We start from the raw sequence: 228971 nt of genomic DNA, 5'->3' as shown, positions 1-228971 counted from the left end.
GTCACTGAGCGCGCCCCGCCGCGGCTTCGGCACGACCCGCGCCACCGTGTGCGCCATCGCGATGTTCTCCCGCGCGGTGAGGTACGGCAGCAGGTTGCGCGAGGACTGCTGCCGCACGAATCCGACGCTGCGCCGGCGATAGGCCAGCCGCTCGGCGCGCCGCATCGTGGTGAGATCGTGCCCCGCGACCTGGGCCACTCCCGCCGTGGGGGCATCGAGGCCGGCGAGGATGCCGAGCAGGGTGGACTTGCCCGAGCCCGATGCACCGACCAGGGCGACCATCTCGCCGGTGTCCACGGTGAGGTTCAGCCCTTGCAGCGCCTGCACCTCGATTCCCTGAGCGGTGAAGATGCGCACGACGCCCTCGCACAGGATTCCTCCGGTGCCGACGTCGCTCGCGAGCTGGGTCGTGTTCACGCCCTCATCCTTCCTCTTCCATCCGCTGGTCCGACGACCGGGCCGCACGCGCGGCGGCCAGGGCGGCGGCCGCGAGACCGATGAGCACCACCACGAGGGTGTATCCCCCGATCACCACAATCTGCCAGGGACCGCCCGCGTGGATCGTCGGACGGACCGACCCACCGACGAAACCGGTCAGATCCAGGGCGGCGATGACCACCGCCGACATGACGAACCCGGCGGCCGCGCCGAACGGGATCGTGACGATCAGGGTGGGCAGCACGTCCCAGGCGACCAGGGCGAATCCGCGGCTGCGTGAGCCGAGAGCGCGCAGCACCCGCAGGACGCGCGCCCGGGCCGGGGCACCCAGCACCAGCATCATGACGATGCACACCCCGAGCAGCGCGGCCACCAGGGTGAGTGAGATCGTCAGCGCGGTGCGCACCGCCTGCAGCGCCGGATCCGCGCTGCGCTCGGCGATCACGCCCGCGGGAGTCGTGAACTGCGGCGCGGCAAGCGCACCGGTCAAGCCCGCTTCCACATCGCTCAACGACGCGGACGGATCCAGCCGGACGAACAGCACATCGGGCGCATCCTGACGGACGCCGAGATCGCGCATCGCGGCATGATCGACCAGGATCCACACGTCGTACCCGCCGTAGGGGTTGTCGTCGGGAGCCACCGCCTCGATGCTCAGGACGTGCCCGTTCGCCGTCAGCTCCCCGTCACCCAGGCGCGCCCGCGCGGACTGCGACACCACGATCGGGATGTGATCGGCAGCAGGAGTCCCGGGCAGCGCAGTCCCGGATGCGCCCGCCCTCACCTCGGCGAGCTCGTCGCTGTCGACCACGAACATGCGCACCGCCACCTTCTGCCCGCCCGTGCTGATGCTGAGCTTCGACGACGAGTACACCGGCGCAAGCGCTGCGATCCCCGGCACGGTGCGCGCGGCGGCGAGCCGCTCGGGTCCGATGTAGGGAGTCTGGACCCGCAGCTCGGCGCCGGTCTGCGCGCGAGCCGTGTCGTCGATGCCGCCGTCGACGGTCGTCGCGAAGCTCACGGCGAAGACCGCCACGGCGAGACCGACGATGGAGGCGAGCGCGGAGGCGGACCGCACGGCCGGGACGCGAGCCGAGCGGGCGGGACCGAGCAGCGGCATGAGCCGCGGCGAACGCACGCCGGCGCGTTCCGCCGCGGTCAGCAACAGCGGAACCAGCCGCAATGCGATGATGCCGGCGATCACGGTGAGCGCCAGCGGAACGACGGTGAGCAGGGGGTCCCAGGTGGCCACCTGCCCTCCCCGGCCTGCAACGAGGACGACCAGGGCCGAGCAGCACAGCACGACGAACGCCTCGACGATGAGCCGGCGCGCCCGTCCCGCCGTGGGCGCACCGCCGGCGGCGGCCCGCAGCTCCGCACGCGCGGACACCGCTGCCGCGAGGGGAAGGACGGCGGCTGGCACGAGGGCGAAAACCACCGGGGCGATCAACGAAGCCGGGTGCTGCCAGAGGCCCAGCAGAACGGTGCACGTCACACCGATCCCCGCTCCCAGCACCCCGAGGACGAGCCCTTCCACGCCCAGAACCACGGACACGCCCAGCGCCGAGGCGCCGCGTGCGCTCACCAGGCGGACGATGCCGGCCCGACGCTGCGCGAGCATGCGACCGGCGAGGGCGAGCGCGACAAGAGCGACCGCGAGCGGGCCGACCGCGATGACGGCGAACACGGCCAGCAGAGCGCCACCGCGCGCGGCGGCGGCGCTGAGGACCGGCGGGGCGGCCGAGGCCAGGACGTAGCCACGATCCGTGAGGTCGGAGAAGGTCATCGGCACGCGGAAACGCGAGGTGGATGCTCCGCGCAGCTCTGCGGCGACCGCCTCCGCAGAATCCGCCGTGATCCGCTCGCCCTGCACGGGGATCCAGCTGATGGTGGTTGCCGTCGCGGCGAAATCGGGATCGAACTCGTCGAGGGAATCGGCTGCCGCATAGGCGGCGGCGACGGTGACGATGCCGCCTTCGCTGGTGGGTGCGCGCCCGCTGACGACGGAGGACGGCGAGTACGCCCAGTCCGGGTCGTCGGGGTCCTGCACCTCATAGGTTCCGCTCAGCACCAGCACCCGGCCCGCGAAATCCCGGCGTTCGCCGATGGGCCATTCCAACTTCTCCGACGCGTCGACGGAGATCGCCACCGGGATGTCGCCGCCGGCGACCGGGGCGGCCGGCGCGCGACCGTCGACGATGTCGATGCGTTGCGCCCACTGCGGGTCGAGCGTCAGCATCACGTCGTTGGCGATCTGGTGCTCGGGAGGATCCCCCACGGGAGTGCTCCAGCCGCTCGTCACCTGGACGATCATGCGTGCGGCTCCGAGGACGTCCTGCGTCTCGGGCATGCGCGCGGCGACCTGGTCTCGCAGGTCTGCCGCAGCTGCGCTCCAGGTGGCGCGATCGCCGGATCCCAGCCGAGGAAGCCCCGCACCGCTGCCGGAGAGATCCCGGCTGGATGGCGGCAGCTGCGCCAGCGCGACGCGGACCGTGTCGGTGCGAGCGGACTCGAGGAACGCGGGCGCCCCGGCACCGATCACGGACAGCACCGCGACGACGAGGACGACGAAGGTGGACATCACCGGAGCGGTGACGGCGGTGCGCGCCAGCAGCACACCGGTGGCGGGACGATGGCTCACAGTGCACCTTCCAACAGCGGCACGATGGCGGCGGCGACCGCTGCACCTGCGAGCGCACCGCTGAACACCGCGAACCCGGCCACGACGACGGTCTCGGCTCGCGCCGCTGTGCGGGCCGACCGCACTGTCATGCCCAGCGAACGAAGCGCCGGCTCATCGGCGCGCCGCTCCCGCACGACGGCACCCATGACGGCGGCGAAGCCCGCCACGGCGATGGCTGCCGCCAGGCCGATTCCGGCGAGCAGCGCGAGCATGACCGGGGCGCGCACAGGCGCATCGGAATCGGTCAGGGCAGTGCGGATCTGGACGGGCTCGGCACTCAGCGCCCGCAACCGGGCTGCCGCGGCGTCCGCGTCATCCGTCCGCACCCACACGCTGGTGGGCTGCGGCACCACCCCGGTACGCGAGACGCCGAGCTTCTGAAGCACCGCGAGATCCATCAGCACTCCGCGGTCACCCGCACCCGCGACCGCAGGAACGACGGCGATCACGGAGACGGGCAGCGTCTTGGACAGCGCCGTCAGACGGAGGTCCATCTGATCGCCCACGCGCGCGCCGAGCCGTTCGGCGAGAACGCCGCCGAAGACCACCGGGATGCGTCGCTGTGACGCATCTTCCAGGCCCACCACTGCGGCGGGCTCCACCAGCGCCTCCGCCTCCGAGCGAGGAACGGCGAGCGCCGTTGCAGCTTCCGATCCCACCGTGGCGGGCCCACTGAGAGCCACCGAGGCGCCGTCTCCGAACGCCTCGGCGACGAGCTGTGCGGAGCTCGCGTCGCTGCCGGGCTGGACGGGGAACGTCGCTCGTACGTCTGCGCCGAGACTGCGATGCTGCGCCGCGGTCTGTGCTTCGCCCATCGCGGGGATGAGGACGAGGCCGATCGTCGCGATGCCCGCGGCGAGCGACAGACACAGCAGCGCGGCGGTCAGGGTGCGGCTGCTGCGCGAGATGCGGCGCAGCACCAGCGCGGCGACGAACCCGCGACGGGTGCGCGCGGCGCGGGCCCCCAGCGATGCGAGAGGTCCCGCACTGGCCACGATGAGGAGGGTCGCGGTGATGAGCAGCAGCACGGGGGCGAGAAGCGCGAACAGGTCTGCGCTGCCGTCGGGGGCCACGACGCCGCCCCGCGCCTGAAGCTGAAGATAGGACACCGCCGCCATCACCCCGACGATCAGCAGCGGCGTCCCGAGGGCGATGGCGGTGGCGCGATCGGAGTCGGTGCGCTCACGGGCGAAGGGCCGGCGGGTCGCGGCGAATCCGGCGGCCGCGACCGCGACCGCGACGAGCAGAGCCGCGACCAGCAGCGCGGGCGTCATCGCGTCCGCGGGTGCGACCTGCCACCCCGCCGCGGCCAGGGCGACGAATCCGGCCCCGGCTCCCGCTGCGAGGCTGGTGGCGATCAGGATCTCCGCCATCGCGTCACGCGCCACCGCGAAGGCCGACGCGCCGCGAGCGCGCAGCAGATCCGTCTCGCCGCGGCGGGTTTGCGCGAGAGAGAGGACGAGGAAGCCGAGAACCACAGCGGCGATCACCAGTACCACAGCGAGTGGCAGCAGAGCGATCGCGCGTGTTCCCACCGCCGCTCGATCGATGCGCTCCAGCGTGCCCGCCAGCTCACCGCTCACTGAAAGCCCGACGGAACTGTCCGGATCGACGTTCTTCGGCACCCGTTCCAGGAGCGCGGTTCCGGAACGGTAGGAGCTGATCCCGGCGGCGGACAGCGATGTCGGTGCGATGACCCACTCCACGCGCGCCGACGTGGACGCGGTGTGCAGCGCGTCCTGCGTCACGAGCAGCGGGCCGGCGGCGTTGCCCGTGCGGCCCGAGGACACGGCCGGATCCCCCGCCCACGCGGGGTCCGTGTCATCCAGCGGCAGCCACGTTCCGATGACCTGCAGTTCCCCCGTCGCGGTGCGGATCGTGTCACCGAGCGCGACCCCCGTCGCGCGCGCGGACGTCTCCAGGAGAGCGGCCTGGCCCGCCTCCGCTGGCCAGGCCCCCGCAGTGAGCCGGGCGCGGTCCTGTGCCCCCGCATCGGCGAGCAGTTCCCAGCCACGACCCCGATCATCCGTCACGACCGCGCTCTCGCGCCGATCGATGCGCACGGGAGCGGCGCCGTAGGCGTCGTTCACCGCCATGCGCACGCGCTGATCGACGTCGCCCAGATCCGCGACGCCGTTCGCGGCGATTCGCATGGTGCGACCCTCGGGAGCCGCGTCCTCCAGCATCCGCTCGGATCCTGCCGAGACGGCAGCCGTGGTGATCGTCTGCAGAACCCCGACCCCGGCGGTGGCGATGAGCACGAGCAGGGCGATGGCGATCAATCGGCCCATGCCGACGCGGGCTCGGCGCCAGGCGAATGCCATTGTCACCCCCTACCGACCCGTCGGCGGGTCGTCTTCATGCCACCGCGTCGGCGCGGGGACTTCGGACAGACTAACCGGATTCCGATCTCGCAGCCGTGTACCGCGTGCAGCGGCTCAGCGCCGCCGCAGGCCTGCGTCCGCGTTCACGATCACATCGCCGAACAGGCGATGCAGCGCGCGCCGGTCTGCGGGCGAGAACCAGCTGAGTTCCACCGCCGCGGTGCTCCCGGACCGGGTGCGAAAGCTCCAGCCCGCAAGGGCCGGCATCCGCGGTCGCGACGGAATGTTCTCCACCACGTGCGTGAAGTCGGTGAGCGGTGACCGCCACGTCGGCCGAAAACGTCGGGTCAGCACCACCTCCCGGTCATCCAGCGCGATCGTGGTTCCCGACGCGATCAGCGACATCACGCCGAAGACGGCGAGCATCGCCACCACGACCACGATAGAGGCGAGGGGATTGCTGCGTGAGACTCCCCACACGATCACCAGTCCCCCGGCCCAGAGCAGGGCATAGGAGCTGAGCGGTCCCCAGAATCCGCCGCGGATCACGACGGGGGCGGGAGGCGGAGTGAACACGTCTCGATGGTATCGGTCGGTTCAGGAATGGACGCCGTCGAGATACCACCAGCGACCGCTCTGCCGCACGAAGCGGCTGCGCTCATGGATGCGGCCCCGTGTGCCCGAGGACTCGCGGTAGCGCGCCACGAACTCCACCACGCCGCGCTTGGCGTCGTCCGCAACCGGCGGCGCATCGAGGATCTCGAGTCCGAGCCACTGCGTGGCGTCGTCCAGGGAGAGCTCCGCCGGCGCGGTGCCGGGGTGCCACGTGCTCATCAGGTACCGGGCATCGCCGCGCGCGAAGGCCGTGTATCGCGATCTCATCAGCTGCTCCGGCGAGGCGGGCACAGCGTCGCCGTCCAGGAAACGCGAACAGCACGAGCTCGCCTCAGCACCGGACCCACAGAGACACATCGCCATCACCCCATTCTCCCCGGTCGCTGACAGCGAACGCCGCACGTGTGCGCCCCCGGTGATGGATAGCCTCGGATCATGGACGAGATCCGGCAGATCGTCGGTGGTGCGCTGCACCGGCTCCGCACCGTCGAACCCGCGGATGATGACGACTACGCCGATCTGGAGCCGCTGGACCAGGTGATCGGAGAGGCCAGGGTCGTCGCGCTGGGTGAGAGCATGCATCGCGTTCACGAATTCCTCGCCGTGAGGCACCGGCTGCTCCGATACCTCGTCGAACGTCACGGCTTCACCGCGCTCGCGATCGAATCGGGCTTCGCGGAGGGGCTGGGCGTCCAGCGCTGGATTTCGGGAGACCAGGGAGATGCCGCAGAGGTCGCCCGCGTCGGCATGACCTACCATTTCGGTTCCTGCTCGGAGTCGGTCAGCCTGCTCGAGGATCTGCGAGCCGACGGCCGGGTCCGCTTCTTCGGGCTGGACGTCAGCGCATCCGGGGCAGGCGGACCACGGCCCCTGGACGAGGCTGCGCGGCTTCTCGACACCGTCGATCCCGGGTACGCAGAGGTGGTGCGCCGCGAGATCCTGCCGCTTTTCGGCTATCTGCCTCCCAACGACGGCGGCATAGCCTGGGCAGCCCCAGCATTGCACGCCTACCTCGATCTCCCCGCAGCCGATCGCGACGCCCTCACCGCCGCAATTGCACGGCTGACCACCCGGATCGATGCGCTCTGGCCGCAGTATGCCGCGGATGCCGGCGGCGACATCGCATGGACGCTGCGCCGGCTGGCTGACAGCGCGCGGTTCGGGGTGGGCTTCCTCACCGCGATGATCGAGCGTCGTGCGGGAGGAATCACGCCATCCAGCGCACGAGACGCCCTCATGGCGCGTACGGTGCACGCGCTTCTCGAACGAGGCGAGCGGGTGCTGGTGGTCGCAGCGAACGGTCACATTCAGCGTTCGCCGATGCTCGCCCCGCCGCTGGTGACTGAGCCCTTCCCGACGATGGGCACACACCTCGCTGCTTCCCTCGGCGATGACTACGTATCGATCGCGACCACCTTCGGGAGCGGGGAGGTGTGGTTGCATCGCCCGGCGCCGGACAGCCGCCCCGGGCACTCGGTGCCGTTTACACAGTGGCTGGATGCGGCAGCACCCGGCAGCCTCGACGCATTGCTCGCTTCTCCCGCCATCGCATTCGGCCTCCTCAGCTGGCGAGATCGATGTGGCGACGACCCCATCGTGCGGCTCATCGACGCCACCCGCTCAACGATGAACGGCGATGGGGAGATCCTCTCCACTCCCCGGACGGCCTTCGATGCCGCCATCCACGTCGATACCATCACGCCGTGGCGCACGACCCTCACTGATCCGGGATGAGGGACGGGGCTCGACAGGACGACGGTCGCACGCGAGCATGAGGGCATGCTCTTCGATCTCCCTGCTCCCATGCTCGCCAAGGCCGTGAGCGCCATCCCCGATCCGGCCCGTCACCCCGGCGGTCTCCTGTTCGAGCCGAAGTGGGACGGGTTCCGTGTGCTCGCCGCCTGGGACGGCGCCGAGGTCGAGCTGGGCTCTCGGGGAGCGAAGCCTCTCACCCGGTATTTCCCCGAGCTCGTCGCGGCGCTGCCCCGGCTGCTGCCCCGGCCCGCCGTCATCGACGGTGAGATCGTCGTGGCCACCGGGTCCGCCGGATCCCGCCGGCTGGACTGGGAGGCCCTGTCGCAGCGCATTCATCCCGCCGCTTCGCGTGTGGCCCTGCTGTCCGAGCAGACACCGGCGATGATCGTGGCGTTCGATCTGCTCCGTGACGGTGATGAGGATCTCACAGCCCTCCCCTTCCGCGAGCGCAGGGAGCGACTGCTCGCGCTGCTGGCCGATGCCCCGGATCCACTCCACGTGACCCGCGCGAGCACCGACCCTGCCGTTGCGGCGGACTGGCTCAGCAGGTTCGAGGGCGCGGGACTGGACGGTGTGGTGGCCAAGCCTCTCGCCGACGGCTATCAGCCGGGTAAGCGCGCGATGCTCAAGATCAAGCATGCGCGCACCGCGGATGTCGTCGCCCTCGGATACCGGGTCCATTCGTCGGGCTCGGGAGTGGGATCGATCCTTGTGGGCCTGTATGACGGGGACGGACTGCTGCGTCAGGTCGGCGGCGTCTCCGCGTTCACGAACGCACGACGACAGGAGCTCGTGGAGGAGCTCGAGCCGCTCGTAGAGCGCGACGCGGAGGGCCAGCTGGTGCGCGCCGAAGGGGAACGGAGCCGGTTCAGCGGCAGCAAGGATGTCAGCTTCGTGCCGCTGCGTCCCGAGCGCGTGCTCGAAGTCCGCTACGACCAGTTGGAGGGGCTGCGCTTCCGGCACACCGTCCAGTTCGAGCGCTGGCGTCCGGACCGCGACCCCCGCTCATGCACCTACGAGCAACTGGAGCAGGTACCCCGTTTCGATCTGGATGAGGTGCTGGAGGACTAGTCCTCACATCTCGACCATGCCCCACGGCGAGTCATAGGCGTCGGGGTCAGCCAGCAGCTCGAGGAAGGGTGCGGCTGGGAAGGCCTCGGGGCCCAGCACACCGGTGCCGCTCCACACTCCCGTGGCCAGCAGCTCCAGTGCCACGACGGGATTGACCGCCGTCTGCCAGACGACAGCCTGCGACCCGTCCCTCGCCATCGAGTCGGCGTTGTCGACCACGTGGTAGAGGTAGGTGGAGCGGGGGTGTCCGTCACGCCCGATGCCGGTCACGTGGATTCCGGCACAGGTCTTGCCGCGCATCCGGTCCCCCAGGGTGGCGGGATCGGGCAGGCTCGCTGCCACCACGTCGCGCGGCGAGACCTCACCGCCGGGCACCGTCACCCGCTCCGTGCGGTCCAGACCCAGCTTGTGCAGTGTGCGGAGCACCTCGATGAACTCCGAGCCCAGGCCGTACTTGAAGGTGACCTTGCGCGCTCGGGTCCACCGCGGCATGAGCAGGACCTCCTCATGCTCCACGTTGACGCATTCGACCGGTCCGATGCCCTCGGGAAAGTCGAACACCTCCGGATCGCTGAACGGCTCGGTGGTGTACCAGCGGCCGTCCTCGTAGACCACGGGCGGGTTCAGGCACTCCTCGATCGTGGTCCAGATGGAGAACGATGGCGCGAAGTCGTACCCGTCCACGGTGAGGTTGGCCCCGTCCCGCACCCCGATCTCGTCGATGCTCTGGAACAGCTCGTCCTCCGCGTAGCGTGCGAACACGTCAGCCAGACCGGGCTCGACGCCGATCCCCACGAGTGCGAGGCGACCTGCCGCTTCCCACTCCGCGGCGAGGGCGAACTGCTCGTCGCCGAGCTTCACCCCGGGCAGGCGGAACGGCTGCTCCGGATGGGGGTGGGACAAGCTCATCGCCATGTCGAGATACGTGGCACCCGCGGCGAACGCACCGCGGAAGATGGGCATCACGAATCTCGGATCCACGGCGTTCAGCACGTGCGTGACACCGTGCTCGCGGATGAGATCAGCCACCGAGCCCTCGTCCGACGCATCGACGCGCGCAGCGCTGAATCGTTCGTCGCCCAGCTCGGCCACGAGTTGTGCGGGCCGTGCGGGGTCGTAGTCGGCGATCACGATCGCCTCGTAGAAGTCCCGTCGCTTCGCGATGCGTGCGGCGGCGGAGCCGACACCGCCGGCCCCCAGGATCAGAATGCGCATGTGTCGTCCCCTCTCGCACGCGAACGTGCGTTGTTCGTCCTACCAGGCCCCACCCGAGGTGAGACCGCCGTCGACCGAGCGTTCCAGTCCGTATTCGTCCTCCGGCACCAGCACCTCGGTGTCCTCGTTCAGCGCCTCGCCGCGGAAGAACGGCCGAGCCTCGCCGAAGCGCGACCACACCACCATCAGCACCACGCCCAGCAGGAGGGAGCCGACGCCGATCACGAACGCGCCGCCCACTCCGAGCAGCGTCGTGTAGCCGTAGTCCACGTCCCACATGTCGATGAGCGACTGCACGAAGGCGTACGTGAGCATCAGCGCCCCCAGCAGCGGGAAGATCCCCTTGAACCACAGATCGCGCGCAGAGCGAGTCAGCTCCCGGCGGAAGAACCAGACACAGGCGAAGCCCGTGATCGCGTAGTAGAACGCGATCGCCAGGCCCAGCGAGAGGATCGAATCCTGCAGGATGTTGTCGCTGATCAGGGTCATGCCCACGTAGTACACCGTGGCGGCGATGCCCATCATCAGGGTGGAGAACGACGGCGTCTTGAACTTCGGGTGGACGTTCTCGAATGCGTGCGGCAGCGCCTTGTACACCGCCATGGCCAGGGTTCCGCGCGCGGTCGGCAGGATGGTGGTCTGCGTCGAAGACACCGCCGACACCAGCACCGCGATCACCAGCACGAAACCGAGCGGGCCGAGCAGCGGATCGCGCAGTACGAGGAAGATGTCGTCCTGGTTGTCGGGATTGCCCAGGCCGACGCCGCTGTCTCCGAGGCCCGCATAAGCCATGGCGGCGACGGTCACGGCGACGTAGGTGCCGACCAGCACGATGCAGGTGAGCACGGCGGCACGACCCGGGATCCGCTTCGGATCCTTCGTCTCCTCGTTCAGCGCGAGGCAGGTGTCCCAGCCCCAGTAGATGAACAGGCACAGCAGCACGGCCTCGATGAAGCCCGAGTATGACTCGAACGCGAAGGGATTGAACCAGGAGAGCTCCGGCGTCGCCCCGGTCTCCGCCTGCCCGGTGGAGATCTTCCAGATCGCCGCGACCACGAACAGCGCCAGGGCGACGTACTGGATGATCAGGAGGATGTTCTGGATGCGCTCGCCGAGTTCGACGCCGCGATAGCTCACGTAGGTCATGGCAGCGATGAACACGACGCCGGTCGCCGTGACCACCCAGGGGTTGTCCGCGAGCGAGCCGTCCCCGATCAGCAGCCAGAGATAGGTGCCCGCCACCTGCGACAGGTTGGCCAGCACGATGATCCCCGCGATCGCCACGCCCCAGCCGCCCATCCAGCCGAGAATCGGTCCGAACGCCTTGGTGGCCCAGGTGAAGGTGGTACCGCAGTCGGGCACACGGTTGTTCAGCTCGCGGTAGGCGAAGGCGATGAACAGCATCGGCACGAACGCGATGATGAAGGCGATCGGCGCCTGCGCGCCGACGGCAGCCACCACGAAGCCCAGGGTGGCGACGAGGGAGTACACCGGGGCGGTCGATGCGAGACCGATGACGGTGGAGCCCCACAGCCCGAGTTTCGCGATCGCGAGGCCCTTGCCGGTCGGCGGGCCGGGAACCACGCCATTGTGCGAGCGCCTGGGACCGGCGGAGCCACCGGTCGCATCGGGTTGCGACGTCATGGCGCGACGCTAGCGGTATCGGCGCGGCCCCGTCAACGTTTCCCACAGCCCGCGCGAGCCGCACGGCAGCGGGAAGCTCAGTCCTGTGTGCGGGCGCGGGACTCAGTCCTGTTTGCGGGCGCGGGAGGGCTGCACACGCGGCGGCTCTCCCGGCATCTTCGGGAACTCAGGCGGGAACGGCATCTCGCCGAGACCGGCCTCCACGTCGCGCTGCCACCACTGCAGCAGGGTGTCGATCCGGCCGGGGTTCTCATCGAACCGCGCCCACGGATCACCACCCTCCGCCAGCCGGGCCGGAACGGTGCGCACCGTGAACGCGGCGGGATCGACATCGTCGAGTTCGTCCCAGGTGACCGGCGTCGACACCGTGGCCGTCGGCAGGGCGCGCGGGCTGTAAGCGCCGGCCATCGTCCGGTCGCGATTGGCCTGGTTGAAGTCGATGAAGATGCGCTCGCCGCGCTCCTCCTTCCACCACGCGGTCGTCACGCGGTCCGGCATCCGGCGCTCGAGTTCGCGGCCGGCCGCGATCACCGCGTGGCGGACGTCGAGGAACTCGTGCGTCGGCTCGATCGGGCAGAACAGGTGGATGCCGCGATTTCCGCTGGTCTTGATCCAGGATTCCAGCCCCGCCTCCGCCAGTACCGATCGCATGCCGTGCGCGGCATGTACCGCATCGGCGAAGGTCGTCCCCGGCTGCGGATCGAGATCGATGCGCAGTTCGACGGGGTTGTCGGTGTTCCCCGCGAGCGAGGCCCACGGGTGGAAAACCACGGTGTTCATCTGAACCGCCCACACGATCGCGGCGGGTTCGGTGAGCACCAGCTGCGGGTGCACCCGTCCCGAGTTGTAGCGGACGGAGACAGCTCTCACGAAGTCGGGAGTGCCCTTCGGCGGGTTCTTCGAGAAGAAGCTCTCTCCATCGATCGCGCCGGGAAACCGCTCCAGCGACACCGGACGGTCCCCGTTCGCGGCGAGGAACGGGCCCGAGACCGCGATGACGTACTCCGCCAGCTCGTGTTTCGTGATCCCGGCCGCGGGGAACACCTCGCGGTTCGGGCTCGACAGCGACACCTCCCGGTCGCCCTCGGGTCCGGGAACGGTCAGCGTGATGCGCTCTGAGGCCATACCGGCACCCTACGCGGCGCCCTCCCCGCGCGAAACACCTCGCGCCGACGACCCGAGGGGCCGAGGTAGACCCCGGGATGCCCCCGGATGGGCGCAAGACGTCGCGACGCCACACACCCTGCGGTCTCAGATTCTGCGAATCCTCGGCCGCACGATCCCAGTTTGTGAGAGCACTGACACCGCCGGTCTCACGAACTGCTCATTCCGGGCGACGCATCAACCTGTTCTGAGACCAGTGCGCCCCGTGCGTCAGGAGGCGGGGGTCAGCAGCGGTGCGAGGTGCTCACGGGTGAGACGCAGATTGGGTCCGGCGGGGTCGAGGATCACGCCCGACACACCGGAGTTGTCTGCGAGCGCCTTGATGAGTGCGTCGGACGCGAAGGGGGCCGCCTGTTCTCCGCGACCGAGCGCGACCACCTCGAGAGGGTGAGTGAACAGCTGCAGCAGCCGCCTGCCGTCGGAGGTGTGCGCCTCGGCGACACCGAAGCGCGGTGTGCCGTCCTCGTTGTCCCCGGCACGGCCGACCGCGACCCAGACCCGGCCCTCCCGCAGCGCCTCGACGACCGCGGCAGGGGTGTCCTCGGTGCGCTCGCCCGCGATCAGGGACTTCACCGAGAAGGTGGGGTCGCATTCGCCCATCACGCGCTCGATGAGATCACGCGGGATCACGGCGCGAGCGGTGCCCGAGAAGTTGTCGATGACGAGGCCCGCGAAATCGTTGGCGAGCACGTGGCGCAGCACGAGCGCAGCGGGCTGACCGATGGCGCTGGTCCCCGTGTCGCCGTCGGCCTCGACGGCCTGCTGCAGCGCACGGCCGGAGCTGAAGGCGAGCATGTAGTTCTCATCGCCGTTGCGGATCACACCGAGCTGCAGGTCCTCGCCTGCTTCCACCTGCTGACGAGCGTCACCCTTCACGCGGAGGAACAGGTGCCCTTGCAGGGCCTGGCGGAAGACGCCCAGCAGCTCGGCACCGGTCGGCGTCTCGCCGAGACGGGCGAGAGCGTCCCGCAGCACGGCGTTGTCACGGAGACCGGGCACGGTCTCCAGATCCGTGGGCGGCTCGTCTGCCGCGAACGGCAGTGCCACCGTGCCGTCAGCGTTGTGGCCGGGTGCGACCACCGGCACGGCGCCCGGCTGGGCGGCCTGTGCGGTGGGCTTCGGCTGCGGAGCGCCCGCGCCGAGGCCCCCGAAAGAGGAGACACTGATGTTGACGTGCGGAACCGGCTCTTCCGGAGCCGGCACAGCCTCCGCCGCTGCCTCCGCTTGCGCAGGCACCGCCGATTCCTCAGGCGCGACGGAGGCGTCGGGCGTGGACGGGGTGTTCTTTCGGCGCGAGAAGAGAGCCATGCGCCCAGCCTAACGGCCCCGCACGCGGCGGGCGTCCGCCGGCGTCATCGAGCCACGGCGGGGGAGGCGAGACCCCCGGCACCATGAGGCACCAGGGGTCTCGGCTACGGCCGGACTCGGCTCGATGATCGATGACGAGGCACCCCTGCCCGTGCGATCACGAAGGTCCGACACCGCGGCACCGCTCCCGCACTCCGCCCGCTGACGCGGACGATACCGAGGGCCGGATCGGGAGCGACCGAGGAAGAGGGCCGGTTGCACGGGTACGACAGCAGAGCGCACGAATCCCCCGATGCGTGCACTGCTGTGTTGCTGACCATCCCCCGACGCCTTCCCCCGTTCGAGGATAGCGCTAACAGTGGGATTTATCCCTGATCATGACGAAGATTGAGTGTGCACGATGCACACTCAATCTTCGTCATGCTGCGTCAGAGCTTCTCGATCGGGGCGATCTTGATCAGCAGCTTCTTCGCTCCGGCCACATCGAAGCGGACGTGGGCGATGCGCTTGGCACCCTCTCCCGTGACCGCGTCCACACGCCCCTCGCCGAAATCGTCGTGGCGGATGCGATCGCCTGCCGCCAGCTCCAGGTCGCCGTTGTCTCGGACCCGAGCGGTCACACGGTTGGTGAACCTGTCCAGGCTCGTGGACTTCGGTCCGAAGCCCGCACTCTCGCTGCGACCGAGCGGCTTCGGACCGAACCCGTTCGGCCCGCGTCGTGCGTTCAGAGCGCGCGACTGCGTGCCGCCTCGCGAATTGACGTCGCCCGGCGACTGGCGCCAGTGCAAGAGCTCCGTGGGAATCTCCTGGAGGAAGCGACTGGGCATCGCCACGGTGACCTCGCCGAACTGCGCGCGCGTCATCGCCAGGCTGATGAACAGCCGCTTGCGCGCCCGCGTGATGCCGACGTAGAACAGCCGGCGCTCCTCCTGCGGTCCGCCCGGCTCGCCCGCGGAGATGCGGTGCGGGATGAGATCTTCCTCCACGCCGGTGAGGAAGACCGCGTCGTACTCCAGCCCCTTCGCGGTGTGCAGCGTCATCAGGGAGACCATCCCGGACTCGTCGTCGAGGTCATCCGCATCCGAGACCAGCGCCACGTCGGCCAGGAAGTCGCTGATCGCGCCGTCCGGGTTGTTGCGCGCGAACTCGCGTGCAACGGCGACGAACTCGTCCAGGTTCTCCAGTCGCGCCTCGTCCTGCGGGTCCTTGCTGAGGCGCAGCATGTCGAAGTAGCCGGACTTCTCCAGCAGCAGGGTGAGACCCTCGGCCACGGATGTGGGCGGCGGCACCTCACCGTCGGCGGGCATGAGGATCTCCGAGGCCTCGAGCAGCACGGCGTCGAGGTGCGCGATGGCGGACTGGATCTTCGGTCCGACGCCGAGCTGGGCGGCGTTCGCGAGCGCGTCACGGAAGGTGATTCCGTGCTCTGCGGCGAAACGGGCGATGGTCGTCTCCGTGACGTCGCCGATTCCGCGGCGGGGCCGGTTCAGGATGCGGCGCAGCGCCATCTCGTCCGCCGGGTTCGCGACAGCGATGAGGTAGGCCAGGGCGTCCTTGATCTCAGCCCGCTCGTAGAACTTGGTGCCGCCCATGATTTTGTAGGGCACTGCAGAGCGGATGAAGATCTCCTCCAGCGCTCGCGACTGCGAGTTCGTCCGGTAGAACACCGCCATCTCGCCGTACGGCATGCCGTCGCGGCGGAGCCGTTCGATCTCGTCGGCGACGAACTGCGCTTCGTCGTGCTGTGAGTACCCGGTGAAGCCGAGGATCTGCTCCCCCGCGCCGACATCGGTCCAGAGCTTCTTGTCGCGCCGGTCGAAGTTGTTGCTGATCACCGCGTTGGCCGCGGAGAGGATGGTCTGGGTGGAGCGGTAGTTCTGCTCCAGGAGCATCACCTTCGCTCCCGGGTAGTCGCGCTCGAACTCCGTGATGTTGCGGATGTCCGCGCCACGGAACGCGTAGATCGACTGGTCCGAGTCGCCCACGACCGTGAGCGAGGACGGCGCCGTGTCCGCGGACTCACCGGGCGCCTCGAAGATCATCATCCCGCCGGAGGAGAACGGCTCGGGGGCGCCCACGGGTTTCGTCAGCTCGCGGATCAGCGAGTACTGCGCGTGGTTGGTGTCCTGGTACTCGTCGACCAGGATGTGCCGGAAGCGGCGACGGTACTGATCGGCGATGTGCGGGAAGGCGCGGAACAGGTACACCGTCTGTCCGATGAGGTCATCGAAGTCGAACGCGTTGGCCTTCTGCAGCGAGCGCTGATAGTCGGTGAACACCTCGACGAAGACCCGCTCCGCGGGGTCGTTCATGTTCGCATCGCGGGCGTAGGACTCCGCATCCTGCAGCTCGTTCTTGAGCTTGGAGATGCGCGACTGAACGGACGCGGGCGTGTGACCGAACGCGTCCGCCTCATGCTCCTTCACCAGGCGCTTGATCAGCGCACGGGAGTCACCCGAGTCGTAGATGGTGAACGACGAGGTGAAGCCGAACTGCGACGCCTCGCGACGCAGGATGCGCACGCACGCCGAGTGGAAGGTGGAGATCCACATGCCGCGGGCAGCATCCCCGAGGAGCGCCGTCACCCGCTCGCGCATCTCGGCAGCGGCCTTGTTCGTGAAGGTGATGGCGAGGATCTGGCTGGGATAGGCGTCTCGGGTGCGCAGGAGGTGCGCCACCCGGTGCGTGAGCACGCGGGTCTTTCCGGAACCGGCGCCGGCGATGATCAGCAGCGCGGGACCGCGGTACTCCACGGCAGCGCGCTGCGGCGGGTTCAGCCCATCGAGGAGCGGATCTGCGTGGCCGGAATCCCGGCCGAGGACAACGGGCTGCTGTTCGGTCATGACCTGACAAGTCTAGGCGGGGGCTCGGACATCGGTGCGGCGGTCACCGGCTCCGCATCCGACGTCCGATGCCGTCGCTAACCTGGTGCGATGCCTCTGACCGCGATGCGCGCCCCCGCCTTCCGCTGGTTCTTCCTGGCACGGGCCCTGCAGATGATCACGGCGGCGATGTCGTCGGTGGCTTTCGCGTTCGCCGTGCTGTCCGTCGACAACGCCCGCTCGCACTGTCCATCGTGATGACCTCCCTCACCGCCAGCACCGTGGTGTTCCTCCTGCTGGGCGGCGTCGTGGCCGATCGGCTGCCGCGCGCGCTGGTCATCCAGACCTGCTACGTGGTCAATGCCCTCACCGTCGGCGTCACCGCCGCGATGCTCTTCACGGGCACCGCCAGTGTCGTGTCCCTCGCTGCGACCGCGGTCATCGCCGGGGCCACCAGTGCGTTCATCATGCCCTCCATGCAGGGCATCATCCCGCAGCTCGTGCCGCATGACGCCCTGCAACAGGCGAACGCCATGCTGTCGTTCGTGCGCTCTCTGGTGACCATCGGCGGGCCCGTGATCGCGGGTCTGGTGGTGGCCCTGTCCAGCCCCGCGTGGGCGTTCGTGATCGAGGGCATCGGCCTCGTGGCCGCTATCCCGCTGCTCGCGATGGTGCGGCTGCCTTCGCCCGCGCGCTCGAGCACGAATCTCTTCACGGACCTGCGTGTCGGGTGGGGCGAATTCCGCAGCCGCACGTGGCTCTGGGTGATCGTCGTGGCGTTCGGGCTGCTGAACGCACTCGAGATCGGTGCATGGTCGGTGGGTGGTCCGTTCATCGCCAAGAACGACCCGCTCCTCGGCGTCCAGGGGTGGGGGTGGGTCCTGGGAGCCCTCGGCGCCGGAACACTCGTGACCACGCTGGTGCTGATGTGGCTGCCGCTGTCGCGACCGTTGCGCTTCGGCATGATCGGCATGGTGGCCGTGGCTCTTCCGATGCTGCTGCTCGGCATCCATCCGGCCGTCATCCCCCTGATGGTCGCCGCCTTCGTCGCCGGAGCCGGATTGGAAGTCTTCAGCACGGGGTGGAGCGTGGCGATGATGGAGAACGTTCCCGGCGAGGTGCTCTCCCGGGTGTCGAGCTACGACATGCTGGGCAGCTACCTCGCGATGCCACTGGGCACGATGCTCTTCGGCTGGTTGCTCACCGCCGGAGACCCCGCCACGGTGATCACCGCCTCAGGCATCATCTACGCGGTGATCGCCGTGCTGACGCTGTGCGTTCCCAGCGTATGGCGGATGGGTCGAACCATCCGCGATGCAGAGCGGGGGCCGACGGCCTGATCAGACGACGATTTCGTCTCGCACCGGCGCACGCCGGAGCACGAGGCCCGTGGCCAGCAGCGCGATGCCCACGATGGCGGGCACCCAGACGAGCAATGCCGGTGCGTGCAGTTCGACGATGCTGTCCTCCCACGGGGCGCCGAATCGTTCCGGTGCGAACGCGAGCGTGAGCACGGCGAACGACAGCACCGCGGCTCCGGCTGCCGCCAGCACCACACCGGTGGCGCGACGCGTGCCGTGCTGCTGGGCCGCAGCTCCCCCGACGGCCACGAGCATCCAGCCGACGAGACCGAAGCCGACCGTGAACACCGCGACGCGCAGCGGGAACGACGCCCACGCCGCCACCCAGGCCGCCCCGGGCCCGGCGACCGACATGACGACGAGGTCCACTGCGCACTGGAAGACCACCACGCCACCGATCGCGGCGATCACCGCCCACGGCGAACGGGGCAGGACCAGCACCGCAGCGACCGCGGCGAAGAGGATCCACGAGAGCGTCAGGATCAGAGCGGGTGAAGCCGGCAGGAACGCGGCCTCGACGGCACGGGTGGCGATCAGCAGACCGCCCGGCACGATGAGCATGAGGGCGCGGTCGAAGGGCAGCAGGCCCAGCAGCGACTCGCGCGCACGCCACGGCCGCGTGGCAGCCAGCCACGTGGAGCGCGCCGCTGCGGCGCCGGGGCGTCGCACGAGAGCGGTGCGCGTGGCGAGGATGCCGATGAGGAGCCACGCCGCCGTGGGAATCAGCAGAACGCGTGCCGCCCACGCCATCGACGCGTCGCGTTCGGAACGTTCGGGAGCGAGCGTCGCGCCGCTGTGCACAGTAACGATGCCATCGATCAGAGCGGCCGCCACCGCGCATCCCAGCGCCAGAACGGCGACGATCACGAGCGCTCTGATGCCCCGTGTCCTCGCCGTCGTCATGTCGAGATGCTACTCCGGATCCTTCTCAGCACTGGCTGTGAGCCGCGATGCGTGCCCGCTCAGAGCAGCCGCCGTGCGCTTGCCCATGCGGTCAGCTCGTGACGCGAGGACAGCTGCAGTTTGCGCAGCACCGCCGAGACATGCGTCTCCACGGTCTTGATCGAGATGAACAGCTCAGCCGCCACCTCTTTGTAGGCGTAGCCGCGCGCGATGAGGCGCATGACCTCCTGTTCGCGGCCCGACAGACGGTCCAGCTCGTCGTCTGCCCGGGCCGTCTCTCCGCTCATGGCGCCGAAGGCGTCGAGCACGAACCCCGCGAGCCGCGGCGAGAACACCGCATCTCCTGAGGCGACGGCGCGCGCACCGGCGCTCACATCGCCTCCGCTGGATCCCTTGGTGATGTAGCCGCGCGCGCCGGCGCGGATCACGCGCACGACGTCCTCCGCCGCATCCGAGACGCTGAGGGCGAGATAGCGGGTCTCGGGCGACAGCGGGAGCGCCTGCTGGAGCACCGCCTCCCCGCCGGTGATGTCGCCGGTGGCACCGGGCAGATGCACATCCAGCAGCACAACATCCGGACGGGTCGCGGCGATCACGGCAACCGCGGCGGCGACGTCGCCGGCCTCGCCCACGACCTCGACGCCGGGATCGAGGTCTGCTCGCAGCCCCGAGCGGAAGATCGAATGGTCATCGACGATCACGACACGCAGCACGTCGGTCATGGAGTCCTCCCCTCGGACATGCCGTTCGTGGCATACGAGCTGTCGCGCCGCAGCGCCAAGCGGATCTGCGTGCCGCTGCCCCCGGCTCCGGGCAGCACCTGAGCCGATCCGCCCGCACGCCGCATGCGGCCGATGATGGACTGGCGCACGCCGAGACGATCCGCCGGCACCCCATCGAGGGAGAACCCCGGTCCGCGATCACGGACGTAGACCTCCACCGCGTCGCCGCGCCCCTCGATATAGACCGATACGTCGCCGCCGGCGTGGCGTGCGGCGTTGAGCATGGCCTCACGCGCGGCCGCGGCCAGGTCCCCGCTGGCGCGTTCGGTGCTGGTGCCGGCGGCGACCACATCGATGCGGACGGGATAGTCGAGTTCCAGCGCCGCGGCGTAGTCGCGTAGATCGGTGGGCAGATCGCTGTCCGCTGGCTCATCGCCGTCGTACAGCCAGCTGCGCAACTCCCGCTCCTGTGCGCGAGCCAGGCGCGCAGCCTCGCTGGAGGCACCCGCGCGATTCTGGATGAGGGCGAGGGTCTGCAGCACGGAGTCGTGCAGGTGCGCGGCCATCTCGCTGCGCTGCTCCTCACGGATGCGCGTGATCCGCTCGTGCGAGGCGGCCCGCAGACGTGTGACGAGGATGGGTGCGTAGACGGCGCCGAGCGCGATCACGGCGAGCATCGCGCACACCAGTGCGGAGACACTGCGCTGCCCGATGGTCACCCAGCCGTCGGTGACGAGCACGGCCACGAGGATGAGGGCCGCCGTTCCGCGCACGAGCGTGACGTGACGGGCCCCGCGATCAGGGTCATTCGCGTCGAGGAAGCCTGCCCAGAGTGCCCCTCCGACGGTGACGGCCATAGCCAGGATCGAGCACCAGAACCACTCGCTCTGGTAGGGCCCCGTGGTGCCGACCATCCAGGCCGCAAGCGCCGCGAGCACCCCACCGGTCCCCACGAGCGCCCACGCCGCAGGCATGCTGCGGGTGACCCGGTTGTCCGCGGCGATCTCTCCGGTGTCGGTCCGCACGGCATCGGCGAGGGGGACGAGAGCCCACAGCCATGCGTAGAGCATGAGGCCGGCGCCGCTGATGAAGGTCAGCAGGACGAACAGCACGCGCACGGTGCCGACCTGCCAGCCGAGGTGCGCGGTCAGCCCCTCGGCGACGCCGGCGAGCTGCTGGCGACGGCTGCGACGCAGGGGCGGGCGTCCGAGGGCGCGACCCGCGGGTGCGGTCGGGGGCGGCGACGATGGTGACGGAGATGCCGGCACGGCTCGTCCCGGTGCCGGCACGGGACGCGGCTGTGGAGTCACGGAGCCGACCGGGCGGGGAGCGGACGATGTCACGGACGCCGCAGCATGTTGGACGGCGCCCGCCGGCCCGGCCCCGACCGCGGGCGCAGGCATCGCCACAGGCGCGGCGTGCCACGGCAGCGGCGGTGACGGCGGGTGCACCGGGCTCCCCGGGCGCACCGGCCCCGGAGGAACAGCGCTCATGTGCCCATCCCATCACAATGCACCGCGCCCCGGAGTGCTCGACCCCGGGGAATCAGGGGTGCGTCAGGGGCATCCCCCATGGCGCGCACGACGCAGGCGGCGGCACAGTGGAGAGCATGACCGACAATCCTGTTTCGTCGCCGACCCCACCTCCCCCGGACCCGGGTGCTCCTGGCACGGGTGGAGACGGCTCCGCGCCCCACGGCACGGGCAACGGCTTCTTCGGCTGGCTTCGCACCCTGGGGCTCGCCCGCGGCGATGCGTGGGTTGGCGGCGTCTGCGGCGGGATCGCGGCACGACTGGGGATCGATCCGCTCATCGTCCGCGGCATCTTCGTCGTGGCGGCCGCCCTCGGCCTGCCGATGCTGCTGGTGTACGCGATCCTCTGGGTCGTCCTTCCCGACCGGTCCGGTGTCATCCATCTGGAGAGCCTTTTCCATGGCAGGCTGGAGCCGCCGACCATCGCCGCCCTCGTGATCGTCCTGCTGAGCTTCGTGCCGGTGATCCCCTGGGTCAGCAACCTGCTGCTGTGGTCGGGCGGATCATGGGGCGGCATCTACGACATCGGCGGCGCGCTCAGCGTGCTGTGGCGCGGGCTGCTGGTGCTGGCACTGATCGGTCTCGTGATCGTGGCGATCGTGGCCGTCGCCCGCCGGCCCCGCCACCGCCGGCGTGGCGGCGCAGAGGCGGGCTTCGATCCGTACGGCCCGGGGGTGCCTTCACCCGACCCGCGGGGCTTCCGCCCCCCGCCCCACCCCGGCGCGGCACCGTATTCGACGACCGCCCCGACGGGCGGAGCCTGGCCCGTGCCGCGACTCGATGCCCCCGCGCACGCGCCGGCCGCCTTCGCAGCCGGGCGCAACGAGACGGTCGCAGGTCCCGGCGAGGCCACGACCACTGCCGCGAGCACGACGCCCGGCGCTGAGGAGATCCCCTCGTATGAGGGTCTCACCGCCAGCATGGCCGACGGCGACTCCACGGGTCACATCGTCGCTCGCGACGTTGCCGCCACCGGTGGCGGCAACGTGGATGTTCCCGGCGGGGTCAGGGCGGACGAGCCCGGCACCGCGCCCGCATGGCACGAGAGCGCCGCGGCGTCCTCCAGGCCGCTAGCCGCTTCGGCCGGCGCCGAGGCGGGTTCCCCCGTCGATGCATCCCAGCCTCACCCCGGCGCTGCGCCGACCACGACTGCTCCGTATGACACGTGGCGTCAGCAGCAGGATCAGTGGCGCGCGGAGCACGACGCGTGGCGTCAGCAGCAGCGCGACGCCGAGCGTGTCGCGCGCGAGCAGGCCCGCGCCGAGGCCGCGGAGGCGACAGCTCGAGCCAACCGCGAATACGAGGAGGCCCGGGCACGGCGCCGCGCCTCTCGCCCTCGCACGGCCCTCTGGTACGTAGCACTGACGCTGGGTGTGATGGCCGCCGGTGGTGCCGCCGTCGCGCTCGTGGCCGCTCCGCGCGGCACGATGATGGCGGCGACCCTCGCTTTCCTCGCGGCCACAGCCGTCGGGGCGGTCGCGATGATCGTGGCGGGCATCGCTCGCCGCCGTAGCGGCTTCATCACCTTCCTCACCGTCAGTAGCCTGGTGATCGCTGCCGGCACGCTGGTGCCCGCGCTGTCGGTGGGACGGCCCTGGAGCGGATCCGAGGTGGCGCGGGTGGACGGTCAGGTGCTCCTGCCGATCGGCAGCGCCTCGATCAGCGGTCCCGATCCCTCGGACCGCACCTACCTGCAGTCCTTCGGATTCACCAACCTGTACCTGAACCCCTGGATGGCGGCGGATCCCGGCTACGCCATGGTGGAGCCGGAACCCGTCCCGACCGCAACCGCCGCGCCAGCGCCCTCGTCCTCACCTGAGCCGTCGACGAGCGCTGCCGCACCGTCGCTCATGCTGCCCATGCAGGCCGGTTCGATCACGCTCGAGAAGGGTGGCGAAGGAAGCACGCAGGTCGATCTGGAGGCGGGCATGATCGTCAGGTTCACGATCACCGCGGCATCGCTCAGCCTCGGCACCTACCGGGTGGAGGAGACCGACGACAGCTATGCGGACGTCCGCAACATCGACCTCCCCACCCCCCGGACCAACGACGACGGAACGTACACGTGGACGTTCACGCTGGACACGATGGCCGAGTCGCCCCTGATCACCGGCGACCCGGACTCCCACGCCCGCAGTTCCGTGATCACCGATGTGAACATCACCCAGCAGGACGACGTCTGGATCAACGCCGGACTCGCACCGGAGAGGAAGCGATGAACAGCCACGACGCGCCTGACGCGAACGCCCCGGCCACCGATGACGAGACCGTGCCGTCCTCGGGGACCACGCACTCGCAGGAGCCCCCGGCCTCGGACGCGGCGGACGCCGCCGAAGAGCGGCGCCCCGATGGCGACGAGTACGACTCCGCCGCCCCGGCGCCGCACCCACTCCCGGAAGGCAGCCCGGTTCCGGACGAGGACCATGTGCTGACGGCACGGGCTCTCTCGATCGCGCCCGCGCCGGTGGAGGACGTGCCTGCGCAGATGGCACCGCCAGCGCCGTCCGTCGCGCGAGACGCGACGGCGGCCCCCGGCCCCGTCACACCAGCCGCCGGTGATCCCCCGGCGCGCTCCCTTCCCGCAGTCCCCGAAGCCCCCCGTACCCGCTGGGGCGGGATTATCTGGGGTCTGGTCTTCCTGGCACTCGCGGGTATCGGCTTCTGGTCGACCACCGCCCTCTCCGCCGATTTCCTGGCGGACGTCTGGTTGCGCATCACCCCTCTCGCCGTCGGCGCGGGGATGGTGCTCATCGTCGGACTGATCGCGGTGCTGTGTGCACTCGTCGCGCTCGCCCGGCACCTCCAGCGGCGCTCTGCCGCGCAGCGGTCGCTCCTCTGATGCGGCCCCGGGCGGATGCGGTTCAGGGCCCGCATCCGCCCCCCTCCACCGTGGGATCTCGTCACGTGCCGTCACGGTCGGTGATCCTTCGTCACTCACGCTCATGCGCGGCGATCGCGGGTTAGCGTGGTGACATCGCGGCGGTCCGGGTGGTTCCGGGCACCGGTTCATACCCGGTTGTGCAGCGGGTTCGACTCCCGCCGTCGCGTCAAGTGCTCCCGCGGGCCGCGGTCACCGCAGTACGGGCGGCGACGCGCCGCAGGACATGTCAACCCGCCGGTCGAACATGCAGGGTGCAGGTATGGTGGCGCCCATGTGGTTTTCCCCGGTGGGAGGTCGATCGTGACCTCGGGTGTCATGCCCTCGTTCGGCATCACCCTCGCCGCTGCGCGAGGATCGCGCACCGTCTACACGCTGACGGGGCGGCGCGGGATGGATTCGCTCGCCGCGGATGGCGATCTCACCAGCGCCGATCACGACGGCTTCCGCGGCCGTCTCGTGTCGGTGCCCCTCGGTGAATCGGCGTTCGAGGATCTGCGCTGCTCCGCGTTCCGCTTCGAGCGGCCCGTCGGTGCCGCCGCGGCGATGGCGGACGTGGCGCGGCTCATGTTCGTCGTTCACGGCGGCGTCACCGTCCAGGAGGGAGCCGACGAAGTCGCCGTGCCGGCTGGTCACTGGCTGCTCGCTCCTGCCCGGCGGTCGTTCGTGATGAGCAGCGACGGGTCGTCGCGGTTGCTCAGCGTGCTCATTCCGACGCGCAAGCTCCGGATGCCCCGTGAGCGACTGGATGCTCTCGGCTTGCGCCCGCTGGCGGACGTGGCGGTGGGGTCGGCGTTCGAGAGTCTGCTGCGTTCCCTGTCCCAGTCGGCTCCGGACGACAACACGGTGGAGGCGGATCTCACCGCTCATGCCCTGCTCGACCTCTCCCGCGCGCTTCTCGCCGCTCAGCCCGCAGGAGAGCCGGCCGACCCGGATGACGCGGTCCGCGCCCGCGTGCACGACTTCATCGAGCACAACTACGCCGACCCGAACCTTCACGTCTCCGTGATCGCCGCCGCGCTCGGGGTGAGCGTGCGTCGACTGCACCGGCTGTTCGAATCCGAGCCGCTCTCCATCTCACAGTGCATCCGCCGCTGGCGGGTGACCGCCGCCGGACGCGAGCTGCTTCTCACGCAGGAGCCGTTCGAGTCGATCGCCCGCCGCGTGGGTTTCGGATCGTCCGACACCGGCTATCGGAGCTTCCGCGACGAATACGGCATGACTCCGGCGGAGTACCGGCGCCGCGGGCGGGTCTGACCGGCTTCAGGCGCCGAGCACGGGTTCGATCCGCTGCGCGGTCTGCGTGAGCGCTTCTTCGCGCACATTCATGTACACGGCGATGCGCCGATCCAGCTCGCCGGAGCCCGAAGCGTCGCGCTCGCGCGCGTCCTGGATGTCCTCGGCGAGCTTCACGAGTCGTGCGTGCGCGTCCGCGGGGATCCGTGTCTGAAGCATCGCGAGGTCTTTGCGGTAGGTGTCGCTCACCGGACCCATGATGCTCCTCCTCCGCCGCCGCCTCGGATCGCGATCGGTTCCGTGATCGAACGACTTCACCACCCATGATGCCGCAGTTCGAGTCCGTGGCAGGCGCAGTATGCGCCCCGGCGATGTCGGGCGAAGTTAGCTCAGAAGAATCTGAATCACCTGTGTAGAGCACTCAGAGTGCGAGCAGCGCGATCCCCGCCACGACCACGATCGAGGCTCCCACCCGCAGCCCGGGCCGTCCCTCTCGCAGGACGAAGGCGCCGAAGAGGCTCACGAGCACGACGCTGACTTCGCGCGTGGGAGCGACGAGCGACACAGGTGCGATGGTCGTCGCGGCGAGCACGAGGATGTAGCTCAGCGGCGACAGCACACCGAAGGCCAGGAGGCGTCGCCACTGCAGCCGTGCGAGCGGAACGACCTGGCGCCAGCGCGGGCCGAGAATCGCGCCGAACAGCACCACCTCGATCAGGGTGCACCCCACCATGAACGCCACGGGTGAGATGTGCCACATCCGCAGAGACTGGCTGTCCCACAGCGTGTACGCGGCGATGGCGAGACCGGTGAGGAGACCGAAGACGATCGCGGGATCCACACCGCGTCGCGTCCACGATCCCGCGCCGCGGTCGACCAGCCCGATCCAGACCACGCCGACGATCACCGCGATCACGCCCACGAGCGCGATCGGTGAGGGTCGCTCGCCCAGTGCGAGTACCGCCACGATCACGGTGACCAGCGGTCCGGACCCGCGCGCCGTGGCGTACACGGTGGAGAGGTTTCCGGCCGCGTATCCCCGCCGCAGCACCAGCATGTAGACCACGTGCAGCACCGCCGACACGGCGACTCCCAGGAGGAAGCCCGACCAGTCATCCGTTCCGATCCCGCCCGTGAACGGTACGACGGGCAGCCATACGATGCCGCTGGCCAGCGCGCCGAGCCAGAGGAACGGCAAGCCGGCCCGGCTGGCACCGTGAGCGATCACGTTCCAGGCGGCGTGCGCACACGCGGCGGCGAGAACGAGGACGAGAGCAAGAAGCGACATGAGAACCTTCCGCTCGCCGATTCATGGATCGACGAACACCGGTCCTCCGGGCTTTTGTCCTGTCAGATGACGTGCGACGGCGTCGCGCGTGGCGCCGCTCGGACCTGTCGAACGTGGTTCCGGAACCCTAGGCGCTATCGCCACCAGCCTAAGTCATAACGATCGTGTCTCCAGACTCTCACCGGTGCTTCGGCGGACCCGGTCGGCATCGCTACGATCAGCGCATGACGGCCTCAGCTCACACCTCTCAGCGGACCCCCGCCATTCACCGGCGCGTGCCGCTGTTCATCAGCGTCGGCGTTCTCGTGAGCGCCCTCGCGCTCGCAGGCTGCGCCCCCGAGCCGAACGGGGCAAACGCCCCGGCGCCGACCAGCGCGACGAGTACGAGCGCGCCGTCACCGTCCGCCTCCGCCGTCACCACCCCGACACCGACGCCGGAGCACTCCGCGGCCACACCCGTCAGTCTCGACCTCCGCCTGGACCAGCTCGTCGTCACGGACTCGGAGGGTGGCGAACAGGTACTCGACATCCGGACGGACGCCGTCGGCGTACGCGACGCCTTGTTCAGCATGTTCGGCGAAGTGGCACCGGAGCGCCCCGATGACCGCTACCCCATCGACCTGTACCGCTGGCCGGGTCTGACGCTCTCCTGGATCGAGGGCACTCCGGCGTCCGCCTCGGTGACGTTCCGTGCGGCCTCCGAGCAGGATGTCGCCCTCACGTCTGCCGGGCTGAGCGTGGGAGCGACGGTAGCGCAGGTGGAGGCGGCGGGGGCCGAGGTGACCGCATACGGCACGTACGACGATGTCACCGCGTACCGTCTGAACGTCGAGAAGGTTCCCGGTACGTCGTCTCTCGCGAACCCGGGCGAAGAAGGCGAACGCTACCTCAGCTTCTCCGTCGTCGACGGCGTCGTGACCATGCTCGGCGTGGGCGACGACTACAGCGACCTGTGATCACCGCAAGCTCGGAGATCACAGCAATGACGGAGACCACAGGGCCATCTGCGACCACAACCGCGTTTGGGGAATACGACCGCATCTGAGACCACAGGGGCGTCTGAGACCACAGGGGTGTCTGAGACCGCAGTGATCTCGGTGACCGCAGTGATCTCGGCGACCACAGGGATCTCGGCGACCGCAGGGATCTCGGAGACTGGAGTGACCTCAGAGCGCCGCGAGTACGTCAGCGCTGCGCGTTGACGTACTCTCCGAGGTGCTTGCCGGTGAGCGTGGTGCCATCGGCGATGAGCTGCGCGGGCGTACCCTCGAACACCACCTTGCCGCCGTCGATGCCCGCCCCCGGACCCAGGTCGATGATCCAGTCGGCATGAGCCATGACCGCCTGGTGGTGCTCCACCACGATCACGGACTTGCCGGAGTCCACCAGCCGATCCAGCAGCGCCAGCAGGTTCTCGACGTCCGCCAGATGAAGGCCCGTGGTGGGCTCGTCGAGGATGTAGACGTCGCCTCCCTCACCCATCTGGGCCGCGAGCTTGAGCCGCTGACGCTCTCCGCCCGAAAGTGTGGTGAGCGGCTGACCCAGGCTGATGTAGCCCAGACCCACATCGGCCAGGCGTCCGAGGATCTTGTGGGCGGCCGGGATCTTGGACTCGCCCTCGGCGAAGAACGTGAGCGCATCAGCCACCGGCAGCGCCAGCACTTCGCTGATGTCCTTGCCCCCGAAGTGATACTGCAGCACCTCGTGGTCGAAACGCTTGCCCTCACACACCTCGCAGGTGGTCTCCATCGTGGCCATGACGCCGAGATCCGTGTAGATCACGCCGGCACCGTTGCAGTTGGGGCAGGCGCCTTCGGAGTTGGCCGAGAACAGCGCGGGCTTCACGCCGTTCGCCTTGGCGAAGGCTTTGCGCACGTGCTCCAGCAGCCCGGTGTAGGTCGCGGGGTTGCTGCGTCGTGAGCCGCGAATGGGTGCCTGATCGATCGACACCACCGACGCGTCCTTCGGCAGCGAGCCGTGAACGAGAGAGCTCTTGCCCGAGCCGGCGACGCCGGTGAACACGACGAGCACGCCCAGCGGGATGTCGACGTCCACGTCCTGCAGGTTGTGCAGGTTTGCCCCGCGCACCTCGATGGCGCCACGTGGCTCACGCACCGTGGGCTTGACGTTGACCCGCAGGTCGAGGTGCCGACCGGTGAGGGTCTCGCTCGCGCGCAGCCCCTCCACCGTTCCCTCGAAGGTGATCTCACCTCCGGCAGAGCCGGCGCCCGGTCCGAGATCCACCACATGGTCCGCGATCGCGATGGTCTCCGGCTTGTGCTCCACCACCAGCACGGTGTTGCCCTTGTCGCGCAGAGCCAGCAGCAGGCGGTTCATGCGCTCGATGTCGTGGGGATGCAGACCGGTCGTGGGCTCGTCGAACACATACGTCACATCGGTGAGGGAGGAGCCGAGATGACGGATCATCTTGGTGCGCTGCGCCTCGCCACCGGAGAGGGTTCCCGCCGGCCGGTCGAGGGAGAGGTATCCGAGACCGATGTCGACGAAACTGTCCAGGGTCTCCTGCAGCCCGGTGAGCAGAGGAGCAACCGAGGGCTCGTCGAGGGAGCGCACCCACTGCGCCAGATCGCTGATCTGCATCGCGCAAGCATCGGCGATGGAGATCCCGGCGATCTTCGACGATCGTGCCGGGGCGCTGAGGCGCGTGCCATCGCACTCCGGACACACGATGAAGGTGACGGCGCGGTCGACGAAGGCGCGGATGTGCGGCTGCATCGCATCGCGGTCCTTGGACAACATCGACTTCTGGATGCGCGGGATGAGGCCCTCGTAGGTGAGGTTGATCTTGTCGATCTTCACCTTGACGGGCGACTTGTAGAGGAAATCGTCCAGCTGACGCTTCGTGAAGTCGCGGATCTTGGTGCTGCCGTCGAAGAACCCGGACTCGGCGTACATCCGTGTCGCCCACCCGTCAGGGGTGTAGCCCGGTACCTTGATGGCACCCTCGAGCAGAGACAGGTTCTCGTCGTACACCTCGGCCAGGTCGATGTCGTTCACCGTGCCCATGCCCTCGCACCGCGGGCACTGCCCGCCCAGGATGGAGAACTCGGCGCGCTCCTTGACCGTGCGTCCGCCCTTCTCCACGGTGACGGCTCCGGCGCCGGAGGCCGAGGCCACGTTGAAGGAGAACGCCTGAGGCGAGCCGATGTGGGGCACGCCGATGCGGGAGAACAGGATGCGCAGCATCGCGTTGACGTCGGTCGCGGTGCCCACGGTGGAGCGGGCGTTGGCGCCCATCCGCTCCTGATCGACGATGATCGCGGTGGTGAGCCCTTCGAGCACGTCGACGTCGGGACGGGCGAGGGAGGGCATGAAGTTCTGCACGAACGAGGAGTAGGTCTCGTTGATCATCCGCTGGGACTCCGCAGCGATCGTCGCGAACACGAGCGAGCTCTTTCCCGAACCGGAGACGCCGGTGAAGACCGTGAGCCGGCGCTTGGGAAGTTCGACGGAGACGTCGCGCAGGTTGTTCTCCCGTGCTCCGACCACACGGATGAGGTCATGGGTGTCGGCGATGTGGGCGTCGGTCATGATGCTCCCCGGTGTGCGGATCGACGAATGCGGCGGATAACAGCATCGCTCATGCCACCGACATCGCGCATCCGGAAATCACAAGCGGGCAGGAACGAAGAAGCCCGTGATCAGTCGCGAACGGCCGGTGCGCGGAAGAAGTCGACGCCGAGGTCGGGGTGATCGACGAACACGCCGTCCACCCCGGCCTCACGAAGAATCTGCCATTCGCCTTCGTAGTCGCCGAACTCCGCCTTCGCACCGGTGCGGAACTGCTTCAGCAGGAACGCGTTCTCGGGCCGGGCCGTCCACGTGAACACCTGGAGTCCACGCTGATGGGCATCCTCGACCACCGGCGCCGGCCCGCGCGAGCGGCCCATCCGATCGGGCCGGAGGATGATCTTCTTGTCCAGGCTGATCCCGTCGACCTGGCTCGCGAGCACGTCGAGGCCGCGGGGGCCGAGCTGATCCGCGTACGAAGGAACGCCGGCCTGACGGGACGCGCGCAGGTCGTAGGCGGTTCCCGCAGCCTCCAGCAGGTACACATAGGTCGCTCGGAGCCCCTCCTGCTGCAGGCGGGTGATCACGGTCTGCTCGAAGGACTCGATCACGAGAGGGTGCGCGCCACCACCCCAGCCGCACGCTTCCAGCTCGGCCAGCAGCAGCGGCACGTGGTCCAGCCCGATCCCGGCGAAGTACGTGGCGTGCTTGATCTCGACCACCGCACCGATCTCGCGGCCCTGCTCGAGGGAGGCGCGATGGACGAGGTCCAGCACGTCGCGCAGGCGCAGCATCGGCTGCCGGTCGTCGTAGGTGGCGCTGGTAGCGCGCAGTGCCGGGATGCGCTCACGCACCCGCAGCGTCGACAGCTCCTCCCAGGTGAAGTCCTCGGTGAACCATCCGGTCTGCTCGGCACCGTCCACCCGCTTGGTGGTACGCCGATCGGCGAACTCGGGGCGCTCGGACACGTCGGTGGTTCCCGAGATCTCGTTCTCGTGCCGGACCACCAGCACCCCGTCGCGCGACACCACCACATCCGGCTCGACGGCGTCCGCACCCATCGCGAGGGCGAGGTCGTACGCGGATGGAGAATGCTCCGGACGGTATCCGGGCGCTCCACGATGGCCGATGACGAGGGGGCGACGACGGGGCACCGGCCCATCGTAGTCCGCTGGGCTCATCTCTCGCGGGGCACCACCCCATCATCGTCCGCTGGGGTCATCTCTCGCCGGGCACCGTGATCCCCGGGTCCTCGGAACGTGGCCGAGCCGGTCAGATGCTGTTCGCCGTCTGAGAATCCCGGGATTCTCCCGGATCCCGCCCGTACAATGAAGAACACCGTGTCCTTGACACACAGCATTGGAGCGTGAGCCGCAATGGCCCTTCGAAACCCGATCTTCAGCAACTCGGCGTTCCAGGAGCGTAACGCTCCCGCCGTTCCGGTTGCTCCTGCGGGAGCGCAGACGACCGGGCTCGTGCCGCCGCCCGCGCAGGGCGGCTACACCCTGAACGGACAGCCGTATACCCAGAGCCCGCAATCGGCCGGACAGAACGCGCAGTGGGCTGCTTCGCAGCAGGCCGCGCAGAACGCCGCGGTGCAGGCCAACCTGGAGGGCATGTACGCCGCCCCCACGGCCAGCGCCATCGACCACGGCCGCATGACGTACGAAGACACCATCTGGAAGACGGCGGCGCTCTTCGGCGTGCTGCTGATCACCGCGGTCGTCGGCTGGATCTGGGCGGCGAGCGGCCTGACCGTCAGCTACCGTCAGCCCACCAACATGATCCCGTGGGCGCTCGGTGCGCTCGGCGGCTTCGTGCTGGCGATGGTCGTCACCTTCACGTCGCGCAAGAAGGTGCGTCCGGCTCTGATCTTCGCCTATGCGGCGTTCGAGGGCTTGTTCATCGGCGCCATCTCGGCCACCTTCGAGGCGTTCTGGCCGGGCGTGGTCATGCAGGCGACCCTCGCCACCATCGCCGTGGTCGGCGTCACTCTCGCGCTGTTCGCCAGCGGCAAGATCCGCGCCAGCAAGCGCGCCACGAAGATCTTCCTGATCGCGATGGTCGGATATCTGGTGTTCTCCCTGCTGAACCTCATCCTGATGTGGACCGGCGTGCTGAACCAGGGCTTCGGCATGTACAGCGCGAAGCTCAACATCGCCGGCTTCGGCGTCCCGCTGGGTCTCATCATCGGTGTGCTGGTCGTCATCATGGCCGCGTACTCGCTGGTGCTGGACTTCGATGGCATCCAGCAGGGCGTGCGCAACGGCGCTCCCCGGAACCTCGCCTGGTACGCCGCGTTCGGTGTCATGGTGACGGTCGTCTGGCTCTACGTGGAGATCCTGCGCATCATCGCGATCGCGCGCGGCAACGACTGATCCCCTCATCGACGAACGGGGCCGGAAGAATCCGGCCCCGTTCGTCGTTTCCGCTGACAGGGTGGAAACTGGAAGGGTGAATCAGCAGGTCAAGTTCCAGCGCGCGCTCATGCTCGCCGATCGCAAGCAGTTCGAGAAGGCGGAGGCCCTGCTGCGCGAGGTGGTCGATGCCGACCCCACCACCGTGGTCGGGTGCCAGGCAGCCGTGGCCCTGGGCGAGCTTGTGAGCTTCGCCGACCCCGACGCGGCACAGGAGATTCTGGACGCCGCCGTGGAGAACATGTCAGCGCACGCCGACGACCCGATCCTCGACTGGGAGCGTCAGCGCGTGGAGGAGCTCTTCGCGGAGATCGCGGAGGCTTGAGCCTCAGCGCCGTCGCGGACGCTCCGCGACGCGCGCCAGCATCTGCAGCATCTCCCGCGTCGCCGCCGAGCGGGAGCGCGACCGCGCAGCCCCGTGCGCCTCGGTCACCAACCGCGCATGCAGGTCGTCGTCCGTCAGGATCCGGAGCACTGCATCGCCGAACGCGTCTTCGTCTCCGGAGGCGATGAGGAGACCACCGCCGTCCGACAGGGCCTCGGCGGGGCCGTAACGGACGTCGTAGCTCACCACCGGCGTCCCGTGTGCCAGCGCCTCCAGCACGGCGAGTCCCTGGCCCTCGAACGCGGTGGTCAGCAGCAGCACAGCCGGATCATCCAGCACCGTATCGGGATCGGCGATCTGGCCGTGCAGGATGACGCGCTCCGTGAGGCCGAGCTCGTCGATCAGCGCCTCGATCGCGCCGCGAGACGCTCCCTCGCCGTAGATGTCCAGCACCGCATCGGGCAGCTGGTCCACCACCCTTCGCCAGACGCGCACCGCGTGATCGAGCCGTTTGCCTGGCGCGAGGCGGTTGATCATCACCGCACGGTGGCGGTCACGCTCGGCCGCTGGACGCGGGTGCGCGACAGCCGTCGCGCCGAACGGCAGGACCTCGTCGATCCGCCCGGCGCCGAACCGTGCGATCACGTCGTCGCGCTGCGCTGCCGTCAGCCAGACCACCGCGTCGAACGCACCGGCCGCATGCAGCCATCGCTGCCAGAGCGGCAGAATCGGCGCGTCCGGGGTGTAGGGCTCCCCGATGTGGGCGGTGTGCGTGGTGTGGACGAGCTTCGCGGGTGAGTCCCAGGCGGTGAGCAGCTCCCCCAGCTGCCGCGCCTCGACGATCACCACGCTCTGGAGGCCATCACCGGGTGCCGTCGCCAGAACGTGGTCCAGCCACGCCCGGTACAGTCCCCCGAAGCCGTCCAGCACGCCGGCCTCCGAGCCGTCCGCGGCGAGCACCACCACGGGCGCTGTGCTGAGGTGCCAGTCGGGGTTCCCGGCGATCACGGGAAGCTCAAGGACCGGGTGGGCCGCGGGGACCGGACGGTACTCCAGCGCGGGGTCTCGTGTCCCCGGATGCGCGGCAGCACGCACCCACGACGGATCCGCGCTGGCCTCGTCGAAGAGGTTGCGCAGCCGCTCGGGACGATCCAGCTCGCCTCGGCGCACGAACTCCGCGCGATGGGCGTCATGGTCGGCGGCGCTGCCCGGATCCACGGTCAGCAGTTCGGCCGGGACTCCGGCGTCCACGAGGTCACGCGCGCGACCGAGGACGGCGCGGCAGAACCCGCCGTCCAGATCCGGGATGAGCCGGGAAGCAAGCACGAAGCACCTGACCGCGGGCGCGGTCAGGTGCTTCGACGAGTTCACTCCCACTCGATGGTCCCCGGCGGCTTGGACGTGACATCCAGCACGACGCGGTTGACATCGCGCACCTCGTTGGTGATGCGGTTGGAGATCTTCGACAGCACGTCGTACGGCAGACGAGACCAGTCGGCGGTCATCGCGTCCTCGCTGGACACCGGGCGCAGCACGATCGGGTGGCCGTACGTGCGTCCGTCACCCTGCACTCCCACGGAGCGGACATCGGCGAGCAGCACGACCGGGCACTGCCAGATCTCGTTGTCGAGACCGGCGGCGGTGAGCTCCTCACGCGCGATCGCATCGGCGTCGCGGAGCAGATCCAGCCGGTCCTGCGTGACCTCACCGATGATGCGGATGCCCAGGCCGGGGCCCGGGAACGGCTGGCGCGAGACGATCGCCTCGGGCAGTCCCAGCTCGCGGCCGATGGCGCGGACCTCGTCCTTGAAGAGGGTGCGCAGCGGCTCGACGAGCTCGAACTGCATGTCCTCCGGCAGGCCGCCCACGTTGTGGTGGCTCTTGATGTTGGCGGTGCCTGCGCCGCCGCCGGATTCCACCACGTCGGGGTAGAGCGTGCCCTGCACGAGGAACTTGATCGGCTCGCCGGCTTCCTTGGCCTCATCGACCAGCTGGCGCTGCACGGCCTCGAACGAGCGGATGAACTCACGACCGATGATCTTGCGCTTAGTCTCCGGGTCGGTGACTCCGGCCAGCGCGTCCAGGAACTGCTTGCGGGCATCGACCGTCACCAGGCGCACGCCGGTGGAGGCCACGTAGTCGTTCTCCACCTGCTCGCGCTCGCCCTTGCGGAGGAGCCCGTGATCCACGAACACGGCTACCAGCTGGTCGCCGACGGCCTTGTTCACCAGCGCGGTGGAGACAGCGGAGTCGACGCCGCCGGAGAGCGCCGAGATGACGCGGGCGGAACCCACCTGGGCGCGGATGCGCTCGACCTGCTCAGCAATCACGTTGTCGCTGTTCCAGTCGGCCGGGAGCCCCGCCGCGCGGTGCAGGAAGTTCTCGATGATCGCCTGACCGTGCGTGGAGTGCTTCACCTCGGGGTGCCACTGCACGCCGTAGAACTTCTTCTCGTCGTTGCTGAACGCGGCAACGGGCGCGCCCGCGGTCGACGCATTGACGGTGAAGCCCTCGGGTGCCTTCGCGACGGAGTCGCCGTGGCTCATCCAGACGTTCTGCTCGGTGGGCACGCCCTCAAGGATCACGCTGTCGCTGCTGGTGGTGGCATCGGTCGCACCGTACTCGCGCAGGCCGGTGGCGGCCACCTCACCGCCGAGCACCTGGGCCATGTACTGGAAGCCGTAGCAGATGCCGAGCGTCGGGACCTCGAGGTCGAACACCGCGGGATCCAGCTTCGGGGCGCCTTCCTCGTACACCGACGACGGGCCGCCGGACAGGATGAGTCCGAGCGGGTTCTTCGCAGCGATGTCTGCTGCGGTCGCGGTGTGCGGCACGATCTCGCTATAGACGCCGGCTTCGCGCACACGACGTGCGATCAGCTGCGCGTACTGGGCGCCGAAATCGACGACCAGTACCGGCCGCTGCGCGGTTTCGGGGGTCTCGGTCACTTGCTGCCTTCCGTGGCTGGAGTGGGGGTAACGGATGCGGATGCCGCCTCGTCCGCCTCGCGCTTGGCGAGGTAGGCCTTGACGTCGCGGGCCACGCGCGTCTCCATGAAGAAGGAGAGCAGCGGGACGACGCCGCCGAGGGCGAGCATGATGAAGCGCGGGAACTGCCAGCGCATCAGGGACCAGATGCGGAAGCAGGCGAAGAGGTACACGACGTAGAACCAGCCGTGGACCACAAGGATCGCGAGTGAGACGTTGAAGCCCTGACCGGTGGATTCCAGGCCGTTCGCGGTCTCGACCACGGGCTTGAGCGCGATCAGGCCGTCCGGGTCGCCGAGGAACAGCTCCAGGTGGATCGGCGTGTACTTCAGCACCATCTCGATACACAGCAGCAACAGGAAGACTCCTGTGATGATCGATGCGATCTGATAGAACTTCAGCGCTCCGCGGATCGCCGGGAAGGTGGCGAGTTTGGGTGCGGGCATGCGTCTAGTCTAGCCGCTCGTTCCTGAGGACTCTTCCTCGCTCCGTTGCGCGCAAATGGCTCCAAATCCGCCGGATTTGGAGCCATTTGCGCGCTATGAACGGGGATACCCGATGATCACGGCGGCCTGACGGGCGGCGCCGAGGGCGACGTACTCCGCCGGAGCGGGCACCTCGACCGGCAGACCGAGCACCGTGGCGGCCAGCGACTGCACGGCGGCCGAGCGGGCACCGCCGCCGATCAGCAGCACCCGCCGAAGCGGGACACCGAGGTCGCGAAGCGCATCGAGACCGGCGGCGAGTCCGCCGAGCATGCCCTCCACCGCTGCGCGCGCGAGGTTCTCGCGCGTCGTCGATGCCAGGGTCATCCCGGTGAGCGATGCCGTCGCATCCGGCAGGTTGGGGGTGCGCTCCCCCTCGAAGTAGGGCACCAGGGTCATCCCGCCCGCTCCCGGCTGGGCGCGAAGAGCGAGCGCGCTCAGCTCGTCCACGTCCACGCCGAGCAGGGCGGCGATCGCGGTGAGGACACGCGCCGCGTTGAGCGTTGCCACCAGAGGCAGGAAGGCGCCGTCCGCCGAAGCGAACCCGGCGACGGTTCCGGACGGATCGACGGTGCGATCAGCGCTCACCGCGAACACGGTTCCACTGGTGCCGATCGAGACGACCGCGTCGCCGACGCCGGCACCGACGCCGAGCGCGGCCGCCGCGTTGTCACCTGCTCCCGGGCCGACGAGGACCCCGACCGCGAATCCCGCGTCCGTCACGGCGTCGACCGCGACCGACTCGTCCGCAGCGAGCACACGCGGCAGAACGGCGTCGTGACCGAGCGCGGCGACCAGCACCTCACGGTCGTATCCGCCGCTCGCCGGATCCCAGTAGCCGGTCCCCGATGCGTCCGAGCGATCGGTGATCAGTTCGTCCAGCACCGGGCCTCGCGGCGAGGAATCGCGCGGACCATAGCCGCGCAGACGCCAGGTCAGCCAGTCGTGCGGGAGCGCGACGGCCGCGACGCGGGCCGCGGCCTCGGGCTCGGCGTCGCGGAGCCAGCGCAGTTTCGTCGCGGTGAAGGAGGCCACCGGGACAAGACCCGTGCGCTGCGCGAGCGCTTCAGCGCCGAACTCCGCGATGAGCTCCTCCGCCGCTGCGGCGGAGCGCGTGTCGTTCCACAGCAGCGCGGGACGGATCACCTCGCCGTCGGTGTCCAGCACCACCATCCCGTGCTGCTGCCCACCGACCGAGACCGCGGCCACATCGGACACTCCCCCGGCATCGGCGATCGCCTCCACCAGAGCGCGCCACCAGTGCGCCGGATCCACCTCGGTGCCATCGGGGTGGGCCGCCCGCCCCTGGCGGACGACCTCCCCCGACGAGGCATCGATGATGACGACCTTGCAGGACTGCGTGGACGAGTCGACGCCCGCGACGAGGGTCCGCTCAGCCACGCGCACCCATCAGGTGCTCGGCCGCCAGCTGCTGCAGGCGCACGAAGCCGAATCCCCGGCCGCCGAAGTACGCGTTCGCGTCGAAGTCCTCGTACGCGGAACGGTCCGCGAGCAGATCGTCGTACGTCTCGCCCTCGCCCAGCGTGTTCTGACGCAGTTCGTCCACCCGTGCGGCCGCCAGCGCCTCCTGCACCTCCGGGTCAGCACGAAACGCGCTCGCGCGCTCCTTCAGCAGCAGGTACATCCGCATGTTCGCGGCGGCGGAGTCCCACACGCCGGTCTCGTCCTCGGTGCGGCTCGGCTTGTAATCGAAGTGACGCGGACCCGTGTAGGCGGGGCCGCCGTCGGCGCCACCGTGCTCGAGCAGATCCACCAGGGCGAACGCGTTGTGCAGATCGCCGTGACCGAAGACGAGGTCCTGGTCATACTTGATCCCCCGCTGGCCGTTGAGGTCGATGTGGAAGAGCTTGTCGTGGTAGAGCGCCTGCGCGATGCCCGCCGCGAAGTTGAGCCCGGCCATCTGCTCGTGACCGACCTCGGGGTTCAGACCCACCAGCTCCGGACGCTCCAGCGACTCGATGAACGCCAGCGCGTGACCGACTGTGGGAAGGAGGATGTCGCCGCGCGGCTCGTTCGGCTTCGGCTCGATCGCGAAGCGGATGTCATAGCCCTTGTCGGTCACGTAGTCGCCCAGCAGGTTCACGGCCTCCCGGTATCGCTCCAGCGCCGAGCGCACGTCCTTGGCGGAGTCGTACTCGGCGCCTTCGCGGCCGCCCCACATCACGAACGTCTTCGCACCGAGCTCGGCGGCGAGATCGAGGTTGCGCAGCACCTTGCGCAACGCGAACCGGCGAACTGCGCGGTCGTTGGACGTGAAGCCGCCGTCCTTGAAGACCGGGGCGGAGAAGAGGTTGGTGGTGACCATGGGCACCACCAGGCCCGTGTCGGCGAGCGCGCCCTTCAGGCGGTCGATCTGCGTCTGGCGCTCGGCGTCGGTGGACCCGAACGCGAAGAGGTCGTCGTCGTGGAACGTCAGGCCGTAGGCGCCGAGCTCCGACAGCTTCTCGACGGCGTGCACCACATCCAGTGCCGGGCGCGTGGGTCCGCCGAAGGGGTCGGCACCGTTGTAGCCGATGGTCCAGAGACCAAAAGAGAAGCGGTCTTCGCGGGTGGGGGTGGTCGTCATCGTCTCGCCCTTCGGGGAAATCGGTATATGTTGTGATGCACAACATATTGCGGGAGGATCGAGAGCGCAACCCCTGTCACACTGAAGTGTCCGCAAAGGAGGCACATGGATCAGGCGTCCACCACGCCGGGCAGCGACAATCTGCCCCGGCTGCTCACCATCCTCCATCGCGAGGGCGCACGATCCCGGGCGCAGCTGACAGCGGACACGGGCCTCAACCGCTCCACGATCGCCTCACTGGTGGCTTCGCTCACCGAATCCGGTCTCGCCGTGGAGCACGATCCGGCCCAGACCCGCCGCGTCGGCCGCCCCTCCCCCGTGGTCTCCCCTTCCTCCGAGGTCGTTGCGATCGCCGTGAACCCGGAGGTGGACGCGGTGCGTCTCGCGGCCGTGGGACTGGACCGTGCCGTCCGCGCCCGTGCCACCGTGGAGCTGGACGCACCGCCCTCGCCCCGGCAGGTGGCGGATGTCATCGCCGCGACCATTGCCGCGTGGCGCGAGGGTGCGCTGTCGCACGCGCGGCTCGTGGGCATCGGTCTCGCGGTGCCCGGTCTCGTCAGCGGCACGGCGCTGGTCGCGAATGCGCCTCACCTCGGCTGGGTCGACGAGCCGCTCGCCGACATCGTCGCAGAGACCACCGGACTGCCGGCCCGCGCGGGAAACGACGCCTCGCTCGGCGCACTCGCCGAGCACCGATTCGGCTCCGGCGCCGGTCGTGACGATGTGGTCTACCTCAACGGCGGCCCGTCCGGCATCGGTGGCGGAATCATCACCGGTGGACGCCTGCTCCGCGGCGTCTCAGGCTTCTCCGGCGAGTTCGGGCACATCGTCGCCCCCTTCACCGACCCCGCCGACCGGCGAACGGTGTCGGGGGCGTTCGAAGACGAGCTCCGTGCGCCGGGCGCGGAAACAAACACACTGGTCCGCCGCGAGATCGGTGTGCCGGACCCCCGTGCAGCGGCGCAGGAGCGGGCACGCCGTCGCCGCATCCTCGCCGCCACGATCGCCACCGCTGTCTCGATCCTCGATACCGGTGCGGTGGTGCTCGGTGGCACCCTCGCGCCGCTGCTCGGGGAGGGAAAGGACGCCAGGGAGCTGCGGGACGCGATCGCCGCACAGTGCATCCGCCCGAACGATCCGGACTTCGCAGTCCTGCCCGCGGCGCTGGCCGACGACCGGCTGTTCATCGGCGCCGCCGAGCTCGCCTTCGCCGATCTCCTCGCCGACGAAGCCCTCCTCGCCTGACTCCCGTCGAGCGCCGCCGCGTCCCTTCCTCATCGCGGGATCACGCACGGCCCCAGCCGCAGGGACGCGGGATCACGCACGGCCCCAACCGCACGGACGCGGGATCACGCACGGCCCCAGCCGCACGGACGCGGGATCACGCACGACCCCAGCCCCATGGACGCAGGATCCAACGCGGACGCGGGACCGGGATCAGTCGCGCACGCGCGGGCGGGAGGCGGACCGGGACGAGACGGGGCCGCGCGTGCGGCCCCAGAACCGACGGCGCATCACGGGGATCGGCTGCGTGACCACGGCATCGACCGTGCGCGAGCCGTCGATCGGTCCCACCACGGCGATCGGCGTGGTGTCGGTGGCGGGCTCGCCGCGGCGCACGGGCATGACAGCGAGTGCGCGTCGCGCATGCAGGTAGGCGGGGACGAGCACCACGACGGCGCCGATCCAGGCCAGCGGGTTGGACCACGCCACACCGACATAGCCCCACACCGCGCCGAGGGCGACGGCCGCCAGCACGCGCATCCCGAGTTCGATCATCCCCGTGATGGTGGGGATGATCGCGCTACCGAGCCCCTGCAGAGCGCCGCGGAGCACGAACAGCACGCCGAGGATCCAGTACGCGAGTCCGTTGATGACCAGATTGATGAACGCGAGATCGGCGACGTCGGCGGCTCCGTCGCCGACGAAGAGGCGGACCATCTGGCCGCCGAAGGCGATCATCACGGCGCCGAGGGCCGCGGAGCCGATGAGGGTCATCCAGACCGCCTGAACAACGCCGCGGCGGATGCGATCCGGACGCCCCGCCCCGAGGTTCTGGGCTACGAACATCGAGGTGGCAAGACCCAGAGAGGCGAGGAAGGCACTGGCGAGGGAGTCGACACGCATCGCCGTGGTGTACGCGGCGACGGCGTCCGCACCGAGGCCGTTGAGCCGCACCTGCACCGCGATGGCGCCGATCGAGATGATCGAGGCCTGGAATCCCATGGGCAGACCGAGGCGCAGGTGCTCGCGAACGTCGTCGGAGGTGATGCGCCAGTCCTCGCGCTTCAGGTGCAGCTCGGGCAGGCGGGCCTTCACGTAGAGCAGGCACAGCAGCACCGACACCAGCTGCGAGATCACGGTGGCCAGCGCGGCACCCGCCACACCCCACTCCAGCACCGCGACGAAGACCACGACCAGCAGCACGTTGAGCAGGCACGCGAGCACGAGGAAGACCAGCGGTGTCCGGGAGTCGCCGATCGCACGGATCGCTGCGGAGAGGAAGTTGAAGAACATCGTCGCACCGGTGCCGAGGAAGCTGATCACGGTGAACACCGTCGCCTCCGGCAGGAGGATCTCCGGCGTGTTCAGCATCCGCAGCGCCCATTCGGAGAAGAACGGCGCTGCCGCGGTGATGAGCACGCTCACGATGCCGGTGAGAATGGCGCCCGTGGCAACCGACCGGCGCACGGCCGCGGCGTTCTGCGCACCGTAGGCCTGAGCTGTGGGGATGGCGAAGCCGGCGGTCATTCCCCAGGCGAAGCCGAGGAGGAAGAAGATGAAGCTGCCGGTGGCGCCGACGGCCGCGAGCGAGTCGACGCCGAGATGACGACCGACGACGACCGTGTCGACGAACTGGTAGAGCTGCTGGACGGCGTTGCCGATGAGAAGCGGGACGGTGAAGGCGAGGATGACGCGCCAGGGGCTGCCCGCGGTGAGCGACTGGGACATGACACTTTCTGGGAGAGGAAGCCGGATCGGGGGCGGGCGTCCGCCGTCACCGAGGGAACCGATTCAGGGGGGGAAATCGGCCGATGAGGCGGGTGGTCCGTTGCCGCTCGAGCAGGCGACGGCGTACCGCCGCTCGTCGGGACCACCTCCATGCTCCCACGACATGGCCCGAGAACGAAACGATTCGATCCCTTATTTTCCGGGCGGCGAGATCAATCTGCGGATGAAAACTCTCCTCGCTGCACCCAGCGGGCTACCCACCCTGGCGCGCGCGCCATTCCTCGGCGAGGATCGCGTACGTATAGCCGTCGATCCAGCCGAGCTCGGCATGCCACGAGTCCCGCCGGCCGTGCTGCTCACGTCTCATCCCCAGCTTCTCCATCACGTGCCAGGAGGCCGTGTTGTCCGCAAAGCACCCGGCCGTGACCCGGTGAACCCCGAGTTCGTCGAATGCGAGGACGAGTAGCGCCCGCCCGAGCTCGGTGGCGTAGCCCCGCCCGGCGTATGCGGGATCGATCAGGTATCCGATTCCGGCCTCGGCCCCGCGCCACGGACCGTCGGCAACGTGGCTCTGCCCCATGGCGTCCGTGACCCAGAGTGAGGCGGTGCCCACCGCCTCATCGCCGAGGAACGCAATGGCCGAGTGATCGTGCGGATCAGCGATGGCATCCAGCCAGGCCCGGCGGAAGGCCTCCGGCTCCACCTCGGTCTTGAGCAGCCAGTTCGTCACCGCCGGGTCGTTTCGCCAGCGCAGAACCCGGTCGAGGCTCTCTGCCGTGGGCAGTCGGAGCTCCAGCTCGCCCGCAGGGCGCGGCCAGACGATGCCGGGAGAAGTCATGCGTCCTGTCTAGCAGCAGTCGGCCGGTCGCCGGTGCGGGGTGCCGCGTGGCGGCGGATGACGCCCGGAGGGTGTCGAGCCCACTCGCGACGCTAACATCGCCGCAGCGAGGAAGGCGGGCGAGATGGCGCGGGGGATCGTCGTGGTCGGCGGCGGCGTGATGGGCCTGGCGACGGGATGGGCACTCGCTCGCGCTGGAGCGCGCCCGATCGTGCTGGAGCGGTTCGCGCGCGGTCACCACCACGGCGCATCACACGGGAGGACACGGAACTTCAACGACGCGTACTCGCGCGACGAGTACCTCGATCTGCTGGTGCGTGCGCGTGAGCTCTGGGCCCTCCTGTCCGCCGGGCTCGATCAGCCGCTCATTCGCGCGCACGGGCTCGTCAATCACGGGCCGCTCGACCGTCTCCTGCCGGTTCAGCGCGCCCATGCCGGGCGCGGGATCCGCTCCCGCCTGCTGGATCCGGCAGAGGCGGGCGCCCGGTTCACCGGCATGCGGTTCGCAGAGCCGGTCCTGCTGTCCGAGTCGTCGGGAGCCATCCGTGCGGCCATGGCCCTGCGCCGCTTCGAGGCCGCCATCCGTGACGCCGGTGGCGATGTCCGCTGGAGCACCCCCGTGCGCGCGGTCAGCCCGAGCGGGCGGGTGACACTCCCGGATGGATCCGAGATCCACGCCGATCGCGTCATGATCACCGCGGGCGCCTGGACGCGCGCGCTGGTTCCCGCGACGATCCCCCTTCCCGGGTTGCGGGTCACCGAGGAGCACCCGGCTCATTTCCGCCCGCGTCGCGAGGCCGTCTGGCCGTCGTTCAACCACCTGCTGGGCCGGCCGTGGCCGGCAGATGTCTACGGCATGCCGACCCCCGGCGAGGGCATCAAGGTGGGCTTCCATCTGGTCGGCGAGGAGGTGGACCCGGATCAGCGCCCCCATCGGTCGCACTCCCTGACGCAGTTGCGGGACTATGTCCGCGAGTGGTTCCCCGGGCTGGACGCGGATACCGCTGCCCCGGTCAGCTGCACGTACACATCGACCGCCGACGAGGACTTCCACCTCGACCGCTCCGGCCGCATCGTGGTGGGTGCGGGATTCTCGGGGCACGGCTTCAAGTTCGCCCCGGCGATCGGTGAGGTCCTGGCCCGCCTCGCTCTTGAGGACGACTACCGCGCCGCGGAGCTCTTCCGCCGCATCGAGCGACCGGCGCGCTCCCACTGAGGCACCGGACGCGAACGGCCCGGGAGATGATCTCTCCCGGGCCGTGTCACGACACGATCACTTGCGGTAGTTCGGCGCCTCGACGACGATCTGCACGTCGTGCGGGTGGCTCTCCTTGAGTCCGGCCGCCGTGATGCGGACGAACTTGCCCTTCGCCTGCAGTTCCTCGATGGTGCGGGCTCCCACGTAGAACATGGACTGACGCAGACCCCCGACCATCTGGTAGGCGACGGCGGCGACCGGACCGCGGTACGCCACCTGGCCTTCGATACCCTCGGGGATCAGCTTGTCGTCGCTGGGGACGTCGGCCTGGAAGTAGCGGTCCTTGGAGTAGGACGTCTTCTTGCCGCGCGTCTGCATCGCACCCAGCGACCCCATGCCACGGTACTGCTTGAACTGCTTGCCGTTGACGAAGACCACATCTCCGGGCGACTCGTCGGTTCCGGCGAACAGCGAACCCATCATCACCGTGTCGGCACCGGCGACGAGCGCCTTGGCGATGTCACCCGAGTACTGCAGACCGCCGTCGGCGATCACGGGGACGCCCGCGGGCTTCGCGGCCTTCGCCGCCTCATAGATGGCGGTGACCTGCGGCACGCCGACACCGGCGACCACGCGGGTCGTGCAGATGGAACCAGGGCCGACTCCCACCTTGACGGCGTCGGCACCGGCGTCGACGAGCGCCTGAGCGCCCTCGCGCGTGGCGACGTTGCCGCCCACGATGTCGATCGCGTCGAAGGTCGGATCCGCCTTCAGGCGCTTGATCAGGTCCACCACGCCGGCGGAGTCGCCGTTGGCGGTGTCCACCACGATGACGTCCACACCGGCGTCGCGCAGGGCCTCGGCGCGCTGCCAGGCCTCTCCGAAGAAGCCGATGGCCGCACCCACACGGAGGCGTCCCTGGTCGTCCTTGGTGGCGAGCGGGTACTTCTCGCTCTTGTCGAAGTCCTTGGTGGTGATGAGACCGGCGAGCTTGCCCTCGGCGTCCAGCAGCGGGAGCTTCTCCACGCGATGCTTGGCGAAGATGGCCAGGACGTCGTCGGCGGGAATGCCCACCGGTGCCGTGATGAGGCCCTCACTCGTCATGACGTCCTTCACGCGGGTGATGGACTTGTCGCTCACGAAGCGCATGTCCCGGTTGGTGACGATGCCCACGAGATGACCGGCCTCGTCGACGACGGGCAGTCCGGAGATGCGGTACTTGGCACACAGTCCGTCGACCTCGGCGATGGTGGCGTCCGGCGTCGTGGTGATGGGATCCGAGATCATCCCCGACTCGGATCGCTTGACGCGGTCGACCTGCGTCGCCTGGTCTTCGATCGACATGTTGCGGTGCAGGATCCCGATGCCGCCCTGGCGGGCCATCGCGATGGCCATGCGCGCCTCGGTGACGGTGTCCATCGCGGCGGAGAGCAGCGGAGTGGCGACCGTGATGCGGCGGGTCAGTCGCGAGGAGGTGTCGGCCTCACTCGGGATCACATCGGTGTGCCCCGGCAGCAGGAGCACATCGTCGTAGGTCAGTCCGACGAAACCGAAGGGATCGTTCTGTTCCATGTACGGGGGGCTCCTCTCGCGCCGATGGGCGCAGATCATGCGGGGGTCGACGGCGACGGCTACGGGCTGGTGACCCGTTCTGATGATTCTAAGCGCCCGCGGGGCGCGAATAATTCCCGCCGGCGCACGGTCCAGTCCACTGCTCCAGGCCACTTCGCTTTTCGCTGCCCCCCAAGCCGTTTCGATTGCAATCTGTCCACAGAACGCCACAATGCTGGATCAATTGCTCACTGACGTCTACGCTCGTCGCAATCAGTGTTGACGCATCCCGATGCTTCGCGCCCGACCCAAAGGAGGGTTCGTGGGCTCCACGACTCCCATGACCAGGCCCCGCCCCAAGTGGCAGGTCCTGTTCATCGCCGTGATCCTGGCCGCCGTGGCCGTGTTCGCATCCGTTTTCGCCACCGCCGGAAGTGCCCGCGCCGAGGAGTCTCCCGACGGGCAGACCGTCACGGACTTCGTCGTCAAGGGCTTCATCACCTTCGAAGAGAAGCCTCTGGAGGGCGTGAAGCTCTCCATCGAGGGAAACGGCTTCAGCGGGGAGACGGAGACGGACGCCGAGGGCGCCTGGACGCTCTACGTACCGGAGAAGGCCGACTACACCCTCACGGTGGATGAGTCCACCCTGCCGGACGGGGTGATCGTGACCGACGGGGCCGAGAAGGAGGTCGCCTTCAAACTCACCAACACCGTCCGGATCAACATGTTCCTCGGCGAGGGCGAACGAGTCACCGAGTCCTTCGCCGATCAGCTGCTGGTGCGTCTGGCGAACGGACTCCAGTTCGGACTGCTCCTGGCACTCGCCGGCATCGGCGCGGCCCTGATCTACGGCACCACCGGCCTGTCGAACTTCGCGCACGGCGAGCTCGTCACCTGGGGGGCGTTCGTCTCGCTGGTGTTCACATCTTTCTGGAGCCTGCCGCTGTGGGCCGGACTCATCGCCGGGGTGATCGGGGGTGCTGCCCTCGGCCTCGCGCTGGATGCCGGGCTCTGGCGACCCCTGCGACGACGAGGACTCGGCGTGGTGCAGCTCATGATCGTGAGCATCGGCCTGTCGCTGACCCTGCGGTACGTGATCCAGTTCTTCATCGGCGGCGGCACCTTCCAGCTGGAGGGTGCCAACATGGCACCGATGAAGTTCGGCCCCGTCTCCCTGAGCTGGGTCGACATCATCAGCATCATCGTCTGCGTGGTGTCCATCGCTGCCGTGGCGTTCTTCCTCACCCGCACGCGGCTCGGCAAGGCTACCCGCGCGATCTCGGACAACCCACAGCTGGCCGCGGCCTCCGGCATCAACGTGGATCGCGTCATCCGCATCGTGTGGGTGATCGCCGGCATGCTCGCCGCCGTCGCCGGCATCCTCTGGGCGTACTACCGCCCCGGGATCACCTGGAACATGGGCACCGGCATGCTGCTGCTCATCTTCTCCGCCATCACTCTCGGCGGCCTCGGCACGGCCTTCGGCGCGCTCGTGGGCTCACTCATCATCGGCCTGGTGGTCGAGGTGTCCACCCTGTTCGGCGTGCCGAGCGACCTGAAGTACGCCAGCGCGCTCGTCGTGCTGATCATCATCCTCCTGGTACGGCCGCAGGGTCTGCTGGGCCGCAAGGAAAGGCTGGGCTGACGGATGAACTTCCTGAGCATCCTCAACGATGCGGCGAGCTATCTGCTGCAGCCGACCACCCTGGCGTTCGCGCTGGCGGCCACGGGCCTGGCCGTGCACTTCGGGTTCACCGGCCTGCTGAACTTCGGCATGGCGGCCTTCATGGCCCTCGGCGCGTACGGCTACGCCATCTCGATCGTGAGCTTCGGGCTGCCCTGGTGGACGGCCATGCTGGTGGGCATGCTGGCCGCCACCGTCTTCGCGGTGGTGCTGGGCATCCCAACCCTGCGACTGCGCGCGGACTATCTCGCCATCGTGACCATCGCCGCAGCGGAGATCGTGCGCTACCTCTTTCTCACGGAGAGCTTCACGGAGTACACCGCCGGATCGGGCGGTCTGAGCGGCTACGCCCGTGCCTTCATCGATGCGAGCCCGCTCGCAGCCCTGCCGAGCGACATGAAGATCGGATTCGGTCCGTTCAGCTACACACCCAGTCAGCTGAGCACCATCCTGTTCGGCCTGCTGATGCTCGCCATCGCGATCCTCCTGGTGTGGGCCCTGATGCGCAGCCCGTGGGGCCGGGTCATCAAGGGCATCCGCGAGGACGAAGACGCGGTGCGCTCGCTCGGCAAGAACGTGTTCGCCTACAAGATGCAGTCCCTCATCATCGGCGGCGTGATCGCCGCGGTGGGAGGCATCGTCTGGGTGATGGGCTCGGCGACCAGCCCGGGCCTGTACACCACCTCCACCACGTTCCAGATCTGGACGATGCTGCTCCTCGGCGGAGCGGCGACCATCTTCGGACCGGCACTGGGCGCTGTCATCTACCTGGTGGCGCAGTCGTTCCTGTCGGGTCTGCTGAGCGGAATGGCGAAGGCGGGCATGCTCCCCTTCACCGACTCGCAGGCCAAGGTTCTGGTGCTGATCCTGCTGGGGCTCGTGCTGATGCTGATCGTGATCTTCCGCCCGCAGGGCATCCTCGGCAACAAGAGGGAGCTGACCTTTGTCAAGTGAGAACACCCCCGGCGCCGCGGCGGAGCCCGCGCCGATGACCGGGAGCATCAAGCGGCCGAAGACGGTGATCGGGCTGGAAGGCGCGCCCGCACCGGGCGTGAAGAAGACGGACCCGATCCTCGTGATCGACAACGTCACCCGTCAGTTCGGTGGCCTGAGCGCGGTGGACGTGGATCATCTCGAGATCCCGCGTCACGCCATCACCGCCCTCATCGGCCCCAACGGGGCGGGCAAGACCACGCTGTTCAACCTGCTCTGCGGCTTCGACAAGCCCAACACGGGCACCTGGGCATATGACGGCACGAACCTCGCCGGCGTCCCCTCGTTCAAGGTCGCCCGGATGGGCCAGGTGCGCACCTTCCAGCTGACCAAGGCGCTCTCGCTGCTGACGGTGCTGGAGAACATGAAGCTCGGAGCGCCGGGGCAGCGCGGCGAGCGGTTCTGGACGTCGATGCTGCCCTGGCTGTGGCGGTCGCAGGAGCGGGAGATCGAGGCGAAGGCGAAAGACCTGCTCGTTCGCTTCAAGCTCGACGCCAAAGAGCAGGACTACGCCGCCTCCCTTTCGGGAGGGCAGCGAAAGCTCCTCGACATGGCGCGAGCCCTTATGAGCGATCCCAACCTCGTCATGCTCGACGAGCCGATGGCGGGGGTCAACCCGGCTCTGACGCAGTCGCTGCTGGATCACGTGCTGGATCTCAAGGAGCGCGGCATGACGGTGCTGTTCGTCGAACACGACATGCACATGGTCCGGCACATCGCAGACTGGGTCGTGGTGATGGCCGAGGGCCGCGTGGTCGCAGAGGGTCCACCGGAGACCGTGATGGACGATCCGGCCGTCATCGACGCCTACCTCGGCGCCCACCAGGACGTGGATCTGGGTGTGGTCACCGGCCGCGTGGCCGGGGAGCTGAACACCTCGGCCATCACACTGCTGGATGAGATCGAGGCGGCCACGGAAGCCGCCGCCGAGGGTGAACCCGAGCGGCGCGGCGAAGAGGAGCAGAAGTGACCGAGAACGCATCCGATGTCGTCGTGCAGATGACAGACGTCCACGCCGGCTATCTTCCGGGCATCAACATCCTCAACGGCGCCAACCTCGTCGCGCGCAAGGGCGAGCTCATCGGCATCATCGGGCCGAACGGCGCCGGGAAGTCCACGCTGCTGAAGGCCATCTTCGGAATGGTGAAGGTACGCGGAGGTGAGATCACCGTCAACGGCGAGAGCATCGTCGGGCTGAAGGCGGACAAGCTCGTCTCGCGCGGCGTGGCCTTCGTGCCGCAGACCAACAACGTCTTCCCCTCGCTCACCATCGAGGAGAACCTGCAGATGGGGCTGTATCAGAACCCGAAGGCGTTCGCGGAGCGCCTGGAGTTCGTCACCGGGATCTTCGCCGAGCTGGGTGCGCGCCTGAAGCAACGCGCCGGATCGCTGTCCGGCGGCGAGCGGCAGATGGTCGCGATGAGCCGCGCGCTGATGATGGACCCGTCGGTGCTGCTCCTGGACGAGCCGTCCGCCGGCCTCAGCCCGGTGCGACAGGACGATGCCTTCATCCGCGTCAGCGACATCAACAAGGCGGGAGTCACCACGATCATGGTGGAACAGAACGCCCGCCGCTGCCTGCAGATCTGCGACCGCGGCTATGTGCTGGATCAGGGCCGCGACGCTTACGAGGGCCCCGGTCGTGACCTGCTCGTGGATCCGAAAGTCATCGCGCTCTACCTCGGTACCCTCGCGGAGGATGCCGCCTAGTCCCCCGATGGGAGATGGAGAACGCACCCCCGACCGCGGTCGGGGGTGCGTTCTTGATCTCCCGTTCCGCGGCAATGCGAGATGCCCCCGGTGCAGCACCGGGGGCATCTCGGGTGAGGCGTATCAGTCGATGCGCTCGTACTGGTTCTCGGCCTTGTACTCGTAGACGCCGATCGCGGCGGCCTGCGGGTCGCCGGCCTCGTCGAAGTCGACGTCACCGGAGTAGCCGTTGTAGTTGGCCACGCCGCCGTCGTTGATGATCTTCGCGCAGTCGGCGAACGACGTGCACTCGGTGCCGTCGCCGGAGCCGCCCGAGACCTCCTGCATCTTGGCGGCGACGTCCTTGCCGTCGGTCGACTTGGCGGCAAGCGCTGCAAGCGCCATCAGCACGACGGCGTCGTACGCCTCGGCGGCGTAGGTCCAGTCCTCGACCTTGGGGTTGCCCGCCGCCGTCCAGTTGGCCTGCAGACGCTCGGTGAAGTCGTCCGGCAGCTTCGGGCCGGCCTTGGTGCCCTTGGCACCCGTCATGTCGATGGAGATCTCATCGGCGCTACCGGCCACGTACTGCTTGAGGTTGCCGTCCACCAGGTAGAAGTCCTTGGCCGTGAAGCCGGCGTTCACCAGCAGCGGGCCGATGGTCTTGAACTGGTCGTAGCTGACCACGGCGATGGCGTCCGGCTTGGCCGCGGCCACGGCCGAGACCTGCGAGTCGAACTGCGCGTCACCGACGTTGAACGACTCCTGCGCCACGACCTTGCCGCCGCTTGCCTCGAAGTTCGACGCGATGGCCTCGTTCAGACCGGTGCCGTAAGCGTCGTTCTGGTAGATGATCGCCAGGTTCTTCTTCTGGTCGTCGGCCATCACGCCGGCGAGGACCTCGCCCTGGAGCAGGTCGCTGGGCGCGGTGCGGAAGTAGAGCCCGTTGTCGTCGATGGTGGTGAAGTCCGGCGACGTGTTCGACGGCGAGACCTCGACGATGTTGGCCGCGACGTTCTCCGGCAGGATGATCTTCGTCACGGCGGACGATGCAGCGCCCACGAGACCGGTGATGCCGGCGTTGCGGAGCGTGGTCATGCTGGCGTCGTAGAGCTTGGAGTCGGTGTCACCCTCGTCGCCCTCGGTGAGGTCGATGGTGATGCCCGCAGCAGCGTCGTTGACCTCCTTCACCGCGAGCGTGGTGCCACCGGACATGGGCGGGCCGAGGAACGCGAGCGAACCGGTCTTCGGAAGCAGGGCACCCATCTTGAACGTGAGGTCACCCGTGGTGCCCGAGCCCTGCGTGGACGCAGCCGTCTCGCCACCGGACGAAGCGGAGGGCTTGTCCCCACCGCTCGTTCCGCCGCTGCAGCCGGCCAGCACGAGCGCGGACACTGCTGTCAGCGCCAGACCGGCGAGCACCCGCGTGCGGCGCTTTCGCGTGAATTCGTACATAGTGTTCCTTTGCTCGAAACATGTGCGTCGTCGATGACGCACCCGGATCGCTCCGGGTTTCCTGAAACACTAAGGTGCGCGAGCGCCTGCGTACGTATCAGACTGCTAACGATCCGCGGGCTCGGATCACACCTGCGCCGCCCGCGCGAGGGCCGCCCGTGCGCGGCGTCCCGCCAGCAGCGAGTCCGTGACGAGGATGACCACGGCGACCCAGACGATGCCGAAACCGATCCACCGTTCCGCAGGCATCGGTTCATGCAGGATGAACACGCCCACGAGGAACTGCAGGATCGGAGCAGCGAACTGCAGGATGCCGACCATGGTCAGTGGAATTCGGCGCGTCCCGATCGCGAACAGCAGCAGCGGCACGGCCGTGGTGATGCCGAGGCCCGCGATGAGGGCCACGTGCCCGATGCCGCCGACGCCGATGGTGATGCCGGAGGTGACGGCGACGACCACGAGCTGGACGATGGCCACCGGCAGCAGCCACACGGTCTCCAGGGTGAGGCCGCTGACCGCGTCGACGCGCGGTCCGATGCGGTTCTTCACGAGACCGTAGAAACCGAACGAGAAGGCGAGGCCGAGGGAGATCCACGGCATCTCGCCGTAGCCGATCACGATGGCGATGACTGCGAGGGCGGCCACCCCGATGGCGGTCCACTGCAGCGGACGCAGGCGCTCGTGCAGCACGAGCACGCCGAGCAGGACCGACACGATCGGGTTGATGAAGTATCCGAGGCTGCTCTCGACCACCTGCCCGCCCTGGGCCGCCAGCACGAAGAGCTGCCAGTTGATGTAGACGAGCCCGCCGCCCAGGGCCGTGAGCGCGGCGAGTTTCGGGTCACGGAAGACGGCGATCACACGCGACCAGCCGCGGGTCACCGCCAGCGCCACGAGGCAGAACACCACCGAGAACACGATCCGCCAGGCGACCGTCTCCCAGGCACCCGTCGGTACCAGGATGAGGAAGTAGACCGGGAGGACTCCCCAGAGCAGATACGCGGAGAGAGTGCTCAGGAATCCGACGGTTTCGTCGCTGGTGCGGCGCTGCGCGGGTGCGCTCTTCACTGCTTCCTCCGGGAGTCGATGACGGGGGTGGGTGCCGTCTCGATGCGCTGCATCGGTCCGGTGGCGGTCGTGGGGATGCCGCGCGCGAGTCTTCGTTCGCGGCGGCGGGCGGCGAGGGTGATCAGACTGTCCACCACCAGCAACGCCACGGCTCCCCAGACGATTCCGAAGCCGAGCAGACGCGCGGGCGGCATCGGCTCGCCGAGGATCACGGCGCCGGCGACGAACTGGATGATCGGTTCGATGAACTGCAGGATGCCGATGTAGATGAGCGGAACACGTCGGGTCCCCGCGGCGAAGAGCAGCAGCGGGAGCGCAGTCACCACACCCGACAGCGGGACCATCGCGGTGTTGAGCGCTCCGTGGCTGCCCCACTCCAGCCCGCGGGTGACGGCGATCACCACGAGCTGGATCACCGCGATCGGCAGCGTCCACAGTGTCTCCAGGGTCAGCCCGCTGATGGCGTCCACCCGCGCGCCGATCTTCTTCTTGACGAATCCGTACAGTCCGAACGTGACGGCCATGAGGAGTGCCATCCACGGCACCGTGCCGTAGATGACCGACAGCACGACGACGGCGAGCAGTGACAGGCCGAACGCCGCCCACTGCAGTGCGCGCAGCCGTTCGTGGAAGAAGACGATGCCCAGCACCACGGAGATGATCGGCGTGATGAAGTAACCGAGGCTGGATTCCAGCACGTTGCCGGTGGTGGCGGCCAGGGTGAACAGATACCAGTTCAGATAGATGATGCCCGCGGCCAGCCCGCACAGCAGCAGCACCCGTGGCTGGCGGATCACAGCCGAGATGTTCGACCACCCGCGCGTGACGGCGACGAGGATGGCGCAGAACACCAGCGAGAACACCACACGCCAGCCAACGATCTCATCGGCTCGCAGCGGGATCAGCAGCAGGAAGAACAGGGGAACGATCCCCCACAGCACGTAACTTCCCGATGCGTAGAGGATCCCCTTCCCGCGCTCCTCCGCAGGGGCGCGGTCCGTCATCACTTCAGCAGTCTATGGCTCCCCGCCGCGCACGCCTGCCCGTCCCCCGGGGTGCAGAGACATGACGAAGGCCCGTGTGCGGTGCACACGGGCCTCCGGACGAAAGCGTCAGCCGAGGATCAGCGAACGACGACCGCCAGAACATCGCGAGCGGAGAGCACGAGGAACTCCTCGGCACCGAACTTCACCTCGGTGCCGCCGTACTTGCTGTAGAGCACGCGGTCACCGACGGCGACGTCGAGCGGAACGCGGTTGCCGTTGTCGTCGATGCGACCGGGGCCCACGGCCACGACCTCGCCCTCCTGGGGCTTTTCCTTGGCGGTGTCGGGGATGACCAGTCCACTGGCAGTGGTCTGCTCAGCCTCGACCTGCTTGATGACGATGCGGTCCTCGAGCGGCTTGATGGAAACCGACACGGTTTACCTCTTCCTTCTTGCGATTCAAGACTCGTTAGCACCCGCACTAGTCGAGTGCTAATGCCAGTGTAGGACGGTGGCTGGCACTCACGCAATGCGAGTGCCAATCCTTCAGCAACCGGTCAGACTGCGCCGCGCGGAGGGCGGCCCGTAGGCTGTCGGAGTGGAGATGAGCGAGCTGAGGGCCCTGCTGACGCCGGAGGGCCTCGCCCTCCTCGATGCGACGGGTGGGATCGTCACGAGCGACGACGCCCTGCGCGCCGTCTCGCGCCTGCGCGCCGCAGGCCACGGACCGGAACTCGTCTCCGCCGTCGTCACCCAGGCCCGGCTGCGCACGCGCGCGGCGGCGAAGTTCGGACCGTTCGCCGAGCGCATGCTGTTCACCCGCGCCGGCCTGGAGCAGGCTACGCGCATGCCCGTCGCCGCACGCCATGCCGGGCGGTTCCGCGCGGCCGGACTGACCAGTGTGGCAGACCTCGGCTGCGGTATCGGCGGCGATTCCCTCGCCTTCGCCGGCGCAGACCTTCGGGTGCTCGCCGTGGACGCCGACGAGGTCACAGCCGCGATCGCCGCGTACAATCTCGCGATCTTCGGGGACGACGTCCGCGTGCAGCATGCGCGTGCTGAGGAGACCGACCTCGGCGACGTCGAGGCCGCATGGCTCGATCCGGCGCGCCGCACCGCCGGTCACTCCGAGACGACGCGAGTGGGTGCCCACGAGTACACCCCGTCTCTGCCCTGGGTGTATGAGCTGGCCGAACGCATGCCGCTGGGGGTCAAGCTCGGCCCCGCGCACGATCGCGCCGAGATCCCGGACGGGGCGGAAGCTCAGTGGGTGAGCGACGGCGGATCGGTGGTGGAGCTCGCGCTGTGGTTCGGCGCACTCGCGCGTCCGGGAATCGGTCGCTCCGCCCTGGTCATGCGCGGCGACGAGTCCCACGAACTGAGCGCATCGGCCGACACCGAGGACGAGCCGGTGCGCCCCCTGGGCGCCTTCCTCCATGAGCCCGACGGCGCCGTGATCCGGGCGCGGCTGATCGGGGAGGTCGCCCGGTCGCTGGATGCCGGAATGCTCTCCCCGGCAATCGCCTACGTCACCGGGGACGCGGCGCTCACCAGCCCGTTCGTACAGTCGTTCCGGGTACGTGAGGAGCTCCCGACCGACCCCAAGCAGCTCGCTCGCGCGCTGAAGGCACGCGACATCGGCACCCTGGAGATCAAGAAGCGCGGCGTGGACGTCGACCCCGCCGCGCTGCGACGCAAGCTCAAGCTCACCGGCAGTGAGTCGGCGACCCTGTTCCTCACTCGGCGGGGCGATACGCGCGTCGCGATCCTCGCGGATCGCGTCTGACAGGTCGCCTCAGAACCACCAGCCCACCTGGCGACCGACCCACCAGATCCAGCCCGCGCTGTAGATGAGCGAGAGGATGCTGAGGCCGATGGCCCAGCGCCCGAGCGCGGTGCTCTCCGCCGGGCGCCGGACGGCCACGATGCCGAGGACCAGCGCGAAGATGCCGAGGGGGAAGAGCCAGCCGACCACGCACGAGCCGATGAGCGCGGAGATGGAGAACGAGAGCGCGCTGCCCCCGATGCCCTTGCGCACGAGCGCGGCGGGCGCCCACACCACCTCCGGACGTGCTGCGGATTCGTCTGCCACCGGAGGCGCGCCGCGCAGTTCGGGGTCGTCTGCAGGGTCGGGGATCTGACGGATCACCGAGATCTCGGCGGTCCAGCCGGTGTGCTCCGGGTCGATTTCGGCGAGGATGTCCTTCGAGATCAGGTCCTCACGCACGGCCGACTCGACGACGGTGTCGTCGTCGAGAGAAGGATCCCCGCCGTCCGGCGGTGTTCCCGACCCGGTGCGCGCGTCCTCAGCCATCGCGACCCGCACTCGGTGCCGGCGCCACCTGGATCTCGGTGACCGGCAGCGTCGAATCCGCGCCGAACGCGAGCGTGGAAGCTCCACGCCCCGACATGATGAGCTCCGAGGCGAGCCCGGCGATCATCGCGCCGTTGTCGGTGCACAGCGACAACGGCGGGATCCGCACCGTGACGCCCGCCTTCGCGCCCCGCTCGAGCGCGACCTCCCGCAGCCGGCGGTTGGCGATGACTCCGCCTCCGAGGAGCAGGCGCGGGACGCCGTACTGCGCGCACGCGTCGAGGGCCTTCGTGACGAGCACGTCGACCACCGCCTCGCGGAAGCTCGCTGCGACGTCCGCGACCGGGATCTCCTCCCCCGCCGCACGCTTCTGCTCCACCCAGCGCGCCACCGCGGTCTTCAGACCGGAGAACGAGAAGTCATAGCGGTGATCGGCCATGTCGCTGGCGCGAGACAGCCCGCGAGGAAACCGGATCGCCGTCGGATCCCCGTCCGCTGCGGCACGGTCGATCTGCGGCCCGCCCGGATAGGGCAGCCCCAGCAGGCGGGCGACCTTGTCGAAGGCCTCCCCTGCGGCATCGTCCATGGTCTCCCCGAGCAGTTCGACATCGGTGGTGAGATCGCGGACCAGCAGGAGGGAGGTGTGCCCCCCGGAGACGAGAAGAGCGACGGTGGGGTACTCGAGCGGCTCGGCGGAATCGTCCAGGATGTCCGCGGCGATGTGCCCGACGAGGTGGTTGACCGCGTACAGCGGCTTGCCGAGGCCCACCGCGAGCGCCTTCGCCGCCCCGACTCCCACCATCAGGGCCCCCGCGAGCCCCGGACCGCTCGTCACGGCGACGGCGTCGAGCTCGTCGAGGGTGACGCCGGACTCGGCCAGGGCCGCCTCGATTGCCGGCTGCAGCGCCTCCAGGTGGGCGCGCGCCGCGATCTCGGGGATCACCCCGCCGTAGCGGGCGTGCTCGTCCATGCTCGACGCGATCGTGTTGCTGAGCAGGGTGCGCCCCCGCACGATGCCGATTCCGGTCTCATCGCAGCTGGACTCGATGCCGAGCACCAGGGGTTCCGTGCGGTTCACGCGAGCTTCTCCTTCACGGCGGCGGTCAGTGCCAGTCTCATCACCACGGCGTCGACATCGTCCGGCTGGTAGTAGTGCGGGCGTCGCCCGATCTCCGCGAACCCCTCCGACGCATAGAGGGCCCGCGCGGGTGCGTTGTCGTCACGGACATCGAGGAAGACCTCGCGCGCTCCCGCATCGATCGCTCGCCGAAGGAGTTCGTGAAGCAGCATCCGGCCGAGGCCGCGACCGCGAGCTGCGGAGGCGACCGCGATGGTCTGCACATCGGCATCGGGTGAGCCGGACAGGGCTCGCAGACCCGCATATCCCTGCGTGGCACCGTCGGCGTCGACGAGCACGACGTACCGGGTGTGCGGCGAGGCGAGCTCGTCCGCCATGGTGTTCTCCGACCAGGCGTCGGTCGGGAATGACGCGTGTTCGAGCGCCATGATGGCGGCGAGGTCGTCGACGCCGGCATCACGGAGGATCATGCGCCGCCCTTCGGGGAGGCGGCCTTCGGTGCCGCCACGTCGGGAGAGCGCAGGTACAGCGGCTCGTCCGGTCCGATGATCCGCCCCGCCGCGATCGCACGTGCGGCCACGCGACCGAGAAGGCCGGCATCGAGCTGTGCGGCCTCTCCCCAGATCCAGCCGGTGAGAGCGATCTCCGCCTCGGCACGGGCGACCAGGGCCGGTTCGGCGTGGCGCACGGGAAGACCATCGGCGTCGATGCCGGTGTACGCGGTCCAGGCGAGCTCACGACGACGCGCGTCGGTCGCCACGGCGAACTCCGCATCGTCGTCCGATTCCAGCAGTCCGAGCGCGATGGCGTCGTGACTCACCACCGGCACGACCTCGACTCCCCGGGCGAGTGCGAACGTCCGCGCAGCAGCGATCCCGATGCGCAGCCCGGTGAAGGGCCCGGGACCCATCCCCGCCGCAACGTGGGTGATGACGGGATCGCCGGCATCCTGCAGCACACGCGCCAGGAGATCGCCGATCACCTCGGCGTGACCGAGACGGTCATCGGTGTGCGCCTCGGCCAGCACCGTCCCGTCACGATCGACCACGGCGACCGCGGAACCGAGGGAAGTATCGATCGCGAGAATCACCCCTCCAGGGTATCCCGCAGTGCACCGCACCCGGTCGCGAGCAAGCGGGGGCGGGTCAGGGACGAGCGACGATGCGGATGTGGCGCGTGGTGTCCCCGTCGAGTTCGTCGTCGGCGAGGCCGCCCACGTCGTCGCCCGTGGGGCGCTCGATCTCGATCTCCCACCAGTGATCGCGCAGGCCCTCCACCATGCCGTGGCCCCACTCGACGATCACGACCGACCCGTCCACATCCAGGTCGAGATCATCCAGCTCCGCAGCGGAGCCGAGACGGTAGGCGTCGACATGGATGAGAGGGGGGCCGTCCCCCAGCGACGGGTGGGTGCGTGCGATCACGAACGTCGGGCTCTGCACCGGTCCGCGTACCCCGAGCCCCGCACCGATCCCCCGCGTCAGCGTGGTCTTGCCCGCACCCAGCGCCCCGGTGAGCACGATCAGATCGCCCGCGACGAGCGATTCGCCGATACGGCGGCCCAGAGCTTCCATGCCGTCGGCGGTCTCGACGGCGATCTCTCCGAGCAGCGCCTCGTTCACGAGCGGTCCCCTCCCGCGCCCGCGGCGCGCTCGCGACGCGGCACGCGAGCGCTGATCCGCGTGACGATCTCGTAGTTGATCGTGTCGGCGGCCTGCGCCCATGCCTCCACGGCGGGATCGCCGCAGGCGGGATCGCCGAACAGCACGACCTCATCGCCCACCACGACCGGCGCATCGCCGACGTCGACGATGAACTGATCCATCGCGATGCGGCCCGACACCTGAAGCAGAGCATCACCGATGCGCACCGGAGCACGATTCGACGCCTGCCGGGGGATCCCGTCGGCGTAGCCGAGGGGAACCAGCGCCAGTGTGGTCTCCCGGTCCGTCCGGTACGTGTAGCCGTAGGACAGGCCCGTACCTGCGGGGACGCGACGGACGTTGGCAACGGTGCCGCGAAGCGTCATGCTCGGGCGCAGGCCCAGCTCCGACGCGACGAACCTGTCGGGATCGGGGCTCAGACCGTGCAGTCCGATGCCGATGCGCACCAGGTCCAGTCGTGTCTCCGCCAGACCGATCGCCGCGGCGGTGGCGGCGATGTGCCGCAGCCGGGGACGAATCCCCTTCGCGGCGGCGCGGTCGACTCCGTCCAGGAACGTGGCGAGCGCCGCACGGTCATCGGCGTCGGACGTGTTGGACACGTGCGAGAACAGTCCGTCGATGTCGAGGATGCCCATCTCTTCGGCGCGACGAGCGATGTCGAAGGCGTCCTCCCAGTGCTCGGGCGGCAGACCGTTGCGGCTGAGCCCGGTCTCCAGCTTCAGGTGCACGCGCGCCGGGGCAGCGACGGATCCCGCCTCGATGGCGGCCGTGAGCTGCTCGATCGTGGAAACGCCGATCGTGATGCGCTGGGCCACTGCGCGTTCGAACCGCGTCCCTGGTGCGTGCAACCACGAGAGGATGTCCGCCGTGATCCCCGCGTCACGCAACTCGAACGCCTCGGACAGATCGGTGACGCCGAGCATCACCGCACCGCCCGCGAGCGCGGCACGGGCGGTGCGCACGGCGCCATGGCCGTAGGCGTTCGCCTTCACCACCGCGAGGACGGGGGTCCCCGTGAGGGCGGCCAGCGCCCGGGTGTTGGCGGTGATCGCCTCGGTGTCGATCACCGCTTCACGCAGCTGAGCGGTCGAATCGGGAAGCATCACAGGCCCTTCCGTCCGGTCGGCCGATCCGACCGGAGCTCGGCGATCACATACGCCGTGGCGAATCCGCCATCGTGCGACATCGAGACGTGCATGGTGCTGATGCCGCGAGCGATGACGGTGGCAGCGGTGGCCCCGGTGAGGGAGAAGAACGGGCGCCCCTCGGGATCGTTCTGCACCTCGATCTCGCGCCAGTACACGCCGTCCGAGCCGCCGAGAGCCTTGATGAAGGCCTCCTTGGCGGCGTAGCGGGCGGCGAGGGAACGCGCCGGCATCGGCTGCTCGTTCGCGGTGAACAGCCGCTCTCGCAGACGCGGGGTCCGTTCGAGGGTGCGTTCGAAACGTGCGATGTCGACCAGGTCGACGCCGATGCCGGCGATCATGCTCACGGGTGGGCGCTCACTCCACCGTCACGGACTTGGCGAGGTTGCGCGGCTGATCCACGTCCAGCCCCTTCGCCGTAGCGAGTGCCATCGCGAACACGTGCAGCGGGACGACCGCCAGGATCGGCTCGAACAGCGGCTCGGCGAGGGGGATGCGCAGCACCTCGTCGGCGAACGGCAATACGGCGGCGTCTCCCTCCTCCGCGATCACGATGACGCGAGCACCGCGAGCGCGGATCTCCTGGATGTTGGAGACCACCTTCGCGTGCAGCAGCGACGAGTGACGCGGCGACGGGACGATGACGAACACCGGCTGACCGGGCTCGATCAGCGCGATCGGTCCGTGCTTGAGCTCGCCCGCGGCGAATCCCTCGGCGTGGATGTAGGAGATCTCCTTGAGCTTGAGCGCGCCCTCCATCGCGATCGGGAAGCCGACGTGACGGCCGAGGAACAGCACCGAGCGGGTGTCGGCCATCCAGTGACCGAGCTGGCCGATGCGCTCCTGCTGCTCCAGCACGCGGCTGATCTTGGCGGGGATCGCCTCCAGCTCGCGCACGTGGCGTGCGCCCTCGTCCGCGGTCACCGTGCCGCGGATGCGGCCGATGTGCAGGCCCAGCAGCAGCAACGCCGTGATCTGGGCGACGAACGCCTTCGTCGAGGCCACCGCCACCTCGGGCCCGGCGTGGGTGTACACGACCGCATCGCTCTCGCGCGGAATCGTGGCGCCCTGGGTGTTGCAGATGCTGAGCGTCTTGGCGCCGGCCTCACGGGCGAACTTGACCGCCATGAGCGTGTCCATCGTCTCGCCGGACTGGCTGATGGAGACCACCAGGGTGTCGGGGCCGATGACCGGATCGCGGTAGCGGAACTCGTGCGCGAGCTCGACATCGGCCGGGATGCGCGCCCAGGCCTCGAGCGCGTACTTGCCGACTTCTCCCGCGTAGGCGGCGGTGCCGCACGCCACGATGATGATGCGCGAGATCCCGGCGAACAGTTCGTCCAGACCGTCCAGCTCCGGGATGACCACCTGTCCGTCCTGCAGGCGACCGCGGATGGTGTTGGCGACCGCCTCCGGCTCCTCGGAGACCTCCTTGGCCATGAAGCTGGGCCAGCCGCCCTTCTCCGCCGCTGCCGCGTCCCAGTTGACCGTGAACTCCTCCGCCTCGACGGGGTTGCCGTCGAAGTCGGTGATCTCCACGCCGTCCGGGGTGATCGCGACGATCTGGTCCTGTCCGATAGCGAGCGCACGGCGGGTGTGCTCCACGAAGGCGGCGACATCCGAGCCGAGGAAGTTCTCGCCCTCGCCGAGGCCGATCACGAGCGGCGAGTTGCGCCGGGCACCCACGACGAGTCCGGGGCTGTCACGATGCGTCGCGAGGATGGTGAAGGCACCCTCCAGGCGGCGCACGACGGCGCGGAACGCGGCGCGCAGGTCGCCGGTGGCGCGGTACTCGCGCCCCAGCAGGATGGCGGCGACCTCGCTGTCGGTCTCCGAGCGGAATGTGTACCCCTCGGACAGGAGCTCGTTCTTCAGCTCGGAGAAGTTCTCGATGATGCCGTTGTGGATGAGAGCGAGGCGGTCATCGTCGGCGAGGTGGGGGTGGGCGTTCTCGTCGGTCGGTCCGCCGTGCGTGGCCCACCGCGTGTGACCGATGCCGGTCGAACCATCGGGCATGGGAGCGGCGGCGAGATCCTCACGCAGCACGCTGAGCTTGCCGGACTTCTTTCGCATGTCCAGACCGCCGTCATCATCGATGACGGCGATGCCTGCGGAGTCATAGCCCCGGTATTCGAGCCGGGCGAGGCCGGCCAGCAGAATGGGCTGGCTCTCGCGAGCACCCACGTATCCAACGATTCCACACATGGTCCTGATTCTAGGGGCGCGCCCCGAGGCATCCCTGTGCCGTGTGGAGCACCTGTGCGCAAGTGCTGTTACAGCTTGCGCAGCGACACGCGCTCGACGCTGTGGCCGGGCCCCTTGCGCAGGATGAGGCTCGCGCGGTGCTTGGTGGGCAGCACGTTCTCCACGAGGTTCGGCATGTTGATGTCGTTCCAGTACCCGAGGGCGGCCTGTTCCGCTTCGGCGTCGGTCAGATGCGCGAAGACGTTGAAGTAGGAGTGCGGATTGCTGAAAGCGCCCTTGCGCAGCTCCAGGAACCGGTCGACGTACCACCTCTCGATGTTGTGGGTGTCGGCGTCGACGAACACCGAGAAGTCGAACAGGTCGCTCACCGCCACCTCGTGGGGACTGGGCGGCGGCTGCAGCACGTTGAGTCCCTCGACGATGACCACGTCCGGGCGTCGCACCACGACGTGGGCGTCGGGGACGATGTCGTAGCGCATGTGCGAGTAGAACGGCGCACGCACCTCTTCGGCACCGGATTTGACCTCGGTGAGGAACTCGACGAGCGCGCGGCGGTCGTAGGACTCGGGGAAGCCCTTGCGCTCCATCAGCCCGCGCCGCTCCAGCTCCGCGTTCGGGTACAGGAACCCGTCCGTGGTCACCAGCTCGACTCGCGGCGTGTCCGACCAGCGGCTGACGAGCTCGCGCAGCAGTCGCGCCACGGTCGATTTGCCGACCGCGACCGAACCGGCCACGGCGATCACGAACGGGGTGGTGACATCGGGCTCGTTCAGAAAGGCGGCGGTGTCGGCGCCGAGCCGCTTGGTGGAGGCCGCATAGAGGCTCAGCAGCCGGCTGAGCGGGAGATAGACCTCTCGCACCTCGGTGAGGTCCATCCGGTCGCCGAGGCCCCGCAGCTGCACGAGCTCGGGCTCGGTGAGCGGTTGCGGCATCCCCTGTGCGAGCTGCGCCCACTCCGCACGAGTGATGTCGCGGTACGGGCTCAGCGGCGATGCGGGCGCGGCAGGCATTCCGCCATGCTATCGCGGCCGTCCGGACGTCGCGCACGGGCCGGTGCAATAGCGTGGAAGGCATGCAGCGCATCGCATTCCTGGACGTCGACGGCACCATCATCGATTCGCTGGGACGCATCGACCCCACGACGATCAGCGCGGTGCGCGAGGCACGAGCCGGCGGCCACCACGTCTTCCTGTGCACGGGGCGAGCGGAGGCCGAGATCGCGCCGTCCGTTCGGGAGATCGGCTTCGACGGCATCGTCTCGGCCGGCGGCGGCTTCGTCACGATCGATGGCGAGCTCATCATCGAGCGGGCGATGCCGACGGCGCTGGCCACGGAGCTGCTCGATTTCCTCCGCGCCGAGGACCTGCCCGCGGTGCTGCAGACCTTCACCGGCACCTACGCGGAATCCGCGGCGGTGGAGCGGATCACCGCAGGGGCCATCCGCGCGCACGAAGCACTGGCGGCCGCGGGGGTGGACGTCTCTCACGCGGCGGCGGCCGAGCCCACTGTCCGCGATATCGCCGAGGCTCCCGCTGATGTCCGCGATCACATCGCGAAGGTCGTGTTCGTCGGCGACGACCACAGCGCATACGACCGCACGGTCGCGGGGCTCGGCGACCGCTTCCACATCGTGACGGGATCCATCCCGTTCCTCGGCTCGGCCAGCGGGGAGATTTCCGGTCCGGGTGTCAACAAGGGCACCACCATCGAGATGCTGCTGCCCCGGCTCGGCTTCACGCGTGCTCAGGCGATCGGCATCGGCGACAGCCCGAACGATCTGGAGATGTTCGCGGCCTGCGGTGTCTCGGCCGCCATGGGCAACGCCACCGATGCTGTGAAGGCGGCAGCGTCCGAGGTCACCTCCGCTGTCCTCGACGGCGGCGTGCACGCCGTCTTCGCCCGCCACGGCCTCCTCCTCTGACGCGGGCCGTGATCCCCGCGAGACGTCCGTCTGTGGGCGAGAACCGCCGCCTTGCACCGCTCGTCGCCCACCGAGAGAACTCTCACGGGCATGTGTCGCTCGCGGAACACGGCGGGGCACGGGCGTTGCGCGGAGAGATGTCGCGGCGAGGCGGAGCACGGCGGAGGGGCGTGAAGGGTGCGCTACGGTGATGCCGTGGCACTCACTGATCTCCCCCTCGATGACCTGCGCACCTTCCGACCCGACGTCGCTGAGCCCGAAGATTTCGATGCGTTCTGGGAACGCACGCTGAGCGAGTCCCGTGCGCTGCGGACCCCGTCGACGCTGGTCCCGGCCGAGACGCCGATCGACCAGCTGATCGTGGAGGATCTCACCTTCAGCGGGTTCGGCGGCGAGCCGATCCGCGCGTGGGTCACGCGGCCGAAGGACGGCGCCCCGCGCGCGGCCGTGGTGCAGTTCATCGGATACGGCGGTGGGCGCGGGCAAGCCGGCGAGCAACTGCAGTGGGCCGCCGCCGGCTACGTCCACGTGCTCATGGACACCCGCGGCCAGGGTGCCGGCTGGGGCTCGGGCGGAGACACCCCGGACCCGCACGGTTCCGCAGGAGCGACGCCCGGCTACATGACACGGGGCATCGAGTCCCCCGACACCTACTACTACCGCCGGGTCTTCACCGATGCCGTGCTCGCTGTCGACGCGGTCCGCGAGCTCCCGTTCGTTGATTCCTCCCGCATCGCCGTCACCGGTGGCAGCCAGGGCGGCGGTATCTCGCTGGCCGCGGCCGCCCTGCACCCGGACGTCTCCGCCGTCATGCCCGACGTGCCCTTCCTCTGCCACTTCCGCCGCTCCGTCGAGCGCACCCCGGTGCTGCCGTTCCCCGAGATCGCGCGCTACCTGTCCGTCCGCCGCACCGAGGTCGACAACGTGTTCCACACGCTGTCCTACTTCGACGGTGTGAACTTCGCCCGCCGCATCACCGTTCCGGCGCTGTTCTCCGTCGCACTGATGGACGATGTGGTGCTGCCTTCGAGCGTGTTCGCCGCCTTCAACCACCTCGCCGCGTCCGACGCTGAGATCGAGGTGTACCCGTTCAACGGCCACGAGGGCGGCCAGACGGTGCAGTGGCTGCGCCAGACCGCGTGGCTCGCCGCGCGCTTCTGACGCCCGAGAAGCACCGGCGCGGCGGAGAAACCCCGCGTCGCACGGTCGCTCGGACGTGCCGAGGCTCGACACGATGAGAACTCCGGACGATACGCTGTGCGAATGCGCCTCGGGGTCCTCGACATCGGCTCGAACACGGTCCATCTGCTGATCGCGGAGATCCATGCCGGGGGCCGGCCCATCGCGTCGGTGAGCGAGAAGGCCGTGCTGCGGCTGATGCGCTTCCTGGAGCCCGGCGGATCGATCTCACCCGCCGGGGTCGACGCGATCCTCACCGCGGTCGCACGGGCGCGCGAGATCCTGGACGAGGAGCGCCCCGACGACCTCCTGGCCACCGCGACGAGCGCCGTGCGAGACGCCGCCAATGGTGCAGAGGTGATCGCCGCGATCGAGGCGCGGCTGGGTCATCCGTTGCAAGTGCTCAGCGGGGCTGCCGAGGCCGAGCTCACCTTCCTCGCCGCCCGCCGCTGGTTCGGGTGGTCGGCCGGTCAGCTGCTGATGTTCGACATCGGCGGCGGGTCTCTGGAACTGGCGTGCGGCAGCGAGGAGGCTCCCGACGTGGCGCTGTCCCTCCCGCTGGGCGCCGGTCGGATGACGATCGAGCACCTCCCGCACGACCCGCCCGGAGAGGACGCTGTCACACGCCTGCGCGAGCACGCCCGCCGTCTGCTGGTCCCCGCCGCAGCGGCATTCGCCGATCAGCCCGCGCCCGATCACGTCGTCGGCTCGTCGAAGACGATCCGCTCGCTCGCCCGCCTCGCGGGCAACGTGCTCACCGGCTGGGCGGGCTCTGACCGGGTGACGCTGTCACGAGACCAGCTCGGCGACTGGGTGCCGCGGCTGGCGAAGCTGCCCGCCGAATCGCGCCATATCCTCCCGGGCATCACCCCGGACCGCACCTTCCAGATCGTCGCGGGTGCGGTGGTACTGCATGAGGCGATGCTGGCCCTCGGCGTCGACGAGCTGGAGGCGTCTCCCTGGGCGCTCCGGGAGGGTGTTCTCCTGCGCTACATCGAGTCGCTCTAGCCCCGCGAACCCAGACAAGTCCGAGAAACCCTGCGTGCGGGGCTTCTCGGACTTGTCTGGGTGTTTCGCGAGGTCAGATCGCGAGGCGGGCCTTGACGACCGCGGCGAGGGTGGCGGCATGCCGATGAGCGGAGTCCTCATCCGCTGCCTCGACCATCACCCGCACCAGCGGCTCGGTGCCCGAGGGGCGCAGAAGCACGCGGCCGGTCTCCCCCAGCTCGGCCTCGACCGCGGCGACAGCGGCAGCGATCTCCTCGTCACCGCGCACGCCGTCGCGGTCGACACCGCGGACGTTGACCATCACCTGCGGGTAGATGGTCATGATCCGTGCGAGCTCGGCGAGCGACTTCTTCTGGTGTGCCATCTCGGCCACCAGGTGCAAGCCGGTGAGGACGCCGTCACCGGTCGTGGCGAACTCGCGCATGATCACGTGACCGGACTGCTCGCCGCCGAGGGCGAATCCCCCCTCGTTCATCTCCTCGAGCACGTAGCGATCGCCGACCGCGGTCGTCTTCACGGAGATGCCGCGCTCGCTCATCGCCCGATGCAGCCCCAGGTTGCTCATGACGGTGGCAACCAGCACATCGTCCGTGAGGACACCGCGCTCATGCATCGCGGCCGCGAGGATCGCCATGATCTGGTCGCCGTCGATGAAGTTCCCCTCGGCGTCCACCGCCAGGCAGCGGTCGGCGTCGCCGTCGTGAGCGATCCCGACGTCGGCGCCCAGCCGGACGACGGCCTCCGCGAGGTTGTCCAGATGCGTGGACCCCACGCCGTCGTTGATGTTCAGACCATCGGGGTCTGCTCCGATGACCGTGACCTCCGCACCTGCATCACGGAACGCATCGGGCGAGACGCCGGAGGCGGCGCCGTGCGCGCAGTCCAGCACCACGCGGATGCCATCCAGACGGTTCGGCAGCGAACCGAGCAGGTGGATGAGGTAGCGGTCCTCGGCGTCGGAGAAACGACGGATGCGTCCCACTCCGGAGCCCGTCGGCTGCAGCTTCGGCCCGGTCAGCGCCTGCTCGATGCGCAGCTCGACCTCATCGGGCAGCTTCACGCCACCGCGGGCGAAGATCTTGATGCCGTTGTCCGGCGCCGGGTTGTGCGAGGCGGACACGACCACACCGAAATCGGCGCCGGTGTCGGCCACGAGGAACGCGAGTGCGGGCGTCGGGATCACGCCGGCATCGAACACGTCGACGCCGGAGGAGGCGAGACCAGCGGCGACGGCCGCTGACAGGAACTCACCCGATACCCGGGGGTCGCGAGCGATGACTGCAGTGAGACGCTTGCCCTCCTGGCGTCGCGCCTCTGCAGAACGGCCCTGGCCCAGGACGACAGCAGTCGCCTGGGCCAGGGACAGCGCCAGGTCGGCGGTGAGGGGACCGTTGGCCAGTCCCCTCACCCCGTCCGTGCCGAACAGCGGCATCGGAAGGTCCGGACCTTAACGCTTCGAGTACTGAGGCGCCTTACGGGCCTTCTTGAGACCAGCCTTCTTGCGCTCCTTGACGCGAGCGTCACGCGACAGGAAGCCGGCCTTCTTCAGAGTCGGGCGGTTGTTCTCGCGGTCGATCTCGTTGAGAGCGCGCGCGATGCCGAGGCGCAGAGCACCGGCCTGACCCGAGGGGCCACCACCGGCGATGCGAGCGATCACGTCGTACGCACCGGCCAGGTTCAGGATGGTGAACGGGTCGTTGATCAGCTGCTGGTGCAGCTTGTTCGGGAAGTAGTCCTCGACGGTACGGCCGTTGACCGTGATCGTGCCCGAGCCCGGGACCAGACGCACGCGGGCGATGGCCTGCTTGCGACGACCCACGGCAGCGCCGGGAACCGAGAGGACGGGACGGGGAGCCTCGACGGCGGCCTCGGCCGGCGTCTCGGTGGAGTAGTTCTGCGGAGTTTCGATGTCAGCCACGAGTGTGTCCTTTTGGAGAGCGGCGCTTACTGGGCGACCTGGTCGAACGTGTACGTCTTGGGCTGCTGAGCGGCGTGCGGGTGCTCGGCACCGGCGTACACCTTCAGCTTGCTCAGCTGGTCGCGGCCGAGCGAGTTCTTCGGCAGCATGCCGCGAACAGCCTTCTCCACGGCGCGAACCGGGTTCTTCTCCAGGAGCTCGGAGTAGGCGACGGCCTTGAGACCACCCGGGTGACCCGAGTGACGGTAGGCCATCTTCTTCTGGAGCTTCTGACCGGTCAGGGCGACCTTGTCGGCGTTGATGATGATGACGAAGTCACCGGCATCCATGAAGTTGGTGAAGGTTGCCTTGTGCTTGCCGCGAAGGAGGGCGGCGGCGTGGGAGGCCAGGCGACCGAGCACGACGTCAGTCGCGTCGATGACCAGCCATTCACGCTGGAGCTCGCCAGCCTTCGGAGTGAAAGTGCGCGTCACGATAGTGCTGCTTTCTTTGTGTCGAACGGAGAGGTTCGTGAATCCCACTCCCGTGGCGTTCCCACAGCGAGGCTGTGTGAACTGACCGGTGGAGGGCTCACGTTCGGGCATGCTTTCAGCAGAGGGAACACACCAAGGGTCGAGTCTACGTCATTCGGGCGCGTCGGCCAAATGCGGCCGATGGCCGGACCCGCGGGGGCCCGGCCATCGGTCATCGTGACGGCTGGATCAGCACGTCATCGTGGGATCAGCTCGTCGCACGGCGCCGAGCGATGAGCACGGCTCCTCCGAGAGCGATGATGGCCACGGCGAGGGCGGCCATCCCCGCGGCACCGCTGCCGTCCTGACCCGTCGTCGGCAGCGCCGAGGTCGGGGCCGGCGTGGACGGCTTCACCGTCGGGATCACGGGCGAGGTCTCCGTCGGCGTGGGCGACGGCGTCACGGTCTCCGTGGGCGTCGGCGTCACGGTTTCCGTGGGCGTGGGCGACGGCGTCACCGTCTCCGTCGGAGTCGGCGTCGGCGTCGGCGTCGGCGTCGGCGTCGGGGTCACGGTTTCCGTCGGCGACGGCGTCGGCGTCGGGGTCGGCGTCGGGGTCACGGTTTCCGTCGGCGTCGGCGTCGGCGACGGCGTGACCGTCCGTCCGATGCCGTGCCACTCGGTGCTGGCCGACGCGCCGTTGTCGGCGGAGGCCGTCGCGTGGTTCACGTACGGGCCTTCGCCCACCGGCCCGCTGGCAGTGAAGTCGACCGAAGCGCCGGCCGCGAGCGTGCCATCGAAGCCGTTCGGCGCGGCGACGGTGACCTGGTCATCGACCAGGGTGACGCCGGTGGCCGCCACGTTTCCAGTGTTGGTGATCGTGTACACCCACTCCACCGTGTCGCCGGCGTCCACCGTGACCGCGTCCGAGGCGGTGGTCGCAATGACGCCGTTGCCCTTCTTCACGATCGTGAGACCGGTGGTCGCACCGAAGCCGTGCCACTCGGTGGTGGCTTCGGGCACATCCTGCGCGGTCGCGGTGGCGTGGTTCACGTAGGGACCCGCGGCGATGGGACCGGAAGCGGTGAACTCCACGCTCTCGTCCGGCCCGAGCGTTCCGGTGAACCCTGCTGGCGGCGTCAGCGAGCCGAGCTGGTCATCGGTGACGGTCACGCCGGACACCGCGGTGTTGCCCGCGTTCGTGACGACGTAGGTGAAGTCGACGGAGGTTCCCGCGGGGACGACGTGCGCGTCCGACTCCGCGGTGGCCACGACGTCATCGCCCTTCTTCACGATGGTCAGCCCGCTGGTGACACCGAAGCCGTGCCACTCGGTGACCGCGTCCGCGACCCCGTCGGCGGAGGCCGTGGCGTGGTTCACATACGCTCCGGCCGGAACCGGCCCCGAGGCGGTGAACACCACGTGCGCGCCCGGCGCCAGCGTGCCGTCGAAGCCGGTGGGCGAGAGCACGGTGATATCGGTGGCAGCGACCTGATCGTCGACGAGGGTGACATCCGTCGCGGGGACGTTGCCGGTGTTGGTGACGGTGTACGTCCACGTGACGGTGGAGTCCGCCGGCACCTGAACGGCCGAGTCGGCCGTCGTCGCGACGGCGTCGTTGCCCTTCTTCACGACGGTGAGGCCGGTGGTCTCGCCGAATCCGTACCAGTCGGCCGTCGCCGGCGGCTGAGCAGTCTGCGTTCCGCTCTCGCGCCACTGCACGGTGGCCGTGTTGTGGTAGTCGCCTGCCGGGATCGGACCGGTGGCGGTGAACGTCACGTCCTCGGTGGGCGCGAGGGTGCCGGTGAAGCCCGCGGGGGCGGCAACGTCACCGAGCACGCTGTCCGCGAGGGAGGTGATGTCGACGGGGACGTCCCCGGTGTTGGTCACCGTGTAGGTGAACGTCACCGTGGTCCCGGCGGGCACGTGGAGGGCGTCGTCCGCCGTCGGAGCGGCAACGGCGTTGCCCTCCTTGACGACCGTGATCGCGGGGTGGGTCACGGGTGCCGCCACAGGGGTGGTCATCCAGTCGCCGTTGCCCGCCTCGTTCCAGGCCGACACCCGGAACTGGTAGGTGCGGGCGGGATCGAGTCCTGTGATGGTGGTGGTCGCGTTCGTGTCGACGGGTGTCGCGACAACCGCCCACGTCGTTCCGCCGTCGGTCGACTGCTCGACCACGTAGTCGCGAACGGGCGCCTGCGAGTCGGCCGTGACGCCGGTGGGCAGCGCGGCCCACGTCAGGGTCGCCGACGTCTTCGTGACGTCGGTGTACTGAGCGGCGAGCGCCGTGACCGGGTCGGGCGTGCGGGCGAAGATCACGACGCGCGTGGCGTTGGTGCCCTCGGAGACCGTCAGGTACATGAACCCGCGCTTGTCGAATGCGATACCGCGGACGTTCTGCACCTGCCCGTTGCCGGTACCGGTACCGAACGCCGGGAACTGTCCCTTCGGGGTGCCGTCAGCGGCGAATATCTTGATCGTTCCACTGCGCTGTCCGACGTAGATGTCGCTGGTGCGCGGCTCGACCTGGATGGTGAAGGTGGCGTGCGTGGAGCCGTCGCCGGTCGCCAGCGTGCCGATGCCGATCGTGTTGAGCACCGTGCAGCGATCACGCGTGGATCCGGCCGGGTTCGCGACGGATTCGGTGGTGCAGGAGGTGGGATCGATCCGCTGGATGAACGTCCGGTTGCCCGCGCCCGGGTCGATGTAGCCCACCAGCAGCGTTCCGTCGGCGGGGTCGACGGCGATCGAGTAGGGCGAGCGGTAGCCACCGTCGCCGGTGTACGCGGTGCCGGCGGGCTGGTTCAGGTAGATGTTGCGGACGAAGGTGCCGTCGACGCGGTACTGCTTGAGCAGCTCCGGGGTCTGGCTGGTGACGATCATGTCACCGTTCTTCATGCGCGCGATCCCGACCGGGTAATCGAAGGCCGCAGGGTCGTTGCGGTTGCTCCACGTGGTTCCGCTGGGCCAGGTGGTCTGACCCAGCGCGCCGGCCTCGGTGCCGTCGGGGTTCACCATGCGCACCGCGTGATTCGCGTGTGCGAGCCACGTGTAGCCCGCGTCGGCGTCCATCGCCCAGGCGGTGCCGGCGTCCGTGACCGCGACACCGCGCACACCTCCGAAACGTCCGGACGGCATCGTGGTCCCGTTCAGCACCTGCGCATCCGCGAGCGCGGCGTAGTTCGCTCCGACGCCGGCGTTCTGTCCGGCGGCCACCGCGCCGTACGTTCCATCGCCCTGGTACTGGCCGCGCGACCAGTCCGCTGCGGAGTCCATCGGATAGTGGTTCAGGCGGGACTCGCCGACGTAGCAGGCGCCCGGCGCCTTGAAAGTGCCACCGCTCAGGGAGCAGACGAAGGAGTTCGTGGTCCACACGATCTTCGCGCTGTCGGTGACCCACAGGCTCTCATCCGCCGGGCTGACGGCGACGCCGTAGCTGAACACGTAGCCGGTGGAGCGGGTCTTCACGTCCCCCGCGTACCCCCACAGCCCCGATCCCCGGGCCTTGCCCGCGGTGGTCGGCACGCTCGTGATGCCCGCCGGGGTGGAGGAGACCGAGGGATCGGCGACGACGGCCTGCGCCGGTCCGGCCGAGCCCAGTGCAACCGCACCGCCCGCCAGAAGCGCGACCGTCGCCAGGGCGGCGCCCCACCGGTGGGCGAGTCGACGCAGCGGTGCCGCGGCGGGCGCTGATCCCTCCCGCTGACGTTTCATGGTGCGACGAATGACGGACTGACGCATGCAGTTCCCCCCGGAATGATGCGTCCCCGGCGAGGAACGCGACTCACGATCGGGATCGAGCAGCGGCGGCGTGCGGGTTCACGCCAGGCGGGGACGAAGTCACATTAACAGCGGTCGCCGAGCGCGCGGAAGGGGTTCCGCAGAGATTTCATCCGCGATTCGTCCGCTCAGCCCACGGCACGGTAGGGAGCGCGCGCCGCACAGGTCACCAGAATCGGCAGGTGATCACTCTCGCCCTGCGGCAGCGTGTGGACGGCCTCGACGGTGAGTCCGACCGCGGTGGCGAAGTCGTAGTAGCCCCGGAAGAAGCGATAGCGGGTGTATGTCCGAGCGTCGCTCATCACCAGCTCATGCCCGTCCGCGCGCATGCGTCGTGACAGGTCCTCCTTGAAGACCGGATAGTTGTAGTCGCCCACCATGAGCTTCGGGATTCCGGCGCCCAGCCGGTCCAGCTCGCTCAGCGCGGTGCGGATCTGGTGGCGACGCAACGAGTTGAGTGCGGTGAGCGGCGCCGCGTGGAACGAGGCGATGATCACCTGCGACCCGCTGTCGATGTCGTGCAGCAGCACCCCGAGAACCCGCTCGTGAGCGGGTCGCAGCACGCGGTCGTGCAGGGACTTCTTGAGCGCGAGGGTGATGGTGCCATCACAGCGGAAGGCGCTCCTGCGGTAGTAGACCGCCAGCCCCAGCCGGTTTCCCCGGGTGGCATCGGCCAGGGCAAGCCCGCCGATCTGCTCGGGGATGTCGGCCGTGTCGGCCTCCTGGAGGCACAGCACATCGGGATCGTGGGCGTCGACGAGCGCCGCCAGCTCGCCGGCTGCCCGGTGCTTGCGCAGGTTGTAGGAGATGACCTTCATGTGCCAACCAGGGTAGTGCCCGCCGCTGTCGGCGGGGTGAACGTCAGCCTCAGATCTCGCGACGAGCGCGCGTCTGTTCCGCGCGGGAGGCCAGCAGGTTGTCCGCCGGATAGCCCACCTCGGCCAGGGTGAGACCACGAGCCACGAGGACGGGAAAGGCGCTGGTGCGCTCCCCGGCTTCGCGCAGGGTCACGACGTCCTCGGGCTCCAGCCGCCCCGTGCCGACCGCGGCGCAGGCGCCCACCAGGGCGCGCACCATGCTGTGGCAGAACGCATCGGCGCGGAGGTGTGCGATGAGGGTGCCGTCCGCGGTGCGGCGCCAGTCGTATTCGAGCAGCGTGCGGATGGTCGTGGCCTCTTCACGGGGCTTGCAGTAGGCGGCGAAGTCATGCAGTCCGATGAGCCGCGAGGCAGCGTCGTTCATCCGGTCGATGTCATGGGTGCCACGCACCATCGTCGTGCGATTGCGCTCGAACACGTCGTATCCGCTGACATCGTCGGCGAGGCGGTACTCGTATCGACGCCACACCGCGGAGAAGCGCGCATCGAATCCCTCCGGAGCCCGCGTGACAGCCCGGACGTCCACGTCGGCATACGGCCCGAGCACACCGCGGAGCTTGTCCGCGAGACGCCCGACGGCGTCGCGCTGGTCGTTCGCGCGGCGCGCCAGCACCCGTGCTTGCTGGCGGTCATCAAGGTCGACGTGCGCGACCTGGCCCGACGCATGCACACCCGCGTCGGTACGGCCCGCCACCACCAGCGCGGCGGGCGATCCGAGAATCTTGCCGAGCGCGCCTTCCAGCTCACCCTGCACGGTCCGAAGCCCCGGCTGCTTCGCCCAGCCGCGGAAGCCGCTGCCGTCGTAGGCGATGTCCAGGCGCAGTCGCATCCCTCCAGCGTACCGGCCGCCGCCATCGGTCTCGCGGGTCATCGCCGCGCGAGTGACGATCATACCCGGGAACGACGAATCACCACGCGGGAACGACGAAGGGGCCCCGCGTGAGCGGGACCCCTTCGACTGCTGTGGCAGTACGACTTACTTGTCGGCCTCGGCGGTCTCCTCGGCAGCAGCCGCGGGAGCCTCCTCGACGACCTCAGCCTCAGCCTCGGCCGGAGCCTCGACCTTCTCGGCCTTCTCAGCCTTGGGGGCGGCCTTGGTGCTGGCCTTCGCCTTCTTGGTGACGGGCTCGAGGACGAGCTCGATCACGGCCATGGGGGCGTTGTCACCCTTGCGGTTGCCGATCTTGGTGATGCGGGTGTAGCCACCCTCGCGCTCGGCGACGAGCGGCGCGATCTCCGCGAACAGGATGTGCGTCGCGTTCTTGTCGCCGATGACGCTCAGCACGCGACGACGAGCGTGCAGGTCGCCACGCTTGCCGAAGGTGATCAGACGCTCAGCCAGCGGACGCAGGCGCTTGGCCTTGGTCTCGGTGGTCGTGATCGACTTGTGCGTGAACAGCGCAGCGGCCAGGTTCGCGAGCAGCAGACGCTCGTGTGCGGGACCGCCTCCGAGGCGGGGGCCCTTGGTGGGCTTAGGCATGGTGAATTACTCCAGAGATGAAAAGGGGTGAGATCAGATCGCGTCGTCTTCGTAGCCGCTGTAGAAGTGGGCGCCGTCGAAACCGGGCACCGAGTCCTTCAGCGACAGGCCGAGAGACGTGAGCTTGTCACGGACCTCGTCCACCGACTTCTGACCGAAGTTGCGGATGTTCATGAGCTGGGTCTCCGACAGAGCGACCAGCTCAGACACCGTGTTGATGCCCTCGCGCTTCAGGCAGTTGTAGGAACGAACCGACAGGTCCAGGTCCTCGATCGGCATCGACAGCTCGTTCGAGAGGACGGTCTCGACCGGCGCGGGGCCGATCTCGATACCCTCGGCCTCGACGTTCAGCTCGCGGGCGAGACCGAACAGCTCGGTGAGGGTGCGTCCCGCCGAAGCGACGGCATCGCGCGGGGCGATCGCCGGCTTGGTCTCGACATCCAGGACCAGCTTGTCGAAGTCGGTGCGCTCACCCGCACGGGTGGCGTCGACGCGGTAGCTGACCTTGAGGACGGGCGAGTAGATCGAGTCGATCGGGATCTGACCCGCCTCGGCGTACTCGTTACGGTTCTGCTGAGCCGAGACGTAACCGCGGCCGCGCTCGATGGTGAGCTCCAGCTCGAACTTCGCGGTGTCGTTCAGCGTTGCGATCACGAGCTCGGGGTTGTGCACCTCGACGCCCGCCGGAGCGGAGATGTCCGCTGCCGTGACCTCGCCCGCGCCGGTCTTGCGCAGGTAGGCGGTGATCGGCTCGTCGCGCTCGGAGGAGACGACCAGCTGCTTGATGTTCAGGATGATCTCGGTGACATCCTCCTTCACACCCGGAATGGTGCTGAACTCGTGCAGCACGCCGTCGATGCGGATGCTCGTGACGGCCGCTCCCGGGATCGAGGAGAGGAGGCTGCGACGAAGCGCGTTTCCGATGGTGTAACCGAATCCGGGCTCCAGCGGCTCGATGATGAACCGGCTGCGGAACTCCCCGATCTTCTCCTCGGTCAGAGTGGGACGCTGTGCAATAAGCACTCTGTGTTCCTTTCGATCAAGTGCCCGCTATATGACACTTGCGGTGGTGAGGTCTTGAGTTGTGATCGCCCCGATCATGATCGAGGCGGGAAGCCTGCGCCGCGCCGGGGGTCACCCGGCGCGGCGAGAGGACTCAGACGCGGCGACGCTTCGGGGGACGGCAGCCGTTGTGCGCCTGCGGGGTGACGTCGGAGATCGAACCGACCTCGAGACCCGCGGCAGTCAGCGAACGGATGGCCGTCTCGCGACCCGAACCCGGGCCCTTGACGAAGACGTCGACCTTCTTCACGCCGTGCTCCTGCGCGCCCTTGGCGGCAGCCTCGGCAGCCATACCAGCGGCGTACGGGGTCGACTTGCGCGAGCCCTTGAAGCCCACGCCACCGGACGAGGCCCACGCGATGACAGCGCCGGTCGGGTCGGTGATGGAAACGATCGTGTTGTTGAACGTCGACTTGATGTGGGCCTGGCCCAGCGCGATGTTCTTCTTCTCCTTGCGACGCGGCTTGCGCGCGGCAGTCTTGGGTGCAGCCATGTGCTTCTCCTAATCCTTGCCGCCGCTGATCAGCGGCCGGCCTTCTTCTTGCCGGCGACGGTCTTCTTCGGACCCTTGCGCGTGCGGGCGTTGGTCTTGGTGCGCTGTCCGCGAACCGGGAGACCGCGGCGGTGGCGGAGACCCTCGTACGAACCGATCTCGACCTTGCGGCGGATGTCGGCTGCGACCTCACGGCGGAGGTCACCCTCAACCTTGTAGTTGGCGTCGATGTAGTCGCGCAGCGAGACGAGCTGGTCGTCGCTGAGGTCCTTGACGCGGATGCTCTCGTCGATGTCGACCTGCTTGAGGATCTCGACCGAGCGGGTACGGCCGATGCCGTAGATGTAAGTGAGTGCGATCACCACGCGCTTGTCGCGCGGGATGTCGACGCCGGCAAGACGTGCCATGCGGTTCTCCTAGGAGTGGTGGAGGTGTGGAGCAGGATCTGTGCTCGGGCCTCCGACCCGAGGTGTCCCCCACGAATGGGTTGTTGTTCCTGCCTGGATATCTGTGTTCAGTTGTCAGAACCGCGCCGGAGCGCGGGTGTCAGCCCTGGCGCTGCTTGTGACGCGGGTTGCTCTTGCAGATGACCATGACGCGGCCGTGACGACGGATCACGCGGCAGTGGTCGCAGATGGGCTTGACGGAGGGATTGACCTTCATGGTGCTTCCTTATCGCTGTCTTCGTACCGGGATCTCTCCCGGCCGTTACTTCCCGACCGGATGGTGGATCAGCGGTAGCGGTAGACGATGCGGCCACGCGTGAGGTCGTAGGGGCTGAGCTCCACGACGACACGGTCTTCGGGGATGATGCGGATGTAGTTCTGCCGCATCTTTCCGGAGATCGTAGCCAGCACCTTGTGCCCGTTGGTGAGTTCGACGCGGAACATCGCGTTCGGCAACGCCTCGGACACCGTGCCTTCGATTTCGATGACACCGTCTTTCTTAGCCATACACTCGCTGACGCTCAGCAGACCGGTCGGTCTGCGGTGGATGATGGATTGGTGTCAGAGACACGCCAATGAAGGCGCAAGACACCAAAGATTGATACTACGTGATATCCACAGGCCTCGCAAATGCCCTCAGCCTGCTCCCAGGCGCGGCGGTCCACCTTTCTTCGAAGATTTTCGGCCACCATGTCGATCCGGACGTTCCCCGTTCGACGTCTTCAGTGAGAGGGTCGAGAAGCGTCCCCCAGAAGGAGAAGAACCGATGAAGGTCATGCTGATCATGCGCGCAACCGACGAGGCCGTCGAGGCGTACAAGGAGATGCCGTTCGAGGAGGTCATCGAGAAGATGGGCCGCTTCAACGAGGAGATGATGAAGGCGGGCGTGCTGCTCGCCGGCGACGGGCTCGCCGACGATCCGGCCAACGCCTTCGTCGTGGACTTCTCCGGCGATGAGCCGCTCGTCACCGACGGCCCGTACGGCGAGACGAAGGAGCTGTTCAACGGCTTCTGGATCCTGCAGGTGGCCGATCGCGAAGAGGCCGTGCAGTGGGCCAAGCGCGTTCCACTCGGCCCGGGCCCGAAGATCGAGGTGCGCCGCGTCACCGACGAGTCCGACTTCCCGGCCGACAACGAGTGGATCGAGAAGGAGGCGGGCTGGCGCGAAGAGCAGTCGGCTCGCTGAGCGCGGATCCCGCGATGACGACGCAGGAGACGGCCGGTGCGGTGGAGTCAGCGCACCGCGCCGTCTCCGCGGCGTGGCGCATGGATGCGGCCCGCATCGTGGCGACGCTCGCGCGGTACACCGGGGACTTCGCGCTGGCGGAGGATCTGGCCCAGGACGCCTTCGCCGATGCGCTGCGGCAGTGGCCCACGGACGGCATTCCACACAACCCCGCGGCGTGGATGACGACCGCTGCGAAGCGCAAGGCAGTGGACGGCTGGCGCCGCAGTGAACGCTATGCGGACCGGCTCGCGCAGATCGGCCAGGAGCTGCGTGAAGACACCGGCGATGATCTTCCCTGGGATCCCGACGTCATCGACGACGATGTGCTGCGCCTGGTGTTCATCGCGTGCCATCCCGTGCTCGGCCGAGAGGCGCAGGTGGCCCTCACACTGCGCACGGTCGCGGGTCTGGAGACGGAGCAGATCGCCCGAGCCTTCCTCACCCCCACCGCCACGGTGCAGCAGCGCATCGTTCGCGCGAAGCGAGCCCTCGGCGACGCCGGAGTCGCCTTCGAGACGCCGACGCGTCAGGAGTGGGGTGCGCGCCTCAGCACGGTGCTCGGGGTGGTCTACCTCATCTTCACGGAGGCACACGCCGCCACGGATGGTGACGAGATCCTCCGCCCTGAGCTCGCCCGCGAGGCGCTTCGGCTCGGCCGCATGCTCACCGCGCTTCTGCCCCGGGAGCCTTCGCCCTGGGGACTTCTGGCGCTCATGGAACTCACGGCGGCGCGCTTTCCAGCCCGCACCGGTGCGGACGGCTCCCCGGTTCCCCTGGAGGAGCAGGACCGGCGACTGTGGGATCGCTCGGCGATCCTCCGCGGTCGTGCCGCGCTGAAGAGAGCCGATGCCCTGGGCCGCGGGCGTGGGGCGTACGCGCTGCAGGCGGCCATCGCCGAGCAGCACGCCGTCGCGACGGACGTGGCGAACACCGACTGGGACGTCATCGTGCGCTGCTACGACGGGCTGGTGGCGCTCTCCGGTTCTCCGGTGGTGGCACTCAACCGTGCTGTGGCCGTCTCGATGCGCGATGACCCGGAGACCGCACTCGCCCTGGTCGACGAGCTGGCGGCGGACCGGCGGCTGGCCCATTCGCATCTGCTGCCCACGGTGCGGGCAGAACTGCTCTCCCGGCTCGGACGGCGCGAAGAGTCCGCAGCGGAGTTCGATCGCGCCGCCCAGCTCACTCAGAACGCGCGCGAGCGCGCGTACTTCCTCGCCCGGGCGGCTCGCCGGCCCTGACCCGGCGTCGATGTCGGTGGCCGTGCGTATCGTCGCGGCATGGACGATCTCGCCGCGGCCCAGCAGCTGTACGACACGGTGGCCGACTCGTACGCCCGGCTCCTCCCTGATGCCTCGTTCGAGGCAGCGGAGGATCTCGCGATGATCGCGCGGTTCACCGCGCTGCTTCCCTCCGACGCGCGGGTGCTGGATGCCGGATGCGGCACCGGCCGGATGCAGCCGGTGCTGCGGGAGCTTCTGCCCGCCCACCGGGCCACCGGCGCGGATCTGTCCGAGGAGATGCTCCGTCATGCCCGGGCCGCGCATCCCGGCACCCGGTTCGACCGCGCTCCCCTCGCGGCGCTCCCCTATCGAGACGGCAGCCTCGACGGCGTGCTCGCGTGGTACTCGATCATCGATACCGCGCCCGCGGCCCTCGACGCCGTCTTCGCCGAGTTCCGGCGCGTGCTCACGAACGACGGAGTCCTGCTCCTCGGCTTCCAGCACGGCAGCGGCGAACGCCGTCGCAGCGAGGCGTACGGTCACGCGGTGGAGCTCCGGGCACATCTGCATTCCGTGGAGAAGGTGTCGTTCGCCCTGGAGCAGGCCGGGTTCACGCCCGTTGAGGGCTTCGTCCGACCCGCACGCTCCGGCGAGGCGCAGGATCAGGGCTTCGTGCTAGTCCGTCGGGCCTGACCGTGGGTCAGTTCGCGTCGCTGACAACAGACACGACGACCGCCTGATCGAATCCGCTGACCCATGTGGAACTCAGTTCGGCTTTGGTCACGCCGCGGAGCGATTCCCCGAAAACGGAATCGTGCTCGGCGCTGTCGCAGGTCACGTCGAAGGTGTTCGCAATGGTGCTGTCTGCCCCACGCAGCTCGAAACTGACGCTCGCCTTGCCCTCCCCGAAGCAGATCGCGCGGACCGCCGTCACACCAGCGCGCATCTCACCGAGCGTCACGCTGCCTCCGTCGGTGTTCTGCGAGCTCAGGAAGAAAGTCCCCGAACCGAGGGAGCCGGGGCCGCTCCGCACGACGTAGTCTTCGGCTTGCTCAGACAGCAGGTGGGCATCCACTTCACTCGCGGGCGCGCAGGCCGTCAGCCCGAGGAACGCGGCTAGGACGAGAGGCAGCAGGGCGCGACGGTGCATGTGCTGACCGTACCCGATGCGGAGCGCCTCATCCTGCCGCCGACTCCGGCCCCGACCGCCGCAGGGCGCTCCAGCCGAGCGTCGCGGACGCCGCCGAGACCGCGCCGAGAAGGGCCAGGGCTGCCGGGAGGGTCCACGCCGTCGCGACGGCGCCCACGAGAAGCGGGCCACCGGCGTCGCCGATCTCCCGCCCGAGCTCAGCGCTGCCCATCGTGCGCCCCATCCGCTCGTGCGGTGTCACATCGGCGAGATGAGCGAAGGCCAGCGGTGTGACGGTGCCAGTCATCAGCCCGAATGCGGCAGCGGCGATGAACATCGTCGCCACGCCGGGCGCCAGGGCGAGAAGGACCAACGCGACAGCGGCAAGCAGCAGTCCGGCTGCGCTCCCCGCGCGCGTCGAGATCCTCCCATCGTCACGCCACCGACCCACGATCGGCTGCACGACGGTGGAGACGAGCGCCAGCACCGCCACGGCCGCGGCCCCGAGGAGAGGCGGGAGGGAGAGGCGCGTGGCGAGCAGGGGCAGGAAGCCGACGCCCACACCGATCACCGCCGTGCTCGTGGCCAGCATCAGCGTGGGGATCAGAAAGCCCCGCGCGGTGACCTCGCGGACGAGATCAGCGAGGGTGACGCGCGTGCGTGGCAGCACGGGGAGCGAAGGCATCGCGAGAGCCACCCACACCGCCGCTCCGATGGCGAGGGCTCCGAGCATGGCGTACACGGCCGAGATCCCCGCCCACTGCGTGAGCGCGATACCGAGGAGCGGTGCCAGCACGTATCCGAGGCTCTTCCAGGCGCCATAGCGGCCGAAGTAGCGACCGAGGCGCTGCTTTCCGGCAAGGCGCGCGACCGAAGCCGACGAGGCCGGCGAGAAGGCGGATGCCGCGGCCCCCTGACCGAGGCGTGCGAGTGCGAGAACGAGAACGGTGGGCATCACGAAGGCGACTGCTGATGCGACGGCGAACGCGACGAGCCCGCCGATGATGACGGGCTTGGCGCCGATGCGATCGCTCAGCGCGCCGAAGAGAGGCTTCAGCACGACCTCTGCGAGGTCGTAGAGCGCGAGCACCAGCCCCAGCCCCAGCAGCGACATGCCGATCTCGTCGTTTTCCGCACCCAGCACCGAGGCGACGCCGTGCGCGCCGAACGCCGTGGTGAAACCGGCGAGATACAGGGGTGCGAGACCGCGCGGAGCGGTGGGTTCATTCGTCACAGCGAACAGAGTAACAGCCGTTACATGCTGCGACGTGACGAACCTGCTAGCGTCGAGGGATGCAGCATGAGGTGGCCTGGCTGTTCGCTCTCGTCCAGATTCCCGCCGAGCCCTCGCGTCATCGCGTGGCGGTGTGGCGGGAGCTGAAGCGCGCCGGCGCCGTCACGATCGCCCAGGGGACGTGGGCTCTGCCCGACGCCTCGCGGTCACGCGCCGCCCTGGATCGCGCCGGCGAGCTGGCATCGGAGGGCGGCGGACACGTCGCCGTGTTCGCCGTCGACGCACAGAACGAGGCGGCCCGTACCGTCGTCGCCGAGCTGTACCGAGACGCCCGCGTCGAGGAATGGCGCGAGTTCGACGCCGACTGCGGGAAGTTCGAGGCCGAGATCGCCTCGGAGATCGCGAAGGAGAAGTTCACCTTCGCGGAACTCGAAGAGGAGGAGCAGAGTCTGGATCGACTGCGCCGCTGGTACCGCGACCTGAAGCGCCGCGATGTGCTGGGGCTCGCGGAGGCCGAAGCGTCCGCGGAGCACCTGCGCGCATGCGAGCGCGCGCTGGAGCGCTTCGCGGACCTCGTGTACGCGGCAGATCGCACGGCCTGACTCGTACCCCACGCCCGGACATCCGGACCACGAGATAGACTTAGTCGTCACTAAGTTATATGGTCGCGGGATGGAGATCTCGTGGATCACGGAACACACGCTGACGGAGCTCGCCCTCCTCGCGCTGGCATTCGTGCTCTCGGCTGCCATCGGGCTGGAGCGGCACCGCAAGCTGAAGAGCGCGGGGCTTCGCACACACACCCTGGTGGGGCTCGGATCAGCCGTGTTCACGCTCGTGAGCGCCTACGGATTCCACAACATCACCGAGGCCGGCGCCGTCGCCGACCCGTCGCGCATTGCGGCACAGATCGTGTCGGGCATCGGCTTCCTCGGCGCCGGCGTGATCTTCGTTCGCAAGGCCACTGTGTCCGGCCTCACGACGGCGGCCTCGATCTGGGCGACGGCAGCGGTCGGCATGGCCTGCGGCGCCGGCGAGCCGCTCCTGGCGATCATCGCGACGCTCCTTCAGCTCCTCGCGGTCACCCTTCTCGGTCGCCTCGGTCACCGCATCCGTGGCGAACAGCCGCACACCACGCTGCGCCTGCGGTACAAGCCGGGGTTCGGATCGTTGCGGACGGCCCTCATCCTCGCAGCCGAACGCGGGATGCCGGCCACCGTACTGTCCGCCGACACCCTTCACCGACAGGACAAGCCCGCCCAGTTCGTCGCACTCGTGCAGCTGGAACGTCCGCGCTCACGCGTCGGGGCCCTGCTTGGCGAGATCTCCGACATCCCCGGGGTGAAAGCCGTCGACATCGAGGACGAGGACGAGGGCTGACCGCTTCGGTGCGCATCGGGCCGGACGATAGCATCACAGCTCCAGGACTGCGCGAGGAGATGCGATGGACTACTCGGAGAAGGTTTACGAGAGCCACTTTCGAGCGGATATCGAGAAGGAGAGCCCGGCCGCGTGTGACATCGAGCCGATCGATCAGGTCCTCGAAGCCGTGCTCGGCTATGACCTCGGCGCGCAATTGCCGGCCCAGCACCCGTTGTGGCGTCGCATCGGTGTGATGCCCGGCGCAGGTCGAAACATCCAGCGCGCTCCCGGCGTCCGCGCCAGCGACCCGCTCACAGCAACGCCGAGGAACGCGTTCTTCCAGTTCAAGGGACCTCGCTTGATGCACGGGGCGAACGCACGATGGCGGACTCACTTCGGCGGGGACTATCTGCGGTTCACCGTCGACCGGAGGTTCTCTCCCGGTCGGCGCAGCCGCAAGGTCGCCTCACAGCATCAGACGCTGTGCGAACTTGAGCGCACGAGCGGATGGTCTGCAACCGTCCGGTACGCCGCATCCACGGCGAAGACCTATGCCGAGCTGGTTGACGCCCGGAACCGTGCGCGCACGGTCACCGAATCCATCTTCGTCCCGCCATCTGCGTTCGAGCCCGACCATCTCCACTGCTCCTACACGTCACCGCACAATGCCCGGCTCAACCCTGACCCGGACGATCTCACAGACACCAGCTGGGCATCGGTCACGAATGAGCTGATCACCGAGACGACACCGCTCACCTTCGCCGAGCAGGTGCACGGGCTCCGCGCAGCCCTGGATGAGTATGTGCCTTCATCCCCTGAGCCGCTGGCTTACCTCATCGATGAACTGCGTGCGCAGGGTGTGGGCGATGAAGCCGTCGACACCATCACCACGACGCTGGCCGTTCAGGATGCCCTCCTGCGCTTCGACATCGCATGGTTCGTTGCGTCGACTCGGGAGTCCGTCCGCTCGTGAGTTGTCCAACACATTCCCAGCAAATAAATCACAAAGAGATAACGGCGTGTCCTTCCCTTCCGTTATCTCTCCGTTATAGAGTTCACGACAGGTAGTTGTTTTGCTGTGGCAGCTGCCGACATGTGATTGCAGGACACTCTTGGTGCAAGGGACGAGGGCCGATCGGAAATCTCCGATCGGCCCTCACTCTTGCTGTCCTCACCTGGTGGGAGATGAAAAACGCAGCCCCGACCGGCGCGGGAGCGGCGTTTTCCATCTTTGAGCAGGGCTACACGCCGCCACCACCGCCGCCGCCCGAGCCCCCACCGCTGAAGCCTCCACCGCTGGAGCCTCCCGATGATGACGAACTGGACGAACTCGCCAGCGCACTGCTGATCCCACCGTTGATGCCACCGATGCTGCTGGAGAACGAGCTCCCGTTGAAGGCACCGGAGCCGGCGTACCAGTAGGGCACGACCTGGGCGCTCTCGTAGTACACCGTGATCTGTTGTGCCCAGGCCTTCTCCTGCCCGAACACCACCGCATACGGCAGCAGCGGCTCGTACAGCCGCAGCACCTGGCGGGGATCACGCACGTCGACGGGCGCGACACGCTCGGCGCCCTGCGGTGACTGCAGCATGCGGATGCGATCCGCTTCCGCCCACTCGATGAACTGCTGGAGCCCGGCGAGGTGATCGCGCAGTTCGGCTCCGGGTGAGGACAGCGGGCGCTTGGCCACCAGCACGCCGATCACCACGACGATGATCCCCGCCGCCACCGCGATCGCGGTACCGATGGTCACTCCCCCGCTGTGGCGGGCGATGAGGATGCTCGCCACGAAGCTCGCGACCGCCAGCACGACGGCCAGCAGGACCGGCATCACCCGCACCCACCCCGGCACGGGGCGGCGCAGTCCGCGTTCGACCTGCTCACGGTCGGCCGCTTTGAGGATCGTCGTCACGGCGCGGGCCAGCGCAGGATCCTGCTTCGCGAACGTGTACTCCTCGCCGATCCGCGGGTTCTCGCCGAAGATGCCGCGCAGCAGCGCGCGGCCATCGGCGTCGCCCGCCAGATCCGGACGCACGAGCCGGATGGTCAGGCCCCGACGCCCGCTGTCGAGGATCTGAATGGATCCGCGCACAGCCTGTTCGAGCACCTCCGCCGCGGTGCCCTTGTCCTTCTTGCCGAGCAGTACGGCGGCCCCGAGCGCGTCGACACCCGGCGGCGGGGTGTACTGCGGGATGACGGTCGGGTGCCCCGGCTCATCCTTCAGCCGCGTGCGACGGAGACCGATCGCCCAGCCCAGCATCGCCAGGACGCCGGCGCTCAGGCCCAGCTGGACGGGGCCGGCCGGGGTTGCGAAGTAGCTGGTGTCATACGGGGTGAAGGTACCCGGCTCGAACGCGACAGCGATGCTCATGTTGCCGCCGGCCCCGAGGCCGGCGGCGGACGCGATGATCGTGCCGTCCTCACCCCGGGAGATGTCGCAGCGGTCCCGGGAGCCCTGCACGCCCTGGTAGCAGGCCATGTCACCGGTGAGCGCGTCTGCGATCTCCGGGTCGACGCGAAGGGTTGCCGTCACTACCCCGAACGGCTGCGCCCAGCCGGTGCCGTTGACGTCGCGGTAGAACTCATCGACGTCGGTGTCCGCGAAGTACTTCGCCACGTTGTGCGAGGTGTAGGTGATCACGTAGGTCTGCGAGCCATGCACGTAGTCGTCGGCGGCGATCGTGACCGCGAGAAAACCGTCGGTCTCCTCCGTCTCGTAGGAGCGGGGGACGCCGGATTCATCCGTGACGGACTCGACGTCGATGCTGGTCGGCACGCCCTTGTAGTCGAGCGGGATCATGCGGCGGATGCCGCGGTTCTGGTCGGTCTGCGGAAACTCCGCTACGAGCGTCTCCACCGTACGCAGCTCGCTGGCACCAACATCGTCACGGGAGAGGGTCATGTCCGCCGACATGCTGCTGAACGTGAAGTCGTCGACCCCGGTGGGAGCGGCCGACGCAGGCGACGCGGATCCGAGCACCCCCAGTGCCAGGAGGACGAGCAGGAGCAACGGCCGAACAAGCGCGTTTCGCATGCGGCCAGGCTACGTCACGCCCCGGCCGGGCACCGTGCGGGCACGGCGTCCCGGTAACCTGGACAGATGAACAACCGCAGGCTGGCGATGGAGGCATGGGAGAGCCTTTTCCGGGCGCAGCATCGCGTGTTCGAGGAAATCAGCCGCGACTTCGATGGAAGCCAGCTGTCGCAGCAGGAGTACGACGTGCTGCTCACCGTGGTCCGCTCCCCCGATATGACCGCGCGCCTGCGCGACATCACCGCCCGCTCCCTGATCTCGCAGCCGAGCGTGTCGCGCCTCGTCGACCGCATGGCCGCACGGGGGCTCGTCACCAAGCGCACGGACCCGGATGACGGGCGCGGCTCGCTCATCACCGCGACAGCCGAGGGAGAGCGGCGGTTCCGTGTGCTCGGCACCCGGCATGGAACCTCCATCGCCGAGCGCATGTCGGTGCTGACGCCCGAGGAGCAGCAGGTGCTGCTCGCCCTCACCACGAAGCTGCGCACCGCCACCGGCGACTGAGCCTCACCAGCGGTTGTGCACGTCCTCGGCCCAGCCCAGCACGTCATCGAAGCGCACGACCTCGTCGCCCGTGTCGACGCTCCCGCTCCAGTGACCGAAACACTGATCGGTACGTGAGGCCAGCAGTCCCAGGTTCGTCCGCGAGCGCTTGTCGTGGAATGGCACGAACACTGCCTGGAAGCCGCCACCGCTGACCCGCCAGGGGCGCAGGTAGTCGCTCGGGTCGTAGTCCCACGCCAGCTGCTCACCGATCTTGTGCAGACGCGTGTCGAGCAGCACGGAGTTCTCGGTCGCCCCGGTGCCGTCCGTCCACTGACCGCCCACCTGGATGCCGATCACACGGCCATCGGCGAGCCGACCGGACCCGGCGCCCCAGTTCCAGCGCACATCGTGCGGCCATCGCCCGCGGCCGTGGTCCAGGACCGCCCACGACTCTCCGGCCGGCACCGGGGATTCCGCGCCGCGCACGGTCAGTGTTCCCGACGCCGGTCTCGCCACGTCCTTCACGGTGTACTGGAATCGCTTCTCACTCCACGGGACCACCACCGCCAGGCGCTCGTGGCCCGGCGGGCGTTCCGCGATCACGTCGAACGACGCGTCCGGGATGGCCGCGCGCAGGCGGGTGCCACCCGGGACCTCCTCGATCTCGATCGACAGTGAGCGGGAACGGGCGCGAGCAGGGCCGCCTTCCAGGTTGGCGGGGAGAGTGGCGGAGCGCCCGCCGAGGCCGGTGGCGCCCCGGCCGATCGACTCGCCGGTGCCCCGGTCGAACACCCACACCTCGTGCACCGCGGCGAAGTCCAGCGAGGACACCGTCAGCGCGAGCAGGTGCGTCGGGGTGGTGATGCCCCAGTACTCCCACCGCTTGTTGCGGCCCCACGAACGCCGTCCGTCGATGCCGGACGTATCCACGACCGGCTGACGCGCCCAGCCCCGCGCGGCCGGATTGAGCCCGCCGTCAGCGCCGACGAGGGGCACGCTCTGCGTCAGCTCCCGTTCGATCATGCGCACCATCCTGGCACGCAGGGTCCTTTGGCCCACCCGTCGCCATCTGGAATAGTCGAAGGTGACGCATCGGCAACAGGGCCGGTCGAAGGGGGAGGAATCCATGGAGGTAGCCGCAGGAATCGGCATCCTGATCGTGGTCGGTGTGGCCGTCGTCGCACTCGTCGTGATCGCTCTCATCGTGCTGCTGTTCGCCCGCAGCTGGATCAAGGTCGCCCGCGCCGACGAGGCGCTGGTCATCTCGGGTCGCAAGCAGAAGGTCCAGATCACCGTCGCCGCTCGCGGAGCGGACGGACAGGTCGTCCCGCAGTCGCAGATCGAGGAGTCGCCGGTCACCGTCATCGTGAACGGGAAGTCCCTGGTCAACCCGATCACGCAGCGGCACGAGATCATCTCGCTGCGCTCGCGCCAGGTGCTCCTCAACGCCGAGGCCCAGTCGCTGGACAACGTGACCCTGAACGTCGACGGCGTCGCCATCGTGAAGATCGGCTCCGACCCGCTGTTCGTGCGTCGGGCGGCCGAGCGATTCGCCTCGCAGGACAAGGCCATCGAGCAGTTCACCACCGAGCAGCTGGAAGGCGCCCTGCGTGGCATCGTCGCCACGCTCTCGGTCGTGGAGCTCATGCGGGAGCGGAAGAAGTTCTCCGACCAGATCGCGCTCGAAGTGTCCCAGGAGCTCGCCGAGCAGGGCCTGATCCTGGACTCCTTCCAGATCAAGGGCATCACCGACAAGGTGGGCTACATCCAGTCCCTCGGAGCTCCGGAGATCCAGGCCAAGCGCCAGTCCGCGATGATCGCGCAGACGAACGCCGACCGCGCGATCAACCAGAAGAACATCGCCAACAACGAGGCGAACCTCATCGAGCAGACCGCGCTGGACAAGAACACCGCCAATGCATCGGCCGAGATCGGCCGCGCCCGGGCTCAGGCGGAACAGGCCGAGCAGCTAGCTCGCGCCCAGGCGGAGCAGGCCGTGCTGCAGCAGCAGGCCGAGAACAAGCAGGCTCAGCTCGACGCCGACATCAAGCGCGTCGCGGATGCGCAGAAGTACGAGGCGGAGACCCGGGCTCAGGCCGATCTCTACGCCCGTGAGAAGGCCGCAGAGGCCGCCGCGATCGAGCAGGTCAAGCAGGCCGAGGCTCGCACCCGCATCGCTGAGCAGCAGGCCGAGGCGGACAAGGCGCGCGCGGCCGGTGAGGCCGCCGCGGCCGAGGCCCAGGCCACCGGTGCCGCCAACGCCCTGCGCGCCCAGGCCGATGCCGAGGCTGCCGCTCGCCGCCTGCGGGCAGCGGCCGAGGCGGAGGCCATCCGCATCGAAGGTGAGGCGCGCGCCGCGGCCGTGCAGGCGGAAGCCGAGGCCATCGCGTCCAACCAGGACGCGTTCCTGTCGCAGCGTGTGCTCGAGGTGCTTCCCTCGATCATGGCGGAGTTCGCGAAGGGCTACGCGGCGATCGGCAACGTGTCGATCGTGGGCGGATCCAGCGAGGAAGGCGCATCACGCCTGGTCGGCGCCGACAGCGCCACCGCGCTTCGCAGCGTGTTCGACAGCGTGAGCGCGGCGACCGGGCTCGACCTCGCCAGCATCATCCAGGGACAGGCCGTCGGCCGTGGCATCGGCGAGGGGGTGGCGCAAGCCGCCAAGCCCGCCGCGAAGCCGGGCGAGAAGCTCGGTGACGCCGCCGAAGCCGCGATCAACGCTGCCAAGGCGGCAGCTGCCGAGGACTGAGCCCCCGCACGCGGCGCCCGTCCCCGGTCTGGGGCGGGCGCTGCGTCGTATGCGGCGTCGTCGGCGTCACACCGACGACGGTGGTGCGCTAGGACGTGCGCCGGCGCAGCGTGAGCGGCGCGAGCACGAGGAAGGCCACGGCGAAAGCCGTCACGATGAGCACCGGACGCCACAGGTCCCAGCCATCATCGCCCGCGGTCACCGCCTGCACCGCGTCGATCGCGTGGCTCAGTGGCAGCCAGTCGGAGATGGCATGCAGCACATCCGGCATCTGCTCACGCGGCATGAACAGGCCGCCGAGGATGATCTGCGGGAACACCAGCACCGGCATGAACTGCACCGCTTGGAACTCCGACTGCGCGAACGCGCTCGCCAGCAGCCCCAACGAGGTGCCCAGCAGCGCATCGACCACCGCCACGAGCCCTAACTGCCAGAGCTCGCCCGACACGGTGAGCCCGCACACGTACACGGCGAACGTGACGGTGACCGCGGCCTGCACCACGGCCAGAAGCCCGAATGCGAGTGCGTAGCCGAGCACGAAGTCCGCTCGGCCGAGCGGCGTGGTCATCAGCCGCTCCAGCGTTCCCGAGCGGCGTTCGCGCAGGGTGGTGATGGAGCTCACCAGGAACATCACGATGAACGGGAAGAGGGCGAGGATCGCTCCGCCGAAGGCATCGAACACGCCCGTGGTGTCGGTGAACAGCCAGGCGAACAGACCGACGAGCAGGCTCGGGGCCACCACCATCAGCGCGATCGAGCGCGGATCGTGGCGAAGCTGGGCGAGCACCCGCCCCGCGGTCGCGAACATCCGGCGTGGGTTCATGACGTCTCCCTCCGCTCGCGACGCAGATGCGGATGGGCGGCGGAGTCACGCGCGATGAGCTCAAGGAACGCCTGCTCCGGATCGGTACGGCCTGTGTCCGCCAGCAGGTCGGCGGGCGTGGTGTCGGCCACGAGCCGACCGTCGCGCATGAGCAGCAGGCGATCACAGCGCAGCGCCTCGTCCATGACGTGGCTCGACACCACGAGGGTGGTCCCGTGCTCCGCGATGGTGCGGAACATATCCCACAGCTCGGCACGCAGCACCGGATCAAGGCCCACCGTCGGCTCGTCGAGCACGATGAGCTCCGGCTCCCCCAGCAACGCCATGCCGAGGGAGACGCGATTGGCCTGTCCACCGCTGAGAGCGGCAACAGTATGCGACGCGTGCCTGGCGAGGCCGACCTGATCCATGACGCGGTCCACGTGATCCCGTCCCACGCCGAGCACGCGCGCGAAGTACGTGAGATTCTGCCGCACCGTCAGATCCGCGTACACGGCCGACCCCTGCGTTCCGTACGCCACGCGGTGTCGGAGGGCGGCCGATCCGGCGTCGTCGCCGAGCACCCGAACGGTGCCGCCTGCGATCCGCTGCACCCCAACGACCGCGCGCATCAGGGTGGTCTTGCCGCAGCCCGACGGACCGAGAAGGCCGGTGATCCGACCGCGGGGGATGCGAAGGGACAGCGCCTCGAACACCTCGTTTCGGCCGCGCCGCACTCGCAGGCCGTCGATCACGACAGCATCCTGCGCACTCGCGTCCGCACTGTTCATGGCATGAATTATGGACCCGGAAACGGCGAGGCGACAGGTGTCGGAACCACCACCCCCACGTCCTGAAACGAGGACATTTCCGCCGAACGAGGATCAGAACACAGATGTGGGCCCGCCGTGGACGATATCTCCTCGATTCAGCGCAGGTTCAGCACTCGATGACGTTCACGGCGAGGCCACCCTCGCTGGTCTCCTTGTACTTCGTCGACATGTCGATGCCGGTCTGGCGCATCGTCTCCACCACCATGTCGAGCGACACGAAGTGGTTGCCATCGCCGCGCAGGGCGAGTCGTGCTGCGGTCACCGCGGTGGACGCGGCGATGGCGTTGCGCTCAATGCACGGGATCTGCACGAGTCCGCCCACCGGATCGCAGGTAAGACCGAGGTGGTGCTCCATCGCGATCTCCGCGGCGTTCTCGATCTGGCGGTTCGTGCCGCCCATGACGGCGGTGAGGCCACCGGCCGCCATCGCGCATGCGGAGCCGACCTCCGCCTGGCATCCGCCCTCGGCTCCGGAGATCGACGCGTTCGCCTTGAAGAGGGACCCGAGCGCCGTCGCGGTGAGGAGGAACCGGCGGATGCCACGGCGGCGGTTGGCCTCCGCGATGGCCTCCTCGTCGCCGTCGGGGAGATCGGCAGGTTCGCCACCGAAGCCGAGCAGGGCGCTGCCCACCAGTTCCCCATAGGGCGTCACGGCGTTGCCACGACCGAGACCGGAATCAGCCAGGAACCGCCACCAGTACATCGCGACGGCGGGAAGGATGCCGGCGGCGCCGTTGGTAGGTGCCGTGACCACTCGGCCGCCGGCCGCGTTCTCCTCGTTGACCGCGAGTGCGAAGGCGCCCAGCCATTCTCCGGGAAGCTCGCGATGCCCGTCGGATTCCACGTTCTCCAGCTGTTCCCGGATGGTGGAGGCCCGGCGCTTCACCCCGAGGATTCCGGGCAGCACGCCGCCGGTGTGCAGGCCCGCGTCCACGCACGAGCTCATCGCGTCCCAGATGGCGTCGAGTCCTGCCGCCACCTCCGCCTCGCCGTGCAGCGATTCCTCGTTGAGACGGGCGAGCTCGGCGATGGTGAGCCCGTGCTCGTCGCACAGCTCCAGCAGGGTGGCGGCGTCGGAGTACGCGAAGGGGAAGGCTGTGGCGGCCACCTCGGTGCTCTCGCCGTCACGACGGATGAACCCGCCGCCCACCGAGTAGTACGTCTCCTGGGTGAGGATGCTCCCGGCCTCGTCGAAGGCGCGCAGGGTCATGGCGTTCGGGTGCCCGGGCAGGCGCGTGCGCGCCTCGAAGGTGATGTCCTCCTTGCGGAACGGCACCGCGTGGATTCCCGCGAGCATCAGCGGCTCACCCTCCGGATAGTGCGACCATGCCTCGCGCACAGCGGCGGGATCCACGCTCTCCGGCTCCTGACCGCGCAGTCCTGCCACGACGGCGTCGGGGGTGCCGTGGCCGAGTCCGGTGGCGCCGAGGGACCCGTACAGCGAGCACGTGACGCGCCGGGTACGCACCAGGACGTCGGAGGCGGCCAGCCGGCGGGCGAAATCGACGCCCGCGCGCATGGGTCCGACGGTGTGGGAGCTGGAGGGTCCCACACCGATGGAGAACAGATCAAATGCGGACACGTATGCGCTCACCAGACCAGCGTAATCCCGGCGCGAAGACGAAGCGCCTGCCACACCACGCCCGGATCGGGGCAGACGGCACTACCGTGGATGGCGTGACCACTCCCATCGATGCAACCGCCACTTCTGCCTGGGCCGAGCTCTCCGCCGCGCGCGACGGATTCTCCCCCGATCTGCGCGCCTGGTTCGCGCAGGATCCGGGACGTGTGCAGCGGCTGAGCTTCGAGCTCGCCGACCTGCACGTCGACCTGTCGAAGAACCTCGTCACGGACGAGATCCTCGCCTCCCTCGTGAAGCTCGCCGAGGAGACGGGCGTCGCCGGACGCTTCGCCGCCATGCTCGAGGGCTCGCACATCAACACCACGGAGGACCGGGCCGTCCTGCACACGGCCCTGCGCCGACCCGCGGGCGCGACCCCGGCGCTGATCGTCGACGGCCAGGACGTCGACGCGGACGTGCACGCCGTCCTGGACGCCATGCGCGTGTTCGCCAATCGGGTCCGCTCGGGCGAGTGGACGGGCGTCACCGGGAAGAAGGTGACCCACGTCGTCAACATCGGCATCGGCGGCTCCGACCTCGGCCCCGTCATGGTGTACGAGGCGCTGCAGCCCTATGCCACCGCGGGCATCCAGGCCCGGTTCGTGTCGAACATCGATCCCACCGACATCGCCCTGAAGACCGCGGATCTCGATCCCGAGACCACGCTGTTCATCGTGGCGTCGAAGACGTTCACCACCCTGGAGACCCTCACCAACGCCCGCCTCGCGCGCGATTGGCTGTGGGAGAGGCTCGCCGCCGCCGGCGCGATCGACGGCTCCGATTCCGCGAAGCAGGATGCCGTCGCGCATCACTTCGTCGCCGTCTCCACCGCGCTCGACAAGGTGGCGGCCTTCGGCATCGACCCCGCCAACGCGTTCGGGTTCTGGGACTGGGTGGGCGGGCGCTATTCGGTGGACTCCGCCATCGGCCTGTCGCTGAACATCGCGCTCGGCCCCGACGCGTTCGCCGATCTGCTCGCCGGCTTCCACGCCGTCGACGAGCACGTGCGCACCACGCCGATCGAGAGCAACGTGCCCGTCCTCATGGGCCTGCTGAACGTCTGGTACACCAACTTCCTCGACGCGCAGACGCACGCCGTGCTCCCCTACGCGCAGCTCCTGCACCGATTCCCGGCGTACCTGCAGCAGCTCACCATGGAATCCAACGGCAAGTCGGTGCGCTGGGACGGGTCTGCTGTCACGACCGCCACCGGCGAGGTCTTCTGGGGTGAGCCCGGCACCAATGGCCAGCACGCCTTCTACCAGCTGATCCACCAGGGCACGCGGCTCATCCCCGCCGACTTCATCGCCGTGGTCAACCCCGGCTACCCGCTGCAGGACGACGGCCGCGACGTGCACGGGCTGTTCCTCGCCAACTTCCTGGCCCAGACCAAGGCGCTGGCCTTCGGGAAGACGGCCGAGGAGGTCGAGGCCGAGGGGACGACGGGTGCGCTGGTGGCTGCGCGCACCTTCGCCGGCAACCGTCCGACCACCTCGATCATCGCGCCCGCGCTCACCCCCGCGGTGCTCGGCCAGCTGATCGCGCTCTACGAGCACATCACCTTCACCGAGGGCACCATCTGGGGCATCAACTCCTTCGACCAGTGGGGTGTGGAGCTCGGCAAGCAGCTGGCGCTGCAGATCGCCCCCGCCATCGAGGGCGACGCCGACGCCATCGCCGCACAGGACGCCTCGACACAGGCGCTGCTGGCGTACTACCACGCGCACCGCAACGACTGACACACGAGGGCTGTCGACAGCGCCGCTCGGAGACTCTCCGGGCGGCGCTGCCGTTCGTCCGGAGATTCACGCGCGCCGGATCAGCGCGCCGAGCAGGGCAGCGACCAGACTGGCGACGGCAGCGAGCAGGAACAGTGCGCGCAGGCCCGCCTCGTCCACGGCGGAGGTCGCGAGGATCGCCCCTGTCACCGGAATGCCCACCGCGGAGCCGACGGTGCGGAGCACACCGTTCAGACCCGCGGCGGCTGCCACCTCGTCCCGCGGGGCGATGCGTGTGACGAGGTCGGACGCCGCGGCGAAACCGGCACCGTTGCCGAACCCGATCAGCGCGAATCCGATCACCACGGCGGCGAGGGACGACGGCCAGAGCGCCGCCAGAGTGCTGCCCGCGAGCATCACGACCAGGGCGAGGGAGACCACCACGCCTCCCGGCACACGGGAGATGAGCGCGGGCGCAAGGCGTCCACCCACGAACACCAGCACCGCGCTCGGGAGCATCGCGATGCCCGCCGCGGTCACCGACATGCCGTGCCCGATCCCGGCGGGCGATTCGAGCAGGATCGGGAGTGCGACGTAGAACAGGTAGGGCACAAACCCCAGGAACACCGTCACGAGGCTGACGAGGGCCAGCCGCACATCGGCCAACGAACGGACATCGACGACCGGCACGGCGGTGCGCCGCTCGACCAGCACCAGGCCCGCGAACCCGGCAGCCGCGGCGGCGAACAGGCCGATCGCCGCCGGCGACGCCCATCCCCAGGTCGATCCCTGGGAGATCGCCAGAAGGAGCGCGGCGAGTCCGGCGGCAAGCAGCGCTGCCCCGGCGAGATCCAGCCGGCCCACCCTGCGACCGTGACCGCGCGGCACCCACCGGGCGACCGCGGCAAGACTCGCCAGCGCCATCATCGCGCCGAATCCGAACAGTCCCCGCCAGCCGACCACATCGGTGAGGATGCCGCCGATCACCAGTGCGGATCCGGCACCGAGCCCGAGCATGCCGCTGAGCCAGCCGATGGCCGCCGCTCGTCGCTCAGCCGGCAGCTGCACTCGCACGATGGCCAGGGCGAGCGGGAATGACGCCGTCGCGGCGCCCTGCACCACGCGGGCTACGAGCAGCACGGCGAACGACGGGGCGAAGAAGGCCAGGACGCTGCCGACGGCGAACAGAGCCAAGGTCACCAGGAGCAGACGTCGATGCCCGTGCAGATCGCCGAGGGCGCCCAGGATCGGAGCGGTGACCGCTCCTGCCAGCAGATAGACGGTGAGGATCCAGCCCGCGGCGCCCGGTTGGGCTTCGAACGAGTGAGCGAGTTCTGGCAGCGCCGGAACGAGGAGGGTCTGCATCAGCGAGAAGCCGAGGACCGCGAGCGCGAGCGCGAACACGACCGGACCCGACCGTACCTCCGCCTGCTCGATGGTTCGCACGGGTGCTGTCATGATCGTCTCCTAATCGGAACGGAATAGTTCGTTCCGATTAAACACCCGACGATCGGTATCGTGTCAACATGACCTTCGATTCACCCCGCGGGGCTCCGCTGCGCGGCAGGGCCGCCGAGGCGCGCAGCAACGACGACGCCGTCCTGAACGCCGCGCGCGAGGTGTTCGTCGAGCGCGGCTTCGATGCGCCGATGTCGGCGATCGCGGAGCGCGCCGGCGTGGGTGTCGCCACCATCTACCGTCGCTACCCCAGCAAGGACGCGCTCACGCTCGATCTCCGCCTGCGCGCACTGCACCAGGTCACACAGATCGCCCAGGACGCCTTGTCGGCACGAGCGCCGTCTGTCGTGCGAGCCTTCCTGGAGCGCCACCTGCGTGAGGCGGCGAGCCCGCTCGCCACCACGTTCGGCCGGCATGTGCTGCGAAACCCCGACGTCGACGCCGCCGCAGAAGAGCTGCGGGAAGCGCTCGAGGAGCTGATCGCGGTGGATCGGGAACGCGGAATCGTCCCCGCCGACTTCGGCCCGGGCGAGCTGATGATCGCGATCACCCATTTGCGCCCCAGCATCCCCACCGATCGTGAGCGCGCGATCCAGCTGCATCTCCGCCAGCTGGATGTGTACCTTCTGGGCCTGCGGCACAGCGTCGAGCACCCCGAGCTGATTCGCGGGGAGACGATGACCTGGACCGAGTGGGTGTCGTTCAACAGTGCCGACTGATCTCCGCACTCGCCTCCGCCACGGCGAAACGACGAAGACCCCCGGCTCTCACCGGAGGTCTTCGTCTACTGTCTCAACACAGTGTGCGCCCGAAGGGACTCGAACCCCTAACCTTCTGATCCGTAGTCAGATGCTCTATCCATTGAGCTACGGGCGCATTTTCGGCTTCTGCACTTTCGCGCGGCGGCCGTAGATCAGCCTAACGCACTCTGTCGCGGAGCGCGAATCGGCCGGGACCGCCCGGGCGCGTCGAGCCCGCGTTCTCCGAGCGGATCAGGACTTCCCCTTCGCGGCCTTGCGCTCGGCTTTCTCGGCCTTCTCCGCCTTCTTCCGGGCGCGAACCTGCGACTCCAGAGCCTGTAGATCCACCAGCCGCAGGGCCTGCATCCGGGCGTCGCGCATCTTGGCGTAGTCGGGGTCGGCGTCCGGGCGCATGCTCTCGGCGCGCAATCGGCGATCCAGGTTGGATGAGACATCGCCCCAGGCGGCCTCGCGCCCCTCCTCCACGAGCTCATGCACCTGCTCGTCATCGGCGGCGAGCTGGCGCAGACGCACGGCGACGCCCGCGGACTGCTTGCGGCGGCGGCGCAGGTTCTTGACGTCCCGATCGCGGTAGTCGTGGGTGCCATCGGACTGCGAGTACTTGCCCCACGCCTTGCGCCCCTGCCGCTTCAGCCGGTTGGCGGCATCTTCGGCCTCGTCGGCCAGATCGTTGAGGATCTCGCGCGCAACCTGCATGAAGTGATCGGACTCGAACGCGGCATCACCCGCGATCGTGTCCACCAGAATCTGATTCTTCAGCGACAGCCGGCCGGCTGCCAGTGCAATGGACATGCCCTCGGCGATCGCTTCATTGAGCTTCGCTCCCACCGGGCCTCCCCTGTCGTCCACGTTTCTGCGTCATCGCAGCCCGGGCCGCACGACACCGGTCTTCTCAGCGTAGTCGCCCACGCCCGACACGCCCGCCTTTCCGCACCGGCTCCGGACAGCCGCCGCGCGCTCACGGCAGAATCGAGAGGTCCGGCGCCGGTGCCGGACGAGTCGGAGGTCAGCATGGCGAAACTGGACGTGACGGGCAACCTCACGGTCATCACGGGCGCCGCGAGCGGAATGGGTGCACAGGTGGCGCGTGGCCTCGCGGCGCGCGGTGCACGACTGGCCCTGCTCGATCGCGACACCGAGGGGCTGGCCCGCCTGTCGGCGGAGCTGCCGGCCGGCATGGTCACCACCCACACCGTGGACCTCGTCGATGACGATGCGGTGGCTGAGGCCGCCGGCGAGATCGAGCGCACACAGGGGGCCGTCCAGGCCCTCGTCACCTGTGCCGGATCGTCGATGCTCGGCACCCTCGACCAGCTCACGATGGCGGAGATGCGCTGGCTCATGGATGTGAACCTCTGGGGCACCGTCTCGATCACGAAAGCCCTGCTCCCCGCACTGCGACGCTCCCCTGCCGCCCATATCACGCACCTGGCCTCGATCTACGCTCTCGGCGCCCCCGCCGGCCGTATCCCGTACGCGATGAGCAAGTACGCGGTGCGCGGGTTCACCGAAGCTCTGCGGCACGAGCTGGAGGGATCCACCGTCAGCGTGGGGGCGATCTATCCGGCCGGAGTGAAGACCGGAATCATCCTGCACGGCCGGTACGCGGCCGCGATCGACCCCGCCATCGCTGCCCGGGCGGCCGCGGCCCAGGCTCACATGTACGAGACCGAGCCGGAGGAGGCCGCGCAGATCATCATCCGCGCCACGATCGAGCGACGCGCTCGCACCATGATCGGACGCAAGGCGTATCTGGTGGACTGGATCACCCGTGCCATGCCGGTGCGGTACTGGAACCTCATGCGCGGCCCCCTGCGCGAGGCGACCGACACCACCACCCCGATCCGCTGAATCACAGCGCGGACGTGGCGAGACGATCCAGCGTCGAGCGACCAAGAGCCGCCATGACGGGATTGCTGGACTCGTAGTACCAGACCAGTCCGATCGCCTGCACCAGCGCCCATCCCGCACCGCGCGCCCACTCGTCCGGCGACGATCCGAGTCCCGTCCTCATCCGCTCCCGCATCGCGGGATCGAAGAGGTGCCAGGCGATGACGAGATCCAGGGCCGGGTCGGCGGCTGATGCGTCTCCGGTGTCGAGCAGCCCCACCAGGCGCCCGTCCCGCACGAGCACGTTGCCTGGGACCAGGTCGGTGTGACTGAGGCTCCGTCCCGCTGGGGCGGGAAGGTCTCGGAGCCGCGACCACAGTGCGCCGATCGCGGCGGTGTCGATCATGCCGACGCTGCGGCGGAGGCACTCCTGCACCCACTCGTCGAACGGCGCGAGGACATCGCCGCGCCCGTAGCCGCGAAACGCCTCGCCGGCCACGTCCACATCCCGCAGCGTCGCGAGCAGATCGATGAGGTCATCCGCCAGGTCGCGTGCGTCCCGGAAGGCGCGAGGATCGACCACGTCACCGTCCACCCAGCTCTGTGCCGTCCATACCAGCGGATACCCTTCCCCCGCATCGCCGATCAGCAGCGGTTCCGGGACGGCCACCGGACACACCTGCAGGAAGCGCGCGGACCGACGCGCCTCACGCTCGAGCGCGGTGCGGTGCGCCACCGGCTCGTCCGGCTGCAGCGCGAAGCGCGCGGCGATCGTACGTCCCACGCGGAAGATCGCGTTGACGGTCCCCTGCGATCGGATGGCCGTGACCGGTCGGCCCGCCCACTCCGGTCGCGCCGTCGCGACGAGCCGTTCGACCTGCTCGGCATCGATCGCCAGCTGATCGGTGTGCATCCGCGGCGGGCCCGTCGCGCCGTCGCGCTCCTCGTCCGGCATCCGTCAACCGCCGAGCTTCGCGATCACGGCCTCGATGCGCCGCTGCCGGGTCTCGGGCTTCTTCGCGTCGACGACGGCGCGCGCGTGTTCCTTGCGGAAGGTGAATGCGAGGGCATCGAAGGCCGGGCGCAGCCCGGCGGCATCCAGCGCGGCGGCGAGGTCATCCGGCACGTCGACCGTGCGTTCCGCGGTGTCGTGGGTGAGCGTGACCGTGATCTCATCGCCGGCCCCGAGCCCCGTTGCGGCGCGCTTGTCCGACGAGAACGGAATGAGGAACTGGCCGCCCATCGGGGTGATCGTGGAGCGGTACTCGAAACCGTTGACCGAGACGATCACCGGCACCCGCTTGCCCACACCCCACTCGTCGAGCACCTGCGCGGACACGCGGATCGCGGTGTTGCGACCATCCACGGAATACAGCTCGCTCTCGAACGTCGTCGTCTTCATGACGGGAGCCTACGACGGGCTGGGACCGCGTGCTCGCAGGCGGAGCGAGGTTCTAGGCTGGGAAGGTGACCACGATCCACGACGTCAACCTCCGCGGCTTCGCCTCCGACAACTACTCCGGCATCCACCCCGAGGTGATGACAGCTATTGCAGCCGCCAACGACGGCCACCAGGTGGCCTACGGCGAGGACGTGTACAGCGCCCGGCTGGCCGAGGTGTTCCGCGGTCACTTCGGTGAGGGCGTGGAGAGCTTCCCGGTGTTCAACGGCACCGGTGCGAACGTGGTGGGACTGCAGTCGATGCTCCCCCGCTGGGGCGCCGTGGTCTGCGCGCAGAGCGCTCACATCAACGTCGACGAGGGCGGCGCACCGGAGAAGGTCGGCGGCATCAAGCTGTGGACGGTACCCACTGAGGACGGCAAGCTCACGCCCGAGCTGATCGACATCGAGGCCCGCGGATGGGGCGACGAGCACCGCGCGCAGCCGCTCGTGGTCTCCCTCACCCAGTCCACCGAGCTGGGCACCCTGTACTCGGTCGAGGAGATCCGCGCCATCGCCGATCACGTCCACTCCCTCGGCATGCACCTGCACATGGACGGCTCACGCATCGCCAACGCCGCCGCGGCGCTGGATCTTCCGCTTCGCGCTTTCACGCGGGACGCGGGCGTGGACGTACTGAGCGTCGGCGGCACGAAGAACGGTGCCATGGTCGCGGAGGCGATCGTCGTGCTGAACCCCGAGGCGTCCGAGGGCCTGACCTATCTCCGCAAGACCAACATGCAGCTCGCCTCGAAGATGCGCTTCGTCTCGGCACAGCTCATCGCGCTCTACGAGGGCGACCTGTACCTGCGCAACGCACGCCACTCCAACGCCATGGCGGCGCGACTGCGTGGTGCCATCGACAGCCGCATCGCCGCAGGCGAGATCACCGGGGTGGAGTTCACGCAGCCGACGCAGGCCAACGGACTCTTCCTCACGCTGCCGGCCGGCGTCGCCGACCGCCTCCGCGAGACGTTCCGCTTCTACGACTGGGACGAGGCGCGCCGCGAGGTGCGGTGGGTGTGCAGCTTCGACACCGCGGAGTCCGATGTCGACTCACTGGTGGAGCTGCTCGCCGCGGAGACCGCCGCACGCTGAGCGCCCTCGGCGTCCGAGGACGACACCGCTCTCGGACGCTGGGGCGTCGCCGGCTCACGTGTCGGGGTTCGAGGGACCGCAGTGGTCCTCGTTGATCCCGCCCCAATTACCGTGCACCAGACAGTCCTGGCCCCGATCCGGCTGCGGGTCCTGGCGGGCCGGCATGTTGCTGTTGCCGTGGTCGCTGCCGTCCATCTGCTCGGCGTGCGGTGCCGCGAAGGCGGCTCCCGCGGTCATGGGCACGGCGGCAACGGCGACGACGGCGGCGAGCGCGAGCTTCACCGCAGTACGACGAATGATCATCACGACTCCGTTCACTTGCGTCCCGCGGGTGCGGGATCGAGCGAACGGTACGGCGCGAGGCCGCAGTTGTGCACTACGCAGGGCGGATGATCCGTACTCCCGCGGCGCGTCTGCGTAGTGCGGGCCCCAGCGTCAGCGCAGGGCACCCACCGAGGCGAGGGCCTGCCGCACCAGCGTGCCGCGACCGCCCTCCATCTCCGCCGCCAGCTCCGCGCTCTGCGCCTCCTCCGGTGTGAGCCAGGTGACCTCCAGCGCGTCCTGGCGCGGCTCGCACGTCCCGGTCACGGGTACGACGAACGCGAGCGAGACCGCGTGCTGACGGTCATCGTGGAACGCACTCACGCCGGGGATCGGGAAGTACTCCGCCACCGTGAAGGGCGTCGGCTGCGGCGGCAGCATCGGGAACGCCATCGGGCCGAGGTCGTTCTCGAGGTGGCGGAACAGGGCATCGCGCACCGTCTCGCCGTAGCGCACCCGGCCCGACACGATGGTGCGGGTGATCTCACCCATCGGCGTCGCGCGAAGCAGAATCCCGACATCGGTGACCGCGCCCGTCCCGTCCGTGCGCACCGGCACGGCCTCCACGTAGAGGATCGGCAGATGGCGGCGGGCCTCCAGCAGCTCGACGTCGCTCAGCCAGCCCGGGTTGGACCCGGGCACCCGCATCTGGTGGCCCATCCCGGTGAGACCCTCCAGGGGGTCGCGACCGTCGTCGGCGGGGTCGGGGTCAGGCGTGCGTACGGTCATGCTTCCTGTATACCCGACGCCCCGGTCGCGCAGGTGTCCGCGGGCTCCGGAAGGATGAGCGAGCGGTATCTCCTCGCGGCTGTGGAGGACTGCGTCGCCACCGACCGCATCGTGTTAGCATCTTCGCCTGTCGGGTCGTGTGATGCTCGCCAGGGTTGCCCGCGGTGCTGCCACCGCACTCCTTCAGTGGATCGGCCCCTGGGGGCTTCCCACGACCCGAATGCTGTTGCAGACGCTGCAGTCGCAGGGGTTCCACGGCAGCGCTCGCGCGAGTTCGTTGCTCGGCATGGACATGAACCCCAGCGGGACCGGGCAGCCCTCATCGCCGCGGCGGACCTGGTGCCAGATCGTGCGGATGTACTGCGGCTCCACCAGCCCGAACTCCCCCGGCCACAAGGCGGCTTTGAGAAAGCCGCCATACAGGTCCGCGGCCTGGCTTTCCAGATAGCGGTCGGCCGACACCCACCGCAGTCCTCGCTCGAGATCGTGCGGCACACGCCGATCGAGTCGCGCCTCACGCTGCAAGTACTCCTTGGTCGGAAGGTGATCATGCCCTCGCACGTGCCCGAATCGTGTGTGTATCCCCTCGGCATCGAGCCCTCGCGCTGCCCACATCACATTCGTGTACGTCATCTTGGCCACGTAGTTGTAGAACCGCTCCGTGTTGTACACGTAGCTGCCGCTCACGCGATCCTTCTGGCAGTACACGTACACGATGGTCACGCCCTCCACGGCGGCCAACGAGTTAGCCGCATACTGCCGACGGTGATGAGTCTTGAGATGGTTCTTCCACGACATGACGGTGCCGTCGGGGACACGGAACGTCTCACGCAGATGACGGATGACGGCCCTCAGCCTCGCGGCTGCCGCGTCGGACACGATCACCGCCGCCATCCCGAAGATCGGGCTCGTCTTCGGTTTGCCCGACTGCCCTCGATCGCCGGTCTCATCGATGTAGGCGTGCAGAATCACGATCCGAATGTACGGGCGCGGTACGCGACCGAAACGCCCCGGGGCGGATCTGGGGATAAGGGCCGTTCCTACAGGTGTCGGCGGGCTCTGGAAGGATGAGCACATGGGTGACGGACTGATGCTCGACGATGCAGCGGTGCGCTGGTCCCGGCCGCAGACCGACGCACCGGTGACGGTGCTCCTGCACGGCTACGGGTCCGACGAGAACGACCTCTTCGGCCTTGTGCCGCACCTCGCCGATGACGCGGTCTACGCGGCGGTGCGGGCACCCCTGGCACCGCGCTGGCCGTTGTCCGGCCATTCCTGGTACGACATCGATGAGCCCGGCACCCGGGATGCCGCCGGTATCACGCGGGCCGCGCGCGCCCTCCTCGACTGGCTCGATGCGCGTGGCCTGGACCGCGTGGGTCTGATCGGGTTCTCCCAGGGCGGCGCGGTGGCGCTGCAGACGCTGCGGCTCGCGCCCGAGCGCGTGCGCTTCGCGGTGAACCTGTCGGGATACGCCGCCGACGAAGAGCGCGAGGAGGATGCCCGGCTCACCGAGCTGCGCGTCCCGGTCTTCTGGGGTCGCGGCAGCATGGACGAGGTGATCCCCCGCGCCGCCATCGACTTCACGGCCGGTTGGCTTCCCGCCCACAGCGCGCTGTCCGGGCGGGTGTATCCGGGGCTCGGTCACACTGTGAGCGGCGAGGAACTGGAGGATCTCCGCCACTTCCTCGCCAAGCAGGCCTGACTCGCGACACGCCCGGATGCGAAATCTGAGCTCGTCGGGTATGGTGGACGACGTCCTGTCCCCGACGTGAGGATCCAGCGGTGATTGTTTCCGACGCTTCCGCGCTGTAAGCGCGCTGATCCGTCGACCACCCGCTCCTCTTTCCGGAGACGCCGTCACCGATCGGGACACCCGATCCGCGGCTTGTCGGCCGACGTTCAGCGCACCCCCGCGCTGAACGTCGCACCCGCGTCGCCGCTCTCGTCTCCTCGACGACCGCCTCGGCAGGGTCCGTGTCAGCGCTTCCGACTGACCGGGAGGTTTCATCTCATGCCATTGACCCCATCCGTCGTCCTGGACGACCTTTCCTACACCTGGCCGGACGGCACCGTCGCGCTGAACGGCGTCTCGGGCGCGTTCTCCACCGCCCGCACCGGACTCGTGGGCCGTAACGGCTCGGGCAAGTCCACGCTGCTGAAGCTCATCGCGGGCGATCTCACCCCCACGGGTGGGCGCGTGGAGTCCCGCGGTGCCGTGGCGACGCTCGATCAGCGGCTGACTCGTGACGTGGATCGTCCCGTCGCCGAGCTGTTGGGCATCGCCGACACCCTCGCGGCGGTACGCGCCGTCGAATCCGGCGATGTCGCACCGGAGCATTTCGACACCATCGGGACCGACTGGGACATCGAGGCGCGCGCGATCACCGCGCTCGCCGACGCGGGCCTTTCCGCCGATGCCCTGGACCGCACGGTCGGCACCCTCTCCGGCGGGCAGTCGATGCTCGCCGCCATCTCCGGGCTCCGCCTGCGCCGCCCCGACATCACCCTGCTGGACGAGCCCACCAACAACCTCGACCGCGACGCGCGGGCGCGGCTGGGTGCGCTCGTGGGCACGTGGCCGGGCACGCTCATCGTGGTGAGCCACGACACCGAGCTGCTCGAGCTCATGGACGACACGGCCGAGCTCTACGACGGCCAACTGTCGGTGTTCGGCGGTCCCTACTCCGAATGGCGTGCCTGGCTGGACGCCGAGCAGGAGGCGGCGAAGGCGGCTGAGCGCACGGCAGCTGGCGTCGTACGGCGCGAGAAGCGCGAGCGCATCGAAGCCGACCTGAAGCTGGCCACCCGCTCGAAGATGGCGAAGAAGGCCGAGCGCGAGAAGCGCGTGCCGAAGATCGTGGCGCACGGGCGCCGGATGGCCGCCCAGGTCTCGGCCGGGAACCTGCGCACGGAGATGCGGGAGAAGGAGGACACCGCGCGAGCGGCGCACGAGGCGGCAGAGCGGCGCATCCGCGACGACGACACCATCCGCATCGATCTGCCCGACCCGGATGTCGCGGCCGGGCGCCGGATCGCCACCCTCACCGACGGTGAGCGGGAGTGGATCCTGCAGGGTCCGGAGCGCACGGCACTCGTGGGAGCCAACGGCGTGGGCAAGACCACGCTGTTGCGTTCCCTCGTCACCGGGGAGCCGGCGCACTGGCTGCCGCATCTGACGGCGGAGGCACACACCGACCGGATCGGCCTGCTCTCGCAGCGCCTGGACGGACTGGATGACGCACGATCGGCCACGCAGAACATCGCGGAGGCGGCGCCGCACCTTCCCGACCGGGAGCTGCGCAACCGCCTGGCGCGCTTCCTCGTCCGCGGGGCGGCCGCCGAGCGCCCGGTCGGCACGCTGTCCGGCGGGGAGCGCTTCCGCGTCGCCCTCGCTCAGCTGCTCCTGGCCGAACCGCCCGCGCAGCTGCTCGTGCTCGACGAGCCGACCAACAACCTCGACATCGACACGGTCGAGCAGTTCGTCAGTGCGCTCTCGGGCTATCGCGGCGCGATCCTGGTGACCAGTCACGACCAGGCGTTCCTCGATGGCCTCGGCATCAATCGCACGCTCCGTATCGATGACGCCGGCCGGATCGACGAGCTCACCTGATGCCAGTCGTCCGAATGTGGGCGAGAGTGCGCGCGTCGTGCGCACTCTCGCCCCCGCGGAGTGCGGCCCTGCTCAGTCGTTGGCGAGATAGCGGCGCCGCACCCGCGAGATCACGAAGTCGGCGATCAGCGCGACCGCGATCGCGACCGGGATGCCGACGACGGCGGCGATGGGCTCACGCGGAAGCGCGAGGGCCACGAGCCAGCCGGCCAGCATGCCGATCAGCAACGACATCATCACCTCGGCGGTACGCACCGGTGCGCTCGATCGAGCGGGACGGGTGCGGCGGCCGGCGGGCTCCTTCGTGATGTTCATGCTTCCACGCTAGAAACACCGCAGCCTCGGCACATCGCCCGAGAGGCGGACCTGCAACGTACATCTTCCGATGTACGCCGACCCTGAGAACCCCTGAACACCCCTGATCGGACAGACATGACCCATCCACCCCTCGCCCTCGTCACCGGCGTCGCTCGCGCCAACAGCATCGCCGCGGGGATCGTTCCGCGGTTGCGCGCCGACGGCTGGCGCGTGGTCACCAGCGACCTGCACGATGCCGACCATCCCTGCGATCTCGCGGACCCGAGCGCGCCGGACACCCTGATTGCCGACGTGGCCGCGGCGCACGGCCCGATCACCGCCCTCGTCCTCTCGCACGCCCACGATGTGGAGAGCGGGCTGCTGGACACCACCGCCGAGAGCTTCGACCGGCACGTCGCGATCAACGCGCGCGCGTCGCTGCTGCTCATCGCCGCCTTCGCCCGGCAGGCCCCCGCATCCGGCGGCGCGATCCTCGCGCTCACCAGCGATCACACCACGGGGAACCTGCCGTATGGCGCATCCAAGGGAGCCCTGGACAGACTCGTCCGCTCCGCGGCGCGGGAACTCGGCCCGCGCGGGATCTCCGCGAACGTGCTGAACCCGGGGCCGATCGACACCGGATGGATGGACGAACCGACCCGTGAGGTGCTGGCTGCGGGGACCCCGATGGGCCGGCTCGGCACGCCCCGTGACATCGCCGCGGTGGTGTCGTTCCTGCTGTCGCCGGAGGGCCGGTGGGTGTCGGGTCAGCGACTCTTCGCCGACGGCGCCTTCTCCTTCCGGCACTGAGCGACGGCTCCCCCGAGACGTCAGGGGCGGGGGCGAGAATCGCCGCGACGCGTGGATTCCCGCCCTCAGACGGAAGCCTCGCGTCAGGGGCGGGGGCGCGGGCCGCGGCGATCGTCATCGCGCGGCGCCCGCATCGAGATCGCCAGCGATGCACCCATCGCCGCCGCACCGATGATCGTCACGCCGATGCCCATCATCCGCGAGACGTCGATGAGCATCAGGGCGATACCCAGGACGATGAGAAGGGTGCCGCCACCGAGGAGAGCCTGCTGAAGCGCGCGCATCCTCTGACGCTACCCGAGCGCGCGGACACGGGCGTAGAGCGCTTCGGCCGCTGCCGTGAACACGGCGACGTAATCGATGCTCTCCGGGAGCGTGGCCCACTGGTCGCGGATTCCTTCGTTGAGCGCGAGGAGCTCGAGGATCAGCTGCTGCGGATCGGTGTCATCCCGCAGCTCGCCCGCTGCGATGCGGTCGCGAACGAACGGCACGAGGACCCGCAGGGCGTTCTCCAGGCCCAGCACGGCGCGCCCGTACGCCGGGTTGCCCTCCATGCGTGACGCCCCGGTGAGCATGACACGGAACCGGAGCAGATCAGGCTCCTGCGCCGCGGACCGCACGGCACCGATGAAGTCGTCGAACAGGGCCCGCACGGATGCGGCGGGCAGGCGGATCTGCTGGTAGACCTCTTCACGCCGCTCGACGACGGCCATGAACAGGTCCTGCTTGGTGGCGAAATGGTGCAGCACGCCCGCGTCGGTGACGCCGGCCGCGCGCGCGATGTCGGCCACCCGCGTCTTGTCGTAGCCGCGGCGACCGAACTCCCGGGTCGCCGCAGCGAGGATCTTGGTGCGACGCTCGTCGCCGCGGGCGATGCGGCCGTCGGCGTCGGTGAGGGCGGGCGCGGTTTCAGTCACCCTCTGACCCTATGAGGCATTCGCCCCGATCCGGGACCACCGGAGGCCGAACCCGAAGGAGAACAACGGATCGGCCGTGTCGAAGGGGACGTCCTCGCGCGACGCGATCACCGCGGCCATGGACCGCGGCAGGTCGAACGGCAGCCGGCCAGTGGCGTCCACGTGTCCGGTGATGGCGTCCAGGAGGGCATCGTCATCCACACCGAACGTGCCCGTCATCACGACCGGGAGCTCGGTGAAGGGCGTGAGCACCGCCGGGCGCTCCAGCATGACGTCGATCACCGTGGGGACCTGCCGGACGACCTGCGTGATGCGGACGATCTCCGCCGCGGGATACTCCAGGCTGCCGCCATGGAACGCCTGACCCATCATCCCCTCCCCGGGCTCATAGGCGGCAACCAGCCGGAGGATCGCCAGATCCGCGTCCGCAGGATCGTCCACCACCGTCGCCCGCCGGGCGAGGATCTGCGGATCCATCCCCTCCGCATACACGCGCGTGCCGGGCTCGATCCGCACCGGCTCGCCCTGCAACGCGACGATCGACGCGGCCTGCGCCCGGCGGGCGAGGGCCAGGTGCTCGCGCGTGGCGATTCGTTCGGGAATGTCCTCGGGCGCAGCGGCCCGTGCGGCGGGGTCGTCGAAGAGCCCGAGCCGCTCCTTCTCGGCGAGGACACGACGGACGGACTCGTCGATGCGCTCCTCGGACACCAGCCCGCGCTCGACGGCTTCGAGCACGGTGCTCGGGTCGTCCTCTCCCCCGAGCTGGTCCACGCCGGCGTCGAACAGGCGCGCCACCCGGTCGACCGGATCCAGATCCAGAAGCCCCCACGCACGAACGGGAAGCTGCACGCCGAGGCGGGGAAGGCTCATGCCGTGGACGATGTTGAAGTCGGTGATCACGACTCCGTCGAAGCCGAGCCGAGTGCGCAGCACGTCGGTGATGAGTCGCTTCTCGAAGGCGAAGCCCACCGCGTCGTAATCCAGTCCGAGTGGTGCGGCATAGCCCGGCATCACCCGCACCGCTCCCGCGCGGATGGCTGCGGCGAACGGCGCCAGGTGGTCCTCGAAACGTCCTCCCGGGTAGACGGTGTGCGCACCTTCGGCGAAATGCGCGTCGTGACCTCCCCGCTGCGGCCCGCCGCCGGGGAAGTGCTTGACGGTGGCGGCGACGCCGGATTCCTGAAGTCCCGCCACGTACGCGCGCGCCATCTCGGCGGCGAGTTCGGGCGATTCCCCGAACGTGCCCGCGATCCGTGCCCACCGCGGCTCGGTGGCGAGATCGGCCATCGGATGAAGGGCGATGTGCAGTCCCGCGGCGCGAAGCTCCGCCCCGATCATCCGGGCGGTCTCGCGGACGAGATCGGGATCGTGGGTGGCAGCGAGCCCGATCGGCTCCGGCAGCGTCGTGAATCCTCCGCCGCTCATCGCCACCTGCGCATTGCGGTCCCGGCCGTGCACCGGGTCGGCCGCGAGGGAGACCGGGATGCCGAGGCGGGTCCCGGCCGCGAGCGCTCGCACGCGCGAGCCCCAGCGGGCGAGATCGGCGACGGGGGCCGGGTTCATCAGCGTCAGGTGAGTGATGAATCGTTCCCTGATCAGCTCGGTGGTGGCGCCGAAGCCCACTGGCGACTGATCATCGCGCCCCTCCCAGAGCTCGCCGCCTTCGGCGGTGACGACCCGCGCCACGAGGAGGGAGCCGACCTTCTCCGCGAGGGTCATCTCGGCGATCAATTGCTCGACGCGTGCCGAGGTGTGCGATGCGGTCATGGTGCTCCTCCGATGGGACGTGATCCGTCACGCTACACCAAACTTAGTAGTCACTAGGTAAATTTCACACCAACTCTTGCGGCGGATCGCAGATGCGCGCTACGGTCTGCTGAATTAACCTAGTCGTCACTAGGTTGTTCATTTCCGTACGTGATCCACTGGTCCAATGAGGGACCACCGCCTCTGGAAGGATCCCCATGGCTTCGCCATCCATCGCCGCCGAACAGCCCCGCGTGCCGATGTCGCGCATCTATCTGCTCGCGATCATCGAGCTCGCCACCATCGGCGCCCTCATCACCCCGCTGGTCGTCTCGCTCTCCCTGAAGGTGCTCCAGATCGTCCCCGAATCGGAGAAGGAGGGGGCGATCGGACTGGTCACCGCGATCGGCGCGGTTGCCGCGCTCGTGGCGAACCCGATCTTCGGCCATCTATCCGACCGCACGACGAGCCGGTGGGGCCGGCGCCGCCCGTGGCTCGTCGGCGGCGTGGTCGCCGGACTACTCGCTGCCGTCGTGCTCGCGCTCGCCGACAACATCCCCGTGCTCATCCTCGGCTGGGTGCTCTCGCAGGCCGCCTACAACGCGACCATCGCAGCCATGTCGGCGCTGCTGGCCGAACAGGTCCCGGAGGAGCAGCGCTCGAAGGCCTCCGGCATCCTCGGCGCGTTCGGATTCCTGGGACTCGTCCCGGCGATGATCATCGCGGCGCTGTTCGCCTCGAACCTGTCCCTCGTGATCCTGGCCATGCCCGTCATCTCGGTGATCATCGTCGTGATCGCCTGCATCAAACTCCCCGACCCGCCGGTCGCGCGCACGGACACCGGCCACCGCTCGCTGCTGCAGATCTTCTCCGCGTTCGCGTTCAACCCGTTCCGGCACCGCATGTTCACGCTGGTGTGGATCCAGCGCGCCGCGATGCAGTTCGGCTACACCATCGTCAGCACGTTCGGGCTGTTCTACCTGATCGTGCGGCTCGGGATGGACCAGACCGGCGCGGCATCGCTCACGTCCATGGCGACTCTCGTGGGAGCGGCCCTCAACTTCGCGGCCGCGTTCGCGTGCGGCTACCTTGCGGGAAAGCGCGGCAACTACACCTCCTTCATCGTGGGGGCCGCGGTGCTGATGGCGACATCGCTGCTGATGAAGGCCTTCACGCAGAGCGTCGCCGTCTTCTGGGTGAGCACGCTGCTCGCGGGTCTCGCGCTCGGCGCCTACTACTCCGTCGATCTGGCGCTGTCGATGCGCACACTTCCCGTGGGTCAGGAGGGCAAGTTCCTCGGCATCTTCAACCTGGCCAAGACCCTGCCGCAGTCGCTGGCGCCCGCCCTCGCGCCGCTGGTCGTGCTCATCGGCGGAAGCGACCCCGTCTCCGGCGGCGACAAGAACTATCTCGCGCTGTACCTGGTCGGTACCATCGCGGTGCTCGCCTCACTGCTCACGCTCCCCGCGCTTCGCCCCGTGCTGCGCCGGGACGCCTACGAGCGGCGCCGCGCCCTGACCGCAACCGACACCCTCACCCAGGAGACCGTATGACACCCCTGATCCCCGGCACGCACAACTCCCGCGACGTGGGTGGTCTGCCGCTCACCGACGGCGGCTCCATCGCCGCCGGTGTGCTGTACCGCTCCGACGCCCTCGCCGCGGTCACCGATGCCGGTCTCGAGGTGATCGCTTCGAGCCCGATCGGGACGATCATCGACTTCCGCACCGAGAGCGAGCGCGCGGAGGCGCCGAACCGCCTCCCCGCGGGCGTACCGATCGCCGAGCACCATCTGTCGCTCCTGGAGGGGGCATTGCCCACGGGCGCCGCTCCCACGCCCGGAATGGCGGTGGACGCGGAGATGATGCGACGCATGCTCGAGCGCATCCCGAGCATCTCGCAGCTGTACCTCGGGATGCTGCAGCATGCCGCGCCCGCATTCGCCGACGTCGCGCGAAGCATCGCGTCGCCCGAGAACGCAGATCGCCCCGGGGTGCTCGTGCACTGCACGGCGGGCAAGGACCGGACCGGGGTGGCCACGGCGTTGATGCTGGACATCGCCGGCGCTGAACGCGACGCTGTCGTCGACGACTACACCCAGAGTGAGCAGAACCTCAGCGGCGCGTGGGCGGAGGCGATGACCGCGCGCGTCGCAGCGATGGGGGTCCCGCTCGTCCCCGCGGTGACCGAACTGCTCTCCGGCACGCCCCGCGAGGCCATCGAATCCGCCTTCGCGTGGATCGACGAACGCGGCGGGTCGGCGGCGTATCTCCGATCCGGCGGCCTCGACGACGACACCATCGCGGGGGTCCGGGCACGCCTGCGGAACTGAGCCTTCGTCGAAGATCGAAAACGCACTTCCGAGAGCGCTCCGAGGTGCGTTTTCCATCTCCGGCCCAGACATCCCGGTGGTCGGGCCGCGGTTCCGACGCCGCGACCCGACCCGGTGGGATCGACCGATCGGAGCGCCCCGTGCGCAGCCGAAGGAGCTCCCGAGCTCCTGCCGACACCACCGTGCAGGCGCGCCAGGGTGTGCCGGGGACTCGACGAGCGCGCTGCGGCCCGACTCTGCCTGATCTGCGGGGCCCCGGCAATCTCAACGCACAACTGCGCACATGCGACGCCGCCTTCACATTCCGGGATCGGTTGTGAAATGCGCCCCGTTTACGCTGAGCATGCACTGATCCGGTGACACAGCGTGTCGGACGCTCGCCGGGGGGACTCCCGCCACCGGTCACTGCTGCGCCGGGGCATCCCCTCCATCAACGGCGCTGAAGGGCCGCTCTGTACGGGGGTACGCAACGAGCGGCCCTTCCCTCCACGCCGGCTCCGGGCCGAATGTCGGAGGGGGCGCGCAGAATGGATGCGATGGCTGATGTGCTCGATCGTTTCGGCCCTGCGACCGCCGACTGGTTCCGGGGGGCGTTCTCGCGCCCCACGAAGGCGCAGGAGGGGGCGTGGGAGGCCATCTCCCACGGCAGGCACTCGCTGGTGGTCGCACCGACCGGCTCCGGAAAGACGCTGTCGGCCTTCCTCTGGTCCATCGACCGGCTCTTCCACGACGGCAGTGGTGGCAATGAGCGCACCAAGATCCTCTACATCTCACCCCTGAAGGCGCTCGGCGTCGACGTCGAGCGAAACCTCCGCTCCCCGCTCGTCGGCATCACACAGTCGGCGCGCCGGCTCGGTGTCACGCCGCCGGAGATCACCGTGGGCGTGCGCTCGGGAGACACTCCCGCCAAAGACCGCCGCACGCTCCTCGCCCATCCTCCGGACATCCTGATCACCACGCCGGAGTCGCTGTATCTGATGCTGACCTCCCGCGCGGCACAGACCCTCACCGACGTGCACACCGTGATCATCGACGAGGTGCACGCCGTCGCCGCCACCAAGCGCGGCGCTCATCTGGCGGTCAGCCTCGAGCGCCTCGACGCGCTCCTGGAGACTCCCGCACAGCGCATCGGCCTCTCGGCGACAGTCCGCCCCATCGACGAGGTCGCCCGCTTCCTCGGTGGTGCGGCCCCGGTGGAGATCGTGGCTCCGAAAGCCTCGAAGACCTTCGATCTGTCGGTGGTCGTGCCCCTGGACGACATGGCCCACCCTCCCGTCCCGGAATCGGACTCCGCCGACTGGTTCGACGCGGACTCGCCGCAGAACACCGAGATGACCGGATCGGTGTGGCCCTATGTGGAAGAGGCGATCGTCGATCGCATCGAGGGCGCCCGCTCCACCATCGTGTTCGCCAACTCCCGTCGCCTGGCCGAGCGGCTCACCGAGCGGCTGAATGAGATCCATGCCGAGCGAGTGGGGCTCGCGCTGCCCGATCCCGTCGTGCCCGCGGGCATGATGGCCCAGGCCGGCTCCAGCGCGGGCGCACCCGCACTCCTCGCCAAGGCGCACCACGGATCGGTGTCCAAGGAACAGCGTGCTGTGGTGGAGGAGGAGCTGAAGTCGGGACTGCTGCGCTGCGTCGTGGCCACCAGCTCCCTCGAGCTCGGCATCGACATGGGTGCCGTGGACCTGGTCATCCAGGTGGAGGCACCACCCAGCGCGGCATCGGGACTGCAGCGCGTGGGGCGTGCCGGACACCAGGTGGGTGAGGTCTCCGTGGCCTCGATGTTCCCGAAGCACCGCGCCGACGTGCTGCACACCGCCATCGTCACTGAGCGCATGCTCAACGGCCAGATCGAGGCCATCGCGGTCCCGCAGAACCCGTTGGACATCCTCGCGCAGCAGACGGTCGCGGCCAGCGCGCTCGATGCCCTCGACGTCGAAGAGTGGTTCGAGACGGTGCGCCGGTCCGCGCCGTTTCGCTCGCTCCCCCGCTCCGCCTACGAGGCCACTCTCGACCTGCTCGCAGGGCGGTATCCCTCCGACGAGTTCGCCGAGCTGCGTCCGCGTGTGATCTGGGACCGGGACGCCGGCACCCTCACCGGCCGCCCGGGAGCCCAGCGGCTGGCCGTCACCTCCGGCGGAACCATCCCCGACCGCGGTCTGTTCGGTGTCTTCGTCGCGGGAGAGACGCGCAACGCACGCGTTGGCGAGCTGGATGAGGAGATGGTCTATGAGTCCCGGGTGAACGACGTCTTCACCCTCGGCACCACCAGCTGGAAGATCGTCGAGATCACGCACGACCGCGTCAACGTGGTGCCGGCCTTCGGTCAGCCGGGCAAGCTGCCGTTCTGGCACGGCGATGGTCTCGGGCGGCCGGCGGAGCTCGGCGAGGCGCTCGGACGCATGACTCGCGACCTCGACACGTCCCCGCGCGAGCGCGCCGAGGCGCGTCTCGCCGATGCCGGCCTGGACGACAAGGCCCAGTCGAATCTGCTCGCCTACCTGGCGGAGCAGAAGGAGGCCACCGGAACACTCCCCACCGACCGCAGCCTCACCGTGGAACGCGGCAAGGACGACGTCGGCGACTGGCGACTCATCCTGCACTCGCCGTACGGCATGAGCGTGCACTCGCCGTGGGCGCTGGCGGTGAACGCCCGCATCCGCGAACGCCTCGGTGTCGAGGGGTCGGCGGTCGCCAGCGACGACGGCATCATCGCCCGGATCCCCGATGCCACCTCCGAACCACCGGGCGCAGACCTGTTCGTGTTCGACGCCGACGAGATCGAGCAGATCGTCACGGAGGAGGTGGGTGGCTCGGCGCTGTTCGCCTCACGCTTCCGCGAATGCGCGGCCCGCGCGCTGCTGATGCCGCGCACCAATCCCAACAAGCGCTCGCCCCTGTGGCAGCAGCGCCAGCGATCGGCCCAGCTTCTCGAGGTCGCGCGCCGCCATCCGACGTTCCCGATCATCCTGGAGACGCTGCGCGAGGTGCTTCAGGACGTCTACGACCTGCCCGCACTGCTGCGCATCACCCGTTCCATCGCGGAGCGCAAGATCCGCCTCGTGGAGACGGAGCCCGCGGTCCCCTCGCCGTTCGCGCGCGACCTGCTCTTCGGCTACGTCGGCGAGTTCATGTACGAGGGCGACTCCCCCCTCGCCGAACGACGCGCGGCCGCCCTGTCGGTGGATCCCGCGCTCCTCGGCGAGCTGCTGGGCAAGGTCGAGATGCGCCAGCTCCTCGACCCCGACGTGATCGCCCAGTACGAGGCGGAGGCCCAGCGCCTTGCTCCCGATCGGCGCGTCCGGGACCGGGAGGGCGTGGCGGATCTGCTGCGTCTGCTCGGTCCGCTCACGGCGGAGGAAGTGGCAGCACGATCCACCTCCGCAGATGTGGGCGAAGCGCGGGCTCATCTGCTCGCCCTCGTCGATGCCCGCCGCGCGATCGAAGTGGTCATCGCCGGACAGCCACGCACGGCCGCCATCGAAGATGCCGGACGCCTCCGCGACGCCCTCGGGGTGGCCCTCCCCGTGGGAATCCCCGTGGCCTTCCTGGACCCGCTCCCCGATCCGCTCGGCGACCTCGTCGCCCGCCACGCGCGCACCCACGGCCCGTTCACCACCGCGCAGGTTTCCGAGCGCCTGGGCATCGGCGCCGCCGTGGCCCGCCACACCCTGCAACGCCTCGAATCGGCCGGACGACTGGCCAGCGGCTTCTTCCTCCCCGACGGCACCGGGGAGGAGGCCGAGTGGTGTGATGCGGAGGTGCTGCGCCGGCTCCGCATGCGCTCGCTCGCGGCGCTGCGGGGCAGTGTCGAGCCAGTGGCGCCGTCGGCCTACGCCCGGTTCCTGCCCGACTGGCAGCACCTGGTCCGCCCCCTCGAAGGCATCGACGGCGTCGTGGCCGTCATTGAGCAGCTCGCCGGCACGCCGATCCCGGCGAGCGCGTGGGAGTCCCTGATCCTGCCGTCACGCGTTCGTGACTACACGCCGGCGATGCTGGACGAGCTCACCTCGACCGGCGAAGTGCTCTGGTCCGGCCACGGCTCTCTGCCGGGACGCGACGGATGGATCGCGCTCCACCTGGCCGACGCCGCCGCCGTGACTCTGCCCGACCCGGAGGGTGACATCTCCCCCGGCTCACTCGCCGATCAGCTTCTGATGGCTCTCTCCGGCGGCGGTGCGTACTTCGCCGGTCAGCTCCGGGAGATGACCGGCGCCGAGAACGAGCAGTCGGTCGTCGAGGCGCTCTGGGAGCTCGCCTGGTCGGGCCGGGTGTCCAACGACACCTTCGCGCCCGTGCGCTCGCTCATCGGCGGCGGGAGCCAGGCCCATCGCGTCGCGCGGCGAACACCTCGTGCGCGGCTGTACCGCGGCGCCGCGATTCCGCGCACGAGCGCACCGCCGCGGCCCACCGCCGTGGGCGGACGATGGGCGATGCTTCCGATCGCCGCTGCCGATCCCGCCGTACGCGCCACGGCCAGCGCCTCCGTGCTGCTCGACCGCTACGGGGTGGTGACTCGCGGCGCGTCGATGGCGGAGGAGGTTCCCGGCGGTTTCGCACAGACCTACCGGACGCTCGCCGGCTTCGAGAACGCCGGACACTGCCGACGCGGGTACTTCATCGAGAAGCTGGGTGCCGCTCAGTTCGCAGCCTCGGCCACGGTGGATCGGCTCCGTCAGTTCGCCTCGCTCGATGAGCCCGCACCGCTGCGCGCGATGACTCTTGCGGCGACGGACCCTGCCAACGCCTACGGTGCGGCGCTGGCCTGGCCGGCGCTGGATGCCGTGAAGCACCGTCCGGGTCGCAAGGCCGGCGGTATCGTCGTTCTCGTCGACGGCGAGCTGGTGCTGTATCTGGAGCGCGGTGGCCGCACCGTGCTCAGCTTCACCGAGGACGAAGACGTGAACCGGGCCGCCGCCACGAACCTGGTGGCGACAGCCCGAGCACGCAACCTGGAGACGCTCACGATCGAGCAGGTGAACGGCGTGTTCGTCTACAAGACGGAGCTGGGGCGGGCGCTGCGAGCCGCCGGGTTCGTGGAGTCGCCCAAGGGGCTGACATTCCGCCGCCAGGCGGGAGGCGCCGGTGCCTGAGGGCGACACCGTCTTTCGCACCGCGGCTCGCCTCAACGAGTTCCTGAGCGGGTTCGAGATCACGCGCTTCGACATCCGGGTGCCGGGAAGCGCGACGGCCGATCTGCGCGGCGAGGTGACGCGGGAGGTGGTACCGCGCGGAAAGCACCTGCTGCACCGGATCGGCGACTGGACGCTGCACAGTCACCTCCGGATGGAGGGTGCCTGGCAGCTCTACCGCGCCGATGCCCGGTGGCGGCGACCCGCCTTCCAGGCGCGTGCCATCGTGGGTGCAGCGGACCGTGTCGCCGTGGGCTTCGATCTCGCGGGCGTCGCCGTGATCCCCACCGCGCAGGAGCACACCCTCGTCGGGCACCTGGGTCCCGACCCGCTCGCCGATGACTGGGATGAAGCCGAAGCAGTCGCACGCATCGCTGCGGATCCCCGTCCGATACACGTCGCACTGCTCGATCAGCGCAGCATCGCCGGGTTCGGCAACGAGTACGCGAACGAGATGCTGTTCGTCCGCGGCATCGATCCGCACACCCCTGCCACCGAGGTCGACGTCCTGCCGCTGGTTCGCACCGGCGCCCGCATGATGCGGGCGAACCTCACTCGCATCGGACGTGTGTTCACCGGCGATGCCCGCCCCGGCCGCACCGACTGGGTGTTCTCGCGCACCGGCCAGCCCTGTCGCCGGTGCGGCACCCCCATCCGCGAGGACGCCCTCGGGGCCGATCCCACCCGCACGCGGCGGGTGTACTGGTGCCCGTCCTGCCAGCGATCCTGAGCATGTGCCTCCACTCGGGCGGCTCGTAGGCGCCTCACAGAGAGAGGACAGCGGGAAGGACGAGATTGGGGAATGAACGAAGCCACCCCCGTGTTGCATTCGTTGACGATCGAGCAGGATCGTAGGAGGAAGCTGTGGGTAAGAACTACATCGACATCGAAGACGACCGCGGGCAGACCCTGCGGTATCGCAAGCACGCCAACGGCCGCGGACTGGTCGCTCACGGCGCGAAGGTCGACGCCGGTGCACTCATCGAAGCGGGCGCGTACGTCGAACCGCACGCTCGCATCGCCGCTGGTGCCCGAATCGGCCGCGGCGCCTGGATCGAACGTGACGCCACCGTCGGCTCCGACGCCCGTATCGACGCCGACGCTCACGTCGAAGCGTCCGCCGTCATCGGCGAAGGAGCGCACATCGGCGTTCGCACGCGCGTGGGCCGCGGCGCCCGTGTCGCCCGCGGTGCGCTCATCGGCGATGACGAGGTCATCCCCGATGGTGCCCGCGTCGCCACCGACCGACGAGGACTTCACCTCGCCGCGTGAATCACGCCGGCCGAAGACGTCACGATGCCCCGGACTCCCCCGTCCGGGCCATCTGCCGTCTCTGGAGCGCGTGGACATGCCGAGTAGCCTGGAGACATGAGTCGATCGTCGTCGCGCCAGCCGTCCCGCGGCGGATCGTCGCGATCCGCCAGACCCTCTGCCCGCACGAGCGGCAAGGCTGGGGCATCCCCGGCGAACACGGCCGGCGCGAAGAAGAGCGGCGGGTCGAAGAAGAGCGGCGGGTCGAAGAAGAGCGGCGGATCGAAGAAGGCGGGCACTCCCCCGCGCCCCACTCCCGTGTCCGCCGAACCCCGTGTCCTTCGCCTCGGTGCCGTGCCCGGGGCAACGCCCGGCAAGTGGATCCGCATCTGGCGACAGCGCTTCACGGATGTGACCCTGGAACTCGTTCCGCTATCGGTCGCGGAGCAGCGCGATGCGCTGATGGCCGGCGATGTCGACGCGGCGATCGTCCGCCTGCCGATCGAGAAAGACGATCTGCACGTGATCGCCCTGTACGACGAGATCCCGGTCGTCGTGGTGTCCGCGGACTCGGCGCTCTCCGCCGGTGACGAACTCCGACCGGTCGACCTCGCGGGTGAGGTGCTGATCGTCCCCGCCGATGACGTGCTGGAGGTTGGACCGATCGAGGGAACCCTCAGCCCGCGCTTCGATCCGCCGGCGACCACGGAAGACGCCATCGCCACGGTGGCAGCCGGTGTGGGGATCGTGATCGTGCCAATGTCCCTGGCCCGTCTCCATCACCGCAAGGACGTGGTCTACCGCCCATTCGTCGACGGTCCCATCGCTCCCGTCGGCTTCGCGTGGCACGCCGATCGTCAGACCCCGGATGTGGATGCCTTCATCGGGATCATCCGCGGTCGCACCGCGAACTCGTCGCGCGGCTGACCACATTCGGCCACCCATTCACGCGACCTGAGTCGTGCGGAGGCTCCCACGGGCCCCCGCCATCAGGCCCGCCGTCGTCGGCCCCTCGCGCTGGTGACGCTCCCCGCCCGCAGTGCCGCTGATGACATTCGAGCATCGATCCACGCCATCCGCGTCATTCGGAGGCACCATGGGGCATGGCCGCTATCCGTTCGCTCGCCGTCACCGGCCTCGTCGCGCTGCTGGTGCTCCCCGCATGCAGCGCGGTATCTCCCGGCAATGTGCAGTCCTGCATCGACTGGGTCGTGTACGACTCGATCGAGGATGCGCAGGCCCAGAGCGACGCCATCGTTCTCGCGGTGATCGGCGCGAAGACCGGTGACATCGAGTTCATGCGCGGCGCACCGGCTACGACCTGGTCGGTGGATGTCAGAACGTGGCTGGATGCTCCGCCGGGTGTCTCCGCCACGGACACGATCGAGGTGGTGTCAACGCCGTACAGCTGCGGCGAGACCCGCGATGCTCTGGGTGAGGCCGCCGATGGGGAACCCCGGATCCTCTTCCTCCGCGACGGTGACCACGGCTGGGAGATCCTGACCCCCTATCAGGGCGTGGCTCTTCCCAGCCCGGACGGCTCACTCCCCACCGCATGGCCATCGCCCTCTTGATTCCGTTGGCCGCTGTGGGAGACGCGATCTCCGGCGGTTCGAGGCGCTAGAAGGCCCCGCCCGCGCCGCGCGGCGGCGCGAGCAGCAGGTCGATGCGCTCCGTCAGGTAGGCGCTGAGCGGCATCAGTCCGCCACTCATGCTCCACCGGATCTGGGGTTCATCCCCGCCCACGAGCGGCCCTGATGTCCCGCCCGCGGCAACGGCGTCCACATCGATCACATCCCACCCGAGGTGGACGATCGCGCCCTCGGGGATGCGCCCGCGCAGGGCTGCCGCTCGGATCTCCGCGCGCTCTCGTGCGGACTCCGCCGCATAGCCGCGGCGGCCCGGATCCTGCACACGACTCACCTCGCCGACGGATGCCACGAAACCGTCCGCGATCAGCAGCGTCCCCACGTGCCATGCTTCGCCATCAGACACGATTCGCGGCGTCCCACCGAGCCCCAGCACCTTCTTCGGCACATGCCACACCCCGAGCGTCTCGCGCGGGGCTCCCGCGAGTCGACCGCGCGCCGCGCGGAACAGATCGACCACATCGTTCACTCCTCCAGCGTACGTCGCTCGATGCCGGGCCTCCGCGTACGTCGTACCGTTCCCGGGCCTCCGCGCACGTCCCCCCACGGCCGGGCTCCGGCACCAGACTCCGTGACCGGCTCGCGGCCGGCCTCCGGCACCTCCGCACCTGCTACGCCCCGACCACCCACGCCGCCGACCACCCCGCTCCGGATCCGCCCGGGTCCGATCCGCACGCCCTCACACCTGGCACGAAACGAGGAGGATTCACCGAAACGAGGACCACAACCCGCCCAAAGTCCTCATTTCGCGACAATCTCCTCGTTTCGCGCGCCCACCATCGCAGATCTACCCGTCCGCTCTGCCCCGCACCCACTACCCAACGCCGGGCCCTCACACGACCCACCCCGCATGCCGCGCGATCCAGCTCGCACGCCCAGCCCGCACACCCCGCACTCATCTGCCTGCTCTCTCGGACCCCACACCCCACACCCCGCACCCCACACGCCACACGCCGCGACCTGCACGCCGCCGGCACGAAACAAGGACCATTCGCCGAAACAAGGACCACAACCCACCCAAAGTCCTCATTTCGCGACAACGTCCTGGTTTCGCGCCACCGCCCACCACGAACCAGCCGTCGCCGCCACCACACTCACCCGGGCGACGTAGCTACAGGCCGAACCCGCACCCCTGCCTGTCTTGGGGAGCCCTGTCCGTATGCGGCGCGATCCCGCCAAACCAGCACGCCAGCGGAGCAGACGCCACACACATGAAACGAGGACAATTCACCGCAACAAGGACCGAAGCCCGCCCAGAGCCCTTATCTCACGACCCCCTCCTCGTTTCGCGGCCGTCGCACACCACAGATGACGGCGCGGATTCGACGCGGTGCCTCGCCACGGGCGAGAATCGGAGGACCGCGCCCGCGACAGGAGAAGCATGATCCAGCAAGACACCGCCCGACTGCTCATCACCTGCCACGACCAGCCGGGTATCGTCGCCGCTGTCGCCGCCACGCTCGCCGAGCAGGGCGCGAACATCATCTCGCTGGCACAGCACTCCACCGATGCCGAAGACGGCCGGTTCTTCCAGCGCCTGGTGCTGCACATCGAGGACTTCGCCGCCCGGCGGGCGGACTTCGAGCGGGGCATCGAGCGGCTCGCGGAGAAGTTCGGGATGCAATGGTCGCTGCACAACGGCGCTCAGCCGAAGCGCGTGGCCATCTTCGTGTCGAAGTACGACCACTGCCTGCTCGATCTGCTGTGGCGCACGCAGCGCGGCGAGCTGGACATGGAGGTGGTGTGCGTGGTGTCGAACCACCCCGATCTCGAAGCCGCCGTCCGCAACTTCGATGTGCCGTTCGTCCACATCCCCTCGGGTGATAAGCCGGCCATGGAGCGCGCGCAGCTGGATCTGCTGGCCGGCAAAGTGGACTTCATCGTGCTCGCTCGCTACATGCAGATCCTCTCCGACGACTTCGTCCGCGAGGTCGGGGTGCCGGTGATCAACATCCACCACTCGTTCCTGCCGGCCTTCATCGGTGCGAATCCGTACGCACGGGCGAAGGCACGCGGCGTCAAGCTGATCGGCGCCACCGCGCACTACGCGACGGCGGATCTCGACGAGGGTCCGATCATCGAGCAGGACGTGGCCCGCGTCACCCACGCGGAGAACGCGCAGGATCTGCAGCGACGCGGTCAGGACGTCGAGCGCATGGTGCTGGCGCGCGCCGTCCAGTGGCACTGCGAGGATCGCGTGATCGTCGACGGGGCCTCCACCGTCATTCTCTGAGGCGATTCCGCCCGCGGACGGCGATCACACCCCGATGGTCAGCGCGGCGACATAGCCTGAAGCGGTGTCGCCCGAGATCGCGGCGAGCTGGTGCACGGCGTGGTCATCGCTGAACACCATGTCGGTATCGAGTGAGATCTGGGAGAGATTGCGCACCGACTGGTCATAGCCCGTGGTGGCGTACACGGCCTCGCACGCCTCCTGCGGGAGGGCGATCTGACTGGTCTTCACGATGGGACCGTTGGAGACGGCGTCGCTGGTGCTCTGGTACACCTCGAAGTGGACATGGGGCCACCGGCCCGCGTAGCAGGCGGGGAAGATCGATGTGAACGTCACCGTTCCGGTCGCATCCGTCGCCTGCACGCCCCGCAGGTAGTTCTCGTTCGTGGCGCCGTCGCTGTACAGCGAGTAGCGGCCCTCCCGATCGCAGTGCCAGACGTAGACGCCCGCACCGGCCAGTGCAGCGCCGGAGGCGGCATCACGCACGGTGATCGAGAAAGTGAGCGGGACACCCTCGGCGGTCGTGGTCGACGATCCGAAGCTCGACCGGATGTCGCTGCGGACGATCCCCGACTCTTCGAGCACATCGACGCCGTTGGAGCCGTCGCCGGGGTACGGGCCCTCCGTCTCGTCCGGGACCTCCTCGATCGGCTCTGCCGCCGCGGCCGTGGCGGTGGAAGCGGCGGTCGGCGACGTGGACGCGGTGGGCGTCGGGCTCGCGGTCGTCGTCGTCGGAGCGGCCGTGGGAGACGCGCCGGAGGCGGCCGGGGCGCACGCTGCCAGCAGCGTCCCCAATCCGACCGTTCCGAAGATGCCCAGCGCGACCCGACGATCGATCAGGGTGCGGATGTCGTACACGAGGCCGCGGTGGTCCTCGTCGATCTCCTGGCCGTTCTCGTCGATCCACTGCGGATCGGTGGCCGGGTGTGGGGTGTTGTGCTGCTCGCTCATGTCTTCTCCTGTCCGCCGCTACCCGCGACAGGTTCAGCACACCGGACGACGCTATGCGAACGCTATGCGCGGGGTCGGCTGGAGCTATGGAGTGCACAGATTCGAGCGGTTCCCGCTCCGTGCACCGTCCGCCGCAAGCGACCTTGCCGAGTGGATGACCCGACGGGATGCGCGCAGGGATGGATACGGGTCGCATGCCACGAGGGAACCGATCCGGCGACCAGCTCCTCAGCGACGGCGGACGACGCGGAGGGCGCCGGTGACGGCAGTCGGCTCGTTCGGATCAGATCCCGCAAGACGCACCAGCGGGGCGGTTCGCGGCCCGGCTTCCCCCGAGTGATCATCGGCCTCGACGAACAGCTCGAACCGGCGGCCATGCGCGTGGGCGTGGACCCACGCGAGCGCCTCGAGGACGGAGTCGACCCCGGTGAGGTACCACGCTTCCTGGTCCCAGCCGTCCTCGCCCATGCGCCAGAATTCGACCCGATAGCGCGGGTAGGCGAGCTGATACGCGGGTTCGGCCCGCGGAGTCCAGTGTGCCTCCAACATGGCCACATCATGCCGCGCGCGGGCGGTCCTGGCAACAGGGTCGGCGACAGACGACGACGGGCGCGGATCCCGTGGTCCGCGCCCGTCGATCGGATGGGGTCAGATGACGCCCATGGCCTGCATCGCGTTGGCCACGCGGATGAAGCCGGCGATGTTCGCGCCCGAGGTGTAGCTTCCGGGCGCCCCGTACTCGTCCGCCGTCGTCAGGCAGGAGTCGTGGATGTCGCTCATGATGCTCGCCAGACGCTGATCGGTGTACTCGAACGACCAGGAGTCACGCGACGCGTTCTGCTGCATCTCCAGCGCCGAGGTCGCGACGCCACCGGCGTTGACGGCCTTGCCGGGGGCGAAGCGCAGCTTCGGGTCGTCCACGAAGACGCGGATGGCCTCCGGAGTGGAGGGCATGTTGGCGCCTTCGGCCACGATGATGCAGCCGTTCTTCACCAGCGTGATGGCGGCCTTCTCGTCGAGCTCGTTCTGCGTGGCACACGGCAGGGCGATGTCGCAGGGGACGTCCCAGATCGAACCGCCCTGCACGAAAGTGGCACCGCGCTCGGTGGCGTAGTCGGCGATGCGCCCGCGGCGCACCTCCTTGATGTCCTTGATCAGGTCGAGGTCGATGCCGTTCTCATCCACGACGTATCCGGACGAGTCACTCATCGCCACGACGGTGCCGCCGAGCTGGTGCACCTTCTCGACGGCGTAGATGGCCACGTTGCCGGAACCGGACACGACCACCTTCTTGCCCTCGAACGTGTCGCCGGTGGCCTTCAGCATCTCCTGGACGAAGTAGACGGTGCCGTAGCCCGTGGCCTCTGTGCGCACCAGCGATCCGCCCCACCCGATGCCCTTGCCGGTGAGAACGCCGGACTCGTAGCGGTTGGTGATCCGCTTGTACTGCCCGAACATGTAGCCGATCTCGCGTCCGCCGACACCGATGTCACCGGCGGGGACGTCGGTGTACTCACCGAGGTGGCGGTACAGCTCGGTCATGAACGACTGGCAGAAGCGCATGACCTCCGCGTCGGAGCGGCCCTTGGGGTCGAAGTCCGACCCGCCCTTGCCGCCGCCGATGGGAAGGCCCGTCAGCGCGTTCTTGAAGATCTGCTCGAAGCCGAGGAACTTGACGATGCCGAGGTACACCGAGGGGTGGAAGCGCAGGCCGCCCTTGTACGGGCCGAGTGCCGAGTTGAACTCCACACGGAAGCCGCGGTTGAGCTGCACCTGACCCTTGTCGTCGGTCCACGGCACACGGAAGATGATCTGCCGCTCGGGCTCGCACAGCCGCTGGATGACAGCCGAATCGAGGTACTCCGGGTGCTTCGCGACGACGGGCGTCAGGCTCTCGAACACCTCGCGGACGGCCTGGTGGAATTCGGCCTCTCCGGGGTTGCGGGCCAGCACATCGTCATAGACGGAGACGAGGCGGTCATCCAGTACGGTCATTGATGTTCCGTTCAGTGGGCGGGCGCGTCACGCGCGGCCGCAGGGGGAGTCGATCCCGCCGCACGCGAACCGTGTCGACGCGCGCGGCGCACACGCGGCAGCAGAGGACGACTGTCCGGGGATCACTCGGTCCAGATGAGCTCCGGTGAGACGACGTGACGGGATCAGCCGTGAAGCGGCCCCACCGGATTCTGGCGTCGTCGATGAGGCCGCGGTCTTCCGAGCATACATCCCGATCCCACCCCCGCGAATGCGCGGGACGATGCTTCACCGGGGGCCGGACGAAACGGCGCCGGGCCCGTCCTGCGTGGAGGACGGGCCCGGCGATGAAACGCTCAGCTGAACGGTACTGCTGCGACGACGCTCACTCCGATGCGTGCGCCGCTGGGAGTCTCGTACTCCGCGCTCTCGCCGACGACCTTGCCCGCGAGCGCGGTGCCGAGCGGCGAGGTGGGCGAGTACACATCGACGTCGAGGTCGGCGGCACCGACGATCTCCCGGCTGCCCAGGAGGAATGTCTCCTCCGAGCCATCCGAATCGAAACGGACCGTGACCAGCATGCCGGCCTCGACGACGCCGTCGTCCGGCTTCGAGCTGACTTCGGCGCGACGGATCATCTCACGCAACTCCAGCACCCGCGCCTGGGTCGCGTCATCCTGCTCGGCGCCCGGGGCGGTGAGCTCGGCGAGCTCGCTCTGGAGTCGGTCCAGAGCGGCTTGCGTCATCCACAGTGCATCTGCGGTGGTGGACATGGGTGTGCCCCCTTCCCTGCTCATGACAAAGAATCTCCAGTTTACCGGAGAGAACCGGAGCGCGGGAAGACGCGGGTCAGCGCACTTCTCTGGCGAGGATCGCTTCGCCGCCCGCGATGTGGGTCTGTCGACGGTAGGCAGACGGCGACATTCCGAGCACTGTCTTGAACGTGCGAAGCAGCCGGTCCTCCGATCCGAGGCCCGACAGCTGCGCCACCCGGCGCAGCGACAGGTCGGTGTCGTCGATGAGCAGCTTCTCCGCGTGGGTCACCCTGCGATTGCGGATGAGCGCCGCCACCGACGCGTCGCGCCCTTCGAACAGCGTGTAGAGATAGCGGCGGCTGACGCCGAGTCGTCGTGCGATGGTGGCGGCGTCCAGATCCACCTGCGTGTAGGACTCCTCGATGATCGCCAGCACCCGGTTACGCGTCTGCGCGGCGACATCCTCCACCGCCGCCTCGTCGTGAGCCGCGAGCAGGCCGATGACCAGCTCGAACAGACCGCCCTCCAGGATCAGCCCGTTCTGCTCGTCGACATCGAGAGCGCGCGGTGCCAGCTCGGCGATGGTCGCCTCGATCGGGCCCGCCTGCCAGATCTGGCCGTTCATCCGACGGCTGTCGATTCCGCGGGCTTCCACCTGGTCGATGGGCACATAGATCAGCGTCAGCGCGGACCCGGGGTCGGTGATGGTCTCGTACGGGGTGTCCAGGCGCAGCACGATCACGGTGCCCGCCTCACCGATCATGGTGCGCCCCTCGCGCGTGACCGTGACGCGACCGCTGTGCAGAATCCCCAGTTGCAGCAGGTGTCCGTACTCGTCGTTCAGGTCGGCTTCATCGCGGGTGTACGCGATTCCGCCGCCGGTGAGACCGGTGTAGCGCAGGCGCCGGCCGATCCAGTTCTCATACGTGGTGTTACGGGGTCCGTTGCCCACCGGGGTGACGCGCCACCCGGGGGTGACCTCGGCGACATCGTGAACGGACGCCAGACGCCGGTTCCGGCGCGCGCGAAGAGCGGCGCCTCCCGGGGAGCGTGTATCGGACATGGATCGGGAGCCTCCTGATTCCATCGTGCCAGGCCCACCTGAAGGGATCCGGGGCGTTGTGCACGTGAGGGCGGGGCGAGAATGGAAGGGTGAGCACCACTTCCGTCAGCCGCCCCCGTGGCGGCGTCATCCTCGCTGCCGTCGCTCTCGATGTCGTCCTGGTGATCGCCTTCGCCGCCACCGGCCGGGCCAGCCACGAGGAGTCCGCCTTCGGGCTCGGCCTGCTGACGACCGCGTGGCCCTTCCTGGCCTCCCTGGCGGTCGGCTGGATCGTGACGCTCGCCTGGCGTCGCCCGTGTGCGATTGCACGCACCGGGGTGCCCGTCTGGGTGATCACTGTGGCGGGTGGAATGCTGCTGCGGTGGGTCTCCGGTCAGGGAACGGCGGTGCCGTTCATCATCGTGGCCACCCTCGCGCTCGGTGCCGCCCTCGTCGGCTGGCGCGCCATCGCCGCGCTGATCCGACGGCGCCGCTGAGGCTCAGCTCAGGATCATCGCGAGCACCACGATGGCGCCGACGTAGGTCAGCACCGTCAGGGTCACCCAGAGGCCGAACCTCGACCGACGCCGACGCAGCGGTGCCACGGCGGGATCTGCGAGGGTGCGGCCAATGAGCGGCGTCTCCCCCGGCACCGCCACCAGGTCCGTGCTCGCGTCTGGGCGATCGTCGCGCCAGCGCTCCCAGTCCTCGAGTTTCGGCAGCAGCGCGTTCAGTGCCGATGCGATGAGCTGCCACGCGCGCGGGTCCGGCTCGCTGAGCGTCTCCGCGCAGGAGAGGACGAGGACGTTCCCGCGGATCTCGGCGTCCAGGGTCCGTGCACCGTCGATGAAGGCGGCCATCACGTCCGGAGCGAAGAGATAGAGGGCATCGCGCTCGTACCCCGTGGGACAGTACAGCGTGAAGTGCCGCCCGAAGTCGCCCTCCAGGCTGAGGCGCTGATCGTCGTCGACGCCCGAGCCGATCGCGAGCTGCAACTGATTGGCGCGGGCATCGAGCACGATGTGCGGCAGCACCGCGGCGAGCCCGACAGCGACGTAGGAGTACAGGAAGACGGTGGCTCCGCTCTGGGTGCCCGGAACCACGGTCTGCAGATTGCCGATCTCGATCGCGCGACCCCGTGTGAAGCGGACGATGTCGGTGACCTGATCGCGGTCGTTCAGCGCGACGAACGGCTCGTAGTCCAGCCCGTTCCGCTCGGCGAAGCTGTGCAGACGGAACCTCGCGTACCGTTCCGGGCCGTGGTGTCCGAAGAACACCCACGTGAGCCAGGACGCCAGCAGCCCGTAGGCGATCGAGTACGGCAACAGGAGCACGAGACCGAACATGATCCGTTCCAGGGGCTCGTCCAGCTGACGCTGGTCCGCCGGCATCCACACCGTGGTCCAGACCAGGATGAGAACACCGAGGACCTCCCACACCGCGAGCGCCGAGTACATCCAGATCGCCCCGCCCGCGCTCCGCGCGAGCGGCTTCGGGCGCGGGCCGTACTTCTCCCGAAACTGCTGCTCGTAGGCCACCGCGGCTTCCGGCATCACGCGCTGGGTGAACCACTCCGTGTCGAAAAGGAGGGTGTCGGCTGGCGGCGATGACTCCGGCATGCGTCCATCTTGCCCGCATCGCGCCTGCGGCGGATGCTGACGGCTCTCCCAGTCAGTTCGAATCCGCGCTCGATAGCGTCGCGATCATGAGCAACGACCTGCCCGACCCCATCTTCGGCGGCGGACGATCCCTCGGTGCGCGGCCCAACGACATTCGCAGCGCCACGCGGTTCTCCCCGGATCACGGCTTCCTCGGCGCGGACGGCAGCGTGGTGTACTCCCCCGAGGAATTGCGCGAGCTGCGCGACAGGTTCGCGGAGTTCATGGTGCAGTACGAGTTCGGGCTGCGTGAGATCGAGACGAAGCTCACCATCCTCCGTGACGAGTTCCAGCTCATGCACGACTACAACCCGATCGAGCACATCTCCAGCCGCGTGAAGTCGCTGGACAGCCTCGCCGACAAGATGAGGCGGCGCGGGCTCGGGCTGGATTTCGACCTGGTGCGGGAGAACATCACCGATGTCGCCGGCATCCGCATCACCACCAGCTTCGTCCGTGACGCCTATCGCCTGTTCGATCTGCTCACCGCTCAGGCCGACATCTCGGTGCGCGAGGTGAAGGACTACATCCGTAATCCGAAGCCGAACGGGTACAAGAGCCTGCACGTGATCGTCGAGGTCCCGGTCTTCCTCTCGACCGGTCCGCTCGCGGTGCCCGTCGAGGTGCAGTTCCGCACGATCGCGATGGACTTCTGGGCCAGCCTGGAGCACAAGATCTACTACAAGTACGACGGGCAGGTTCCCGACGGACTGCTGGCCGACCTCAAAGACGCCGCCGACACCGCCGACGAGCTCGATTCCCGGATGGCGCGTCTTCACGACGAGCTGCATCCGTCGGCCCCCTCCGCCGCCGTGCCGCCGTCGCCCTCTCCCACGATCCACGCGATCTGACGTCGCCAGAGCCCGCGAGGATTCCCTGCGTGGGAGAGAATCGGCGCACTGCGGCGATTCTCATTCACCGAGGAAGGCCTCGCGGGACTCTCCGTGAACATGAGGGGGAAACATGCACCTGTACACGCTGGTCGAGATACCCGAAGACGCGCGCGACGTCGACGTGGCAGTTGCCGCCGCGCTCGCTCCGTTCCGCGCGTTCGGACCCGATGGTGAGCACATCGAGTCCGGGCTCTGGGACTGGTACCGGATCGGTGGCCGCTGGGCAGGGCTTGTGCACGGAGATACGGCTCGTCGCGGCAGCCTGGGCGACGAGCACCGACCAGCCCTCTTGTTCACGATCGCGGGCGGTGCGTTCGCCGAGGAGCGATGGAACGGCGGCTCGTTCGACGACACGTCAGAGGAGTTCGAAAGCGCCTGGCGCGACCTCGACCCCGACGCCCGCCTTGTCGTCGTCGACTGCCACACCTGAGAACGGGCGAAGGGAGGCCGGACCGGCACAGCCGTCGAGGCCGGCTCAGGGCGGGACCGCGCCGGTGTGGTCTGGGGCCACCGGCTGTCAATCGCCGTCGTGCCCTCGCCCCGACGCCCGGCCGTTGTCCGGCGCGGCCGTTGTCCGTTGTGGTCTCCATTCCTGCACGGCACCGCCGTCTCCGGATCACTTTCTGAGAGCGGAGACGGGTGTCGTCTCAGAATCTGTCGCCGACGGGCGATGCCGGCGCAGCGGTTGAGACCAAGCCCCGGCGTCGTGAGTTCCGGCGCCGGGGCGAGCCGACGTCACGCCTCCGCGGGAGGAGCCACGGGGCGGCCGATGGAGAGCATGAGGCGGTTGGCCCAGTTGAAGAACGCGGCGCCGTGAATGACGTCGGCGATCTCGTCGTCGTCGAGTCCGGCGGCGCGCAGTCGCTCCACATGAACCGGGCCGAAGGCCACGGGCGTGACGGTCAGGGCCTCCGAAGCTGCGACAATCGCGTTCCAGCGCTCACCGAGATCCGCGTTCGTCCCCTCGGCCAGCAGCAGGTCGATGTCGTCGGGACGCTGGGCGTGATGGGCGCCGAAGCGAGCGTGCACGGACGCGCAGAACACGCATCCGTTGACACGGGACACCGCGGCGGCTGCGAGTTCGCGATCGCCGCGCGGCAGGCCGTCGACGGTGTTGTAGAAGATGTCCTTGTCCACGAGGGTGCGCGCGCGGAGGATCTCCGGGTCCCGCGCGAGCAGGCGGAAGTAGTCACTGCCGGCCCGGCCCCGATCCACCAGTCCGTCGTAGTGGCGCTCGGTGAGCTCCTCCTCGGCCACGGCGGGCAGCCAGGGCAGCCAGCCGACCTCGGCGCGTGTGAACGCGTGGGGGTGCTCGGCGTCGTGGGTGAGGGTGGTGCCGGTCATGCGGAGACCTCCGTCGCGGTCGAGTCGGATGGGGCGGGCCCGGCGAGGGCCAGGGCGCGCAAGCCGGCAGCCACGCGCTGCTGGAAGGCCAGGAAGGACACCAGCTGGGACAGGGTGATGATGCCGTCCGCGTCCCACCCGGCATCCAGGAGCGCCTGGATCGCCGAATCGTCGGCCTCGCGCGGGCGGTAGACCAGCAGGTGGGTGTGCGCGAGGGCCGCGGCCAGACGCGAGCCCAGCGCGATGACGGCGTCCTCCGAGGGCGCGTAGCGCACGCCATCGGTGTTCTCGTTCTGCAGCCCGGCTTCGCGATAGTGGCCGAACGGCCCCGTGGTGGCCGCCTGGGCGGCCTCTGCCAGCACGATGTCCGCCGCGACCGGATCCGCGGAGCGTGCCCGGTCCGCATAGAACGCCGCCGCCGCGTCGTCCGCGGTGAGGCGCGTGGCGAAGGCCGCCACCAGTTCGCGATCGGCGAGCGCGAAGTGCTCGTCGGACAGCGGCGTGAACAGCGCGTCGAAGCTCGCCTGCAACTGCTCCCGGGTCACCGGACGCCGATTCCGCAGTGCGGCGCTGCGCTCGTCCGGCTCGATGCCGGTGAGCTCGTCGACGACGTCGGTGATACTCACCTCGGCGGCGGTCATGCCGTCACCTCCGCTTCCACGCGAGCGCCCCAGCCCAGGGCGGGCGCCACCTCCGAGGCGAACAACTCGATGGAGCGCAGCACCTGCTCGTGTGGCGCATCCACCGAGTGCACCTGGAAGGCGACCTCGGTCACCCGCCCCAGCGTGGCGTCGGCGGCTAGCGACGCGGCCACCTCCTCGGGCGTTCCGAGGTGCGTGTCGGTGTAGCGGATGAGATCGTCGAGCGATCCGTCGGGGATCACCTGGCCGCTGCGCCGCAGCCCCTCAGCCCCCCGTCGCAGCCCCTGCTCCGCCCACCGCAGCGCCTCGGCACGGGTGTCGGCGACGAAGACGGTGCGTGATGCGGTGATCCGGGGCGCCCGGCTCGCGGGCAGCGCCGCGAGGTACGCGTCGATGATCGGGTTCTGCACGTCCGCCAGCGATGCCTCGGGAGCCTCGGCCGGACGGGGCTGCGTGCGAGAGAGCAGCAGTCCGTCGCCCGGCACGCCCGCACGGGTGCCGCCGAAGGACGAGAACGTCGCCTGCCAGATGCGATCGATCAGTGATCCCGCCACCGGGTTCAGCGAGTTGCCCGCTCCCACATCGCCGCCGCGCAGAGCGTTCTGCAGCACGGCCAGCTTCTCGTCGTAGACCTGTGCCTTCGCCTTCGGGTCCTGTCCGAACGGGATGAAGGAGGAGGGAGTGCCGCCGGAGCCGAGCCCCAGATCGATGCGTCCGCCGGAAAGCAGATCGGCCACCACGGCATCCTCGGCGACACGCACGGCGTCCTCCAGCGGAAGAGTGATGATGCCCGTGGCGAGGCGGATCTCGGTCGTGAGCGCCGCCACGTGCGCCAGGAACACCAGCGGGGACGGAAGACCGCCCTCGGCGTAGCGGAAGTGGTGCTGCGCGACCCAGGCGCGGCCGATTCCGAAGCGCTCAGCATGGCGGATCTGTTCGATCGCGTTGTCGTAGCGCTGGGCTGCGGGCACCTCGTCGAGGAGACGGGTGAAGAAGGCCAGCGTGGGAGGGGCGTCGGTCACGGGACCAACTCCTTTCGTGCGGGGGAAACGGTGTGGGAGGGGCGCCCCGGAACGGCGGCGAGCAGCTCGCGCGTGTACTCGTGTGCGGGGCGTTCGAAGATCTCGCGGGTGTCTCCGGATTCGACGACGCGGCCCTTGCGCATCACCGAGACGGTGTGGCTGAGGCGGCGCACGACCGCGAGGTCGTGAGAGATGAACAGGTAGGTGAGTCCGAGCTCCTGCTGCAGCGAATCCAGCAGCTCCAGGATGCGGGCCTGCACCGTGACGTCGAGAGCGGACACCGCCTCGTCCAGCACGACCACGCGAGGACCGGCGGCCAGCGCGCGGGCGATGGCGACACGCTGCCGCTGCCCGCCGGACAGCTCACGCGCCGATCGCTCGGCGGCGTCGGCAGGAAGGGCCACCCGCTCCAGCAGCTCCGCCACCCGGTCGCGACGCTCGGCCCGGGAGCCGATGCGGAAGTTCACGAGAGGTTCGGCCACGATCGAGCCGATGCTCTGGCGCGGATCGAGCGAGGAGAACGGGTTCTGGTAGACCAGCTGGACGTCGCGGCGGAGCTCTCGCAGTCCGCGTCCCCGCAGCGCGAGCACGTCGGTGCCGTCGACGGTCACCCTTCCGGCATCCGCATCGAGGAAGCGCGTCACGATGCGCGCCGTGGTGGTCTTGCCCGAACCGGACTCTCCCACGATGGCATGCGTCGTGCCGCGTCGGACGCGGAACGACACGTCGTCCACGGCGAGGAACGGCGCGCGACCCCGGGCGGCGAATCGCTTGACGATCCCCTCGGCCACGATTGCGAACGGGTCCTCGGCGCCCGCCGCGTCCGGATCCCGCAGGTACAGCGGAGCGGGAGGCGTGCGGGGCTCGACCGTCTGGAACGCGGGCGCATCGGCGAGCAGCTGTCGGGTGTACCGGTCGGCAGGGGCGGCGAGAATGTCGCCGGTGCGGCCGGACTCCACCACCTCCCCGTCCCGGAGCACCGTGATGCGATCCGCGCGATCCGCCGCAACACCGAGGTCGTGGGTCACCAGCAGCAGCGCCGTGCCGTCCTCTTCGCGCAGCTCGTCGAGCAGGTCGAGGATGTGTCGCGACACCGTGGCGTCGAGGGCGCTGGTGGGCTCGTCGGCGATGATCAGCCGGGGCTTCAGCGCGATGGCGGTGGCGATCAGCACGCGCTGACGCATGCCTCCGGAGAGCTCGTGCGGATACTGGGTCGCTCGCAGCTGCGGGTCATCGAGCCCCACGCGTTCCAGCAGATCGATCACCCGGTGGCGGATGGCCTTCGGATCGCGCTCACCGTGCAGACGCAGGATCTCTCCCACCTGCACCCCGATGCGACGCACCGGGTCCAGCGAGGAGACCGGATCCTGCGGCACCAGGCCGATGCGGGCGCCGCGGACGGAGCGCAGCCGGGCATCGGACCAGCCCGAAACGTCCGTATCGCCAATGCGGATGCTCCCGCCCTCGATGCGTCCGCCCGCAGGGAGGATCCCGAGCACCGCGTGCGCCGTGGTCGATTTGCCCGAGCCGGACTCACCCACCAGCGCGAGCACCTCGCCCTCGTCGATGGTGAGATCGACGCCGTGCACCACCTCGCGGCGACCGCGACGCGTGTCGTACGAGATGCGGAGATCTGTGACGTGCAGAGCGCTCATCGGGTCCTCCTCGAGATGGCCTGGCTCAGGCGGTTGGCGCTCAGCACCACGGCGAGCACCACGAGCCCCGGGAACACCGTCAGCCACCAGGCCGTCGCCACGTAGTTGCGGCCCTCGGCAATGAGCAGACCCCATTCCGGCGTCGGCGGCGGGGCGCCGTAGCCGAGGAAGCCGAGCGTGGAGATGGCGAGTATCGCCGTGCCGAACTGCAGCGCTGCCAGCCCCAGCACGGCGGTGAGAGAGTTCGGCAGCACGTGCCGGCGCAGAACCGTGAGGAATCGCCCGCCCGACCCGAACGCCGCCTCGACGTAGTCGGTCCGGCGCACGCGCACCACCTCGGACCTGCTGAGACGGGCGAAGGACGCGATGGACCCGATGCCGACCGCGATCGCGGCGTTCACGGTTCCGAAGCCGAGCAGGATGATCACGGACAGCGACAGGAGCAGACCGGGGATGGCCAGCAGCACGTCCACGATGCGCATCAGGACGTCATCGACGATGCCGCCGATGGATCCGGACAGCACACCCACCACGGTGCCCACGACGAGGCCGACGAGCACCGCCACCAGCGCGCCGGTGAGGGAATGGACAGCGCCGTGCACAACACGGGTGAGGACATCGCGACCCAGCTGGTCGGTGCCGAACAGGTGCGCCAGGCTCGGTCCCTGCAGCTTGTCGGCGGGGACGCCGGTGAGCGGATCTGCCGGCGCGAAGACCGACGGGACGATCACCCAGGCGACGGCCAGTGCGAGCACCGCGATCGCCACGACCAGCCCCGGTGCGGGGAGCCGGCGACGTCGACGGGCCCGGGGAGGTTCCGCGGGTGCGGTCACGGCGGCCGTCACCGGCGTCGTCACCGGGGCCGACACGTCGATCACCGTGTCGGTGAGCGGATCGGTGAGTCCTGCGCTCATGCCGGCACCGCCTCGGAGGCCGCGGGCGCGGCGGCCCGGGCACGTCGGGTGCTGCGCAGGCGCGGATCGATGAGCGTGGCGATCACGTCCACCACCAGGCTCACCACCACGAAGGTGAGCGCGGACAGCACCACGACGCCCTGCAGCACCGGGATGTCCTGGCTGGCGACGGCCTGTTCGGTGAGACGGCCGATGCCGGTCCTGCCGAACACCGTCTCCGTCACCACCGCTCCGCCGATCAGCTCGCCGAGGAGCACGCCCGCGATGGTCAGCGTCGGCAGCAGCGCGTTACGCGCCACCGACCGCACCAGCACCCACGCGTTGGAGGCGCCCTTGGCGCGCACCACCGTCACGAACGGCGCCGGGAGCACATCGTCGATCGAGCGCAGCAGCGTCTGGGCGAGCGGCGCTGCGATCGGGACGGCGAGAGTCAGCACCGGCAGGATGAGCCCGACGGCGGGATCCGCACCGACCACCGGCACCCAGCCCAGACCGAACGAGAACACCTGGATCAGGATGATGCCGAGCCAGAACACCGGCACCGAGACGAGCACAGGAGGAACCGCGTGCACCGCGCGTCGCAGCCATCCGAAGGGGGCGAGAGTGGCGAGCGCGGCGATCGCGACGGCGAGGATGATCGCCAGCGCGAAGCCGAGACCGGCGAGGGCTGCCGTCGCGGGCAGCGCCTCACCGATCAGGGTCAGCACCGCGGTGCCGTACTGCGTGGAGTACCCGAAGTCGCCGACGAGGTATCCGCCGAGAGTGTGCAGGTACTGCTGCCACCACGGCAGGTCGGCACCGTAGCTGGCACGGATCGAGGCGATCTGCTCGGCAGACAGACCCAGCTCCGGGTTCTGGAACTTGATCAGCACCGCATCTCCGGGCAGCAGCTGCAGGAGGATGAAGGTGGCGGTGAAGGCGACGACGAGGACGATCACCCCCTGTGCCGCGCGTCGAGCGAGGAAGGGCATCCGGATCACCGCTTCTCGAGCCAGACGTCCGCGAAGACGGGCCGGGCGACGGACTCGAACTCGATGCCGTGGACGTAGGTGGCCGCGCCGTACACCTGCGGCTCCTCGAACAGCGGGATCACGTAGGCCTGCTCGGCGATGTAGTCCTGCACGGCCTCGGATGCGGCGACGCGCTTGGCGGGGTCCGGCTCCGAGGCGACCGCGGTCAGCAGGTCGTCGAGGTGCTGGTCGTCCGAGCGGAGCACGTTGCGGTTCTTCGAGGAGAACTGGCTCTTGATCACATCCAGATCGGCGCGACCGACCATCGAGTGGTACAGCGGCGTCTTCAGCGGGTCGAGGATGTCCTCGGCGTAGCTTCCCGCGTCGGCGGACTTCACCTGCAGGTCCACGCCGATGGCCTTCAGCTGCTGGGAGACCAGCTCCAGCGTCTGCTTCGACAGCGGCTGCGGCTTCGCCTCGTAGACCGGCAGTTCCAGTCGCTGCCCGTCCTTGGTGCGGATCCCGTCGGAGCCGGGGGTCCAGCCGGCCTCGTCCAGCAGCTTCTTCGCCTTGTCGGGGTCGTAGGTGTAGAAGGAGGACTCGTCCTTGTACCCCAGCGCCGACGAACTCAGCACGGAGGTGGCGACGGGGTAGTTCTGCGTGAAGATCGTGTCGACGACCTCCTGGGCGTTGACACCGGCCACGAGCGCCTGGCGCACCTTGAGGTCGCTGAGGAGCGGGTTGGTGAAGCGCAGGCTGAGGGAGTTGTTCACGCCGCGGGTCTGCGGGGCGAACACCTGGAAGCCGGCGGATTCCACGCGGGGCTCGTCGAAGGCCTGGACGTAACGGACGTAGTCGGCCTGTCCAGACAGCAGCGAGCCGATGCGCACGCTGTCCTCCGGCGTCACGAGCAGCTTGATGTCGTCGAGGTACGGACGTCCCTGGTGCTCCTTCTCGGCCGGAGACCAGTCGTAGTCCTCGCGCGCCGCCAGGTGCACCTCGGTGCCGATCTTCTCGGAGTCGATCACGAACGGACCGGATCCGATGATGTCAGTGGCATTGCCCGCACCGAAGTCCTCGAGTTTGCGGTCGAGGGTGGCGGAGGAGAGGAGGCCCGAGGTGATGGTGGACGTCGCCTGCAAGAATCCGGGCGACGGAGCGCTGAAGTGGAAGGTCACCGTGTCGGCGTCGACCACCTCGCTGGATTCGTAGTTGTTCACGGCCTCCGAGATGGTGAGTCCCTTGGCGGAGTCACCCTTGCCGAAGACGTCGAAGTTCTTCGCGACCACGGCGGCGTCCAGCGGTGTGCCGTCGGAGAAGGTGACTCCGGGGCGCAGGTTGAACGTGTACTCCGTGGCGTCGTCGTTGATGGTCCAGTCCGTGGCGATCCACGGCTGGATCTCCAGCGTCTCGGGGTCCTGCCAGGTGAGACGGTCGGTGATGTTGCCCACCAGCGCACCGTTCGGGTAGAAGCCGGCCTGCGGCGGGTAGAGGTTCGTGTACGGCTGGTACTCCAGGTAGGTGAGCGTGCCGCCCTGTACCGGCTCGCCGGCATTCGCCGATGCGGACGCGGTCGTTCCGCCAGACGACCCCTGGGACGAGCATCCCACCATCATCAGGGCGGTGACGGCGGCGAGAGCGGCGGCTGTGGCACGTGCTGAATGACGGGGCATGGATTCTCCTGTGGAAGGGTTCGGTCAGTCCGACCGTTCCCCCACGTTAGGAATCTGCTCCCCTCGGGGATGCGCGTCTGTGTCACCCTCGTTCACGTTCCGCAATGCGCCGTCACACGCCGCCGTCCCGCGTCACATTCGTCGCCTCAGGGGGCGGCGGTCGACTCGCGAGGGTGGAGCACAGGGAGCACCGACGTGCGCCGCACCGGGAGGTCGGGGCCGCCGGTGAGGCGCTCGACCATCATTTCCACGGCAAGGCGGCCGATGTGCTGCTTCGGCGGGCTGAGCGCGGTGATGGGCGGGCTGCCGCTGGAGGCCACCTCGTCGTCGTAGGCGATGATGGCGAGATCGCCCGGGATCGACCAGCCGTGGTCGACGGCGTACTGCTCCAGCATCACGGCCTGCGGATCGTTGTGGATGAGCAGTGCCGTGGTTCCCGTCGCGCGGCACTGGTCCAGGATCGACACCACCGCCGACTCCCGCGACGTGCTGGAGGGGTCGTCGAGGGCCGCGTCGACGTCCACCGCGCATTCCAGTCCGAGATCGGCGACCGCGCGGTTCCACCCGTGACGCAACGGCACCGACGTCGGAGATCCGGACGAGGTGATGATGCCGACGCGCCGGTGGCCCCGGGAGGCGAGATGATCAGCCGCGAGGGCACCGCCGAACACGTGGTCCGTGGTGATGCACTCGAGGCTCGGCAGGGCGAGTGCGGTGGGCGCGCGTCTTTCCACCAGCACCACGGGGGTCGCCAGCGTCTCCAGACGGTGAAGCAGAGCGCGTCCGTCAGGGCCGCTCGTCTCGGGTGCGACGATCAGCCCGTGCACCTCCCCGGCCGCCGCGAGCGCGTCGATCTGACGCCGCTGATCCGCCACCGCGTAGCTGGCTCCGCGCAGGACCAGCTGCACGCCAAGCTCGGTGGCCGCGGCTCGCGCACCGATGATCACGTGCGGCCAGTAGTAGCTGAGCGACGGCACCACCATGCCCACGCGGAAACGGGTGCCGGACGCTGCCGCAGGCACCGTGGTGTCCAGACGGCTGCGCAGCGTCGCTCCGCCGTGGACCCGCGTGAGGAGGCCGCGATCGGCCAGCTGCCCGATGTCGCGCCGGATGGTGAGGTCGGACACCCCGAACTGCTCGGCGAGGTCGGCGACGCGCACCGATCCCGTGCGGCGCAGTTCGTCCAGGATGCGCTCCCGGCGAGCCAGGCCGAAGGCGGGGGTGTCGGAGGAGGCCATGTCTGGTCAGCGTAGTGATCTGATTGTTTTCGATCAAGCATGAACGTTTGTGAACGTTTGAATGGAAATCGCCCGCGACACCGGTCAGGATCGGCGAAGGGCACGCAGTCGTGCCCATGATGCGTGAGCGCCGTAAGGGAGAGTGCCCATGTCGGAGGCGAGGATGCCCCGTCCGCAGAACGATCGACGAGGCCGCGAGGGCCGGGCCCGGCCGCGGCGATCCTGGATCGCGGCTGCGAGCGCCGCGCTGATCGCGGCTCCGCTGCTGGTGCCCACCAGCGCGATGGCCGCACCGGCGGACACCGTCACGGTGACCGTCACCGGCGCCGACGTGGCGGCGGCGGCGAAGAACGTCAACGGCCTCACCTTCAAGGGATTCGGCGTGCTGAGCGCCAACTCCACCAGCGCGCTGCTGCTGGACTACAAGGCGCAGCACCCCGACAAGTACTGGGAGCTCATCGAGACCCTGTTCGGCGGCGATCACCCGCTCATGAACACCGTCAAGATCGAGATGGGAAACGACCGCAACACCTCGACGGGCCCGAACCCCGCCACCATGCGGAGCCGGGACGAGTACCCGAACGTGCAGCGCGAGCCCGGCTTCCAGCTGGCAGCCGACGCCCAGCTCGTCGCTCACGGGGACGTGCACGTCAGCATCCTGCGCTGGAACCGCCCCGCCTGGGTCACCTCGCACCAGGACCAGTACGTGTGGTTCAAGAACACCGTGCTGGCGGCATACCGCGAGTACGGCGTGATGGTGGATTCCATCAACCCCGACGCGAACGAGACGTCCAACCCGGAGATCCAGCTCTACAAGGACTTCTCCTCCTGGCTGCGCAACGATACGAAGGGCTACGAGGGAGCCACGTCGGACGACCCGAACAACGGCTTCGCCTCCGCCGAGGAGGGCGAGCGCTACCGGGCGATCCGGACGGTGGCCGCGGACACCGTCGGAACCCCGCCGACGTCGTTCGGCAACGCACTCACGGGGAGCGACTCCTCGCTGCGAGACGCCGTGGACGTCGTCGGCTTCCACTACTCCAGTGCAGATGACAGCGCCGGAAACCTCAAGAAGTTCGCGGAGCAATTCGATCAGGAGGTGTGGAACTCCGAGGGTCAGTCGACGTTCTCGAACTCCGCGGACCGGCCGAACAACAACGCCAGCGATGAGCAGGGCGGTGTCGGCACGTCCTTCGGCGGCACGAACAGCGCCCTGGAGATGGGCAACTGGATCACGACCGGGTTCGCCGCGTCGCGTCGGACGATGAACATCTTCCAGCCCGCGATCGGCTCGTTCTACGACGGCTTCCAGTACTCGTCCAAGGAACTGGTCAGCGCCCGGGACCCCTGGTCGGGGTGGACCTACTACGACGGCGGGCTGGCGGTGCTGGCGCAGTTCACGCAGTTCGCGACGCTCGGATGGGAGAACGCGGATAACACCGCGGGAATCTGGCGGGCGATCCCGCAGGCCTCCGGCAGCACGCTGGGGACCGGCAATCCGCCGAGCGGCGCCCGCGCCGGCGGCAACTCGTTCACCACGCTCGCCGCCCCCGACGCCTCAGACTTCTCGACGGTGATCGTCAACGACAGCAGCTTCACGAGGACGTACCGGGTGATCGCGCAGGATCTCGCACTGGGGGCCGACGCCACCGCGGAGGTGTGGGAGACGCGCGCGGCCGATGCGGGTCAACGCTACGACGCGAACTACGTGCGTCCCATCGCCGAGATCGCCCCGAACGGCGGCGCCTACACCGTGACGGTGAAGCCCTGGTCCGCCGTCACCCTCACCACCCTCGACCACGCGGTGGCCGGTGCCGACGGCACGCTCGCCCCTCGCGAGGGCTTCGGCAACACGCTGCCGACGTCGGCGGAGTACACCTCCGCCGAGGGCGGCCGCGACGTCCTGGACACCGACGCCACCGGTGCGGTGAACGGCGTCACGGACGACGAGTTCCTGTACGCCGACGACTTCGACTACGCCGGCCTGCCCACCATCTCCGGCTACGACCCCGCGACCGGTCAGCTCGTGGATTCCGGCGTCTCGTTCCTCGACGCCCGCGGCGCGGGTGCGTCGCCGGCCGGCACGCCCGGCACCTCGGCGGTGCGCGCGGGAGTGGTCCCGCGATACACGAACGACACCAATGGCGCGTTCGAGTCGGTGGCCACCGACGATGCCTCCCACGGCCGGGTGCTCCGTCAGCAGGTGGGCCCCGGCATGGCCGGCGGCGCCTGGAACGGCGGTGACCCGAAGACCACGATCGGCGATGCCCGCTGGGCGAACTACACCGTCTCGGCGGACGTGCTGTTCGAGAGCACCGCGTCGGCCTACGCCACCATCGGCGCACGCGAGCAGGGTGGCACGGCCAACGGCCAGAACGTGTCGGCCGCCGAGCTGCGGGTGGATCCGGCCGGCGCCTGGAGCCTGCTGCGCTTCGGGACGTCGGTCGCCAGCGGCACGCTGACCACCGTCCCGGAGGCGGCCTTCCGCACCGGCGCCGGTGTCTGGAACACGATCTCCGTCCGCGTCGCCGGTGCGGTGTACACCGCCTCCGTCAACGGCGTCGAGATCGCCAGCTACACCGATGCCGCGCCGCAGGCCACGGGACGGATCCAGCTGGGTTCGGGCTTCACGTTCGTGCAGTTCGACAACCTGAAGGTCACCACCGTGCCCGGCTACACGCCCTGGTACACCGCCATGATCGACGGCATGCACCAGACCAGCTGGGCCGACACCTCGGTGCCGGTGCTGCAGTTCGACGCGAACTGGAGCCACGTCAACGGTCAGGGCATGTACGAGTGGCAGCGCACCGCGTCCAAGTCCACGGCGAAGGGCGCGTCGATGACATATGCGTTCACCGGCACCGGACTCGACATCATCGGCACCAATTCCGGCGCTCCGACGCTGGACGTGATCGTCGACGGCGTCGACGTCGTCGCCGGCGCGCCCACGTGGAGCGCGGGCAGCGAGCGCACCGCCTATCAGCTGCGAGGTCTCCGCGACGGTCAGCACACCGTCACGATCCGGACCGCGAACACCGCCTCCATCAACGTCGACGCCGTCGGCGTGATCACGGCGACGGCCGATTCCGCTGCGGTGGACACCAGCGCGCTGGCCGCCGCTGTCGAGGCAGCGGCACAGCTCGCCGAGACCGAGTACTCTCCCGAGACCTGGGCGGTGTTCGCGTCGATCCTGACCGACGCCCGCGACGCCGTCGCCGACCCACGCGCCTTCGGCCTGGACGCGGAGGGTGCTCTCGCCCTCGGTGCGCGGCTGACGGCAGCCATCGATCGTCTCGTGCCGAAGGACGTCAGCCCCGATGTCCGTGACCTGGGCGTGCTCGCCATCACGTCCGGCGCGCGGGCACTGCCCGCCGAGCTGGCGCTGGCTGAGGGCGCTCTGCCCGTGACCTGGGCGCTGAGCGCCCGCGAGAGCGCCGCCACCACCGCGGAGCTCGGCGCCTTCACGGCCACCGGACGCACCACGGCGAAGCTGGACAACGGCCTGTATCAGCGTTTCACCGCGCGCGTGATCGTCGTCCCGGCGGATCTCGAGTACTTCATCGATTCCGGCTCGTCCGGTGCGGCGACCGGTTCGGTGCAGGCCGCGGCGCTGGCGGCCTTCCCGGAGCTACGCAACGCGGTCGCCGACCAGAAGTGGGATGGCACGGGCGCGGGCCTCACGTGGGGTTACACCACTGCGGCCACCGCCGCCGATGCGGGCAACCCCCAGGACTGGGGTTCGTCCTACCTCGGGGTGGACTACAACAAGCCGGTGACCTATCGGCTCACGCTGCCCGCCGGTTCCTACAACGTGGTCGCCGTACAAGCACCACGCGCAGGACTCACCACCAACGTCTACACGAAGGTCTCGGGACCGGGCGTCGCCGCCACCACGAAGACGGCGACCTCCACCGGTACCGCCACCCCGATCGCCCAGCCCATCACGCTGGAGACGGACGGCGTCGTCACCGTGGAGTTCGGCACGAACGGCACGAGCGGCTACAACGGCCGCCTCGCCCTCGTCGCGGTCCAGCGGCTGCCACGTGATCTCGGCGTCCTGGGTGCCATCGGCGTCACGGGCGACCTTCCCGAGACGGTTGACGTCGCGGGAACCGCTCACCCCGTCGTGTGGGATGAGGCATCGGTCACGGCGAAGCGTGCGGTCTACGACACGCTTCGCGTGACTGGCCGGCTCGCCGACGGCGCGCAGGCCGTGATCGCGCGGTACGAGGTGATCCCCCCGGCACCGGTGTACTTCATCGACGCCGGAACGAGTGGCGCCGACTCCCCCGCGTACACGGCGGTGGCCGGCGCGGCGGCACTGCGCAACGATGCGGTGGACCGGGTCTCCCCCGACGCCGGCTCGTGGGGCTACGTCGCCGACGGCATGAAGACGAAGGGCGCCACGGACATCACCGACAAGTTCTCGACCGGCCTGTACCAGGACACCACGCGTCTCATCTACCGGCTTCCGCTGGATGCCGGCACGTACACGCTCACCGGCGGGTTCACGGAGTGGTGGAACGTCACCCGCACCATGAACCACACGGTGTCGGCCGGCGGGGTGGAACTCGCGAAGGGCAACATCGCGCTGTCGGGTTCGGCACCGCGTCTCACCGCGGACCTCACGTTCACCCTCGATACCCCCGCCACCGTGGAGTACGTGGTGACGAACGAGGGTGCCGGGGGCGAGAAGCCGGTGATCTCGTGGCTCGCCGTCGCCGATCAGACGCTCCCGGGCGCACCGTCCGAGGCGTCGGCGGTCGCGGCCTCCGACACCTCGGTGGCCGTCTCCTGGACAGCTTCGGCGCCAGCGGGTCCCGGCTTCATCGGCTATCGCGTGTTCGCCGCGGGCACCGACACGGTGGTGTGCGAGACCACCGAGACGTCCTGCACGATCACGGGCCTGGAGCACGGTTCGACCCACGCGTACGAGGTGGTCGCGGTGAACGCGATCGGCACGAGCGAGCGGTCGGCCGCCACCGCGGAGATCACCCTGCCCGAGGTCGGCCCCGATAACGCGACAACCGCACCCGGCGTCGGCGCGCTGTCGTCGAACGACGGCTGGGACACCGGGCTGAAGGACGGCACGTTCACGCTCACCATGGATCTGTGGTGGGGGGAGAACGCGCAGCTGTTCCGTCTGTTCCGCGACGGGGAGCCGGTAGCCACCGTGCCGCTGACGATGAACAGCCCGCAGGCGCAGCGCGCCACCGTCGACATCTCGGGGCTCGGCAACGGCACGTACGTGTTCACGGGTGAGCTGGTGAACTCGAAGGGCACGACCGCGACGAAGCCGCTCACCGTGAAGGTCACCGACGCCAACCCCGGCAAGCCGACGCTGTCGTCGAACGCGAAGGGCGGAGCAAGCACCTTCACGCTCACCGCGGATCTCTGGTGGGGCATGAACGCCACCTCGTACCGCTTCCTGGAGGACGGCACGGAGATCGCCGCGGGCACGCTGACCGCGGCGACCCCGGCCGCGCAGCGCGCGACCACGACGGTCTCGGGCAAACCGAAGGGCACCTACGTGTACACCGTCGAGTTCACGAACGCCGCAGGCACCACCACGAGCGCACCACTCACCGTGAAGGTCACGAAGTAGCCTCATCGCCGTGCCCCGGTCCCGTCCTGACGGGACCGGGGCACGGCTGTTCCCACACAGGTGACAATAGTGTGCATCACACAGTATTGTGTAGCCATGTTCGAATCGACCGACATCCATCTGCAGGAGCTGCGTCGCGGCACCGTGGTGCTGGCGTGCCTGCAGTTGCTGCGTACGCCGGGCTACGGGTACGCGCTCCTGGAACAGCTCGAGCACGCCGGCTTCCCCACCGATGCGAACACCCTCTACCCGCTGCTGCGGCGTCTGGAGAAGCAGGGCCACCTCGTCAGCGAGTGGAACACCGACGAGACACGTCCCCGCAAGTTCTACCGCACGTCTGCCGCGGGCGCCGATCTCGCCGACACCCTCACCCGCGAGTGGCTCGCACTCACAGACGCCGTCGCGGCGCTGACGCACGATAAGGAGAACTGACATGGCTGCCACCCTGACCGATCGCTACATCGACGCCACCGTGCGAACCCTGCGTCCGCACCTCCAGGAGGATGTCCGCGAGGAGCTGGCCACGTCCATCGCCGACGCCGTCGAGGCGCGGCTGGAGCAGGGTGAGTCCGCGGACGATGCGGAACGGGCGGTGCTCAACGCGCTCGGGGATCCGGGAGTGCTCGCCGCAGGCTATGCGGATCGGCCGCTGCACCTCATCGGCCCGCGCTACTTCATGACATGGTGGCGCCTGCTGAAGCTGCTGCTGTGGATCGTTCCCCTGAGCGTGATGGCCGCAGTCGCCCTCGGTCTCAGCATCTCCAACGCCCCCGGCGGGCAGATCATCGGCACCGCGGTGGGGGTGGGTATCTCGGTGGTCGTGCACGTGTGCTTCTGGGTGACGTTGGTCTTCGCCCTCCTGGAGCGCGTCGGCGGGGACCCCGCCCCGACCTGGACCGTGGATCAGCTGCCAGAGGCGCGGGAGGACAGTGCGAGCGTGTCGCACCTGGTGGGATCGCTCGTCTTCCTGGGGGCGTCGATCGCAGCGGTGCTGTGGGATCGGTTCCGCGGATTCGTCGTGCTCGACGGCGAGATCGTCCCGGTGCTGCACCCCGGGCTCTGGCCGGTGTGGATGCTGGTCTTCCTCGGGATCGTGCTCGGCGAGGCGGCCGTTGCCGTCGCGGTGTTCCGGAAGCGGCGGTGGAGCGCGGCGACGGCGTCAGCGAACACCGTGCTGGCCGTGGCCTTCGCCGCTGTCTCGCTGTGGCTGATCTCCACCGGCCAGCTGATCAATCCCGAGATCATCGCCGCCATCGTGCTGCACGGTGGATCGGATTTCCATTACGCCGACCTGCAGTCCGCGAACGAGGGCGGGATCTTCCGCATCCTCGCGGTGCTGCTGGGCGCCGCGATCCTCGCCGTCTGCGCGTGGGATGGCTTCGACGGGTGGCGTCAGGCATGGCGCGCCCGCGGGCGAATGAGAGGATGACGCCATGGCACTCGTGGATCATCTCGGCATGTCCGTCGTCGACTTCGACCGCGCGCTGACGCAGTTCGGGGCGGTGTTCACGGCGCTCGGTTACGAGTTCGGCGGTGCCGACGACCATTCGGCGGCGTGGCACCAGGGCGATGAGACCGAGCTGATCATCTTCCAGGCCCGCGAACCCGGCGACCTCCACCGCCACGGCGAGTCCGGCTGGCAGCATCTCGCTTTCGCCCTGGACTCCCGCGAGGACGTGGAGCGCCTGCACCGCGTGGCGCTGGAGGCCGGGTGGAGCGAGGTGCGCGCACCGAAGCCGTATCCCCGCTTCAACGAGCGCTATTACGCCTCCTTCGTCGAGGATCCCAGCGGCATCCGCTTCGAGTTCATGCACAACCCTCCGCGCGCCGACTGAGCGTTCCTGGCGCCTTCTCAGACGCGGCGGATGCGCTGCGCGGGCGTCATGCCGAGGGCGACCTCGCGGCCACGCGTGCGGGACCACTGGCTCCACGACCCCGGATACAGGGCGACGTCGAGCCCCGCCACCGCGCCCGCCAGCACCGTGTGCGCCGCGGCGATGCCCGAGCCGCAGTAGGCCGCCACCGGGACGGTGTCATCGACTCCCAGCGAGGCGAAGTTGCGGCGGATCTCCGCAGGCGACCGGAAACGACCACCGCTCAGGTGATAGGTGGTCGGCAGGTTCCTCGCCCCGGGGATGTGCCCGGCCACGGGGTCATGTGTATCGGGGTCGCCGCGGTACCTCTCGGCGGATCGCACGTCCAGGAGCACCCCGTGCTGCGGCCACCGGGCCGTCTCCACCATTCCCAGCTGCTCACCGAAGCCCTCCACCTCGGCATCGCCGACCGGCGGCTGGACGTCTCCCGTCTCCAGCCCGAAGCCGGCCGCCGCCCAGCCGCGCAGCCCGCCATCCAGCACGCGCACGTCGATGTCGGCGATCCCCGCGTGCGTGAGCACCCACCAGGCGCGGGCGGCGGCGACGGAGTGCACGTCGTCGTAGACCACGACCGGGACACCGCGGCGCAGGCCCCAGCGGCGGACCGCGGCCCGCAAGGTGTCATCGCTCGGGAGCGGATGCCGCCCCTGCTCGGGGTGCCCGTGTTCGGCGAGCTCGCGCTCCAGGTCGACATACACGGCACCGGGCAGATGTCCGTCGAGGTACTCGGGGCGCCCCTCTGGCTGGTCGAGGCGCCAGCGCACATCGAGCACACAGACCTCGGCACCGTCCCGCAGCAGATCCGCGAGTTCGGTGACGGAGATCAGGGGCGAAGCCATGTTTCCATGCTGAACATTCCCGGGCCGACCAGGGCCGTGTTTCGTCACCCGCCGACACACGGCGTCATGTGCGGGCTGCCGGGCGCATGCGCCGTGTTCCGCTGTGCCGATGCCTCTCGAGTGCATGATCATGCTTCGAATCCATGATGAGTACGGCCGACGGGTCATGTATTGGTGGCACGATCATGCGCTCGCGCAAGGCGGGACCGCTCAGCCGAGGTCGGCGAGCAGCGACTGCGTCATCTCCGGCACGGTGTGCCGCAGCCGACGACGATCGGCGATCATCATCGCCACGGTGATGCCGCCGAACACCACGAGGCCGCCGATGGCCCAGGCGATGTCCGCGCCGCCCGGCATTTGTCCGGTCACGGCGCCGAGCAGCGGCAGCAGGAAGATCCCGGCGGCGATGCCGCCGAAGATCAGCACCAGCACGGTGTCCATGGCCCGCGTGCGAGCGCGCCCGGTGAGGAGGGTGCCACCGTCGGCCTCGAACATGCGCAGCTCCAGGACCACGCCGCTCGGAAGCTGGTAGACCCCGGCGCCGAGCGAACGCCGCAGCACACGGATCCGGTCACCGCGGCGACGGTAGGTTCCCGCGCTGCGCGTGGCCGTCAGCCATCCGTCGATCCGGCGCTGTACCGCAATGGGCGACTGCCCGGTGATCGCCACAGTGACGGGGACGGAGGCCATCCCCCGAGCCTATCGGCGGCGATGAGTCCTGCTGTGCGCAGGTGTGGCCGTCGGCTCAGACAACGGCCCGCGCCCGGTCTCACATACTGCTGTTCTGGTTCAGACAGCCGACAGGTTCTGAGACCACAGCATCCCCGGGTTTCACATGCTGCTGTCCCGTCTCGGACAGCCGACAGATTTTGAGACCACAGCGCCCCGGTCTCACATACTGCTGTCCCGTCTCAGACAGCCGACAGGTTCTGAGGCCAGAGCGAGCCCCGGTCTCACATACGGCTCTCCCGACTCGGAAGCCGACAGTTTGTGAGACCGGGGATCGCCGTGGCGGCATCACTCGTCGGTGGGGCCGAGCACAGGGTGCGGGGCGAAGGTGAGCGCGGGGGCATCGAGATGCTCCAGCTCCAGCAGCGTCACGGTGTTGCGGCCGGCGCGGGTGACCGGAGCCGGCACGTAGAGCGTGCGCTGCGGACCGTTTCGCCAGTACCGGCCCAGGAAGAAACCGTTGACGAATGCGAAGCCCTTGCGCGCCCCGGCGGCATCCAGGAACAGATCCGCTGCCTCCGCGAGGTCGAACTCGCCCGTCCACACCGGTGCGATCAGTGCCGTCTCCACCGGGCCGGGGACGCTCGCCCGTGCCACCAGATCGCGCTCCGCGATCACTTCCACGTCCCACCCGCTCAGCTCGGCTCCGTCGAGCAGGGCGGGACCGATGAGGCCCTTCGCCTCGCCGATGCGCGGGCCGTAGTTGGTGCGCCCCTGCTCCTCGACGAGGATCGTCAGACGCCGGCCCGCGGGGATGCGGATGCTCCGTTCCGAGCGGGTGCGCGAGATGGTGCCGACCGGCATTCCATCGACGGACACCCACGCCTGATCGCGGATCTCCGCGACAGTGAGGATCCCCGCAGCGCCCGCGGGAAGCTCCGTCGTGTAGACGAGCACCCCGCCCGGGACGCCCAGCTCGTCGAAGGTCGGCGGCTGCGGGAACGTCCCCGCGGCGGAGCGGCCGATCCATGAACCGGCGGGGGTCAGTGCGACATCGAACGCCGGGGCCGGTGCCCTGGCGGCAAGCACGCCGGATGCGGCGCCCTCGGCGTGTGCCTCGGTACCGGACCCGATGGCGTCGGATGCCCCCGCACCGGGCACCGTCCCGGGAACGTCGGCGTACTTCGCGATGACGTCGCGGAACGCCCAGAACTTCTCGGTGGGCTCGCCCGACTCCGACAGCGGGGCGTCGTAGTCGTACGAGGTGACGATCGGGAGGTATCGGCCCTTGTCGTTCGCCCCGTTGCTGAGGCCGAAATTGGTGCCCCCGTGGAACATGTAGAGGTTCACGGAGGCGCCCGCGGCGAGCAGGGCGTCGAGTTCGCGAGCCGACTCGGCCGCGGAGGTGGTGTGGTGCTTCGTGCCCCACCAGTCGAACCAGCCGTCCCAGAACTCCGAGCACATCAGCGGTCCGGTCGGCTGATGTTCGCGCAGGGTGGCCAGTCGCTCCGTCGCCCGTGAGCCGAAGGACCCGGTCAGGTGCAGCCCCGGCAGCGATCCGTCGCGGAGCATCTGCGGTTCGGGCTGGTCCACGGTGGTCAGCGGCACGGTGATGCCGCCCTCACGGGTCACGCGGACGAGCTCGGCCAGGTACTCCTTGTCGTCGCCGTAGGCACCGTACTCGTTCTCGATCTGCACCAGGATGACGTTCCCGCCGCGGTCGATCTGCCGCGGAGCGACGATGTCGTAGACCCGTCGCAGGTACTCCGTGAGGATGGCGAGGTATTGCGGTTCGCTGCGGCGCAGCCCGATTCCCGGAATCGACGTGAGCCATGAGGGCAGCCCGCCGCCGTGCCATTCCGCGCAGATGTAGGGCCCGGGGCGCACGATGGCGTACATCCCCTCCTCCGCGACGATGTCCAGGAAGCGGCCGAGGTCGAGGCCACCGCTGGCGTCCCATTCCCCGCGATACGGTTCGTGCGCGTTCCACGCCACGTAGGTCTCGATGGTGTTGAGCCCCAGCAGCCGGGCCTTGCGGATGCGGTCGCGCCAGTGATCGGGATGCACCCGGAAGTAGTGCAGCGCACCCGCGAGGATCCGGAACGGCCGACCGGCGAGGAGAAAGCTCTCCTCGCCGATCGTGAACGTCTGCGGGTTCGTGGTCACTTGAGGTCGACGATCGGGGCCGCGTCCATGTCGTCGAAGGCCTGGTTCTCCCCCGCCATCGCCCAGACGAACGAGTAGGAGGCGGAGCCGACGCCGGAGTGCAGCGACCAGCTCGGCGAGATGACCGCCTGGCGGTCGGCGACCATGAGGTGGCGTGTCTCCTCGCGCTCGCCCATGATGTGCACGACGCGCTGGTCGGCGGGCAGATCGAAGTACAGGTAGCACTCGGTGCGGCGGTCGTGCGTGTGGGCCGGCATGGTGTTCCACATGGAGCCCGGGTGCAGCGTGGTGACGCCCATGACGATCTGGCAGCTGCGGATGCCGTTCTCGTGGATGTACTGGTTGAGCGTGCGACGGTTGCTGGTGAGCTGGTCGCCGAGCTCGCGCACGGTCCCCTCGCCCGGAGCCACCAGCTGCGTCGGGTACGTGGTGTGGGCCGGGGCGGAGAACAGATAGAACTGCGCGCCCGATCCGTCGGCGGCATCGCGGAAGGACACCGCCTCGATGCCGCGGCCGAGGTACAGGCATGCGCCGGAGACCAGCGTGTACTCCTCGCCGTCCGCGGTCACGACGCCTTCGCCGCCCACGTTGATGACACCGAGCTCGCGGTGCTCGAGGAAGGTCTCGGAACGGATCTCGGGGTAGCCGGTCAGCTCCAGCACGCGCCCAGCGGGCTGAGCGCCGCCGAGCACGATGCGGTCGTGGTGGGTGTAGGTGAGCGAGATCTCGCCCGGGACGAAGACCTCGGGGATGAGGTAGGTCTCGCGGAGCTCCGCGGTGGTCATGCCCGGAATCTGGGCGGGGTTGGTGGCGTAGCGCTGCTGCATGATTTCTCCTTCTGGGATGTCAGCTCGGCGGGTCAGCGGACGAGCCAGCCGCCGTCGACCGGGATGATCGTCCCGGTGACGTAGGAGGCGGCGTCGGATGCGAGGTAGACGAACGTGCCCTGCAGGTCGGCCGGGGTGCCCCAGCGGCCCATCGGGATGCGCGAGACGATCGACGCCTCACGCGCCTCGTCGGCGCGGATGGCGGCTGTGTTGTCGGTGGCCATGTACCCGGGCGCGATCGCGTTCACGGTGACTCCGGATGTGGCCCATTCGTTGGCGAGCGCCTTGGTGAGCCCGGCCACGGCGTGCTTGGACGCGGTGTACGCGGGCACCAGGATGCCGCCCTGGAACGACAGCATCGAGGCCACGTTGATGATGCGGCCGCTGCCCTGGGCGAGCAGACGCTTGCCGACGGCACGGGAGAGATGGAACACGCTGTCGAGGTTGACCGTGAGCACCTCGTTCCAGTCGTCCTCGGAGTACTCAGCCGCCGGTGCGCGACGGATCGTGCCGGCGTTGTTGACGAGGATGTCGATGCGCCCGAGTTCCCGCTCGATCTCGGCGACGGCGGCCTCGATGTCGGCGGAGGTCGCGGTGGCGAAGTCGGCGTGCACGCTGTGGACACGCCGGCCCATCGCCTCGATGGCACCCGCGGTCTCGGAGGCGTCACCGCGGTTCAGCAGGGCGATGTCGGCGCCGGCCTCTGCCAGCGCGAGAGCCGCGCCCTGCCCCAGCCCACGGCTGGATCCGGTGACGATGGCCACCTTCCCGTCGAGTCGGAAGCTGTCCAGGATCATGCGTTCACTCCAGTGTTCGTTCGGTCGGAATCGGCGATGAAGCGGGTGGTGAGCTCCCCCAACCCTGTCACGCGGACGGTGACCTCGTCACCGGCGACGATGTGCCGGTGGGCGTCCTGCGCCGCAGGCAGCTTCTGCGGGGTGCCGGTGGAGATCACATCTCCCACCTCGAGCGTCATCGCCTGGCTCAGGTGATGCACCAGGAACGCCATCGGGAAGATCATCGAGTCGGTGGACTGCGACACCGTCACCTCGCCGTCGCGCACGACCTCCACGAGCAGGTCCTGCGGGTCGGCGATCTCGTCACGCGTGACGACGACGTCGCTCATCGGCAGGAAGCCGTCGAAGCACTTGCCGAGGGTCATCTGCGATCCCTTGCGCTGCCAGTCGCGGGCTGAGACATCGTTGAGGATGACGTACCCGCCGACGTGCGACAGTGCCTCCTCGACCGGGACCCGGTGCGCACGGCGGGCGATGACCAGGCCGATCTCGCCCTCGTAGTCCACCTCGGAGGCGACCGCGGGCACCACCACGCCCGTGGACGCCGACACCGGAGTGTTCGGCGTCTTCACGAAGACGTCGGGGAAGGCGGGATCATCCGCCGTGGGGTCGGCCCCCGGGGGCACGTGCCCGCGGTAGTTGTAGCCGATGGCGAGCACCTTCCCCGGCGTCACCGGGAGCACCGTCTCGATGCTGTCGCGCCCAATGGTCGGAGCGGTCTCGACGATCGCGGCGGCCCGTGCGCGCAGCTCGTCCGAGCCGAGGATCTCGATGAGATCTGCGGCCAGCCCCTGGCCGGTGAGGTCGACGACCTCACCGGTGGCAGTGAGAGCGCCGGTGTGCACCTCACCGCCGGTGGTGAAACGGATCAGACGCATGCCGTCACCACGCCGGGCGCCAGGCCGGGTCGGCGTGACGGGCCAGCGCTTCGAAGAAGAAGTAGTCGCCCCAGAGCGATCCCTCCTCCACACCGTGATCGTTGCGCTTGTTGTAGACGCTCTGGGTGAGGACGGTGTGAGCGTCCGCAGAGGTGGGACGGTACTTCTCGATGAGCGAGGCGAGGATCTCGTCGGCCGCCGCGATGGCACGCTCGGAGCGTGCCCCGGGGCCCTCGATGTCGGCCAGCTCGTACAGGCCGCACACGGCGATCGCCGCCGACGACGTGTCGCGGGGCTCCCCGGAACCGTCGGTGAACACGAGGTCCCAATAGGCGACGCGGTCCTCGGGCAGGTGAGCGAGGAAGTAGTCGGCGCAGCGCCAGGCGGCATCCAGCAGCTCCGGGTCGCCGGTGGCGCGGTGGTTCAGCGCGAAACCGTAGATACCCCAGGCCTGGCCGCGAGCCCAGCACGAGTCGTCCGCGGCGCCCTGGGCCGTGGTGCCGCGCAGGGCCTCACCGGTCTCCGGGTCCCAGTGGAACGTGTGGAAGGTGGTGTCGTCCTCGCGGATGATGTTGATGCGCAGCTGCGTGGCGTGACGGCGGACGGCGTCGGCGAAGCGCTCCTCACCGGTCTGCTCGTACGCCCACGACAGCAGCGGCAGGTTCATCAGGCTGTCGATGATGGTGCGACCGCGCTGCTCGGGGTCCGACAGCGTGCCCCAGGCCTGAATGATGCCGGCCGGCTCCAGGAAGCGGGTCATCAGGTGGTTCGCTGCCGACAGCGCGGCGCGACGTCCCTCTTCATCGCCCAGCAGGCGGTACGGAGCCACCGCGGCGAGGGTGTAGAGGAAGCCGAGGTCGTGGGTCTCCAGGTCCTCCTCCGCGTCCACGCGACGGGCGAAGTCGGCCAGGTGCGCGAGACCGGCAGTCTTGAACTCCTCGTCACCGGTCAGCTGGTACGCGATCCACTCCATGCCCGGCCAGAAGGACGTGGTCCATCCGCCGTTGCCGCCGACGGGGATGCCGTTCTCGGCATGACGCAGCGGGTAGTGCTCGCCGTCGTTCGTGGTGTCGTCGGGGAAGACGCCCTCGGCGGGCGGGAAGGCGGCGATGGTGCGGCGCACCGTGTCGAGCACGGCGCTGATCGCGGCGTCGGTGTCGATGCTCACGCGGGACGGAGACGTCATGGAGGAACTGCTTTCTGTAGGAGGCGTCGAAGACGGATGCGTCAGACCGACGCGGGAGCGGGCTCGGCGGGAAGCACCGGCCGCAGGGAGTATCGGGAACCGGACCAGGCCACGTACAGCACCGGGGCTGCCGTGATGCCGATGGCGAGAGCGGGAGCCGTGGTGAACACGGCGAACTGAACGGCGAGCATCACCAGGGTGGCCAGCGTCAGCCACCAGCGCCGCACCGCGAGGACGGCGGCCGAGCGCAGCACCTCGCCGAAGCGGGCACCGGGCACCTCCGCGATGGCCACGAGACCGACGATGCCGATCGCCGCGACGAGCACGGCGAGCACCAGCAGCAGCGGCACCAGGACCGCGGCGAACTCGGTGCCCGACAGCGCGCGCACGTCCACGAGGAGAACCACCAGCACGGCGGTGACCGCGACGCCCCAGCCGAGGGCGCGCAGCCCGGCGGCGCGCACCCCCTGCCAGAACGCCCGCACGGGTCCGAGACCGCCCAGACCGTACTCGCGGAACGCGGTGAACGCCCCGCACAGCGCCGGTGCCGCGAGCGGCAGCGCGACGGCCAGCAACGGCCAGGACCTGGTCGGATCGGTCGTGATCAGCAGGAACACCAGCGGCAGGGCGCCGACGAGCAGCAGCATGTTCACGATGAGTCCGAGGGCGGCCACCGAGAAGACGGTCGCGTACAGTCCGTGCGGGATGCGCTTCATGATCAGCCCTTCATGCCGCTCGTGGCGATGCCCTCGACGAAGTACTTCTGTCCGAGCATGAAGATGATCGCGATCGGGATCACCGAGATGGTGAGGCCCGTGAACAGCAGCGCGTAGTTGGTGTCGTACAGGTTCGAGACGAAGTTCTTCAGACCCAGCTGCATGGTCCACAGATCCGGGTTCCGGAGGTAGATGAGGGGTCCGAGATAGTCGTTCCACGTGTTGACGAAGGTCAGCAGGCCGAGGCTCGCGATGGCGGGGACCGACAGCGGCAGCATGATGCGGCGCCAGATCGCGTACTCGCTGAGCCCGTCGATGCGGGCGGCCTCGCTGAGCTCCTCCGGGATCGTCTCGTAGAACTGTTTCATCAGGAACACGCCGAACGCGCCAAACGCCTGCAGCAGGATGATCGCCCACAGGGTGTTGGACACCTTGAGGTTGGACAGCAGGATGAACTGCGGGATCATGTACGACTGCCACGGCACCGCGATGGTGGCGATGTACAGCAGGAACAGCGCGTCGCGGCCCTTGAAGCGCATCCGGGCGAATCCGTATGCGGCGAATGAGCCGGTGAGGATCTGCAGCGTGGTGACCACCACCGCGAGCAGCAGCGTGTTGCGCAGCCACACCAGGATGTTCGACTTGGTCCAGATGTCCACGTAGTTCTGCCATACCCACATGTCGGGCAGCCACTTCACGGGCACGGAGAAGACGTCGTTGGGCGCCTTCAGGGAGCTGAGCACCATCCACGCGAAGGGCACCAGCAGGAAGATCGCGAACACGATCAGCACCGCGTACAGCAGCACGCGACCGACGGTGCGGCGCGTCCGCTTGGTACCGACGGAACGGTCGCCGAGGGTGCGGAGGCTCCGCTTGTCGACGGTGACGGCCATGGTCTCGCTCATCAGGCGCTCCTCCGCTTGTTCCAGAAGAACTGGATGATCGTGACGATGATGCAGAGGAAGAACAGCGCGACCGACGCGGCGGATGCGTAGCCGAACTGGTTCTCCTCGAAGCCCTTCTTGTAGATGAACTGGCTGATCACAAGGGTCGACTGACCCGGGCCGCCCTTGGTCATCACGAGGATGAGGTCGAACACCTTGAAGGAGTTGATCGTGAGCATGACGGTCACGAAGAAGGTGGTGGGACGAAGCGCGGGCAGCGTCACGTTGACGAAGCGCTGCCAGGTGCTCGCGCCGTCCATGCGTGCGGCTTCGTGCAGCTCGCGCGGCACGGTCTGCAGGCCCGCGAGGAACAGGATCATGTAGTAGCCCATGTCGCGCCAGGTGCTGACGATGACGACCGACGGCATGGCCCAGGCGGGATCGGTGAGCCATCCGGGCGGGTTCTGGATGCCGATGGCGCGCAGGATCTCGTTGATCGGGCCGGCGTCGGGGCTGAAGAGCAGATTCCACACCAGCGCGATCGCGACGATCGAGGTGATGTAGGGGAAGAACGCGGCGGTGCGGAAGAAGGCGACGCCGCGGATCTTGTTGTTCAGCAGCAGGGCGAGCGACAGCGCCACGATCATCGTGAGCGGGATGTGCATCACCGAGTAGTAGATGGTGTTCCAGAACGCGATCTGGAAGCTCCCGTCACCCATCAGGCGCGTGAAGTTGGCGAAGCCGACGAACTGGCTGCCCCCGAACACGTTCCAGTTGGTGAGCGACATGTAGAACAGCACGATCACCGGCACGAGGGTGAGGGCTGCGAAGCCGATGAAGTTCGGCAGGATGAAGCTCCACCCGATCAGCGCGTTGCGCAGCGCGAGGCGCGAACGGCGACGGGGCAGTGTTTCACCCTTTCCGGTGCCGCCCTTGCGGGTGGCGGCGGGAGACGTCATGAAGACCTCCGGGTTGCGAAACGGACGGTGGAGGGGTGGCCGGCCCCGCAGGGCCGGCCACCGGGGGCGTCAGCCGACGCCGACCTCGTTCTTCAGACGGTCCTTCGCCTCGGCGAGGCCCTTCTCGACGGTGGTCGAGCCGGAGAGGATCGCGGAGTGCATGTCGTTCAGGACACCCTGGATCGCGGCGGTCTTCGGCGAGGTCGGGTTCTCGGCGACCACCTTGTGGGTCGAGAACGCGAACTTGGAGAGGTCATCGGTCGGGGCGCCCTCCGCCGCGAAGTACGTGTCCACGACGGTGTCGTTCACCAGCGCCGGCGTGATGCCGATCTTGGCGAGGGAGACGGCGGCCTCCTCGCTGGCGGCGTAGGCCAGGAACTTCTTGGCGGCGGCCTGCTTCTCGGCGTCCGCGTTGGCGTTCACGCCGAAGCCGGTCGGGTCACCGAAGGTCACCGGGGTCTTGTCCAGGCCCGCAGTGGAGGAGTCGGCCTGCGGTGCGGGTGCGATGCCCCACTCGAAGGCGTCGGCATCGCCCGAGGCCTGCTGGGCGATCAGCGTCGCGACGAACCAGGTGCCCATGAGCTCCATGGCGGCGTTCTGCTTACCGAACTCACCCTGATAGGTGAGCTGGTTTGCGGACGACGTGTTGAAGTCGATCTGGTCGCCCGAGGACTGCATCGCCAGCGTCCGGTCGTAGTACGGACCGAACTGGTCGATCTTGCCCTCGAGGATGTCCGCGCCCTTGGTCTGCGCGTTCGCGAAGCCCTGGACGGTGGACTGCCAGCGGTGCTGGTAGACGGCCTTGGCAGAGGAGCCGGCAGCGGTCAGGCCCTTGTTCAGTTCGTCAGCGGCCTTCTGGTAGTCGTCCCAGGTCCACGTGCCGTCGGGGGTGGCAACCCCCGCCTGCTCGAACAGCGCCTTGTTGTAGAAGAGCACCCACGAGTCGTTGCGGTACGGGGTGGCGTACGCGGTGCCGTCGACCTTGTAGGACTCGGCGCCCGAGATGCCGTCCGGCAGCTCCACGTCGGAGACGTCGGCCAGCTGACCGCCCTCCTGGAAGGTGGTCAGGTACTTGACCTCCTTCTGCGTGATGATGTCCGGGCCCGAGCCTGCGGCGAGGTCGGTGGTGATGAGCGTGTTGTACTCGGCGGCGTCGTACTCCTTGAGCTCGATCGTGATGCCGGGGTTGGCGGCCTCGAAGCCGTCGACGAGCGTCTGGAACTCCGGGGTGGAGGAGATGTTCCAGGCGGACATCGTGAGCGCGACGGACTTGCCCGACGAACCCTCGGTCGACTCGCCCGAGCCGCCGGTGCTGCCGGTGTTGCCCGAGTCGCCGCCGGCGCAGCCGGCGAGGGTGAGTGCGGCGACCGTTGCCAGTCCCGCTGCTGCTACGAACTTGCGGTTCATGAGTTGCTGCTCCTTTGCAAGACGGACCCGGTGGATCCGCGGGGGTTCCGCCTCGTCACGCGACGATGCGGATGTCTTCGATTTCCGTGTCGGTGGTGACCCCATCGGGCCAGGTCACGGTCACGGTGCTGCCGGATTCAGGGATCCGGACGTGTGCAGGGGCGCCGGCCGGCTGGTCGTCGCGGGTGAGGTCGAGCACCGCTGTGACCCATTCACCGGGGCGCACGGGGAACTCGAGGACGGGGACGGCCGCGATCGGCCCCAGGGGGCTCGCGTCCTCACGCAGCACGACGGCTGCGGTGGCGGCACCGGTGGGATCGGCGATCCGCGACACGAGATCGCCGCGGATGGCGGAAGCGGCAGCTCCTTCGGACACCTGGTGCACCTCGGTGCCGGCGAGGGCCCAGCCGCCGATGCGGAGAGTCCAGTCCCCGGGCTCGAAGCCCGCGCTCTCCTCGACACGCACCAGACGGGCCTCCCAGCGACCGCGGACGATCGAAACCGTCTCGATGCCGGTGACCGGGATCATCTCGCCGGCGAGACCCGACCCATGCGCGCGCTGCGGCGGGATCTCCCCCAGCAGGTGCGCGGTCCATGACGACGAGGCCACGCCGGTCTCCCCCTGTACCTGGACCTGGCGCAGGTCCATGGGAGCGCGGTGCGTGGCGGCGCCCGCGGCATCCACCAGGGCCACCGACTGCTCCAGCGGCTCGATCCACGCGCGCTGGTTCGCCAGCGGCGAGACGGCGCTGGAGTAGCCGATGCGGGTGTACAGCGGAGAATCCCCGACGAGCTCGCCGCCCGCGGTGGCGTGGTCCGCTCCGTGGTTGATCACACGGACGATGCCGTCCTCCGCAGTGGTGGAGACGATCCAGCCGGCCGAGCGCACGGTGCGGAGGTCGCCACCGGTCTCGGCGGGAAGGGGCTCGGCGGGGGCCGTCCACACGGGGTGGTCAGCGGGAAGCAGGAGCCCCACGAGACCCTTGGTCGCCCAGTACGGCGAGGCGGGACCCGAGTACGACTGCGCGAGGTCGCGCCATTCGTCGTGCCATCCCATCGAGAGCAGGTCATCCGTGTCCGGAGCACCGGCGTCGGCGAAATGGCGCACGATGCGATCGGCCGCGTGACGCAGCGCCCCCGGCGACACCGAGGGGACTTCGGCGATGGCGCCGATCCAGAACGGAGCGGCGGCGGCGAAGCGGTAGATGAGGCTGCGGCCCTGGATGAGCGGGGAGCCGTCGGCACCGACGAGGGTGAGGGCATCCTGCAGGAAGCGATCCAGGCGTGCGATGTCCGCGTCCACTCGGTCGGCGCCGATCTCACGAGCTCCGGCCATGCGCGCCCAGAGCACCGGGTAGAGGTGCAGGGCCCAGCCCACGTAGTGGTCGTAGGAGCGCTCGGCGCCGTCGGAGAGCCAGCCGTCCTCACGGATGAAGGAGTCGTGCAGAGCGAGGTCCGCATCGATGTCGGCCTGCGACCACGGACCGCCGACGGAGCGCAGGAAGGTCTCGACCACGATGCGGAACCACAGCCAGTTGTTGCGCGGGTAGGTCTCATCCCCCACGACGACGGCGAGGTAGTCGATGACGCGCTGCTGCGTCACGACGTCGAGGGTGTCCCAGATCCACTCGCGGGTGAGGTCGAAGATCAGCGCGAGGGATGCCGCCTCCACCTTTGCCTGGTCGTGCTCATCCGGACGCACCCAGCGGTCGGGGGCGTCCGGGTCGACGCCGGTGATGATGCCGCGGCGATAGAAGTCGATCAGATCGTCCACGCCTTCGCCGCGGGCGCCCGCGATGCGGAAGCCGGCCAGCAGGAAGGTGCGTGCGAAACCCTCGAGTCCGTCGACGTCGTGACCGTAGCCGCCCTCTGCACCCGGAGGGGTGATGCGTCCCGCACCCGGCGACGCGTGGCGACGGGCTCCGTCCAGGAGACGATCGGCGAACGCGACCCACTCGTCACGCGTCCAGTCGGATGAACCGGCGGCTGCGGTCGGTGCGGCGGGGGGAGGAACCACGGTGCTCCTTCATCGGGTGTGGCGGGTCACGATCATTGTGATCTGAATCGGAGATTATCAATACAAATCGAACATTGCAACGCGGTGTATGATCGTTTTTGATCGTTTGGCGATGTTCACTTGTCTCCGGAATGATCAGCAACCGCTTCCTGCGACGGTGTCGTCGCAGCACCTCCGTCCTTGGGAGTTCGAATGACCGACGCAGCGCAGGCTTCCGCCACCCGGCCGCCGTTTCGCGGGCGGATCGCCCGCACTCTGGCGGAGCTCGGGATCGCGGAATCGCTGACGAACCTCCTCCTGCCCGCTGCGAGCGCGCTTCCGGTCGCCCCCGCGACCGATCGCGACGTGTGGGACGGTATCGACGAGACCACCCGCGCTGCTCTGCTTGATTCGGCGACCGCCGATCTGGGCACACCGTGGCCGGTTCCGCTCGCGCGCGACGCCGCCCGCTATCACCGCGACGGCAATCGGGAGGAGTACGAGCGGGCGGTCTTCCGCCGCCAGGAGCGCGTGAGCCGTGCCGTGGTCGCGGCCGCGCTGACCGGCGCGGACGTGTGGCTCGACGAAGCCGCGGACGGTCTGTGGCTGCTGTGCGAGCAGAGCACATGGTGCTGGCCCGCTCACGACGACACCCGTCAGCGCCATGGCGCCGTCCTGGCGACGGTGACCGATCCGTTCCTGGATCTGGGCGCGGGTGAGCTGGTCGCACAGCTGGCATGGGCGGACCACGTCCTCGGCGACGCGCTGGATGCGCGCTACCCGGGCCTGCGCACGCGTATCCGCCACGAGTCGTGGGTGCGCGTGTTCGAACCGTTCCTTCGCCGCCAGGACTGGCACTGGATCGGCCTCGAACGCCCACCCCACAACTGGAACCCGTGGATCCACGGCAACGTGCTGGTGGCCGCGCTCCGGCTGCTCGACGACGACCCCGACATGCGCGCGCGGGTGATCGAGCTGGTCGTGGACGGTCTGGACCGATACGTGTCCGCGCTTCCCGAGGACGGCGCGATCGACGAGGGATACGCCTACTGGTGGAACGGGGCGCTGCGGGCCCTGGAGGCGCTCGACGTGCTGGAACACGCCACGGGCGGTCGTGCTCGGCTCACAGAGCGGATCGGAGCGCTGCGCGAGACGGTCGCCTTCCCGCACCGTTGCCACCTCGGCGGCGACTGGTATCTGAATCTGGCCGACGGCCAGGCCCGCCCCACGCTCGATCAGCCGTGGCACGCCCTGCACCGCGCCGCACGCGCGGTCGGGGACCACGAGGCGCAAGCGCACGCCGCGACGCACCGGGACCCGCTGGCTCCGGCGGCGACGGAGATCAGCGGACTCGGCCGGCTGCTGCGCGGAATCACCGATCCCCTCTGGCGAGATGCCCGATCCCTGGGCTCCCCTCTCCCCCGCGACGTGTTCTGGCCCTCGACCGAGGTGCTGGTGGCACGCGGTGCCGCGGGGTCCGCGGCGGGTCTCACCCTCGCCGTCAAGGGCGGGAACAACGACGAGAACCACAACCACGACGACGTCGGCGAGGTCATCGTCGCGCGTGACGGGGTTCCCGTCCTGATCGATGCGGGACGTCCGACCTACACCGCCGTGACCTTCTCGCCGCAGCGGTACACGCTGTGGCCGATGCAGAGCGGATGGCACAGCGTGCCGGTGATCGACGGGGCCGAACAGGACCACGGTGCGCAGTTCGCCGCCGCCGACGTCGATGCCCGCGTGTCGGACGACGCCTCGACGATGTCGCTGCAGCTGGCCGGCGCCTACCCTCCGGGCACGGTGTCATCCTGGGTCCGCTCCGCCGCCCTGGACCGCGCCACCGGTACGGTGAGCATCGTCGATTCCTGGACCCCCGGTGTCCCCGCGGTGCAGCACCTGCTGGTGGCCGGAACCGTCCGGCTCGAGACCGGCGGCGCGTGCGTCACCCCGATCGAAGGCGCGGGCGATGTCCGCCTGCGCTGGAGCGGCGGCGAGGCGCGACTGAGCGTGCGGACGCTGGATGATCCGCTCCTGCGCGAGGTGTGGGGTGAGAGCGTGACACGAATCGAGATTCCCGCAGGTAGCCACGGCGAGTCGCGGATCACGGTAGAACTGGTACGAGCTGAAGCTGAGGAAGTCCGATGAGAGAGCCGTCGTCCGGCATGCTGGCCCCCGAGCGTCGGGTGCACATCCTCGCCGCGCTCGCGCGCGACGGGATCGTCAAGGTGACCTCGCTGAGCGAGGAGCTCGGCGTCACCCCCGTCACGCTGCGCCGTGACCTCGCGCAGCTCGAGGTGGACGGCCTGGTGCTGCGCGTGCACGGCGGCGCGATCCCTGCGCACGAGTCCGAGCTTCCGGAGGCGGCGGCGCTGCCGCCGGTGAGCATCCGGCCGGCCGCGGGTCGCGACGCCATCGGCATCCTCGTGCCGTCGCTGAACTACTACTGGCCCACCGTCGTCCGCGGTGCCGAGCAGGAGGCGGAACGCCTCGGCTATCGCCTGCTCATCCGCGGCGCCTCCTACGAGCTGCAGGATGAACGTCCGCTGCTGGAGCGGCTGGTGGAGGATGACGGCGTGGTCGGCCTGATCGTGGCGCCCAACACCGCGGCCGAACACGCCGATGAGGTGCTCGAGTGGCTCCACCGGGCGCCGGTACCCGCTGTGCTCGTGGAACGTGAGGGGCGCGGGCCCGATCGGTCGCCCATGGAGTCCGCATCCAGCGATCACGCGCTCGGCGGCATGCTGGCCGCACGTCACCTCGCGAGCCTCGGCCACGAACGCATCGCGCTCGTGCTGTCGCGGTCTTCGCCCACATCGGGGCAGGTGGCCGCGGGATGGTCGGAGGCGTGCCGCGAGCTGGGACTTCCGGACTCGACCGGCGTGGCCGCGCACCTTCCCGACCGCAACAGCCCCGACTTCAGCTCCGTGGTGGCCGCCACCCTCGACGACGCACTGGAGCACGGCGTCACGGGCATGCTCGTTCACCCCGATCCCGAGGCGCTGGCGTTCGTTGATGTGGCCATGACCCGCGGGATCTCCGTTCCCGAGGACCTGTCCGTCATCGCCTACGACGACGAGGTGGCGCGCATGTTCACGCCGGCCTTCACCGCCGTCGCTCCCCCGCGCACGGCCGTGGGACGCACCGCCGTCGGCCTGCTGCACCGGCGCATCACCGAGCCCGACGTCTCGGTGGAGCGCGCCAAGCTCAGCCCCTCCCTGTCGGTCCGCGCCTCCACGGCTCCGCCCCGCACCGCCTGACTCTCGGCGGCCTCACCTTCCCCTCCCTTTCAACCCCCAATTGGTCTCATAACCTGCACTCCCGCAATCTCCTTGGCGCAGTTTCTGAGACCACCCCGGCCAGCGGTCTCAGAAACTGCGCCGCCAGCACTCCACACCGATATTCGGTGAGACCATCCGGCGGTGTTCCGCCTCTCGGCAGGCCACCGATCCCCACCGAACCACGGGAGCGCATCATGACCCCCACCGAGCCCGCGGCTGTGCCGCCCGCTGGCGCCCGCCCCGGCGGCGGCGCCGATGAATACCCCACCGGCGGCGACACCGTCGGCGCACACACCACCGGTGACACCGTCGACCCACGCATCAGCCACGACACCGTCGACCCACGCACCACCGGCGACACCGTCGACCCACGCATCAGCCACGACACCGTCGACCCACGCACCACCCAGGACACCGTCAACCCACGCACCAGCCAGGACACCGTCGGCCCACGCACCACCGGCGACCCAGTCGGCACACACCCCCCGCGCGGCGTCGGCATCGATCCGGTCGAGTACTCGCCGTGGGAGTTCGCGGCGAAGGCTCGTCCCTCGACGCGCGAGACCCAGCGCCTTCTGCAGGAGGAGCTCACCGCGCGCCCCGAGACGCATCTCGGAACCGGCGTGTTCGTGTCCTCGCTCGCGTCGGTCGACTGCGAGGCGCTGTCGCTCGGTGATCGCACCTATGTGGCGGCCGGCGCGTACATCACGGGCACGATCTCCCTCGGTCGCGATTGCAGCGTGAACCCCTACACGGTGATCCGCGGGGACGTCCGCATCGGCGACGCCACCCGCATCGGTGCGCACACATCGCTGCTCGGCTTCAACCACACGATGGCCGATCCCACGGTCGAGTTCTTCCGCCAGCCGCTGGTGTCGCGGGGGATCCAGATCGGCGACGACGTCTGGATCGGCTCCCACGTGGTAGTCCTCGACGGCGTTCGGGTCGGTTCGCGAAGCGTGCTCGCCGCAGGTGCCGTGGTGACGAAGGACGTACCGGACGGCGCGATCGTCGGCGGCAACCCGGCGCGATTCCTGAAGTGGCGGATCGCCCCGGAGGGCGAGTCGGATTCCGCCGAGACGGCGGGATCGAGCGGAGCAGACCCCGCCGCGTCGTCGCCATCGAGCGGAACAGACCCCGCCGCGGCGTCACCATCGGGCGACCCACGCCTCAGGGAAACGTCACCATCAGGCGGCGTTGGTGCCCCCGAAACATCACCATCAGACAGCGCTGACACCCCCGAAACATCACCATCAGACGGCGCTGACACCCCCGAAACATCACCATCGAACAACGCAGACCTCGCCGAGACGTCAAAGTCGGGCGGCGTCGAGGCCCGACGCCACGCCGACTTCGCAGCCGCCGTCGCCTCGGACGGATCAGCCGCGTCAGTATCGGGCGCCCTCGGAACTGCCCGCACGGAGCACGTCGCCGCCGAAGCTGTGGGTGACGGGACGTTGCGGGTCCGCCTGGCCGCGTTCGCGAACCGAGCCCGCGCAGAGGCCCGCGACGTGCTGGATCGTGCGTGGGACGGGAAGCGATATGTCGACCGGCCCGGAACCGCACCGACGGTGCGCGCGTGGTGCGACGCGATCGAGATCGCCGATCTGCTGCTGGGCGACGTGCCGCCACAGAGCGATCGTGATGCACTGGTACAGCGGCTGCGGGGCTGGCAAGATGCGGCGACGGGTGCCGTCCCGCCGCTCGATGCAGCCGGGGTCCCGCTTCCTGCGTCGTGGTCCGATGAGGATGCCGCGTACCACGTGCTCGCCGTCGGCTACGCGCTGGACCTGCTGGGGTCCTCTTTCCCCCACGAACTTCGACTCGCCTCGGACCTCACGCCCGATCGTGTGCCTGCTCTGGTCGAGGGTCTTCCCTGGCAGTTGAACGCCTGGGGCGCCGGCGCGTGGATCGACGCCTACGGCACGGCGCTGGTGTGGGAGCGGACGGTCCCGGCCGGCACGTCGGACGCGTTGTTCGGGGCGCTCGCGCGCATCGCGGATCCTGTGTCGGGCGTCTGGGGATCGGCCCGCGATTCGGATGGACTCCTGCAGCCCGTCAACGGGTTCTATCGCGCCTCACGCGGCACATTCGCGCAGCACGGGCGACCGCTCCCCTACCCGACGGCGGTCGTGGACACCGTTCTCACCCACGTGACGGATGAGCGCTTCTTCGCCGCCGGGCGCCTCAATGCCTGCAACGTGCTCGACGTGGCCCATCCGCTGTGGCTTACCCGCAGCACCGGTCACCGGGCGTCGGAGGTCGCCGCGATCGCCCGTCAGCTGCTCGACGCGGCCCTCGGCATGTGGCAAGACGGAGCGGGGATCCCCTTCGCGGAGTCGCCCGCCGCCGGAGTGTCCGCTCCCGGCTTGCAGGGCACCGAGATGTGGCTGTCGATCGTCTGGTACCTCGCCGATCTTCTGGGGGCATCCGACGCGCTGGGATATCGTCCTCGCGGAGTCCACCGCCCCGAGCCCCGCCCCTGACCTGCTCCCGCACCGCCCACAGCGCGAATGGTGCCGACGGTGCGGCGACGGTGTCCCGAAAGGAGGAGATTGTCGCCAAATCCGCATCAAAATCGGTTCCTACGTCCTCATCTGGCGACAATCTCCTCCTTTGGCGTCACGCCTTCGCGCCGTTCTCAGGCGACGCCGAAACCACGCCAACACCGCACCGACGCCACACCGCCATCAACGCCGCACCACGCCAGCACCACACCCCACCAACACCAGCACCACACCCCACCAACACCAGCGCCACACCCCACCAACACCAGCGCCCCCACGGAGAACCGTGGGGGCGCTGTCACATCGATGGGCTGGACTCAGCCCTGCGGGCGCGAAGCGCGACGGCGGCGCGGTGCGTCGGTGCGCTGCGGCTCGCCGGCCGGACGCTGCGCGCGGCGCGAGCCGTCGACGGGCCGCGAGGGAGCAGAGCCGGGGGTCGACGTGGAGTACACGGCACCGCCGGACGAACCACCACGACCGGCTCCGCGACCAGTGGCGTTACCGCCACGACCCTGGCCGGCGCGGGAATGCCCGCTGTCCTGGCCACGACGCGCTTCGCCGCTCTGACCACGACGCGACTGACCGGCATCCTGTCCGCGACCGGACTCCCCGGCCTGCCCGCGGCGTGCATCGCCACCCTGGCCCCGACGAGACTGGCCGCGACCACCCTGCCCGGCCGGGGTCTCGGTGCGCTGCGCGTCGCCGCCTTGACCGCCGCCGCGACCACCACGGCCACCTCGGCGCGACCCGCCGCGCGCGGACTCCGCCGCTGCTTCCGCGACGGTTCGCGTGCCGGCGGATTCGGCGCGGCCACCGGACTTCTTCTTACCCTGCGGCTGCTTCGGCGCCACCGGCTCGGGGGCACGATACGCGGCCTTCTCGCCCACCAGCTCTGCGACGACGGCCGACGACGCGTCGGCGTTCTCGAACGGAACGCGGATGGACGCAGCTCGAAGGACGTCGCTGGCGTCCTTCTTCTGCGTCGGGAGGACGAGCGTCGCCACCGTGCCCGAGGCACCGGCGCGAGCGGTACGACCGGAACGGTGCAGGTACGCCTTGTGCTCGGCGGGCGGGTCGACGTGGACGACCAGCTCGACGTCGTCGACGTGCACGCCACGCGCCGCCACGTCCGTCGCGACGAGCACGCGCACGCCACCCTGCTCGGGCTCGGCGGAGAAGGCCGCCAGATTGCGCTCGCGGGCGCCCTGCGACAGGTTGCCCTGCAGATCCACCGCGGGGATGCCCGCCGCGGTCAGCTGCTTGGCCAGTTTCTTCGCGTGGTGCTTGGTGCGCATGAAGAGGATCCGACGGCCCGTGCCCGAGGCGAGCTCGCGCACCACCCGGGTCTTCTCCTCGGCATCGGCGATGAGCAGCACCCGGTGCGTCATCTCACCGGCGGGCACGCTCAGCTCGTCGACCTCGGCGCGAACCGGGTCGGACATGAAGCGGCGGACGAGCTTGTCCACCCCGTTGTCCAGCGTCGCGCTGAACAGCAGGCGCTGAGCAGTCGCGGGCGTTGCGGAGAGGATACGGGTGACGCCCGGCAGGAAGCCCAAGTCGGCCATGTGGTCGGCCTCGTCCAGCACAGTCTCCTCGATGCTGCCGAGGTCGACGTGTCCCTGCTTCATCAGGTCTTCAAGACGACCCGGGCAGGCCACCACGATATCGGTGCCGGCACGCAGCTTCTGCTCCTGCGGCTTCTGGCTCACGCCGCCGAAGACGGTCATGACGCGCAGGCCCACGGCGTCGGCGAGCGGCGTCAGGGTCGCGGCGATCTGGGTGGCGAGCTCACGCGTGGGAGCCAGCACCAGACCGCGCGGACGCCCGGGCGTGCGCGGGCGGCGGGACTCGGCCAGGCGAGCCACCAGCGGCAGCGAGAAGGCGATCGTCTTGCCGCTGCCCGTGCGGCCGCGGCCGAGGATGTCACGGCCGGCGAGCGAATGAGGGAGCGTCGCGGCCTGGATGGGGAAGGGCGAAGCCTTGCCGTCAGCGGCCAGAACGTCCACGAGCGGAGCGGGCACGCCCAGCTCCAGGAAGGAGGAAGTCATCATCTGCTTTCATCGTGCGATATCGCACGGGTGTCATCGTGCGACAGGCGCACGGGAACCGGCCCGCAAATGCGGCCGGCAAAGTGTGGGGATCATCCGCGAACGCGGAGGAGACCCCACGACGTTACCACGCGCACCTGAACGACGGCCCGTCCACGATGCGCGAGCGCGTGAGGTGCCCTCAGCCGCGCGCGATGGCGCGGCGAGCAATCCGGGCCAGGACGGGTCGCATCATCGGGAGCACGATCCCCGGCACCGTCAGCACCACGCGGGTGAGCGCATCGGCCGTGATCGTGCGCGAGCCCCGCTCCACGCCACGGAGCACGATACGCGCGACACGCTCCGGGCTCTGCGGAGCGATACCGGCGGAGATCGCCGCGGTCTCAGGGGGCTTGCGCAGGTTCTCGGCGTCGAACCCCGGGGTCTTCGTGTCCGGGGGATACAGCACGCCGACGCGCACGCCCCGCGACTCCACCTCGGCTCCGACCACGGCCGCGAGGAGCGCGACGGCCGCCTTCGCTGCGCCGTAGGCGGCGTACCCGGGCACTGGGAGCACGGCTGCGGTGGAACTCGTGACGACCACACGTCCCGCGCGGCGCTCGGTCATCGCGGGGAGGACGGCGCGCAGAACGTTCACCGTGCCGAGGTGATTCAGCCGCAGTTGATCGGCGAACTCCTGCTCCGCCACCTCGAGGAACCGGCCCGGGAGCGCTGCGCCGGCGCAGTGGACGAGCACGTCGATCGGCCCGTTCGTCTCGATCGCCGTCGCGACGGCTGCGCTCACGGCGCCGGAATCGGTGACGTCGGCGCGAACCGCGAGCGCACCGATGCGTGCTGCGGCGGACGCCAGGGGTTCGGCTCGGCGGGCCAGGATGCTCACCCGAGCCCCGCGTTCCCGTGCCGCCGTGGCGACGGCGTTCCCGATGCCCTCGGATCCCCCCGTGACCAGCACGTGCCGTCCATCCCACTGCCACCGCGTCATGCGCCACTGCCACCGCGTCGTGCGCCACTGCCACCGCGTCATGCGCTCATCCTCCCACCGCCCTCATCCTTCGTCCCCTCGCTCGCCTTTCTCCCCTCTCCCCTCTCGTGGAACTTCCGTCTGTGGGCGAGAGTCCATGCATCGCGGCGATTCTCGCCCACAGCGGGAAGCCTCGCGGGATCAGGAACCGCGGCAGCCCCGAAGTGCGACGGAGGCACGAATACAGCCGTGGGGGCGACACCGCGCACAGCGCGGAGGCGCCGCGCGCGGTGCGAAACGCGAACACGCGGCGCGAGCGGATCAGTCCGCAGCAAGGACGCGACGCCACACGTAAGGACAGTAAGACACGAACACGCAATGACACGAACACGCAAAGACACGAAGACACGAAGACGCGAAGACGCGAAGACGCGAATGTGAGGATCACTCCGCGGCGAGGATCCGGCGCGAACAGGCAGCGTGGGATCAGTCGACCGCGAGAACCCGCGGCGTGTGCGGCGGGCGCGGGCCGCGCTGTCGCCGCAGGCCGATGGTCGCCGCGACCGCGATGCTACCCGCAACCGCCAGCGGCACGAGCCCGGTGATGAGGAACGTGGTCTGCCCGCCGAGCGCATCCACCGACCAGCCGGTGAGCACCGCACCGAGCGCCTGGGCTCCGGTGGCGCACATCATGTAGAGCGACACGACGCGGGCGCGGATCGCGCCGTTGGTCGACAGCTGTGTCAGCGAATCGTTGGCCACCATGAACATGAGCCGGGTGATGAGCGCGGCCACCATGGCCACGATGAAGAGCGCGGGAGTCGGGGCGAATCCCGTGACGGCCCAGATGGCGCCCGACACGGCAAGCAGCAGCGCGTTGTCACGCATGCGCAGGCGCCGACGCCGCGCCGCCAGCAGCGACCCGATGAACGCACCGAGGGCTGCCATCGCCTGGAAGAGGCTGTAGCCCGCCGAACCCAGATCGAATTCATCGCGTGCGGCCCATCCGAACAGCACCGACCCCGTCAGACCGAACAGCGCGAGCACCGTGATCAGCAGGAGCGAGGCGCCGATGTCGTTCTTGCGACGGACGTAACGGATCGCCTCGCGGATCTGGCCGCGCTGGGCGCGCACCTTGATGGCGGGATGCAGACGGTCGCGACGGATGAGCAGCAGCCCGATCACGCCGATCACGGGGCCGACCGCCCCGATGATCATGGCCCAGCCGGCGCCGAGCCGCGCGATCGCGATGCCGGCCACCGCAGCGCCGATGATCCCCGCGCACTGCTGAACGGCCGCGTTGAGTCCCATCGCATTGGCCAGGCCCCGGGTGCCCACCACCTCGACGACGAACACTGCCCGGCTCGGCCCTTCGAACGCCGCGCTGATTCCGACGAGCAGCGACGTGAGGATGATGAGGCCGACCGAGGCCGTGCCCAGCACAGCGGGGATGGCGAGCGCGAGGAACGCCCCGACGAGCAGCAGCTGGACGGCGATGACGGTGCGCCGCGCAGAGAAGCGGTCCCCGACGACGCCGCCCCACGGTGCGAGAAGCATGGGCGGCAGCAGCTGGAACGTCACCACGAGGGAGATCAGCGCCACGTTCCCGGTCAGCTCCACCATGAGCCAGTCGGTCGCGATCCGCGCGAGCCACCCGCCCGCGGAGGATGCCGCAAGCGCGCCGGTGTACCAGCGGAAGTTCGGCACCGTGAGGGAGGCGAAGGTGGCGCGCAGCGTGGGCCGGGCGGCCAGCACGGGGAGCGGTTCGGTGATCGGGTACGCACCGGGATAGCTGCCCGTCGGAGCTGACATGACCTCCACCGTACGCAGCCCCATTCCATCACGTAACGACATGAGGTAGATATGTGTCATCACGTTTGGTGATGAAAGGGAGCAGATGTACGACCCCGAACTGCTGCGGTGTTTCGTCGCCGTCGCCGAAACGCGCAGCTTTTCTGCCGCCGGTCGCCAGCTCGGCGTGGGCCAGCCGACCGTGAGCGGCCGCATCCGTCGGCTCGAGCAACAGGTGGACCGCGTGCTCGTCGCGCGTGACACGCGCAGCGTGGCTCTCACCGACGACGGCGAGGCGATGCTCGGGTTCGCACGCCGCGCACTGGCGGTCCTCGACGAGGCGCACGCGTTCTTCGCCGGCCCCGCGGAGCGCACGCGCATCCGTTTCGGCACCGCCGACGACCTCGCCCTCACGCACCTGCCCGGGATCCTGCGTGACTTCCGGCGCCGCAACCCGCGCGTGGACGTGGAGGTGACGGTCGGTCAGTCCGCCGCGCTGGTGCGACGCCTCAAGGCCGGAGGGCTCGACCTGGTCTATGTGCGTCGTGAGCCGGGGATCGAGGATGGACGCGTGGTGCGCCGGGAGCAACTGATCTGGGGTGCGCACCCGTCACTGCGATTCGACGCCGAGGAGCCGGTCCCGCTGGTGACCTATCCACGCCCCAGCCACTCACGCCAGTCCGCCATCGACGCTCTGGAGGAGGCCGGACGCCGCTGGCGCACGGCCTGCACCGTCCGCGACATCACGGGCGTGCTGGCGGCCGTGCGCGCGGCGCTCGGGGTCGCGGTCTTCCCGGCGACGATGATGCCCGGCGACCTGGAACGGGTGGACGGTGCACTCCGATTGCCACCGCTGGGCGTACTGGAGTTCGCGCTCCTCGATGATCCGGCCGCCTCGCGCCCCGCCGTGGAGGCGCTGAGCGCGGCGATCACGTCGAGCCCGCTCGTCTGATCAGCCCTCCGTGCTCGGGACCATGGAGGCGTGATGCAGGTGGAGCCAGGGGTAGTCCCTCAGCAATTCGGCGCAGAACCGGTCGACGGGCGGATACCCCACCGCGCCGATCCACAGCGTGTACGGGAGCGGATCCGGATGCCCGACGGGAGGCAGCCACTCGACAGCCCACGCCCGCAGCGCATCGGCAAGCACTTCACCCGGCCCCGGCAGCCGCCCACCGGACGCGGGGGCAAGGTCCTGCCGTACCGACAGCGGCATGATGCCGGCGGGACCCGGCCAGCCGCGGAGGAGAATCGGCCCGGTGCTTTCGAGGAACACCTGGCCGTAGCCGTCGTCGGGGAGCGCAGCGAGAAGCCGGTTCAGCACCGGCACATCACCGGCCACCCCGGCCAGAATGAAATGATCTCCGTGAGCGCTATGCATAAGGTAAGGCTAACCTAACTTAGGCTCGCGAGCGAGAACGAGGAGCAATCTGCTTAAGTCGGTACAGACACAGGAGGCCCCGGATGACGGTTCACCAGAGGATCGCACTCATCGAGTCCGCGATCGACCACGACGACGTCTCCTCGCTGGTCCACGGTGCTGACCGGCTGCGCGAACTCCTGGCGTCCACGCCTCCCGCGGAGGCTGTGCCCGTCCTCCTCTCGCTCTGCCCGCTGGTGCACGACCTGGAGTCGTACGCGGAACTCGCCTCCTGTGCCGCACAGATCGCCACGTCACCGCACGCCGGCACACGCGAGCGACTCTTCGGTCAGTACTGGGCCGAGAACGCCCGTGCGCACCTCACCGGCGACAGCCCGATCCCGGCATACCTGCACCTGCTCACCGCGATCGGGGACGACTCCTCCCCGGAGCTCACCCGCCTCGGCAACCGCCTGTGGAATCCCGCATTCCACAGGTGGCGGCCCCGCGCTTTCCTCGACGGCTATCTGCCGTGGGCCGCCGCACGCTTCCCCTCCGCGAGCGACGAAGATCGAGAGGTCATCGTCTCCCGGGTGCTGGATCGCGTGGACGATCTCGACGATCCGGTCGAACGGATCGCGGTGGTCACCGCGCTGCTGTCGTGGCGGGGCCTGGACGATCCGTACTGGCGTCTGGGCCTGCGCCGACGACTGGCCGCCGACGCGGCCGCGCAGGGTGATAGCACCCTCGCCCGCCGTACCTACCTGCAGCTCGCAGACGACGCAACCGCCGCCGGTGAGCTCGCGGCCGCGGTGTCCGCGCGCGTACAGGCGGCACGCACAGCCCGCGACGCCGGCGAACTGGAGGTTGCCATCCAGGAGCTGGAGCACATCGGTGACACGGCCGTGCCACACGATCATGACCACCGCCTCGCCATCGCGAACGCGCGGCTGGTCTTGGTCGACACACTGGTCCTCCACGCACCCGATCGCGGTGCCCGCGAGGGCGAAACGATGTGGCGCGACCTCGCCCACTCCCCCTCGGATGAAATCGCGCACCTCGCGGGCCTCGCCCTGGCACGTTCGTGGAACGAGCTGGATGCCCACTCCCGGCGGGAGCGCGCCACCCGCATCCTCGCGCGCTTCCCCGCTCCCGTCACCCCCGAGATCCGCACGCTGATGGTGATGGCGCTCAACACCCGCACCCGCGCCGTGAGCGAGCTCGGTGATGACGCGCTGGCCCTTGTGGATGCCGAGGCCGCACATGCGCTGTGCACGACCGAGGTGCCAGACTTCGTCCGCGCCACCACCGACCGCAATCGCCTGGCGCTGCAACTGCGCACCGGCGACTACAGCGAACGAGACGAGATCTTCGGCGCGGTCCGCAACCTGCTCGATGATGCCGATGCTGCGTCGGCTCGTGGGGAGGCCGCCGAGGCGGAACGCCTGTACCGGCAGACGTTTGATGAGGCACAGCCGTCGTCAGATACGGCCACGCGCATCGTGGGGCTCACGGCCCTGCAGAACTGGACAGTCGACCTCCTGAACGCGCGAGAGTATGCGCGGGCCGCGGAGATCGCCCGGCTCAGCATCGAATCGGCGATCGTCGACGGCGGCGTCGGGACCGAGCTGCTGGCGCAGGCCTGGCTCCAGTTCGGAAACGCCGTGAACCGGCTGGCCGATCGCGCCATGGCCCGGCACGCGTTCCGGCAGGTGATGACGATCGCCGCCGACGCCCCCAGCCCCGCCCTGACGGAGCTGGGCTCGCAGGCGGCGTGGAACGATGCGGTTGTGATCGACGACGGGTCTCAGCCACACGAGGCACTGGCCGCCTATGCGCACGTCATCACGCGGGTGACGGCCGACTCGCCCCTCTCTCAGCAGCGCCGCGCGGCGAAGGCGTTGAAGAACAGCGCCGTCGTGTTCGCAGGCGAACTCAATCGCCCACAGGACGCCGCGGCGGCGTGGGCGCGGCTCGCCGAGCGATACACGAACCATACCGACCCTGAGCTCGCACGACTGGTCGCCGAGGCGCAGCAGCACCTGCCGAAGTCGGCCTCACGCGGGGGCTTCTGGCGCCGCCGCTGATTCCCTTCGGCGTCAGGGCATCGCCTCCAGCGCGCCGGTGGCGACCATCACCACATCACCTCCGACACGGACATTGGTGAGAGCATCGGCTGCCCCCTCCGGGCGGACCGTGATACGGCTCGGGCGGCCGGTGAACCGCCCCTGCCGGAGGGTGAACTCCTCCCCCACCGGCACGACGACATGCCGCGCGAGGTAGCCGCCCACGCATCCGGCAGCACTCCCCGTCGCCACGTCCTCCATCGCTCCATCGTTGTTCCAGTGGCGACCCTCCAGCGCCTCGACGTCGAGCAGGTAGGCGAATTGGGCTCCGTGGCGGCCGATCAGCTCGGCGAAGTCATCGCGCACGATCCGCGCCCGGTCCAGGCCCCCGCACACGGGAACGATCAGATACCGCAGACCGGTGGACACGACCTCCAGGGGAAGATCGGCGAGAGCCTCCAGGTGGAGCGCCGCGGCGATCTCCTCGCGATCGGTTCCGCCCACGACACCGAGGAACTGCGGCGCCCCCTGGTCGAGCTCCACCCGGTAGCCGCTCGTCGTCGACCGCGTGGTGAGGGTGACGGTGCGATCCTTCAGGCGGAATCGCCAGTGCAACGCCCCCTTCGCCCCGCGCGACTCGTGCAGGACCGCGGCGGCGCCCAGCAGCGGATGACCGGCGAAGTCCAGCTCCTCGAACAGATCGAAGATGCGCGCCTCCACCACGTTGTCCTCGCTCGGTTCGCCGAGGAAGATCGTCTCGAAGTGGCGAAGCTCCTGGGTGATGACGAGCATCTGCTGCGCCGACAGCGCAGGGCCCCCGGGAAACACGGCCAGGCTGTTGCCCGTGAAGGGGCGGGTGGCGAACACATCCACGTGCCGGTAGGTCACAGTCATGATCGGATCCTTCGTTCGAGCCGGGTCAGGCGGGGAGGATGCGCACCCGGCGACGGAGCAGTCGCATCGTATCGGCGTCGGGGTCCGCATCGGTGATCACGCCGGACACCTCGCTGAAATCCAGCACGCCGAAGGGTGAGGCGGTGCCGATCTTCTCGGCCGAACCCAGCACATACGTCTCCGCCGCCCGTCCTGCGAGCGCGCGTTTCATCGCAGCCTCATCCGGGTCTCCCGTGGTGAGCCCGGCATCCGGATGAACGCCGGTGACGCCCAGCAGGAACAGGTCCGCCGCCACGCGCTGCGCCGCCTCGATCGCCGCTGCCCCGCTCGCCACCGCGGAGTGCTTGAAGAGCCGGCCGCCGAGAATGAAGACGTCCACGCGGGGGTGGCTGACCAGCGCGGCCGCGACGGTGGGGCTGTGCGTCACGATGGTGCACTTCAGTGCGGGCGGGAGGAGAGTCGCGACGGCGAGCGCGGTGGTTCCGCCGTCAAGGATGACGGTGTTGCCCGGGTCGATCAGCCCCACGGCTGCAGCCGCCACGCGCCGCTTGCCCTCCGCGGCGATGAGGGTCCGACCGGCGTAGTCGGCGACGGCCGGCGACACCGGAACCGCGCCACCGTAGACGCGCTGGCACAGTCCCTCCGCTGCGAGATCCCGGAGATCGCGCCGGATGCTGTCCTCTGACAGGCTCAGCCGCGCAGCGACGTCTTTCGCCACGATCTTCCCCTCGCGGCGCAGGATGTCCAGCAGGTGATCACGACGTTCCGCGGCAAGCATCCTCATCCGTTCTTTTCACGTTCTTGCACGTTTTATCCTATTCTAGCGCGATGACTTCAGACGCACGGCTTCGCCTCACCCCGGGAGCGGGAATCCCAGATAGACGCGGACGCACCGGACTCGACGCCACAGGCCGCGATCTCTCGCGCAACCCCGACGTGCGGGTCCACGACGTGGAGGTCACCTCCGACGGGTGGCACGTACTGCGGCGCACGACCTTCGACTACCGGCGGCGTGATGGCGCCTGGTCCACGCTGCAGCGGGAAACCTATGACCGCGGCGACGGAGCGACCATCCTGCTCTACGACGAGCACCGGGACACGGTTCTGCTCACGCGCCAGTTCCGCTTCCCGGCCTACGTGAACGAACACCCCGACGGCATGCTCATCGAGACCGCGGCAGGCCTGCTGGACGGCGATGATGCGGAGACGGCCATCCGGCGCGAGGTGGCCGAGGAGCTCGGCGTCGACGTCGGAACAGTCACCCCGGTGTTCGCCGCGTACATGAGCCCGGGATCGGTCACGGAGCGCGTGCACTTCTACGCCGCTCCATACTCGCGCGCCGATCGCACGGGCGAGGGTGGCGGACTCAGGGAGGAGGGCGAGGACATCGAGGTGGTCGAGCTGCCCCGCCACGATGCCCTCGCGATGATCACCGACGGACGCATCGTGGATGGCAAGACCATCATGCTGCTGCAGTGGTGGGAGCTCCAGCGGAGAGCAGCCGGCCCTCCCCTCTCATCCCGGGAATAGAGTGAAAGAGCGGGATCCGGCACCCCCGTCTGCCGGGCCGCAGCTGCTGCACCAGGAGGTTCACCATGCGCGCTGTCGTCTTCGAGAACTACCAGACCTTCCCCGTCCTCACCGACGTGCCCACGCCCGCTCCGGGGCCGGGCGAGGTCCTGCTGAAGGTGGCGGGATCCGGCGCGTGCCACTCCGATGTCGCGGTGTACCACGACTTCACCGCTGACGGTCCGGGCTCCATCACCCCCGGTTTCGTGCTCGGGCACGAAGTCTCCGGGTGGATCGAGGCTCTCGGAGAAGGCGTCTCCGGCTTCCAGAAGGGCGACGCCTACCTCGTGTACGGCCCGACCGGCTGCGGCCGTTGCCGCATGTGCGCACAGGGCCTGGAGACCTACTGTGAGAACGCCGCCACGAACCCGGCACTGGCCGTGGGCCTCGGCCGCAACGGCGGGATGGCGGAGTACGTCACCGTCCCGGCCCACCACCTGATCCCCCTCGGCGACGCCGACCCCGTGGACGCCGCGCCGCTCTCAGACGCCGCGCTCACGCCGTATCACGCCATCAAGCAGGCGCTTCCGAACCTGGCCGGCGGCGGCAAGTTCGCCCTGGTGGTGGGTCTCGGCGGCCTCGGGCAGATCGCCGTGCAGATTCTTCGCGCCCTCACCGGGGCAACGATCATCGCCACCGACTCAAAGCCGGACGCGATGGCGCGCGCCGAGGCCAACGGCGCCGTCACCGTTCCCGGGGGCGAGGGACAGCTGGAGGCGATCCGCGCGATCACCGGTGGCCGCGGCGTCGATGCCGCCTTCGACTTCGTGGGTGTCGCGCCGACGGTGAACCTGGTGAAGTCCGCCGCCGGCATCGGCTCGCGCATCATCATCGTGGGCATTGCCAATGGCACCGTGGAGTGGAACTTCTTCGGCACCCCGTACGAGTCGACGCTGAGCAGCACCTACTGGGGCTCCCTCTCCGACCTCTACGACGTGGCCGCGATGTACCGCGCCGGGCAGATCGTTCCCGACGTGGAGCGCTTCACCATGGACGATGCGCTCGAGGCATACCGCAAGCTGGAGGCGGGCCAGCTGTCGGGTCGGGCCGTCGTCGTTCCGCACTCCTGAAACGCGGGAGATCAGGACGGCCGTTCACCTCGGGTGGACGGCCGTCTATGTATGGCGGGACGTCAGGGCGCAGTTTGGTCGGCATGACCCCGGATGTCGGCGGACATCCGGAGATTGCCCGCGGTGAAGCCGCCGTCCACCGTGAGCACCGTGCCGGTGACCCATCGCGCGGCATCGGATGCCAGGAACATCACCGCGGCAGCGGCATCCGCAACCGTGCCGACGCGGCGCAGCGGATACCAGCCGCTCAGACGCGCGAACACCCCGGGATCAGCCGCGCGTCGCTGCGTCCAGGCCGGCGTCTCCACAGTGCCGAGCGCGACCGTGTTGCAGCGAACCCCGGCCGGCCCGAACTCGGTCGCGATGGAGCGGGTGAGACTCTGCAACCCGCTCTTCGCCGCCGAGTACGCCTCGTTGCCGAGGTGCAGGGCGGCGTTGATCGAGGAGATGTTGACGATGACCCCGTCGCCTCGGCTGATCATCCCTGGAAGTACCGCCTGGGACACGAGAATCGGCCCCATCAGGTTCACGTCGATCTCCCGACGCATCTGCTCGGGCGTCGCCGACAGGAAATCGTCGTCTCCGCAGATCATGGCGTTGTTCACCACGACATCGAAGTCTCCGCGCGCCGAGACCAGCTCGCGCAGACCGGTCGCGTCCGTCACATCAACCGCATCGACCACCACTCCGGGCACCCTGTCCCGTGCGACCGCGGCGGCCGCCGCATTGACTTCGATGACGACCACCTCGGCGCCGGCGGCGGCGAAGGCCTGCGCCGTGGCCAGCCCGACACCCGACCCGCCGCCGGTCACGAGCACGCGCCGTCCGGTGAAGTCGAAGGATGCTCCACCGCGACCTTGACCCGGTTCTGATTCGTCCACGTCGACTCCTCCTCCCGACGGCGCCGTCGGTGGCACCATCACCTGTTCCAGCCTCCCATGCCACGGCCGGTGAGACGAGGCCAGGATCGCCTTCGAGAACCCCTCAGGGGCTCTTCGATGCGGCAGGATGGTGCGCGAGGTGACCGATGAACCCCGATTTCCGCAGGCTCCTGCCCGGCCAGATCTGCCGTGTGCAGATAGGCTACGCCGAAGCCCGCGCTCGCCGCGCTCGGCATCATGGCCTTCATCTCGGCGTGGAACGAGTACCTGTGGCCCGCGCTGATCATGCGCCAGGGCGACGCCCTCATCCAGGTGGGTGTGCGCAGCTTCCTCACCGCTGAGGGCGACAACTGGGGCGCCACGATGGCCGCAGCGGGCCTCGCTTGTGTTCCGGTGCTGCTGATCTACGTTTTCCTGCAGCGCTATGTGGTGGACGCCTTCGTCAGGTCCGGGCTGAAGTGATTCCCGCGCCACGAACGGTGCCGGGCGGGTTGCGATGCGGCCCGCCCGGCACCGTTCGTGCTCAGGCGGGCTTCGCCGCCAGCGGCTCCAGGCGCGCGAGTTCCTCGTCGGTGAACGGCTCGCCGTCCAGCGCGCGCAGGGAGTCCTCCAGCTGACGCACGCTCGATGCGCCGATCAGCGCGCTCGTGATCGCCGGGTCCCGCAGCACCCACTGGATCGCCAGCTGCGCGAGTGTCTGCCCCCGGGAGGCGGCGATCTCGTTCAGCGCGCGGGCACGCTCCAGGTACTGCTCCGTGATCGTGGACTCGCTGATCCAGCGGCCGGTGGCCGCGCGCGAGTCGCTCGGGATTCCCTTCAGATACCGATCGGTCAGCAGGCCCTGAGCCAGCGGCGAGAAGGCGATCGCCCCGGTGCCGAGCTCGGTCAGCGTATCCAGCAGCCCGGTCTCCTCGACGAGTCGGTCGAACATGTTGTAGCGCGGCTGGTGGATGGTGAGCGGAACGCCCTCGGCTCGCAGCGCGGCCGCTGCCGCACGGGTCTGCTCGGGGGTGTAGTAGTTGGAGATCCCGGCATACAGCGCCTTGCCCTGACGAACCGCCGTGGCCAGCGCACCCATCGTCTCCTCGATGGGGGTCTCGGGGTCGGGACGGTGCGAATAGTAGATGTCGACGTAGTCCAGGCCCAGCCGCTGCAGCGACTGATCGAGGGAGGCGATCATCGTCTTGCGCGAGCCCCATTCCCCGAACGGGCCGTCCCACATCTGATAGCCCGCTTTGGTGGAGATCACGAGCTCGTCCCGGTAGGGGCGGAAGTCCAGCTGGTGGATCTTGCCGTAGTTCTGCTCCGCGCTTCCCGCGGGCGGGCCGTAGTTGTTCGCCAGGTCGAAGTGGAAGATCCCCAGATCGAACGCACGGCGCAGCACAGCACGCTGGATGTCGAGCGTGCGGTCGTCGCCGAAGTTGTTCCACAGTCCGAGGGACACCCGCGGCAGGATCAGGCCACTCCGTCCGGAGCGGGCGGTGTGGATCGTTTCATATCGGGCGGGATCGGCGGTGTAGGTCATAGGTGCCTTCTGGGGATTCGTCGCGTCGACGCTGAACAGCGCGTGTGTCAGCAGGTTATCGACCCCGCCGAGGGTGAAGCCAGGCTCAGCGATGAAAACGCCTCTCGCGTAGGTCTCCGGGCTGCCTTTTCCCTGCGCCATGTCCGTCTGCGGACGGATGTGCACGCACCACCCCTCGTCCTACGGTGGGATGGACCACGCCGGACGAGAAGGAAGCGGAATCATCGATGCGACGTGCGGAGCCATTCGGGGACATGCAGGCGGAGCTTTCGGCGCTGGCGGCGTCCGCGGATGCGGATCTCGCGGTGGCGGTACGCGGAAGCGACGGGGCGTGGATGCAATACGGCTCCCCCGATGCCGCGCGCGCGCGTCGCTTCGAGATCGGATCGGTGAGCAAGGCTCTCACGGGCTCGCTCTTCGGCGTGCTCATCGCCAGCGGTGACGTCGATCCGGATGCCCCCGTCGACGAAATCCACGGTGAGCGGCTCCCGTGGCGAGACACCGCTCCCACCCTCCGCGACCTCGCCACCCATCGGTCCGGACTCCCGAACACGCCGCGCGCCCTCTTCCTGCGTGAGATGGCCACGGCGCTCGGATTCAGCCGGCGCGATCCCTGGCGCGGGGTGACGGCAGGCGCCTATCGTGAGCACCTGCATGCGGCGGCTCGCCGCGCACGCAGCCGCGGTCGATTCGGCTATTCCAGCATGGGGGTCGGCCTTCTCGGCGACGCGCTGGCCGCGGCGACGGGCCTCCCGTTCGAGGAGCTCGTCCGCACACGGCTGCTGGACCCGCTGGGCATGACCCGCACGGGCCTGGATCGACCGGTGACCTGTGCCGACGTCGTTGCGCGCCCGACAAGTCCGAGGGGAGCGGCGCTGCCGTATCTGAAGGACGAAATGCCGGCGGCAGGGATGTACGCGTCGACCATCGGAGACCTGCAGCGCCTCGCCGACGCGCTGATCGACACCGCCCCCGCCGGCGTCGCCGAGGGGCTGCGAGCGGCCACCACCGTGCACCATCACCTCGACGAGAAGGCACAGCTCGGACTGTGCTGGTTCCTCACCGGATCCGGATCCACGCGGGAGATCTCTCATTCCGGTGGTACGTGGGGATCGCAGGCTCAGTTCAGCGTGCAGCCGGCGACGGGAAAGGCAGTGGTGGCGCTCACCGCGACACACCGCCGTATCGACACCTTCGCCGCACGGTATCTCGCCTCCGACGCCCGGTGAGGGATCGAAAACGCACCGCCCGCGCGCCCCGGGGGTGCGTTTTCGATCTCCCACCGCGTCAGAGCATCGCAGTGAGCACGCCTCCATCAGCGCGGAGCGCGGCGCCGTTGGCGCTGTACGTTCCGACAGGGTTCGCCGCGATCGGGTGGCTGCTGGGGCTCGTCTGCTTCGCCATCGCGCTCACCGGCGGGCTCGTTGAGTCACGCCGCCGACGCCAGAGGATGCTCTCCGAGGTGAGAGCAGGCGGACCTGTCCACGCGCGGCGTGGGCAGGTCCCTCCGGGCGATGGCACTGCGCACCCGTGAGCGCCGCGATCACTGTTTCCGGCCTCATCGCGACGGAGGTCGTCGACGACAGCTACCGGGATCACCGGAGCATCAGGAAGGTACACGCGCCGGCCTCGACAGGCCCCGGACATGCGAAAACCCCCGATTTCTCGGGGGTTTTCATGGCGGTGACGGTGGGATTTGAACCCACGGTAGGGGGTTACCCTACACAACTTTTCGAGAGTTGCACCTTCGGCCGCTCGGACACGTCACCGAGATCAAGCTTACGGCACGCCGACCCATGCTCCAAACCAGCAAGAACGCGCCGGGCGCGTCGGGTCAGCGGTAGTAGACGGCCAGGGGGAAATCGCCGTCGGTTCGCACCTGCATCGGGGTGTCGAAGACACGCTCCAGCACCTCGGGAACCATGAACTCCGCGGGCGTGCCGACGTGCTCCACACGACCATCTCGCAGCGCCACCACGCGGTCGGCGTAGGCGGCGGCGAAGTTGATGTCGTGGAGGACGATCACGATGGTGCGGCCGAGGTCGTCGGCCGCGCGGCGCAGCTGCTTCATCATCGCGACGGCGTGCTTCATGTCGAGGTTGTTGAGGGGCTCATCCAGGAGCAGGTAGTCGGTCTCCTGGGCCAGGACCATCGCCACGTACGCGCGCTGACGCTGGCCGCCGGAGAGCTCGTCGAGATACCGCTCGGCCAGCGGCACGAGATCAAGGAACTCCAGCGCCGCATCCACGGCCTCGCGATCGGCTGCGGTGAGCCGTCCCTGCGAGTAGGGGAAACGCCCGAAGCCCACGAGCTGACGCACCGTGAGCCGGGTCACGAAGTGGTTCTCCTGCCTCAGGATCGAGACCACCTTCGCGAGCTCACGGGACGGCGTCCGCTGCACGTCGTGGCCGCCGACGCTGGCCGTGCCCGTGGAGGGATCCAGCAGGCGTCCCGCGATGGTCAGCAGCGTCGACTTGCCGGCCCCGTTCGGGCCGACCAGCGCGGTCACTCCCCCGGCCGGGATCTCGAGGGTGACGGGACCGAGCACGCGCAGGTCGCCGTAGGACTGGGAGACGTCGGTGAAGCTGATCACATCGACCCCTTTCGCAGCAGGAGGATCACGAACGCCAGACCGCCGACGAACTCGATGATGACGGTCACGAGGCCGGCGGCGTTGAAGACGTGATGAAGGATGAAGTACGCGCCGAGCAGCATCGCGGCACCGAGCAGGACGGCGAACGGCAGCACCCGCCGATGCTCCTGCGAGCCGGTGAGCTGATACGCGAGGGTCGCCACGATGAATCCGAAGAAGGTCATCGGGCCCACCATCGTGGTCGAGATGGAGACCAGCACCGCCACGATCACGAGCGTCGTGATGACCTCGCGCTTGTGGTTGAGGCCGAGGTTGGTGGCGGTGTCACGCCCGAGCGCGAGCACGTCGAGACGGTGCCGGCGCACGAACACGAGCAGCAGGATCACCGCCACGATGCCGTATCCCACCGGCAGGTACTCCGCGTTGGAGTTGGAGATGTTGCCGAACAGCCGGGCCGAGAGGATGTCGAAGTCACCGGGAGTCAGCATGCGCTGCATGAAGCTGGACAGCGTTCCGAATCCGGCGCCCAGCACCAGCCCCACCAGCAGCGTGACATGCAGACTGCCGCGCCTCCCCCCGAACAGCCAGCCGTACAGCAGGGTCGCGAACGCCACCATCACGGCGCTCTGCACCAGCACCTTGGGCACCCCGTCGGTCGCGCTGAGCGCCTGCGCACCGAGGAAGAAGGCCATCGCCGTCTGGATCAGCACGTAGAGCGCATCGAAGCCCATGATCGACGGCGTCAGAATCCGGTTGCCGGTGGCGGTGTGGAACAGCACCGTCGCGACCCCCTGGCAGGCGGCGACCAGGAGGATCGTCACCACCGTCACCGAGCGCATCCGCACGATCAGCCAGAATCCCTTGCTGCCGGGTTCGGGACCGATGTCCCAGGTCATCACCAGCACCGCGGCGACCAGGACGACCGCCGCCACGATCGCGAACCGCAGGGGTACCGGGACCGTGCGCTTCGCCGTCCTCGCCTCAGCCACGGGGACGTCCCTTCAGCAGCAGCGCGATGAAGACGGCTGCACCCACGATGCCGAGGATCATCGACACCGGGATCTCGAACGGGAAGATGATGACGCGTCCGATCACGTCACAGGCGAGCACCAGCGCGGCACCCCCGAGACACACCCACGGGATGTTGGAGCGCAGGTTGTCACCGCGCGCCATGGTGACGAGGTTCGGCACGACGAGCCCGAGGAACGGCAGGAAGCCGACGACCACGGTCGTCACGCCCGCGGCGATGGCGACGAGCGCCGTGCCGATGAACACCACGCGCTCGTAGTTCAGGCCCACGCTGGTCGCGACGTCCTTCCCGAGCCCGGCCACGGTGAAGCGGTCGGCAGCGATCCACACCAGCACCACCACGATCGCCACCACCCACAACGACTCGTAGCGACCTCGGACCACGGCGGAGAAGGAACCCTGGAACCACGTTCCCAGCATCTGCAGCATGTTGGTGGAGGCGGCGAGGTACGTGGTGAACGCGGAGACCACGGCGCCGAGCATCATGCCCACCAGCGGCACGATGAGCGAGGACCGCAGCTGGATCCGCCGCAGCACCAGGATGAACAGCATCGTTCCGGCGAAGGCGGCCGCGGACGCCACGATCATCCGCACCGGGATTCCGGCCTGCGGAGCCAGCAGCGTGATCAGCAGCAGTCCCAGCGACGCCCATTCGGTGGTTCCCGTCGTGGTCGGCTCGACGAACCGGTTCTGGGTGAGCAGCTGCATGATGAGTCCGGCCACGCACATCGCCATCGCGGCCAGCACCAGCGAGATCGTCCGCGGAACGCGCGTGATCCAGAACAGCTCACCGCCGAACTCGTCGCGACCGAGGTCGTACGCGCCGACCGACAGCGAGAGGGCGAGGAGCCCGAGAACGCCGATCACCCCCAGGGCCGGGGGGAGCCAGGCAGGCAGTCGCCGGATGCGAGGGGTGGCCGATGGTGCGGAATCAGTCATGCGTTGCGTATCCGTGAGCAGCGGACAGGGGCCGCGGACCGGAGAGGAGCCTCCGGCCCGCGGCGTCGGATCCGGGCCGGGCCACGATGCGTGGCCCGGTCCGGAGGTCATCAGCTCTTCGCGCCCGAGAAGGCCTGCGCCACCGAGTCGTACAGTCCGGTGTAGGCCTGGATGCCCTCGGTCAGGTAGAAGTTGCTGTCGAGGTAGACGATCTGCCCCTTCTGCACGGCGGGGACGTTCTTCAGCGCCTCGGACTGCTCGATGAGCTCCGCCGCGGAGATGTAGCCGTCCTCCTGGAACGCGCCGTCGCGGTCGAGCACGATGAGCCACTCGGGACCAGCGGCAGCGATCGCCTCGACGCTGATCTCGTCGCCCTGGTGGTTGGTGGAGCCCGAGCTGTCGATCGCGGGGACCAGGTTCAGCTCGGTGAACAGCGAGCCGACGCCACGTCCCTCACCGGGGGCGGCGTAGTTGATCTTGCCGCCGGAGGTGATGAGGCCTGCCACGGTGGAGGTGCCGTCGTAGCTCTTCTTCGCCGCCGCGAGCGCTTCATCCATGGCGGCATTCAGCTTCTCGGCGTCGTCCTCACGAGCGAAGATCTGGCCGAGGATGGTGGTCTGCCGCTTGAGCTCCTCCACCGGGTCCTCACCGTCGCGCGGGCTGAGCTCGATCGTGGTGGGCGCGAGGGCGATGATGTCGTTGTAGAAGGAGGCGAAGCGGTAGCCACCGATCACGAGGTCGGGCTCGGCTTCGACGATGGCCTCCAGGTTGGGCTCGCGGTGCATGCCCACGTCGAGCACCTTCGGGTCGTCGGTGTACTTCGGCCATACCGTGCCCATGACGCCCTTCGGCGCCGCAGCGAGTGCGATGTCCCAGTCGTTCAGCGTCTGCATCACCGTGTTGTCGAGCGCGACGACGCTCTTGGGGTTCACCGGCACGGTCATCTCGCCGTGGTTGTCGGTGATCGTGACCTCGGTGGCCGTCACCTCGGTGGCGGACGAGGTGGGTTCGACCCCTGCTCCGGCGGCCTCACCGGAGCAGCCGGTGGCGATCAGTGCGAGGGCGGCGAGTGCCGCTCCAGCAGCGAGCGAGCGTCGGAAGATGGGTCGTGCGCGCACGAGGAACTCCTGTCGATTGACGGTGTGTGGATTGCCGCGGCAGACGTGGCCGCCCTTCCAACATAGGTAAGCCTTACCTACAAACGCGACTTCATCTGATGTTTCGTGATCGTTCTGTGATGTTCAGGAGTAGTGTGTTCCGCGAATCCCGAAGGGAGCCCGATGAGCACCGCTCTGACCGGTCAGCAGCGCCTGGTGACCACCATCGCGATCCTCGCGTCGTTTGTCACGATGCTGGATTCGTCCATCGTCAACGTCGCCCTGCCCGCCATCGAGCGTGAGCTTCACGGCGGGCTCATCACTCAGCAGTGGGTGGTGGACGGCTACCTCGTCAGCCTGAGCGCGCTGATGCTGCTCGCCGGGTCCATCGCCGACGCCTACGGGCGCGTCCTGGTGATGCGCGTCGGTCTGATCGGCTTCGGGATCGCCTCCGTCGTCATCGCGGCATCGATTGATCCCACGATGCTGGTGATCGGCCGCGTGGTCCAAGGTGCCGCCGGCGCCTTCCTGCTGCCGAGTTCCCTCGCCCTCATCACCTCGCGCATCTCCGGCCCTGCTCAGGGACACGCGATCGGGGTGTGGACCGCGGTCACCACCGGCGCCATGCTCGTGGGACCGGTGCTCGGCGGCCTGCTCACCGATCATGCCTCGTGGCGGCTCGCGTTCCTCATCAATGTGGTCCCGATCGCCATCACCCTCTGGCTGCTCACACGGCTGACGGAGGCCGACACGAACAGCCGGCTGCGCATCGACTGGTTCGGAGGCGTCGCATGCGCAGTGGGGCTGGGGCTGCTGACCGTGGGCCTCATCGAACAGCCGCGCTTCGGATGGACGTCGCCGTTCACGATCGCCTTCCTCGTCGGCGGGGTCGTGGTGCTGGCCGTGTTCCTCTGGCGCCAGACCCGCGTTGCCCACCCGATCCTGCCCTTCTCACTGTTCCGCGTGGGCAACTTCGCGTGGGGCAATCTCGCGACGCTGTTCATCTACGCAGCACTCCCGCTCAACGGCTTCGTGATGGGGATCTACCTGCAGGAGGAAGCGGGGATGTCGGCGACGCTCGCGGGCCTGGCGAGCCTGCCGGTCACCATCATGATGATCCTGCTGAGCTCGCGCATGGGAGCGCTCAGCGGAAAGCTCGGCCCACGCCTGTTCATGAGCGTCGGGCCGCTGATCATGGCAGCGGGCGCGCTGCTGCTCCTGCTGGTGGCGCAGGACTTCGATTACTGGTGGCAGGTGCTTCCGGCGATGATCGTGATGGGCTTCGGCCTGGCCGTGACCGTCTCGCCGCTCACCTCCGCGATCCTCGGCTCGATCGGGCCCGAGCAGTCCGGGATCGCCTCCGCCGTCAACAACGCGGTCTCCCGGTTCGCGGGCCTGATCGTGATCGCGATGCTGTCGACGATCGTCGGCGGCTCGCTGAACCTGGCCGGCTTCCACTCCGCGGCGATCGTCACCGCCGCGCTGTTCGCGGCGGGGGGCATCGTCAGCTGGCTGGGCATCCGCAATCCGCCCCGCGACGAAGAGGCGTCGGCAGCGCACGGCGCCTAACCGGGGTCGCTAGCCGACGGGGGTGACCGCTGCGGGGCTCCGCCCGGCGATCCGGGATGTCGTTGACACTCAGCGCACCGCCCACGCGCCTCCCCCGGACGGTCGATTCCCGATGCGGGCGGGAGCGAGCCGGCGTGTACTCAGCCGGCCCGCCTGCCTCTCACCACGCGGAGGCGACCTCCGCATGTGTCGCCAGCAGTCCCGCGGTAGCCTCCTGCGGCGCACGACCGCAGCCGCACTCCGTGGCCACACCGAAGACCGGCGCGTACTGGAGCGCGACGGCGATGCGACGGCGGGCGCCCTCGACACCGTCCTCGCGGTGGATGAGGCCCAGGTACAGCTCTGTCTCATCCGCGAGCGCGAGGCCGTTGAGCGGGGCGTAGTAGGCGTCGTCGTCACGCTCGATCGGCACGGGCAGATGCAGCCAGGTGACCGGACGCGACGCGGCGCGCACGGTGGCGTTGGCCATCGCAACGAGGTTGCCGGCATCGGTCGGCTCGACGAAGTGCTTCTCCGCCACATCGCCGTAGCAGAGGTGCACGCCCACCTCCACGTCGGCGGGGACAAGATCGACCATCTGCGCCACGCGCGCCGCGAGGTCCTCCAGCGGATCGGCATCGGTCCACCACGCGCGCATCCGGGTGCCGTAGGTCTCGGCGCCCTCGATGATCCCCATCTCGGGGGCGACGTCCCACTGGATCGCCAGATCTTCGTGCGGGATCGCGGCGAGGATCTCCGCCACCTCGCGCTCGATGGCCGCGGTGTAGACGGGGTCGATGGCTGCGCGCTGCTCGAACGGGAAGAAGGAGTTCACCACGGCGAGCGGCGTGGGAAGCGCCACCTCGAAGCGCGTGCCCCGGCTGATCACGCCGTCCTCGCGCAGCCTGCTGAAGATCGCATAGGACTCCCGTGCGGCGGCGGCGTAGCCGAGCGGCGGGAGGCGGAGGTCGGCCGCGGAGACTCCGTCGGCGATGCGCAGCGAGCGGGCGTCGAGACCGGCGGGGAAGGGAATGGGTTCGGCGCCGACGCGCTCGATCCCCTCCGTCTGCCCCAGGATGTCGGGCTGGCACATGATCCAGTGGAAGCGCTTGCCCACCTCCCCGTCGGGGATCCGTTTGAGCCTCGCGCCGAGGACGTTCGCGGCGGTGCGGAAGGTGGTCTCCGCGTCGGGGTAGTTGACGCTGCCGACCAGCAGGGCGCCCTGGGGCTGTGACATGTGAGCTCGCTTCACTCGGGGATTCCCCCATCGTTTCACAGCGCGACGGCAGTGTCGGTGGCACCGCCTAGCCTGGAGACATGGCCACCACCAAACGCGCGAGCACCGCCGGATACCGCTGCACCGAGTGCGGCTGGACGGCGCCGAAGTGGGTGGGCCGCTGCGGCGAGTGTCAGCAGTGGGGAACGGTGGTGGAGACGGCCGAGCAGACCGGCATCGCCCGGCCGCAGGTGCAGGCGGTCATCCCGGCCTCCGATCGGTCTGCGCGGCCCATCACGCAGGTCGACACCACGCAGGTCCCCCGCCGCACCACGGGAGTCGGCGAGTTCGACCGCGTCCTGGGCGGCGGGCTGGTACCCGGTGCCGTCATCCTGCTCTCCGGGGAACCCGGCGTGGGCAAATCCACGATGCTGCTGGATGTTGCGGCGGCGGCAGCCCGCTCGGGCCGGCGCGTGCTCTACGCCAGCGGCGAGGAGTCGGCCGCCCAGGTCCGGTTGCGCGCTGAACGCACCGGAGCCCTCGACGATGAGCTCTACCTCGCCTCCGAGACGGATCTCGGCACCATCCTCGGCCACATCGATGCCGTCGAGCCGGGGCTGGTCATCGTCGACTCGGTCCAGACGGTCTCCTCCGCGCTCTCCGATGGTGCGGCGGGGCACCCCAGCCAGGTGCGGGAGGTGGCGGCCACGCTGGTGCGGGTGGCCAAGGAGCGCGACCTGCCGATCATCATCGTCGGCCATGTCACCAAAGACGGACAGGTGGCCGGGCCCCGGCTCCTGGAGCACCTGGTCGACGTGGTCTGCCAGTTCGAGGGCGATCCGCAGACGGCGCTGCGATTCCTGCGCTCGCTGAAGAACCGTTTCGGGGCGACGGACGAGGTTGGCTGCTTCGAGATGACCGGCGACGGCATCGCGGAGGTCCCCGACCCCTCCCAGCGGTTCCTCTCCCGCGGCAAGCCGCAGCCCGGCACGTGTGTGGGCATCGCTCTCGAAGGCCGACGCGCACTCGCCGTGGAGGTGCAGGCGCTCACCATCGCCACCAGCGCTCCCAACCCCCGACGCGTCGTGCAGGGGGTCGACGGCGCGCGCGTTGCCATGGTGCTCGCCCTGCTCGAAAGCCGGGCCGGGCTCCGGCTGAGCGGGCAGGACGTCTACGTCTCCACGGTGGGAGGCGTCCGCTTCACGGAGCCCGCCGCCGACCTCGCCATCGCCGTGGCGGTCTACCACGCCGTGAAGAACCGGGCGATCCCGCGCACGGTCGCCGCCATCGGTGAGCTCTCCCTCGCCAGCGAGGTGCGTGCCGTCACCCAGGCCGCACGTCGCCGCAGCGAGGCCGCCCGGCTGGGGTATGCGCACGTCGTGGATGAACGCTTCCAGGACCTCGCCGGGGTGCTCAACATCCTGAACACCCGGACGCTGCCCCGAGCGGGTGAGGAGTCCCCGGACTTCTGACCCGCGGTCGGTGGTCGCTCCAGCGGGCCCGCACGCACTCACGTCCCCCGCACGGTCACGTGCGGAGCATGACCCAGCCGAACGGCTCCAGTTCCGGGTCCTCCACGCGCTCGTCCGTGCGGATGTCCTTCCCCGCCACTCTGACGTGCGCCGGGTCGGTCGAGTGGTTGATCACCGTCAGCACCGATCCCCGGCGCGCAACCTCGACGCCCGCAGGCAACTCGGCGATGAGCGGCGCCACCCCGGCCTGGGCTGCGAAGTACGGTGCGAGGGCGCGCGTCGCCGCGGTGGTCGGAATCGTCGCGAGATAGAAGGCCCGCCCGGCACCGGCGCTGTTCACCGTGAGCGCCGGGTCACCATCCCGACGGCCGCCGCTGAATCGGGCGACCACCTCCGCACGCGTCGCATGGATCTCCTCGGCCAGCAGCTCACCCTCGAACGGCGAGATGGCGCCGTCGCCCGAAACCACGCGCACAACCCGCTCGCCGGGTCCCTGCTCCGCCGCGGGGACCAGCCCACCGAAGTCCTCGAGCCGGATGCCCAGCGTCTCGCCGAGCCGGGTGAGGAAGCCCCCGGGAAGGAACGCGTCCTGCTCGTCCACCACATCGCTGAACGCCCCGACCAGGAGAGTGCCGCCAGCCGCGACGTAATCCCGCAGGTTGTCAGCGGCCGCATCGGTCAGCAGGTAAAGCTGGGGCGCAACGACCAGGTCGTATCGGGTCAGATCCGCCGCAGGGTGCACGAAGTCGACCCCGATCGCGGCCGCGTCGAACGCCGCGTACCACCGCTTGACGATCTCCATGTAGTCGATGCCGACCGGATGATCCGTGCCCGAGAGCGCCCACATGTTCTCGTACTCGAACACCAGCCCGATGCGAGCGGTGTCGTCCGTCTCGGGAAGCGCCGGGAGCTCGGCCAGGGTCTCGCCCAGCGCCACAACCTCACGCCAGATGCGGGTGCCGGTTCCCGCATGCGGGAGCATCGCCGAGTGGAACTTCTCGGTCCCTGCCCGCGACTGCCGCCACTGGAAGAAGAGCACCCCGTCCGCGCCGCGGGCCACGGCCTGCATGCTGAGCGCCGCCATTTGACCCGGAGCCTTCGGCGCGTTGGCAGGTCGCCAGTTCAGCGCCCCGGATGCCTGCTCCATCAGCAGCCAGCCGGGTCCACCCGCGAACGAACGCATCAGATCGCGATGGAACCCGCCGACCGTGCGGAACGAATCCGGATCGTTGGGGTCGGGGTAGCAGTCGTCGCTGATCACGTCGAGATGCGGCGCCCACTTCCAGTAGTCCACGGTGGGCGACTGTCCCATGAAGTTCGTGGTGATGGGCTGCAGTGCCCCGGACGCGCGGATGATCTCCTTCTCCATCAGGTACAGCTCAAGCATGGAGTCGGAGGTGAACCGGTGGAAGTCGAGACGGTGCGCCGGGTTGTGGTGGTAGGGCGCCGCGCGGGGCGGGAGCACCTGCTCGAAGTCCGAGTACATCTGCGACCAGAAGCTCGTGCCCCATGCCGCGTTCAGGGCGGCGACCGACCCGTAGCGCGCCCGCAGCCAGTCCCGGAAGGCGACGGCGGCGGCATCGGAGTAGTCCGCCACGAGGTGACAGCCGTACTCGTTGTTGATATGCCACATCACGACCGCCGGATGGTTCGCGTAACGCGCGGCGATCGCGCTGACGAGCTCCGCGGCCAGTCGCCGGTACACCGGGGAACTCGGCGCGTAGTGCTGGCGACTACCCGGTCCGAGGGTGGTGCCCTCGGCCGTCACCGGCAGGATCTCCGGATACTTCAGGTGCATCCACGGCGGCGGCGACGCGGTGGCCGTGGCGAGGTCGACGGTGATCCCGGCCGCATGCAGCCGGTCGATGATGTCATCGAGCCACTCGAAATCGAAGACGCCTTCGTCGGGCTGGATCCGCGACCACGAGAAGATGCCGAGGCTCACCATCGTGACGCCGGCTTCGCGCATGCGGTCGATGTCCTCGTTCCACACCTCGCGGGGCCACTGCTCCGGGTTGTAGTCGCCGCCGTAGTGCATTCGTGCCTCGCCATGTCAACGTTGAAATGTGATCGTCAACATCGATCCTGCCGAGCGTCGCCTCGAACGTCAAACGCGAAATGAAACGAATCAGCTCCTCGGTGATGCGGAAGCCTTCTCTGCCGCGACGAAGAAGATGCGGTCGTACGTGCATCCGGCCGGGACATACGTGACCGGCCCGATCATCCCGTTGTCGACGTAGCCGCCGCGCAGGTCGATCGATTCACCGGCGGCGACGGTCTGCGTACCCACGGTCAGAGTGGTGCCGTTCCACTCCGCCTGCCCCACGGGAAAGACCGGAAGCACGGTGTTCCCGTCTTCTGCCGTGAGCGTCACGCACTCGGCGGTGACGGCGAGCTTGCCCGCCGCCGTGTCGGTGAGTTCGGAGCTGGCCTTCGGGTAGTAGGCCACGGGTCCGGAATCCGGCACCTCCTCGTCCCCCGCCCCCGAGAAGACGGAGCATCCCGTGAGCGATGCGCCCAGCAGAACGACGGCGGCGATGAGCGCGCTGCGGCGCACGGCGACGCTCACAGTGCCAGCGCCGAGCGCAGGTCGTCGACGCTCGCCTGCATCACGTGCGGGCCGGCGATGTCGAAGAAGACGGTGGTGATCTCCTCGTGATGCTCTTCGAGGAAGTCGCGCAGCCAGAGGGGTGAGAACAGGCCGACGCCCGGCGGGAGGTTCGCGGGCTTGTTGCGGGCATCGCTGAACAGCAGCAACGCCACCTGTCCGGTGCTCGCGTCGCGGTAGGTCCACACCTCGCCGCCGTCGAGCGGGTTGTCGCGGCCGCCGGGCTTGAGCAGCGGAACCACCGTGTTGCCGTTGCGCAGTGCGAGCGCGACCGCGGCCATGTCCTGCTTCTCCAGCGCCTGGGCGAGCGCCTCGGAGCGGAACTCCTTCGTGGTGATCTTCTTGCGAGCTGACGCCATGGATCCAGGGTATCCGCCCGGACGCACGCCACCGCGATCGGGAAAAAGGGGTGGGCCCTCTCAGATGACCCATTGGGGGCCGGGGCATGTGAGAGGGCCCGCTGCTCTCCGGAACGATTGATGCATCGGCTGAAGTTGGGGACGTTTGCCGGCGTTCGCTGCTGGGGACAACTCACAATCGAGTGAACCGGGAGCTGGGTTCAGCCTATACCACTCCCCGCCGTGGTGCGACCCACTCACACCGCGAGGCTTCCCCCGGTGGGCCGAGCAGCGCAATCCGACGATTGTCTCCCGCGGACGGAAGCCTCGCGGCCGGGCAGAGACGAGGAGGTGTCAGTAGAGGAGGAACTGGCGGGTCTCGGTGGAGGCGATGCCGCCGATCGAGACACTCAGGTGATACGACGCACCGCCGGCGGGGGCGACCTCGCGGTTGGGGTCGTCACACGTGGCCGGATCCGACCGCGTGCGGTCCCAGATGACGGGCGTCTGCGACGACACGCTCTGCCCCGCTTCGATCGTCGCGGCCTGGTTGGTGGGATTGGCCTGGCAATCGGTGGACCGCCAGTACACATCGCTGCCGCTGGAGATGCTGAACACCTGCAGGGCCGTGCCCACGTCCAGCGTGCAGGGACCGGCTGAGGTATTGGTCAACGTCAGGGTGAGCTGGGGGTTCTCTCCGGCCGCGTACTGGTCTTTGTCCGTGGCCGCGCTGACCGAGACCTGCGCCGCCGTGCATGCCTGCGGCTCGGTGCTGGTGGGCTCCGCCGGCGTGGACGGGTCCGTCGTCGGCGTATCGGTCGCCGCCGCATCGGTCGCGGGGGGCGGCGAATCGCCGGTGTCCGGAGTCGTCACCGGCGCGGTCGCATCGGGCGTCGCGGCGCCGGTGCGCCACGGCTGCCAGATGAGCACGACCACCGCCGCGACGACGACCAGCAGCACCAGCAGCACGGCGAGACGCCGGCGGCGGTACACGGCGGGCGACTGCCGACGGCGAGGGGTGGCGTTCATCACGACACCAGGCTAGACCGCCCGGCCGAAGCGGGCCTGAGGGCGCACCGAGCGCCGGCGGCTACGCCCGCTCCGGGGGGCCGAGGTGCTTGAGCATGCGCGTGTTGCCCAGAGTGTTGGGCTTCACGTGGGCGAGGTCGAGAAACTCCGCCACACCCGCGTCCGGACTGCGCAGCAGCTGCGCGTAGACCTCATCGCTCACCACCTGCTTCTCGTCGATCGGCTCGAAGCCATGGCGGGAGAAGAACTCCACCTCGAAGGTCAGGCAGAACAGCCGCCGCAGCCCCAGCGCGCGGGCCTTCTCTTCGAGGGCCTCGACGATACGGCCGCCGATCCCGTGGCGCAGCCAGTCCTCGCGGATGAGGAGGGTGCGCACCTCGCCGAGGCTGCGCCACATCACGTGCAGCGCGCCGCAGCCGACGATCTCCCCGTAGACTTCGGCGACCATGAACTCCTGCACCGCCTCGTAGAGCGCCACCATCTCCTTGCCCAGCAGGATCTTTCGATCGACGAGCGGCTCGAGGAGGCTGTGGATGGCACGCACATCGTCGGTGCGGGCAGGTCGGACGACGATCTCGGACACGTCAGAAATCCTAGGCCCGTCAGATGGGCGCGGCCCGAGATGACGCGGCGTGCGCCGCTGTGATATTCCAGATGGCATGGCGAGCGACACCACGGGCACCGATCTGGCGATGATGCGCCGGCTCAACGAGCGCGCGGTGCTGGCGAGCCTGTGGGATGCCGACGCGGCCCTCACCTCCACGCAGCTCGCCGAGGCCACCGGACTCTCCCGTACGACTGTGGAGGCGGTGCTGACCGATCTGGTCGACACCAGCTACGTCACCGTCGAGACCACCCGGACCGGTCGTGCCGGACGACCCGCCCGACGCTACGCGTTCGCCGCCGCCGGCGGTTCGCTGATCGCCGTCGACATCGGTCCCGGTGCGATCACCGGACTGGCTGGCGACCTGCGCGGTGCTCCCGTCGCCCGCGCCGCCCGGTGGGAAATGGACCTGCGTGATCCGGAGGTCGCTCTGTCGACGATCCGCGCGATGGTGGACGCCCTCGTGCAGGACGGCGGCCTGGACGCACGACGCATCGATTCGCTCATCGTGGGAATGCCCGCGGTGATCGATCCGGCCGGCGTTCCCGTGCTCAGTCACGTCGTGCCTGCCTGGATCACCGGGGACCTGCGCACCGGCGTCATGGCCGCCTTCCCGTCCGTCACGGTCTCCTTCGACAACGACACGAAGCTGGCCGCGCACCTGGAGGCGATGTCGGGTTCGGTGGTGCCGGGAGAGACCGCAGTGCTCCTGCGCACGGGACACCGGATCTCGGCGGCTTCGATCATCAACGGCGAAGTGGCCATGGGTGCCAACGGTGCGGCCGGCGAGATCGGCTCGCTGGCGAACATCGGCTGGCGAGGCGCCCGGCTGGCGCTCACGGCCGGTAGCGCCGACACGGTGGCGGGGGCGTTCGAAGCCGCCGATGAGGGCGACCCGAACGCGCTCGACGCCGTCCGCGCCTTCGCGGAGCAGATCGCGCTCGGTGCCGCCGCGATGGCCCTCACCCTGGACCCCCACGCGATCATCCTGAACACGACGATCCCCCGGTCGGAGTCGACGCTGCCCGCGCTGCTCCAGGACGCGATCGCGCGTCGTCTGATGTTCCCCATCGAGTTCCGGCTGTCCGAGCTCGGCCCCGACGCCCCCTGCCGCGGTGCTCTCCTCCGTTCCGCCGCCGCCGTGCGCGAGCGCCTGCTGAGCTGAACTGCTCTCAGCTTCTGCTGCCGCCACGGCGAGCCGCGACGTTTTGTGAGACCACCGCACGGCGTGGTCTCACAAACGGCGGCCGGGCGGGCCGCAGAGAGCACAGAGTGAGACCACTCCCCCGGAATACGACGAACGCCCCGCGCAGAGCGCGGGGCGTTGGTCGAGACGGATTACTCGCCGGCGATCATGTCCGGGGTGACGTCGATCGCGGGAGCGGTGCCCGCGCCGATCGCGACCTTCTCGCCGCGGGGGGCGTGCTCGAACACGAACTTGCCATCGGCGACGTCCACCTTCACGTGGTCGCCTGCGTTCAGCTCGCCCTGGAGGATGCGCTCGGAGAGCTGGTCCTCCACCTCGCGCTGCATCGCCCGGCGAAGCGGACGTGCACCCAGCGCCGGGTCGTAGCCCAGGTCGATGAGGCGGAGCTTGGCGGCCTCGGACAGCTCGACCGTCATGTCACGGTCCAGCAGGCGGTCGCGGAGTCGCTTGACGAACAGGTCGACGATCTGGACCAGCTCGTCCTTGCTCAGCTGCGGGAAGACGATCACGTCGTCGACGCGGTTGAGGAACTCCGGCTTGAAGTGCCGCTTGAGCTCTTCGTCGACCTTGCCCTTCATCCGCTCGTACGTGGTCTGCGAGTTGCCCTCGATCTGGAAGCCCACCGGGCCACCGGCGATGGCCGACGAACCGAGGTTCGTGGTCATGATGATGACGGTGTTCTTGAAGTCGACCACGCGGCCCTGACCATCGGTCAGTCGACCCTCCTCGAGGATCTGCAGCAGCGAGTTGAAGATGTCGGGGTGCGCCTTCTCGATCTCGTCGAAGAGGACGACGGAGAACGGCTTGCGACGCACCTTCTCGGTGAGCTGACCGCCCTCTTCGAAGCCGACGAATCCGGGAGGAGCACCGAACAGACGCGAGACCGTGTGCTTCTCACCGAACTCGCTCATGTCGAGCGAGATGAGGGCACCCTCGTCGTCGAACAGGAACTCCGCCAGAGCCTTGGCCAGCTCCGTCTTGCCGACACCGGTAGGACCGGCGAAGATGAACGATCCGGACGGGCGGTTGGGGTCCTTGAGACCGGCACGCTGGCGGCGGATGGTGCGGGAGAGAGCCGCGATGGCCTCCTCCTGACCCACGACGCGCTGGTGCAGCGCCTTCTCCATGAACACCAGGCGAGCGGACTCCTCCTCGGTGAGCTTGAAGACGGGGATGCCGGTGGCCTGGGCGAGGACCTCGGCGATCAGGCCCTCGTCGACCACCGCGTGGGAGGCGACGTCACCAGAGCGCCACTGCTTCTCCAGACGCAGACGCTCGGCAAGCAGGCTCTTCTCCTCGTCGCGCAGCGATGCGGCCTTCTCGAAGTCCTGGTTCTCGGAGGCTGCTTCCTTCTCCTCACGGACCTTGGCGATCTTCTCGTCGAACTCGCGCAGCTCCGGCGGGGAGGACAGGATCGACAGGCGCAGGCGGGCGCCGGCCTCATCGATCAGGTCGATGGCCTTGTCCGGCAGGAAGCGGTCCGAGATGTAGCGGTCGGCGAGGTTGGCCGCCGCGACGATCGCACCGTCCGTGATCTGCACCTTGTGGTGCGCCTCGTAACGGTCGCGCAGCCCCTTGAGGATGTTGATCGCGTGAGGCAGCGACGGCTCGGCCACCTGGATCGGCTGGAAGCGGCGCTCCAGCGCCGCGTCCTTCTCGAAGTGCTTGCGGTACTCGTCGAGCGTGGTGGCACCGATGGTCTGCAGCTCGCCGCGGGCCAGCAGCGGCTTCAGGATCGAGGCCGCGTCGATGGCGCCCTCGGCCGCACCGGCACCCACGAGCGTGTGGATCTCGTCGATGAAGACGATGATGTCGCCGCGCGTGCGGATCTCCTTGGTGACCTTCTTCAGGCGCTCCTCGAAGTCACCGCGGTACCGGGAGCCGGCGATCAGCGAGCCGAGATCCAGCGAGTAGACCTGCTTGTCCTTCAGGGTCTCGGGCACCTCGCCCTTGACGATGGCCTGCGCGAGTCCCTCGACGACGGCCGTCTTGCCGACGCCGGGCTCACCGATGAGGACCGGGTTGTTCTTCGACCGACGCGAGAGGATCTGCATGACCCGCTCGATCTCCTTCTCACGCCCGATGACGGGGTCGAGCTTGTTGTCGCGCGCCGCCTGCGTGAGGTTGCGGCCGAACTGGTCGAGCACGGCCGAACCGCCCTGCGGCGCGGACGGCGACTCCTGGGCTGCACCGGAGACTCCCACGGGCTCCTTGCCCTGGTAACCGGAGAGCAGCTGGATGACCTGCTGGCGGACCTTGTTCAGATCGGCGCCGAGCTTGACGAGGACCTGGGCGGCGACGCCCTCGCCCTCGCGGATGAGACCGAGCAGGATGTGCTCAGTCCCGATGTAGTTGTGGCCGAGCTGCAGCGCTTCGCGCAGAGACAGCTCAAGCACCTTCTTCGCGCGCGGCGTGAAGGGGATGTGACCGGTCGGCTGCTGCTGACCCTGGCCGATGATGTCCTGAACCTGCTCGCGCACGGCGTCGAGCGAGATGCCCAGGGACTCCAGGGCCTTGGCGGCAACGCCCTCACCCTCGTGGATGAGACCGAGCAGGATGTGCTCGGTACCGATGTAGTTGTGGTTGAGCATCTTCGCCTCTTCTTGGGCGAGGACGACCACCCGACGGGCACGGTCGGTGAATCTCTCGAACATCGTCAACTCCTCGGGGCGCGAGGGAATGCGCCCTAGGAAGACTGTAACGACGCCGGAGGGCCGGTATGCCGGTGTTCGCCGTCGGCATATGCGAGATGACCCCGGACGTCACGGGAGAGGACCCCGGCGGATGATCCGCCGGGGTCCTCAGATTCCCCTCAGGTCCTGCTTCCGATCAATCAGCCTGGCGGGTGCGGCGAGCCGCGACCACCACGCCGAGCAGCAGGACGATCAGGCCGAGCGCCAGGGGTCCGATCGGCAGATCGGTTCCGGTGCCGGGCAGGTTACCGCCCGGACCGCGCGTCGGCGTGGCGCTGGGGATGACCGGCGTGGTCGGCCCCGTCGTCGATGTCGCGGTCGGCGTCGGCGTGGGCGTGGTGCCCGGTGCCACGTAGGTGTACTCCACCGGGCTGCTGGAGCCGTTCTCGGTGGTCACCACGATCTCGACCACACCGGCCTCGTGCGCGGGCATCGTGATGGTGATGGTGTTCTCATCCACCACCGTCACCGGCACCTCAACACCGTCCACGGTGACCGTGATGCCGGGGGTGAAGCCGCCGCCGGTGATGGTCACCTCGTTGCCGCCGCTGGTGGGGCCGTTGTCGGGCGTGATGCCGTCCACGGTCGGTGCCGCGGGGCCCGTCGACTGCTCGTAGGTGAACACCGCCGGGTCGCTGGAGGCGGCCGGGTTGGACACCACCACGTCCACGTCGCCGGCGGCGTGTGCCGCGGTGACCGCCGTGATCGTGCCGTCGTCGACCACCGTGAACGATGCCACCGGCGCTTCGCCGAAGGTGACCTGGTTGGCCCCGGTGAAACCGGATCCCGTGATCGTCACCGTGGTGCCGCCGTCCGTCGGTCCGTGATCCGGGTCCAGACCCAGGTCGCCGATCTCCGGATCACCGATCACCGGCGTCGCGTAGTAGGTGAACGTCTGCGCGTTCGAGGTGCCGCCCGGCGTCGTCACCGTCACATCGGCCGGACCGGCGGCGTGCGCCGGCGTGGTGAAGGACAGCTCGGTCTCGGAGTCCACGGTCACATCCGCCGGCGCGATCACCGTGCCGCCGATCGTGACCGAGGTCTCACCCGGAACGAAGTTCTCACCCGTCACCGTCACCGCCGTGCCGCCGGCCACCGGACCGAACGAGGGGCTGAGCCCATCGGTTCCGGGCTCACCGTCGCCGATGACCGGAACGTCGTAGTAGGTGAACGTCGCGGGATCGCTGGACAGCGCCGGGTTCGAGACCACGACCTCCACGGAACCGGCGGCGTGCGCCTCCGTCACCGCATCGATCTGCGTGTCACTGACCACCGTGAACTCGCGAGCCGGAGCACCGCCGAAGGTCACCGCGTTCGCTCCCGTGAATCCGGTGCCGGTGATGGTCACCGCCGTACCGCCGGCCACCGGGCCCGCATCCGGGTCCAGACCGCTGATACCGGTGTCCGGGTCGCCGATGACGGGCTGGCCGAGGTATGTGAACGTCTGCGCGTTCGACGTGCCGCCCGGAGTCGTCACCGTGACATCCACCGCTCCGGCGGTGTGCGCCGGGGTGGTGAACGACAGCTCGGTGTCGGAGGCGACCGTGACGTCCGCGGGTGCGATGACCGTACCGCCGATCGTGACAGAGGTCTGACCGTCGACGAAGTTCTCACCCGTCACCGTCACCGCCGTGCCACCGTCCACCGGGCCGAACGACGGGTTCAGGCCGTCCGTACCAGGACCACCGTCACCGATCACCGGAACGTCGTAGAAGGTGAAGGTCGCCGGGTCGCTCGCCGAGGACGGGTTGGCAACCACCACGTCGACTGCACCTGCTGCGTGCGGGGCCGTCACCGCTTCGATGAGCGTGTCGCTCTCGACAGTGAAGGATGCCGCGGCGTCGCCGCCGAACGTGACCGACGTGGCACCGGTGAATCCGGTACCGGTGATCTGCACCACCGTGCCGCCGGCCACCGGACCGACCTCGGGATCGAGACCGCTGATGCCCGCGTCCGGATCGCCGATCACCGGAACGTCGTAGTACGTGAACGTCTGTGCGTTCGACGTGCCACCCGGCGTCGTCACCGTGACGGGCACCCCGCCCGCGGCGTGCGCCGGCGTGGTGAACGACAGCTCCGTACCGGAGGCGACCGTCACGTTCGCCGGCGCGATCACCGTGCCGCCGATCGTGACCGACGTCTTGCCCGCGACGAAGTTCTCACCGCTCACCGTCACCGCGGTGCCGCCGGCCACGGGGCCGAACGACGGGTTCAGGCCGTCGGTACCGGGACCGCCATCGCCGATCACCGGAGCGTCGGTGTAGGTGTACGTCGCCGGGTCGCTGGAGACCGCGGGGTTGGAGACCACCACGTCGACCGGGCCCGCGGCGTGAGCCTCGGTCACCGCGTCGATGCGTGTGTCACTGACAACCGTGAACGAGCGAGCCGGAATGTCCCCGAACATCACCGTGTCCACGTCCGCGAAACCGGTACCGGTGATGGTGACCGCCGTGCCGCCTGCCGTCGGGCCCGCATCCGGGTCCAGACCGCTGATGCCGGTGTCCGGGTCGCCGATCACCGGCTGGTCGTAGTAGGTGAACGTCTGCGCGTTCGACGTACCGCCCGGCGTCGTGACCGTCACATCCACCGCGCCCGCCGCGTGAGCGGGAGTGGTGAACGACAGCTCCGTACCGGAGGCGACCGTCACGTTCGCCGACGCGATGACCACGCCACCGATCGTCACCGACGTCTCACCCGGGACGAAGTTCTCACCGGTCACCGTTACGGGGGTGCCACCCGCTGCGGGGCCGACGCTCGGGTTGAGGCCGTCGGTTCCGGGACCGCCGTCGCCGATGACCGGCACGTCGTAGTAGGTGAAGGTCGCCGGGTCGCTGTCGAACGACGGGTTGGAGACCACGACGTCGACGGCGCCCTCAGCGTGTGCGGGCGTCACCGCCTCGATCAGGGTGTCGCTCTCCACGGTGAACGACGCCGCAGCGACGCCGCCGAAGGTCACCGCGTCCGCACCCAGGAAGCCGGTTCCGGTGATGCTCACCGCGGTTCCGCCCGCGATGGGGCCGGCGTCGGGGTCGAGGCCGCTGATACCGGTGTCCGGATCGCCGATCACCGGCTGGTCGTAGTACGTGAACGTCTGCGCGTTCGACGTACCGCCCGGCGTCGTCACGGTCACATCGACCGCGCCCGCCGCGTGAGCGGGAGTGGTGAAGGACAGCTCCGTTGCGGAGGCGACGGTCACGTTCGCCGGTGCGATCACCGTGCCGCCGATCGTGACCGACGTCTGACCGGCGACGAAGTTCTCACCCGTCACCGTCACCGGTGTACCGCCGGCCACCGGGCCGAACGACGGGTTCAGGCCGTCGGTTCCGGGGCCACCGTCGCCGATGACCGGAACGTCGTAGTAGGTGAACGTCGCCGGGTCGCTGGACAGCGCCGGGTTCGAGACCACGACGTCCACGGCACCGGCGGCGTGCGCCTCCGTCACCGCATCGATCTGCGTGTCGCTGACCACCGTGAACTCGCGAGCCGGAGCACCGCCGAAGGTCACCGCGTCCACATCCGCGAAGCCCGAGCCCGTGATGGTCACCTCAGTGCCGCCCGCGACGGGTCCCGCATCCGGGTCGAGGCCGCTGATACCGGTGTCCGGATCGCCGATCACCGGCTGGTCGTAGTACGTGAACGTCTGCGCGTTCGACGTACCGCCCGGCGTCGTGACGGTGACATCCACCGCCCCTGCCGCGTGTGCCGGGGTGGTGAAGGACAGTTCGGTCTCGGACGCGACCGTCACCGCTGCCGGCGCGATGACCGCGCCGCCGATGGTGACCGACGTCTGACCGGCGACGAAGTTGTCGCCCGTCACCGTCACCGGTGTCCCGCCCGCAGACGGGCCGGCACTCGGGTTGAGGCCGTCCGTGCCCGGACCGCCGTCGCCGATGACCGGCACGTCATAGTAGGTGAAGGTCGCCGGGTCGCTGGAGAGCGACGGGTTCGACACCACCACGTCGACGGCACCGGCGGCGTGAGCCTCGGTGACCGCATCGATCCGCGTGTCGTCGACGACCGTGAACGAGCGAGCCGGGGCGCCGCCGAAGGTCACCGCGTTCGCACCGGTGAAGCCGGTGCCCGTGATGGTGACCGCCGTGCCGCCGGCCACCGGGCCCTCATCCGGGTCCAGTCCGCTGATGCCCGCGTCCGGGTCGCCGATGACGGGCTGGCCGTAGTAGGTGAACGACAGCGGAGCGCTGGTGCCGGACACGTTGGTGACCGTCACGTTCACACCCCCCGCAGCGTGCGGCGGCGAGCTGACGACGATCGTGGTGTCGCTGGTCTGGTTCGTCAGCGGCAGCACCGTGCCACCGAAGTCCACCTGGGTCGCTCCCGCGAATCCGGTGCCCGTGATGGTCACCGAGGTGCCGCCCGCCGTGGGACCGAACGTCGGCGAGAGGCTCGTCGGCGCCGGCACCGGCACGTACAGGTACGGAACCTCGTTGCTGGTGGTGAGCGGGTTTGCGACCGAGACCTGAACCGATCCGGCGACGTGCGCCTCGGTGACGGCCGAGATCTGGGTGTCGCTGTCGACCGTGAAGCTCCGGGCAGGCTGGTCACCGAAGGTCACGGAGGTGACGTTGGCGAGGCCGGTTCCCGTGATGGTCACCGGCGTGCCGCCGGCGATGGAACCACGATCGGGGTCCAGACCGATGTCGCCCGCGCCGTCTCCGATCACCGGGGTGTCGTAGTAGGAGAAGGTCTGCGCGTTGGAGGTGCCTCCGGGAGTTGTCACCGTGACGGGCACGCCTCCCGCGGCGTGTGCCGGGGTGGTGAACTCGAGCTCGGTGCCGGAGGTCACGGTGACGCTCGCGGCCGGGATGACGGTGGTGCCGATCGTGACCGAGGTCAGGCCGTCGACGAAGTTCTCACCGGTCACGGTCACCACGGTGCCGCCGGCCGTCGGCCCCTGGCTCGGGTCGAGGCCGTCCGTGCCCGGACCGCCGTCACCGATCACCGGGGCGTCGTAGAACGTGAAGGTGGCAGGGTCGCTGCTCTCCAGCGGGTTCGAGACGACCACGTCGACCGCGCCCGCGGGGTGCGCCGCCGTGGTGGCCTCGATCTCGGTGTCGGAGATCACGCTGAACGCCACGTCGGTGCCGTCGAAGGTGACCGAGTCCGCACCGGTGAAGCCAGAACCGGTGATGGTCACCACGGTCCCGCCGGTCGAGGGTCCGTTGACCGGATCCAGACCGATGTCGCCGAGTCCGTCGCCGATCACGGGCGTGCCGTAGTAAGTGAACGTCTGCGGTGCACTGGCACCGGTCGAGTTGGTGACCGTCACATCCACGGGTCCCGCGGCGTGCGGCGGCGAAGAGACGACGATCGACGTGTCGGTGTGCGCGCCCACCGGGATGTCCGTGCCGCCGAACGTGACGACGCTGGCGTCCGCGAATCCGGATCCCGCGATCGTCACCGATGTTCCGCCGGCAACGGGACCGAAGGTCGGCGTGAGCCCGGTGATGGCGGGAAGCGGCACGAACGTGAAGACGGCCGGGTCGCTGGCGAAGTCCGGGTTCGAGACGACGACGTCGACGGGTCCCGCCGCGTGCGCCGCGGTCGTGGTGGTGATCGTCGTGTCGTCCACGACCGTGAACGGCCGGCTGTCGCCATCGAAGGTGACATCGTCGGCGCCCAGGAACCCGGTGCCGGTGATGGTCACGCCGGTACCGCCGTCGGTCGAGCCCCGATCAGGGTCGAGCCCGATCGCGCCGCCGCCTCCGATGACCGGCTGGTCGTAGTACGTGAACGTCTGCGGAAGCGATGCGCCTCCGGCCGTCGTGACCGTCACATCCACCGGGCCGGCCGCGTGTGCGGGCGAGGTGGCGGTGATCTGCGTCGGCGAGTTCACCGTGTACGACTGGGCCGCGGTCCCGCCGAAGCTCACCGCGCTGGCACCGGTGAAGTTGGTGCCCGTGATCGTGACCACGGTGCCTCCCCCGACCGGGCCATGGTTCGGCGTCAGCCCGGCAAGGGTGGGAGCCGCGACATAGGTGTAGGTGAGCGGGCTGGTTGTCCCGCCCGCGGTGGTGACCACGACCGGCACGGGGCCTGCCGCGTGCGGCGGGGTCGAGACCGTCACCGAGGTGGGCGTGTTGGCGGTGACGGCGGCGGAGAGGCCGTCGAACGTGACGGCGGTCGCGCCTCCCAGATCCGTGCCGGTGATGGTTACGGCCGTGCCACCGGCTGTGGGGCCGCTGGTCGGGGAGAGAGAGGTGGCGACCGGGGCCGGGGCCACCGCCAGCGCGCGAACGGCGGAAGTGGCCAGGGGCAGTTCGATGACGTTCGCTCCGGGGAGCACCGAGACCGTGAGCGCGCGGACACGGAACATGCCGTCCGCGGTGTCCTGCTGGTTCACGGTCAGGTCGACGATCTGGTTGAGCACGTCGTCGAGCACGGGTCGCAGCACATCCACGACCCCAGCCACGGTGGACTGCAGTGCGGCGGTGATCGCGGCCGTTCCGGCGCCGGCGACGCCGAGCACAGGAGACAGCGCCAGCCGGATCGCAGGCAGCGTGGTGTTCGTCACAAGGTTGAGCACACTACCGAGCGGTACTTCGGTATCGCCCAAAGCCGAGGTGAGGGTGATTCCACCGGTGCTCTGGACGACCGGCGCCGGCTGGGTCGAGTCGGTGAACTGTCTCAGCGTTCCGGAGAGGGTGATGGCCAGATCCGATTCCACGCTGACCAGCGGGTTGCCGGGAAGAACGCTCACGGTCGGGTTCAGGGTCACCGTGACCTGGGTGCTCTGCAGCGCCGTCACGGCGGCATTGCCGACGTAGCCCGTGAGCGAGCCGAGCAGCGATGCCACGGTGTCGGTGATCTGCGTTACCTCCGCAGCAGTGAGCAGCGACGTGTTGGCCGGAAGGTCGTTGAGTCCCGCGGCATGCAGCTTCGCGAGATCGATGGTGATCACGCCCGTGCCCAGGTCGATGGACACAAGACCGCTGGAATCGCGCAACGGCGTCAGCAGCAGTGCGGAGGTGACATCCCCGAGGTTCACGGTCGCGGAGATCTTCGGGGTGCCCAGACTGATCCTGGCAAGCAGGACATCCAGCGATCCCGAGCTGACGCCGTTCAACACGGTCTGGAGGACTCCGTCGGTGGCGAACAACGCCTGCGTGGCCGTTTCCGCTGTCGATTGGAGCGCGGCGGTGAGGCCGGCGACGAGCGGCGAGGACACCCGCATCTGTGCGCCGGCAACGACGTAGTCGCTCGTCGTGGTACCCGAGGAGGCCTGAGCCTTCGAGTAGAGCGCGCCGAGGCGGAGTGTGAGGTCATCGATGATCTCATCGCTGAGTTCGGAGAGCCCGAGCTGGCCGAGAAGCGCCGTCAGCTGAACTGTGGCGTACCCGGTGTCCATGTTGGCGTCCGGATCGAGCTCGATCGCGCCAGACCCGGAGACCGCACCGCTGGCCGCGACCGCGTCCACCGGCGACGACGCGTTCGCCACGCCGCCCAGCACACCCGCCTGCGCGGACGCCCCGAGATCCAGAAGTCCACCGTTCGAGCCGTTCCCGATGAGTGGCAGCGACAGTCCCGGAAGGCTGACGCCGATCAGCCCATCCAGGACCGAGGCGTCGATAGACGCGCGATGCTCCCCGGGCGAGCTCGGATACGCCGACTGTGCGGTGATCAGATCCAGCAGATCAACACCCAGGAGGTTCGTGTCGATAAGGCGCGCGTACGCCTCCGACTGATCCGTCGGCGCTGCCACCGCCGGTGGCGCGACGATCCCTATCCCGAACACGGACGCCACCGCGATCGCGGCGGTGGCGATCAGGCCGCGTGGTCGGCGCCGTGCAGTGTCGGATGGGGGCACGGGGGGACGCGAAATCGTGAGCACGGGGGAGCTCCTTCGGGGGAATTTTCAGCTGTGACTCACAGGGGACAACGGGGGATGTCCCAGCGAGTTGCCAGCAAGGTATCATGCATGTCATGCACGGTCCATAGCCTCTGACGCCACCAGCACTTCCGCGTCATCATGCGGAACGTGAGGTCATCATCATGTCGACCTCTCGCTATCCCCTTGCGCCGAAGGATGGATGTGGTGTATGCACATTGGTCCTATTTGGATGAGTAGTGCACGAGAACACCACGATTCGTGCATCGCTTCATCTGATCATCGAGGCAGATCGTTTCGCGTCGCCGCCGTGGGGAATAGTCGTCACCTCCGTCGCGTTCCAGCCCACATGACCGACACCAGCACCGGCCCCGTCACTTCCCACCGCCTCGCCGTCGATGTCTGGCTAGACGTCGCATGCCCGTTCTGCGCCCTCGGCGACAAGCGTCTGGAGAACGTCCGTGCCGGGCTGCCGTTCGGTGACGACATCGACGTGACGTATCACTCGTACCAGCTCGACCCCTCCGCACCCGCTCACGGCGAACCGGGAACCGCGGCGCAGAAGCTCATCGCGCGCGGCATGGACCCGCGGCAGCTGGAGGCCTCGCACCGCCACCTCACCGAGCAGGGCCACGCGGAAGGATTCCGCTTCTCCTTCGAGGATTCCGTGCCGTCCAACACGTTCGACGCCCACCGCTTCCTCCAGGCGGCGCGCGCCGAAGGTGTCCAGCAGCCTGTTCTGGACACCCTGTTTCGCGCGTACTTCTCTGATGGCGAAGACGTCGGCGACCTCACTCTGCTGCGCGATCGTGCCATCGAAGCGGGCCTGAGCGCTGAGCTCGCCGACCGCGTCGTCGCGGACGCCGACGCCTTCCGCGGCGAGGTGGAGGCAGACATCGCACAGGCTGCCGCCTACGGCATCCAGGGTGTTCCGTTCTTCGTGATCGACGGCCGTTACGGCATCTCCGGCGCCCAGCCCTCGGAGGCCTTCGAGCAGGCCCTCACCCAGGTCTACACGGAGATCAACGCGAAGTGAGCGCGCCGCTCGCCCTCTCCGTCCTCGATCTCATCCCGGTACGCACCGGACAGAGCTCGACGCAGGCCGTCGCCTCCGCACTGGAGCTCGCGGTACGCGCCGACGAGCTGGGGTATCGCCGCTACTGGTTCGCCGAGCATCACAACATGCCGGCGGTGGCATCGACCACTCCCCCTGTGCTGATCGCCGCAGCTGCCGCGCGCACCCGCCGGATCCGCGTGGGTTCGGGCGGCGTCATGCTTCCGAATCATGCGCCGCTGGTCGTGGCCGAGCAGTTCGCCGCGCTGGAAGCGCTCGCGCCGGGTCGCATCGATCTCGGAATCGGGCGGGCGCCGGGAAGCGATCCCGTGATCACCCAGCTGCTGCGCCAGAGCGGCACGTCGTCCGACGTGGAGCGCTTCCCGCAGCACATCGCCGACATCCTGGCCCTCACCGGCGAGGACGGAGCCAGCATGCGGTTCGTGAGCGGTGGCGAGTACGTCGTTCGCGCCACTCCGGCGGCCATCGGCCGCCCCGACGTCTGGCTCCTGGGCTCGAGCGACTTCTCCGCCCAGCTGGCGGCGCAGATGGGCCTGCCGTACGTGTTCGCGAACCACTTCTCCGGATCGGGGCTCGAACGCGCGCTCGATCTGTACCGCACCTCCTTCCAGCCTTCTGCCGACCTCGCCGAGCCCCGGACGTTCCTGACCGCGAACGTCGTCGCTGCGCCGACCGCCGAAGAAGCGGAGGCTCGTGCCCTGCCGCAACTGCGGATGTTCGCGCGCATGCGCACCGGAAAGCCTCTCGAGGCCCTGGAGACCGTCGATGCGGCCCAGGCCGCCACCGAGGATGCGATGACAGCGGAGTTCATGGGCTCTGCGCGCGCTCGCTGGTTCGTGGGAACCGGCGACATGGTGCGCAGCGACCTCTCCGCTTTCGCCGCGAAACACGGCCTGGACGAGGTCATGATCTCGCCGGTTGCGGGTGCCTACGAGGGTGAGGATCTCGCGACCGCTCCGGGGCGGATGCAGACGCTGGAGCTCATCGCCTGAGGCCGGCGAACGCCCACGCCGCCCGTGTGAGCGGCCGCGGGGCTCGTTGCCGCACCGCCTCGAACCTGCCTCGTCGCACCCGGGGAGAGAGAACGAGGCCGGGCGCGGCGGCGAGCTAGACTCCCCCTCGTACGCAGGGGGTGTCGATGACGACTGAGGCAACGACGGGGACGATCACGGCGACGGGTGGCATCACCCGTCCGCCCACGCGCATGCACGCGCTCGACGGACTGCGCGGTCTCGCGGCTGTGGCCGTCGTCATCTGGCACGCGCTGATCTCCACCGACCTCGGCCGGTTCATCTCAATCCAGCTGGACTCCGCGACCGCCACCACGGCGGAACGGGCGGAGCCGTTCTCGGTGGCGTGGTGGGTGTGGGACACGCCCCTCCGACTGGCGAGCATGGGAACGAACGCGGTCACGATCTTCTTCGTCCTCAGCGGATTCGTCCTGGTGCTCCCGCTGCTGCGCGGCAGATCCATGAATCTGTGGAGCTATTACCCGCGCCGATTCCTTCGCCTCTGGATTCCGTCGGCGGCGTCGGTGCTCTTCGCTGCAGCTCTCGTGGTCCTGACCCTCGGCGTGCCCCGCGGCGGGGAGAGCGCGTGGGTGCGGGCATCGACGATCGACCGGCTCAGCATCGGAGACGTGATCTCGAACCTCTTCCTCATCACCGGCCGCGCTTCACTCAACAACCCGCTGTGGTCGCTGAAATGGGAGCTGCTCTTCTCCCTCCTCCTGCCTCTCGCCTTCCTTCTGGTGCTCCGCGTGGACCGTCACTGGTCGCTGTGGGCCACGGTTGCGCTGTGCGCGGTGCTGAGCGGCCTCGGCGGCTGGTTCCTGGTGCCGGCCCTGCAGTTCGGTCCGATGTTCGTGGCTGGCGCCGCCGTCGCGAAGCTCTACCGCACCCGCATCGTGAAGCCCGCTCCCTGGCGGTCATGGGTGGCCACCGGCGCGGGTCTCGCGCTCATCGCCGTGCCGGATGCGGCGCGCACGTTCGGCGGGCTCGCTCTCACCGACCGAGCATCCCTGGCGCTCAGCGCCAGCGTCGTCCTCGGCGCAGCGCTCCTGGTCTTCGGGCTGAGCGTGCCGTCACGTCTCACCACGTTCGTCGGCATCCCGCCGCTGCGCTTCCTCGGCCGGATCTCGTTCGGGCTCTACCTCGTCCACGTGCCCATCATCGTCGCGGGCGCCCTTCTCCTGCCCGATGCGACCGCGGCGCTCTGGCTGACGCTGCCCGCGTCTTTCATCGTCGCGTGCCTGTTCACGATCTGGGTGGACGAGCCGGCCACGCGCCTCGCGCACCGGGTCGGCACATCAGCGGCTTCCGCGGTGGCGACCGCGTCCTCGAGGGTCTGAGCTCAGACGACGAAGAGCGGCGGATGCGAGGCATCCGCCGCTCGATCGCAGTGGTCGATCTCCCGATCTGGAAGAGACGGGCGGCGGGGGGGTGCCGAGCCGTCGATCGGGCGCACGCCGTGGGGCCGTGCAATGAGGACGCTCGCGAGGGGGGCGCGAGCGGCCTCATCACTGTCTCGATCGGCGTCGTCAGGGACGAACGCTCTTCGTGATCCCAGTCAACAACCCCATGCGGGTGCATGGAAGGGTGGGCGGGGAAGACTACCCGCCCAGCCTACCCGCTCCCCTCGCCGGCGCGAGCGGACAGCCGTCCGCGCCACCCGCTCACCCGGCGTGGACCGAACGGGAGGGAGGATCGGCCACGCCCAGCGCCGCCGCCTCGTCCCGGCTGGCGACACCCAGACGTTTGAGGATGTTCGCCACGTGGAACTTCACGGTGTTCGGCGAGATGAACAGCTGGGCGGCGATCTGCGCGTTCGTGCGGCCCTGCTGCAAGAGCGCCAGCACCTCGCGCTCGCGCTCGGTGAGTTCCACCCGTCGGGCGGCGCCGGTCACCGCGCTGCGCTCCGGAAGCACGTCGGCGAGCTGAGGCCGATCGACCGACCGCGCGAGTTCGCGCAGCGCCTGCACGTCGGCGTCCGGCAGGAGCAGTGCCCAGGCACTCCGCCCCGTCCCGGGGACCTGTTCCGCCACCCGGGCGAGCTCCGAAAGCGCGGCGGCCTGATTGCCCAGCCGGAGGTGAGCGGCGGCGCGGACCACGGCGTAGAGCCCCGTCGCTCGCACAGAGCGGGGGCGGTCGTCCTCCCGCAGCGCGGCGGTCAGATCGCCCGAACCGGAGACGAGTGCCGCGTGGCTGCGCAGCACGTCCGACAGGTAGGGATCGGCCTGCAGGCCGGGAGCGCGCAGCAGAGGCCCGATATCGCCGCCGCGCATGGCCTCCGCCAGCGCCAGCAGCGTCGTCCGCCAGCCGCGATCGGGCCCCGTGACGGTGCGGGCCGCATCGGGAAGTGCCTGCAGCACCCCGATGGCGGCCTCGGGTCGCCCCAGGGCCAGGAGCGTGGCTGCATGAGCGGTCCCCAGCGGTGAGATGAGCACCGAGGGGCTCGTGGACGCCACGGCGTGCATGGTGATGTGCAGCGCCCGCTCGGGATCGATGAGGTCCAGGGCTGCCCAGATGCGCGCGGCCTGCACCAGCGCCCACCACGGATCACGACCGACCGCCGATCCGAGTTCCTGACGGTTCGGATCCAGCGCAGGTCGCGTGTAGGCGGCCACGAGCGACTGATCGCCGACGATCGTCCCCGCGATCGCGAGCCCCCAGTCGGCCTGCATGAGAGCCGGCTCGCGAGGGTCGGCCACCTGCGCCCGCACCCACGACCACAGCCGCACGGCGCGCAGGTACTGCTCCGAGAACATGTACACCATGGCGAGGTCGCTCGCCGCGACGGCGAACTCGGGCAGCTCCCGCGAGCCCACCCCCGGCTCGATCGAGAGGACGAGCTCCGCCCCGCGTGCCGCGATGCGCAGCGCACCGTCCTCGTCCCCGATCAGATGCATCGCGAACGCCGCGAAGGAGAGATTGCGTGCCCGCTGCGCCGCCGACGCCGGGTGCTCCGCGAGGAGGCGACGGGCGGCGTCACGCAGCGGACGATCAAGGGCGTCCACGGACCCGGTCGCCTCGGCGCGGGCGGTGGCGACGGTGAGCAGGATTCCGGGATGGGCCGGATCGCTGAGGGAGGCGACGCCCGACTCCACCGGCACCGCACCCAGCGCCTCGTGCAGCTGCAGACCCCGGGTCACGATCTCGCTGATGGCGGTGCGCCGGGCAAGCCGGTCCGCCTCCTCCGCGTGGCCCTGCCGGATGGCGGTGACGAAGCCCGCGATGAACGAGTCCACCGACGCGTCGCGCACCCGTGACTGCGAACGCCACCCGTCGTCGTCCCCCGTCATGCCGACCACCTTAGCCGCAGCGCCACGGGCGCGCATCGCTGATTCGGTCGACTCCCGGCGACCCGGGATCACTCTTCCGGTTCGCCGCTGAGAATGCCGCGCAACCAGTCTCGTGCCTCGACGAAGAGCTCGTCCGCATAGCGGTCCGAATAGTGCACCACCTGCCGGTCCGCACGGGGATAGGAGCCGAGGAACACCACGCGCGGGCTGAATCTGCGCACGCCCATCAGCGCGTCGGCCATGCGCTCATCCTGTACGTGACCGTCGGCGTCGATGATGAAGCGATAGCGGCCCAGGGTGTCGCCGATCGGACGGGACTGGATCAGGCCGAGGTTGATGCCACGCGTGGAGAACTGCTCCAGCAGCTCCAGCAGACCACCGGGCCGGTCATCGGAGAGCTCGGCGATCACCGTGGTCTTGTCGGCGCCGGTGGGGGGCACCGGTGCCACCACACGGGAGACGAGCACGAAGCGCGTGACGGCATTCGCGTTGTCGCCGATGTTCTCGGCCAGCACCTCGACGTCGTAGTGCTCGGTGATGTTCGGCGGAGCGATCGCCGCCTCCACCGTGAGTGAACCGTCGAGCAGACCGATGGTGCTGGCCACGTTGCTCGCGGCCGGGACGTGCGAATGGGTGGGGAGGTTCTCCTGAAGCCAGATGTGGCACTGCGCGTAGGCGACGGGGTGGGCGGCGATACGGGCCACGTCGGCGAGCGCCGTGCCGCGCGGCGCGACCAGCACGAACGACACCGGCACCAGGTACTCCCCCACGATGCGAAGACCCGGGATGGTGGCCAGGGCGTCCTGCGTGGTGGTGACGCCGCCGTCGACGGAGTTCTCGATCGCGATCATCGCCGCATCGCTGCGGCCGCTGGTCACGTCGGCGAGGGCCTCGCCGACGTTGTGCACCGGACGCCAGATCTGACCGCGCGCCTCCGGAACCTGGGCGAGGGCGGCCTCGGTGAACGTCCCCGCCGGGCCCAGATAGCTGTAGGTACGGCGTTCGGCATCCGACGGCAGTGACATGAGTGTCAGCCTAGTTCCTGCCCGTGCCGCACACGGACGGTCAGCCGATGGCGGGGTCCGGAACGAAGAACACCCCGCCGGCATCCGTGTAGGTGTGCGAGATGAGTCCGTCCTGCTCGTCGAGGCGGCGCTGGGTCATGATGAACGTCGCGGGGTCGTTGAAGAACGCGAGGAACAGCAGCCCCGCCCCCGGAGCATCGCCGAGAGCATAGCTGCGGCGGAGCATGAGCGGGCGGCCGATGTTGCTGGGGTGCGCGCGCCGTGCGTGCGCGGCCGTCGGCGTGAGCAGACGACCCGTCTCGGACTTCGCGAACAGATCGACCTCCGCCATGCCGTCGCCGCCGGAGAGCGGAGACCCGGTGTCCCGGCGGCGGCCGATGGCCTCCTCCTGCTCCGGCACCGCCAGGCCGGTGAAGGTCGACTCGATGTGCATCCGTCTCACGACCGCGTACGTGTCGCGTCCCGTGCCCGTCCACACCCCCGCGTCCAGCAGGTCCGCCGTCCGCGGGTTGATGATCCCGTCCACGAACCCGATCGGCGTGCGGGTCGTCCCCGCGGGTGTCGGCGCATCGCGCGAGCCGTTGCTGCGCCAGAGCACCGTGGCCTGCGGGGTCGCGGCGAGGATCGCCCTCATCCGGTCGGCGACGGCCGCCGCCGTCTCCGCAGAGACCTCAACCAGGAGGTCCCCGGCGGCGAGGAACGGCGCCCGGTCATTGCGGAAAGCGGGAAGCGGCTCGGCATGCGCCACCCGCTCCGGCCAGACCGCGGCTGCGAGCGCGGGAGCGACGCCCACCAGAACCGTCAGCTCCCCCGCGTCCGGGGTGACCTCGCTCGTGGCGGTGTGAATCGCCTCGACAGCGGTGCGGACGTCCGCCGGCGTGGTCGACGCGAGGGTGAGCACCGCAACCGTGAGGTGCCGCGGGGGCACCTCGGGCCAGGTGGCTCCGGGCAGGCGGTGGGCCTCGGCCAGCGCGCGCTGTTGCGTACTGCTGGTGGTGCTGGCCGCCGGATCCGGGGCGGCAGCCGATCCCTCGCCCATCCGCCCGAGCGCGAAGCCGGCTGCCCCGGTCACGGCGGCAGCGCCGATTCCCGCGAAGAGCGACCGGCGACCGATCTTCCGCGTGGTGCCGTCGCCCGGCTCCATGGTCGTGCCTTCGCTCATGCGGCGGGATCTGCGAGCAGATCGGCAGCAGGCACGCTCACGGTGCTGACGTCCGGCAGGTCCACCGCATCCGGCAGCGTGCGCGGGGTCTCATCGACGCTGTCCAGACCGGGACGTTCGGGCGTCGTCGCCACCTTCGCGAAGCTGATGCCGGCGGGGGCGACCGGCTGGGCCCAGGCGGCCGGGGCGATCCCGTCGCTGCAGCGCGCCGTGGCGAGCGCGGGCGGTTCGCTTCGTGCACCGGCAGGCAGCTGGAAGCAGTTCTGTGATCCGGCATGCTCGGCGCTGGGTGCGAACACCACGGCCAGCGCCGAGTCGTCCCAGACGTTGTCCGTGACGCTCGTGCCCGACGGGGCGAAGTCGTCCGAGGAGTTCACCCAGACACCCGCGTTCGGGTTGCCGGTGATGAGGTTGGCACGCACCACGGCGTCCACCGTTCCGGACAGGCCGACGCCCACGCCGAAGGCACCGGTCGCCTGCTCGGGCGTCTGCGACTCGTCGTTGTCGGTGATCACGTTTCCGGCGATCCGGACGCCCCGGGTCGGACCGTGCGCCTCGAGGTAGTTGGAGAGGATGGTGAGGCCGATGCGGTTGCGCGTGATGCGGTTCCCGGCGATGACGACGTTCGACGCGTTGGCGAGTTCGATGCCCACCGCGTTGAGGGTGACGACGTTTCCCGAGACCTCGGCGTTGCAGTCCTCGCACTGGCCGACGTAGATCCCCGAGTCCGATCCGCCGCTCGCGAGGTTCGAGCGGATCACTCCCCCGGTGCGGTTGAACGCGTAGATGCCATACAGGCCGTTGTTCTGCGCGGTGACGGACTGCACCAGATACCCGGCGACGGGGTCGGCCACGTTTCCCGGGAGATAGCCGTCCGGCCCCCGCGCGACGCCCGCACCGTTCTCATCGGTGACCCCGGTGATCAGGACGCCGTTCTGCACGAAATTGCGCACCGTGAGGTTCTCGACGCTGACGCGCGCTCCGGTCATCACGACGCCGTTGCTGCGGGTGAACTCGCCGTCCAGGATCACGCCGTTGCGGTCGGTGCCGCGCACGGTCACATCATCGGCGCGCACCTCGAGCGAGGAATGGTACGTGCCGGGTTCGATCATGATGATCCCGCCGGCGGCGACACGGCTTCCGGCATCGGCGAGCTCGGCGTCATTCGTCACGGTGACGACGTCCTGGGTATCGGCCGGCGCACTCGTCGCGGATCCCTCGGGCGCACCCGGCGAGCACGCCGTGATCGCGCCGAGGACACCGACGGCCGCCATGATCGACACGGCCCAGCGGACAGGGCTGCGCATGCTTCTCCTCCTCATGCCCCGGGGGGAGGGCTCGTGGAACGTCGGCCGTGTCGGAGCGGCTTGGTTCCACCGTAGTGGGTGTTGCACTCACCACGCTCGCGAGATCGCGCCGTGGAGCCGCCGCCGTCCGGGAATCGAGACCGCCCGTGCGGCGGTGGATCGGCGGGGCTTCCGGCTGTCTTTCAGCCGTGTACTGCGGTAATCGAGCATGCGTGTTCGGCCCGTTCGGTGCAGACTGAGGGCATGACTCGCGCAGGACAGCCCGCCGAACCCGCAGACCTCATCGACGTCGATGCGCTGATCGCGGCGTACTACGACCGACGACCCGACCCGAATGTGCCGGCCCAGCGCGTCGCTTTCGGCACCAGCGGCCACCGCGGATCCTCGTTCTCGACGAGCTTCAATGAGGACCACATCCTCGCCACCACGCAGGCGATCGTGGACTACCGTGCAGCGCAGGGCATCGCCGGCCCGCTGTTCCTCGGTCGCGACACCCACGGCCTCTCGCTTCCGGCCGAACGCACGGCCCTGGAGGTCCTGGTCGCGAACGGCGTGGACGTGCGACAGGATTCGCGGGAGTCGTGGGTCCCCACGCCCGCGCTGAGCCACGCCATCCTCACCTACAACCGGGGACGCGACGCCGCCGATCCCGGCCGCGCGGACGGCATCGTGGTCACTCCGTCGCACAACCCGCCCACCGACGGCGGCTTCAAGTACAACCCGCCGCACGGCGGCCCCGCCGACACCGACGCCACCGGCTGGATCGCCGACAGGGCCAACCGCCTGATCGCGGCCGGGCTCGAGGGCGTGAAGCGTGTGCGCTTCGCCGACATCGACGGCTCCACGGTGGGAACCTACGACTTCCGCGAGGCCTACGTGCGCGACCTCGCGAACATCCTCGATCTCGACGCGATCCGCGAGGCGGGCGTGCGCATCGGCGCCGACCCGCTCGGCGGGGCATCGGTCGAGTACTGGGCGCTCATCGGCGAGATGCACGACCTGGACATCACGGTGGTCAATCCCGATGTCGACCCCACCTGGCGCTTCATGACGCTGGACTGGGATGAGAAGATCCGGATGGACCCGTCGTCGCCGTCGGCGATGGCCTCCCTCGTCGCGAAGCGGGATCAGTTCGACGTGCTGACCGGAAACGATGCGGACGCCGACCGTCACGGCATCGTCACGCCGGACGCGGGTCTCATGAACCCGAACCACTACCTCGCCGTCGCCATCGCCTACCTCTACTCGCACCGCCCGGGCTGGCGCGAGGATGCCGCCATCGGCAAGACGCTGGTGTCGTCGATGATGATCGACCGCGTAGCGGAGTCCCTCGGGCGCCGTCTGCTGGAAGTCCCGGTGGGTTTCAAGTGGTTCGTCCCGGGTCTGCTCGACGGATCCGTGGCGTTCGGCGGCGAGGAATCGGCCGGCGCCTCCTTCCTGCGCACGGACGGATCCGTGTGGACCACCGACAAGGACGGCATCCTGCTGGCGCTGCTCGCGGCGGAGATCATCGCCGTCATGAAGCGCACGCCCTCGCAGCTGTACGCCGACATCGAGGCGCAGTTCGGCGCCTCGTCGTACCAGCGCGTGGATGCCCCCGCGACGCCCGAGCAGAAGGCGGCACTCGGCCGGCTGAGCCCCGATGCGGTCGCCGCCACCGCCCTGGCCGGTGAGGAGATCGTCGCCAAGCTGTCCCACGCCCCCGGAAACGGCGCGGCCATCGGCGGTCTCAAGGTGCAGACCGAGCACGCGTGGTTCGCGGCGCGTCCGTCGGGGACCGAGGACGTCTACAAGCTGTACGCCGAGTCGCTGCGCGGCGAGGATCACCTGCGTCAGGTGCAGGAAGAGGCTCGTGCGGTGGTCTCGGAGGCGCTCGGCGAATGAGCGCCGAGCATCATCTGGAGTTCTACGAGTACGAGACGCGACTGGCGGCGTACGCGGTCATCATCGATGAGCGCGGCATGCTGCTCAGCTGGTTCAACCACCCCAAGCGAGCGGGATGGTCGCTTCCCGGCGGCGGCGTGGACTTCGAGGAGACCGTGGAGCAGGGACTCGTCCGCGAAATCTACGAGGAGACCGGATACCACGCCGAGATCACGGGGCTGCTCACCGTCACGAGCAGCACGTGGCCGACCGGCGATCGGGGACGGCCCTTCAAGGCGGTTCGCGTGATCTTCTCGGCCCGTGTGGTCGGCGGAGAGCTCGGCACGATCGAGGTGGGCGGCTCTACGGATCACGCCGACTGGATTCCGCTCGCCGAGGTGGAAGCGGCGGTGCCACCCACTTCCACCGTCCGCGCCGGACTCGACGCCTGGCGTGCCGCCGGCTGACCCCGCCGTGCCCGGGCTCATCGCGACACGAGCAGCCAGATCACGACGATCACCGGAACGATCACCGCTGCCCAGAGCATCGCACCGAGAATCCGTTCGGCCCACGATGACGCCCCCGGATGGCGGCGGGCGGCGGTACCCGGAGCGAGGGGCTCGGAGTCGACGGTAATCGGCACCGCACGAGCGCCCAGCTGGGCGACCAGACCGGCGTTGCGTGCGGTGATGCCGATCACGCCACCGGCGCGCGTGCGGATCACGAGACGGCGCACCGAGCTGGCCGTCCGCGCCGGAAGCAGCAGGGACTCGATCACGACCACCTCCTCGATGTCCGCGAGAGCGACCGCCCGACGAGGGCGCAGAGCCGATCGGACCACCAGCACATCACGCTCGATCGAGGCGTCCACGAACCGGGCGACGAGCGCAGCGCCGACCAGCAGAGCGGTGCCCGACAGCGCCGCGATGACCGCGAGCGTGACCGTCGTGCCCGGGTGTGAACCGGATCCGCCGACGATCAGGGCCAGCCACACGACGGAGGTCAGCAGCGCGGTCGCGGCACCCCCCACGAAGACACGGGCGGCGATGACGGACACCCTGCCATTCTGCTAGGTGCGCGCGGAAACCCGGGGAAGCCGCGTCAGAATCGCGACGCCGCGCACGCGGCGGCCTCGCGAAGCCAGCGCCGCGGGTCTGCGAGCGAGGCCTCCGGCGAGCCGGCGAGTTCGGTGAGCGACAGCGCCGCGGCGAACGCCGACGTGTCGGCATCCGGCGTGATCCGCCCGGCGATCAGAACGGTCGCAGCGCTCGACAACGACGCCACGTGCGCGGGGACCTTTCCCGCCGCGGACTGGGCATCGTAGGAACCCTCCCCCGTGATGACGACGTCCGCGGCGGTGCTCGCCGCGGGAAGCCCGATCAGATCAGCCACGGCAGCGGCACCGGGAACTAGATCGGCACCCCAGACCCTCAGCGCGAATCCGGTGCCTCCGGCTGCGCCGGCGCCAGGGGCGGTGATCAGCTCATCGGCGGCTCCCGCCGCCACGATCAGCGCCTGTGCCCAGCGGGACAGGACATCGTCCACCTCCCCGATCCGTTCCGCCGGGATGCCCTTCTGCGGGCCGAAGACCGCCGCGGCACCGTGCGGCCCCGTCAGCGGGTTCGTGACGTCGGAGAGCACCAGCACTCCGCGGGCGGGAGCGGCCCGGAGAGCCGACAGATCGACCGAGGCCAGCGATGCCAGGCCGTCGGGAGAGGGTGCAACCTCGCGCCCTCCGGCATCGAGCAGCCGGGCCCCGAGCGCGCGCAGCAGCCCCGCACCGCCATCGGTGGAGGCGCTGGAGCCGATCCCCAGCACCAGCCGCTCCACTCCGGCATCCAGCGCCGCGGCGATCGCCTGGCCGAAGCCGCCCGTGTGAGCGGTGAAGGGCGCGCGTGCGGACCCCAGCTGCTCGATCCCGCAGCAGACGCCGAGTTCCACGACCGCGGTGCCGTCGGGCAGGAGCGCCCATGGTGCGTCGCGCTCACGGCCATCCGCGCCGGTGACCCGGGTCGTGCGCGGCGAGGCATCGTGCGCGGCGAGGAAGGCGTCCAGCGTGCCCTCACCGCCGTCCGCCATCGGGCGGAGCACGATCTCATCCTCCCCGCGAACCGAACTCCAGCCTGCCGAGATCACCCGCGCCGCTTCGGCCGCCGATAGCGATCCTTTGAAACTGTCCGGGCAGATCACGACCCGCCGCCGCGTGCCCGTCATGCTCGCCGAGGCGTCGAATCGCGCGGGATCACGGTGAGCTCCACGGCATCCCCGGGACCCGGCCAGTCCTCGGCCACCGCGGCGTGCAGTGCCTGGTAGCCGATCTCATCCAGGGGCACCCGCACCGTGGTGAGCGCGGGGGTCACGTCGGAGCTGGTGGGAATGTCATCGAAGCCGCAGACAGCGATGTCGGCGCCCACCGTGCGGCCGGCGTCGCGGATGGCGCGCATCGCGCCGATGGCCACGACGTCCGAGATCCCGAACACCAGGGTGCCGGGCTCCACACCCTCCGCCAGCGCCCGCGCCATGAGGTCGATCCCGCCCTGACGGGAGAAGGATCCCCGCAGCACGCGCGGCTCCTCTCCGCCGCCCGCGGTGAAGCCCTCGGCGAAGCCCGCGATGCGGTCGTCGGAGGTGCGAAGCCCCTCCGCGGCGGCGAGCACGATGGCGCGCCGGTACCCGAGCGCGCTCATGTGTTCGGCGAGAGCGGCGGCACCCGCACGGTTGTCCACGGCCAGCCAGCGCACGTCGCCGTCGCCGCGTCCGAGCGCCACCGCGCGCGTCCCGCTGGCCGACAGCGCCGACAGCTCACCGCTCAGCCCGGCGGCGTCGTGGTCGAGGTCGCGCGAGGCGGCCAGGATCAATCCCCGGGGACGCTGACCGCGCAGGGCACGGATCACGCGCACTTCGCGGGCCGGGTCGCGCTCGGTGATGGCGATGGTGACCACGAGCCCGGCTTCGTCCGCACCGCGAGCGACCCCGGCAGCGATCTGGCCGAAGTAGGGGTCCGCGATGTCGGCCACCAGCAGCGCGACGATGGCGCTGGTGCCGCGGGCGGTCGCCTGCGCCGAGAGGTTCGCCGTATACCCGAGCCGGTCCGCTGCCGCCTGGACGCGCTCGCGATACGCGTCCGCCACGCGGCGAGTGGACCCGTTCAGCACGCGCGATGCCGTGGCCAGCGACACTCCCGCGGCCTGCGCGACATCGTGCAGGGTCGCCGCGGCGCGCGCGGAGGACAGGTCGGGCGCCATCGGGATCTCGCTCACCCCACGGAGTCTACGGGGGCCGCCAGGTGCGGGGACACCGTTTTCCGGAAGCTCTCCGCGGTACGCGACACGACGTTCGCTGGCGCGTCGTCCCACACCTCCTGGTTGAAGATCTCCACCTCGATGTCGCGGTCGTACCCGGTGTCCATCACCGCGCGGGTAAGTGAGGCGAAATCGATCACGCCCTCACCCGGGTAGTGCCGGCTGAGCAGGACGTCCGCCGGCAGCGGAGTGCGCCAGTCGCACACCTGGTAGGTGGCGATCCGACGTTCGCGGCCCGCCCGAGCGATGGAGTCCAGCACCTGCGGATCCCACCAGATGTGGAACGTGTCGACGGTGACGCCCACCACGTCCGGATCGAAATCGGACGCGATGTCCAGCGCCTCGGCGAGAGTGGTGACCACGCACCGATCGGAGGCGAACATCGGATGCAGCGGCTCGATGGCGAGCGTCACACCGGCGGCGCGGGCATCCTCCGCCAGTGCGCCCACACCGTCGCGCACGCGTTCCCGGGCGCCGACGATGTCGCGCGACCCCTCTGGAAGACCGCCGGCCACCAGCACCAGTACGGGCGCGGAGCCCGCAGCGCCCGCGGATGCCAGCACCGCGGTCTCCTCGATGGCGCGGCGGTTGTCATCGAGCACCGCAGCGCGATCTCCCGCGGTGAAGAACCCCGAGCGGCAGTATGTCGACACGCGGAGCCCGGAATCGGCGATCATCTTCGCCGCCGTGTCGAGCCCGACCTCCGCCACGGGCTCGCGCCACGGCCCGATCGCCTCGATGCCGGCTTCGGCGGTGACGCGCAGGGCCGTGGCCAGATCCGCGTACTTGATCGTCCCCTGGTTGACGGACAGCCGTGACGGGCCCAGCTCCGGGTTCACGCCTCGACTCCGTTCACCCGCAGCAGCGAATGCCAGCGCTCGACGGCGAGCTCCGGTCGCTCCAGGGCACGGGACGCGTTCGCCAGGCGGACGATCTCCGACAGGTGCGGAAGGCTCCGGGCGGCGTGGAGCCCCCCGACCATCTGGAACGCGCGCTGGTGGCCGTTCAGCCACGACAGGAACGCCACGCCGGTCTTGTAGTAGAACGTGGGCGCGGCGAACACCTGACGGCTGAGCGCCTCGGTGGGTTCCAGGATCTCGAGATAGCGATCGGGCTCGTCGGCATCCAGCGCCTGGATGGCGGCCGAGGCCACCGGCGTGAGCGCCGCGAACGCTCCGAGCAGCGCATCCGAGTGCTGACGTTCGGAGCCCGGCTCGCGCGCGGGCTGCGCGGCGGCGGGAACGTCGGCGCCGCCGATCAGCCCGACGTAGTTGAAGTCATCGCCGGTGAACATGCGAACGCCCTCGGGCAGTTGCTCGCGCACCGCCACCTCGCTCTCCGCGTCCAGCAGGCTCATCTTCACGCCGGCCACCTTGTCGGGCGCCTCCGCGATGATCTCCAGCAGTACACGGGACGCCTCGCGCCAGTCCGTGGAGCCGAAGTACCCCTCCAGCTGCGGATCGAACGCGGTGCCCAGCCAGTGCACGACCACCGGGGTCTGCGCCGATGCCAGCACCGCGCGGTAGACACGGCGGTAGTCCTGCGCGGACGAGGCCGCACGGGCGAGGTGACGGCTGGCCATCAGCACCGGGCCCGCCCCCTGCTCCTCGGTGAAGGCGAGCTGGCTCTTGTAGGCGTCGATCACGGCGTCCAGGCCGATGTGCTCGTCGTCCACGTGATCGGTGTTGACGCCGACGACCACCGACCCGCCCTCCTCGCGCGCCACCTCGGCGCTGCGGGTGATGAGCTCCCGGGTGGCGGCCGCATCCAGGCCCATGTTGCGCTGCGCGGTGTCCATCGCGTCGGCGACGCCGAGGCCCCAGCCGTAGACGTGCCGGCGGAACGCGAGTGTCTCATCCCAGTCGATCTCGGCGGGGCGGCCGGGAGTGTTGTCGCCCGCGGTCTTGGGCACCACGTGCGCTGCCGCATACGCCACGCGCGAGCGCAACGGCGTGGTGGGACGGGCGTAACCGGCGTGGTCGTCCAGCGGCACCGTGGAGGTGGCACCGGATGAGTCGAGGAGCGTCAGATCAGTCATCGGATCAGCCCAGCGTGAGCTCGTCGAGGGCGATACGGCGACCCTCCCGGCTGGAGGCGAGGCCGGCCTCGGCCAGCTGCACCCCGCGCGCACCGGCCAGCAGGTCGAACGGGTAGCGGGTGCCCTCGGCGAACGAGATGAGGAACTCCTCCCACTGCTGACGGAAGCCATTGAGGAACACGTCGTTGGTGGGGACGACAGCCCAGTCGGCGTCATAGTCGTGCTCGTCGGCGAGGTCCGGGTTCCACACCGGCTTGGGCGTGGCGTTACGCGACTGGATCTTGGCGCCGAACAGGCCGACCACCGCGGAGCCCAGCGTGCCGTCGATGTGGAACTCCACCAGCTCGTCGCGGTTCACGCGGGTGGTCCAGCTGGAGTTGATCTGGGCGACGGCGCCCCCGGCCAGCTCGAAGATGCCGTACGCGGCGTCATCGGCGGTGGCCTCGTAGGGCTCCCCCGCCTCGTCCCACCGGCGCGGGATGTGCGTCTTCGCCTGCGCGTACACCGTCTCCACCCGGCCGAACAGGTTCTCCAGCACGTAGCTCCAGTGCGGGAACATGTCGACGATGATCCCGCCGCCGTCCTCGGCACGGTAGTTCCAGCTCGGGCGCTGCGCCCGCTGCCAGTCCCCCTCGAACACCCAGTACCCGAACTCGCCGCGCACCGACAGCACCTCACCGAAGAACCCGGAATCGATCAGCCGCTTCAGCTTCTGCAGGCCCGGCAGGTACAGCTTGTCGTGCACGACCCCGGTCTTCACACCCGCCTCCGAGGCCAGCCGGGCGAGTTCCAGAGCCTCCTCCAGCGACTCCGCGGTGGGCTTCTCCGTGTAGATCGCCTTGCCCGCGGCGATCGCCTTGCGCAGCGCCGCAGCGCGGGCCTGCGTGACCAGGAAGTCGGCGTAGATCTCATTGCGCTCGTCGGCGAGAGCGGCATCGAGATCGGTGGTGTAGTCGGCGATGCCGTGACGCTCGGCCAGCTCCGCGAGCTTCGCCTCGCTGCGGCCCACGAGCACGGGGCGCACGGTGAGACGGGAGCCGTCGGCGAGCTCCACGCCTCCGGCGTCGCGGATGGCGAGGATGGAGCGCACGAGGTGCTGGCGATATCCCATCCGCCCCGAAACGCCGTTCATGATGATGCCGACCTCACGCACGGCGGGGCGGGGGGCTGTGGTCGTCTCTGACACGTGTATCTCCATATCGAACGGCGAAGTTCCGGCTTCCGCATCGCTCAGCGGTAAGCGCTTTCCGGCTATCGTGGCACGGGCCGTGCGTCGGCGCAAGTCTCGATGGGAAAGCGCTACCCGGATTCATCGGCCCGCGATTGACACGATTCAAAATGCCAGGTACGTTCGCCGGGAAAGCGTATTCCTACGCCGAGCCGCGCGACGCGACGTCGCTTGCGCGGCGCGCAGACGACGATCGATGGAGACGGCATGAGCGGTGACGGCGGCTCTGTGGGCTGGGCGCTTCGCCTTCACGCTGCGTGCGAATGGATCTGGTTCACCGCCCTGATCAACCTGCTGTGGGTCACGTTCACGGTGGCCGGGCTCATCGTGCTGGGCGCGGCGCCCGCCACGGTCACCGCAGCCGCCCTGACACGGCGTCGTCTGCGCGGCGACCGCGTGCGCGTCGTCCGCGAGTTCTCCCGTGGCTGGCTGACGGAGTTCACCGCGGCGAACGTCGTCGTCGGGCCCGCTCAGGTGGCCACGGCGCTGCTCCTGCTCGGAACCACCACCCAGATGCTCGGCTCCGCACCGGCGCCCGTCGTCATCGCCACCGGGTTCGGCTTCGTGTTCGCGTTCCTGCTCACCGCGGTGCTCGCCACCCTGTATGTGAACTACGACCTCCCCCGCAGCCGCTATCTCCTCGTCGCCTCGCGCTGGCTGCTCGCGAACCTCATCCACGGGGTGCTGCTGGCCGTGGCAGCCCTGGCGATCGTGGTCGCATCGTTCTTCCTGCCCGGCCTGATTCCCGTCTTCGCTGTCGGCGCCTGGCTCGTCGTGTCCACGGCGCTCTGCCTCGGCTTCTTCGCCGCGAACGATCGTCGTGTGGCCGAGCAGGACTCCGCCCCCTCACCGCAGGAGCACGGCAGCTCCTCCACCACGCCGGTGTCCCCGCCCGCCAGCTCATCCGCCCCGCTCTCCGCCACGGCTGCGCGAGCGCCTCGGGCGCACGCCGGCGTGGAGCCTCACCTGTCCCATCCCGCATCGGCTCGCTGACGGCAGCGGACCGAATCACCCCAGAAGGAACAACACGATGAACCGCAGAATCCTCACCGGAATCGGGCTCGCCACCGTCGGCGCGCTCGCCCTGGCCGGCTGCTCGGCCGGGCAGGACTCCTCGTCCTCCGAGTCGGCAGAGCTCACGTCGCTGTCGATCATGGCGCCGTTTCTCACCACCAACGCCCCGGCCGCGGACAGCGATGTCCAGCAGGCGCTGGAGAAGGTGATCGGCGTGGACCTGGACATCAACTGGGTCCCCAACGCGTCGTACGAGGACAAGACCAACATCACGCTGGCGGGAGACAGCATCCCGCAGGTCATGGTGATCCAGGGCAAGACCCCGGGGTTCGTGAAGAACGCCCAGGCCGGTGCGTTCTGGGAGCTCACCGACTACCTCGACGACTACCCGAACCTGAAGACCAACCTCCCCGCCGTGCAGGCTGCGTCGTCGATCAACGGCAAGGTCTATGGCGTCTTCCGCGCCCGCGACGCCATGCGCGCGGCCGTGATCATCCGCAAGGACTGGCTCAACAACCTCGGCCTCGAGGCGCCGAAGAGCATCGATGATCTGTACGAGATCGCGAAGGCGTTCACGGAGAACGACCCGGACGGCAATGGCCAGAAGGACACCTACGGCCTGATCATCCCGAAGTGGCCGGGCTCGATCGGCAGCAACAGCCCGTACGACGCCATCGAGGTGTGGTCGGGTGCCGGGAACCTGTGGAAGGATGTCGACGGCACGCTGGAACCGTCCTTTGCGCAGCCGGAGTGGCTGAACGCGGTGAAGTTCGAGAAGAAGCTGGTGAGCGAGGGTCTCGTCAACCCCGACTACGCCACGTTCGACTCCGCCAAGTGGAACGAGCCGTTCCTCAACGGAAAGGGCGGCATCATCATCGACGTGCATTCGCGCGCCGGCGTGATCACCAGCCTCCTCAAGGAGAGCAACCCCGACGACTACGAGAACTTCGTGACCGTCACCGGCAACCTCACGAACTCGGACGGCGAGCTCAACGCCATGCCCACGGCCGGCTACAGCGGCTTCCTCGCCATCCCCAAGGCGCAGGTGCGCACCGAAGAGCAACTTCGCGCAGTGCTGGGCGTTCTCAATGAGATGAACTCCCCGGAGGCGGGCAAGATCATCAACAACGGCATCGAGGGCGTGACCTACACGGTCGAGGACGGCCTCGCCGTGGCCGTGGACGGGGCCTCTCAAGTCGACAAGGACACCGTCCTCAGCTTCGCCCAGCTCGGCACGAACGTGAACGGCTTCCAGGGGTACCTGCCCAAGCAGCCCACCGAGTTCGAGCAGCAGATGTACGACGAGCGTCTGAAGATCCAGGACAGCGACCTCGAACACGCCATCTACAACCCCGCGGCCCCGTACGTCTCCGAGACTTACACCGCACAGGGCGCTCAGCTGGACACCATCATCTCCGACGCCCGCATCCAGTTCCTCGCCGGCCAGATCGATGAGAAGGGGCTCGAGGACGCCATCGCGCGCTGGCGCTCCAGCGGCGGCGACGCGGTCGCCTCCGAGATCAACGAGCTCTACCAGGCCGACGCCTCGAAGAAGTGACGACGTGCGGGGCGGTCACCGGCCGCCCCGCACCGAGGAAAGGACGAGCGATGACAGTCGTCGACGATCAGAACCTCGCCGTGACGGAGGCACTCGTGGTGCCCCCGGGGCGGCGTCGCCGTGGCGTACGCGTGCATTTCACCCAGTTCAAGTGGCTCTATCTGCTCCTGATCCCGGGCGTCATCTACTTCGCCACCTTCCGCTACGGCCCGATGTACGGCGCCGTCATCGCCTTCAAGGACTACGTGCCGTTCCTCGGCATCAACGACAGCGCCTGGGTGGGCTTCCGGCACTTCGAGGCCTTCTTCCAGAGCCCCGACTTCGCCCGACTGCTTGCCAACACGCTGATCCTCGCGGCCCTCAGCCTGTTCATCTGCTTCCCGCTCACGATCATCGTGGCGCTGCTACTGAACGAACTGCGCGTCACGATCGTCAAGCGCACGGTGCAGACCCTGGTGTACATCCCGCACTTCCTCTCGTGGACCGTCGTGGCCTCGCTCACCTACCTGCTGTTCGCGCTCGACCTCGGCCCGCTGTTCCACCTGATCAACGGGATGCTCGGGACCGACATCGACTTCCTCACCGACCCCGGCTGGTTCCGTCCGCTGATCGTGCTGCAGGACATCTGGAAGAACACCGGGTGGGGCACGATCATCTTCCTCGCCGCGCTGGCGACGGTGGATCAGGAGCAGTACGAGGCCGCCATCATCGACGGTGCCGGCCGCTTCCAGCGGGTGTGGCACATCACGCTCCCCTCGATCATGCCGACCGTCATCGTCATGCTCATCCTGCGCATGGGCGACGTGCTCAACACCGGGTTCGAGCAGATCTACCTCATGACCAACGCCCTCAACCGTCAGGTGGCCGACGTGTTCGACACCTACGTCTACTTCATGGGCATCACGCAGGGCTCGTACAGCTACTCGACGGCCGTCGGCCTGTTCAAGGCCATCGTGGGCGTCGTGCTCATCTTCGGCGCGAACTGGCTGGCCAAGCGCTTCAACCAGAACGGGGTCTTCTGATGGCTCGCGAACGCTACCGCTTCAACACACCCGCCGGACGCGTCTTCGACGTCGTCAATGTGGTCTTCCTCACGGCGCTCGGCATCGTGGCGCTCATCCCGTTCGTCTATGTCCTCGCCGGCTCGTTCGCCACGGAGTCCGAGCTCACCACGCGCTCGTTCTTCCTGTGGCCCGAGACGTTCAGCCTGAAGGCCTACGAGTCGATCCTCACCTCGCCGGCGTTCCTGCGGGCCATCATCACGACGGTGCTGGTGACCGCGGTCGGAACGGCCATCCAGCTGCTGCTCACGGCGGCGATGGCCTACCCGTTGTCGAAGGGGAACCTTCCCGGTGGTCGCGTGATCATGGGTCTCGTCGTGGTCACGCTCGTCTTCAGCGGCGGGATGATCCCCACCTTCCTCGTCGTGAAGGACCTCGGGCTGCTCAACACTTACTGGGCCCTCATCCTCCCCGCGGCCATCAACCCGTTCAGCCTGATCATCATCAAGAACTTCTTCCAGCAGCTGCCGGCGGAGCTGGAGGAGTCGGCGAAGATCGACGGCGCCAACGAGGTCCAGACCCTCTGGCGCATCATCCTGCCGCTGTCGACACCGGTGCTCGCCACGTTCGCGCTGTTCTACGCGGTGGGGATCTGGAACGATTTCATGTCTCCGCTGCTGTACCTCAACGACTCGTCGATGTGGACACTGCAGATGTTCCTGCGTCAGGTGACGGTCGCGACCGACCTGTCGATGGTGCAGGGTGACATGACCGAGCTGCCCCCGGCACAGGGCATCAAGTTCGCCGTGATCGTGGTGGCGACGCTGCCGATCCTCATCTTCTATCCGTTCCTGCAGAAGCACTTCGCCAAGGGCATGCTGATCGGCGGTGTGAAGGGATGAGCGCGAGCTCCCTCCTGTATGCGAACCCGCTGACGGGTGCGTCGTCGATGTCCGACTGGATCGGTGAGGGTCCGGTGCGCTGCGCGGACGCCGGCGGTGCGGTGCGCCTGTCGTCGGCGGGCGGCGACGATGATCACTTCACGGTGTGGTGCCCGGAGGTCTTCCCGGATCGCATCCGCGTGAGCTGGGAGTTCTCGCCCGTGCGCGAACCGGGACTCGCGATGCTCTTCTTCGGTGCTGCCGCTCGTGACGGCGGCAGTATCTTCGACCCGCAGCTGCAACCCCGCACCGGCGCCTACCCGCAGTACCACTCCGGCGACCTGCACACCCTGCACGTGTCGTACTTCCGGCGTCGCTGGGAGGACGAGCGGGCCCTCCACACCTGCAACCTGCGCAAGTCCCCCGGCTTCCACCTCGTCGCGCAGGGAGCCGACCCGTTGCCGCCCGTGGTCGATGCGCGCGGGGCGTTCTACCGCGTCGAGGTGGTCAAGGACGGTGCCGACGTCAGCTTCGCCGTGGACGGACTCCCCCTCTTCTCCTGGCACGACGACGAAACCGCCGGTCCGCGCGTGCGCACCGGCCGCATCGGCTTCCGGCAGATGGCACCACTCGTCGCTGACTACCGCAATCTCGAGGTGCACGCCCTCTGAGGCGCGCCCTCCCGTTCCCCCACGGAGGTCACCATGTCCACTGACGACACCGTCGTCATCCCGCTGCGCTGGCTCGACGGCGAGGCACCGGCCGGTGCGGCCGGCGTCACGTGGGGCGCACCCCTCCCCCGGGGCGTGCTCACCGACCCGGCACGCCTGCGGGTGCGGGAGGTGGCGGGCGAGCAGCGCCCGGCTCAGTTCTGGCCGCTCGCCGCCTGGCCGGACGGATCGCTCAAGTGGGTGGGGTGTGCGATCGGTGCCACGACGGCCCCCGGAGAACATGAGATCGTCATCGTGCCGGAAGCGGTCGTGTCCGAAGGTCCCGTTCGGGTCCACGACGATCCGGTGCGCGTGAGCACCGACGTGCTGGAGGTCACCTTCGGCGAGCCGGGCGGTACGGCGCTGGTGTCCGCCGTTCGCCGCGGCGACACGGTGATCGCCGAGAACCTGACGCTCGTGAGCTCGCGCCAGGACGGCATCGACGAGATCGGTGGCGGGTCCCGCCATGCTGCCGTCTCGGTGGTGGAGGACGTCGTCGTCGAGCAGCGCGGCCCGATCCGGGCCGTGGTGAAGGTCACGGGCCGTCACCGTGAGGAGGGCTCCGGCCGGCAGTGGCTGCCGTTCTGCGTGCGCTTCGTGCTGATGGCCGGCTCCGAGCAGATCCGCGTGGTGCACTCGTTCGTGTGGGACGGCGACGCCGAGCACGACTTCCTCGCCGGACTCGGCATCACCGCGCAGGTCCCGTTGCGCTCGGCCGAACACGACCGTCATGTGCGCATCGCCGGCGCCGACGGCGGACTCTTCTCCGAGGCTGTGCGTGGCATCACGGGGCTCCGCCGCGACCCGGGCGAGCACATCCGGGCGGCTCAGATCCGCGGCGAGGCGCTCCCCGCGCTCTCCGAGTGGAACCCGCAGGTGTCCAACCGGCTGCACCTGATCCCCACGTGGGGCGACTACTCGCTCAGCCAGGCCAACGCGGACGGCTTCCTGCTGCGAAAGCGCACCCGGCCGGGACATGCCTGGATCGATGCCGGGGCCGGCACCCGCAGCGACGGCTACATCTCCCTCACCGACGCCGGCACCGGCGGACTCGGCATCGGCGTAC

Annotated in this window: 198 protein-coding genes and 3 tRNA genes (2 of these 201 only partly in view); 74 read left to right on the top strand and 127 right to left on the bottom strand. The window is 69.2% G+C overall.

Annotated elements, in window-relative coordinates; all coding sequences use genetic code 11:
- The 5 genes from ACIQJ5_RS03015 to ACIQJ5_RS02995 all read right to left on the bottom strand — a co-directional run.
- Positions 1–417 carry the start of an ABC transporter ATP-binding protein gene (locus ACIQJ5_RS03015; RefSeq protein WP_402840747.1) on the bottom strand. It extends 615 nt beyond the left edge of the window, so only the first 417 of its 1032 coding nucleotides appear in the window; its start codon is at positions 415–417; its stop codon lies beyond the left edge, outside the window.
- Between the two features lie 4 nt (positions 418–421).
- Positions 422–3079 (bottom strand): hypothetical protein, encoded by a 2658-nt coding sequence (locus ACIQJ5_RS03010; protein WP_402840744.1) that lies wholly within the window; start codon positions 3077–3079, stop codon positions 422–424.
- Positions 3076–5445 (bottom strand): hypothetical protein, encoded by a 2370-nt coding sequence (locus ACIQJ5_RS03005; RefSeq protein ID WP_402840741.1) that lies wholly within the window; start codon positions 5443–5445, stop codon positions 3076–3078. Before ACIQJ5_RS03005 ends, ACIQJ5_RS03010 begins: the two co-directional genes overlap by 4 nt.
- Positions 5446–5559: 114 nt before the next feature.
- A complete protein-coding gene (locus ACIQJ5_RS03000; RefSeq protein WP_402840740.1) occupies positions 5560–6021 on the bottom strand; it encodes a hypothetical protein in 462 nt (153 codons plus the stop codon).
- Positions 6022–6042: 21 nt separating this feature from the next.
- On the bottom strand, positions 6043–6417 hold the full coding sequence (locus ACIQJ5_RS02995; RefSeq protein WP_402842022.1) for a YchJ family protein: 375 nt from the start codon (positions 6415–6417) through the stop codon (positions 6043–6045).
- 78 nt (positions 6418–6495) lie between these two features.
- Between ACIQJ5_RS02995 and ACIQJ5_RS02990 the strand changes: the two genes are divergently transcribed.
- Positions 6496–7794, top strand: coding sequence for an erythromycin esterase family protein (locus ACIQJ5_RS02990; RefSeq protein ID WP_402840738.1), 1299 nt, complete (start codon positions 6496–6498; stop codon positions 7792–7794).
- A gap of 45 nt (positions 7795–7839) precedes the next feature.
- Complete coding sequence (locus tag ACIQJ5_RS02985; RefSeq protein WP_402840736.1) at positions 7840–8886, top strand: ATP-dependent DNA ligase; 1047 nt, start codon at positions 7840–7842, stop codon at positions 8884–8886.
- Positions 8887–8889: 3 nt separating this feature from the next.
- On the opposite strand, the gene ACIQJ5_RS02980 is transcribed toward ACIQJ5_RS02985, so the two are convergent.
- The 5 genes from ACIQJ5_RS02980 to ACIQJ5_RS02960 all read right to left on the bottom strand — a co-directional run bounded on the left by ACIQJ5_RS02980 (position 8890) and on the right by ACIQJ5_RS02960 (position 17060).
- Positions 8890–10101 (bottom strand): saccharopine dehydrogenase family protein, encoded by a 1212-nt coding sequence (locus ACIQJ5_RS02980; RefSeq protein WP_231090517.1) that lies wholly within the window; start codon positions 10099–10101, stop codon positions 8890–8892.
- A 39-nt stretch (positions 10102–10140) separates the two neighbouring features.
- Positions 10141–11745: an APC family permease gene (locus ACIQJ5_RS02975; protein ID WP_402840733.1), complete on the bottom strand. Its 1605-nt coding sequence runs from the start codon at positions 11743–11745 to the stop codon at positions 10141–10143.
- Positions 11746–11847: 102 nt separating this feature from the next.
- Entirely contained in the window at positions 11848–12870 is a 1023-nt protein-coding gene (gene ligD / locus ACIQJ5_RS02970; RefSeq protein ID WP_402840731.1) for a non-homologous end-joining DNA ligase, read from the bottom strand.
- Positions 12871–13119: 249 nt separating this feature from the next.
- A complete protein-coding gene (locus ACIQJ5_RS02965; protein WP_231090520.1) occupies positions 13120–14217 on the bottom strand; it encodes an SseB family protein in 1098 nt (365 codons plus the stop codon).
- Between the two features lie 428 nt (positions 14218–14645).
- Entirely contained in the window at positions 14646–17060 is a 2415-nt protein-coding gene (locus ACIQJ5_RS02960) for an ATP-dependent helicase (protein WP_402840727.1), read from the bottom strand.
- A 90-nt stretch (positions 17061–17150) separates the two neighbouring features.
- Here ACIQJ5_RS02960 and ACIQJ5_RS02955 point away from each other — a divergent pair, with 90 nt between their 5' ends.
- Positions 17151–17297: a hypothetical protein gene (locus ACIQJ5_RS02955; protein ID WP_402840724.1), complete on the top strand. Its 147-nt coding sequence runs from the start codon at positions 17151–17153 to the stop codon at positions 17295–17297.
- Positions 17297–18379 (top strand): MFS transporter, encoded by a 1083-nt coding sequence (locus ACIQJ5_RS02950; RefSeq protein ID WP_402840721.1) that lies wholly within the window; start codon positions 17297–17299, stop codon positions 18377–18379. Before ACIQJ5_RS02955 ends, ACIQJ5_RS02950 begins: the two co-directional genes overlap by 1 nt.
- Here ACIQJ5_RS02950 and ACIQJ5_RS02945 read toward each other — a convergent pair whose 3' ends face one another.
- From ACIQJ5_RS02945 to ACIQJ5_RS02935, 3 genes are read right to left on the bottom strand one after another with little or no spacing between them, the layout of a single operon-like run.
- Positions 18380–19303, bottom strand: a complete 924-nt coding sequence (locus ACIQJ5_RS02945; RefSeq protein ID WP_231090523.1) for a hypothetical protein — start codon at positions 19301–19303, stop codon at positions 18380–18382.
- 59 nt (positions 19304–19362) lie between these two features.
- On the bottom strand, positions 19363–20025 hold the full coding sequence (locus tag ACIQJ5_RS02940) for a LuxR C-terminal-related transcriptional regulator (protein WP_402840718.1): 663 nt from the start codon (positions 20023–20025) through the stop codon (positions 19363–19365).
- The gene (locus ACIQJ5_RS02935) at positions 20022–21518 is read right to left on the bottom strand and encodes a PspC domain-containing protein (protein WP_402840716.1); all 1497 of its coding nucleotides are present in this window, start codon (positions 21516–21518) and stop codon (positions 20022–20024) included. Before ACIQJ5_RS02935 ends, ACIQJ5_RS02940 begins: the two co-directional genes overlap by 4 nt.
- A gap of 116 nt (positions 21519–21634) precedes the next feature.
- Between ACIQJ5_RS02935 and ACIQJ5_RS02930 the strand changes: the two genes are divergently transcribed.
- The 4 genes from ACIQJ5_RS02930 to ACIQJ5_RS02915 all read left to right on the top strand — a co-directional run bounded on the left by ACIQJ5_RS02930 (position 21635) and on the right by ACIQJ5_RS02915 (position 25692).
- The gene (locus tag ACIQJ5_RS02930) at positions 21635–23776 is read left to right on the top strand and encodes a PspC domain-containing protein (protein ID WP_402840714.1); all 2142 of its coding nucleotides are present in this window, start codon (positions 21635–21637) and stop codon (positions 23774–23776) included.
- The gene (locus tag ACIQJ5_RS02925) at positions 23773–24396 is read left to right on the top strand and encodes a hypothetical protein (protein ID WP_402840711.1); all 624 of its coding nucleotides are present in this window, start codon (positions 23773–23775) and stop codon (positions 24394–24396) included. The genes ACIQJ5_RS02930 and ACIQJ5_RS02925 overlap by 4 nt, the downstream gene beginning before the upstream one ends.
- Positions 24397–24532: 136 nt before the next feature.
- Positions 24533–24605: transfer RNA gene (locus ACIQJ5_RS02920), tRNA-Met, on the top strand.
- Positions 24606–24738: 133 nt separating this feature from the next.
- A complete protein-coding gene (locus tag ACIQJ5_RS02915; RefSeq protein ID WP_231090527.1) occupies positions 24739–25692 on the top strand; it encodes an AraC family transcriptional regulator in 954 nt (317 codons plus the stop codon).
- Positions 25693–25698: 6 nt separating this feature from the next.
- On the opposite strand, the gene ACIQJ5_RS02910 is transcribed toward ACIQJ5_RS02915, so the two are convergent.
- Positions 25699–25929, bottom strand: coding sequence for a hypothetical protein (locus tag ACIQJ5_RS02910; protein ID WP_402840708.1), 231 nt, complete (start codon positions 25927–25929; stop codon positions 25699–25701).
- Positions 25930–26092: 163 nt separating this feature from the next.
- A complete protein-coding gene (locus tag ACIQJ5_RS02905) occupies positions 26093–26959 on the bottom strand; it encodes an EamA family transporter (RefSeq protein ID WP_402840705.1) in 867 nt (288 codons plus the stop codon).
- Positions 26960–27183: 224 nt separating this feature from the next.
- Between ACIQJ5_RS02905 and ACIQJ5_RS02900 the strand changes: the two genes are divergently transcribed.
- A complete protein-coding gene (locus ACIQJ5_RS02900) occupies positions 27184–27915 on the top strand; it encodes a hypothetical protein (RefSeq protein ID WP_402840702.1) in 732 nt (243 codons plus the stop codon).
- A gap of 229 nt (positions 27916–28144) precedes the next feature.
- Here ACIQJ5_RS02900 and ACIQJ5_RS02895 read toward each other — a convergent pair whose 3' ends face one another.
- Positions 28145–30511: an excinuclease ABC subunit UvrA gene (locus tag ACIQJ5_RS02895; RefSeq protein ID WP_231090531.1), complete on the bottom strand. Its 2367-nt coding sequence runs from the start codon at positions 30509–30511 to the stop codon at positions 28145–28147.
- A 110-nt stretch (positions 30512–30621) separates the two neighbouring features.
- Positions 30622–31644, bottom strand: a complete 1023-nt coding sequence (locus tag ACIQJ5_RS02890; protein ID WP_231090532.1) for a glycerophosphodiester phosphodiesterase family protein — start codon at positions 31642–31644, stop codon at positions 30622–30624.
- Between the two features lie 222 nt (positions 31645–31866).
- Between ACIQJ5_RS02890 and ACIQJ5_RS02885 the strand changes: the two genes are divergently transcribed.
- Positions 31867–32868: a Bax inhibitor-1/YccA family protein gene (locus tag ACIQJ5_RS02885; RefSeq protein WP_231090533.1), complete on the top strand. Its 1002-nt coding sequence runs from the start codon at positions 31867–31869 to the stop codon at positions 32866–32868.
- 76 nt (positions 32869–32944) lie between these two features.
- Positions 32945–33232, top strand: coding sequence for a hypothetical protein (locus tag ACIQJ5_RS02880; RefSeq protein ID WP_231090534.1), 288 nt, complete (start codon positions 32945–32947; stop codon positions 33230–33232).
- A 3-nt stretch (positions 33233–33235) separates the two neighbouring features.
- Here ACIQJ5_RS02880 and ACIQJ5_RS02875 read toward each other — a convergent pair whose 3' ends face one another.
- From ACIQJ5_RS02875 to xylA, 5 genes are all read right to left on the bottom strand, one after another.
- On the bottom strand, positions 33236–34558 hold the full coding sequence (locus ACIQJ5_RS02875; RefSeq protein ID WP_402840696.1) for a glycosyltransferase: 1323 nt from the start codon (positions 34556–34558) through the stop codon (positions 33236–33238).
- A gap of 41 nt (positions 34559–34599) precedes the next feature.
- Positions 34600–36180: a glutamine-hydrolyzing GMP synthase gene (gene guaA / locus ACIQJ5_RS02870; RefSeq protein ID WP_402840693.1), complete on the bottom strand. Its 1581-nt coding sequence runs from the start codon at positions 36178–36180 to the stop codon at positions 34600–34602.
- Entirely contained in the window at positions 36177–36665 is a 489-nt protein-coding gene (locus tag ACIQJ5_RS02865) for a DUF3817 domain-containing protein (protein WP_231090537.1), read from the bottom strand. Before ACIQJ5_RS02865 ends, guaA begins: the two co-directional genes overlap by 4 nt.
- Before the next feature lie 93 nt (positions 36666–36758).
- A complete protein-coding gene (xylB, locus tag ACIQJ5_RS02860; RefSeq protein ID WP_402840689.1) occupies positions 36759–38105 on the bottom strand; it encodes a xylulokinase in 1347 nt (448 codons plus the stop codon).
- A complete protein-coding gene (xylA, locus tag ACIQJ5_RS02855) occupies positions 38098–39291 on the bottom strand; it encodes a xylose isomerase (RefSeq protein WP_231090539.1) in 1194 nt (397 codons plus the stop codon). Before xylA ends, xylB begins: the two co-directional genes overlap by 8 nt.
- 105 nt (positions 39292–39396) lie before the next feature.
- On the opposite strand from xylA, the gene ACIQJ5_RS02850 reads away from it, so the two are divergent.
- On the top strand, positions 39397–40536 hold the full coding sequence (locus tag ACIQJ5_RS02850) for an ROK family protein (protein ID WP_402840685.1): 1140 nt from the start codon (positions 39397–39399) through the stop codon (positions 40534–40536).
- A 192-nt stretch (positions 40537–40728) separates the two neighbouring features.
- On the opposite strand, the gene ACIQJ5_RS02845 is transcribed toward ACIQJ5_RS02850, so the two are convergent.
- Positions 40729–42243 carry an MATE family efflux transporter gene (locus ACIQJ5_RS02845; protein ID WP_231090541.1) on the bottom strand — a complete coding sequence of 505 codons (1515 nt, stop codon included), beginning with the start codon at positions 42241–42243 and terminating at the stop codon, positions 40729–40731.
- A 253-nt stretch (positions 42244–42496) separates the two neighbouring features.
- Entirely contained in the window at positions 42497–43081 is a 585-nt protein-coding gene (locus ACIQJ5_RS02840; protein WP_231090542.1) for a GNAT family N-acetyltransferase, read from the bottom strand.
- A 124-nt stretch (positions 43082–43205) separates the two neighbouring features.
- Here ACIQJ5_RS02840 and ACIQJ5_RS02835 point away from each other — a divergent pair, with 124 nt between their 5' ends.
- Entirely contained in the window at positions 43206–44297 is a 1092-nt protein-coding gene (locus ACIQJ5_RS02835; protein ID WP_402840681.1) for an FAD-dependent oxidoreductase, read from the top strand.
- Between the two features lie 57 nt (positions 44298–44354).
- Here the strand turns inward: ACIQJ5_RS02835 and guaB are convergent, their stop codons facing one another.
- Positions 44355–45851, bottom strand: coding sequence for an IMP dehydrogenase (gene guaB, locus ACIQJ5_RS02830; protein WP_402840679.1), 1497 nt, complete (start codon positions 45849–45851; stop codon positions 44355–44357).
- A gap of 319 nt (positions 45852–46170) precedes the next feature.
- Here guaB and ACIQJ5_RS02825 point away from each other — a divergent pair, with 319 nt between their 5' ends.
- The 4 genes from ACIQJ5_RS02825 to ACIQJ5_RS02810 are packed head-to-tail and all read left to right on the top strand — an operon-like array spanning position 46171 to position 50217.
- Positions 46171–47475: a branched-chain amino acid ABC transporter permease gene (locus ACIQJ5_RS02825; protein ID WP_269142964.1), complete on the top strand. Its 1305-nt coding sequence runs from the start codon at positions 46171–46173 to the stop codon at positions 47473–47475.
- Between the two features lie 3 nt (positions 47476–47478).
- A complete protein-coding gene (locus ACIQJ5_RS02820; RefSeq protein WP_231090546.1) occupies positions 47479–48468 on the top strand; it encodes a branched-chain amino acid ABC transporter permease in 990 nt (329 codons plus the stop codon).
- 34 nt (positions 48469–48502) lie between these two features.
- The gene (locus ACIQJ5_RS02815; RefSeq protein WP_231091382.1) at positions 48503–49477 is read left to right on the top strand and encodes an ABC transporter ATP-binding protein; all 975 of its coding nucleotides are present in this window, start codon (positions 48503–48505) and stop codon (positions 49475–49477) included.
- 29 nt (positions 49478–49506) lie between these two features.
- A complete protein-coding gene (locus ACIQJ5_RS02810) occupies positions 49507–50217 on the top strand; it encodes an ABC transporter ATP-binding protein (protein WP_231091383.1) in 711 nt (236 codons plus the stop codon).
- Between the two features lie 123 nt (positions 50218–50340).
- Here ACIQJ5_RS02810 and ACIQJ5_RS02805 read toward each other — a convergent pair whose 3' ends face one another.
- The 4 genes from ACIQJ5_RS02805 to groES form a co-directional block, all read right to left on the bottom strand.
- Positions 50341–51648: an ABC transporter substrate-binding protein gene (locus ACIQJ5_RS02805; protein ID WP_231090547.1), complete on the bottom strand. Its 1308-nt coding sequence runs from the start codon at positions 51646–51648 to the stop codon at positions 50341–50343.
- Between the two features lie 126 nt (positions 51649–51774).
- Positions 51775–52716, bottom strand: coding sequence for an EamA family transporter RarD (gene rarD / locus ACIQJ5_RS02800; protein ID WP_402840674.1), 942 nt, complete (start codon positions 52714–52716; stop codon positions 51775–51777).
- A complete protein-coding gene (gene rarD / locus ACIQJ5_RS02795) occupies positions 52713–53720 on the bottom strand; it encodes an EamA family transporter RarD (RefSeq protein ID WP_402842015.1) in 1008 nt (335 codons plus the stop codon). Before rarD (ACIQJ5_RS02795) ends, rarD (ACIQJ5_RS02800) begins: the two co-directional genes overlap by 4 nt.
- Positions 53721–53839: 119 nt before the next feature.
- Positions 53840–54136: a co-chaperone GroES gene (groES, locus tag ACIQJ5_RS02790; RefSeq protein WP_231090549.1), complete on the bottom strand. Its 297-nt coding sequence runs from the start codon at positions 54134–54136 to the stop codon at positions 53840–53842.
- Positions 54137–54299: 163 nt separating this feature from the next.
- Here groES and ACIQJ5_RS02785 point away from each other — a divergent pair, with 163 nt between their 5' ends.
- Positions 54300–55487: an SAM-dependent methyltransferase gene (locus tag ACIQJ5_RS02785; RefSeq protein WP_402840671.1), complete on the top strand. Its 1188-nt coding sequence runs from the start codon at positions 54300–54302 to the stop codon at positions 55485–55487.
- A gap of 9 nt (positions 55488–55496) precedes the next feature.
- Here the strand turns inward: ACIQJ5_RS02785 and ACIQJ5_RS02780 are convergent, their stop codons facing one another.
- From ACIQJ5_RS02780 to coaA, 9 genes are all read right to left on the bottom strand, one after another.
- Positions 55497–56015: a hypothetical protein gene (locus ACIQJ5_RS02780; RefSeq protein WP_402840669.1), complete on the bottom strand. Its 519-nt coding sequence runs from the start codon at positions 56013–56015 to the stop codon at positions 55497–55499.
- On the bottom strand, positions 56008–57093 hold the full coding sequence (gene tsaD, locus ACIQJ5_RS02775) for a tRNA (adenosine(37)-N6)-threonylcarbamoyltransferase complex transferase subunit TsaD (RefSeq protein WP_231090552.1): 1086 nt from the start codon (positions 57091–57093) through the stop codon (positions 56008–56010). The genes ACIQJ5_RS02780 and tsaD overlap by 8 nt, the downstream gene beginning before the upstream one ends.
- On the bottom strand, positions 57090–57563 hold the full coding sequence (gene rimI, locus ACIQJ5_RS02770; RefSeq protein ID WP_231090553.1) for a ribosomal protein S18-alanine N-acetyltransferase: 474 nt from the start codon (positions 57561–57563) through the stop codon (positions 57090–57092). Before rimI ends, tsaD begins: the two co-directional genes overlap by 4 nt.
- Entirely contained in the window at positions 57560–58183 is a 624-nt protein-coding gene (tsaB, locus tag ACIQJ5_RS02765) for a tRNA (adenosine(37)-N6)-threonylcarbamoyltransferase complex dimerization subunit type 1 TsaB (protein WP_402840667.1), read from the bottom strand. The genes rimI and tsaB overlap by 4 nt, the downstream gene beginning before the upstream one ends.
- 55 nt (positions 58184–58238) lie before the next feature.
- Positions 58239–58715, bottom strand: coding sequence for a tRNA (adenosine(37)-N6)-threonylcarbamoyltransferase complex ATPase subunit type 1 TsaE (gene tsaE / locus ACIQJ5_RS02760; RefSeq protein WP_372459777.1), 477 nt, complete (start codon positions 58713–58715; stop codon positions 58239–58241).
- The gene (alr, locus tag ACIQJ5_RS02755; protein ID WP_402842012.1) at positions 58712–59860 is read right to left on the bottom strand and encodes an alanine racemase; all 1149 of its coding nucleotides are present in this window, start codon (positions 59858–59860) and stop codon (positions 58712–58714) included. Before alr ends, tsaE begins: the two co-directional genes overlap by 4 nt.
- Positions 59860–60243 carry a holo-ACP synthase gene (locus ACIQJ5_RS02750; RefSeq protein WP_231091386.1) on the bottom strand — a complete coding sequence of 128 codons (384 nt, stop codon included), beginning with the start codon at positions 60241–60243 and terminating at the stop codon, positions 59860–59862. Before ACIQJ5_RS02750 ends, alr begins: the two co-directional genes overlap by 1 nt.
- Before the next feature lie 16 nt (positions 60244–60259).
- Positions 60260–62107, bottom strand: a complete 1848-nt coding sequence (glmS, locus tag ACIQJ5_RS02745; protein WP_231090556.1) for a glutamine--fructose-6-phosphate transaminase (isomerizing) — start codon at positions 62105–62107, stop codon at positions 60260–60262.
- Between the two features lie 68 nt (positions 62108–62175).
- The gene (coaA, locus tag ACIQJ5_RS02740; protein WP_231090557.1) at positions 62176–63117 is read right to left on the bottom strand and encodes a type I pantothenate kinase; all 942 of its coding nucleotides are present in this window, start codon (positions 63115–63117) and stop codon (positions 62176–62178) included.
- 62 nt (positions 63118–63179) lie between these two features.
- Between coaA and ACIQJ5_RS02735 the strand changes: the two genes are divergently transcribed.
- From ACIQJ5_RS02735 to ACIQJ5_RS02725, 3 genes are all read left to right on the top strand, one after another.
- Positions 63180–64028 (top strand): HAD family hydrolase, encoded by an 849-nt coding sequence (locus ACIQJ5_RS02735; protein WP_231090558.1) that lies wholly within the window; start codon positions 63180–63182, stop codon positions 64026–64028.
- Between the two features lie 195 nt (positions 64029–64223).
- Positions 64224–65189 carry an acetylxylan esterase gene (locus ACIQJ5_RS02730; protein WP_231090559.1) on the top strand — a complete coding sequence of 322 codons (966 nt, stop codon included), beginning with the start codon at positions 64224–64226 and terminating at the stop codon, positions 65187–65189.
- A 102-nt stretch (positions 65190–65291) separates the two neighbouring features.
- A complete protein-coding gene (locus ACIQJ5_RS02725) occupies positions 65292–66215 on the top strand; it encodes a Ppx/GppA phosphatase family protein (protein ID WP_402840659.1) in 924 nt (307 codons plus the stop codon).
- 73 nt (positions 66216–66288) lie between these two features.
- Here ACIQJ5_RS02725 and glmM read toward each other — a convergent pair whose 3' ends face one another.
- The 12 genes from glmM to infA form a co-directional block, all read right to left on the bottom strand.
- A complete protein-coding gene (gene glmM, locus ACIQJ5_RS02720; protein WP_231090561.1) occupies positions 66289–67647 on the bottom strand; it encodes a phosphoglucosamine mutase in 1359 nt (452 codons plus the stop codon).
- 15 nt (positions 67648–67662) lie between these two features.
- On the bottom strand, positions 67663–68133 hold the full coding sequence (gene rpsI, locus ACIQJ5_RS02715; RefSeq protein WP_231090562.1) for a 30S ribosomal protein S9: 471 nt from the start codon (positions 68131–68133) through the stop codon (positions 67663–67665).
- 26 nt (positions 68134–68159) lie between these two features.
- Positions 68160–68606 carry a 50S ribosomal protein L13 gene (rplM, locus tag ACIQJ5_RS02710; RefSeq protein ID WP_231090563.1) on the bottom strand — a complete coding sequence of 149 codons (447 nt, stop codon included), beginning with the start codon at positions 68604–68606 and terminating at the stop codon, positions 68160–68162.
- Positions 68607–68853: 247 nt separating this feature from the next.
- Complete coding sequence (locus tag ACIQJ5_RS02705; protein WP_402840654.1) at positions 68854–72324, bottom strand: fibronectin type III domain-containing protein; 3471 nt, start codon at positions 72322–72324, stop codon at positions 68854–68856.
- Between the two features lie 167 nt (positions 72325–72491).
- Positions 72492–73181, bottom strand: a complete 690-nt coding sequence (locus ACIQJ5_RS02700) for an endonuclease/exonuclease/phosphatase family protein (protein WP_231090565.1) — start codon at positions 73179–73181, stop codon at positions 72492–72494.
- 49 nt (positions 73182–73230) lie between these two features.
- Entirely contained in the window at positions 73231–74070 is an 840-nt protein-coding gene (gene truA / locus ACIQJ5_RS02695; protein ID WP_402840652.1) for a tRNA pseudouridine(38-40) synthase TruA, read from the bottom strand.
- 147 nt (positions 74071–74217) lie between these two features.
- Positions 74218–74721, bottom strand: a complete 504-nt coding sequence (rplQ, locus tag ACIQJ5_RS02690) for a 50S ribosomal protein L17 (protein ID WP_402840649.1) — start codon at positions 74719–74721, stop codon at positions 74218–74220.
- 33 nt (positions 74722–74754) lie between these two features.
- Positions 74755–75744 (bottom strand): DNA-directed RNA polymerase subunit alpha, encoded by a 990-nt coding sequence (locus tag ACIQJ5_RS02685; RefSeq protein WP_231090568.1) that lies wholly within the window; start codon positions 75742–75744, stop codon positions 74755–74757.
- Positions 75745–75877: 133 nt separating this feature from the next.
- Complete coding sequence (gene rpsK / locus ACIQJ5_RS02680) at positions 75878–76276, bottom strand: 30S ribosomal protein S11 (protein ID WP_231090569.1); 399 nt, start codon at positions 76274–76276, stop codon at positions 75878–75880.
- 29 nt (positions 76277–76305) lie between these two features.
- On the bottom strand, positions 76306–76683 hold the full coding sequence (gene rpsM, locus ACIQJ5_RS02675) for a 30S ribosomal protein S13 (protein WP_231090570.1): 378 nt from the start codon (positions 76681–76683) through the stop codon (positions 76306–76308).
- A gap of 139 nt (positions 76684–76822) precedes the next feature.
- On the bottom strand, positions 76823–76939 hold the full coding sequence (rpmJ, locus tag ACIQJ5_RS02670; RefSeq protein WP_071644008.1) for a 50S ribosomal protein L36: 117 nt from the start codon (positions 76937–76939) through the stop codon (positions 76823–76825).
- Between the two features lie 68 nt (positions 76940–77007).
- A complete protein-coding gene (gene infA / locus ACIQJ5_RS02665; protein ID WP_013583992.1) occupies positions 77008–77229 on the bottom strand; it encodes a translation initiation factor IF-1 in 222 nt (73 codons plus the stop codon).
- A 259-nt stretch (positions 77230–77488) separates the two neighbouring features.
- On the opposite strand from infA, the gene ACIQJ5_RS02660 reads away from it, so the two are divergent.
- Genes ACIQJ5_RS02660 through ACIQJ5_RS02650 form a run of 3 tightly spaced genes read left to right on the top strand, consistent with a single transcriptional unit; the run spans position 77489 to position 79866 of the window.
- Complete coding sequence (locus ACIQJ5_RS02660; protein ID WP_402840642.1) at positions 77489–77908, top strand: YciI family protein; 420 nt, start codon at positions 77489–77491, stop codon at positions 77906–77908.
- A 14-nt stretch (positions 77909–77922) separates the two neighbouring features.
- Positions 77923–79191, top strand: a complete 1269-nt coding sequence (locus ACIQJ5_RS02655) for an RNA polymerase sigma factor (RefSeq protein ID WP_402840639.1) — start codon at positions 77923–77925, stop codon at positions 79189–79191.
- Positions 79192–79230: 39 nt separating this feature from the next.
- Positions 79231–79866 carry a class I SAM-dependent DNA methyltransferase gene (locus ACIQJ5_RS02650; protein ID WP_402840637.1) on the top strand — a complete coding sequence of 212 codons (636 nt, stop codon included), beginning with the start codon at positions 79231–79233 and terminating at the stop codon, positions 79864–79866.
- A gap of 7 nt (positions 79867–79873) precedes the next feature.
- Here ACIQJ5_RS02650 and ACIQJ5_RS02645 read toward each other — a convergent pair whose 3' ends face one another.
- Entirely contained in the window at positions 79874–80323 is a 450-nt protein-coding gene (locus ACIQJ5_RS02645) for a hypothetical protein (RefSeq protein WP_402840634.1), read from the bottom strand.
- 28 nt (positions 80324–80351) lie between these two features.
- Positions 80352–81536 (bottom strand): MFS transporter, encoded by a 1185-nt coding sequence (locus ACIQJ5_RS02640; RefSeq protein WP_402840631.1) that lies wholly within the window; start codon positions 81534–81536, stop codon positions 80352–80354.
- Between the two features lie 59 nt (positions 81537–81595).
- Between ACIQJ5_RS02640 and ACIQJ5_RS02635 the strand changes: the two genes are divergently transcribed.
- The 3 genes from ACIQJ5_RS02635 to ACIQJ5_RS02625 all read left to right on the top strand — a co-directional run bounded on the left by ACIQJ5_RS02635 (position 81596) and on the right by ACIQJ5_RS02625 (position 83871).
- On the top strand, positions 81596–82138 hold the full coding sequence (locus ACIQJ5_RS02635) for a Chromate resistance protein ChrB (protein ID WP_402840628.1): 543 nt from the start codon (positions 81596–81598) through the stop codon (positions 82136–82138).
- Between the two features lie 70 nt (positions 82139–82208).
- Positions 82209–82916, top strand: coding sequence for an MgtC/SapB family protein (locus ACIQJ5_RS02630; protein WP_402840624.1), 708 nt, complete (start codon positions 82209–82211; stop codon positions 82914–82916).
- Positions 82917–82980: 64 nt separating this feature from the next.
- Positions 82981–83871, top strand: coding sequence for a hypothetical protein (locus ACIQJ5_RS02625; RefSeq protein WP_402840620.1), 891 nt, complete (start codon positions 82981–82983; stop codon positions 83869–83871).
- Positions 83872–84139: 268 nt separating this feature from the next.
- On the opposite strand, the gene ACIQJ5_RS02620 is transcribed toward ACIQJ5_RS02625, so the two are convergent.
- The gene (locus ACIQJ5_RS02620; protein WP_402840618.1) at positions 84140–85933 is read right to left on the bottom strand and encodes a DUF2207 family protein; all 1794 of its coding nucleotides are present in this window, start codon (positions 85931–85933) and stop codon (positions 84140–84142) included.
- 66 nt (positions 85934–85999) lie between these two features.
- On the opposite strand from ACIQJ5_RS02620, the gene ACIQJ5_RS02615 reads away from it, so the two are divergent.
- Positions 86000–86437, top strand: coding sequence for a MarR family winged helix-turn-helix transcriptional regulator (locus tag ACIQJ5_RS02615; RefSeq protein ID WP_231090579.1), 438 nt, complete (start codon positions 86000–86002; stop codon positions 86435–86437).
- A 3-nt stretch (positions 86438–86440) separates the two neighbouring features.
- Here ACIQJ5_RS02615 and ACIQJ5_RS02610 read toward each other — a convergent pair whose 3' ends face one another.
- Positions 86441–87442, bottom strand: coding sequence for a DUF2804 domain-containing protein (locus ACIQJ5_RS02610; RefSeq protein WP_231090580.1), 1002 nt, complete (start codon positions 87440–87442; stop codon positions 86441–86443).
- Positions 87443–87545: 103 nt separating this feature from the next.
- Here ACIQJ5_RS02610 and ACIQJ5_RS02605 point away from each other — a divergent pair, with 103 nt between their 5' ends.
- Positions 87546–89168 (top strand): flotillin family protein, encoded by a 1623-nt coding sequence (locus ACIQJ5_RS02605; protein WP_231090581.1) that lies wholly within the window; start codon positions 87546–87548, stop codon positions 89166–89168.
- Positions 89169–89256: 88 nt separating this feature from the next.
- On the opposite strand, the gene ACIQJ5_RS02600 is transcribed toward ACIQJ5_RS02605, so the two are convergent.
- The 3 genes from ACIQJ5_RS02600 to ACIQJ5_RS02590 all read right to left on the bottom strand — a co-directional run bounded on the left by ACIQJ5_RS02600 (position 89257) and on the right by ACIQJ5_RS02590 (position 92397).
- Positions 89257–89991, bottom strand: a complete 735-nt coding sequence (locus ACIQJ5_RS02600) for an ABC transporter permease (protein WP_402840613.1) — start codon at positions 89989–89991, stop codon at positions 89257–89259.
- The gene (locus tag ACIQJ5_RS02595) at positions 89988–90761 is read right to left on the bottom strand and encodes an ABC transporter ATP-binding protein (protein WP_402840610.1); all 774 of its coding nucleotides are present in this window, start codon (positions 90759–90761) and stop codon (positions 89988–89990) included. Before ACIQJ5_RS02595 ends, ACIQJ5_RS02600 begins: the two co-directional genes overlap by 4 nt.
- A 148-nt stretch (positions 90762–90909) precedes the next feature.
- The gene (locus ACIQJ5_RS02590) at positions 90910–92397 is read right to left on the bottom strand and encodes an L-serine ammonia-lyase, iron-sulfur-dependent, subunit alpha (RefSeq protein ID WP_231090584.1); all 1488 of its coding nucleotides are present in this window, start codon (positions 92395–92397) and stop codon (positions 90910–90912) included.
- Between the two features lie 83 nt (positions 92398–92480).
- Here ACIQJ5_RS02590 and pgi point away from each other — a divergent pair, with 83 nt between their 5' ends.
- Entirely contained in the window at positions 92481–94163 is a 1683-nt protein-coding gene (gene pgi, locus ACIQJ5_RS02585; protein WP_231090585.1) for a glucose-6-phosphate isomerase, read from the top strand.
- 66 nt (positions 94164–94229) lie between these two features.
- Here the strand turns inward: pgi and ACIQJ5_RS02580 are convergent, their stop codons facing one another.
- Positions 94230–95600 (bottom strand): MFS transporter, encoded by a 1371-nt coding sequence (locus tag ACIQJ5_RS02580; protein ID WP_402840606.1) that lies wholly within the window; start codon positions 95598–95600, stop codon positions 94230–94232.
- A gap of 68 nt (positions 95601–95668) precedes the next feature.
- Here ACIQJ5_RS02580 and ACIQJ5_RS02575 point away from each other — a divergent pair, with 68 nt between their 5' ends.
- Positions 95669–96319, top strand: coding sequence for a TetR/AcrR family transcriptional regulator (locus tag ACIQJ5_RS02575; RefSeq protein WP_231090587.1), 651 nt, complete (start codon positions 95669–95671; stop codon positions 96317–96319).
- Positions 96320–96403: 84 nt separating this feature from the next.
- Here the strand turns inward: ACIQJ5_RS02575 and ACIQJ5_RS02570 are convergent.
- Together ACIQJ5_RS02570 and ACIQJ5_RS02565 are read right to left on the bottom strand one after the other, a co-directional pair.
- Positions 96404–96476 (bottom strand) — tRNA-Arg (locus ACIQJ5_RS02570).
- Between the two features lie 116 nt (positions 96477–96592).
- Positions 96593–97189 (bottom strand): asparagine synthase, encoded by a 597-nt coding sequence (locus tag ACIQJ5_RS02565; protein ID WP_402840603.1) that lies wholly within the window; start codon positions 97187–97189, stop codon positions 96593–96595.
- A gap of 183 nt (positions 97190–97372) precedes the next feature.
- On the opposite strand from ACIQJ5_RS02565, the gene ACIQJ5_RS02560 reads away from it, so the two are divergent.
- Complete coding sequence (locus ACIQJ5_RS02560; protein WP_402840600.1) at positions 97373–98212, top strand: SDR family NAD(P)-dependent oxidoreductase; 840 nt, start codon at positions 97373–97375, stop codon at positions 98210–98212.
- 1 nt (position 98213) lies between these two features.
- Here ACIQJ5_RS02560 and ACIQJ5_RS02555 read toward each other — a convergent pair whose 3' ends face one another.
- Together ACIQJ5_RS02555 and ACIQJ5_RS02550 are read right to left on the bottom strand one after the other, a co-directional pair.
- Positions 98214–99146 (bottom strand): phosphotransferase, encoded by a 933-nt coding sequence (locus ACIQJ5_RS02555; protein ID WP_402840597.1) that lies wholly within the window; start codon positions 99144–99146, stop codon positions 98214–98216.
- Between the two features lie 3 nt (positions 99147–99149).
- Complete coding sequence (locus ACIQJ5_RS02550; protein ID WP_402840594.1) at positions 99150–99593, bottom strand: YdeI/OmpD-associated family protein; 444 nt, start codon at positions 99591–99593, stop codon at positions 99150–99152.
- A 65-nt stretch (positions 99594–99658) separates the two neighbouring features.
- Between ACIQJ5_RS02550 and ACIQJ5_RS02545 the strand changes: the two genes are divergently transcribed.
- Positions 99659–100729 carry a threonine aldolase family protein gene (locus ACIQJ5_RS02545; protein ID WP_402840592.1) on the top strand — a complete coding sequence of 357 codons (1071 nt, stop codon included), beginning with the start codon at positions 99659–99661 and terminating at the stop codon, positions 100727–100729.
- A gap of 54 nt (positions 100730–100783) precedes the next feature.
- Here ACIQJ5_RS02545 and ACIQJ5_RS02540 read toward each other — a convergent pair whose 3' ends face one another.
- The 3 genes from ACIQJ5_RS02540 to ACIQJ5_RS02530 all read right to left on the bottom strand — a co-directional run bounded on the left by ACIQJ5_RS02540 (position 100784) and on the right by ACIQJ5_RS02530 (position 102751).
- Positions 100784–101032: a hypothetical protein gene (locus ACIQJ5_RS02540; RefSeq protein WP_231090593.1), complete on the bottom strand. Its 249-nt coding sequence runs from the start codon at positions 101030–101032 to the stop codon at positions 100784–100786.
- A 132-nt stretch (positions 101033–101164) separates the two neighbouring features.
- Positions 101165–101779, bottom strand: coding sequence for an NUDIX hydrolase family protein (locus tag ACIQJ5_RS02535; RefSeq protein WP_231090594.1), 615 nt, complete (start codon positions 101777–101779; stop codon positions 101165–101167).
- 183 nt (positions 101780–101962) lie between these two features.
- Positions 101963–102751, bottom strand: coding sequence for a DUF3800 domain-containing protein (locus tag ACIQJ5_RS02530; protein WP_231090595.1), 789 nt, complete (start codon positions 102749–102751; stop codon positions 101963–101965).
- 103 nt (positions 102752–102854) lie between these two features.
- On the opposite strand from ACIQJ5_RS02530, the gene ACIQJ5_RS02525 reads away from it, so the two are divergent.
- Positions 102855–103484 carry an alpha/beta hydrolase gene (locus ACIQJ5_RS02525; protein WP_231090596.1) on the top strand — a complete coding sequence of 210 codons (630 nt, stop codon included), beginning with the start codon at positions 102855–102857 and terminating at the stop codon, positions 103482–103484.
- Positions 103485–103793: 309 nt separating this feature from the next.
- Positions 103794–105392: an ABC-F family ATP-binding cassette domain-containing protein gene (locus ACIQJ5_RS02520; RefSeq protein ID WP_402840587.1), complete on the top strand. Its 1599-nt coding sequence runs from the start codon at positions 103794–103796 to the stop codon at positions 105390–105392.
- Between the two features lie 72 nt (positions 105393–105464).
- Here the strand turns inward: ACIQJ5_RS02520 and ACIQJ5_RS02515 are convergent, their stop codons facing one another.
- Positions 105465–105707 carry a hypothetical protein gene (locus tag ACIQJ5_RS02515; protein ID WP_231090598.1) on the bottom strand — a complete coding sequence of 81 codons (243 nt, stop codon included), beginning with the start codon at positions 105705–105707 and terminating at the stop codon, positions 105465–105467.
- Between the two features lie 117 nt (positions 105708–105824).
- Between ACIQJ5_RS02515 and ACIQJ5_RS02510 the strand changes: the two genes are divergently transcribed.
- The gene (locus tag ACIQJ5_RS02510) at positions 105825–106499 is read left to right on the top strand and encodes an SDR family NAD(P)-dependent oxidoreductase (RefSeq protein WP_231090599.1); all 675 of its coding nucleotides are present in this window, start codon (positions 105825–105827) and stop codon (positions 106497–106499) included.
- A gap of 83 nt (positions 106500–106582) precedes the next feature.
- On the opposite strand, the gene ACIQJ5_RS02505 is transcribed toward ACIQJ5_RS02510, so the two are convergent.
- The 3 genes from ACIQJ5_RS02505 to ACIQJ5_RS02495 are packed head-to-tail and all read right to left on the bottom strand — an operon-like array spanning position 106583 to position 109183.
- Entirely contained in the window at positions 106583–106783 is a 201-nt protein-coding gene (locus ACIQJ5_RS02505; protein ID WP_231090600.1) for a hypothetical protein, read from the bottom strand.
- A 9-nt stretch (positions 106784–106792) separates the two neighbouring features.
- Positions 106793–107416: a TetR/AcrR family transcriptional regulator gene (locus ACIQJ5_RS02500; protein ID WP_231090601.1), complete on the bottom strand. Its 624-nt coding sequence runs from the start codon at positions 107414–107416 to the stop codon at positions 106793–106795.
- A gap of 9 nt (positions 107417–107425) precedes the next feature.
- Positions 107426–109183: a glycoside hydrolase family 3 protein gene (locus ACIQJ5_RS02495; protein WP_402840581.1), complete on the bottom strand. Its 1758-nt coding sequence runs from the start codon at positions 109181–109183 to the stop codon at positions 107426–107428.
- Positions 109184–109380: 197 nt separating this feature from the next.
- Between ACIQJ5_RS02495 and ACIQJ5_RS02490 the strand changes: the two genes are divergently transcribed.
- From ACIQJ5_RS02490 to ACIQJ5_RS02460, 7 genes are all read left to right on the top strand, one after another.
- Complete coding sequence (locus ACIQJ5_RS02490) at positions 109381–110715, top strand: MFS transporter (protein ID WP_231090603.1); 1335 nt, start codon at positions 109381–109383, stop codon at positions 110713–110715.
- Positions 110712–111494 carry a tyrosine-protein phosphatase gene (locus tag ACIQJ5_RS02485; protein WP_402840577.1) on the top strand — a complete coding sequence of 261 codons (783 nt, stop codon included), beginning with the start codon at positions 110712–110714 and terminating at the stop codon, positions 111492–111494. Before ACIQJ5_RS02490 ends, ACIQJ5_RS02485 begins: the two co-directional genes overlap by 4 nt.
- Positions 111495–112030: 536 nt before the next feature.
- Complete coding sequence (locus tag ACIQJ5_RS02480; RefSeq protein WP_402840575.1) at positions 112031–116590, top strand: ATP-dependent helicase; 4560 nt, start codon at positions 112031–112033, stop codon at positions 116588–116590.
- On the top strand, positions 116583–117359 hold the full coding sequence (locus ACIQJ5_RS02475; protein WP_402840572.1) for a DNA-formamidopyrimidine glycosylase family protein: 777 nt from the start codon (positions 116583–116585) through the stop codon (positions 117357–117359). Before ACIQJ5_RS02480 ends, ACIQJ5_RS02475 begins: the two co-directional genes overlap by 8 nt.
- Before the next feature lie 134 nt (positions 117360–117493).
- Positions 117494–117901 (top strand): transferase, encoded by a 408-nt coding sequence (locus tag ACIQJ5_RS02470; protein WP_231090607.1) that lies wholly within the window; start codon positions 117494–117496, stop codon positions 117899–117901.
- Positions 117902–117997: 96 nt separating this feature from the next.
- Entirely contained in the window at positions 117998–118807 is an 810-nt protein-coding gene (locus tag ACIQJ5_RS02465; RefSeq protein WP_402840569.1) for a LysR family substrate-binding domain-containing protein, read from the top strand.
- Between the two features lie 176 nt (positions 118808–118983).
- The gene (locus ACIQJ5_RS02460) at positions 118984–119454 is read left to right on the top strand and encodes a hypothetical protein (protein WP_402840566.1); all 471 of its coding nucleotides are present in this window, start codon (positions 118984–118986) and stop codon (positions 119452–119454) included.
- A gap of 46 nt (positions 119455–119500) precedes the next feature.
- Here the strand turns inward: ACIQJ5_RS02460 and ACIQJ5_RS02455 are convergent, their stop codons facing one another.
- Positions 119501–119998, bottom strand: a complete 498-nt coding sequence (locus tag ACIQJ5_RS02455; RefSeq protein WP_231090610.1) for a glutaminase — start codon at positions 119996–119998, stop codon at positions 119501–119503.
- A gap of 912 nt (positions 119999–120910) precedes the next feature.
- Here ACIQJ5_RS02455 and purU point away from each other — a divergent pair.
- Positions 120911–121762 (top strand): formyltetrahydrofolate deformylase, encoded by an 852-nt coding sequence (gene purU / locus ACIQJ5_RS02450; protein WP_231090611.1) that lies wholly within the window; start codon positions 120911–120913, stop codon positions 121760–121762.
- 24 nt (positions 121763–121786) lie between these two features.
- On the opposite strand, the gene ACIQJ5_RS02445 is transcribed toward purU, so the two are convergent.
- The 5 genes from ACIQJ5_RS02445 to ACIQJ5_RS02425 form a co-directional block, all read right to left on the bottom strand.
- Positions 121787–122713 (bottom strand): 3,4-dioxygenase subunit beta, encoded by a 927-nt coding sequence (locus tag ACIQJ5_RS02445; protein ID WP_402840563.1) that lies wholly within the window; start codon positions 122711–122713, stop codon positions 121787–121789.
- A 228-nt stretch (positions 122714–122941) separates the two neighbouring features.
- Complete coding sequence (locus ACIQJ5_RS02440) at positions 122942–123262, bottom strand: hypothetical protein (protein WP_402840561.1); 321 nt, start codon at positions 123260–123262, stop codon at positions 122942–122944.
- Positions 123263–123361: 99 nt separating this feature from the next.
- Entirely contained in the window at positions 123362–124708 is a 1347-nt protein-coding gene (gdhA, locus tag ACIQJ5_RS02435) for an NADP-specific glutamate dehydrogenase (RefSeq protein ID WP_231090614.1), read from the bottom strand.
- 335 nt (positions 124709–125043) lie between these two features.
- On the bottom strand, positions 125044–125460 hold the full coding sequence (locus ACIQJ5_RS02430) for a GreA/GreB family elongation factor (protein ID WP_231090615.1): 417 nt from the start codon (positions 125458–125460) through the stop codon (positions 125044–125046).
- A 76-nt stretch (positions 125461–125536) separates the two neighbouring features.
- Entirely contained in the window at positions 125537–126505 is a 969-nt protein-coding gene (locus ACIQJ5_RS02425) for a helix-turn-helix domain-containing protein (RefSeq protein ID WP_231090616.1), read from the bottom strand.
- Positions 126506–126594: 89 nt separating this feature from the next.
- Between ACIQJ5_RS02425 and ACIQJ5_RS02420 the strand changes: the two genes are divergently transcribed.
- The gene (locus ACIQJ5_RS02420) at positions 126595–126981 is read left to right on the top strand and encodes a DUF3054 domain-containing protein (RefSeq protein WP_402840555.1); all 387 of its coding nucleotides are present in this window, start codon (positions 126595–126597) and stop codon (positions 126979–126981) included.
- A gap of 3 nt (positions 126982–126984) precedes the next feature.
- On the opposite strand, the gene ACIQJ5_RS02415 is transcribed toward ACIQJ5_RS02420, so the two are convergent.
- Positions 126985–128103: a hypothetical protein gene (locus ACIQJ5_RS02415; RefSeq protein WP_402840553.1), complete on the bottom strand. Its 1119-nt coding sequence runs from the start codon at positions 128101–128103 to the stop codon at positions 126985–126987.
- 263 nt (positions 128104–128366) lie between these two features.
- Between ACIQJ5_RS02415 and ACIQJ5_RS02410 the strand changes: the two genes are divergently transcribed.
- Both ACIQJ5_RS02410 and ACIQJ5_RS02405 read left to right on the top strand, forming a co-directional pair.
- The gene (locus ACIQJ5_RS02410; RefSeq protein WP_231091387.1) at positions 128367–128993 is read left to right on the top strand and encodes a GTP pyrophosphokinase family protein; all 627 of its coding nucleotides are present in this window, start codon (positions 128367–128369) and stop codon (positions 128991–128993) included.
- 112 nt (positions 128994–129105) lie between these two features.
- Positions 129106–129465 carry a hypothetical protein gene (locus ACIQJ5_RS02405; protein ID WP_402840550.1) on the top strand — a complete coding sequence of 120 codons (360 nt, stop codon included), beginning with the start codon at positions 129106–129108 and terminating at the stop codon, positions 129463–129465.
- Positions 129466–129770: 305 nt separating this feature from the next.
- Here the strand turns inward: ACIQJ5_RS02405 and ACIQJ5_RS02400 are convergent, their stop codons facing one another.
- The 8 genes from ACIQJ5_RS02400 to ACIQJ5_RS02365 form a co-directional block, all read right to left on the bottom strand.
- A complete protein-coding gene (locus ACIQJ5_RS02400) occupies positions 129771–130379 on the bottom strand; it encodes an alkylhydroperoxidase domain protein (protein WP_402840547.1) in 609 nt (202 codons plus the stop codon).
- Positions 130376–131020: a CMD domain protein gene (locus tag ACIQJ5_RS02395; protein WP_402840544.1), complete on the bottom strand. Its 645-nt coding sequence runs from the start codon at positions 131018–131020 to the stop codon at positions 130376–130378. The genes ACIQJ5_RS02400 and ACIQJ5_RS02395 overlap by 4 nt, the downstream gene beginning before the upstream one ends.
- Entirely contained in the window at positions 131017–132042 is a 1026-nt protein-coding gene (locus ACIQJ5_RS02390) for a putative FMN-dependent luciferase-like monooxygenase (RefSeq protein WP_402840542.1), read from the bottom strand. Before ACIQJ5_RS02390 ends, ACIQJ5_RS02395 begins: the two co-directional genes overlap by 4 nt.
- Complete coding sequence (locus tag ACIQJ5_RS02385; RefSeq protein ID WP_402840539.1) at positions 132039–133697, bottom strand: dipeptide ABC transporter ATP-binding protein; 1659 nt, start codon at positions 133695–133697, stop codon at positions 132039–132041. Before ACIQJ5_RS02385 ends, ACIQJ5_RS02390 begins: the two co-directional genes overlap by 4 nt.
- Complete coding sequence (locus ACIQJ5_RS02380; protein ID WP_402840536.1) at positions 133694–134611, bottom strand: ABC transporter permease; 918 nt, start codon at positions 134609–134611, stop codon at positions 133694–133696. The genes ACIQJ5_RS02385 and ACIQJ5_RS02380 overlap by 4 nt, the downstream gene beginning before the upstream one ends.
- The gene (locus ACIQJ5_RS02375; RefSeq protein ID WP_231090625.1) at positions 134608–135582 is read right to left on the bottom strand and encodes an ABC transporter permease; all 975 of its coding nucleotides are present in this window, start codon (positions 135580–135582) and stop codon (positions 134608–134610) included. Before ACIQJ5_RS02375 ends, ACIQJ5_RS02380 begins: the two co-directional genes overlap by 4 nt.
- Positions 135583–135587: 5 nt before the next feature.
- On the bottom strand, positions 135588–137234 hold the full coding sequence (locus ACIQJ5_RS02370; protein WP_231090626.1) for a TIGR04028 family ABC transporter substrate-binding protein: 1647 nt from the start codon (positions 137232–137234) through the stop codon (positions 135588–135590).
- 146 nt (positions 137235–137380) lie between these two features.
- Positions 137381–138472, bottom strand: coding sequence for a substrate-binding domain-containing protein (locus tag ACIQJ5_RS02365; protein ID WP_231090627.1), 1092 nt, complete (start codon positions 138470–138472; stop codon positions 137381–137383).
- Between the two features lie 163 nt (positions 138473–138635).
- On the opposite strand from ACIQJ5_RS02365, the gene ACIQJ5_RS02360 reads away from it, so the two are divergent.
- The 4 genes from ACIQJ5_RS02360 (at position 138636) to ACIQJ5_RS02345 (ending at position 145912) form a co-directional block, all read left to right on the top strand.
- Positions 138636–144077: a fibronectin type III domain-containing protein gene (locus ACIQJ5_RS02360; protein ID WP_402840531.1), complete on the top strand. Its 5442-nt coding sequence runs from the start codon at positions 138636–138638 to the stop codon at positions 144075–144077.
- 96 nt (positions 144078–144173) lie between these two features.
- Complete coding sequence (locus ACIQJ5_RS02355; RefSeq protein ID WP_402840528.1) at positions 144174–144509, top strand: PadR family transcriptional regulator; 336 nt, start codon at positions 144174–144176, stop codon at positions 144507–144509.
- 1 nt (position 144510) lies between these two features.
- Positions 144511–145506, top strand: a complete 996-nt coding sequence (locus ACIQJ5_RS02350; RefSeq protein WP_402840525.1) for a permease prefix domain 1-containing protein — start codon at positions 144511–144513, stop codon at positions 145504–145506.
- Between the two features lie 4 nt (positions 145507–145510).
- The gene (locus ACIQJ5_RS02345; RefSeq protein ID WP_231090631.1) at positions 145511–145912 is read left to right on the top strand and encodes a VOC family protein; all 402 of its coding nucleotides are present in this window, start codon (positions 145511–145513) and stop codon (positions 145910–145912) included.
- Between the two features lie 17 nt (positions 145913–145929).
- Here ACIQJ5_RS02345 and ACIQJ5_RS02340 read toward each other — a convergent pair whose 3' ends face one another.
- The 12 genes from ACIQJ5_RS02340 to ACIQJ5_RS02285 all read right to left on the bottom strand — a co-directional run bounded on the left by ACIQJ5_RS02340 (position 145930) and on the right by ACIQJ5_RS02285 (position 159296).
- Positions 145930–146790, bottom strand: coding sequence for a sulfurtransferase (locus ACIQJ5_RS02340; protein ID WP_231090632.1), 861 nt, complete (start codon positions 146788–146790; stop codon positions 145930–145932).
- Between the two features lie 210 nt (positions 146791–147000).
- Positions 147001–147480: a hypothetical protein gene (locus tag ACIQJ5_RS02335; RefSeq protein WP_402840520.1), complete on the bottom strand. Its 480-nt coding sequence runs from the start codon at positions 147478–147480 to the stop codon at positions 147001–147003.
- A gap of 327 nt (positions 147481–147807) precedes the next feature.
- The gene (locus ACIQJ5_RS02330; protein WP_402840517.1) at positions 147808–149625 is read right to left on the bottom strand and encodes a beta-galactosidase; all 1818 of its coding nucleotides are present in this window, start codon (positions 149623–149625) and stop codon (positions 147808–147810) included.
- Positions 149622–150452 carry a 5-dehydro-4-deoxy-D-glucuronate isomerase gene (gene kduI, locus ACIQJ5_RS02325; protein ID WP_402840515.1) on the bottom strand — a complete coding sequence of 277 codons (831 nt, stop codon included), beginning with the start codon at positions 150450–150452 and terminating at the stop codon, positions 149622–149624. The genes ACIQJ5_RS02330 and kduI overlap by 4 nt, the downstream gene beginning before the upstream one ends.
- A 32-nt stretch (positions 150453–150484) precedes the next feature.
- Positions 150485–151249, bottom strand: a complete 765-nt coding sequence (kduD, locus tag ACIQJ5_RS02320) for a 2-dehydro-3-deoxy-D-gluconate 5-dehydrogenase KduD (protein ID WP_402840512.1) — start codon at positions 151247–151249, stop codon at positions 150485–150487.
- Positions 151246–152127, bottom strand: a complete 882-nt coding sequence (locus ACIQJ5_RS02315) for a fumarylacetoacetate hydrolase family protein (RefSeq protein WP_402840509.1) — start codon at positions 152125–152127, stop codon at positions 151246–151248. The genes kduD and ACIQJ5_RS02315 overlap by 4 nt, the downstream gene beginning before the upstream one ends.
- Before the next feature lie 4 nt (positions 152128–152131).
- The gene (locus ACIQJ5_RS02310; RefSeq protein ID WP_402840506.1) at positions 152132–153313 is read right to left on the bottom strand and encodes a glycoside hydrolase family 88 protein; all 1182 of its coding nucleotides are present in this window, start codon (positions 153311–153313) and stop codon (positions 152132–152134) included.
- Positions 153314–153354: 41 nt separating this feature from the next.
- Positions 153355–154029: a ferredoxin-NADPH reductase gene (locus ACIQJ5_RS02305; RefSeq protein WP_402840503.1), complete on the bottom strand. Its 675-nt coding sequence runs from the start codon at positions 154027–154029 to the stop codon at positions 153355–153357.
- A gap of 2 nt (positions 154030–154031) precedes the next feature.
- Positions 154032–154934 carry a carbohydrate ABC transporter permease gene (locus tag ACIQJ5_RS02300; RefSeq protein WP_231090640.1) on the bottom strand — a complete coding sequence of 301 codons (903 nt, stop codon included), beginning with the start codon at positions 154932–154934 and terminating at the stop codon, positions 154032–154034.
- Complete coding sequence (locus ACIQJ5_RS02295; protein WP_231090641.1) at positions 154934–155872, bottom strand: carbohydrate ABC transporter permease; 939 nt, start codon at positions 155870–155872, stop codon at positions 154934–154936. Before ACIQJ5_RS02295 ends, ACIQJ5_RS02300 begins: the two co-directional genes overlap by 1 nt.
- 69 nt (positions 155873–155941) lie before the next feature.
- A complete protein-coding gene (locus ACIQJ5_RS02290) occupies positions 155942–157279 on the bottom strand; it encodes an extracellular solute-binding protein (RefSeq protein WP_402840498.1) in 1338 nt (445 codons plus the stop codon).
- A 55-nt stretch (positions 157280–157334) separates the two neighbouring features.
- Positions 157335–159296 (bottom strand): DUF2264 domain-containing protein, encoded by a 1962-nt coding sequence (locus ACIQJ5_RS02285; RefSeq protein ID WP_402840495.1) that lies wholly within the window; start codon positions 159294–159296, stop codon positions 157335–157337.
- Positions 159297–159488: 192 nt separating this feature from the next.
- Between ACIQJ5_RS02285 and ACIQJ5_RS02280 the strand changes: the two genes are divergently transcribed.
- From ACIQJ5_RS02280 to ACIQJ5_RS02270, 3 genes are all read left to right on the top strand, one after another.
- On the top strand, positions 159489–161420 hold the full coding sequence (locus ACIQJ5_RS02280) for a hypothetical protein (RefSeq protein ID WP_402840492.1): 1932 nt from the start codon (positions 159489–159491) through the stop codon (positions 161418–161420).
- Positions 161417–162532, top strand: coding sequence for a substrate-binding domain-containing protein (locus ACIQJ5_RS02275; RefSeq protein ID WP_231090645.1), 1116 nt, complete (start codon positions 161417–161419; stop codon positions 162530–162532). The genes ACIQJ5_RS02280 and ACIQJ5_RS02275 overlap by 4 nt, the downstream gene beginning before the upstream one ends.
- A 215-nt stretch (positions 162533–162747) precedes the next feature.
- On the top strand, positions 162748–165039 hold the full coding sequence (locus ACIQJ5_RS02270; RefSeq protein WP_402840488.1) for a DapH/DapD/GlmU-related protein: 2292 nt from the start codon (positions 162748–162750) through the stop codon (positions 165037–165039).
- A 338-nt stretch (positions 165040–165377) separates the two neighbouring features.
- Here ACIQJ5_RS02270 and ACIQJ5_RS02265 read toward each other — a convergent pair whose 3' ends face one another.
- From ACIQJ5_RS02265 to ACIQJ5_RS02255, 3 genes are all read right to left on the bottom strand, one after another.
- Complete coding sequence (locus tag ACIQJ5_RS02265; protein ID WP_402840486.1) at positions 165378–167111, bottom strand: DEAD/DEAH box helicase; 1734 nt, start codon at positions 167109–167111, stop codon at positions 165378–165380.
- Between the two features lie 178 nt (positions 167112–167289).
- Positions 167290–168132, bottom strand: a complete 843-nt coding sequence (locus ACIQJ5_RS02260) for an SDR family NAD(P)-dependent oxidoreductase (protein WP_402840483.1) — start codon at positions 168130–168132, stop codon at positions 167290–167292.
- A gap of 423 nt (positions 168133–168555) precedes the next feature.
- Complete coding sequence (locus ACIQJ5_RS02255; protein ID WP_402840480.1) at positions 168556–169881, bottom strand: MFS transporter; 1326 nt, start codon at positions 169879–169881, stop codon at positions 168556–168558.
- A gap of 85 nt (positions 169882–169966) precedes the next feature.
- Between ACIQJ5_RS02255 and ACIQJ5_RS02250 the strand changes: the two genes are divergently transcribed.
- On the top strand, positions 169967–170812 hold the full coding sequence (locus ACIQJ5_RS02250) for a LysR substrate-binding domain-containing protein (RefSeq protein WP_402840477.1): 846 nt from the start codon (positions 169967–169969) through the stop codon (positions 170810–170812).
- Here the strand turns inward: ACIQJ5_RS02250 and ACIQJ5_RS02245 are convergent, their stop codons facing one another.
- On the bottom strand, positions 170813–171238 hold the full coding sequence (locus ACIQJ5_RS02245; protein ID WP_402840475.1) for a hypothetical protein: 426 nt from the start codon (positions 171236–171238) through the stop codon (positions 170813–170815).
- Positions 171239–171321: 83 nt separating this feature from the next.
- Between ACIQJ5_RS02245 and ACIQJ5_RS02240 the strand changes: the two genes are divergently transcribed.
- On the top strand, positions 171322–173304 hold the full coding sequence (locus ACIQJ5_RS02240; RefSeq protein ID WP_402840472.1) for a hypothetical protein: 1983 nt from the start codon (positions 171322–171324) through the stop codon (positions 173302–173304).
- 12 nt (positions 173305–173316) lie between these two features.
- Here the strand turns inward: ACIQJ5_RS02240 and ACIQJ5_RS02235 are convergent, their stop codons facing one another.
- Positions 173317–174177, bottom strand: coding sequence for a PhzF family phenazine biosynthesis protein (locus ACIQJ5_RS02235; RefSeq protein ID WP_402840469.1), 861 nt, complete (start codon positions 174175–174177; stop codon positions 173317–173319).
- A 25-nt stretch (positions 174178–174202) separates the two neighbouring features.
- Complete coding sequence (locus ACIQJ5_RS02230; RefSeq protein WP_402840466.1) at positions 174203–174955, bottom strand: DeoR/GlpR family DNA-binding transcription regulator; 753 nt, start codon at positions 174953–174955, stop codon at positions 174203–174205.
- A gap of 50 nt (positions 174956–175005) precedes the next feature.
- On the opposite strand from ACIQJ5_RS02230, the gene ACIQJ5_RS02225 reads away from it, so the two are divergent.
- Both ACIQJ5_RS02225 and ACIQJ5_RS02220 read left to right on the top strand, forming a co-directional pair.
- Entirely contained in the window at positions 175006–175707 is a 702-nt protein-coding gene (locus tag ACIQJ5_RS02225) for an NUDIX domain-containing protein (protein WP_402840463.1), read from the top strand.
- Between the two features lie 65 nt (positions 175708–175772).
- Positions 175773–176816, top strand: a complete 1044-nt coding sequence (locus ACIQJ5_RS02220; RefSeq protein WP_231090655.1) for an NAD(P)-dependent alcohol dehydrogenase — start codon at positions 175773–175775, stop codon at positions 176814–176816.
- A gap of 62 nt (positions 176817–176878) precedes the next feature.
- Here the strand turns inward: ACIQJ5_RS02220 and ACIQJ5_RS02215 are convergent, their stop codons facing one another.
- Positions 176879–177697 (bottom strand): SDR family NAD(P)-dependent oxidoreductase, encoded by an 819-nt coding sequence (locus tag ACIQJ5_RS02215; protein WP_402840460.1) that lies wholly within the window; start codon positions 177695–177697, stop codon positions 176879–176881.
- A 237-nt stretch (positions 177698–177934) separates the two neighbouring features.
- On the opposite strand from ACIQJ5_RS02215, the gene ACIQJ5_RS02210 reads away from it, so the two are divergent.
- Positions 177935–178159: a hypothetical protein gene (locus ACIQJ5_RS02210; RefSeq protein WP_231090657.1), complete on the top strand. Its 225-nt coding sequence runs from the start codon at positions 177935–177937 to the stop codon at positions 178157–178159.
- A gap of 61 nt (positions 178160–178220) precedes the next feature.
- Here ACIQJ5_RS02210 and ACIQJ5_RS02205 read toward each other — a convergent pair whose 3' ends face one another.
- The gene (locus ACIQJ5_RS02205; RefSeq protein ID WP_231090658.1) at positions 178221–179222 is read right to left on the bottom strand and encodes an aldo/keto reductase; all 1002 of its coding nucleotides are present in this window, start codon (positions 179220–179222) and stop codon (positions 178221–178223) included.
- 254 nt (positions 179223–179476) lie between these two features.
- On the opposite strand from ACIQJ5_RS02205, the gene ACIQJ5_RS02200 reads away from it, so the two are divergent.
- Entirely contained in the window at positions 179477–180451 is a 975-nt protein-coding gene (locus ACIQJ5_RS02200; RefSeq protein ID WP_402840455.1) for a serine hydrolase domain-containing protein, read from the top strand.
- A 449-nt stretch (positions 180452–180900) separates the two neighbouring features.
- Here the strand turns inward: ACIQJ5_RS02200 and ACIQJ5_RS02195 are convergent.
- From ACIQJ5_RS02195 to ACIQJ5_RS02175, 5 genes are all read right to left on the bottom strand, one after another.
- A tRNA-Ser gene (locus ACIQJ5_RS02195) sits at positions 180901–180991 on the bottom strand.
- Between the two features lie 65 nt (positions 180992–181056).
- The gene (locus ACIQJ5_RS02190; RefSeq protein WP_402840452.1) at positions 181057–181815 is read right to left on the bottom strand and encodes an ABC transporter ATP-binding protein; all 759 of its coding nucleotides are present in this window, start codon (positions 181813–181815) and stop codon (positions 181057–181059) included.
- Complete coding sequence (locus ACIQJ5_RS02185) at positions 181812–182804, bottom strand: iron chelate uptake ABC transporter family permease subunit (protein WP_402840450.1); 993 nt, start codon at positions 182802–182804, stop codon at positions 181812–181814. Before ACIQJ5_RS02185 ends, ACIQJ5_RS02190 begins: the two co-directional genes overlap by 4 nt.
- Positions 182797–183783 (bottom strand): ABC transporter permease, encoded by a 987-nt coding sequence (locus tag ACIQJ5_RS02180; RefSeq protein ID WP_402840447.1) that lies wholly within the window; start codon positions 183781–183783, stop codon positions 182797–182799. Before ACIQJ5_RS02180 ends, ACIQJ5_RS02185 begins: the two co-directional genes overlap by 8 nt.
- A 110-nt stretch (positions 183784–183893) precedes the next feature.
- Positions 183894–184901 carry a siderophore ABC transporter substrate-binding protein gene (locus tag ACIQJ5_RS02175; protein ID WP_402840444.1) on the bottom strand — a complete coding sequence of 336 codons (1008 nt, stop codon included), beginning with the start codon at positions 184899–184901 and terminating at the stop codon, positions 183894–183896.
- Between the two features lie 162 nt (positions 184902–185063).
- On the opposite strand from ACIQJ5_RS02175, the gene ACIQJ5_RS02170 reads away from it, so the two are divergent.
- The gene (locus ACIQJ5_RS02170; RefSeq protein WP_231090671.1) at positions 185064–186449 is read left to right on the top strand and encodes an MFS transporter; all 1386 of its coding nucleotides are present in this window, start codon (positions 185064–185066) and stop codon (positions 186447–186449) included.
- A gap of 160 nt (positions 186450–186609) precedes the next feature.
- On the opposite strand, the gene ACIQJ5_RS02165 is transcribed toward ACIQJ5_RS02170, so the two are convergent.
- Entirely contained in the window at positions 186610–187665 is a 1056-nt protein-coding gene (locus ACIQJ5_RS02165) for a hypothetical protein (RefSeq protein WP_402840440.1), read from the bottom strand.
- Between the two features lie 80 nt (positions 187666–187745).
- On the opposite strand from ACIQJ5_RS02165, the gene radA reads away from it, so the two are divergent.
- Complete coding sequence (gene radA / locus ACIQJ5_RS02160; RefSeq protein WP_231090673.1) at positions 187746–189116, top strand: DNA repair protein RadA; 1371 nt, start codon at positions 187746–187748, stop codon at positions 189114–189116.
- A 55-nt stretch (positions 189117–189171) separates the two neighbouring features.
- Here the strand turns inward: radA and ACIQJ5_RS02155 are convergent, their stop codons facing one another.
- The 5 genes from ACIQJ5_RS02155 to ACIQJ5_RS02135 all read right to left on the bottom strand — a co-directional run bounded on the left by ACIQJ5_RS02155 (position 189172) and on the right by ACIQJ5_RS02135 (position 193674).
- Complete coding sequence (locus ACIQJ5_RS02155) at positions 189172–191154, bottom strand: beta-galactosidase (protein WP_402840436.1); 1983 nt, start codon at positions 191152–191154, stop codon at positions 189172–189174.
- A gap of 90 nt (positions 191155–191244) precedes the next feature.
- Positions 191245–191685, bottom strand: coding sequence for a hypothetical protein (locus ACIQJ5_RS02150; protein ID WP_402840433.1), 441 nt, complete (start codon positions 191683–191685; stop codon positions 191245–191247).
- Positions 191682–192083 carry a dehydrogenase gene (locus ACIQJ5_RS02145; protein WP_231090676.1) on the bottom strand — a complete coding sequence of 134 codons (402 nt, stop codon included), beginning with the start codon at positions 192081–192083 and terminating at the stop codon, positions 191682–191684. Before ACIQJ5_RS02145 ends, ACIQJ5_RS02150 begins: the two co-directional genes overlap by 4 nt.
- Before the next feature lie 333 nt (positions 192084–192416).
- On the bottom strand, positions 192417–193091 hold the full coding sequence (locus ACIQJ5_RS02140) for a hypothetical protein (protein ID WP_231091388.1): 675 nt from the start codon (positions 193089–193091) through the stop codon (positions 192417–192419).
- Between the two features lie 61 nt (positions 193092–193152).
- Positions 193153–193674, bottom strand: coding sequence for an amino-acid N-acetyltransferase (locus ACIQJ5_RS02135; protein ID WP_402840428.1), 522 nt, complete (start codon positions 193672–193674; stop codon positions 193153–193155).
- Positions 193675–193750: 76 nt separating this feature from the next.
- Between ACIQJ5_RS02135 and ACIQJ5_RS02130 the strand changes: the two genes are divergently transcribed.
- Positions 193751–194860 carry an ROK family transcriptional regulator gene (locus ACIQJ5_RS02130; protein ID WP_231090678.1) on the top strand — a complete coding sequence of 370 codons (1110 nt, stop codon included), beginning with the start codon at positions 193751–193753 and terminating at the stop codon, positions 194858–194860.
- Between the two features lie 173 nt (positions 194861–195033).
- Here ACIQJ5_RS02130 and ACIQJ5_RS02125 read toward each other — a convergent pair whose 3' ends face one another.
- Both ACIQJ5_RS02125 and ACIQJ5_RS02120 read right to left on the bottom strand, forming a co-directional pair.
- Entirely contained in the window at positions 195034–197556 is a 2523-nt protein-coding gene (locus tag ACIQJ5_RS02125; RefSeq protein WP_231090679.1) for an ATP-dependent Clp protease ATP-binding subunit, read from the bottom strand.
- Between the two features lie 175 nt (positions 197557–197731).
- Positions 197732–205420, bottom strand: a complete 7689-nt coding sequence (locus tag ACIQJ5_RS02120) for an IPT/TIG domain-containing protein (protein ID WP_402840424.1) — start codon at positions 205418–205420, stop codon at positions 197732–197734.
- 370 nt (positions 205421–205790) lie between these two features.
- Between ACIQJ5_RS02120 and ACIQJ5_RS02115 the strand changes: the two genes are divergently transcribed.
- The 3 genes from ACIQJ5_RS02115 (at position 205791) to ACIQJ5_RS02105 (ending at position 208866) form a co-directional block, all read left to right on the top strand.
- Complete coding sequence (locus ACIQJ5_RS02115; RefSeq protein ID WP_231090681.1) at positions 205791–206477, top strand: DsbA family protein; 687 nt, start codon at positions 205791–205793, stop codon at positions 206475–206477.
- Positions 206474–207508 (top strand): MsnO8 family LLM class oxidoreductase, encoded by a 1035-nt coding sequence (locus ACIQJ5_RS02110; RefSeq protein WP_402840420.1) that lies wholly within the window; start codon positions 206474–206476, stop codon positions 207506–207508. The genes ACIQJ5_RS02115 and ACIQJ5_RS02110 overlap by 4 nt, the downstream gene beginning before the upstream one ends.
- Before the next feature lie 146 nt (positions 207509–207654).
- Positions 207655–208866, top strand: coding sequence for an acyltransferase family protein (locus ACIQJ5_RS02105; RefSeq protein WP_402840417.1), 1212 nt, complete (start codon positions 207655–207657; stop codon positions 208864–208866).
- 324 nt (positions 208867–209190) lie between these two features.
- Here the strand turns inward: ACIQJ5_RS02105 and ACIQJ5_RS02100 are convergent, their stop codons facing one another.
- The 4 genes from ACIQJ5_RS02100 to ACIQJ5_RS02085 form a co-directional block, all read right to left on the bottom strand.
- Positions 209191–210816 carry a LuxR C-terminal-related transcriptional regulator gene (locus ACIQJ5_RS02100; protein WP_308070562.1) on the bottom strand — a complete coding sequence of 542 codons (1626 nt, stop codon included), beginning with the start codon at positions 210814–210816 and terminating at the stop codon, positions 209191–209193.
- A 68-nt stretch (positions 210817–210884) separates the two neighbouring features.
- Positions 210885–211841, bottom strand: a complete 957-nt coding sequence (gene pheA / locus ACIQJ5_RS02095) for a prephenate dehydratase (protein WP_402840412.1) — start codon at positions 211839–211841, stop codon at positions 210885–210887.
- A 40-nt stretch (positions 211842–211881) separates the two neighbouring features.
- Positions 211882–213003, bottom strand: a complete 1122-nt coding sequence (locus ACIQJ5_RS02090; RefSeq protein ID WP_402840409.1) for a Dyp-type peroxidase — start codon at positions 213001–213003, stop codon at positions 211882–211884.
- Positions 213000–214310, bottom strand: a complete 1311-nt coding sequence (locus ACIQJ5_RS02085) for a right-handed parallel beta-helix repeat-containing protein (RefSeq protein WP_402840406.1) — start codon at positions 214308–214310, stop codon at positions 213000–213002. Before ACIQJ5_RS02085 ends, ACIQJ5_RS02090 begins: the two co-directional genes overlap by 4 nt.
- Before the next feature lie 243 nt (positions 214311–214553).
- Here ACIQJ5_RS02085 and pgm point away from each other — a divergent pair, with 243 nt between their 5' ends.
- Both pgm and ACIQJ5_RS02075 read left to right on the top strand, forming a co-directional pair.
- The gene (pgm, locus tag ACIQJ5_RS02080; RefSeq protein ID WP_402840403.1) at positions 214554–216194 is read left to right on the top strand and encodes a phosphoglucomutase (alpha-D-glucose-1,6-bisphosphate-dependent); all 1641 of its coding nucleotides are present in this window, start codon (positions 214554–214556) and stop codon (positions 216192–216194) included.
- Positions 216191–216640 carry an NUDIX hydrolase gene (locus ACIQJ5_RS02075; RefSeq protein ID WP_402840400.1) on the top strand — a complete coding sequence of 150 codons (450 nt, stop codon included), beginning with the start codon at positions 216191–216193 and terminating at the stop codon, positions 216638–216640. The genes pgm and ACIQJ5_RS02075 overlap by 4 nt, the downstream gene beginning before the upstream one ends.
- Before the next feature lie 17 nt (positions 216641–216657).
- On the opposite strand, the gene ACIQJ5_RS02070 is transcribed toward ACIQJ5_RS02075, so the two are convergent.
- Genes ACIQJ5_RS02070 through ACIQJ5_RS02045 form a run of 6 tightly spaced genes read right to left on the bottom strand, consistent with a single transcriptional unit; the run spans position 216658 to position 222711 of the window.
- Entirely contained in the window at positions 216658–217230 is a 573-nt protein-coding gene (locus ACIQJ5_RS02070; RefSeq protein WP_402840397.1) for a hypothetical protein, read from the bottom strand.
- 44 nt (positions 217231–217274) lie between these two features.
- Positions 217275–218387: a glycerate kinase gene (locus ACIQJ5_RS02065; RefSeq protein WP_402840394.1), complete on the bottom strand. Its 1113-nt coding sequence runs from the start codon at positions 218385–218387 to the stop codon at positions 217275–217277.
- Entirely contained in the window at positions 218384–219433 is a 1050-nt protein-coding gene (locus tag ACIQJ5_RS02060) for a LacI family DNA-binding transcriptional regulator (protein ID WP_402840391.1), read from the bottom strand. The genes ACIQJ5_RS02065 and ACIQJ5_RS02060 overlap by 4 nt, the downstream gene beginning before the upstream one ends.
- On the bottom strand, positions 219430–220314 hold the full coding sequence (locus tag ACIQJ5_RS02055; RefSeq protein WP_402840388.1) for a sugar phosphate isomerase/epimerase family protein: 885 nt from the start codon (positions 220312–220314) through the stop codon (positions 219430–219432). Before ACIQJ5_RS02055 ends, ACIQJ5_RS02060 begins: the two co-directional genes overlap by 4 nt.
- Positions 220311–221513 (bottom strand): dihydrodipicolinate synthase family protein, encoded by a 1203-nt coding sequence (locus ACIQJ5_RS02050; RefSeq protein ID WP_402840385.1) that lies wholly within the window; start codon positions 221511–221513, stop codon positions 220311–220313. Before ACIQJ5_RS02050 ends, ACIQJ5_RS02055 begins: the two co-directional genes overlap by 4 nt.
- Positions 221514–221517: 4 nt before the next feature.
- Positions 221518–222711, bottom strand: a complete 1194-nt coding sequence (locus tag ACIQJ5_RS02045; RefSeq protein WP_231090694.1) for a Gfo/Idh/MocA family protein — start codon at positions 222709–222711, stop codon at positions 221518–221520.
- A 237-nt stretch (positions 222712–222948) separates the two neighbouring features.
- On the opposite strand from ACIQJ5_RS02045, the gene ACIQJ5_RS02040 reads away from it, so the two are divergent.
- The 6 genes in view from ACIQJ5_RS02040 to ACIQJ5_RS02015 are tightly spaced (at most 50 nt apart) and all read left to right on the top strand, a layout consistent with a single transcriptional unit that may run on beyond the window.
- Positions 222949–223734: a DUF624 domain-containing protein gene (locus tag ACIQJ5_RS02040; RefSeq protein WP_231090695.1), complete on the top strand. Its 786-nt coding sequence runs from the start codon at positions 222949–222951 to the stop codon at positions 223732–223734.
- A 37-nt stretch (positions 223735–223771) separates the two neighbouring features.
- A complete protein-coding gene (locus ACIQJ5_RS02035) occupies positions 223772–225313 on the top strand; it encodes an extracellular solute-binding protein (protein ID WP_402840381.1) in 1542 nt (513 codons plus the stop codon).
- Between the two features lie 50 nt (positions 225314–225363).
- Positions 225364–226335, top strand: a complete 972-nt coding sequence (locus ACIQJ5_RS02030; RefSeq protein WP_231090697.1) for a sugar ABC transporter permease — start codon at positions 225364–225366, stop codon at positions 226333–226335.
- Complete coding sequence (locus tag ACIQJ5_RS02025; RefSeq protein ID WP_402840378.1) at positions 226335–227216, top strand: carbohydrate ABC transporter permease; 882 nt, start codon at positions 226335–226337, stop codon at positions 227214–227216. The genes ACIQJ5_RS02030 and ACIQJ5_RS02025 overlap by 1 nt, the downstream gene beginning before the upstream one ends.
- The gene (locus ACIQJ5_RS02020; protein WP_402840375.1) at positions 227213–227866 is read left to right on the top strand and encodes a DUF1961 family protein; all 654 of its coding nucleotides are present in this window, start codon (positions 227213–227215) and stop codon (positions 227864–227866) included. Before ACIQJ5_RS02025 ends, ACIQJ5_RS02020 begins: the two co-directional genes overlap by 4 nt.
- Positions 227867–227899: 33 nt before the next feature.
- Positions 227900–228971, top strand: partial view of a Tat pathway signal sequence domain protein gene (locus tag ACIQJ5_RS02015; protein ID WP_402840373.1) — the start only. It continues 1556 nt past the right edge of the window; 1072 of the gene's 2628 nt are visible here — the first part of the coding sequence; the start codon lies at positions 227900–227902; its stop codon lies beyond the right edge, outside the window.

It is taken from the genome of Microbacterium sp. GXS0129 (assembly GCF_044769785.1).
GTDB classification, from domain to species: Bacteria; Actinomycetota; Actinomycetes; order Actinomycetales; family Microbacteriaceae; genus Microbacterium; species Microbacterium nymphoidis.
This window is presented reverse-complemented; position numbering and strand designations above follow the sequence as displayed.

Bases quoted from the DNA above. Each gene is read 5' to 3' on its own strand.
- ACIQJ5_RS03005 (WP_402840741.1), bottom strand. From the start codon at position 5,445: ATGGCATTCGCCTGGCGCCGAGCCCGCGTCGGCATGGGCCGATTGATC.
- ACIQJ5_RS02995 (WP_402842022.1), bottom strand. From the start codon at position 6,417: ATGTGTCTCTGTGGGTCCGGTGCTGAGGCGAGCTCGTGCTGTTCGCGT.
- ACIQJ5_RS02990 (WP_402840738.1), top strand. From the start codon at position 6,496: ATGGACGAGATCCGGCAGATCGTCGGTGGTGCGCTGCACCGGCTCCGC.
- ACIQJ5_RS02985 (WP_402840736.1), top strand. From the start codon at position 7,840: ATGCTCTTCGATCTCCCTGCTCCCATGCTCGCCAAGGCCGTGAGCGCC.
- ACIQJ5_RS02980 (WP_231090517.1), bottom strand. From the start codon at position 10,101: ATGCGCATTCTGATCCTGGGGGCCGGCGGTGTCGGCTCCGCCGCCGCA.
- ACIQJ5_RS02975 (WP_402840733.1), bottom strand. From the start codon at position 11,745: ATGACGTCGCAACCCGATGCGACCGGTGGCTCCGCCGGTCCCAGGCGC.
- ligD (WP_402840731.1), bottom strand. From the start codon at position 12,870: ATGGCCTCAGAGCGCATCACGCTGACCGTTCCCGGACCCGAGGGCGAC.
- ACIQJ5_RS02965 (WP_231090520.1), bottom strand. From the start codon at position 14,217: ATGGCTCTCTTCTCGCGCCGAAAGAACACCCCGTCCACGCCCGACGCC.
- ACIQJ5_RS02960 (WP_402840727.1), bottom strand. From the start codon at position 17,060: ATGACCGAACAGCAGCCCGTTGTCCTCGGCCGGGATTCCGGCCACGCA.
- ACIQJ5_RS02955 (WP_402840724.1), top strand. From the start codon at position 17,151: ATGCCTCTGACCGCGATGCGCGCCCCCGCCTTCCGCTGGTTCTTCCTG.
- ACIQJ5_RS02950 (WP_402840721.1), top strand. From the start codon at position 17,297: ATGACCTCCCTCACCGCCAGCACCGTGGTGTTCCTCCTGCTGGGCGGC.
- ACIQJ5_RS02945 (WP_231090523.1), bottom strand. From the start codon at position 19,303: ATGACGACGGCGAGGACACGGGGCATCAGAGCGCTCGTGATCGTCGCC.
- ACIQJ5_RS02940 (WP_402840718.1), bottom strand. From the start codon at position 20,025: ATGACCGACGTGCTGCGTGTCGTGATCGTCGATGACCATTCGATCTTC.
- ACIQJ5_RS02935 (WP_402840716.1), bottom strand. From the start codon at position 21,518: ATGAGCGCTGTTCCTCCGGGGCCGGTGCGCCCGGGGAGCCCGGTGCAC.
- ACIQJ5_RS02930 (WP_402840714.1), top strand. From the start codon at position 21,635: ATGACCGACAATCCTGTTTCGTCGCCGACCCCACCTCCCCCGGACCCG.
- ACIQJ5_RS02925 (WP_402840711.1), top strand. From the start codon at position 23,773: ATGAACAGCCACGACGCGCCTGACGCGAACGCCCCGGCCACCGATGAC.
- ACIQJ5_RS02910 (WP_402840708.1), bottom strand. From the start codon at position 25,929: ATGGGTCCGGTGAGCGACACCTACCGCAAAGACCTCGCGATGCTTCAG.
- ACIQJ5_RS02905 (WP_402840705.1), bottom strand. From the start codon at position 26,959: ATGTCGCTTCTTGCTCTCGTCCTCGTTCTCGCCGCCGCGTGTGCGCAC.
- ACIQJ5_RS02900 (WP_402840702.1), top strand. From the start codon at position 27,184: ATGACGGCCTCAGCTCACACCTCTCAGCGGACCCCCGCCATTCACCGG.
- ACIQJ5_RS02895 (WP_231090531.1), bottom strand. From the start codon at position 30,511: ATGACCGACGCCCACATCGCCGACACCCATGACCTCATCCGTGTGGTC.
- ACIQJ5_RS02885 (WP_231090533.1), top strand. From the start codon at position 31,867: ATGGCCCTTCGAAACCCGATCTTCAGCAACTCGGCGTTCCAGGAGCGT.
- ACIQJ5_RS02865 (WP_231090537.1), bottom strand. From the start codon at position 36,665: ATGCCCGCACCCAAACTCGCCACCTTCCCGGCGATCCGCGGAGCGCTG.
- xylA (WP_231090539.1), bottom strand. From the start codon at position 39,291: ATGACGACCACCCCCACCCGCGAAGACCGCTTCTCTTTTGGTCTCTGG.
- ACIQJ5_RS02850 (WP_402840685.1), top strand. From the start codon at position 39,397: ATGGATCAGGCGTCCACCACGCCGGGCAGCGACAATCTGCCCCGGCTG.
- ACIQJ5_RS02845 (WP_231090541.1), bottom strand. From the start codon at position 42,243: ATGTCCCAGTCGCTCACCGCGGGCAGCCCCTGGCGCGTCATCCTCGCC.
- ACIQJ5_RS02840 (WP_231090542.1), bottom strand. From the start codon at position 43,081: ATGACTTCTCCCGGCATCGTCTGGCCGCGCCCTGCGGGCGAGCTGGAG.
- ACIQJ5_RS02835 (WP_402840681.1), top strand. From the start codon at position 43,206: ATGGCGCGGGGGATCGTCGTGGTCGGCGGCGGCGTGATGGGCCTGGCG.
- guaB (WP_402840679.1), bottom strand. From the start codon at position 45,851: ATGGAACAGAACGATCCCTTCGGTTTCGTCGGACTGACCTACGACGAT.
- ACIQJ5_RS02825 (WP_269142964.1), top strand. From the start codon at position 46,171: ATGACCAGGCCCCGCCCCAAGTGGCAGGTCCTGTTCATCGCCGTGATC.
- ACIQJ5_RS02820 (WP_231090546.1), top strand. From the start codon at position 47,479: ATGAACTTCCTGAGCATCCTCAACGATGCGGCGAGCTATCTGCTGCAG.
- ACIQJ5_RS02815 (WP_231091382.1), top strand. From the start codon at position 48,503: ATGACCGGGAGCATCAAGCGGCCGAAGACGGTGATCGGGCTGGAAGGC.
- ACIQJ5_RS02810 (WP_231091383.1), top strand. From the start codon at position 49,507: ATGACAGACGTCCACGCCGGCTATCTTCCGGGCATCAACATCCTCAAC.
- ACIQJ5_RS02805 (WP_231090547.1), bottom strand. From the start codon at position 51,648: ATGTACGAATTCACGCGAAAGCGCCGCACGCGGGTGCTCGCCGGTCTG.
- rarD (WP_402842015.1), bottom strand. From the start codon at position 53,720: ATGACGGACCGCGCCCCTGCGGAGGAGCGCGGGAAGGGGATCCTCTAC.
- ACIQJ5_RS02780 (WP_402840669.1), bottom strand. From the start codon at position 56,015: ATGGCTGAGGACGCGCGCACCGGGTCGGGAACACCGCCGGACGGCGGG.
- rimI (WP_231090553.1), bottom strand. From the start codon at position 57,563: ATGATCCTCCGTGATGCCGGCGTCGACGACCTCGCCGCCATCATGGCG.
- alr (WP_402842012.1), bottom strand. From the start codon at position 59,860: ATGCTTCCCGATTCGACCGCTCAGCTGCGTGAAGCGGTGATCGACACC.
- ACIQJ5_RS02750 (WP_231091386.1), bottom strand. From the start codon at position 60,243: ATGATCGCCGGCATCGGCGTCGACCTGGTCGACATCGCACGTTTCGAA.
- glmS (WP_231090556.1), bottom strand. From the start codon at position 62,107: ATGTGTGGAATCGTTGGATACGTGGGTGCTCGCGAGAGCCAGCCCATT.
- coaA (WP_231090557.1), bottom strand. From the start codon at position 63,117: ATGCCTGCCGCGCCCGCATCGCCGCTGAGCCCGTACCGCGACATCACT.
- ACIQJ5_RS02735 (WP_231090558.1), top strand. From the start codon at position 63,180: ATGCAGCGCATCGCATTCCTGGACGTCGACGGCACCATCATCGATTCG.
- ACIQJ5_RS02725 (WP_402840659.1), top strand. From the start codon at position 65,292: ATGCGCCTCGGGGTCCTCGACATCGGCTCGAACACGGTCCATCTGCTG.
- glmM (WP_231090561.1), bottom strand. From the start codon at position 67,647: ATGCCGCTGTTCGGCACGGACGGGGTGAGGGGACTGGCCAACGGTCCC.
- ACIQJ5_RS02705 (WP_402840654.1), bottom strand. From the start codon at position 72,324: ATGCGTCAGTCCGTCATTCGTCGCACCATGAAACGTCAGCGGGAGGGA.
- ACIQJ5_RS02700 (WP_231090565.1), bottom strand. From the start codon at position 73,181: ATGAAGGTCATCTCCTACAACCTGCGCAAGCACCGGGCAGCCGGCGAG.
- truA (WP_402840652.1), bottom strand. From the start codon at position 74,070: ATGCGACTGCGCCTGGACATCGCCTACGACGGCAGCGGCTTCCGCGGC.
- rplQ (WP_402840649.1), bottom strand. From the start codon at position 74,721: ATGCCTAAGCCCACCAAGGGCCCCCGCCTCGGAGGCGGTCCCGCACAC.
- rpsK (WP_231090569.1), bottom strand. From the start codon at position 76,276: ATGGCTGCACCCAAGACTGCCGCGCGCAAGCCGCGTCGCAAGGAGAAG.
- rpsM (WP_231090570.1), bottom strand. From the start codon at position 76,683: ATGGCACGTCTTGCCGGCGTCGACATCCCGCGCGACAAGCGCGTGGTG.
- rpmJ (WP_071644008.1), bottom strand. From the start codon at position 76,939: ATGAAGGTCAATCCCTCCGTCAAGCCCATCTGCGACCACTGCCGCGTG.
- infA (WP_013583992.1), bottom strand. From the start codon at position 77,229: ATGGCTAAGAAAGACGGTGTCATCGAAATCGAAGGCACGGTGTCCGAG.
- ACIQJ5_RS02660 (WP_402840642.1), top strand. From the start codon at position 77,489: ATGAAGGTCATGCTGATCATGCGCGCAACCGACGAGGCCGTCGAGGCG.
- ACIQJ5_RS02655 (WP_402840639.1), top strand. From the start codon at position 77,923: ATGACGACGCAGGAGACGGCCGGTGCGGTGGAGTCAGCGCACCGCGCC.
- ACIQJ5_RS02650 (WP_402840637.1), top strand. From the start codon at position 79,231: ATGGACGATCTCGCCGCGGCCCAGCAGCTGTACGACACGGTGGCCGAC.
- ACIQJ5_RS02645 (WP_402840634.1), bottom strand. From the start codon at position 80,323: ATGCACCGTCGCGCCCTGCTGCCTCTCGTCCTAGCCGCGTTCCTCGGG.
- ACIQJ5_RS02635 (WP_402840628.1), top strand. From the start codon at position 81,596: ATGCAGCATGAGGTGGCCTGGCTGTTCGCTCTCGTCCAGATTCCCGCC.
- ACIQJ5_RS02630 (WP_402840624.1), top strand. From the start codon at position 82,209: ATGGAGATCTCGTGGATCACGGAACACACGCTGACGGAGCTCGCCCTC.
- ACIQJ5_RS02625 (WP_402840620.1), top strand. From the start codon at position 82,981: ATGGACTACTCGGAGAAGGTTTACGAGAGCCACTTTCGAGCGGATATC.
- ACIQJ5_RS02620 (WP_402840618.1), bottom strand. From the start codon at position 85,933: ATGCGAAACGCGCTTGTTCGGCCGTTGCTCCTGCTCGTCCTCCTGGCA.
- ACIQJ5_RS02615 (WP_231090579.1), top strand. From the start codon at position 86,000: ATGAACAACCGCAGGCTGGCGATGGAGGCATGGGAGAGCCTTTTCCGG.
- ACIQJ5_RS02610 (WP_231090580.1), bottom strand. From the start codon at position 87,442: ATGATCGAACGGGAGCTGACGCAGAGCGTGCCCCTCGTCGGCGCTGAC.
- ACIQJ5_RS02605 (WP_231090581.1), top strand. From the start codon at position 87,546: ATGGAGGTAGCCGCAGGAATCGGCATCCTGATCGTGGTCGGTGTGGCC.
- ACIQJ5_RS02600 (WP_402840613.1), bottom strand. From the start codon at position 89,991: ATGAACCCACGCCGGATGTTCGCGACCGCGGGGCGGGTGCTCGCCCAG.
- ACIQJ5_RS02595 (WP_402840610.1), bottom strand. From the start codon at position 90,761: ATGAACAGTGCGGACGCGAGTGCGCAGGATGCTGTCGTGATCGACGGC.
- ACIQJ5_RS02580 (WP_402840606.1), bottom strand. From the start codon at position 95,600: ATGACAGCACCCGTGCGAACCATCGAGCAGGCGGAGGTACGGTCGGGT.
- ACIQJ5_RS02575 (WP_231090587.1), top strand. From the start codon at position 95,669: ATGACCTTCGATTCACCCCGCGGGGCTCCGCTGCGCGGCAGGGCCGCC.
- ACIQJ5_RS02560 (WP_402840600.1), top strand. From the start codon at position 97,373: ATGGCGAAACTGGACGTGACGGGCAACCTCACGGTCATCACGGGCGCC.
- ACIQJ5_RS02555 (WP_402840597.1), bottom strand. From the start codon at position 99,146: ATGCCGGACGAGGAGCGCGACGGCGCGACGGGCCCGCCGCGGATGCAC.
- ACIQJ5_RS02550 (WP_402840594.1), bottom strand. From the start codon at position 99,593: ATGAAGACGACGACGTTCGAGAGCGAGCTGTATTCCGTGGATGGTCGC.
- ACIQJ5_RS02540 (WP_231090593.1), bottom strand. From the start codon at position 101,032: ATGATCATTCGTCGTACTGCGGTGAAGCTCGCGCTCGCCGCCGTCGTC.
- ACIQJ5_RS02535 (WP_231090594.1), bottom strand. From the start codon at position 101,779: ATGACCGTACGCACGCCTGACCCCGACCCCGCCGACGACGGTCGCGAC.
- ACIQJ5_RS02525 (WP_231090596.1), top strand. From the start codon at position 102,855: ATGGGTGACGGACTGATGCTCGACGATGCAGCGGTGCGCTGGTCCCGG.
- ACIQJ5_RS02520 (WP_402840587.1), top strand. From the start codon at position 103,794: ATGCCATTGACCCCATCCGTCGTCCTGGACGACCTTTCCTACACCTGG.
- ACIQJ5_RS02515 (WP_231090598.1), bottom strand. From the start codon at position 105,707: ATGAACATCACGAAGGAGCCCGCCGGCCGCCGCACCCGTCCCGCTCGA.
- ACIQJ5_RS02510 (WP_231090599.1), top strand. From the start codon at position 105,825: ATGACCCATCCACCCCTCGCCCTCGTCACCGGCGTCGCTCGCGCCAAC.
- ACIQJ5_RS02505 (WP_231090600.1), bottom strand. From the start codon at position 106,783: ATGCGCGCGCTTCAGCAGGCTCTCCTCGGTGGCGGCACCCTTCTCATC.
- ACIQJ5_RS02495 (WP_402840581.1), bottom strand. From the start codon at position 109,183: ATGACCGCATCGCACACCTCGGCACGCGTCGAGCAATTGATCGCCGAG.
- ACIQJ5_RS02490 (WP_231090603.1), top strand. From the start codon at position 109,381: ATGGCTTCGCCATCCATCGCCGCCGAACAGCCCCGCGTGCCGATGTCG.
- ACIQJ5_RS02485 (WP_402840577.1), top strand. From the start codon at position 110,712: ATGACACCCCTGATCCCCGGCACGCACAACTCCCGCGACGTGGGTGGT.
- ACIQJ5_RS02480 (WP_402840575.1), top strand. From the start codon at position 112,031: ATGGCTGATGTGCTCGATCGTTTCGGCCCTGCGACCGCCGACTGGTTC.
- ACIQJ5_RS02465 (WP_402840569.1), top strand. From the start codon at position 117,998: ATGAGTCGATCGTCGTCGCGCCAGCCGTCCCGCGGCGGATCGTCGCGA.
- ACIQJ5_RS02460 (WP_402840566.1), top strand. From the start codon at position 118,984: ATGGCCGCTATCCGTTCGCTCGCCGTCACCGGCCTCGTCGCGCTGCTG.
- purU (WP_231090611.1), top strand. From the start codon at position 120,911: ATGATCCAGCAAGACACCGCCCGACTGCTCATCACCTGCCACGACCAG.
- ACIQJ5_RS02445 (WP_402840563.1), bottom strand. From the start codon at position 122,713: ATGAGCGAGCAGCACAACACCCCACACCCGGCCACCGATCCGCAGTGG.
- ACIQJ5_RS02440 (WP_402840561.1), bottom strand. From the start codon at position 123,262: ATGTTGGAGGCACACTGGACTCCGCGGGCCGAACCCGCGTATCAGCTC.
- gdhA (WP_231090614.1), bottom strand. From the start codon at position 124,708: ATGACCGTACTGGATGACCGCCTCGTCTCCGTCTATGACGATGTGCTG.
- ACIQJ5_RS02430 (WP_231090615.1), bottom strand. From the start codon at position 125,460: ATGTCCACCACCGCAGATGCACTGTGGATGACGCAAGCCGCTCTGGAC.
- ACIQJ5_RS02425 (WP_231090616.1), bottom strand. From the start codon at position 126,505: ATGTCCGATACACGCTCCCCGGGAGGCGCCGCTCTTCGCGCGCGCCGG.
- ACIQJ5_RS02415 (WP_402840553.1), bottom strand. From the start codon at position 128,103: ATGCCGGAGTCATCGCCGCCAGCCGACACCCTCCTTTTCGACACGGAG.
- ACIQJ5_RS02410 (WP_231091387.1), top strand. From the start codon at position 128,367: ATGGTGCAGTACGAGTTCGGGCTGCGTGAGATCGAGACGAAGCTCACC.
- ACIQJ5_RS02405 (WP_402840550.1), top strand. From the start codon at position 129,106: ATGCACCTGTACACGCTGGTCGAGATACCCGAAGACGCGCGCGACGTC.
- ACIQJ5_RS02400 (WP_402840547.1), bottom strand. From the start codon at position 130,379: ATGACCGGCACCACCCTCACCCACGACGCCGAGCACCCCCACGCGTTC.
- ACIQJ5_RS02395 (WP_402840544.1), bottom strand. From the start codon at position 131,020: ATGACCGCCGCCGAGGTGAGTATCACCGACGTCGTCGACGAGCTCACC.
- ACIQJ5_RS02385 (WP_402840539.1), bottom strand. From the start codon at position 133,697: ATGAGCGCTCTGCACGTCACAGATCTCCGCATCTCGTACGACACGCGT.
- ACIQJ5_RS02380 (WP_402840536.1), bottom strand. From the start codon at position 134,611: ATGAGCGCAGGACTCACCGATCCGCTCACCGACACGGTGATCGACGTG.
- ACIQJ5_RS02375 (WP_231090625.1), bottom strand. From the start codon at position 135,582: ATGCCCTTCCTCGCTCGACGCGCGGCACAGGGGGTGATCGTCCTCGTC.
- ACIQJ5_RS02370 (WP_231090626.1), bottom strand. From the start codon at position 137,234: ATGCCCCGTCATTCAGCACGTGCCACAGCCGCCGCTCTCGCCGCCGTC.
- ACIQJ5_RS02365 (WP_231090627.1), bottom strand. From the start codon at position 138,472: ATGGCCTCCTCCGACACCCCCGCCTTCGGCCTGGCTCGCCGGGAGCGC.
- ACIQJ5_RS02360 (WP_402840531.1), top strand. From the start codon at position 138,636: ATGCCCCGTCCGCAGAACGATCGACGAGGCCGCGAGGGCCGGGCCCGG.
- ACIQJ5_RS02355 (WP_402840528.1), top strand. From the start codon at position 144,174: ATGTTCGAATCGACCGACATCCATCTGCAGGAGCTGCGTCGCGGCACC.
- ACIQJ5_RS02350 (WP_402840525.1), top strand. From the start codon at position 144,511: ATGGCTGCCACCCTGACCGATCGCTACATCGACGCCACCGTGCGAACC.
- ACIQJ5_RS02345 (WP_231090631.1), top strand. From the start codon at position 145,511: ATGGCACTCGTGGATCATCTCGGCATGTCCGTCGTCGACTTCGACCGC.
- ACIQJ5_RS02340 (WP_231090632.1), bottom strand. From the start codon at position 146,790: ATGGCTTCGCCCCTGATCTCCGTCACCGAACTCGCGGATCTGCTGCGG.
- ACIQJ5_RS02335 (WP_402840520.1), bottom strand. From the start codon at position 147,480: ATGGCCTCCGTCCCCGTCACTGTGGCGATCACCGGGCAGTCGCCCATT.
- kduI (WP_402840515.1), bottom strand. From the start codon at position 150,452: ATGCAGCAGCGCTACGCCACCAACCCCGCCCAGATTCCGGGCATGACC.
- kduD (WP_402840512.1), bottom strand. From the start codon at position 151,249: ATGATCCTGGACAGCTTCCGACTCGACGGGAAGGTGGCCATCGTCACC.
- ACIQJ5_RS02315 (WP_402840509.1), bottom strand. From the start codon at position 152,127: ATGCGTCTGATCCGTTTCACCACCGGCGGTGAGGTGCACACCGGCGCT.
- ACIQJ5_RS02310 (WP_402840506.1), bottom strand. From the start codon at position 153,313: ATGACGTCTCCGTCCCGCGTGAGCATCGACACCGACGCCGCGATCAGC.
- ACIQJ5_RS02305 (WP_402840503.1), bottom strand. From the start codon at position 154,029: ATGAAGCGCATCCCGCACGGACTGTACGCGACCGTCTTCTCGGTGGCC.
- ACIQJ5_RS02300 (WP_231090640.1), bottom strand. From the start codon at position 154,934: ATGAGCGAGACCATGGCCGTCACCGTCGACAAGCGGAGCCTCCGCACC.
- ACIQJ5_RS02295 (WP_231090641.1), bottom strand. From the start codon at position 155,872: ATGACGTCTCCCGCCGCCACCCGCAAGGGCGGCACCGGAAAGGGTGAA.
- ACIQJ5_RS02290 (WP_402840498.1), bottom strand. From the start codon at position 157,279: ATGAACCGCAAGTTCGTAGCAGCAGCGGGACTGGCAACGGTCGCCGCA.
- ACIQJ5_RS02280 (WP_402840492.1), top strand. From the start codon at position 159,489: ATGACCGACGCAGCGCAGGCTTCCGCCACCCGGCCGCCGTTTCGCGGG.
- ACIQJ5_RS02275 (WP_231090645.1), top strand. From the start codon at position 161,417: ATGAGAGAGCCGTCGTCCGGCATGCTGGCCCCCGAGCGTCGGGTGCAC.
- ACIQJ5_RS02270 (WP_402840488.1), top strand. From the start codon at position 162,748: ATGACCCCCACCGAGCCCGCGGCTGTGCCGCCCGCTGGCGCCCGCCCC.
- ACIQJ5_RS02265 (WP_402840486.1), bottom strand. From the start codon at position 167,111: ATGATGACTTCCTCCTTCCTGGAGCTGGGCGTGCCCGCTCCGCTCGTG.
- ACIQJ5_RS02260 (WP_402840483.1), bottom strand. From the start codon at position 168,132: ATGACGCGGTGGCAGTGGCGCACGACGCGGTGGCAGTGGCGCATGACG.
- ACIQJ5_RS02255 (WP_402840480.1), bottom strand. From the start codon at position 169,881: ATGTCAGCTCCGACGGGCAGCTATCCCGGTGCGTACCCGATCACCGAA.
- ACIQJ5_RS02250 (WP_402840477.1), top strand. From the start codon at position 169,967: ATGTACGACCCCGAACTGCTGCGGTGTTTCGTCGCCGTCGCCGAAACG.
- ACIQJ5_RS02245 (WP_402840475.1), bottom strand. From the start codon at position 171,238: ATGCATAGCGCTCACGGAGATCATTTCATTCTGGCCGGGGTGGCCGGT.
- ACIQJ5_RS02240 (WP_402840472.1), top strand. From the start codon at position 171,322: ATGACGGTTCACCAGAGGATCGCACTCATCGAGTCCGCGATCGACCAC.
- ACIQJ5_RS02235 (WP_402840469.1), bottom strand. From the start codon at position 174,177: ATGACTGTGACCTACCGGCACGTGGATGTGTTCGCCACCCGCCCCTTC.
- ACIQJ5_RS02230 (WP_402840466.1), bottom strand. From the start codon at position 174,955: ATGCTTGCCGCGGAACGTCGTGATCACCTGCTGGACATCCTGCGCCGC.
- ACIQJ5_RS02225 (WP_402840463.1), top strand. From the start codon at position 175,006: ATGACTTCAGACGCACGGCTTCGCCTCACCCCGGGAGCGGGAATCCCA.
- ACIQJ5_RS02220 (WP_231090655.1), top strand. From the start codon at position 175,773: ATGCGCGCTGTCGTCTTCGAGAACTACCAGACCTTCCCCGTCCTCACC.
- ACIQJ5_RS02210 (WP_231090657.1), top strand. From the start codon at position 177,935: ATGGCCTTCATCTCGGCGTGGAACGAGTACCTGTGGCCCGCGCTGATC.
- ACIQJ5_RS02205 (WP_231090658.1), bottom strand. From the start codon at position 179,222: ATGACCTACACCGCCGATCCCGCCCGATATGAAACGATCCACACCGCC.
- ACIQJ5_RS02200 (WP_402840455.1), top strand. From the start codon at position 179,477: ATGCAGGCGGAGCTTTCGGCGCTGGCGGCGTCCGCGGATGCGGATCTC.
- ACIQJ5_RS02180 (WP_402840447.1), bottom strand. From the start codon at position 183,783: ATGACTGATTCCGCACCATCGGCCACCCCTCGCATCCGGCGACTGCCT.
- ACIQJ5_RS02170 (WP_231090671.1), top strand. From the start codon at position 185,064: ATGAGCACCGCTCTGACCGGTCAGCAGCGCCTGGTGACCACCATCGCG.
- ACIQJ5_RS02165 (WP_402840440.1), bottom strand. From the start codon at position 187,665: ATGTCACAGCCCCAGGGCGCCCTGCTGGTCGGCAGCGTCAACTACCCC.
- radA (WP_231090673.1), top strand. From the start codon at position 187,746: ATGGCCACCACCAAACGCGCGAGCACCGCCGGATACCGCTGCACCGAG.
- ACIQJ5_RS02155 (WP_402840436.1), bottom strand. From the start codon at position 191,154: ATGCACTACGGCGGCGACTACAACCCGGAGCAGTGGCCCCGCGAGGTG.
- ACIQJ5_RS02145 (WP_231090676.1), bottom strand. From the start codon at position 192,083: ATGGCGTCAGCTCGCAAGAAGATCACCACGAAGGAGTTCCGCTCCGAG.
- ACIQJ5_RS02140 (WP_231091388.1), bottom strand. From the start codon at position 193,091: ATGAACGCCACCCCTCGCCGTCGGCAGTCGCCCGCCGTGTACCGCCGC.
- ACIQJ5_RS02130 (WP_231090678.1), top strand. From the start codon at position 193,751: ATGGCGAGCGACACCACGGGCACCGATCTGGCGATGATGCGCCGGCTC.
- ACIQJ5_RS02125 (WP_231090679.1), bottom strand. From the start codon at position 197,556: ATGTTCGAGAGATTCACCGACCGTGCCCGTCGGGTGGTCGTCCTCGCC.
- ACIQJ5_RS02115 (WP_231090681.1), top strand. From the start codon at position 205,791: ATGACCGACACCAGCACCGGCCCCGTCACTTCCCACCGCCTCGCCGTC.
- ACIQJ5_RS02105 (WP_402840417.1), top strand. From the start codon at position 207,655: ATGACGACTGAGGCAACGACGGGGACGATCACGGCGACGGGTGGCATC.
- ACIQJ5_RS02100 (WP_308070562.1), bottom strand. From the start codon at position 210,816: ATGACGGGGGACGACGACGGGTGGCGTTCGCAGTCACGGGTGCGCGAC.
- pheA (WP_402840412.1), bottom strand. From the start codon at position 211,841: ATGTCACTGCCGTCGGATGCCGAACGCCGTACCTACAGCTATCTGGGC.
- ACIQJ5_RS02090 (WP_402840409.1), bottom strand. From the start codon at position 213,003: ATGAGCGAAGGCACGACCATGGAGCCGGGCGACGGCACCACGCGGAAG.
- ACIQJ5_RS02085 (WP_402840406.1), bottom strand. From the start codon at position 214,310: ATGCGCAGCCCTGTCCGCTGGGCCGTGTCGATCATGGCGGCCGTCGGT.
- pgm (WP_402840403.1), top strand. From the start codon at position 214,554: ATGACTCGCGCAGGACAGCCCGCCGAACCCGCAGACCTCATCGACGTC.
- ACIQJ5_RS02075 (WP_402840400.1), top strand. From the start codon at position 216,191: ATGAGCGCCGAGCATCATCTGGAGTTCTACGAGTACGAGACGCGACTG.
- ACIQJ5_RS02065 (WP_402840394.1), bottom strand. From the start codon at position 218,387: ATGACGGGCACGCGGCGGCGGGTCGTGATCTGCCCGGACAGTTTCAAA.
- ACIQJ5_RS02050 (WP_402840385.1), bottom strand. From the start codon at position 221,513: ATGACTGATCTGACGCTCCTCGACTCATCCGGTGCCACCTCCACGGTG.
- ACIQJ5_RS02045 (WP_231090694.1), bottom strand. From the start codon at position 222,711: ATGGAGATACACGTGTCAGAGACGACCACAGCCCCCCGCCCCGCCGTG.
- ACIQJ5_RS02040 (WP_231090695.1), top strand. From the start codon at position 222,949: ATGAGCGGTGACGGCGGCTCTGTGGGCTGGGCGCTTCGCCTTCACGCT.
- ACIQJ5_RS02035 (WP_402840381.1), top strand. From the start codon at position 223,772: ATGAACCGCAGAATCCTCACCGGAATCGGGCTCGCCACCGTCGGCGCG.
- ACIQJ5_RS02030 (WP_231090697.1), top strand. From the start codon at position 225,364: ATGACAGTCGTCGACGATCAGAACCTCGCCGTGACGGAGGCACTCGTG.
- ACIQJ5_RS02025 (WP_402840378.1), top strand. From the start codon at position 226,335: ATGGCTCGCGAACGCTACCGCTTCAACACACCCGCCGGACGCGTCTTC.
- ACIQJ5_RS02020 (WP_402840375.1), top strand. From the start codon at position 227,213: ATGAGCGCGAGCTCCCTCCTGTATGCGAACCCGCTGACGGGTGCGTCG.